This window comes from Paenibacillus rubinfantis, from assembly GCF_001486505.1.
GTDB classification, from domain to species: Bacteria; Bacillota; Bacilli; order Paenibacillales; family Paenibacillaceae; genus Fontibacillus; species Fontibacillus rubinfantis.
The window spans coordinates 1,053,683-1,284,368 of the sequence record NZ_LN909066.1; the positions used below are offsets into that span (position 1 = coordinate 1,053,683).

At 54.4% G+C, this 230,686-nt stretch carries 199 protein-coding genes, 5 tRNA genes, 2 pseudogenes and 2 riboswitches (2 of these 208 cut by a window edge); of the genes and pseudogenes, 70 read left to right on the forward strand and 136 right to left on the reverse strand.

The window, feature by feature from the left end; genetic code table 11:
- The 3 genes in view from BN3277_RS22415 to BN3277_RS22425 are tightly spaced (at most 3 nt apart) and all read left to right on the forward strand, a layout consistent with a single transcriptional unit that may run on beyond the window.
- On the forward strand, positions 1-401 hold the 3' end of the coding sequence (locus tag BN3277_RS22415; RefSeq protein WP_059046543.1) for a COG1470 family protein. Its footprint begins 757 nt before the window's first position; 401 of the gene's 1,158 nt are visible here — the last part of the coding sequence; its start codon lies beyond the left edge, outside the window; it ends in the stop codon at positions 399-401.
- A gap of 3 nt (positions 402-404) precedes the next feature.
- Positions 405-1,418, forward strand: a complete 1,014-nt coding sequence (locus BN3277_RS22420) for an ABC transporter ATP-binding protein (RefSeq protein ID WP_059046544.1) — start codon at positions 405-407, stop codon at positions 1,416-1,418.
- Entirely contained in the window at positions 1,415-2,515 is a 1,101-nt protein-coding gene (locus BN3277_RS22425; protein WP_082691563.1) for an ABC transporter permease, read from the forward strand. The genes BN3277_RS22420 and BN3277_RS22425 overlap by 4 nt, the downstream gene beginning before the upstream one ends.
- Before the next feature lie 210 nt (positions 2,516-2,725).
- Here BN3277_RS22425 and BN3277_RS22430 read toward each other — a convergent pair whose 3' ends face one another.
- The 4 genes from BN3277_RS22430 to BN3277_RS22445 all read right to left on the reverse strand — a co-directional run bounded on the left by BN3277_RS22430 (position 2,726) and on the right by BN3277_RS22445 (position 6,816).
- Positions 2,726-3,790, reverse strand: a complete 1,065-nt coding sequence (locus BN3277_RS22430) for a sulfate/molybdate ABC transporter ATP-binding protein (RefSeq protein WP_059046546.1) — start codon at positions 3,788-3,790, stop codon at positions 2,726-2,728.
- Between the two features lie 336 nt (positions 3,791-4,126).
- Positions 4,127-4,723 (reverse strand): TetR/AcrR family transcriptional regulator, encoded by a 597-nt coding sequence (locus tag BN3277_RS22435; RefSeq protein ID WP_059046549.1) that lies wholly within the window; start codon positions 4,721-4,723, stop codon positions 4,127-4,129.
- Positions 4,724-4,728: 5 nt separating this feature from the next.
- Complete coding sequence (locus tag BN3277_RS22440) at positions 4,729-5,361, reverse strand: YigZ family protein (RefSeq protein WP_059046550.1); 633 nt, start codon at positions 5,359-5,361, stop codon at positions 4,729-4,731.
- A gap of 99 nt (positions 5,362-5,460) precedes the next feature.
- Positions 5,461-6,816, reverse strand: a complete 1,356-nt coding sequence (locus BN3277_RS22445) for a glucose-6-phosphate isomerase (protein WP_059046552.1) — start codon at positions 6,814-6,816, stop codon at positions 5,461-5,463.
- Between the two features lie 227 nt (positions 6,817-7,043).
- Here BN3277_RS22445 and BN3277_RS22450 point away from each other — a divergent pair, with 227 nt between their 5' ends.
- Positions 7,044-7,931, forward strand: a complete 888-nt coding sequence (locus BN3277_RS22450) for an NAD(P)-dependent oxidoreductase (protein ID WP_059047417.1) — start codon at positions 7,044-7,046, stop codon at positions 7,929-7,931.
- A 75-nt stretch (positions 7,932-8,006) separates the two neighbouring features.
- Here BN3277_RS22450 and ppnP read toward each other — a convergent pair whose 3' ends face one another.
- Positions 8,007-8,330 carry a pyrimidine/purine nucleoside phosphorylase gene (gene ppnP, locus BN3277_RS22455; protein ID WP_059046553.1) on the reverse strand — a complete coding sequence of 108 codons (324 nt, stop codon included), beginning with the start codon at positions 8,328-8,330 and terminating at the stop codon, positions 8,007-8,009.
- Positions 8,331-8,384: 54 nt separating this feature from the next.
- Positions 8,385-10,409 (reverse strand): transketolase, encoded by a 2,025-nt coding sequence (gene tkt / locus BN3277_RS22460; protein ID WP_059046555.1) that lies wholly within the window; start codon positions 10,407-10,409, stop codon positions 8,385-8,387.
- 298 nt (positions 10,410-10,707) lie between these two features.
- Here tkt and BN3277_RS22465 point away from each other — a divergent pair, with 298 nt between their 5' ends.
- Positions 10,708-11,055 carry a RidA family protein gene (locus tag BN3277_RS22465; protein ID WP_059046557.1) on the forward strand — a complete coding sequence of 116 codons (348 nt, stop codon included), beginning with the start codon at positions 10,708-10,710 and terminating at the stop codon, positions 11,053-11,055.
- 76 nt (positions 11,056-11,131) lie between these two features.
- Here the strand turns inward: BN3277_RS22465 and purU are convergent, their stop codons facing one another.
- Positions 11,132-12,031, reverse strand: coding sequence for a formyltetrahydrofolate deformylase (purU, locus tag BN3277_RS22470; RefSeq protein WP_059046560.1), 900 nt, complete (start codon positions 12,029-12,031; stop codon positions 11,132-11,134).
- Positions 12,032-12,066: 35 nt separating this feature from the next.
- Entirely contained in the window at positions 12,067-13,182 is a 1,116-nt protein-coding gene (locus tag BN3277_RS22475) for a deoxyribonuclease IV (protein WP_059046561.1), read from the reverse strand.
- A gap of 236 nt (positions 13,183-13,418) precedes the next feature.
- Between BN3277_RS22475 and BN3277_RS22480 the strand changes: the two genes are divergently transcribed.
- Entirely contained in the window at positions 13,419-13,832 is a 414-nt protein-coding gene (locus tag BN3277_RS22480) for a DUF2621 domain-containing protein (protein ID WP_187380126.1), read from the forward strand.
- Between the two features lie 76 nt (positions 13,833-13,908).
- Entirely contained in the window at positions 13,909-14,835 is a 927-nt protein-coding gene (locus BN3277_RS22485; protein WP_059046564.1) for a TIGR01777 family oxidoreductase, read from the forward strand.
- 71 nt (positions 14,836-14,906) lie between these two features.
- Here the strand turns inward: BN3277_RS22485 and BN3277_RS22490 are convergent, their stop codons facing one another.
- From BN3277_RS22490 to BN3277_RS22565, 16 genes are all read right to left on the reverse strand, one after another.
- A complete protein-coding gene (locus tag BN3277_RS22490; protein WP_059046566.1) occupies positions 14,907-15,941 on the reverse strand; it encodes a FecCD family ABC transporter permease in 1,035 nt (344 codons plus the stop codon).
- The gene (locus BN3277_RS22495; RefSeq protein ID WP_059046568.1) at positions 15,938-16,975 is read right to left on the reverse strand and encodes a FecCD family ABC transporter permease; all 1,038 of its coding nucleotides are present in this window, start codon (positions 16,973-16,975) and stop codon (positions 15,938-15,940) included. Before BN3277_RS22495 ends, BN3277_RS22490 begins: the two co-directional genes overlap by 4 nt.
- A gap of 180 nt (positions 16,976-17,155) precedes the next feature.
- Positions 17,156-18,883 carry a DUF6382 domain-containing protein gene (locus BN3277_RS22500; protein ID WP_059046570.1) on the reverse strand — a complete coding sequence of 576 codons (1,728 nt, stop codon included), beginning with the start codon at positions 18,881-18,883 and terminating at the stop codon, positions 17,156-17,158.
- Positions 18,884-18,903: 20 nt separating this feature from the next.
- Positions 18,904-19,407, reverse strand: coding sequence for an A24 family peptidase (locus BN3277_RS22505; RefSeq protein WP_059046571.1), 504 nt, complete (start codon positions 19,405-19,407; stop codon positions 18,904-18,906).
- The gene (locus tag BN3277_RS22510; RefSeq protein WP_082691564.1) at positions 19,404-20,423 is read right to left on the reverse strand and encodes a hypothetical protein; all 1,020 of its coding nucleotides are present in this window, start codon (positions 20,421-20,423) and stop codon (positions 19,404-19,406) included. Before BN3277_RS22510 ends, BN3277_RS22505 begins: the two co-directional genes overlap by 4 nt.
- Complete coding sequence (locus BN3277_RS22515; protein WP_059046572.1) at positions 20,392-22,620, reverse strand: caldesmon family protein; 2,229 nt, start codon at positions 22,618-22,620, stop codon at positions 20,392-20,394. Before BN3277_RS22515 ends, BN3277_RS22510 begins: the two co-directional genes overlap by 32 nt.
- 31 nt (positions 22,621-22,651) lie before the next feature.
- Complete coding sequence (locus tag BN3277_RS22520) at positions 22,652-23,311, reverse strand: TadE/TadG family type IV pilus assembly protein (RefSeq protein ID WP_059046573.1); 660 nt, start codon at positions 23,309-23,311, stop codon at positions 22,652-22,654.
- Between the two features lie 2 nt (positions 23,312-23,313).
- Positions 23,314-23,508, reverse strand: coding sequence for a Flp1 family type IVb pilin (locus BN3277_RS22525; protein ID WP_059046574.1), 195 nt, complete (start codon positions 23,506-23,508; stop codon positions 23,314-23,316).
- A 22-nt stretch (positions 23,509-23,530) separates the two neighbouring features.
- The gene (locus BN3277_RS22530; RefSeq protein ID WP_059046575.1) at positions 23,531-24,406 is read right to left on the reverse strand and encodes a type II secretion system F family protein; all 876 of its coding nucleotides are present in this window, start codon (positions 24,404-24,406) and stop codon (positions 23,531-23,533) included.
- A 15-nt stretch (positions 24,407-24,421) separates the two neighbouring features.
- On the reverse strand, positions 24,422-25,228 hold the full coding sequence (locus BN3277_RS22535; protein ID WP_316244817.1) for a type II secretion system F family protein: 807 nt from the start codon (positions 25,226-25,228) through the stop codon (positions 24,422-24,424).
- Positions 25,229-25,255: 27 nt separating this feature from the next.
- Positions 25,256-26,476, reverse strand: a complete 1,221-nt coding sequence (locus tag BN3277_RS22540) for a TadA family conjugal transfer-associated ATPase (protein ID WP_059046576.1) — start codon at positions 26,474-26,476, stop codon at positions 25,256-25,258.
- 3 nt (positions 26,477-26,479) lie between these two features.
- Complete coding sequence (locus BN3277_RS22545; RefSeq protein WP_059046577.1) at positions 26,480-27,622, reverse strand: nucleotide-binding protein; 1,143 nt, start codon at positions 27,620-27,622, stop codon at positions 26,480-26,482.
- Positions 27,623-27,790: 168 nt separating this feature from the next.
- Complete coding sequence (locus BN3277_RS22550; protein ID WP_187380114.1) at positions 27,791-28,216, reverse strand: thiol-disulfide oxidoreductase DCC family protein; 426 nt, start codon at positions 28,214-28,216, stop codon at positions 27,791-27,793.
- A gap of 112 nt (positions 28,217-28,328) precedes the next feature.
- Positions 28,329-28,607, reverse strand: a complete 279-nt coding sequence (locus tag BN3277_RS22555; RefSeq protein ID WP_059047425.1) for a hypothetical protein — start codon at positions 28,605-28,607, stop codon at positions 28,329-28,331.
- A gap of 254 nt (positions 28,608-28,861) precedes the next feature.
- Positions 28,862-28,944, reverse strand: a tRNA-Leu gene (locus BN3277_RS22560).
- Between the two features lie 69 nt (positions 28,945-29,013).
- Entirely contained in the window at positions 29,014-29,331 is a 318-nt protein-coding gene (locus BN3277_RS22565; protein ID WP_059047427.1) for a helix-turn-helix domain-containing protein, read from the reverse strand.
- 281 nt (positions 29,332-29,612) lie between these two features.
- Here BN3277_RS22565 and BN3277_RS22570 point away from each other — a divergent pair, with 281 nt between their 5' ends.
- Positions 29,613-30,245: a PAS domain-containing protein gene (locus BN3277_RS22570; protein ID WP_059046580.1), complete on the forward strand. Its 633-nt coding sequence runs from the start codon at positions 29,613-29,615 to the stop codon at positions 30,243-30,245.
- Between the two features lie 18 nt (positions 30,246-30,263).
- Here the strand turns inward: BN3277_RS22570 and BN3277_RS22575 are convergent, their stop codons facing one another.
- Entirely contained in the window at positions 30,264-31,013 is a 750-nt protein-coding gene (locus BN3277_RS22575) for an AzlC family ABC transporter permease (RefSeq protein WP_059046581.1), read from the reverse strand.
- A gap of 43 nt (positions 31,014-31,056) precedes the next feature.
- Complete coding sequence (locus BN3277_RS22580; RefSeq protein WP_232436493.1) at positions 31,057-31,377, reverse strand: AzlD domain-containing protein; 321 nt, start codon at positions 31,375-31,377, stop codon at positions 31,057-31,059.
- 95 nt (positions 31,378-31,472) lie between these two features.
- On the opposite strand from BN3277_RS22580, the gene BN3277_RS22585 reads away from it, so the two are divergent.
- Positions 31,473-32,324 (forward strand): Cof-type HAD-IIB family hydrolase, encoded by an 852-nt coding sequence (locus tag BN3277_RS22585; protein ID WP_059046584.1) that lies wholly within the window; start codon positions 31,473-31,475, stop codon positions 32,322-32,324.
- Positions 32,325-32,390: 66 nt separating this feature from the next.
- Here BN3277_RS22585 and BN3277_RS22590 read toward each other — a convergent pair.
- Positions 32,391-32,473 (reverse strand) — tRNA-Leu (locus BN3277_RS22590).
- Between the two features lie 30 nt (positions 32,474-32,503).
- Positions 32,504-32,578: transfer RNA gene (locus tag BN3277_RS22595), tRNA-Glu, on the reverse strand.
- Between the two features lie 170 nt (positions 32,579-32,748).
- Between BN3277_RS22595 and BN3277_RS22600 the strand changes: the two genes are divergently transcribed.
- Positions 32,749-34,446 (forward strand): WG repeat-containing protein, encoded by a 1,698-nt coding sequence (locus BN3277_RS22600; protein ID WP_059046588.1) that lies wholly within the window; start codon positions 32,749-32,751, stop codon positions 34,444-34,446.
- 226 nt (positions 34,447-34,672) lie between these two features.
- On the opposite strand, the gene BN3277_RS22605 is transcribed toward BN3277_RS22600, so the two are convergent.
- Positions 34,673-34,761: transfer RNA gene (locus BN3277_RS22605), tRNA-Ser, on the reverse strand.
- A 10-nt stretch (positions 34,762-34,771) separates the two neighbouring features.
- A tRNA-Asn gene (locus BN3277_RS22610) sits at positions 34,772-34,847 on the reverse strand.
- Between the two features lie 240 nt (positions 34,848-35,087).
- Between BN3277_RS22610 and BN3277_RS22615 the strand changes: the two genes are divergently transcribed.
- The gene (locus tag BN3277_RS22615; protein ID WP_059046590.1) at positions 35,088-36,359 is read left to right on the forward strand and encodes an MFS transporter; all 1,272 of its coding nucleotides are present in this window, start codon (positions 35,088-35,090) and stop codon (positions 36,357-36,359) included.
- Positions 36,360-36,456: 97 nt separating this feature from the next.
- Entirely contained in the window at positions 36,457-37,014 is a 558-nt protein-coding gene (locus BN3277_RS22620; RefSeq protein ID WP_059046591.1) for an ArsR/SmtB family transcription factor, read from the forward strand.
- Between the two features lie 237 nt (positions 37,015-37,251).
- Here BN3277_RS22620 and BN3277_RS22625 read toward each other — a convergent pair whose 3' ends face one another.
- Positions 37,252-37,722, reverse strand: coding sequence for a SprT family protein (locus tag BN3277_RS22625; protein WP_059046594.1), 471 nt, complete (start codon positions 37,720-37,722; stop codon positions 37,252-37,254).
- 120 nt (positions 37,723-37,842) lie between these two features.
- On the opposite strand from BN3277_RS22625, the gene BN3277_RS22630 reads away from it, so the two are divergent.
- Positions 37,843-38,193, forward strand: a complete 351-nt coding sequence (locus tag BN3277_RS22630; RefSeq protein WP_059046596.1) for a hypothetical protein — start codon at positions 37,843-37,845, stop codon at positions 38,191-38,193.
- Positions 38,194-39,296: 1,103 nt separating this feature from the next.
- Positions 39,297-39,437 (forward strand): cortex morphogenetic protein CmpA, encoded by a 141-nt coding sequence (gene cmpA / locus BN3277_RS25385; RefSeq protein WP_089153383.1) that lies wholly within the window; start codon positions 39,297-39,299, stop codon positions 39,435-39,437.
- Positions 39,438-39,557: 120 nt separating this feature from the next.
- Here the strand turns inward: cmpA and BN3277_RS22635 are convergent, their stop codons facing one another.
- The 4 genes from BN3277_RS22635 to BN3277_RS22650 form a co-directional block, all read right to left on the reverse strand.
- A complete protein-coding gene (locus BN3277_RS22635; protein WP_059046598.1) occupies positions 39,558-41,045 on the reverse strand; it encodes a stalk domain-containing protein in 1,488 nt (495 codons plus the stop codon).
- 46 nt (positions 41,046-41,091) lie between these two features.
- A complete protein-coding gene (locus BN3277_RS22640; protein ID WP_232436523.1) occupies positions 41,092-42,924 on the reverse strand; it encodes a FecR domain-containing protein in 1,833 nt (610 codons plus the stop codon).
- A 5-nt stretch (positions 42,925-42,929) separates the two neighbouring features.
- Positions 42,930-44,708, reverse strand: a complete 1,779-nt coding sequence (locus BN3277_RS22645) for a CHASE2 domain-containing protein (protein ID WP_059046600.1) — start codon at positions 44,706-44,708, stop codon at positions 42,930-42,932.
- A 162-nt stretch (positions 44,709-44,870) separates the two neighbouring features.
- Entirely contained in the window at positions 44,871-46,025 is a 1,155-nt protein-coding gene (locus BN3277_RS22650) for an HD-GYP domain-containing protein (protein ID WP_059046601.1), read from the reverse strand.
- 241 nt (positions 46,026-46,266) lie between these two features.
- Between BN3277_RS22650 and BN3277_RS22655 the strand changes: the two genes are divergently transcribed.
- Positions 46,267-46,950, forward strand: coding sequence for a Crp/Fnr family transcriptional regulator (locus BN3277_RS22655; protein ID WP_059046605.1), 684 nt, complete (start codon positions 46,267-46,269; stop codon positions 46,948-46,950).
- A gap of 102 nt (positions 46,951-47,052) precedes the next feature.
- Here BN3277_RS22655 and BN3277_RS22660 read toward each other — a convergent pair whose 3' ends face one another.
- Both BN3277_RS22660 and BN3277_RS22665 read right to left on the reverse strand, forming a co-directional pair.
- Positions 47,053-49,287, reverse strand: coding sequence for a Tex family protein (locus BN3277_RS22660; protein WP_059046606.1), 2,235 nt, complete (start codon positions 49,285-49,287; stop codon positions 47,053-47,055).
- Positions 49,288-49,420: 133 nt separating this feature from the next.
- On the reverse strand, positions 49,421-49,777 hold the full coding sequence (locus BN3277_RS22665) for a DUF4190 domain-containing protein (RefSeq protein WP_059046607.1): 357 nt from the start codon (positions 49,775-49,777) through the stop codon (positions 49,421-49,423).
- 235 nt (positions 49,778-50,012) lie between these two features.
- Here BN3277_RS22665 and BN3277_RS22670 point away from each other — a divergent pair, with 235 nt between their 5' ends.
- Genes BN3277_RS22670 through BN3277_RS22680 form a run of 3 tightly spaced genes read left to right on the forward strand, consistent with a single transcriptional unit; the run spans position 50,013 to position 53,253 of the window.
- Positions 50,013-51,380 carry an efflux RND transporter periplasmic adaptor subunit gene (locus BN3277_RS22670; protein WP_059046608.1) on the forward strand — a complete coding sequence of 456 codons (1,368 nt, stop codon included), beginning with the start codon at positions 50,013-50,015 and terminating at the stop codon, positions 51,378-51,380.
- Complete coding sequence (locus BN3277_RS22675) at positions 51,380-52,084, forward strand: ABC transporter ATP-binding protein (protein ID WP_059046609.1); 705 nt, start codon at positions 51,380-51,382, stop codon at positions 52,082-52,084. The genes BN3277_RS22670 and BN3277_RS22675 overlap by 1 nt, the downstream gene beginning before the upstream one ends.
- Positions 52,081-53,253 carry an ABC transporter permease gene (locus BN3277_RS22680; protein WP_059046612.1) on the forward strand — a complete coding sequence of 391 codons (1,173 nt, stop codon included), beginning with the start codon at positions 52,081-52,083 and terminating at the stop codon, positions 53,251-53,253. Before BN3277_RS22675 ends, BN3277_RS22680 begins: the two co-directional genes overlap by 4 nt.
- 343 nt (positions 53,254-53,596) lie before the next feature.
- Here the strand turns inward: BN3277_RS22680 and BN3277_RS22685 are convergent, their stop codons facing one another.
- The 5 genes from BN3277_RS22685 to BN3277_RS22705 form a co-directional block, all read right to left on the reverse strand.
- Positions 53,597-53,884, reverse strand: coding sequence for a hypothetical protein (locus tag BN3277_RS22685; protein ID WP_059046613.1), 288 nt, complete (start codon positions 53,882-53,884; stop codon positions 53,597-53,599).
- 178 nt (positions 53,885-54,062) lie between these two features.
- A complete protein-coding gene (locus BN3277_RS22690; protein WP_059046614.1) occupies positions 54,063-54,413 on the reverse strand; it encodes a type II toxin-antitoxin system PemK/MazF family toxin in 351 nt (116 codons plus the stop codon).
- 3 nt (positions 54,414-54,416) lie between these two features.
- Positions 54,417-54,698 (reverse strand): CopG family ribbon-helix-helix protein, encoded by a 282-nt coding sequence (locus tag BN3277_RS22695; RefSeq protein WP_018750966.1) that lies wholly within the window; start codon positions 54,696-54,698, stop codon positions 54,417-54,419.
- Between the two features lie 245 nt (positions 54,699-54,943).
- Positions 54,944-56,125, reverse strand: coding sequence for an alanine racemase (gene alr, locus BN3277_RS22700; RefSeq protein WP_059046615.1), 1,182 nt, complete (start codon positions 56,123-56,125; stop codon positions 54,944-54,946).
- A gap of 211 nt (positions 56,126-56,336) precedes the next feature.
- Positions 56,337-57,443, reverse strand: a complete 1,107-nt coding sequence (locus tag BN3277_RS22705; RefSeq protein WP_059046616.1) for a LolA family protein — start codon at positions 57,441-57,443, stop codon at positions 56,337-56,339.
- Between the two features lie 242 nt (positions 57,444-57,685).
- Here BN3277_RS22705 and BN3277_RS22710 point away from each other — a divergent pair, with 242 nt between their 5' ends.
- The 4 genes from BN3277_RS22710 to BN3277_RS22725 are packed head-to-tail and all read left to right on the forward strand — an operon-like array spanning position 57,686 to position 60,342.
- Positions 57,686-58,123: a LytTR family DNA-binding domain-containing protein gene (locus BN3277_RS22710; protein ID WP_059046617.1), complete on the forward strand. Its 438-nt coding sequence runs from the start codon at positions 57,686-57,688 to the stop codon at positions 58,121-58,123.
- 13 nt (positions 58,124-58,136) lie between these two features.
- Complete coding sequence (locus BN3277_RS22715) at positions 58,137-58,547, forward strand: DUF3021 family protein (protein ID WP_059046618.1); 411 nt, start codon at positions 58,137-58,139, stop codon at positions 58,545-58,547.
- 23 nt (positions 58,548-58,570) lie between these two features.
- Positions 58,571-59,488 (forward strand): ABC transporter ATP-binding protein, encoded by a 918-nt coding sequence (locus tag BN3277_RS22720; protein WP_059046621.1) that lies wholly within the window; start codon positions 58,571-58,573, stop codon positions 59,486-59,488.
- Positions 59,488-60,342, forward strand: a complete 855-nt coding sequence (locus BN3277_RS22725) for an ABC transporter permease (RefSeq protein ID WP_059046622.1) — start codon at positions 59,488-59,490, stop codon at positions 60,340-60,342. The genes BN3277_RS22720 and BN3277_RS22725 overlap by 1 nt, the downstream gene beginning before the upstream one ends.
- Here the strand turns inward: BN3277_RS22725 and BN3277_RS22730 are convergent, their stop codons facing one another.
- A complete protein-coding gene (locus BN3277_RS22730) occupies positions 60,343-60,942 on the reverse strand; it encodes a TetR/AcrR family transcriptional regulator (RefSeq protein WP_059046623.1) in 600 nt (199 codons plus the stop codon).
- Between the two features lie 121 nt (positions 60,943-61,063).
- Between BN3277_RS22730 and BN3277_RS22735 the strand changes: the two genes are divergently transcribed.
- Positions 61,064-61,603 (forward strand): hypothetical protein, encoded by a 540-nt coding sequence (locus tag BN3277_RS22735; protein ID WP_059046624.1) that lies wholly within the window; start codon positions 61,064-61,066, stop codon positions 61,601-61,603.
- Between the two features lie 380 nt (positions 61,604-61,983).
- Here BN3277_RS22735 and BN3277_RS22740 read toward each other — a convergent pair whose 3' ends face one another.
- From BN3277_RS22740 to BN3277_RS22765, 6 genes are all read right to left on the reverse strand, one after another.
- Positions 61,984-63,237 (reverse strand): MDR family MFS transporter, encoded by a 1,254-nt coding sequence (locus tag BN3277_RS22740; RefSeq protein ID WP_059046625.1) that lies wholly within the window; start codon positions 63,235-63,237, stop codon positions 61,984-61,986.
- 73 nt (positions 63,238-63,310) lie between these two features.
- A complete protein-coding gene (locus BN3277_RS22745) occupies positions 63,311-65,140 on the reverse strand; it encodes a cache domain-containing sensor histidine kinase (RefSeq protein ID WP_059046626.1) in 1,830 nt (609 codons plus the stop codon).
- Positions 65,141-65,150: 10 nt separating this feature from the next.
- The gene (locus BN3277_RS22750; RefSeq protein ID WP_059046627.1) at positions 65,151-65,987 is read right to left on the reverse strand and encodes a response regulator transcription factor; all 837 of its coding nucleotides are present in this window, start codon (positions 65,985-65,987) and stop codon (positions 65,151-65,153) included.
- Between the two features lie 226 nt (positions 65,988-66,213).
- Positions 66,214-67,905 carry an extracellular solute-binding protein gene (locus tag BN3277_RS22755; RefSeq protein ID WP_059046628.1) on the reverse strand — a complete coding sequence of 564 codons (1,692 nt, stop codon included), beginning with the start codon at positions 67,903-67,905 and terminating at the stop codon, positions 66,214-66,216.
- Positions 67,906-67,976: 71 nt separating this feature from the next.
- Complete coding sequence (locus BN3277_RS22760) at positions 67,977-68,870, reverse strand: carbohydrate ABC transporter permease (protein WP_059046630.1); 894 nt, start codon at positions 68,868-68,870, stop codon at positions 67,977-67,979.
- 19 nt (positions 68,871-68,889) lie between these two features.
- The gene (locus BN3277_RS22765; RefSeq protein WP_392396658.1) at positions 68,890-69,816 is read right to left on the reverse strand and encodes an ABC transporter permease; all 927 of its coding nucleotides are present in this window, start codon (positions 69,814-69,816) and stop codon (positions 68,890-68,892) included.
- 259 nt (positions 69,817-70,075) lie between these two features.
- Here BN3277_RS22765 and BN3277_RS22770 point away from each other — a divergent pair, with 259 nt between their 5' ends.
- From BN3277_RS22770 to BN3277_RS22775, 3 genes and pseudogenes are all read left to right on the forward strand, one after another.
- Entirely contained in the window at positions 70,076-71,428 is a 1,353-nt protein-coding gene (locus BN3277_RS22770) for an amino acid permease (RefSeq protein ID WP_059046636.1), read from the forward strand.
- Positions 71,429-71,946: 518 nt separating this feature from the next.
- Positions 71,947-72,027: pseudogene (locus BN3277_RS25635) on the forward strand (asparagine synthase-related protein); the annotation flags it as partial.
- Positions 72,028-72,044: 17 nt separating this feature from the next.
- Positions 72,045-73,811 carry an alpha/beta hydrolase family protein gene (locus BN3277_RS22775; RefSeq protein ID WP_187380115.1) on the forward strand — a complete coding sequence of 589 codons (1,767 nt, stop codon included), beginning with the start codon at positions 72,045-72,047 and terminating at the stop codon, positions 73,809-73,811.
- Between the two features lie 74 nt (positions 73,812-73,885).
- On the opposite strand, the gene BN3277_RS22780 is transcribed toward BN3277_RS22775, so the two are convergent.
- Positions 73,886-74,440 carry a GbsR/MarR family transcriptional regulator gene (locus BN3277_RS22780; protein ID WP_059046637.1) on the reverse strand — a complete coding sequence of 185 codons (555 nt, stop codon included), beginning with the start codon at positions 74,438-74,440 and terminating at the stop codon, positions 73,886-73,888.
- Positions 74,441-74,786: 346 nt separating this feature from the next.
- Between BN3277_RS22780 and BN3277_RS22785 the strand changes: the two genes are divergently transcribed.
- From BN3277_RS22785 to BN3277_RS22800, 4 genes and pseudogenes are all read left to right on the forward strand, one after another.
- Entirely contained in the window at positions 74,787-76,031 is a 1,245-nt protein-coding gene (locus tag BN3277_RS22785) for a quaternary amine ABC transporter ATP-binding protein (RefSeq protein ID WP_059046640.1), read from the forward strand.
- Positions 75,991-76,822, forward strand: a pseudogene (locus BN3277_RS22790) (ABC transporter permease); the annotation flags it as partial. The gene BN3277_RS22785 and the pseudogene BN3277_RS22790, both read left to right, overlap by 41 nt.
- A 15-nt stretch (positions 76,823-76,837) precedes the next feature.
- Positions 76,838-77,785 (forward strand): glycine betaine ABC transporter substrate-binding protein, encoded by a 948-nt coding sequence (locus BN3277_RS22795; RefSeq protein ID WP_392396651.1) that lies wholly within the window; start codon positions 76,838-76,840, stop codon positions 77,783-77,785.
- Between the two features lie 1,206 nt (positions 77,786-78,991).
- The gene (locus BN3277_RS22800) at positions 78,992-79,174 is read left to right on the forward strand and encodes a YjfB family protein (protein ID WP_232436494.1); all 183 of its coding nucleotides are present in this window, start codon (positions 78,992-78,994) and stop codon (positions 79,172-79,174) included.
- Between the two features lie 3 nt (positions 79,175-79,177).
- On the opposite strand, the gene BN3277_RS22805 is transcribed toward BN3277_RS22800, so the two are convergent.
- The 3 genes from BN3277_RS22805 to BN3277_RS22815 all read right to left on the reverse strand — a co-directional run bounded on the left by BN3277_RS22805 (position 79,178) and on the right by BN3277_RS22815 (position 81,698).
- On the reverse strand, positions 79,178-79,609 hold the full coding sequence (locus BN3277_RS22805; RefSeq protein WP_059046644.1) for an ASCH domain-containing protein: 432 nt from the start codon (positions 79,607-79,609) through the stop codon (positions 79,178-79,180).
- A 59-nt stretch (positions 79,610-79,668) separates the two neighbouring features.
- Positions 79,669-80,466 carry a patatin-like phospholipase family protein gene (locus BN3277_RS22810; protein ID WP_059046646.1) on the reverse strand — a complete coding sequence of 266 codons (798 nt, stop codon included), beginning with the start codon at positions 80,464-80,466 and terminating at the stop codon, positions 79,669-79,671.
- Between the two features lie 134 nt (positions 80,467-80,600).
- Positions 80,601-81,698 carry a DUF3298 domain-containing protein gene (locus BN3277_RS22815; RefSeq protein WP_059046648.1) on the reverse strand — a complete coding sequence of 366 codons (1,098 nt, stop codon included), beginning with the start codon at positions 81,696-81,698 and terminating at the stop codon, positions 80,601-80,603.
- A 465-nt stretch (positions 81,699-82,163) separates the two neighbouring features.
- Here BN3277_RS22815 and BN3277_RS22820 point away from each other — a divergent pair, with 465 nt between their 5' ends.
- On the forward strand, positions 82,164-82,844 hold the full coding sequence (locus tag BN3277_RS22820) for an SOS response-associated peptidase (RefSeq protein WP_059046649.1): 681 nt from the start codon (positions 82,164-82,166) through the stop codon (positions 82,842-82,844).
- A gap of 91 nt (positions 82,845-82,935) precedes the next feature.
- Here the strand turns inward: BN3277_RS22820 and BN3277_RS22825 are convergent, their stop codons facing one another.
- Both BN3277_RS22825 and BN3277_RS22830 read right to left on the reverse strand, forming a co-directional pair.
- Complete coding sequence (locus tag BN3277_RS22825; protein ID WP_316244818.1) at positions 82,936-83,214, reverse strand: DUF6171 family protein; 279 nt, start codon at positions 83,212-83,214, stop codon at positions 82,936-82,938.
- A gap of 6 nt (positions 83,215-83,220) precedes the next feature.
- Positions 83,221-84,717, reverse strand: a complete 1,497-nt coding sequence (locus tag BN3277_RS22830) for an alpha-N-arabinofuranosidase (RefSeq protein ID WP_059046650.1) — start codon at positions 84,715-84,717, stop codon at positions 83,221-83,223.
- Between the two features lie 187 nt (positions 84,718-84,904).
- Between BN3277_RS22830 and BN3277_RS22835 the strand changes: the two genes are divergently transcribed.
- Positions 84,905-85,810: an ArsR/SmtB family transcription factor gene (locus BN3277_RS22835; RefSeq protein ID WP_059046651.1), complete on the forward strand. Its 906-nt coding sequence runs from the start codon at positions 84,905-84,907 to the stop codon at positions 85,808-85,810.
- A gap of 95 nt (positions 85,811-85,905) precedes the next feature.
- On the opposite strand, the gene BN3277_RS22840 is transcribed toward BN3277_RS22835, so the two are convergent.
- The 6 genes from BN3277_RS22840 to BN3277_RS22865 form a co-directional block, all read right to left on the reverse strand.
- Positions 85,906-87,072, reverse strand: a complete 1,167-nt coding sequence (locus tag BN3277_RS22840) for a glycoside hydrolase family 88 protein (RefSeq protein WP_059047436.1) — start codon at positions 87,070-87,072, stop codon at positions 85,906-85,908.
- Between the two features lie 28 nt (positions 87,073-87,100).
- Entirely contained in the window at positions 87,101-88,924 is a 1,824-nt protein-coding gene (locus BN3277_RS22845) for a heparinase II/III family protein (protein WP_059046652.1), read from the reverse strand.
- A 40-nt stretch (positions 88,925-88,964) separates the two neighbouring features.
- Positions 88,965-90,827, reverse strand: coding sequence for a DUF2264 domain-containing protein (locus BN3277_RS22850; RefSeq protein WP_059046653.1), 1,863 nt, complete (start codon positions 90,825-90,827; stop codon positions 88,965-88,967).
- A gap of 30 nt (positions 90,828-90,857) precedes the next feature.
- Positions 90,858-91,697 (reverse strand): carbohydrate ABC transporter permease, encoded by an 840-nt coding sequence (locus BN3277_RS22855; RefSeq protein ID WP_059046654.1) that lies wholly within the window; start codon positions 91,695-91,697, stop codon positions 90,858-90,860.
- Between the two features lie 12 nt (positions 91,698-91,709).
- Positions 91,710-92,648, reverse strand: a complete 939-nt coding sequence (locus BN3277_RS22860) for a carbohydrate ABC transporter permease (protein WP_059046655.1) — start codon at positions 92,646-92,648, stop codon at positions 91,710-91,712.
- A gap of 101 nt (positions 92,649-92,749) precedes the next feature.
- Positions 92,750-94,093, reverse strand: coding sequence for an ABC transporter substrate-binding protein (locus BN3277_RS22865; protein ID WP_059047437.1), 1,344 nt, complete (start codon positions 94,091-94,093; stop codon positions 92,750-92,752).
- A 277-nt stretch (positions 94,094-94,370) separates the two neighbouring features.
- Here BN3277_RS22865 and BN3277_RS22870 point away from each other — a divergent pair, with 277 nt between their 5' ends.
- Together BN3277_RS22870 and BN3277_RS22875 are read left to right on the forward strand one after the other, a co-directional pair.
- Positions 94,371-96,146: a cache domain-containing sensor histidine kinase gene (locus tag BN3277_RS22870; protein WP_059046656.1), complete on the forward strand. Its 1,776-nt coding sequence runs from the start codon at positions 94,371-94,373 to the stop codon at positions 96,144-96,146.
- Between the two features lie 59 nt (positions 96,147-96,205).
- Positions 96,206-97,828 (forward strand): response regulator transcription factor, encoded by a 1,623-nt coding sequence (locus BN3277_RS22875; RefSeq protein ID WP_059046657.1) that lies wholly within the window; start codon positions 96,206-96,208, stop codon positions 97,826-97,828.
- 4 nt (positions 97,829-97,832) lie between these two features.
- Here the strand turns inward: BN3277_RS22875 and BN3277_RS22880 are convergent, their stop codons facing one another.
- Positions 97,833-98,804 carry an ABC transporter permease gene (locus BN3277_RS22880; RefSeq protein WP_059046658.1) on the reverse strand — a complete coding sequence of 324 codons (972 nt, stop codon included), beginning with the start codon at positions 98,802-98,804 and terminating at the stop codon, positions 97,833-97,835.
- A gap of 226 nt (positions 98,805-99,030) precedes the next feature.
- Here BN3277_RS22880 and BN3277_RS25860 point away from each other — a divergent pair, with 226 nt between their 5' ends.
- Both BN3277_RS25860 and BN3277_RS25865 read left to right on the forward strand, forming a co-directional pair.
- A complete protein-coding gene (locus BN3277_RS25860) occupies positions 99,031-99,723 on the forward strand; it encodes a helix-turn-helix domain-containing protein (protein ID WP_059046659.1) in 693 nt (230 codons plus the stop codon).
- A gap of 26 nt (positions 99,724-99,749) precedes the next feature.
- Positions 99,750-100,616, forward strand: a complete 867-nt coding sequence (locus BN3277_RS25865; protein ID WP_232436524.1) for an IS3 family transposase — start codon at positions 99,750-99,752, stop codon at positions 100,614-100,616.
- 128 nt (positions 100,617-100,744) lie between these two features.
- On the opposite strand, the gene BN3277_RS22895 is transcribed toward BN3277_RS25865, so the two are convergent.
- From BN3277_RS22895 to BN3277_RS22940, 10 genes are all read right to left on the reverse strand, one after another.
- Positions 100,745-101,833, reverse strand: a complete 1,089-nt coding sequence (locus BN3277_RS22895; RefSeq protein WP_059046661.1) for a Gfo/Idh/MocA family protein — start codon at positions 101,831-101,833, stop codon at positions 100,745-100,747.
- Positions 101,830-102,864: an AraC family transcriptional regulator gene (locus tag BN3277_RS22900; protein WP_059046662.1), complete on the reverse strand. Its 1,035-nt coding sequence runs from the start codon at positions 102,862-102,864 to the stop codon at positions 101,830-101,832. The genes BN3277_RS22895 and BN3277_RS22900 overlap by 4 nt, the downstream gene beginning before the upstream one ends.
- 43 nt (positions 102,865-102,907) lie before the next feature.
- Complete coding sequence (locus BN3277_RS22905; protein ID WP_059046663.1) at positions 102,908-103,897, reverse strand: Gfo/Idh/MocA family protein; 990 nt, start codon at positions 103,895-103,897, stop codon at positions 102,908-102,910.
- A 478-nt stretch (positions 103,898-104,375) separates the two neighbouring features.
- Complete coding sequence (gene groL, locus BN3277_RS22910; RefSeq protein ID WP_059046665.1) at positions 104,376-105,995, reverse strand: chaperonin GroEL; 1,620 nt, start codon at positions 105,993-105,995, stop codon at positions 104,376-104,378.
- A gap of 59 nt (positions 105,996-106,054) precedes the next feature.
- Entirely contained in the window at positions 106,055-106,336 is a 282-nt protein-coding gene (groES, locus tag BN3277_RS22915; protein ID WP_036625239.1) for a co-chaperone GroES, read from the reverse strand.
- A gap of 2,313 nt (positions 106,337-108,649) precedes the next feature.
- Positions 108,650-109,408, reverse strand: a complete 759-nt coding sequence (gene tatC, locus BN3277_RS22920; protein ID WP_059046667.1) for a twin-arginine translocase subunit TatC — start codon at positions 109,406-109,408, stop codon at positions 108,650-108,652.
- Positions 109,409-109,516: 108 nt separating this feature from the next.
- On the reverse strand, positions 109,517-109,738 hold the full coding sequence (locus BN3277_RS22925; RefSeq protein ID WP_059046669.1) for a twin-arginine translocase TatA/TatE family subunit: 222 nt from the start codon (positions 109,736-109,738) through the stop codon (positions 109,517-109,519).
- 169 nt (positions 109,739-109,907) lie between these two features.
- Complete coding sequence (locus BN3277_RS22930; RefSeq protein WP_009226288.1) at positions 109,908-110,393, reverse strand: MogA/MoaB family molybdenum cofactor biosynthesis protein; 486 nt, start codon at positions 110,391-110,393, stop codon at positions 109,908-109,910.
- A 132-nt stretch (positions 110,394-110,525) separates the two neighbouring features.
- Entirely contained in the window at positions 110,526-110,990 is a 465-nt protein-coding gene (gene moaC / locus BN3277_RS22935) for a cyclic pyranopterin monophosphate synthase MoaC (RefSeq protein WP_059046671.1), read from the reverse strand.
- Positions 110,977-111,654, reverse strand: a complete 678-nt coding sequence (locus tag BN3277_RS22940) for a 5-formyltetrahydrofolate cyclo-ligase (RefSeq protein ID WP_059046673.1) — start codon at positions 111,652-111,654, stop codon at positions 110,977-110,979. The genes moaC and BN3277_RS22940 overlap by 14 nt, the downstream gene beginning before the upstream one ends.
- 262 nt (positions 111,655-111,916) lie before the next feature.
- Here BN3277_RS22940 and BN3277_RS22945 point away from each other — a divergent pair, with 262 nt between their 5' ends.
- Entirely contained in the window at positions 111,917-113,887 is a 1,971-nt protein-coding gene (locus BN3277_RS22945; RefSeq protein ID WP_059046675.1) for an ABC-F family ATP-binding cassette domain-containing protein, read from the forward strand.
- A gap of 328 nt (positions 113,888-114,215) precedes the next feature.
- Here the strand turns inward: BN3277_RS22945 and BN3277_RS22950 are convergent, their stop codons facing one another.
- Positions 114,216-114,533, reverse strand: a complete 318-nt coding sequence (locus BN3277_RS22950; protein WP_082691574.1) for a YciI family protein — start codon at positions 114,531-114,533, stop codon at positions 114,216-114,218.
- A 197-nt stretch (positions 114,534-114,730) separates the two neighbouring features.
- Between BN3277_RS22950 and BN3277_RS22955 the strand changes: the two genes are divergently transcribed.
- Complete coding sequence (locus BN3277_RS22955) at positions 114,731-115,612, forward strand: hypothetical protein (RefSeq protein WP_059046677.1); 882 nt, start codon at positions 114,731-114,733, stop codon at positions 115,610-115,612.
- Between the two features lie 6 nt (positions 115,613-115,618).
- Here the strand turns inward: BN3277_RS22955 and BN3277_RS22960 are convergent, their stop codons facing one another.
- Together BN3277_RS22960 and BN3277_RS22965 are read right to left on the reverse strand one after the other, a co-directional pair.
- The gene (locus tag BN3277_RS22960) at positions 115,619-116,152 is read right to left on the reverse strand and encodes a hypothetical protein (RefSeq protein WP_059046679.1); all 534 of its coding nucleotides are present in this window, start codon (positions 116,150-116,152) and stop codon (positions 115,619-115,621) included.
- 17 nt (positions 116,153-116,169) lie between these two features.
- Entirely contained in the window at positions 116,170-116,643 is a 474-nt protein-coding gene (locus BN3277_RS22965) for a hypothetical protein (RefSeq protein WP_059046681.1), read from the reverse strand.
- A gap of 236 nt (positions 116,644-116,879) precedes the next feature.
- Between BN3277_RS22965 and cysK the strand changes: the two genes are divergently transcribed.
- Positions 116,880-117,824: a cysteine synthase A gene (gene cysK, locus BN3277_RS22970; protein WP_059046683.1), complete on the forward strand. Its 945-nt coding sequence runs from the start codon at positions 116,880-116,882 to the stop codon at positions 117,822-117,824.
- Positions 117,825-117,871: 47 nt separating this feature from the next.
- Positions 117,872-118,228: a rhodanese-like domain-containing protein gene (locus BN3277_RS22975; RefSeq protein WP_059046685.1), complete on the forward strand. Its 357-nt coding sequence runs from the start codon at positions 117,872-117,874 to the stop codon at positions 118,226-118,228.
- A gap of 165 nt (positions 118,229-118,393) precedes the next feature.
- Here the strand turns inward: BN3277_RS22975 and BN3277_RS22980 are convergent, their stop codons facing one another.
- The 4 genes from BN3277_RS22980 to BN3277_RS22995 all read right to left on the reverse strand — a co-directional run bounded on the left by BN3277_RS22980 (position 118,394) and on the right by BN3277_RS22995 (position 121,630).
- Entirely contained in the window at positions 118,394-119,212 is an 819-nt protein-coding gene (locus BN3277_RS22980; protein ID WP_059046687.1) for an AAC(3) family N-acetyltransferase, read from the reverse strand.
- A 12-nt stretch (positions 119,213-119,224) separates the two neighbouring features.
- Positions 119,225-119,782 (reverse strand): pyridoxamine 5'-phosphate oxidase family protein, encoded by a 558-nt coding sequence (locus BN3277_RS22985; RefSeq protein WP_059046689.1) that lies wholly within the window; start codon positions 119,780-119,782, stop codon positions 119,225-119,227.
- A gap of 42 nt (positions 119,783-119,824) precedes the next feature.
- Complete coding sequence (locus BN3277_RS22990; RefSeq protein WP_059046691.1) at positions 119,825-120,238, reverse strand: DUF6157 family protein; 414 nt, start codon at positions 120,236-120,238, stop codon at positions 119,825-119,827.
- Between the two features lie 297 nt (positions 120,239-120,535).
- Positions 120,536-121,630: a ParM/StbA family protein gene (locus BN3277_RS22995; protein ID WP_059046694.1), complete on the reverse strand. Its 1,095-nt coding sequence runs from the start codon at positions 121,628-121,630 to the stop codon at positions 120,536-120,538.
- Between the two features lie 222 nt (positions 121,631-121,852).
- Here BN3277_RS22995 and BN3277_RS23000 point away from each other — a divergent pair, with 222 nt between their 5' ends.
- Both BN3277_RS23000 and BN3277_RS23005 read left to right on the forward strand, forming a co-directional pair.
- On the forward strand, positions 121,853-122,875 hold the full coding sequence (locus BN3277_RS23000) for a peptidoglycan DD-metalloendopeptidase family protein (protein WP_059046696.1): 1,023 nt from the start codon (positions 121,853-121,855) through the stop codon (positions 122,873-122,875).
- 4 nt (positions 122,876-122,879) lie between these two features.
- Positions 122,880-123,359, forward strand: coding sequence for a bactofilin family protein (locus tag BN3277_RS23005; RefSeq protein ID WP_059046698.1), 480 nt, complete (start codon positions 122,880-122,882; stop codon positions 123,357-123,359).
- Between the two features lie 68 nt (positions 123,360-123,427).
- On the opposite strand, the gene tsaD is transcribed toward BN3277_RS23005, so the two are convergent.
- From tsaD to tsaE, 5 genes are read right to left on the reverse strand one after another with little or no spacing between them, the layout of a single operon-like run.
- Positions 123,428-124,471, reverse strand: a complete 1,044-nt coding sequence (gene tsaD, locus BN3277_RS23010) for a tRNA (adenosine(37)-N6)-threonylcarbamoyltransferase complex transferase subunit TsaD (RefSeq protein ID WP_059046701.1) — start codon at positions 124,469-124,471, stop codon at positions 123,428-123,430.
- Complete coding sequence (gene rimI, locus BN3277_RS23015) at positions 124,465-124,932, reverse strand: ribosomal protein S18-alanine N-acetyltransferase (RefSeq protein ID WP_059047440.1); 468 nt, start codon at positions 124,930-124,932, stop codon at positions 124,465-124,467. Before rimI ends, tsaD begins: the two co-directional genes overlap by 7 nt.
- Before the next feature lie 45 nt (positions 124,933-124,977).
- Positions 124,978-125,304 carry a hypothetical protein gene (locus BN3277_RS26450; protein WP_407944591.1) on the reverse strand — a complete coding sequence of 109 codons (327 nt, stop codon included), beginning with the start codon at positions 125,302-125,304 and terminating at the stop codon, positions 124,978-124,980.
- Complete coding sequence (gene tsaB / locus BN3277_RS26455; protein ID WP_407944592.1) at positions 125,268-125,693, reverse strand: tRNA (adenosine(37)-N6)-threonylcarbamoyltransferase complex dimerization subunit type 1 TsaB; 426 nt, start codon at positions 125,691-125,693, stop codon at positions 125,268-125,270. The genes BN3277_RS26450 and tsaB overlap by 37 nt, the downstream gene beginning before the upstream one ends.
- 2 nt (positions 125,694-125,695) lie before the next feature.
- On the reverse strand, positions 125,696-126,190 hold the full coding sequence (tsaE, locus tag BN3277_RS23025) for a tRNA (adenosine(37)-N6)-threonylcarbamoyltransferase complex ATPase subunit type 1 TsaE (RefSeq protein ID WP_082691577.1): 495 nt from the start codon (positions 126,188-126,190) through the stop codon (positions 125,696-125,698).
- A 1,156-nt stretch (positions 126,191-127,346) separates the two neighbouring features.
- On the opposite strand from tsaE, the gene ku reads away from it, so the two are divergent.
- Positions 127,347-128,321, forward strand: a complete 975-nt coding sequence (gene ku / locus BN3277_RS23030) for a non-homologous end joining protein Ku (RefSeq protein WP_059046703.1) — start codon at positions 127,347-127,349, stop codon at positions 128,319-128,321.
- Between the two features lie 758 nt (positions 128,322-129,079).
- Here the strand turns inward: ku and BN3277_RS23035 are convergent.
- Positions 129,080-130,027, reverse strand: coding sequence for an ATP-dependent DNA ligase (locus BN3277_RS23035; RefSeq protein ID WP_059046704.1), 948 nt, complete (start codon positions 130,025-130,027; stop codon positions 129,080-129,082).
- Between the two features lie 188 nt (positions 130,028-130,215).
- Here BN3277_RS23035 and ligD point away from each other — a divergent pair, with 188 nt between their 5' ends.
- A complete protein-coding gene (ligD, locus tag BN3277_RS23040; RefSeq protein WP_059046706.1) occupies positions 130,216-131,115 on the forward strand; it encodes a non-homologous end-joining DNA ligase in 900 nt (299 codons plus the stop codon).
- Positions 131,116-131,144: 29 nt separating this feature from the next.
- Here ligD and cls read toward each other — a convergent pair whose 3' ends face one another.
- The gene (cls, locus tag BN3277_RS23045) at positions 131,145-132,575 is read right to left on the reverse strand and encodes a cardiolipin synthase (protein ID WP_059046708.1); all 1,431 of its coding nucleotides are present in this window, start codon (positions 132,573-132,575) and stop codon (positions 131,145-131,147) included.
- A 182-nt stretch (positions 132,576-132,757) separates the two neighbouring features.
- Here cls and BN3277_RS23050 point away from each other — a divergent pair, with 182 nt between their 5' ends.
- Complete coding sequence (locus tag BN3277_RS23050) at positions 132,758-133,756, forward strand: M23 family metallopeptidase (RefSeq protein WP_059046709.1); 999 nt, start codon at positions 132,758-132,760, stop codon at positions 133,754-133,756.
- Between the two features lie 32 nt (positions 133,757-133,788).
- A complete protein-coding gene (locus tag BN3277_RS23055) occupies positions 133,789-134,208 on the forward strand; it encodes a bactofilin family protein (protein ID WP_059046711.1) in 420 nt (139 codons plus the stop codon).
- Positions 134,209-134,265: 57 nt separating this feature from the next.
- Here the strand turns inward: BN3277_RS23055 and BN3277_RS23060 are convergent, their stop codons facing one another.
- The 4 genes from BN3277_RS23060 to BN3277_RS23075 all read right to left on the reverse strand — a co-directional run bounded on the left by BN3277_RS23060 (position 134,266) and on the right by BN3277_RS23075 (position 139,784).
- Complete coding sequence (locus tag BN3277_RS23060; RefSeq protein ID WP_082691578.1) at positions 134,266-135,042, reverse strand: ABC transporter permease; 777 nt, start codon at positions 135,040-135,042, stop codon at positions 134,266-134,268.
- Entirely contained in the window at positions 135,035-135,943 is a 909-nt protein-coding gene (locus tag BN3277_RS23065) for an ABC transporter ATP-binding protein (protein ID WP_059046713.1), read from the reverse strand. The genes BN3277_RS23060 and BN3277_RS23065 overlap by 8 nt, the downstream gene beginning before the upstream one ends.
- A 263-nt stretch (positions 135,944-136,206) precedes the next feature.
- Complete coding sequence (locus BN3277_RS23070; protein ID WP_059046715.1) at positions 136,207-138,042, reverse strand: ABC transporter ATP-binding protein; 1,836 nt, start codon at positions 138,040-138,042, stop codon at positions 136,207-136,209.
- Positions 138,039-139,784, reverse strand: coding sequence for an ABC transporter ATP-binding protein (locus BN3277_RS23075; RefSeq protein ID WP_059047445.1), 1,746 nt, complete (start codon positions 139,782-139,784; stop codon positions 138,039-138,041). The genes BN3277_RS23070 and BN3277_RS23075 overlap by 4 nt, the downstream gene beginning before the upstream one ends.
- 350 nt (positions 139,785-140,134) lie before the next feature.
- On the opposite strand from BN3277_RS23075, the gene BN3277_RS23080 reads away from it, so the two are divergent.
- Complete coding sequence (locus BN3277_RS23080; RefSeq protein WP_082691579.1) at positions 140,135-140,695, forward strand: helix-turn-helix domain-containing protein; 561 nt, start codon at positions 140,135-140,137, stop codon at positions 140,693-140,695.
- Positions 140,653-141,573 (forward strand): IS3 family transposase, encoded by a 921-nt coding sequence (locus tag BN3277_RS23085; RefSeq protein WP_148501012.1) that lies wholly within the window; start codon positions 140,653-140,655, stop codon positions 141,571-141,573. Before BN3277_RS23080 ends, BN3277_RS23085 begins: the two co-directional genes overlap by 43 nt.
- Positions 141,574-141,681: 108 nt before the next feature.
- On the opposite strand, the gene gltB is transcribed toward BN3277_RS23085, so the two are convergent.
- The 3 genes from gltB to BN3277_RS23100 all read right to left on the reverse strand — a co-directional run bounded on the left by gltB (position 141,682) and on the right by BN3277_RS23100 (position 149,547).
- Entirely contained in the window at positions 141,682-146,280 is a 4,599-nt protein-coding gene (gltB, locus tag BN3277_RS23090) for a glutamate synthase large subunit (protein ID WP_059047447.1), read from the reverse strand.
- 435 nt (positions 146,281-146,715) lie between these two features.
- Entirely contained in the window at positions 146,716-148,905 is a 2,190-nt protein-coding gene (locus tag BN3277_RS23095) for a YhgE/Pip domain-containing protein (RefSeq protein ID WP_059046717.1), read from the reverse strand.
- Positions 148,906-148,959: 54 nt separating this feature from the next.
- Positions 148,960-149,547 carry a TetR/AcrR family transcriptional regulator gene (locus tag BN3277_RS23100; RefSeq protein WP_059046719.1) on the reverse strand — a complete coding sequence of 196 codons (588 nt, stop codon included), beginning with the start codon at positions 149,545-149,547 and terminating at the stop codon, positions 148,960-148,962.
- Between the two features lie 309 nt (positions 149,548-149,856).
- On the opposite strand from BN3277_RS23100, the gene BN3277_RS23105 reads away from it, so the two are divergent.
- On the forward strand, positions 149,857-151,035 hold the full coding sequence (locus BN3277_RS23105) for an MGDG synthase family glycosyltransferase (RefSeq protein WP_059046721.1): 1,179 nt from the start codon (positions 149,857-149,859) through the stop codon (positions 151,033-151,035).
- Here the strand turns inward: BN3277_RS23105 and thpR are convergent.
- Positions 151,032-151,598, reverse strand: coding sequence for an RNA 2',3'-cyclic phosphodiesterase (gene thpR / locus BN3277_RS23110; protein WP_059046722.1), 567 nt, complete (start codon positions 151,596-151,598; stop codon positions 151,032-151,034). The two genes, BN3277_RS23105 and thpR, sit on opposite strands and share 4 nt — an antisense overlap.
- Before the next feature lie 156 nt (positions 151,599-151,754).
- On the opposite strand from thpR, the gene BN3277_RS23115 reads away from it, so the two are divergent.
- The gene (locus BN3277_RS23115; RefSeq protein ID WP_059046724.1) at positions 151,755-153,452 is read left to right on the forward strand and encodes a methyl-accepting chemotaxis protein; all 1,698 of its coding nucleotides are present in this window, start codon (positions 151,755-151,757) and stop codon (positions 153,450-153,452) included.
- A gap of 85 nt (positions 153,453-153,537) precedes the next feature.
- Here BN3277_RS23115 and BN3277_RS23120 read toward each other — a convergent pair whose 3' ends face one another.
- Both BN3277_RS23120 and BN3277_RS23125 read right to left on the reverse strand, forming a co-directional pair.
- A complete protein-coding gene (locus tag BN3277_RS23120) occupies positions 153,538-154,002 on the reverse strand; it encodes a Dps family protein (RefSeq protein ID WP_059046726.1) in 465 nt (154 codons plus the stop codon).
- 265 nt (positions 154,003-154,267) lie between these two features.
- Positions 154,268-154,651 (reverse strand): DivIVA domain-containing protein, encoded by a 384-nt coding sequence (locus tag BN3277_RS23125; RefSeq protein ID WP_059046728.1) that lies wholly within the window; start codon positions 154,649-154,651, stop codon positions 154,268-154,270.
- Positions 154,652-154,837: 186 nt separating this feature from the next.
- On the opposite strand from BN3277_RS23125, the gene BN3277_RS23130 reads away from it, so the two are divergent.
- Positions 154,838-155,812, forward strand: coding sequence for an MraY family glycosyltransferase (locus tag BN3277_RS23130; RefSeq protein ID WP_232436525.1), 975 nt, complete (start codon positions 154,838-154,840; stop codon positions 155,810-155,812).
- 122 nt (positions 155,813-155,934) lie between these two features.
- On the opposite strand, the gene BN3277_RS23135 is transcribed toward BN3277_RS23130, so the two are convergent.
- Positions 155,935-156,147: a twin-arginine translocase TatA/TatE family subunit gene (locus BN3277_RS23135; RefSeq protein ID WP_082691580.1), complete on the reverse strand. Its 213-nt coding sequence runs from the start codon at positions 156,145-156,147 to the stop codon at positions 155,935-155,937.
- A gap of 177 nt (positions 156,148-156,324) precedes the next feature.
- Here BN3277_RS23135 and ytaF point away from each other — a divergent pair, with 177 nt between their 5' ends.
- The 3 genes from ytaF (at position 156,325) to BN3277_RS23150 (ending at position 158,328) form a co-directional block, all read left to right on the forward strand.
- Positions 156,325-156,939 (forward strand): sporulation membrane protein YtaF, encoded by a 615-nt coding sequence (gene ytaF / locus BN3277_RS23140; protein WP_059046730.1) that lies wholly within the window; start codon positions 156,325-156,327, stop codon positions 156,937-156,939.
- Between the two features lie 130 nt (positions 156,940-157,069).
- Positions 157,070-158,017, forward strand: a complete 948-nt coding sequence (locus tag BN3277_RS23145) for a hypothetical protein (RefSeq protein WP_059046732.1) — start codon at positions 157,070-157,072, stop codon at positions 158,015-158,017.
- A gap of 68 nt (positions 158,018-158,085) precedes the next feature.
- Entirely contained in the window at positions 158,086-158,328 is a 243-nt protein-coding gene (locus BN3277_RS23150; RefSeq protein ID WP_059046734.1) for an NHLP leader peptide family RiPP precursor, read from the forward strand.
- 64 nt (positions 158,329-158,392) lie between these two features.
- Here BN3277_RS23150 and BN3277_RS23155 read toward each other — a convergent pair whose 3' ends face one another.
- The 8 genes from BN3277_RS23155 to BN3277_RS23190 form a co-directional block, all read right to left on the reverse strand.
- Positions 158,393-160,309 carry a sensor histidine kinase gene (locus BN3277_RS23155; RefSeq protein WP_059046735.1) on the reverse strand — a complete coding sequence of 639 codons (1,917 nt, stop codon included), beginning with the start codon at positions 160,307-160,309 and terminating at the stop codon, positions 158,393-158,395.
- A 272-nt stretch (positions 160,310-160,581) separates the two neighbouring features.
- Complete coding sequence (locus BN3277_RS23160) at positions 160,582-161,901, reverse strand: MFS transporter (RefSeq protein ID WP_059046737.1); 1,320 nt, start codon at positions 161,899-161,901, stop codon at positions 160,582-160,584.
- An 88-nt stretch (positions 161,902-161,989) separates the two neighbouring features.
- A complete protein-coding gene (locus BN3277_RS23165; protein ID WP_059046739.1) occupies positions 161,990-163,141 on the reverse strand; it encodes a winged helix-turn-helix domain-containing protein in 1,152 nt (383 codons plus the stop codon).
- A gap of 133 nt (positions 163,142-163,274) precedes the next feature.
- A complete protein-coding gene (locus BN3277_RS23170; RefSeq protein ID WP_059046741.1) occupies positions 163,275-166,502 on the reverse strand; it encodes a hypothetical protein in 3,228 nt (1,075 codons plus the stop codon).
- A 32-nt stretch (positions 166,503-166,534) separates the two neighbouring features.
- Positions 166,535-167,872, reverse strand: coding sequence for a glycoside hydrolase family 30 protein (locus BN3277_RS23175; protein ID WP_059046743.1), 1,338 nt, complete (start codon positions 167,870-167,872; stop codon positions 166,535-166,537).
- A 161-nt stretch (positions 167,873-168,033) separates the two neighbouring features.
- On the reverse strand, positions 168,034-169,038 hold the full coding sequence (locus tag BN3277_RS23180) for a LacI family DNA-binding transcriptional regulator (protein ID WP_059046745.1): 1,005 nt from the start codon (positions 169,036-169,038) through the stop codon (positions 168,034-168,036).
- 182 nt (positions 169,039-169,220) lie between these two features.
- On the reverse strand, positions 169,221-171,497 hold the full coding sequence (locus BN3277_RS23185; RefSeq protein WP_059046747.1) for a FecR domain-containing protein: 2,277 nt from the start codon (positions 171,495-171,497) through the stop codon (positions 169,221-169,223).
- A 12-nt stretch (positions 171,498-171,509) separates the two neighbouring features.
- Positions 171,510-173,126 (reverse strand): stalk domain-containing protein, encoded by a 1,617-nt coding sequence (locus BN3277_RS23190; RefSeq protein ID WP_059047452.1) that lies wholly within the window; start codon positions 173,124-173,126, stop codon positions 171,510-171,512.
- 202 nt (positions 173,127-173,328) lie between these two features.
- Between BN3277_RS23190 and BN3277_RS23195 the strand changes: the two genes are divergently transcribed.
- Positions 173,329-173,628, forward strand: a complete 300-nt coding sequence (locus tag BN3277_RS23195; protein WP_059046750.1) for a hypothetical protein — start codon at positions 173,329-173,331, stop codon at positions 173,626-173,628.
- Between the two features lie 61 nt (positions 173,629-173,689).
- On the opposite strand, the gene BN3277_RS23200 is transcribed toward BN3277_RS23195, so the two are convergent.
- Together BN3277_RS23200 and BN3277_RS23205 are read right to left on the reverse strand one after the other, a co-directional pair.
- Positions 173,690-175,669 carry a methyl-accepting chemotaxis protein gene (locus tag BN3277_RS23200; RefSeq protein WP_059046752.1) on the reverse strand — a complete coding sequence of 660 codons (1,980 nt, stop codon included), beginning with the start codon at positions 175,667-175,669 and terminating at the stop codon, positions 173,690-173,692.
- A gap of 27 nt (positions 175,670-175,696) precedes the next feature.
- Positions 175,697-176,815 (reverse strand): GGDEF domain-containing protein, encoded by a 1,119-nt coding sequence (locus BN3277_RS23205; RefSeq protein ID WP_059046754.1) that lies wholly within the window; start codon positions 176,813-176,815, stop codon positions 175,697-175,699.
- Positions 176,816-177,004: 189 nt separating this feature from the next.
- On the opposite strand from BN3277_RS23205, the gene BN3277_RS23210 reads away from it, so the two are divergent.
- Positions 177,005-177,763, forward strand: coding sequence for a threonine/serine exporter family protein (locus tag BN3277_RS23210; RefSeq protein WP_059046756.1), 759 nt, complete (start codon positions 177,005-177,007; stop codon positions 177,761-177,763).
- A 29-nt stretch (positions 177,764-177,792) separates the two neighbouring features.
- Positions 177,793-178,248, forward strand: a complete 456-nt coding sequence (locus BN3277_RS23215; RefSeq protein ID WP_059046758.1) for a threonine/serine exporter family protein — start codon at positions 177,793-177,795, stop codon at positions 178,246-178,248.
- Positions 178,249-178,264: 16 nt separating this feature from the next.
- Here the strand turns inward: BN3277_RS23215 and BN3277_RS23220 are convergent, their stop codons facing one another.
- Positions 178,265-179,125 carry a GNAT family N-acetyltransferase gene (locus BN3277_RS23220; protein ID WP_059046760.1) on the reverse strand — a complete coding sequence of 287 codons (861 nt, stop codon included), beginning with the start codon at positions 179,123-179,125 and terminating at the stop codon, positions 178,265-178,267.
- A gap of 244 nt (positions 179,126-179,369) precedes the next feature.
- Here BN3277_RS23220 and BN3277_RS23225 point away from each other — a divergent pair, with 244 nt between their 5' ends.
- Complete coding sequence (locus tag BN3277_RS23225) at positions 179,370-180,293, forward strand: AEC family transporter (protein WP_059046761.1); 924 nt, start codon at positions 179,370-179,372, stop codon at positions 180,291-180,293.
- Positions 180,294-180,348: 55 nt separating this feature from the next.
- Here the strand turns inward: BN3277_RS23225 and BN3277_RS23230 are convergent, their stop codons facing one another.
- The 3 genes from BN3277_RS23230 to BN3277_RS23240 form a co-directional block, all read right to left on the reverse strand.
- The gene (locus BN3277_RS23230; protein ID WP_059046764.1) at positions 180,349-181,680 is read right to left on the reverse strand and encodes an extracellular solute-binding protein; all 1,332 of its coding nucleotides are present in this window, start codon (positions 181,678-181,680) and stop codon (positions 180,349-180,351) included.
- Positions 181,681-181,818: 138 nt separating this feature from the next.
- A complete protein-coding gene (locus BN3277_RS23235; RefSeq protein ID WP_059046766.1) occupies positions 181,819-182,616 on the reverse strand; it encodes a response regulator transcription factor in 798 nt (265 codons plus the stop codon).
- Entirely contained in the window at positions 182,613-184,373 is a 1,761-nt protein-coding gene (locus tag BN3277_RS23240; protein WP_082691584.1) for a cache domain-containing sensor histidine kinase, read from the reverse strand. The genes BN3277_RS23235 and BN3277_RS23240 overlap by 4 nt, the downstream gene beginning before the upstream one ends.
- Before the next feature lie 204 nt (positions 184,374-184,577).
- Between BN3277_RS23240 and BN3277_RS23245 the strand changes: the two genes are divergently transcribed.
- The 4 genes from BN3277_RS23245 to BN3277_RS23260 all read left to right on the forward strand — a co-directional run bounded on the left by BN3277_RS23245 (position 184,578) and on the right by BN3277_RS23260 (position 189,133).
- Positions 184,578-185,309 carry an HAD family hydrolase gene (locus BN3277_RS23245; protein ID WP_059046767.1) on the forward strand — a complete coding sequence of 244 codons (732 nt, stop codon included), beginning with the start codon at positions 184,578-184,580 and terminating at the stop codon, positions 185,307-185,309.
- A gap of 143 nt (positions 185,310-185,452) precedes the next feature.
- Positions 185,453-186,946 (forward strand): spore germination protein, encoded by a 1,494-nt coding sequence (locus BN3277_RS23250; protein WP_232436495.1) that lies wholly within the window; start codon positions 185,453-185,455, stop codon positions 186,944-186,946.
- 8 nt (positions 186,947-186,954) lie between these two features.
- A complete protein-coding gene (locus BN3277_RS23255) occupies positions 186,955-188,037 on the forward strand; it encodes a GerAB/ArcD/ProY family transporter (protein WP_059046769.1) in 1,083 nt (360 codons plus the stop codon).
- Positions 188,030-189,133: a Ger(x)C family spore germination protein gene (locus tag BN3277_RS23260; protein ID WP_059046771.1), complete on the forward strand. Its 1,104-nt coding sequence runs from the start codon at positions 188,030-188,032 to the stop codon at positions 189,131-189,133. The genes BN3277_RS23255 and BN3277_RS23260 overlap by 8 nt, the downstream gene beginning before the upstream one ends.
- Before the next feature lie 26 nt (positions 189,134-189,159).
- On the opposite strand, the gene BN3277_RS23265 is transcribed toward BN3277_RS23260, so the two are convergent.
- Both BN3277_RS23265 and BN3277_RS23270 read right to left on the reverse strand, forming a co-directional pair.
- The gene (locus BN3277_RS23265; protein WP_089153402.1) at positions 189,160-191,172 is read right to left on the reverse strand and encodes a GTP-binding protein; all 2,013 of its coding nucleotides are present in this window, start codon (positions 191,170-191,172) and stop codon (positions 189,160-189,162) included.
- An 8-nt stretch (positions 191,173-191,180) separates the two neighbouring features.
- Positions 191,181-192,347, reverse strand: a complete 1,167-nt coding sequence (locus BN3277_RS23270; RefSeq protein ID WP_059046776.1) for an SGNH/GDSL hydrolase family protein — start codon at positions 192,345-192,347, stop codon at positions 191,181-191,183.
- 187 nt (positions 192,348-192,534) lie between these two features.
- On the opposite strand from BN3277_RS23270, the gene BN3277_RS23275 reads away from it, so the two are divergent.
- Complete coding sequence (locus BN3277_RS23275; RefSeq protein WP_059046778.1) at positions 192,535-194,346, forward strand: stalk domain-containing protein; 1,812 nt, start codon at positions 192,535-192,537, stop codon at positions 194,344-194,346.
- Positions 194,347-194,429: 83 nt separating this feature from the next.
- Here BN3277_RS23275 and BN3277_RS23280 read toward each other — a convergent pair whose 3' ends face one another.
- From BN3277_RS23280 to BN3277_RS23290, 3 genes are all read right to left on the reverse strand, one after another.
- A complete protein-coding gene (locus tag BN3277_RS23280) occupies positions 194,430-195,179 on the reverse strand; it encodes an amino acid ABC transporter ATP-binding protein (RefSeq protein WP_059046781.1) in 750 nt (249 codons plus the stop codon).
- Positions 195,180-195,191: 12 nt separating this feature from the next.
- Positions 195,192-195,851 (reverse strand): amino acid ABC transporter permease, encoded by a 660-nt coding sequence (locus BN3277_RS23285; protein WP_059046782.1) that lies wholly within the window; start codon positions 195,849-195,851, stop codon positions 195,192-195,194.
- Positions 195,852-195,957: 106 nt separating this feature from the next.
- Positions 195,958-196,743, reverse strand: coding sequence for an amino acid ABC transporter substrate-binding protein (locus BN3277_RS23290; protein ID WP_059046784.1), 786 nt, complete (start codon positions 196,741-196,743; stop codon positions 195,958-195,960).
- Between the two features lie 592 nt (positions 196,744-197,335).
- On the opposite strand from BN3277_RS23290, the gene BN3277_RS23295 reads away from it, so the two are divergent.
- Positions 197,336-198,991 (forward strand): glycoside hydrolase family 9 protein, encoded by a 1,656-nt coding sequence (locus BN3277_RS23295; RefSeq protein ID WP_059046786.1) that lies wholly within the window; start codon positions 197,336-197,338, stop codon positions 198,989-198,991.
- 1,556 nt (positions 198,992-200,547) lie between these two features.
- Here BN3277_RS23295 and BN3277_RS23300 read toward each other — a convergent pair.
- The 3 genes from BN3277_RS23300 to BN3277_RS23310 are packed head-to-tail and all read right to left on the reverse strand — an operon-like array spanning position 200,548 to position 202,773.
- Positions 200,548-200,754, reverse strand: coding sequence for a hypothetical protein (locus BN3277_RS23300; RefSeq protein WP_059046788.1), 207 nt, complete (start codon positions 200,752-200,754; stop codon positions 200,548-200,550).
- A gap of 52 nt (positions 200,755-200,806) precedes the next feature.
- A complete protein-coding gene (locus tag BN3277_RS23305) occupies positions 200,807-201,682 on the reverse strand; it encodes an SGNH/GDSL hydrolase family protein (protein WP_059046790.1) in 876 nt (291 codons plus the stop codon).
- A 26-nt stretch (positions 201,683-201,708) separates the two neighbouring features.
- Positions 201,709-202,773 carry an AraC family transcriptional regulator gene (locus tag BN3277_RS23310; protein ID WP_392396652.1) on the reverse strand — a complete coding sequence of 355 codons (1,065 nt, stop codon included), beginning with the start codon at positions 202,771-202,773 and terminating at the stop codon, positions 201,709-201,711.
- A 150-nt stretch (positions 202,774-202,923) separates the two neighbouring features.
- On the opposite strand from BN3277_RS23310, the gene BN3277_RS23315 reads away from it, so the two are divergent.
- Positions 202,924-205,059, forward strand: a complete 2,136-nt coding sequence (locus BN3277_RS23315) for a glycoside hydrolase family 52 protein (RefSeq protein ID WP_089153384.1) — start codon at positions 202,924-202,926, stop codon at positions 205,057-205,059.
- 52 nt (positions 205,060-205,111) lie between these two features.
- Here BN3277_RS23315 and BN3277_RS23320 read toward each other — a convergent pair whose 3' ends face one another.
- The 6 genes from BN3277_RS23320 to BN3277_RS23345 all read right to left on the reverse strand — a co-directional run bounded on the left by BN3277_RS23320 (position 205,112) and on the right by BN3277_RS23345 (position 211,564).
- Positions 205,112-206,275 carry a GGDEF domain-containing protein gene (locus BN3277_RS23320; RefSeq protein ID WP_157688753.1) on the reverse strand — a complete coding sequence of 388 codons (1,164 nt, stop codon included), beginning with the start codon at positions 206,273-206,275 and terminating at the stop codon, positions 205,112-205,114.
- Positions 206,276-206,443: 168 nt separating this feature from the next.
- Positions 206,444-207,460 (reverse strand): DMT family transporter, encoded by a 1,017-nt coding sequence (locus BN3277_RS23325; protein WP_232436526.1) that lies wholly within the window; start codon positions 207,458-207,460, stop codon positions 206,444-206,446.
- Positions 207,461-207,592: 132 nt separating this feature from the next.
- A riboswitch (FMN riboswitch) is annotated at positions 207,593-207,750 on the reverse strand.
- Between the two features lie 105 nt (positions 207,751-207,855).
- Positions 207,856-209,142 (reverse strand): glycoside hydrolase family 18 protein, encoded by a 1,287-nt coding sequence (locus BN3277_RS23330; protein WP_059046797.1) that lies wholly within the window; start codon positions 209,140-209,142, stop codon positions 207,856-207,858.
- Positions 209,143-209,226: 84 nt separating this feature from the next.
- The gene (locus tag BN3277_RS23335; RefSeq protein ID WP_059047462.1) at positions 209,227-210,093 is read right to left on the reverse strand and encodes a MetQ/NlpA family ABC transporter substrate-binding protein; all 867 of its coding nucleotides are present in this window, start codon (positions 210,091-210,093) and stop codon (positions 209,227-209,229) included.
- Positions 210,094-210,113: 20 nt separating this feature from the next.
- A complete protein-coding gene (locus BN3277_RS23340; RefSeq protein ID WP_059047464.1) occupies positions 210,114-210,776 on the reverse strand; it encodes a methionine ABC transporter permease in 663 nt (220 codons plus the stop codon).
- Positions 210,777-210,799: 23 nt separating this feature from the next.
- Entirely contained in the window at positions 210,800-211,564 is a 765-nt protein-coding gene (locus BN3277_RS23345; RefSeq protein WP_082691586.1) for a methionine ABC transporter ATP-binding protein, read from the reverse strand.
- A 953-nt stretch (positions 211,565-212,517) separates the two neighbouring features.
- Here BN3277_RS23345 and BN3277_RS26170 point away from each other — a divergent pair.
- Positions 212,518-212,862 (forward strand): BclA C-terminal domain-containing protein, encoded by a 345-nt coding sequence (locus BN3277_RS26170; RefSeq protein WP_232436496.1) that lies wholly within the window; start codon positions 212,518-212,520, stop codon positions 212,860-212,862.
- A 180-nt stretch (positions 212,863-213,042) separates the two neighbouring features.
- Here BN3277_RS26170 and BN3277_RS23355 read toward each other — a convergent pair whose 3' ends face one another.
- From BN3277_RS23355 to BN3277_RS23370, 4 genes are all read right to left on the reverse strand, one after another.
- Positions 213,043-213,930: a nucleotidyltransferase domain-containing protein gene (locus tag BN3277_RS23355; protein WP_059046801.1), complete on the reverse strand. Its 888-nt coding sequence runs from the start codon at positions 213,928-213,930 to the stop codon at positions 213,043-213,045.
- A 42-nt stretch (positions 213,931-213,972) separates the two neighbouring features.
- The gene (locus tag BN3277_RS23360; protein ID WP_059046803.1) at positions 213,973-214,737 is read right to left on the reverse strand and encodes an SDR family NAD(P)-dependent oxidoreductase; all 765 of its coding nucleotides are present in this window, start codon (positions 214,735-214,737) and stop codon (positions 213,973-213,975) included.
- Between the two features lie 154 nt (positions 214,738-214,891).
- Positions 214,892-216,217 carry an S-layer homology domain-containing protein gene (locus BN3277_RS23365; protein ID WP_059046805.1) on the reverse strand — a complete coding sequence of 442 codons (1,326 nt, stop codon included), beginning with the start codon at positions 216,215-216,217 and terminating at the stop codon, positions 214,892-214,894.
- 210 nt (positions 216,218-216,427) lie between these two features.
- Positions 216,428-216,769 carry an ArsR/SmtB family transcription factor gene (locus BN3277_RS23370; protein WP_059046807.1) on the reverse strand — a complete coding sequence of 114 codons (342 nt, stop codon included), beginning with the start codon at positions 216,767-216,769 and terminating at the stop codon, positions 216,428-216,430.
- 140 nt (positions 216,770-216,909) lie between these two features.
- Between BN3277_RS23370 and BN3277_RS23375 the strand changes: the two genes are divergently transcribed.
- From BN3277_RS23375 to BN3277_RS23385, 3 genes are all read left to right on the forward strand, one after another.
- Positions 216,910-218,316, forward strand: coding sequence for an MFS transporter (locus BN3277_RS23375; protein WP_059046809.1), 1,407 nt, complete (start codon positions 216,910-216,912; stop codon positions 218,314-218,316).
- 201 nt (positions 218,317-218,517) lie between these two features.
- Positions 218,518-219,060 carry a helix-turn-helix domain-containing protein gene (locus tag BN3277_RS23380; RefSeq protein WP_059046811.1) on the forward strand — a complete coding sequence of 181 codons (543 nt, stop codon included), beginning with the start codon at positions 218,518-218,520 and terminating at the stop codon, positions 219,058-219,060.
- Between the two features lie 38 nt (positions 219,061-219,098).
- Positions 219,099-219,452 (forward strand): PBECR3 domain-containing polyvalent protein, encoded by a 354-nt coding sequence (locus BN3277_RS23385; RefSeq protein WP_059047469.1) that lies wholly within the window; start codon positions 219,099-219,101, stop codon positions 219,450-219,452.
- A 250-nt stretch (positions 219,453-219,702) separates the two neighbouring features.
- On the opposite strand, the gene BN3277_RS23390 is transcribed toward BN3277_RS23385, so the two are convergent.
- The 7 genes from BN3277_RS23390 to sdaAB form a co-directional block, all read right to left on the reverse strand.
- Entirely contained in the window at positions 219,703-222,279 is a 2,577-nt protein-coding gene (locus tag BN3277_RS23390) for an ABC transporter permease (RefSeq protein ID WP_232436497.1), read from the reverse strand.
- Complete coding sequence (locus BN3277_RS23395; protein ID WP_059046815.1) at positions 222,221-222,934, reverse strand: ABC transporter ATP-binding protein; 714 nt, start codon at positions 222,932-222,934, stop codon at positions 222,221-222,223. Before BN3277_RS23395 ends, BN3277_RS23390 begins: the two co-directional genes overlap by 59 nt.
- Positions 222,935-223,047: 113 nt before the next feature.
- The gene (locus BN3277_RS23400) at positions 223,048-224,175 is read right to left on the reverse strand and encodes a sensor histidine kinase (RefSeq protein WP_082691587.1); all 1,128 of its coding nucleotides are present in this window, start codon (positions 224,173-224,175) and stop codon (positions 223,048-223,050) included.
- Positions 224,172-224,597 carry a winged helix-turn-helix domain-containing protein gene (locus tag BN3277_RS26340; protein WP_316244822.1) on the reverse strand — a complete coding sequence of 142 codons (426 nt, stop codon included), beginning with the start codon at positions 224,595-224,597 and terminating at the stop codon, positions 224,172-224,174. Before BN3277_RS26340 ends, BN3277_RS23400 begins: the two co-directional genes overlap by 4 nt.
- A gap of 19 nt (positions 224,598-224,616) precedes the next feature.
- Positions 224,617-224,853 carry a response regulator transcription factor gene (locus BN3277_RS26345; protein ID WP_316244820.1) on the reverse strand — a complete coding sequence of 79 codons (237 nt, stop codon included), beginning with the start codon at positions 224,851-224,853 and terminating at the stop codon, positions 224,617-224,619.
- 162 nt (positions 224,854-225,015) lie between these two features.
- The gene (gene sdaAA, locus BN3277_RS23410) at positions 225,016-225,897 is read right to left on the reverse strand and encodes an L-serine ammonia-lyase, iron-sulfur-dependent, subunit alpha (protein WP_059046816.1); all 882 of its coding nucleotides are present in this window, start codon (positions 225,895-225,897) and stop codon (positions 225,016-225,018) included.
- Between the two features lie 16 nt (positions 225,898-225,913).
- Positions 225,914-226,585 (reverse strand): L-serine ammonia-lyase, iron-sulfur-dependent subunit beta, encoded by a 672-nt coding sequence (gene sdaAB / locus BN3277_RS23415; RefSeq protein WP_059046819.1) that lies wholly within the window; start codon positions 226,583-226,585, stop codon positions 225,914-225,916.
- A gap of 188 nt (positions 226,586-226,773) precedes the next feature.
- Positions 226,774-226,903, reverse strand: a riboswitch (glycine riboswitch).
- 488 nt (positions 226,904-227,391) lie between these two features.
- On the opposite strand from sdaAB, the gene BN3277_RS23420 reads away from it, so the two are divergent.
- Positions 227,392-230,686 carry the 5' portion of a S8 family serine peptidase gene (locus tag BN3277_RS23420; protein ID WP_059046821.1) on the forward strand. The gene runs 2,165 nt beyond the window's last position, so the window shows 3,295 of its 5,460 coding nt (coding positions 1-3,295); it begins with the start codon at positions 227,392-227,394; the stop codon falls past the right edge of the window.

The following is a 230,686-nucleotide window of genomic DNA, read 5'->3' on the forward strand; positions in this document are numbered from 1 at the left end:
AATTTTCCACGGTGGATGATCGGCTGAGTACCGACGTGGGGGCGGGTTCCGATCGCAAACTGACCTTCGTGGTCCAAAATACCGGCTCCGCCGAGCTGCAGGACCTCTCCTTCTCCTCCGCTGCACCGACGGATTGGGAAGTGTCCTTTGAGCCTTCGTCGATCACGTCGATTGCGCCAGGCGAGAGCAAGCAGGTCCAAGCCACAATCAAATCGAGCAAAAAATCGCTCCCCGGGGACTACGTGGTCAGTCTGACCGCCTCCTCCGCGAACAAAAGCGCAAACGCCGATCTGCGCGTTACCGTGAAATCGTCCGTATTATGGGGATGGGTGGGGGTTCTCATCATACTGGCGGTTTGCGGAGGTATCTACTACCTGTTCCGGAAATACGGGAGAAGATAACCCATGGTGACGGAAACCGGTATGACACCCCCCCCATCGGCCACCGGCGAACAGCCGGTTGTTGAGCTGGTGCAGCTGACGAAGAAATACGGCGAGGCGACAGCCGTTGACCATTTGAACTTAAGCATCGCCCGCGGGGAGATTTTTGGTTTGCTAGGCCCCAACGGTGCGGGGAAAACCACAACGATCCTCATGATGTTAGGTCTGACCGAACCCACCTCGGGACAGGCGCGAATCTGCGGCTTTGACCCAACGCGTGAGGCGCTGAAGGTGAAGCGGAAGGTAGGTTATCTGCCTGATGATGTTGGGTTCTATGAGGACCGGACGGCGCTGGATAATCTCGTGTACACGGCCAGGCTGAACGGCGTATCGGAGCAAGAAGCCCAGCAGCGCGCCAAAGCCCTCCTGGAGAAAACCGGGCTCACCGACAACGCCGGCAAAAAGGTCGGGGCCTTCTCCCGCGGGATGCGGCAGCGGTTAGGTTTGGCGGACGTACTCATCAAAAACCCGGAGGTCATCATCCTCGACGAACCTACGCTTGGGATCGACCCCGAAGGGGTGCGAGAGCTGTTAGCCCTCATCTCCTCGCTGAGCCGCGATGAGAAGCTGACGGTGCTGCTGTCCTCGCACCACCTGCATCAGGTGCAGCAAATTTGCGACCGCGTGGGCTTGTTCGTCCAAGGCCGGTTGATCGCCTCCGGCGACATCCGCTCCTTGTCCAAGCAGCTGGACGCGGACGGCAACGTCTACGTCGAGGTTGGTGCTAAAGGCTGGACGGAGTCGTTGGCCGAGCGTATCTCCGCATTGGAGGGCGTCCGCGATATCCGTTACCCGGTTCAAGGCGACGACGAGCTTGAGCGGGGTGTGACCGCAACGGTCATATGCGAACGAGACCTTACCGCCCAAATTGCCGAGGCCGTGATTCACGGGGACGCGGAGCTCGTGTACATCCGCCGGAAGGAATACGGGCTTGATGACATTTATCATCGTTATTTCGAAAGAAGGGGTGAGCAATGATGCAGCGAAACAAAGCAGCTAACGCCCGTTCTTTCAAGGAGCTGCTGCGCCTGAACGAATGGCGGGAGCGAGCTGGCAAGCTGTGGGCGGAGCTGCGGCAGAATGCCGGCGATGCAGATCGCCCCCGGGAACGCTCGTCCTCCTCTTTTTGGGTGATGGTGCAGAAGGAAATCGGCGACCATTTGAGCAGCTGGCGCTTTGGGATCCTGATGGGCATCATCGTGTTGGCCTGTATCGGCTCGATTTATTCGGCCGTTTCGGCGATTCGGGCGGGTGGCAGTGCAGCGGAAAGTGGGGCAGGCGATACGTTCCTGTTTCTGAAAATGTACACCTTAACCAGCTCCGCGCTGGCGGTTCCTTCCTTTTCTACGTTCCTCTCCTGGTTGGGACCGCTGATCGGGATCACGCTGGGGTTCGACGCCGTCAACTCCGAGCGGAACAAAGGGACCCTCGGCCGCCTGCTGTCGCAGCCGATTTATCGCGACGATTTCATTAAGGCCAAGTTCGTGTCCGCTTTGGCAATGATCGCCGTAGTCGTCTTTTCGCTGGGCCTGCTCGTCATGGGGCTTGGCTTGTTTACGATCGGCTATCCGCCAACGCCGGAGGAGTTCGCCCGCATCCTGATCTTTCTGCTGATCGCGGTGGTCTACATCGGCTTCTGGCTCTGTCTGTCGATCCTGTTCTCGATCCGATTCCGGCAGGCGGCGACGTCGGCGCTGTCGTCCATCGCCATCTGGCTGTTCTTTACGATCTTCTACGGCATGATCATCAACATGATCGACAGCGCCACGGCCGTCTCGCAGATGGCGGCGCCGGATGCGCAACTGCGGCAGATGAATCTCGTGCTGACGCTAAACCGCCTGTCTCCGACGGAGCTGTTCTCGGAGACAATCTCAACGATGCTGTCGCCCGGCGTCCGTGCGTTGGGGCCGCTGACGATGGACCAGCTCGTCGGGGCGATCGCCAGCCCGCTGTCGCTGGGCCAAAGCCTGCTGCTGATCTGGCCGCAGCTGACCGGCCTGCTCGCCGCTACCATGATCTGCTTTGGCCTCTCCTACATCCTGTTTATGCGCCAGGAAGTACGGTCGAGAGCGTAATGGCCTCGAAGACGTCAAGAAGCCGCTGATCGGTTGGATCAGCGGCTTCTCTTTATTCCCGCTCAAAATAGCGGAACTTTTTGGTCTTATTTCTAAGTTATCGCCCTCTTTGGGCGAAATAAGGCCATTTATTACCTCTATCTGCCGGGCTAGGTCCTCATTCAGTGAAATAAGGGTATAAAATACCCCTATTTCCATCCCCTACCCCAGTTAGATGATCACGCTCAACGGATCGCGCTTCAACGGATTCTCGAGAATCCAGCTCCGCTCCGGGTCAAACAGGTACGCTCGGTGCACCAGAACGCGAACCTCCTGGCCCGCTTTTAACGTTTCCTTCTCCAACGAGCGGAACGTCGTCAGCGTATGCCCGCCAACCTCGACTTCCACCAGCCATTCGCTGCCGCGGAAGTGCAGGTGCCTCACCACCCCGGGGGCGGTCGCGGACAACAGCGTAAACTCGTGTTCCGTCCCCACTTCGATGTATTCCGGGCGGATCAAGGCTTTCGTCTCCGGCCCGCCGCTTTCCTCCTCAAAGCCCTTCAAGTCCGCGGCGCGCTCGACCAGCGTCGACTGCCCGATAAACGAGGCGACAAACGGCGTTTCCGGCTCCTTGTAAATATCCCAAGGCGTGCCTTTCTGCTCCAGCCGCCCCTGATTAATAATCATAATCTCATCCGCTACCTCAATTGCCTCATCCTGGTCATGGGTAACGAAGATGGAGGTAATGCCCACCCGCTCGATCAACTCGCGCAGCCATGAACGCAACTCTTGGCGGATCTTGGCGTCGATCGCGGCAAACGGCTCATCCAGCAGCAGCAGCTGCGGCTGCGGCGCCAAAGCGCGGGCAAAAGCCACCCGCTGACGTTGCCCTCCCGACAGCTGATGGGGATAGCGGTTTTCGAATCCCTTCAGCCCGGTCAGCTCGACCAGTTCCATAACCCGCGCTCGCGTGTCCGCCTTCGACACCTTCTTCACTTGCAAGCCGAAGGCAATATTATCGAATACGGTCATATGCTTAAAGAGAGCGTAGCTCTGGAACACAAAGCCGATTCCGCGATCCTGCGGAGCGAGCTCATTCACCCGCTGCCCATGGAACAAAATCTCCCCGCTGTCCGGCTGCTCCAGACCTGCGAGCATGCGCAGAATCGACGTTTTTCCGCCGCCGCTGGGTCCAAGCAAGCCGATCAATTGCCCCTTTTCGATGCCAAAGCTGACATCTTGGACGGCATGGAAGCTGCCAAAATGCTTATCCAAATTCCGCACTTCTACATGCATGCCAAACCACACATCCTTTCCGTTTCGAAAGCCCAAGTCAAGCGTTGCCGTTCATCCGCATGTTGTCTGATCTAGCCTCTATCATTCGTTAAATTCTGATGAATTTACTTGGATTTATCATAAGAATAGATTACCAAACCGCAAGCTTTCCGTCAATCTGAAAAAAGCGATAGCCAAGCGGTTTTTATGGCTTTTTTCACCAGCTGAGCAAAAGGAAAAACCGGCCTTCCCCAGGAATTTTTACCTCGGGTTGGCCGGTTTTGTCAATTAGTGTTATAAAGTATTGATGCTATGCAAGAGTAATTGGGTAAAGCGAAAAGTGAAAACAAAAACGCCTTATGACGTTATGCGGTAAATGCTGTGGCTTAACATTTTGACATGCGCGACAGCGGCCGGCTTAATCTCTTCAAAGGTCAGCCGATCCTGGATGTAGTAAGAGATAAATCCATGCATACCCAAAAACATACTAAGCGGAAGAGACGGATTGTTCTCCAGCGGATGCCTCTCCTCCTGCAAAAAACTGCGGATGATGGACTCGAACATATTGAAGCATTTGGCCTGTTCGCTTCGACAGTACGCCAATATTTCCTCGTCCCTGAGCATAAACATGATTTCGTATTGGTGCGGATGCTCCAAGCCAAATTTGATGAATTCCAACATGAGCTGCTCCGCTTTGGTCAGCCCGTCGGTAGGCGGCCGTTTGGTCACCTGCTCGCAGAGATGGGTCAACGACTCGAAATCTTTTACCACGATGGCGTAAAACAATTCGGCCTTTTCCTTGAAGTGATAATAGAGCGAGCCGTGACTGTATCCCAAATGCTGACCGATGCTCCTCATGGAAATCCCGCGGTACCCTTTGGTAATGAACAAATGCCGGGCCGCTTCCATAATTCTTTCTCTCGACAACTCCTGATCAACTGCTCTTCTTGCCATAGGCATTATTCCCCTTCAATAAAATAGACCTTTTCACCTTCCGTCATCACAGCCTGCCCTCCCGTCAAATCGGTCATCCAATCCTTAAAGGCTTGCGCCTCCGGATGAAGCGGCAGACAGCATAATGTCACCTTATCCGCAAACCCCGTATCTCCCGTACGGATGCCGCGGTTACGCAATTCATTCTCCACCTTGCCCAGCCAGGTGTAATCCAGCTCCACGAACACTTCCTGGTGGAGTACGCGGGTAATCGCTTCCCCCGCTTCGATCGCAGCGACGGCTCCGTCAGTATAAGCCCGGATCAAACCGCCCGCCCCCAGCATAATTCCTCCAAAATACCGGGTTACGACGATCGCGACGTTCTTGAGGCCCTGATTTTTGATCACCTCCAAAATCGGCTTGCCGGCCGTTCCGCTCGGCTCTCCGTCGTCCGATTGCTTCTGGATTTCATCCCGTTCCCCAATCATGTACGCGGAACAGTTATGCGTGGCGTTCCAATGCTTCTTTTTGATTTCCTCGATAAACTGAAGCGCCTCGGCTTCGGTTTCCACCGGTTTCACGTGTCCGATAAACCTTGATTTCTTGATGACGATTTCTTGTTCCCCGGCTTGCCTGACCGTCTTGTACTTTTCCAGCATATGAGACCATCCTTATGAATGTGCCAAGAAGCAGCTCCTCCGGGATTTCCGGCGAACTGCTTCCTGACGACTAACTTAAACGAATTGACCTGGCGTTGCTTATTCGGAAAGACGAGCTTCCAATTCGGCTTTTTCCTTCTCGTATCCCGGTTTGCCAAGCAGCGCAAACATGTTCTTCTTGTACGCTTCCACACCCGGTTGGTCGAATGGGTTAACGCCCAGCAGGTAACCGCTGATGCCGCAAGCTTTTTCAAAGAAATAAACCAGATAACCAAAGGAGTACGGCGTCAAATCCGGCACGTTGACGACCAGGTTCGGCACTTGGCCGTCGGTATGCGCCAACAGTGTCCCCTGGAACGCCTTCTTGTTGACGAAATCCAGCGTTTTGCCGGCCAGGAAGTTCAAGCCGTCCAAATCAGCCGGATCGGATTCGATCGTGATGTGGCTAGGCACTTCGGTCACTTGAATCACCGTTTCGAAAATATTCCGGTTGCCCTCTTGGATGAATTGGCCCATGGAGTGCAGGTCGGTGGAGAAATCAACCGATGCCGGATAGATCCCTTTGTAATCCTTGCCTTCACTTTCGCCGTACAGCTGTTTCCACCATTCCGATACGTAGTGCAGGGAAGGCTCGTAGTTGACGAGGATTTCCGTCACTTTGCCTTTGCGATACAACGCGTTGCGGACAGCCGCATATTGGTAGCTGGCGTTCTCGGCGAGATTCGGGTTGCTGAATTCCTTCGCCGCGTCGGCTGCGCCTTGCATCATTTCTTCAATATTAATACCGGCGGTTGCAATCGGCAACAGGCCTACTGCGGTCAATACGGAATAACGTCCGCCTACGTCGTCCGGAATCACGAACGTTTCGTAGCCTTCTTCGGTGGACAGCTTCTTCAGCGCCCCTTTGGCTTTGTCGGTTGTCGCGTAAATGCGTTTACGCGCTTCTTCCTTGCCGTATTTCTTCTCCAGGGCTGCACGGAAAATGCGGAAAGCGATAGCCGGTTCCGTCGTCGTCCCCGATTTGGAGATCACGTTCACGGAGAAATCCTTGCCTTCGATCAGCTCAAGCAGGTGGTTCACGTAAGTCGAGCTGATGTTGTTGCCGGCAAAATAGATTTCCGGCGTTTTACGCTTGTCCTTCGGCAGCAGGTTGTAGAACGAATGGGACAGCGATTCGATCGCGGCACGGGCGCCTAAGTAAGACCCGCCGATGCCGATGACGATCAGAACGTCGGAATCGCTTTGGATTTTGGCTGCCGCTTTCTGAATGCGGGAGAACTCTTCTTTATCGTAGTCGGTTGGCAGGTTGATCCAACCCAAGAAGTCGGAACCTGCCCCGGTACCTTTATGTAGCTGCTCATGAGCCGTGCGAATTGGCTCCGCAAAATAATCGACCTCATGCTGCCCGACGAATTGCAGGGCTTTGCTGTAGTCAAACGTCACTTTTTTGGACATTGCTGAAACTCTCCTCCGTCTATTATTTATCACACAACACCTATCCAAGAGGAAACGTTCAAATGCTGCTGTTTGGTAAAAAAAGCCGGTCTGAACGCCGCCTCAAACAACTTAAAACTAGGATACTGTAAATTCCCGGCAATGACAAGGGCACAATATACAGGTTTCCACGCGCCGTGCTAAAATAATTAAATGATGTTCAATTCTTTTGGAAGATGGTGACGAACTTGAAAAAAATCGGATTTATCGGCCTCGGGACCATGGGCGCGCCGATGGCTTCAAACCTGCTGAAGGCAGGGTATCCCGTGACGGTGTTTAACCGGACCGCATCTAAAGCGGCGCCCCTTGCTGAGCAGGGAGCCGTAGTAGCACCTTCGCCGAAGGAAGCCGCCGCCGGGGCGGACGTTGTCATCACGATGGTCAGCAACGATGCATCCATCGTCGAAGTGTATGAAGGGGCCGAGGGTCTCCTAGCCGGAATCCGGCCCGGAACCACGGTGATCGACTGCTCGACGATCTCACCGGCACTCGTCAAACGGTTGGCAGCGCAGATCGCCGACATTGGCGGCGCCTTCCTCGACGCTCCGGTTACCGGCAGCTCACCGGCCGCGATCGACGGCACGCTTGTCTTTATGGTGGGCGGCTCCACGGACGCGCTGGCGCAGGTAATGGACCTGTTTGACACCATGGGCAAAAAGGTGCTGCACATGGGCGACAACGGCAGCGGCGCCGTTGCCAAGCTGGCCCACAACACGATCGTGGGCATCAACAATTTGGCGTTGGCCGAAGGCTTTGCCATCGCCGCCAAATCGGGGCTGCCAGCCGATCGCTTCCTGGAGCTGGTGCAGCTTGGTTCTGCCGGCAGTAAAGCGGCCGAGCTCAAAGGACGCAAAATCATCGAGCACGATTTTACGAATCAATTCTCGCTGGCGTTGATGCTGAAGGATCTGAAGCTCGCGTCCGCGCTCACCGACGGTTCAAACATTCCGGCACCGATGCTGAGCCTGGCCAAAAGCCTGTTCCAAGCAGGCCAAACCCAAGGCTTTGGCGAGGAGGACCTCTCCTCGATCGTCAAAGTATATGAAGCCTGGATCGGCAAACAAATCGGCGAGTAACATAAAGGCAGGTATCGCGATGGTTAAATTCGCTGATACCTGCCTTTTTACTTAGAGCCATAAGGCCGCAGAGGATTAAGCTCCCGCCCCGTAAGAGCAGCAGTAATCGGTCACGCTGCGCACCTCCAGCTTGAAGGAAGACTTGGCAGGAACGGTGAACGTCCCGCGCCCGCTGATTTCCCGCCACAGCGTTTCGCCCGGAAGCAACACTTTCAGGTCTCCGGACAAGATGTCCATCACTTCCAGCGAATCCGTGCCGAATTCGTATTCGCCGGGGAGCATGATCCCCAGCGTCAGTTTGCTTCCGTCCGGAAGCCAAACGGTCCGGCTCGTGACTTTGCCGTCAAAATAAATGTTGGCTTGCTTATCTACGGTTACATTTTGCAGTTGCTCTGTCACGTTCCCCTTCTCTCCCTTCACCTCCCATATTTAGGAGGTTTAAACTACCCTAATTTATTTCAATTGAGCTTTCACGTGGCTCACTACGTTCTCAACGGTAAAGCCGTACTCTTCGATCACCTTGTCGCCAGGCGCGGAAGCCCCGAACTTGTCGATGGCGATGATCGAGCCTTTCTCGCCGACAAAACGTTCCCATCCGAACGGATGCGCCATTTCCACAGCAACGCGGGCTTTGACGTCCGGCAGGATCACGGAGTCTTTGTAAGCCTGATCCTGCTTATCAAACAGATCCCAGCTTGGCAAGCTGATCACGCGAACATGGATGCCTTCTTCAGCCAAAGCGGCTTGTGCTTTCACCGCGAGTTGGACTTCAGAGCCCGTGGCGATGATTTGCGCAACTGGTTTGCCGTCTTTCGCATCGGATACGACATAACCGCCGCGTTTAACACCTTCGCGAGCCGCTTCCGCCGTTTTCTCCAGGATCGGCAGATTTTGACGAGTCAGCACCAGCGCGACCGGATTCGATTTATTCTCTACCGCATAAGCCCATGCGGCCGAGGTTTCGTTGCCGTCCGCCGGACGGATGATCGTCAGACCTGGGATGATGCGCAGGGAAGCCAGCTGTTCGATCGGCTCATGCGTTGGGCCGTCTTCGCCAACCGCGATGCTGTCATGCGTCAGTACGTAGGTTACCGGCAGCTTCATGAGTGCGGACAAACGTACAGCCGGACGCAAGTAGTCGGTGAACACGAAGAACGTGCCGCCGAACACTTTCAGACCGCCGTGCAGCATGATGCCGTTCATGGCAGCAGCCATACCGAACTCACGAACGCCAAAGTACAGGTTACGGCCGTCGCGGGTTTCCGGTGTATACATCGCCAGGTCGTTCAAATGCGTCATCGTCGAGCTTTCCAAGTCGGCGGAGCCGCCCAGCAGTTGCGGTACGTTTGGAGCCAGCCCGTTAAGCGCGTTACCGGAAGCTACGCGGGTAGATACCGCTTTGTCAGTTGCACTATACTTAGGCAGCTTCGCATCCCAACCGGATGGCAGATCACCGGCAATCGCTTGCTCGAACTGTGCAGCCAGCTCCGGATATTGCGCTTTGTATTGCTTAAACGTTTCTTGCCAAGCTTGATAGGTAGCAATCCCGCGTTCTTTGACCTTGGCAAAATGCTCGCGCACTTCTTGCGGAACATAGAAATCCTCTTCATATACCCATTTGTAGTTCTCTTTGGTCAGCTTGGCTTCTTCAGCGCCCAGCGGGGAGCCGTGGGTACCGCCATGGCCGCCTTTGCCTTGTTTGTTCGGGCTGCCGTAACCGATCACCGTCTTCACTTCAATCAGCGTTGGACGTTCGGTATCGCCTTTCGCTTCTTCCAGTGCTGCTTCGATCGCAGCCAGATCGTTGCCGTCTTCCACGCGGAGTGTTTGCCAGCCGTAAGCTTCGAAGCGTTGGCGTACGTTCTCCGAGAAGCTGAGGTTCAGCTTACCGTCCAGCGAGATGTCGTTAGAGTCGTAGAGGAAGATCAATTTGCCGAGCTTCAGATGACCGGCAAGGGAAGCCGCTTCACTAGCTACGCCTTCCATCAGGTCGCCGTCGCCGCAAATGCCGTACGTGTAGTGGTCGATCACTTTCAGATCGCCTTTATTATAAGTCGCTGCCAGTTGGGTTTCTGCAAGCGCCATCCCTACGGCCATCGCCAAGCCTTGGCCCAGCGGACCCGTCGTGGCATCTACGCCGGCGGTGTGGCCGAACTCCGGATGACCCGGGGTTTTGCTGCCCCATTGGCGGAATTGTTTGATTTCTTCCATCGGGAGGTCATAACCGGACAAGTGCAGCAAGCTGTACAACAGCATGGAGCCGTGGCCGGCAGACAAGACGAAGCGGTCGCGGTTGATCCAGGTTGGTTCGTCCGGGTTATGGTTCATCGTTTTGGCGAACAGTTGATAACCCATTGGGGCGGACCCCATCGGCATCCCCGGGTGGCCGGATTTCGCTTTCTCGATCGCATCGATCGCCAGCGTACGAATGGTGGTGATCGAAAGATTGTCGATCGTATTGTTGTCTGTAAGTGGCATTCGTGTTTCCTCCTTAATTATGAAAAGATCATTGAAACCCATGAAACTTTAACGCTCCGATTACAAAACAATCATTTTGAAAAAATCATTTTGACTTTATCTATTGTAGCACTTCCTACTTCCCTTTTCCATACCCTTATTCCATTATTCCCAACCCTTCCCCTGCAAATGAGCTATTTTTAAGTTGATTCTGATTGATCTTCAAAAAGCTCTTGATTATCAGGAACATATGTTCTATACTATGTGAAAACATTCACCCATGATATGACAGGAAATTACGAAAAGGAGCTGTGAGAAGATGATCACCCGTATTCCTACTCCATTTAGTTACTCCTCCGCCGTTTCAGCCGGTGACTATGTATTCCTTGGGCTGCACCGAGGGTTCGGCGACGACTTTACCGCGCAAATCCACGGTACTTTGCAAGGAATCCAGGATACCTTAACGAAATGCGGATGCTCGCTGGAACAATTGGTGAAAGTGAATGTGTATCTCAAGCATATTCAGGACCTGCCCGAGATGGAAAAGGTATTTTTCGAATATTTCGAGCAAAACCAATGTCCCGCCCGCATGACCACCACCACGGAGTTTTTTGATAAGGACTGCCTGCTGATGATCGACGGCATCGCTTATCGCGGAGCGGAATAAATCGCAAAAACCGGCACCATGACGAGTTGTCTGGGATGCCGGTTTTTCTTTGTTCTAATATAATCTGCACGACCGGTTAGTTAAAAACAACCGTTTTGTTTTGATGCACCAAAATCCGATCCTCGATATGCCATTTCACGGCCCGGGCCAGCACGACCCGCTCGATGGTCCGTCCAATGCGCTTCAGCTCATTTACATCGTCGCGATGGCTGACGCGCTGCACGTCCTGCTCAATGATCGGCCCGCCGTCCAGTTCCTCAGTCACGTAATGCGCGGTAGCGCCGATGATCTTGACCCCGCGGTTATACGCTTGGGCATACGGCTTGCCTCCCACAAACGCCGGCAGGAACGAGTGGTGAATGTTCATCAATCGGTTACGGTACGGCTCGATCAACGCTGGGGAGACGATTTGCATATATCTCGCCAGCACGATCAAATCGACGTTGTCGCCGACGATCTCCAGTTGTTTTTGCTCGGCTTCGCGTTTCGTCTCCGGCGTGACCGGAATGTGGTGGTACGGAATCCCAAACGATTCGACGTACTCCTTCATGTCGGGATGATTGCTAACGACCATGGAAATTTCGGCGTCCAGGTCGCCGGCTTGCCATTGCCATAGCAGCTCGACCAGGCAGTGGTCCTCCTTGGACACGAAGATCGCGAGCTTCTTCTTGCGGCTTAGCTGATAGAGGTTCCACTCCATCCGGAACTGTGAGGCGATCGCTTCGAAATCGCTTCTTAAGGCCGCGATTCGCCCGTCCAATCCCTCCAGATCAAATTCGATCCGCATAAAAAACATGCCGCCCTCCGGGTCCATCGTATATTGGTCTGATTGTACGATATTCGCCCCATGCTCGTGCAGGAAGCGGGATACCGCGGCAACGATCCCCGGCCCGTCCGGGCAGGAGATCAGCATGCGCGCGCGGTTGCTCTCATAAGGTTTGACGGGTTGTCCTCCCGTTTTGATATGCGTATCCATAGTTCGTCCATTCCCCTTGCACAATGTTGTCTTCGTTATTTTCCTGCGCCGGCGAACCAGGCTACCAGGCGTTGATTGACTTGCTCTTCCGTCAGCTCTGGGAACAAGCCAGCTTCTATCGCGAGATCATACAAACGTTCCATCGGCTCGCGTGGGTCGGCCTTTTTGGCTTTTGCGTCATTCTTGAGCAGCGTCCACGTATCCAGTACGAAAGACCGGGCGTGGATCTCTTGTTTGTGGAAAAAGTCAGCCAAGCGCTCCACGTCATTCAGGAACGCTTCGCCAAACCGCTCGCCTACGTTCCCGCGCAGCAGCGCGATTTCGATTTCGTACATTGGGCGTTGGGTTTTCGCATCCTTCCCGACCCAAGGCGTCTCCAGAATAAACGGCCGGCCCTGCAGCGCCTCGTGATGGACCACGCGGTTGATCGCATCGAAACCGATCCAACCGGAGCCGATCGGCGTATGGCGGTCTTTGGCCGCGCCTACCGGGTTTTTGCTATCATTGATATGCACGACTTCAATCCGCTTTAATCCGATCGTGTCATCGAATTTGTTCAGAACGCCGTCCAGGTCATTCACGATATCATACCCGGCATCATGGATGTGACAGGTATCCATACAGATGGTTAACCGCTCGTTGTGTTGGACTTTATCGATAATTTGCGCGATTTCCTCGAAGCTGCGGCCGATCTCCGTCCCTTTGCCGGCCATCGTTTCCAGCGCGATGCACACGTCGGTTTCACTCGTTCCGTTCAGCACCTCGTTCAGCCCTTCCGCAATGCGGTTCACCCCGTATTCGGCGTCCTTGTCCGTAAAAGCGCCGGGATGAAGCACGATATTACGTACGCCAAGCGCATGGGTGCGGCGGATTTCCTCCTGCAGGAAATCAACGGCCAACTGGTAAGTGTTGGATTTGTAAGAACCCAGATTAATAATGTAAGGCGCGTGGACGACGATTTCGCCGATACCGGCTTGTTCCATCGCCGCTTTGCCTTCTTCAATATTCATCGATTCAATCGGTTTACGCCGCGTATTTTGCGGCGCCCCGGTGTATATCATGAAAGAGCTGGAGCCGTAGGTTACCGCCTCAGCCGTTGCGCTGGGCAGGCCCTTGTCCGAGAACGATACATGGGAACCAATTTTCAGCAAGGTGTTTTCCCCCTTTTGGACATTAAATCGCTAAACAAACCTATTTTAGCTTGAATGCTGAAATAAATAAAGAAATAAGGTATAATTTTAGCAGATTATCTCAGTTTTGAAAGATTCAATTTCTACTATCATAATATCCGAATTTTTAGCGAAAAGCGAAATCCGTTCCGAGGTGATATCTTGTGCTGCAAACTACCGTTTACATATTAACCGCCCAAGGACCCAATCGCTGGTTTATGAACAGCATTGCGTTCTGGGGTTTTGTGCTGCTCGGCATGATGGCGATTGGCGGCTTCTTTATGTTCCGCAAATTTTTGAAGGTGCTCCCGAAGGCGGACGGCATGTCGAAGCTGGACTGGCAGAACCATTGGGTCGAGCAAAGCCGCCATCTCTGGACGGACGAAGCCAAGGCGTTCCTCGACCGATTGGTCGAACCCGTGCCAGGGCCGTTCCGGGATATCGCCAAGCATTCGATCGCCGCGGAGATCGGCAAAATCGCGCTGCAGGAGAAAGCTGCCGAGGTCACACAGGAGCACTGCATCCGAGGTTATATCGTAGCTACGCCAAAGCGCGACAACAAGTTCCTCGTCAAATTTTTGGAGAAAAATCAGATCGATTATCGGCCTTACCGGCATTTGATGAATAAATAATTTGCGCGAAAATGACATCCGGCTCCTGTCTTGCACTCGGCAGCCGGATGTTTTGCGTAAAGGAGGTTCGTAAAGCATGAAAACAGCGATCTTCGGGGGATCGGGGTTTATTGGCCGCGCGTTGGCGGAGTATTGGTTAAGCCAAGGGCATGGGGTGTTGATCGTCACGCGGAGTGATGGCGGGGGGCCCCGTTGGCTGCGGGAGACTACCGCTTCCGAGGCTTTGCTTACCACCGTCACTTGGGCGGAGATTGAACAGAGCCCGTCGCGGCTGGAGGGCGTGTCGGTCGTCGTAAATCTGGCCGGAGCTTCGCTGAATCAGCGGTGGTCGAGGCAGGCCAAGCAACGGATTCTGGAATCCCGGCTTGAGTCGACCCGGGCCGTTGCCCGCGCCGTTGAGCGGATGAACCGGAAGCCTGAAGTCGTCTTGCAGGGCTCTGCGGTTGGCATCTATGGAACCTCGTTGACGGATACATTTGACGAACGCTCGGCGGTACCGTCGCCTCCTTCCGATTTCCTCGCCGAGGTGACATCGGCCTGGGAGGAGACCGCGGAGCGGGAATTCCATGACGTTCGCCTAGTCAAGCTGCGTACCGGGGTTGTGCTGGGGCGCAGCGGAGGCGCTTATCCGTTGATGCGCCTGCCCTATCTCCTAGGCATTGGCGGCAACCTCGGCAGCGGTAAGCAAGGGGTCCCGTGGATTCATCTCCGGGATATGGTGAAGCTGATCGATTATTGTGCCGCTCATCCGAATATTCATGGCCCGGTAAACGCGGTAAGTCCGGAGCCGGTGACGAACCGGGAATTCGGCTATACCGTCTGCCGTGTGCATCGTCGTCCCTTCTGGCTGCCACTGCCGGCATCAGTGCTTCGAACCGCATTGGGCGAGATGTCGCTGCTGCTGCTCGAGGGACAGAAGGTAATCCCCTATGCTGCGTTGGAGGCAGGATTTACTTTCACCTTTCCCGATTTGAAATCGGCTGTTGCTGATTTGAAATCATAAATGCGCAAAACAACGGCCCGGAGACTGGGAATCCAGTTCTCCGGGCCGTTGTTCCGCCTATCGTCAGAAACTTATATCCGGGATTTCGTCAACAAATACAGGAAATACGGCGCACCGATGATCGCTACGACGATCCCGGTTGGGATTTCCGCCGGCTGCAACACCCAGCGGCCCAGTGTGTCGCCCAAGATGACGAGCAACCCCCCGGCCAACGCGGAGGCCGGGAGCAAATACTCATGCTTGGGCCCAACCAAGCGGCGGGCCAAATGCGGCGCGATCAGCCCGACGAAGGAGATGCCGCCGCCCACCGCAACGCAGGAGCCGGTTAAGCCAACCGCGGCGGCCAGCAGTCCCAGACGGGAGCGTTCCAACGGGGTGCCAAGGCCAGTGGCGGTTTGATCGCCAAGGTTAAGCACATTAAGCGCACGGGCCTTCAGGAACACGTACGGCAGCAGCACGATCAGCCATGGCAACAGCGCCAGCACATACTTCCACGAGGTGCCCCAGATACTGCCGACCAGCCAGATCTGCAGCATCTGGAAGTTCTCCGGACGCAGCCGCAGCTGGAGTACAATCATCGCCGCATTAATGCCGGCGGCTACTGCAATGCCGACCAACACCATCCGAATCGGGAGCAATCCGTAATTTCGCTTAAAGGAAAGCACGTAAATCAAGGTTGCTGCGCCGGCCGCGCCAAGCAGTGCCAAGACCGGCATCAGATAGACGGGCGCACTGGCTGTGGTCGGATAGAAGGAAATAAACAGCGTTACCGCCAAACCGGCTCCGGCATTAATGCCGAGCACGCCGGGGTCAGCCAGCGGATTACGCGAAATCCCTTGAAAAATACAGCCGGCCACCGCCATCCCCATCCCGATGAGGACGGAGATCACGATACGCGGCAGGCGAAATTCATAGAGAATTAGCTCTTGTTTGTCCGTCCCGAAGCCGATCAACGTCTTAAACACGTCAAGCGGCGACAGCCGGATATATCCCGTATTCATGCTAAAGATGAATACCGCAAGAATCAGCAGCGCAAACACGGTCATCACGATATACGCTTTGCGGGCCTTTTGCCGCATATGCAGAGGAGCTTCGATCCGGTTCATTCCAATCCCCCCTTCTGCTTCATTGCGAGATAGAGGAAGAACGGTACCCCAATCACGGCGATCAGCGCGCCGATCGGCGTTTCATGGGGCGGGTGAACCATCCGTGCCAAAATATCCGCAAATACCATCAGCAAGCTGCCCAGCAGCGCCGAGGACGGAATGACCCAGCGGTAATCGACGCCAACAAGAAAACGGGCGACATGCGGAACCATCAAGCCCACAAATCCAATCGCTCCGACAATCGAAACGGCGCTGCCGGCCAGGACCAATACGATGATCATGCCCAGCGCTTTAATCAGGCGAGTTCTTTGGCCTAGGCCGGTCGCTACCTCTTCGCCGAGACTCAGCAGGGTAATCGATTTCGATAACAGCAGAGCGCAGAACAAGCCTGCGAAAATCCAAGGCGAGACCAGCTTGATTTGCAGCCAGTTGGCTCCGGCAATCGCACCAGCGTACCAGAAAGCCAGGTCCTGTCCGATTTTAAAATAGATCGCGATCCCTTCGCTGATCGCCGTGAGCAGCATGCTGACGGCAGCGCCGGCCAACGTCAGTCGGACCGGTGACATGCCGCCCCTGCTCATGGAGCCGATCCCAAATACGAGCCCGGCCCCAAGTCCCGCGCCGATAAACGAATAGAACATCGTGAGCAGGAACGAGGTTCCCGGCATCAAGGCAAAGCAAATGGCCAAGGCCAAGCCGGCGCCGGAGTTGAGTCCCAGCAAGCCGGAATCGGCCATCGGGTTGCGGGTCATCCCCTGCATGATCGCGCCGGCCACCGCCAGCGCCGCGCCGATCAAGGCCGCCGCCAAGGCGCGTGGAAGCCGCAGCTCCATGATGATTTGATGCTGGGTTTGTTCCGCCTGAAAGTGGAACAACGCATCCCATACGGTGGCGAGCTTAATGTCCGCCGCCCCGACGGAAATCGAGAGGCTGATCGCAAACAGCAGCAGCCCCGCGCCGCCGAATAAAATTAACGTTGCCGCAAGCGGGCGGGAACGCAAGCGTGGTTTGGTAGATTGAGATATTGCCGACATGTCGAGAACCATCCTTTAATCAATTTCGCAGTAAATAAGAGCAAGGATATGAAGTATGTAATTGAGAATAATTCTCGTTCATTATACCCGCTTTTCCGGTGAGAATCTACGGCCATTTCAAATTTGATCGTTAGCCAACCGGCCAAGCCTAGGTGTCAGCTTTCCCCAAGACCTTCTAGATCATGAAGCCTCCTCTCCAAACTTAAAGCTCGTCTCCGCCAAGATAAACACGTCGCCCGCCTGCAGCGGATATTCTTTATAAGGCGCCACACCCTCGTCATTCAGCCGGGTTCCGTTTTTTGATCCGAGATCTTTGAGCCGACAGCCGCGCGAGGTGACCAAAATCTCCACGTGGGCACGGGATACACCTGTAGTCTTCTCTACATATTGAGCGATCTCCTCAGAGCGGCCGATCACAAAGCTGCCCGTTGTCAGCGGAATTCGTTCCACCAGGGTACCGGCGGGCTCGCACCGCTCCAAGTAATAACGGGGAGCGCGTTCCATTAGCGGACGGCCCTGTCCTTGCAACATAGACCGGCTCAGCAGCACGGTAGGCGGCGATAGTTCCATTTCAGGTTCTGGATCATCGAGCACCGTCTCTGGCTGAGACAGAGAGGAAAGCGTGGATACAGGTACAGGTACTGGTGCCAACGCAGATGCTGATGTAAACGCAGGCCTAGGTGTAGGCGCAGATATGCTCGTGGCCGCTGATGCCCTCCCTTCGAATGAACTCTCCACCCGCGGCGTGAACGTCTCCAAAGGGGCTTCCTCCGTCTTGGCTGAAGACGGCCTTGTTCTTCCTTCCCGTTCTGCGGATAACCTTAACAAGCCCGATAACCCTATCGGACTGTCAACCCCCTCCGACCCCTTCTCTGTACCGTCCGCATCTTCTCCCATATCTGTAGAACTGCCGCGAAGCTTGCGCCACAACGCGAAACCGCCCCCACCTAACAACAGGGTAGCAGCAACCCCCAGGGTCAACCCAACAGCTCCAGGACGATCGAAGTAGAGGACCTTCCAGGCTAAAGCATCCGCAAGAAGGACACCCAGCACAAAGTAGGTTGGTTTTAGCGGCTTCTGCTCCCTTGGGCTCTTCTCTTCGTCTAGCCCCGGCCACTCTTCCCGTTTAACGCGTGTATGGCCAATGGTCTCGGCTACTCCAGCCCAAGTTCCCAACTCGTTCGGTTCGCGTACGGGCATGTATTCTTTGACGATGGCGGAACGAGCTGGTGACGGCGATGGCTCCCCAAGCTGTGATGACGGATCGTTTACGGCCATGGTAGAAGGCATCCCCCTTACCGTAACCTTATCCCGCTCTGCCTGGACATCCGGTTCGCCCGACAACAAACGCAGCAGCTTTTTCTTCAGTTCTCCTAAAGAAAATAACTCATCCCCGCACAAACGGACCAACTGAGGGATCCCGTCTCCCTCAACCTGAGAAACGCAGGTCAGCAACCGGGTCATCAGCGATAACAGGGCCTGGGATAACGCGGGAGCGGTCGGCGCTTCCTTCCAGGGGACATAAGTAAAGTACAACGCCCCGCTGGAGAGCGGCTCCTCCACGAAAATATGCGCCTCATCCAGCAGAAAACCGGACGGCGACAACATGTACCTCTTGCTGTCCTCCAACACGGCGACGACCTGGAGCAGGAGACCATAAAACTCCAGCATGCTGATCTTGTCGCTGCGCAGGCATTGGGACAGCATTCTTTTTCCAGTGATGTCGTAATGCAGGCTAATCTGATAATCAATCTCTCGGATATCCAGCCGCAATAAATTAGGGACTGTGACCGCCGCCAGCATGGAACGCTGGACCCGATTTAATTGCTCGGGCCTCAATCCCTCCTTGGCTTCCAGAATCATGTAGGTCCCGCCGTCCCTGACAAAATCGGCAACCAGCTCCTTCATGATAAGCCCCTCCTCGTTTGTTACATATAGTAAACCGCCAGTACAGCTCCAGGGAGCACCGCCAACATAAACGGAAATTGCAGCTGATGTTTGGCGGCCGCCTCGAGGGGGGCCGTGCTACGCAAGGCGGCGGCTCCAAGGACGCTCCCGGCGATCCGGCGCAGACGCACCCCGGTCTCGCGGCGCCAGACCAAGAGCAGGAGGCCGATGCACCCCGCAGCTAAAATTGAATACATCATCGTGGATAGGGTCAAAGTAATGCCCGTCCAGGCCCCGATTCCTGCAAACAACTTCACATCGCCACCTCCTACTGCGCGCAGTAAATACAGGGCAAACATCAAACCAAACCCGGTTGCCGCCCCCAATGCAGCAAACCAAGCACCCATCCAGCCCTCCGTAAACAGGTGATAAGACAATCCCGTACAAATCCCTGTGACCGTGATAACATTAGGAATTTTCATCGTCCTCATATCCGTCACGAAAGCGGCAAGCAGCATGAGATAACAACCCCAAATCTCAATCATGAATCCCCTTCACTCCCTTTCGATTCCGAACGCGGGCTGGCCACCTCGAACGTATCCGTTGTTCGCAGGCCTTCCTCCGTTTCAATCACAAAACTCCACGTCCCCGGCGTGGTGTTTCCCCCGACCAACCAAGTCCAGGCGATTTGGCCTTTCTCATCCGCCGTCGCCTCTCCCAGATACTTCGCTTGGCTAACCCCGCTTTTGTAATAAACGGTGAGCTTGGCACTTGATCCCGGAGCAACCTGAGCCTGAATCGTCGCACGATGTCCGGCGTAAGCCGGATTGGGCTTTGCGAGCACCACCGCCGCTTGACCCGTTTGCCCATCGCCGCTTCCGCCTCCCGGTTCCAGTTCCCCGGTATCGCCGATCCATAGCCGTTCCTCCGCCCTCGTTTGCAGCACCATTCGTTGGCCGGTAAACGGAACCTTCAGCGGCAGCTCGTAACTCACCTCAATCCCGAAATAAGGCTGTTTGCCTGTTTTTAGGTCTGGGACCGTGACGCGGCTGACATGCAGGCGTTCTTCCTCCAGCAGGGTTCCCTGCAGAAAGGGGCGCAGCAATGGCTTAACCACCGGGTCTAATACGGCTTCCGACGTTTTCGCCTTCAGCTCCTGCAGCGGCTCTTCGCCTTTACGCACGCTATCCATCACCCATGTCGACATCGGGGCAGGCAGGTTAGCTGCATATTGCTCCGCCCATTCCTCCAGCGCCAGGGACGGCATGCGCCAGGTAAACGAGCCGTTTTCCGTTGTCGTCCCCTGGCCGCTCCGGGACTCCACCGCAATGGCCACAGGATAGATATGTGCGGAGACTTGTTTAACGGCATTGGCTGCGGCTGCATGTAATTGTCCGGATAACAACGTCATATGGACTAGGAAAACAAACCAGAATACAACCATCACGAATACGGGCGCAATCAAGGCAGCCTCCAGGGTCATACTTCCCTCGGACGCATCGCTCCGGTCATGATGGGGCATTGACTCCTTAATAAGAAAAATCCGCTTGCTTGACCGCATAATACCGGCTTCCTTCCACGTTTCCTTTCACCACACCAGCCTTCCCCAGCGCTTTGCACACTCCGGGCAGGAACCACAGAGGCATCGCCACCGTCACCTTGCCTTTGGCGTAGGTGGCACGCTCCGCCGGATCAACTCCGGTATTCGTCGCGATCAAGGCCAGCATACGCGATAATCGTCGTTCACTGCGGCCATGCAGCAGCAGAAATAACCGAAGATGATCCCGATAGGTCAGATCAACCTTGAGATAATCGCTTAATTGGATTTTTCCTTCCCGGGTTAAGGCAAGCATATCCTGCACCGCATGCTGCGCTCCGTAGAGCAGTGCTGAAGCAAAGATCAACAGCGGATTCCCTTTAGCCGCGTTTTTGCTGAACCCCTCCATCGTCCGGATCGCCAGCCGCATGGCAAAAATCTCCCCAAACGCAGCTGCGATATTTCCTCCCGGATGATGAGCCCCATACAGGATGTATTCGACCTCTTGCCGCTCCGGTGCCAATTGCGCGCGGATGGCTTCCAGCTTGTCCTTCTGGCTCTTGCCTTCAAGCAGGCCGTTCAATGCGCTGACATCCACGAAGTGAAAATAACTCGCAACGTATTCCATTTGGTAGACGGAATCCGACATTCCGCCCATCAGTCCCGCCAAACCGCCGTATAGCCCGTCCATGTTAGCCATGGAGGCCCGCCCCGCCTCGCTCAGGTCTTCGTTCAAACCCGCTGGAGCCAACTGTTCGTCGGCAACAGAACGGTTCAAAGAGCGATTCGCTTCCATTTGCGCCTCCAGCTGATCAAATTGGGCCTGATATTCGTTTAGTCCATTCTTAAGCTGTTCCAACTCCCGGATCCAACCGGCCGCTTCCTTCAGCTTGGCGCTTGCCGCTTGTTCCGTTGCCTTTCGCTCTTTGTCCGAGGAGCGATGCGCTTCCAGCCTGCGCTGGCTCGCCTCCAGGACATTCCCCGATCCAGGAAATACAAACTGGCGCAGATAGTTATCGCAAGCCCGGGCGGCGCGGTTCACGCCGGAATCGAAGGCCGTATACGAGGCCGTCGCCGCGGTAACGGAACCAGCTTGGGCAAGCAACGAGCTTCCGGCGCTCCTTAGCTCGGCAAATGCTATGGTCTGCCGTTGAAGATCTGCGGCCAGGTCCACAAACATCTCCTCGGGCAGCAACAAGGAACCGGCCTGGGCCCGGATATCGGCGATGACGTTTCCATCTCCAACTGGATCGGAACTGCCGCCGCGGGTGCTCGTACCCGCAGACACGTCGTTATACCCGGCTTGCTCCGGGCGCCGCTCCGCCTCTTCGATCGTTTGCCGCATTTGTTCATTGATCTGGCGCACCTCCTCAAGCAAAACCTGCGCCTGGGGCAGATGCGAAGCATGCTTCTGTTCCGCGTTTTGCTGTTTACGGCCCAGTTCCGTAAACCGCCTGCCGGTTTCGGCACGGTAGCGGTCGATTTCCGCCGTATACATCCGATCCTCGGGTTCCTTGCCTGCATCCGCCTCAACCATGCTCACATAGTCGGGATATTCAGTTGCGGCATCGGCCAGCGAGGTGATGCTTCCATTCCAGACCTCTCCTTGGCTCCCGCTGCTTCCCCCGGTTAACACTTCCGCGTAGGGCTTCACCGTATCCGCTGCTAGCCGTTGCGTGTCCAAAAGCTCGTCCAGCTTGGCTTCCCTCTGATCGTACAGCTTCTGCAATTTTCCCAGCAGATCCACCGTATTCGAGGCTTCCTTCATCACTCCCGCCATCGGTTTGAAGCGGTTCAGCAGCTCGATGGTAACGTCAATAGGGGCCCGGTATTTCATTTGCTCGCGTATTTGCTGCTCGAATACCGAATAGGTCCCGATAGGGCGCAGCATTTCAATAGAGGAGGAATCCAAGCTCCCCCCCAGCAAAGGCAGCCCCTCGTTGCGCCTTCCCCACTCAAGCTGATCCTGTAGTACCTTCGACATGATGTAGTTCCCGTCGGTTTGACCATAAGCAAATAGTCCATACCGATCGGCCAATTCGCGGTCATAAGCGGACATTACAGACCTCGAAGCTGCATGCACCAAAGCTTCCGCTTTCGCCTGTAAGGCGAACATTCGGGCAAAATCGATAAACAAGGCAACAAACGCAAACACCGCGGCAAATATCACGATAAAAAATACCGTAACCGCCCCTTGCTCCGCACGCTTCCGTTGAAACACCGCCGTTTCCGCCTCCTTTCCTCCCCGCCGTCTATTTCCCGAACAGCTTCAACGCTTCCTGAGCCTCCTGCTTGTCCATTCCCTGTTTTCCCGCTCCGTTCCGAAATTTCTCACCATAATAACGCGCGAGCTCGACGGTCCGAATCCATTCCACCGGCTCAACGACATACGCCTCCGCACGCCCGCTCTGATTGACATCGTCAATCCAGCCCTCCAGCGGGGCCAGCGGAACCAAACGATCCAGCGCAACCCTTACCTTGCGCAGCAACAGCCGGTTATCGTAGCGAATCTCCCCCTGAATCTCCTCAGGCAAATCGACTCCTGTCCGCGTCAGTTTCCTAAGCGGGAGCGACGTCCCTGCTCCGTCTGCACCTGCAGGCAAACCCAGTTTTATCGCCGCATCTTCACCCCCCCAACCAAAAATCGCCTGCAGCATCCCGTCATCCCCCAAGCGCCAATAAAGGGAATCGGTCTGCCCTTCGGCAAAAGCCCCGGTCATGATATCCCGATGGCTGTTATCCCAGGTATAAGCGGTTCGCTCCGCAGCGACGATTGCCGCCTGTCCCAACAACGCGTGTTGGTAAAGATAAAGACAGAAGAACAGGAGGATCAGCACCGTGTAAAAAATCATCGGGAGCACCAAGGAAGCTTCAATCGTAAAGGCCCCGCGTTGATCCCGCCACAGCTTCATGCCTAGTTCCCGTCCATGAAGCTTTCTGTCTTTGACTTGGCTTTGCCGAGCAAGCTCTGGACGATCCCCTTCAATTGATCGCGAAAAATCACGGCGATAATGACGATCACCGCGATGATCAAAATCATTTCAAGCATGCCAAGCCCTTCTTCATTGCGCCATACCCCTTGGATCTGCTTGCGAAATGCGGTTAACATATGAACTCCTCCTCAGCTTGATCTACAAATTCATGATCATAAACGCCGGTGCCCCAACCAAAATCAGTACCGCCATAAACAGCAGCACCATGGGGAACACCAGCTTGGACGAAGCTTGCTCGCCCAGGGTTTTGCCGACGGCTTTCCGCTTCTCCCAGAGTGAATGGGACAAGTCCCGCAAAGCCAAAGCAAAATCTTCCCCACCGCGGCGGTAATTTAACAAAACCGCGGTCGTAAAGGCCGATACCTCTTGAATCCCGCAACGTTTGCTGAACCCTTCCATCGCTTGCTGAAACGAATCGCCTCCTTCCCATTCCTTCTGCATTTGCAGCAGCTCCCGGTATAAGGGATGACCGGCTTGCTCCCGCTTACGCTCCAAACAACGCTTGATCGCCTGCTGAACCGTCGAGCCTGCGCCTACCAGCAGCACGATTTTGTTCAGCAGCTCCGGCAGCTCCAGCAGAACCGCCTGTTCCCGCCGTTGCACCTTTCGATGGAGATCGTTGATTAGCGCTACAGGCACCAGTACCGCCAATAGCCCGCCGATCAGCAAGCCGGCAGCGCCATTATTCAGCAGCGTCATCAAACACCCGAAAATAAGGCACAGGTAACCGTATGTGAGCAGTTCTGCCAAAAACAGCAGCGTCGTTTCTCCGCTGCGCCGGTTGCCGCCGATTTTCTGCACTGCGCGCTGAACCTTAAAGAAGAAGCCGGGAAACCGCTGAGATATCCTGATCCGCTCCAGAAGGAGCAGCATTGGCGGCGCGAGACGGACCAACCTTAACCCATCCAAAGTCAGCCCCTCATAACTGCGATAGAGCCGCCGGGATTGGGGATAAACGAAAATCCAGCTTCCGCCTAAGGCGAGCAGCAATAGTCCCGCAACCAACAGGTACATCTGTCAAAGCCTCCTCTAAATCCGAATATCGATGATCTTTAACATCAGCCAAGCGCAGACCGCAAACAACAGCAAGGCTAGTCCCGAGATCCATAATCCAGCTCCATGATGCAGCGGACGCATATAGTCCGGGGAGGTCATCTGCATAAACAGCAAAAATAAAATGGGCGCCGCCAGCATCGCCTTGGCTTCGAACCGCTTTTGGGCGATCATCACGCCGATCTCCTGGCTGATTTCCAACTTTTCACCGATGAGGTTCGAGGTCCGCCGGACAACCTCTACCAGATCTCCCCCTGAACGCTTGCAGGTCGTAAACACATCCGCAAAATTATCGATGTCCTCCAGCGCCGCCCGGCGGCTGAAATCCAGCAGGGCTTCCTCAATTGGCTGCCCATAATCCATCCGGGCGCAAATGATCGCAAGCTCCCGCATCACATCGTTATCTCCGTCCGGATACAGCAGCTTTAAATCATCGATCGCCTCACGAAAGCCGTTTTCCACCGAGCGGCCTGCAGCCAGCGAGGAGGACAGCGAATACAGCGCCTGCCTAAAATGCAAGCCCAAGGTTTCTCTTCGCCGGCGCAGCAGATAGCGGCTCCAATATCTCGGTGCTAACACGCCGCCTAACGATAGCAGCAGTGCTAGTGGAATGACCCGAAAGAAGATATAACCCAACGCGAAAAACGCTGCTCCGCCTACCAGCACACAGATCCCTTTCTGCCGCGGGGAAAGCGGAAATACCCGATAATCCGCCAGCTTTACCGCATCATCTGGAGACTTCGCCTCCTCCTTCCAGGGTAGATCAACCCGTCTTTTCAGCAACAAACCTTTCCCCTCTCTTCCCGCGCATCAGATTGCGGGCAATCCTGCTATACGCAGCTTGTCCGTATGGATTAACCCCGTGCCACTGCTTTGCAGCTTCCCGACGATCCGGCCGTTTTGTTCCCCTTCTTCCCGGAACGTAAACAACGGCTGAAGCACCACCTCCCCTTCCCGTAAACCTACGACCTCGGAGATTTCCGTCACCCGGCGCGAACGGTCGCGCAATCGCGACAAATGTACGAACACATCGATGGATGAAGCAATCTGCTGCCGGACAACCGGAAGCGGCAAATCGGCTCCGCTTAGCACCATCGTCTCGAGCCGGCTAATCATATCGGCCGTGCTGTTGGCATGCCCGGTCGATAGACTTCCGTCATGGCCGGTATTCATCGCCTGCAGCATGTCCAGCGCTTCCGCTCCCCGCACCTCGCCAACGATGATCCGGTTGGGACGCATGCGCAATGAGGCTCGGATCAGTTCGCGGACGCTGATTTCACCTTTTCCTTCCGTATTCGCATTCCGGGTTTCCAGGGACACCAGATTGGGGACCGTGACGATCTGCAGTTCGGCTGAATCCTCAATCGTAATCACTCTCTCATCAGAAGGAATAAACTGGGACAAGGCGTTTAAGAACGTCGTCTTCCCCGAGCCCGTTCCGCCGCTGATAAATAGGTTGTATTTGCTCCGCACGAGCCGCTGCAGCAGCTCCGCCGCCTCCCCACTAAGGGAGCCAATCGCAACCAGTTGCTCCATCGTTAAGGGCCGTTCCGGGAACTTGCGGATCGTCATTGTTGGCCCTTTCAAGGCGACGGGGGGCAGCACGATATTCACCCGCGATCCATCCCGCAGCCTTGCGTCAACGATGGGCGACGATTCGTTCACCACCCGGTTGACGCCGGACACGATGGTTTGGATGATGTCCTCCAAGCGCTCCCTGGATTCAAAACCGACGGGAACCTGCCGAACCGCCCCCTCCCGTTCAACGAAAATCTCCTCATGACTGTTGATCATAATCTCGGTGACGCTGCGGTCCTCGACGAGCGGTTGAAGCACATCCAGACCGCGGAACGAATCGTACAGCCTGCGTACCCATTTGCGCTTCTCCGCCGCGGTCGCCCCGCTTAATCGCCGGTCCTCCAACACGCGCCGCTCGATATAGTCCAGCAGTTGGTCGTCGTTCAGGACGGAGGTGACGTCCAAGCCCCGGCGGATTTCATTGCGTAATGCGGTAAAATCCCCTTCCTCCAATCGCTATCCCTCCAGTGCCATCGGAATCGGCCCCTCGCCATAGAGCTCATGGCAAAGGCGGATGATGTCCCGCTGATATAGCGGGGAATGCAGCAGTTCCCCTTGACGGCTGCCTTGATTCCAGGCAGGAATGAAGGATAACGTTGCCTGCAGCCTCAAATCGGGCCTTGGCAGGTCCGCTAACCGTTTCCCCGTATACCGATTAAGGGCAAACCGGGTTTTCTCCAGCAGCGACCGGTAAAACTCTGGACGAGTCCGTTCAAGATGAGCTAGCCACCCCCCGGTTTTGCGCATCACTCCCCAATCGTCTGTGACGATCCAAACCACACGGTCCGCCCGTTCCAACACCGCATCCGTACGGCCATCCGGGAAGGAGTCCATATCAACAATCAACGAATCATACAATCCGCTGCCGGCGATATATTCAATTAACTCCGCCGTGTCCTTGCGTTCCATTTCCAGCAGCTCGTTGAGGTTGTCCGGGGGAGCCAGCGTATCCCCCTGCAGGACGGGATGCCTGTAGGCGTAAGCGGAAATCGGAAACCGGAGAGCTTCCCGCCGATCATCCGCCGCTTTCAGGTCGTAAAGCAACCGGGCGAATCCCGACTGTCCCTCCCTCAAGCTCTGTCCGGCAACCGGCAGTTCACTGCCGATCGTCTCCAGGCTAAGGTAGAACACCTTCCCCCCTTCCGTCGCCAGCTGGCGAGCGAGGTGAAGGGCAACCGTCGTTTTGCCGCAGCCGCCAACCGTAGAGTAAACCCCGATGATCTGCGGTTGCCCGCCGGTCAGCCCCTGCTTCCCCGGGCCTCCCCGAACGAGCTCAACCACCGAAGCGAGTAGCTGATGCAAAGGTTGATACTTCTCGACGCGTAAACCACCGGATGCCTGCGTTGCCCCGTCTGCACCCAGTTCAATGCAGCAAAGCCCGGGCCGAGTTAACGACTCAACCGCCTCCAAGTACGCCGGATCGCCTAATACCGCATCAAGATCCCCGCCCGATTCCGCTACATACTGCGTGAACGCCTCTTTCCGACTAAATGCCGTCACTACCAAACGCCGGTCAAACTCGCTCGCATGCACATAGCGCAGAAACGGATCGATATACTCCTCCTCTTGCACGGCCAACACCAATTTGATCGGAACCACGATTCTCCCTCCTTCACCGGAACGAAAACAAAAAAGCACCGCCCAATAACCCGATTTAACATCGAGTAATGGACGGTGCTCCCGTTCCGAATTCCTGAATTTAACAGTAAGAATATCACAATTATGGATTTCAAACAAGTCCTATTTGGATTGAAAGGGCGCTCTTCCCTACCCCTCCTCCAAAAACCGCTCCTTCAGCTCCCGGGTTGGCACCAGGCAGGTTTCGTCCTTCCCAAACCAACGGTAACGATGTTTGGCGACGAATTGATAGACCGCATCTCGAAGTCCCCTTGGCACGACGATCAACCCATACAACAACGGCCAGGGGTACCGTAGGCCCTTAGCAATACGCAGCGCCGCCGCTGACCGAATATAATAGGTTCCATTTTCGATCAACACGACGCTGTCCAGCGATTCCCCATGCGCCCCCACTGCTTGCAGCAGTTGGCTGCCGGCCTGGGATTGCAGCGAGGCAAAACGGAACCGTCCGGCCGGGTCACGCTTGATGATGAACTTGACCGCCCCTTGGCATAAATGGCACACACCGTCAAACAAGATCACGCGCTCCACCCGTTCATTTGGTTTCCCTGACATGCTCTTGCTCCCCTCTCCCCGCATGAAGATATAACGCCACGGTCCTCATTTATATATGAAAAAAGCACGGGAATTTTTCCCGTGCTCGCTGTCACCAGTTGGCATAAGCGTTTTACTCGGACGCTAGCTTCTCGAGCCACTGTCCTTCTACCATCTGACGGTTGATTTCACCCGAAAACTTCTCCATGCATTGGCAGATGAAGTCTTTTCGGCAGACCGGGCAAGGTGTCTTTTGCAGCCTGCTGACGTTAGTTAACCGCCATTCGGGATTCCGGTGGTAAAACACGCGGCACGCCGTACCGTCGGCCATGTTAACGATAAACTCATACAATCCGTCATTTTTGTTGCTGCCGGCCTTGGTTACTTTTACAACATTCGGTCTGTAGGACATGTTATCACCCGTATTATCAAATTTCATTCCAGAGCGTAGCTCTTTTAGTACTTAGACATATTAATTAATTTTTATCGGCATGTCAACTTGAAACCCCGCCCAGATCGCCTGATTCTGGCGCATAGGATGCATGATCTTCGTTAGAATGTGCATAAAATCACCGCCCCATACCCCAGACTGCGAAAAACAACCGAGGGTTACAAAAAAAGAACTTCCCGGATGCTCCGAAAAGTTCTGCTGTAGCGTTTGATTGATGCGGTCGAGAGGACTCGAACCTCCACGGGCGTACGCCCACTACCCCCTCAAGATAGCGTGTCTGCCATTCCACCACGACCGCGTTTGTAAAAGTTTTGTTCAGACGAACATGGATTATTATATCTTTGCGGTCATGAAAAGTAAAGTGGTATTATTTGTCCCTCCGGCCCGCCCTCAGTCTCCGGTAACGGGTAAACTCGATATACTCCCGCACAAAAGCTCGCTCGGACTCCGTAAGTGAGCTGACAAACGAGTTCCAGTCTTTTTCGCTGGAGATATATTCCGTTCGTTGGTCCTGCACATATTCCGCTTGCTTCTCTCTTCCGGTCATCAACCAATCCAGGCTCACGTCAAAATAAGCGGCGATCTCAATCACTTTATTCGTGCTCGGTGTGGATTTGCCGCGCTTCCAATCCCCAAGATTCCCCGTACTAATTCCAAGTTCAAGGCAAAATGCCTTTTTGGTCATTCCAGCGTTCTTGATCAGCAATTCAATACGCTCATAGATCGACAACTTCTCTCCAACCTTCCTAAAAAACTTTAATGACGCATTTAAGTAATTTGACCGTTGTGAAGTAACGTATCTACGTATATAATAGAGTGAAATACTGCGATTCTTTTCCCATGCGTATTTTCGTTTAAAGAAAGGGCCTTAGATATGTAAATATATGCCTATATCTTAACACAGGGCCGGCAAGGACTTAATAGGTCCGAAGACTGCCCTTATTTCATGACAGGAGCGCACCCGCCGTGAATGAAAATCCCCCTTGGAAAGAACCCTATCATTCGTTAAATCAAAGCGTTGCCATCTTGGATCCTAACGGAAGGATCGTCTCCGTGAATCGGACCTGGGCAACCCGAGCCTCTCATTTGGGCGTGGCACCCGATTGGGCTCAACCCGGATTTAATCTCTTCCACTATTTTCAGCATGGGCCGCATCACCTTACTTATTTTAACGTCCGCCAACTGCTGGAGCAATTTACACATATCTTAAACGGTGACGCCAAGATATTCGCCGTTGAATTCAAGGCGCCAACGACCGGTGAGGAATTATGGTTTCTCGCCGAAGTCACTCCCTATGTCGAAGAAGCGCCCTCCCCTCCCCAAGGTATCGTGATCACCTGCACCGACATCACCCGGCTAAAACGACAGGAAATGCAGATGCAGCACGCTTTAGAGCATATTCGAACACTCCGGGGGCTCTTGCCGATTTGCGCCGTGTGCAAGAAAATCAAGGACGAAACCGAAATGTGGAGCACCATCGAAGCCTACCTGATCAAACATACCCATGCCGAATTTACCCACGATATTTGTCCCGATTGTATTCGGGCATTGTATCCCAAATATTCCTCGATCCTGGATCTGCCGCCTCAGCCGGAATAATTTCACACGCGCACGCGATTAGCGTATCGTTCGTTTGGCATTTGCTCGGGTGGTAGTTGTCCGTCTCGATCTTATCCGGCTGATCTGCTGCCCTAATGTAGCCCCTGCCAAGCCGCCGACAATCAGGCCGATGCCCCCTAACTGGAGCATTCCTGCCAAAGTAGCAAGCACGGCTCCACAGCCTGCGGCGGCTATAAACGGTAACGTCCGCTCCCCTCCAGCAAGCAACGCGATGAAGAGCGCCGGCAACGCAAAGGTTAATACTTCGGCCAGCTCCGCAGTGACGAAGCTGCCCAGCCCGGTGCCTGCCGCAGTTCCCGCAATCCAGGATCCATATATGGCTATAGCAAACGTTATATAATAGGAAGGAAGCAACGGATCTCCTTGCGCTGCCCGGCTGGAGGTTACTGCAAACCCTTCGTCCGTAAGGCCGATCGCCGCCAGCCACTTCCGGGACTCCCGCCAGTTTACCAAATAGGGTCCCATGGTTGCGCCATACAGGACATGACGCATGCTTAACAGCAGCAACGTCGTTACAATCGTAACGGGAGCCACAGAGGAAGCGAACATGCCTAGCAGCATAAACTGAGCTCCCCCCGAGAAGATCCATACCGAGCTGAACACGGCAAGTCCTCCGTTTAGCCCTCCTGCCGCAGCGAGTACGCCGTAGGTCATGGACAATGGAAAATAAGCGAGCAGGATCGGAAGCGCATCCCGCAGAGCCTTCTGAATCTCTTCGCTTCGATTCGAACGTTTTATTTGGTTCATCCGAACCCCTCTCCTCTCTCCTCTACCTCTCGATTCTTCCGGCCTATCCGATCCAAGCGTGGACACCGGCATAAAACAGCACGCCAGCAGCTACCGTTAACAAAAGCCGACGCGACCACCAGGCAATGATCATTGTAGGAATGGCGGCAAACAGCATTAAATTCTCCGTAAGCGGTATCCACTCCCCGTCCTTCAGGAGCAGCAGCGGGCCGATCAGCGCGCCAAGCACGGCGGGAGACACGTAGGACAACCATTCCTTCGTCGTTTCGGACCATTGGACCCGGCTCCCTAAGACTAAGGAACCTGCCCGTAATAAATAAGTTCCTGCTCCAATCAGAATAATAATCCAAAGCTGGGTCGCCACGTCTTGATCTCTCCTTGACCTGAAATGCATTTCATAATCTATACTCTAAAAAACAGACAACACCCACCAAACGATGGGCTAGGAGGAAACTATCGATGAAACTGATTGCCGTGGATCTGGATGGAACGCTGCTCACGTCAGACAGCCGCCCGAGCTCCCAAGGCTTGGACGCCATTTCGCATGCCGTGAGCCAGGGGCATACCGTAACGCTCTGCACCGGAAGAGCAAGCTTTGACGCCAAACATTTAACGGGAGATCTGTCCATCCCAATCATCGCTTCCAACGGCGCGGAGGTGTTCGACCGGGAAGGAAAGCTGCTGCGAGAAACGCCAATTGCCCCGGATGCTGCCGCGGAGGCCGTTCGTTATTTAATGAAGCATAACGTCTATTTTGAAATCTTTTGTCCGGAAGCCATTTATTCACCTTCTGACGGCGAGCAAAAGCTGCTAGCTGAAATGGATATCCTGGTTAGCGCAAATCCAAGCATCGATCGGGATCAGCTGTGGGAGAGCGCAAAAATTCAGTTCGTTCAATTTGGCTTCCAAGGAATCGACCACCCGCTGCAGCTTCTGGAACAAGGCCGACCAGTCTATAAACTGTTGGTATACACGTTTCATGAAGAGAAGCTAAATGAAATCACCCAGCATTTCAACGGTCAGCCGCAGGTGCACACCACTTCCTCCGCCAACCATATCGTCGAGATCATCGCGAAGGAAACGGATAAAGGCAGTGCCTTGCGATTCCTGGCTGGCGAGTTAGGCGTGGAGATGTCCGATACCGTCGTCATCGGCGACAGCTATAATGATGTCTCGATGTTTAAAGTCGCGGGAACCAAAATTGCGATGGGCAATGCCGTAGACGAGATTAAGTCTCTCGCCACCGTGACCACAAGAACCAACAACGATCATGGGGTCGCTTATGCCATTCGCACCTTGCTCGAAATCTAGTCCTCTTGCATACCCGCAGGTATGAAGAAAGAACCTTGCTAAACGCAAGGTTCTTTCTTACTGGGATGCGGTAGAGAGGACTCGAACCTCCACGGGCATACGCCCACTACCCCCTCAAGATAGCGTGTCTGCCATTCCACCACTACCGCATATGAAATTACTCCATCTCGTAAAGAGAATGGTGACCCGTAGGGGATTCGAACCCCTGTTACCTCCGTGAAAGGGAGGTGTCTTAACCCCTTGACCAACGGGCCATATGAGAACCATCACCTTGAAGCGGCGACAAAATTGAGTATAACAAAAAGCGAAGCGGCTTGCAAGCCCTAAAATGGCTGAAAAAAGCTTACATATCCTGTCATTCTCTTTTAAGACTTTCAAAGGTATACTAGACCAATATTTAAATTTCAACAAAGGGAGACACAGCATGAAAAAAATCATTTTATGGATCAGCAGTCTGGCATTGGCACTAACTATATCCCCTTTCTCTTCTGTAGCTGCAGAAAGCGGATCGTCGGTCATCGAGCCGAACTTCAAGTACATTTTTCACTATAACGATGCAGGTAGTACCTTTAATGAAGGTTTAGCTTGGGTCCGGATAACCCAGGGCGGGCAAATCGGTGTAATCGACCGCAGCGGCCGTATATTATTTGATGGATTTGAACTAAGTCCCTATAGTTACACGGTATATACATACAGCGAAGGCTGGTCCAGAGTGCAACACAATGGAAAATGGATTTATGTAGACTCTTCCGGTAAAACGGTCCTTTCTACGGATTATGATTTGGTACTCAATTTCCGTGAAGGCTTGGCAGCCGTTCAGAAGAACGGCAAATGGGGATTTATCAATAAAAAAGGCCAGGAGATCGTAAAACCGCTATACGACGATATTCGCGACGATAACGGATACGGCATCCACAGCGGCACCTCCGGTTTCCATGAAGGCTTGGCCGCCATCCAAAAAAACGGCAAATGGGGGTATATCGACAAAACCGGCAGGGAAGTAATCAAGCCGAAATACGACTGGGCCAATAATTTCAGTGAAGGAATGGCTGTTGTTACAATCGGAGGCAAATGGGGGTATATTGACAAACGCGGGGCTCAGGCTGTAAAAATGGTATACGATTCCGCCCAAAACTTTAGCGAAGGACTAGGCGCCGTACTGCGTACCAATAATATCGGTGCCGGTTACCATTGGAGTTTTATCGATAAAACCGGCAAGGTCGTGTTGGATTTTAAAAACAAGTATGAGTTCATAGAGCCCTACACCGAAGGCGTTTCCATTGCCATGTACCATCAAAACAGTCCGACCGATATTTATGTGCTGTTGAACAAACAAGGGAAAGAGATCAAGAATTTAGGTTCGAAATACACGGAAGTGGAGCCGTTTAAGGAAGGGTTGGCAGTGGTACGCGGCCGTTCCGGTGAAGACGAGAAGCTGATCGACCGGAAAGGGAACGTGATCGTTAATGCTGGCTACGAGAGCCTTAATGCTTCTTCCCAAGGACTTATCGGTTATGAAAATAAAGCGGGGATGTACGGTTTCATTCGTAATCCGTTGGACGTTCCTTCTGTCTGGGCCCAAGCAGAGGTTACGTCGGCAGCGACACTGGACCTCATTCCGCTAGATATAGATTACGGGTATACAGACAACATTACGCGTGACGAGTTTAGCAAACTGGCCCTCCAGCTCATATCCGTCAGAACCGGCAAATCGATTGAGGATTTGTTGACCGCCTCAGGAAAACAAATTCGCACGGATACATTTGAAGATACCTTCGACCCGACTGTTTTAGCGGCGAATGCTCTAGGGATCATACAAGGAAAGAGCGCTAACAAACTGGATCCAGAAGGCGAAATTACCCGCCAAGAAGCTTCGGCCATGCTCGGCCGCGTCGCGGAGATGTTAGGAGTTCCCGCTAAACCCATATCGGTTACGTACGCTGACCAGCAACTCATTGCAGATTGGGCTAAGTCGTCTGTAGGTTTGATGAGTTCTCTCACCGATTCAACCAACCAAGCCTCGGTTATGGGCAGCATCGGGGATAACCGCTTTGGACCAAAGGAACCCTTCACCAAACAGCAAGCGATCATCGCGATGAAAAGACTATACCATGTTCAGTAAACTAGAACGCACAAGAAAGCCCTCTGGATCACCGGAGGGCTTTCTACATTCCTGTATAATTAACTCAACGGAGAGAGAGGGATACTCTCACTTCGTTCGAGACTGCGATGTATCCCTAACGAAGCTTATGCTCCGACGCCCCCTCCATTGGAGGGTTCTCATCCCTCTAACAACAACAAAGAGCCCCCGGATCACCGGAGGCTCTTTATCACGATGTATTTCAGAACGGAGAGAGAGGGATTCGAACCCTCGCACCGCTTACGCAGTCTAACCCCTTAGCAGAGGGTCCCCTTATAGCCACTTGGGTATCTCTCCAAGAAAGAAATGGCTCCCCGAACAGGACTCGAACCTGTGACAACTCGATTAACAGTCGAGTGCTCTACCGACTGAGCTATCGGGGAACGAAAAATAACGAGAACACCATTTAATTTATCACGCTTCCGCGGCAAAGTCAAGATTCGCAGCGCTTTCTTGGCCCTTCCTTCTTTCCCCATTCCACTTCTTCACATGCTAAATTGCCCGTTTGAAAGCGCAGGACAAGCCCAGCAAAAAAAGAGTTGCATTCTTCTCGAAATTCAATAAAATAAACATAACGTTAAAATTATTTTAACGTATGATAATTTTTAAAAGGATGAGTGCCCATGAGTCAAGAAGTTCGGGTCAAAAGCCAACCGCTTTCCGGTTTCAAAGAACTGGCGGTCTATCGTTCGTTTGTGTACCTTCTGCTCGCCCGGGTGATTTCCCGTTTCGGCGATTCCATCGATTCCATCGCATACAGCTGGATGGTTTATATGCTGACCGGCTCCAAGCTGATGATAGGAACCTTGTTTGCACTGAATTTTATACCCAACATCGCTTTCAGCTTCTTCGCGGGAACCTTGGTGGATCGCTGGTCCAAGAAAAAAGTTGTGGCGATCACCTATTTGGGGCGCGGCTTGATCGTTTGCTTTACAGCTTTTCTCTATTGGCAGGGCTGGCTTGTCCCTTGGCATCTTTATGTGCTGACGCTGCTCACCTCAACGCTGGAATGCTTCGCTTCTCCTGCCGAGCTGGCCCTGGTTCCGCAATTGCTGCCCAAGGAAAAACTGCTCAGCGGCAACTCCTTCAGCACCTCCGCTTCGCGGGCGGCAGAATTAGCGGGCATGGCGGCCGTCGGCGGCATCATTGCAACACTGGGAATTTCCACCGCCATTTTGATCGACGGGCTGACCTTCACCCTTGCCGCCGCGTTTATCGTACTGATCCGTGGAAACCGCGAGACTTCACCTTCCACCCAACCGATCAACGCATCAAGCAACACCTCCTTCGTTCTAGAGTTAAAGGAAGGGTTACTGTATCTCAAATCCAATCCGCTGCTCATCACGATCGTCATTGCTGCCGCTCTTGTGAATTTCTGCTTGTCGCCGTTTAACGTACTGAATGTGGTCTACGTAGATGAAATCTTGGGTGCGGGTCCCGCCGGTTTAAGCTTAATGGGGATTAGCTTGATCTGCGGTACCATTGTCAGTGGATTGTGGATCGGCAAAAGAGGCGCTGCCTATAAAAAAAGCCGGCTCATTCTGACCGGGTATCTGCTGCTTGGCGCCAATTATACGCTAATGTACTTACCTGCGGTTCTGCCGCTTCAACCGTTGGCTATGGCCACGTTGTTCAGCTTTGGCATGGGCCTATCTGTTTCGTTATGCAGCACGCCTTCCACCACCTACTTCATGGAAACCGTGCCGAAGGAGCTGCTTGGCCGCGTAGGGGCGTTGTACGGGATGGTCTGTACCTGTGCGATACCGGCGGGGAGCGCCCTGGCCGGGGTTTTGGGCGAATGGGTGCAAGTCCATCTGCTGTATGTGAGCTTTGGAGTTCTCCTACTAATTCCGATCCTGTTGTTGATGAAGCAGCGCAGGTTCATGGAAATCTAACATTGAGAACCGTTCTATTTTTTGCGCAAATGAGGGGCCCGAGCTATACTAAAAGAAATGACGGTTAACGTCTTATGTTCGGTAGGGGGCTTGCAGGGTGAACGACGCGAAGGAACTAAAAACGCTGGAGGACATTCGGATCTACTCCGACCCGTATCGCCTTCAAATCCTGGATACGTTCAAGCAGTTGAATCGTCCGGCGACGATGAAGGAAGTGGCGGACACGATGGGCGAGGTCCCGGCCAAAGTCTATTATCATGCCAAGAAGCTGGAGCGTATCGGTCTGTTGCAGCTCGTGGACACCAAGGTCATTAACGGCATTACCGCCAAATACTATGAACCTTATGAGGGTGCCATCCATATTAAGAAGAGTTATTTCGACGATTCGCTTAAGCAAGTCGCCTTAACGGAAACCGAAAAGCTGCTGAGCAATTTATACGATGAAAGCAAAAAGCGGTTCTTGAAATCCTCCCGCTCCCAAACGTCATCCGGACAACTAACCAATGATCACGTGTACCTGACTCCGCAAGAAGTTGAAGAATTTCAGGAGTGGATCACGGCGTTTCTCAAAAAACACCAGACCCAAACATCTGAGGACAGTAAGCAATACGAGATTTTTGTGACCGTCGCAAAAAGCAGCGAAACCGAGGATTGAAAATAAAAAGAACCATCGTCTCCGTAAATGGAAGCGTGGTTCTTATATTTTTGCCGATGGAGTTGTTCCTGCTTTGTTTTTGTCTTTCGGGTTCGCAGATCTTGCAACGCAAACGGGCTGCGGCTGAGTTCCGGGCTGCGCTTTCCTTCACGGATGAGCTTTTTTCGCTGTTTTTGGGCTTGGGATTGGGCCATCTAAATCACTCCTTACGTCGTTTGATGTAAGTATAGCACATCCTTAGCCGCCGGTTAACGTGATCAGGCGTAGTTTTCCGGCACATTTGCCGCAGCGATAGCGATTGGGATCAACGCGGCGTTTCCGCAAATACTCCATCCCGCAATCAACGCATACCAGCTTATACCGGTGCGGCAAGGTTCTCCGCTGTTTGCTCCCAGGCAAAGCGTGGCAGTAACGGCTGCCGCCAACTTTTTGGAGCAGGGCTTTAAAGTCCGCGTCGCGATGCTGGTACCCTCGTCCTGCCAAGTGCAGATGGTAGTGGCACAACTCATGCTTGATAATGCGCTCAACTTCCTCTTCCCCATAGGCGGTGAGTTGGGCGGGATTAATTTCGATATGATGGGTTTTCATAAAATAACGCCCCCCCGTTGTTCGGAGCCGGCTGTTAAACCGGGCTTGGTGCCGGAAAGGCACGCCGAAGGAACGCAGCGAAATTTCCTCGATCCAGGCTTGCAGCTGCTCATCCGTCATCGTCCTCTCCCCTTCCTGTTGTCATGAGCTCAAGAAATCTGCTAGATTCATTACTTGAATTTTAACTTCTCCTTACGCTACACTGTCAAGTAGGATGGATAGAAAAGGAGAATTGCGAGCATGTCCCTAATGAGATACGTCATTTTGCAGCAAGCCCAGGATCTAATCTTCGTTGAAATGCCCCGTGACTACGCCTACCAGCTCAGCGCTTTGAATTTGCGGCTGAACAAGGAAATCGATAAACTGACCGCGCTTGAGGTTCCGTCTCTTCCACGTGCGATTGCCGAATGCGACCAGCTTGATCTACTGCAGGAATCGCTGCAGATCACCAGCGGCTTGGATTATATCAACGGACTGGAGTCCGCTTTTTCCGCCATTCGCGAGGAGAATTACCCGTTGATCTCGCTGCTCACCGAAATCCGCGCGCTTCAGGCTCAACTGGAGCAATGGTACGAGGAAGAAGGCGCGTAGTTATCGGGTGCCGCAGGCATAGAACCACCCGCGAAGCCGGCCGGATTAGCTTCCCCTCACGATGGGGGCTAATCTCTCCGGCTTTTTAAGTGGCTAGAGTTCAACGCTCGGCGCTCCTCTACGCTCCTCTCGTCTCCTCTCCGCGTAAGTCCAGTTCGCGCTAACGGAACCTAGAGACCTTATTTTCCTATTTCCCGGCAATTTCCCGCTGTAACGGAACTGAAAGACCTTATTTGCCGGTAAAAGCCCTCTTTCCCCCGTTCTTTTCGCAAATAAGGTCTCCTGGTTCCGTTAGAGGCGGATACTGCCCTCTTTCGAGCGAATAACGGCTCTGATGTCCGTTAGAACAGCGAGCCGCACAAAACTACATGAGCACCGCATTTCGAGGGTGAACTCAAGATTCGACACCGAAACCTCCCCCTTCGATTCCGCTTCGTGATCAAAAGCCGGAATTTTAGTTTCAATCTACCAATAAGGACTAAAATGTAGGCTTTTCAGCACCGAGAAGGTTGGGTGAACCCGAAGAAAGAGGAGCGCAGTGTAGGTGGAGCCTACATGAGCACCGCATTTCAAGGGTGAACTCAAGATTCGACACCGAAACCTCCCCCTTCGATTCCGCTTCGTGATCAAAAGCCGGAATTTTAGTTTCAATCTTCCAATAAGGACTAAAATGTAGGCTTTTCAGCACCGAGAAGGTTGGGTGAACCCGAAGAAAGAGGAGCGCAGTGTAGGGGAAGCCTACATGAGCACCGCATTTCAAGGGTGAACTCAAGATTCGACGTCGACTCCTCCCCTTCGATTCCGCTTCGTGATCAAAAGCCGGAATTTTAGTTTCAATCTTCCAATAAGGACTAAAATGCAGGCTTTTCAGCACCGAGAAGGTTGGGTGAACCCGAAGAAAGAGGAGCGCAGTGTAGGTGGAGCCTACATGAGCACCGCATTTCGAGGGTGAACTCAAGATTCGACGCCGAAACCTCCCCCTTCGATTCCGCTTCGTGATCAAAAGCCGGAATTTTAGTTTCATTTTCAAGGGGACGTGCACGGATTGGGGGAATGCCCCATACCCTAACCATACCAATGGGTTACCGGAGGAGGGGATACGCTTGCCAAACTGGCTTAGCAATCAGATCATGCGTGCCTTTAATAAGAGAGATCGTCGTCAAATCCGACTGCTCAACGATTGTTGGTTTTTTTACTACAGCCGCCGGAACAGCCATACCGACAACACTAACACGATGCAGTAGCGGCTCTTCATAACCAAAGGGGCGGCTCCGCAGCAGCAATTACGCCTGCTTGGAACAGCCCCGCATTCCCGTTATTCACCGCACCCCACCGCGCTGCGACTTTGTCTAGCAACCCTCATATTAGTTGCTGCTGATCACCAATGCGTGAAACTCCTCGTCATGAATAACGAGTAAACCCAACATGTCCGAAAGAACCCGGGGCTCTAGATAAAAGGTTCCCCCGATCCGCTGAATCCCTGACTGTCGAGTGGAAAACGCCACCTGCCACGTCCCCTTGCGGATAGAAAGTTCTTCCCGATCTGCAAGCCATACCACCTGAGCGCCCCATGTTTCAAATAGTTCCCGCAGCGGCAAATAAATCCGCTCTTGGCGAGAGAAGGGCTGTGCGGCTCCCGTGAACCGGACAAGCCGGTTGTCAAACCATACCTGAAGCTGAGCCCCGGCAGGCTCAAGATCAACGCTGTCCAGCAAATCAGCGCCACTGCGCAGTATGGACAGCCCATTAGGCCCCGCCTGGATCCTCTCGATTGTCCCCCGGGTTGCGTCGCTTACGTAAAGTTCTCCCGAGCGGTAAGCTAGACCGTAAGGCTGTGCAAGTCCTGCGGATGTCGAGGATTCCGCGGGTTGCACCATCCCAGTACCGTCCGACGGGAGCAAGGTCTCCGCCCGGCCGGTATCCAACGTGACAACCCGTCCGTCTGGCGTGATAGCGCGGACTCGGCGGTTGAGGCGATCGGCCACATAAAGGACTCCATCCCCATAGGCTATCCCTGTCGGACGATGAAACCGCGCTTGATCCCGCTCGCCATTACGATAACCTCCGCGCAAATAACCGGTGTCTCGGTCCAGCACCCCCGGTACCCCGGCATAGGTCGCCACAACTCCCGCCCGGATATGACGGATGACCTGGTTGCCACTGTCGGCGACAAATAGCCCGTCCTCTCCCCAGGCCAGTCCAACCGGCTCGTTAAACCGGGCCGATAGTCCGGCTCCGTCCGCGTAACCGCCCGTCTCCTCCGGTTTCCCGGCCCAAGTACTGACCGTGCCGTCCGGAGCTACCCGGCGAATCACGTGATTCAGCGTATCGGCTACGTACAGATATCCATCTTCATCCAGCGCCAGTCCCGTCGGATTGTGAAACTGCGCCTCCTCCGGCTTTCCGTCACGATACCCCGCTTTCCCGGTTCCCGCCAGCGTATAGACCATGCCGTTTTTGATTTTACGGATCACCTGATTGTCCGGATCGCTGACATAAACCGTTCCTTTCCCATCACTTACGAGAAAGGCGGGACGCTCGAATAAAGCTTGTCCGGCTGAACCATCCCTGTACCCGCCGCTTTGCGCCTCCGCCGCCGAGCCGGTACGGGCCGTCCAACCGCTTCCATTCCAAGCCCAGATCCGAGGGGCGCCGGCATCCGCAGCCAACAAAGTCCCGTCGGAATCAAAACCTAGCCCTGTCGGCTCAATGATTTCTACGGAAGCCCCGGAAGCTAACGCTCGCCCCGCCGGATCGGCATTCCCTATTCCTATTCCTCCGCACAGCCAAATCAGGCTTATGGCACCAATTAGAACGGTTCTTGCGCTTAAAGGAATTTTTATGTTCGCCAATTACAGACTCCTCCTCCCGAAAATGGCCTACAGGCCATCCATAACGTCAATCCTCCACCGTAATCGTTATTTCCGCTTGATCCATGATATCCAGGTAATCAAACGGAATCCGAAGAACGTATACTCCCGGGTCCAACGTATTTAACAAAGCTTGTCTTAACGTAAACCTCAGCTGAGAACCATCGCTCTCTGCGCTGAAGTCCTGCTGTGAGAACAAAGTGCGTTCCTCACCAATCGAATCGGTAAGCACAGTATCATAGTCGTCGTCCGGTCCAAAAGCATCTCCGAGACCATTCACAAGCCAGACAAGATCGCCCGGCTGCGATTTGCTGTAGGTCACTTGATCGCGATCCGCATGTGGTTTGACCTCCGAGGACAACTCGATTAGCGTTTGCAGATCACCGGTATTTGGATTCCGCAGCAGCCCATCCTGTATATAGAAGGTGATTTGCGATTTAAGTTCCAGTAACCCATCCAGCATGATGATGAGACGGTTCCCTTCGATACTCAAGCCGGACGCGTCCATTTGTCGGGGATTATCCGGATCGTAACTTACGATATGATATAAGGTTATCGCCGATTCCATCGGGTCCGGTGCCCCGGCCCCTGAATTGAACTCGATAGGGGTCGCAAACGGGATGGAAAGGGTCGATAGATCCCAAACCAAGGAGTAAGGTTCATTCGCAATCTGTTCCATATCCAGTTCCGGGGGTTGCGGCACTCGGGCGTGCAGCTCAATCATCGGCAAATCATACCCGGAGGCAAAAAACAGCTTAATCCCCAGCGATTCGATCCCGTACTCAACGCCCTGCAAATAGGCCGCTTGGATCACCAATCTCGATTGATCAGTATTAGAGCCCGCCGTCACTACGTAATCCACGCCTTCAACCAGGTCCGTTTCCGTGTCAGTGCGCATCACCCTCGTAATCCGGTCTCCGTACAATTTCAGCACGATGTTGACATCGGTGCGATACTCAGGGTCTTGTTCAAACTCCGGTACGGAGACAACCAGGGGATAAGTAGGCGCAGGATCCTGCCCGCTGCCGCCGCCTGAACCACCGTTGTTCGAATTCCCAGAGGGGGGCACATCCAGAGTGGAAGCCCTGCCCTCATTTTCGAATCGAATGACCGGAGCAGGCGCAGCTGTTCTCTCTTTCCGTGCACGAATTTCCTCTTCCGTTCTCCGTTCGATTGTACGCTGTAATAGATCCAATCCAACGGGCAAAGCCTCCCCCGTCATTGTCAGATCCGCATAAACCTGCTCCAAAGCGAACAAGGGGACATCCTCCCAATTAAGCGCTACAACCTTCCCGGTTCCGTCGGCCGCCTGCCGCAGCTGCTCCCCTGGGCTAACGGTAAGCTCAGCGGTAGGTTCGACCGATGCTGCCCGTCTTACCGAAACACGGCCTTCCAGAACGCCAACATAAGTCTGCGCCTGTGCGTACCCAACGATAAACTCCGTACCCATCACGCCCATAACGGTGGTGGGTGTTTTGATCTCGAAACGGGAGTCTTGGGTCAGCTTCTTTTTCACCTTAATCAGCACGCTGCCCTTCTGAAGGGACAAGCTGGTCTTTCCCTCCATCGCCTTGGCGCTTTTCACCAATTCATTAACCATCAGCTTCGTGTCCGGACCGACATAAACCAGCTTATCGCTGTCCAGCTCCAGCTCGACGCGTCCCTCCTCGCCGGTAATCAGCACGTCCCCTTCGGCTATAGCCATATTTTTCACGGCTTTGAACTTCTTCTCGCCGCCTTTTTTCACTTCGGCGCTGCCGGTGACGTCAAGGATTTTCCCGATCTTCTTCGTATCCTTCGCCCCAGCTGCCGCCGGCACCAGCAGAGTTACTGCCAGCAACAGTGACAACGCGATCTTCATGAATTTCAAAGCAAACCCTCCACTTCATACGCCACAATTTCCTGTTCCTTGCCTTTAAGTTGATAAGAGCCGGGTTTCGAGACGGCCACTTTGCCTTCTACTTCGGCATAGGCGGTTTCGCTCAGCAAAATCCGTCCCGGTTCCGCCCGGTTTTCCAACCTCGCCGCCGTGTTCACCGTGTCCCCAATAGCTGTGTAATCCATCCGCTTCCGCGAGCCGATGTTTCCGAATACCGCCGGTCCCGTATGGATTCCGATGCCAAACCGGATCTCGCGGCCCAGCCGGGCCTTCCACTTTGCTTCCAGCTCAGCGGCCCCCTTCTGAATCTCCATCGCCGCCTGTACGGCTTTTAAGACATGATCCTCTTGCTCCAACGGCGCATTAAAAATCGCCATCACGGCATCCCCAATAAATTTGTCCAGTGTTCCTTCATAACGAAATACGCAGTGCGCAGCCAAGTCCAGATACTCATTGATGACCGATACGATCTCCTCCGGCTCCGACGACTCGGATAAGGAGGTGAATCCACGGATATCGATGAACATCACCGTCAGGGTCCGGCGCACGCCTCCCAGCTTTAACCCTTCCTTACCTGCCGTTAGAATCTGATTAACCACTTGAGGTGCTACGTAACGTCCGAAAATCTCCGTCACCCTTCGCCGCTCCGTCCATTCGTAAAAATAGCGAAGCAGCAACGCCGCAAAATAGAACGCACCCAAGAACAGCAGCGGATATCCGACGGGAACGAGAAGTCCCTGGTCATAAAGCCAATTCCCGCCGTAAAGTATCAAGCCGGCCAATACGGCAAGCATTATCAGCGAAAAGACCGGATGAATCAGGCGGAAAAATAAATAGGCGGCCGCACCCGCTGCAAGCAGCAGCAAGGCGTTCCATTGCCAGTCCACCGTTTTCTTAAAGTTGTTCTCCAATAGGGCTTGTACGATGTTAGCGTGAATCTCCACGCCGTACATGGGGGTATGATGATCCAGAGGAGTAGGGTAATTGTCTTGGAGGGAGGCCGTATAGGGCCCGATCATCACGATCTTGTCCGCAAAATAATCTGCGGGAATGTCTCCGCGCAACACGGAGGCATAGGAAAACATCTCATATTGTCCCGGAGTGCCTGTAAACGGGATCACGAACCGACCAAACTCATCCACCGGCGGCGGTGTGGGTGTTCCTGGCCCTTCAGGGGAATCATCTTGCTGCAAATGTGCGGTATACAACCGGTTGATCTCCCACGCCAAATGGTGAACCAAACGTCCTTCATACTTAAAACGAAGCAAGGATCGGCGAACGATCTGATCCTGATCCGCCATGACATTAATATGACCGACGGCCGCGGCGGCTTTCCGTAATGCGCTGAAGGGATCGGCCAACGTCAAGGCCTCCACCGTCCCTCGTTCCTGTGAAGGGACAAAGGTCCCATAAGTCGGCAGGACAACGTTACCGGCTTGCTGGACCGCCTCTACCCACGCCGCATCGTCGTCAGGCGACGAGGATGGTACCTGAAACGTCAAATCAAACGCAACAACGGCCGGCTCCCCGGTCGAAATTCGGTTCAGCAGCTCAGCATGGATGCTGCGCGGCCAGGGCCATTGCCCCAGCGCGTGGATACTCTCCTCATCAATCCCGATGAGGACGATTCTTGAGTCAGCTAATCCTTGGTTTTGATATAGGCGGTCCTCTACCCAAAAATCCAGTTCGCTCGGATATCCCCGGTAAACCAGGAACAAGGCGATGCCGATCAGCACGCCCCAGACGGTAAATAATCTTCGCCTCACACGTTCACATCCCAGTGGGTTGTAATTATTCTAATTAAAGAATAACACAACTTTTGTCCTAGTCTCCGGTTTTTTTGGTTAAATTTTCTCCGAATTTCAAGCAAGGGCACCCCAGGAAACGAAGAAGCCAGCGAATTCGTTCTCGCTGGCTCCGTAATGCGTTTAGGAATGCAGCCCCTCACAGGAATGAAGCACGACGACATCCCGCTTCGTGGACAAGTCCAGCTCGTAGGGATAACGGACCCGAGTCCCATCCGCTTCCCGCAGGACGCGAACAACCGGGCGATGGGCGAAGCCGTTGGCATTGGAGGAAACCTCCGCAATTTGACCGTTGCTTAGCTTGATGCGTGTAGATACCGGAAACAAGGAAATATGCCTTACGAATTGCCTGACAAGCTCCGCGTCGAAATATCGGTCCCCAGCCCCGAACAGAAACTCGATCGCCTCGTTCTCCGTGTAGGCTTGCCGGTGGTAACGCGGGGAGGTCAAAGCGTCAAAGACGTCTGCCATCGCAACGATCTGCGCCATTTCGGGGATTTCTCCACCCGACATCCGGACCGGATACCCGCTCCCATCATAACGTTCATGGTGTAGCAAAGCGCATTTAGCCGAATCGGTTGATACCCCGTCCAGCGACATCATGATCCGATAGCCTTCGATCGCATGGTTCTCCAACGTTTTCCGCTCTTCTCGGGATAACCTCCGGTTAGCGCGGATCAGGGATTGCGGCATACGGGTCATGCCGATATCAAACAAGAGTCCCCCCACTGTCAAATCCAGCAGCCTGGCATTGTCGAATTGGCGGGATACCCCCAGCATGGCGGACAGCTTTGCCACATTCAACGAATGGTTGAAGAGGCGCCGATCGCATTGCAGCATGAATGCCAGTTGGTCAACCAACTTGGTATGCGAGGAAATATCACAGATGATGCCGCGAAACAAACGCTTGAACCGATCCTCGATCAGAGGGGCCGACAGTCGACCTTCGATTTTTTCCGGCAGCGTTAACGCCACTAATTCCTCCACAGCTTGCTTCCGGATCAACGGGTCCGGTGCCTCTGTGGTCCCTACGCCCTCTGCGGCTAAATCGGCAGCATCGACGGATCGCAAGTCGTAAGGTTTGTCCCAATGTCCGCCGCTCCCCTCCTTCGGAACCTCCCGTACAACCACCGAGGGAATGCCAAGCTCCTTCATTCGCTTAATGTAAGCCTCTGTAAACACCGTTCCTTCTTCCAGAATCGACAGTCCGGAACGGCTCAAAATGGCCCTTCCGAGAACATCCCCAGGCTTTAATAACTCCACACGTACCGTTTTCACACTCCAACCCCCTATATCTCTACCTTCTCCAATCCGAATTTTCGGAATGGAAGGAAACTGTCGAATCATCGCGAATTAATTCTTAGGGACTACTTTATCAGGATGAATTCCATTATTTTGTAGCCCAAGCTACAAAATATGAAAAAAGTCACTTTTTTTTCGTATTTCAACCCCCGAACCCCCGCTTTAAGGAGTGGGACTTTCGGTCCTACGCTATTTTTTGACCAAAGGAGGCAAGTTGATGAACGATTTCGAATTGATCCGGCGTTTTCCCTATTTCGAGCATCTGGATCCCGTGGATCTGGCCAAAATGGCGCCGCTGTTCATCACCCGGGAATACGATAAAGGGACGACCCTTTTTCTGGAAGATGAGGAAGGGGATGAGCTGTATCTCATTCAATCCGGCCTCATCCACATCTACCGGAATGACGAGAACCGGGAAATTATTTTGTCGGTGTTGAGTGAAGGGGACTTTTTCGGGGAAATGGCCCTCTTGGAGAGCGTTCAATTGCGATCCGCTTCAGCGCGAACGATAGAGAAATCAATTTTGTATGTGCTGAAACGCCGGGATTTCATCGGCCTGCTGCAGCAAAACCCGTTGATTTCCCTGAAAATCCTGGAGACCACGCTCGGACGCCTGCGGAAGGCGAATGAGCTGATTATGGACCTAACGCTGCTGGACGCCCGGACGCGGATCGTACGGACGCTGCTGCGCTTGATGGATCAGCATGGCTCACCAAAGCCAGACGGCATCCTCATCGCCTTTAAGCTGACGCACCAACAGCTTGCCGACATGTCCGGTACCGTGCGCGAAACGGTGACCAAGGTGATGCTGGACCTGCAGTACAGCGAGCTGATCCAGGTCGACAAGAAGATGATCCTCGTCCTCGCGCCGGACAAGCTTAGGCAATCCGCCGGGATGTAGAACTAGCGGGATTGAAACCAAGAGTGTAACCCCTCCTCAGCACGCAAAAAAGAGCCGTAAGCCACGGAATTCCGCAGCTTCGGCTCTTTAATTCGAACAAACTTATTGGGCCTTGATCTCGGCAGGGCCTCGCATCGTCAAACCAACCCGGCCTTTCTTGACGTCCACGTTCAGTACCCAGACGGTGACGTTGTCGCCGACGGAGACGACGTCCATCGGATGTTTGACGTACCCGTTACTCAGCTGGGAGATGTGTACCAGCCCGTCGTTCTTAATCCCGATATCAACAAAAGCGCCAAAATCGATCACATTACGCACGGTACCTTGCAGCTCCATACCTGGAACCAAATCCTCGATCTTCAGCACGTCGGTGCGGAAGATCGGCAGCGGCAGCTCCTCGCGCGGGTCACGCCCCGGGCGCTGCAGGCTCTCGAGAATGTCGCGCAGCGTCGGAACGCCCACCTCGAGGCGCGGCGCCAGTTCGCTTGGATCCAGGGCGGCTAGCTTCTCATTCAGCTCCTTGGAGCCCAACTGGTTCAAAGAGACGCCCAGCTCCGCAAACAATCGGGTCACTACGTCATAGGATTCCGGGTGAATCGGTGTCTTATCAAGCGGATGCTCGCCTCCGTTGATCCGCAGGAAGCCGACGCACTGCTCGAACGTTTTGGCGCCAAGCCGCGGCACCTTCTGCAGTTGCTTGCGGCTCTTGAAGCGTCCGTTCTCCTCGCGGAATTTGACGATGTTCTTCGCCGTGGTTGCGTTCACGCCGGACACGTAGGACAAGAGCGCCGGCGAAGCGGTGTTCACGTCCACGCCAACGTGGTTGACGGCCGATTCCACGACGTTCTTCAAGCTTTCGTCAAGATGCTTCTGGGAGACATCGTGTTGATATTGTCCGACGCCAATCGCCTTCGGCTCGATCTTGACCAGCTCCGCCAGCGGATCCTGGAGCCGCCGAGCGATGGAGGCCGCGCTCCGCTCCGCAACGTCCAGATCCGGAAATTCCTCCTGCGCCAGCTTGGAAGCCGAATACACGCTGGCTCCCGCCTCGTTGACGATCAGGTACGCCAGTTCGCGGTCCTTGCCTTTACGTTCCGCAATGACCTCGGCGACGAACTGCTCGGTCTCGCGCGAGGCGGTACCGTTGCCGATAACAATCAGCTCAACGCCGTACTTATCGATCAGCTCGTGGAACTTGGCCGCCGCTTCCCGCTTCTTATTGTTGGGCGGCGTCGGGTAGGTGACCGCCACCTCCAGCAGCTTGCCGGTGTCGTCGACGACGGCCAGCTTGCAGCCGGTGCGGTAAGCCGGGTCAACGCCAAGCACGTTTTTGCCGCGAACCGGCGGCTGCAGCAGCAAGCTACGCAAATTGCCGGCGAAGATCGAAATCGCCTGGGTTTCGGCTTTTTCCGTTAGCTCCCCGCGCACCTCGCGCTCGATCGACGGGGCGATCAGGCGTTTATAGGCATCCTCGATCGCCGCGCGCAGCACGTCCTCCGTTGCGGAACGCCCGCGGATGACTTGTCCGGCGATGTGGCGGCAGATCGCTTCGGCATCCACTTCCAGCGACACCTTTAGCACGTTCTCCCGCTCGCCGCGGTTCATGGCGAGGATGCGGTGGGACGGCATTTTTTTGGCCGCCTCGCGGTAGTTGTAATACATTTCGTAGACGGATTCCTCTTCCGGCGTCTTCGCTTCGGATACCATCATTCCGTGATCCATCGTATATTTACGGACCCAAGCCCGGGTAGTGGCCTCATCCGCCACCTGCTCGGCGACGATATCCATCGCTCCTTGCAGCGCCTCCTCGGCCGTTTCCACGCCGCCTTCGATCCCGGCAGCCTGGGTGAACTTCGCCGCTTCCGCTAAAGGATCGCCTTGCTTCGGCTGCGACAATAACCATTCCGCCAGCGGCTCCAGCCCTTTCTCTTTGGCTACGCTCGCCCGGGTTTTCCGCTTCTGCCGGTAGGGCCGGTACAAGTCCTCCACTTCCTGCAGCTTAACCGCCTTCGCAATCGCGGCCGCCAGCTCGTCCGTCAGCTTGCCCTGCTCGTCGATGATCCTTACGACTTCCCGTTTCCGTTCCTCCAGGTTGCGGAGATATTGCGTCCGCTCTTCGATGCTGCGAAGCTGGTTCTCATCCAGCTCCCCGGTCATTTCCTTCCGGTAACGAGCGATAAACGGAATTGTGTTGCCTTCGTCCAGCAGCCCAATCGTCGTTCGCACCTGCTTCAGCGATAGTCCCAACTCCTTGGCGATTTGGGCGATAATCAGCTCCTGCTCCCCCGCATCGGCCCCCCCTTGCACCGCTGTTCCGTTCGTCTCCGTTTGCGCCATGGCAGAATCCCTCTTTCATTCTAAAAATTGCGATTGTTTCTATTATCACAAACTTTGCGGACCTTTTCCAGCGGGTGTCATCGAAAACAAAGAAACACCGCGCACAGAGCAGCGGTGTTTAATGCGTAATCGTTTAGAACGTGCTGTACGTGGAATCCCACATGGTCGCGTACATCAAAACAGCGATAATTGCGAACACGATGATGATACCATACAACACCGTACCCACAATGCCGCAAACGAGGCCGGCGACACTAAGTCCCTTGCCCTGCTCACCCGTACGTTTGATCTCTTTGAACGACAAGCTGGAAAACACGATGGCGACGATCCCCAAAATAAATCCGACATACGGGATAACAATCGAGAGTATGCCCAGCACCAGCGAGGCGATCGATTTGCCGTTCGTTTTGGGCGGCGCCGGCGGTGCCGATGGCGGATATTGGTTGAACGTGGAATAAGAATAAGGCGTTTCAGACGGACGTTGATCCATGTAAAAAGGTTCCTCCCCGGAAAATGTTACATTTATTGTACTAGATCGTACGGGAAGTCGCCATGAATTATTTTTTCGCAACCCCCTAACTTGCCCTAATTCATTCAGAAAACTTTCAGCTAGACTTCAGGTTAGCCTCATCTTCATCCCTTACAATAGGCTCGACTTGTTGAGTGGAAAGTGCCGTACAAGCTCTGACGCTTGCTGGCGGATTACATAAGTTGGAGGGATTCCATTGAAAAAGAAGTGGTTGTGGATCGGGATGGGTGCCGTGGTTATTATCGCCCTCGCTCTTCTCTTGATCTTGACGATTCCGAACAAGCCAAAGCAAGCTGCGACGCCCGTTCAGAATACGACGCGGGTCAGCAAAGGCGACATTACTGTCAGCGTCTCCGGCTCGGGCTCCATCGTCTCTACGGAAAGCGAAAGCGTCCGTACGAAAGATGAGGGCAAGGTCAGTGAAGTCCACGTCAAGGCCGGTGACGTTGTGAAGAAAGGCCAGGTGCTGCTTACGTTTGAAGGTACAGATAACTCCGATAACCTCAAATCGCAGCAATCCTCCTTGGAATCGCAAAAGCTGGACCTGTTGGATTTGCAGGAGCAGTTTAAACGGCAGGTACAAGAGGGAGCCGACGAGCAAACGCTAAATGCAACCAAAAAGTCAATCACCAAACAGGAGCTGAACATCAGCAACACCGAGACGGAGATAACCAAGCTGAAGGAGGACATGGTTCCGCCCGATCCATTAACCTCGCCCATCGACGGAACGGTTACCGCCGTTAACATCACCGCCGGCGAGCAGGCCAAAGGCGGTTCCGAGCTGTTCGTCATTAATGATTACCAGAAGCTAAGCGTCAAGATCCAGGTAGACGAGCTGGACATCCCCAGCGTTGAGGAAGGCATGAAATCAACCGTGCAGGTCGATGCGCTGCCGGATCAGACCTTTGAAGGCGTCGTCTCCGACATCGCCGACGAAGGGGTCGCCTCGGGCGGCGTATCGCTGTTTGACGTCACGATCGCGCTAAACGATTCCACCGGTGTACGGGTGGGCATGTCGGCGGAGGCGACGATCATCACCGAGGAGAAGCAGGACGTCTTGACCCTGCCGATCGAGGCGGTTCAGCAGCGGGGCGGCCGGTACGTAGTCCTGCTGCCGGGCACCGGAAGCGGCGCAGCGAGCGAAGCGGGCGGGGCGGCAAGCGAAGCGGGCACGGGCAGCGCCGGGGCGGGCGACGCGCCAGGCACCGGCAGTGCGCCTAGTACCAGTGGCGGAGCCACCGGAGCCGCCAGGGGCAACGGCAGCTCCGGTGGCATGAGCGGACGCATGCAGGTCGTTGAAGTTGGCGCGCATAACGAAACGTTAATCGAAATCGTCAGCGGCTTAACCGAAGGTCAGGAGGTAGTGATCCCAACGGTCATCAGCACCTCCTCCGGCTCCGCTGCCCAACAGCAGCAGACGAGAATGCAGGGCGGATTTGGCGGAGGCAGCGGATTTGGCGGCGGAGGCGGTGCTGGCACCAGCTTTGGCGGGGGCACTGCTCCTGGCGGAGGTGGAGCTGCCCCAACCGGCGGCGGTGGCTTCGGTGGCGGAGGTGGCAGATAATGGCCGCCCTGTCCACTCCCCCGCTGATTGATGTGCAGCACCTCGGCCACGGTTACCGCATGGCCGGGGAGATGATGACGGTGCTAAGCGATATCAGCTTTCAGGTACAGCATGGCGAATTCGTGGCGATCATCGGACCCTCCGGCTCCGGCAAATCCACACTGATGAACATGCTCGGCTGCCTGGACATCGCAAACGAAGGGACTTATCTGCTCGACGGCCAGGACGTTCGCAAGCTGTCCGACAACAAGCTGGCCACGATTCGCAACGAGAAGATCGGGTTTATTTTTCAGCAGTTTAATCTGCTGCCCAAATTGTCTGCTTACGAAAATGTCGAGCTGCCCCTAATCTACCGAAACGTCCCGCACAAAGAGCGAAAAAAATCCGTCGAGGAGTCGCTCCACCTCGTCGGTTTGGAGGGCCGGATGCATCATCGTCCGTCCGAATTATCAGGCGGGCAACAGCAACGTGTCGCGATCGCACGGGCTATCGCCGGTGCGCCTCCGATGCTGCTGGCGGACGAACCCACCGGCGCACTCGACAGCAAAACCGGCGTTGAGGTGATGGACAAGATGAAGGAGTTGAACGCGCTGGGCCATACGATCATCGTCATCACTCATGACCTGTCCATCGCCGAGCAGGCCAAGCGGGTCATCCGGATTCAGGACGGACATATCGTCGAAGATCGGGGGAATCCGGCATGAACCTTCTCCAAAGCGTCAAAATGGCCTGGAAAAGCATCGCCGGAGCGAAGATCCGCTCTTTTCTCACGATGCTAGGCATCATCATCGGCGTCTCCTCGGTCATAACGCTCGTGTCCGTGGGACAAGGTACCACCTCGCAAATTACCGACCAGCTCGAAGGGCTGGGCACCGACTTGCTTACGGTGAACATCATGGGCAGGGGCAGCACCACCTCGCTCTCCTTCGAGGAAGCGATGGCCCTGGGAGAGATCAAAGGAGTAAAGGCCGTATCCCCCGTAATCAACGGCTCCGTGACGGCCAAGAAAGGAACGACCAATGACAGCCTCACTGTAGAAGGCATCGCACCTTCCTACGAGGAGGTGCAGGATTTCCACGTCCAAGCCGGTCGTTACATCATTGATATGGACAACGAGTTCCGTATGAAGGTCGCGCTGATCGGTACGGAGGCCGCCAGCACCTTTTTTGGCACCGACAATCCGGTTGGCCAGACGATTCAACTGAACGGCAGCAGCTTTACCATTGTAGGTTTACTGGAATCCAAAGGTTCGAGCCTGACCGCCTCCAACGATAATAAGCTGCTCATCCCGATCGCTACGGCGGAGCGCTTCCTGCAAAGTCGCGGCGTTCGATCAATAACCGTTCAGGTGGAGGACACCCAGCAGATTGAGATGGTCAAAACCTCGCTGGAAACCGCCTTGGATAAAAAGTTCCAAAACGCCAGCAACGCCTACAGCATTTTTAATTCCCAGGAGATGCTGGATACGCTGAATTCGACAACCCAGATGCTGTCGCTGGCACTCGGCGGCATTGCCGGCATCTCGCTGCTCGTCGGCGGCATCGGGATCATGAACATCATGCTCGTCTCCGTCAGCGAACGTACCCGGGAAATCGGCGTACGCAAAGCGATCGGCGCTAAGAAACGCGACATCCTGCTGCAGTTCATGGTCGAGTCGACGGCGCTCAGCGGCTTCGGCGGTTTGATCGGCATCGGTTTGGGCTACGGTGCCAGCGCATTGATCGGCCACTACTCGTCGCTGACGACCACCGTGTCATTCCCGATTGTCTTCATCGCGTTTGGCTTCTCCTTGTTCATCGGCGTCGTCTTTGGAATGATTCCGGCCAACAAGGCTGCCAAGCTCCGACCAATTTACGCGCTGCGGACCGATTAAACCGCTCAGTCCCCAAATGTGTTCGAAAAATCGAATAGAATTCACCCGTTTCCGCGGTTTCGAGCGAGATATATATGAAATTTCATATAGAATGACCCCTCCGGGCACCAGAATCCGAGATTCTATATGAAAAATCGAATAGAATGCACCAAATCCCGCGGTTTCGGGCGAAATCTATATGAAATTTCATATAGAATGTACCTTCCGGCACAAGAAATCGCATAATGTATATGAAAAACCGAATATATTTCGCCGCCCCGCCCCCAACCGAGTCAACCCAAATAAAAAAGTGCAAGCCGCTAAGGAACTCCCTTGCGCTTGCACTTTGGTTTTGGTTAGCGGCTTAGCTTACCCCGTATACCGAGGCCATGCAATCCACGAACATCCGGTTATACTCCTGCCGGGTCAGGTCCTTGTTGCACTGGATATCCCGCCCCAGGAACTGGTACCAGGTGATCTCGACCTGATCCTTTTTGTACAGGAACCGGCCGTTCGTCAACACAAACTTGTCGTTCTCAAAGGGCACGACGTTCTCGTAATCCAGCTTGCTGCCTTGCTGCTCCGCCACAAACGTAGCCAGTAAAATCAACATTTTGAAGGGATCGTCATAGATTTCATATTGAGCGCTCAAACGGCAACCTCTCCTTTATCCGTGATTACTCTCATCGTACTCCAATCCCCCGCACCCGTAATAGCAAAATCATAAGGTCCTTTTATCGAAATTATCGGCAAAATCAAAAACGCCCCGGAGCGAGTCCGAAGCGTTCGAAGGTCAATCTGAAAACGCATTAGTTTTAGTTTAGGAAGACTCAAAAATCGATTAAACCGAGACTGATGAGCAGCGAATCGTTCACTTTCTTCATCGTCTCATCGTCCAAATGCGTAATTTTATCTGTTAGTCTTTGTTTGTCGATCGTTCGAATTTGCTCCAGCAAGATGACGGAATCCCTGTCAAATCCGTGTGTAGCCGCGTCAATCTCAACATGGGTTGGCAATTTCGCCTTTTGGATTTGCGCCGTAATAGCGGCAACAATGGCCGTTGGGCTGAATCGATTTCCGATATCATTCTGGATGATAAGCACCGGTCTGACCCCACCCTGCTCGGAACCTACCACAGGGGAAAGGTCTGCAAAAAAAACGTCGCCGCGCTTTACGATCAATGTTTACACCCCGCTTACTAGGCGGTCCAGAGTGATGTCTGCATCTTCTTCCGCGTGGAACGCTTCGGAGGCCATGGACAAATTGATTTTTGCCATCTCCATATAGCCGCGCTGCATCGATTCCCGGATGAATCGTTTCTTCCGCTCATTCAGATACAGCTTCATGGCCTGCCTGATCAACTCGCTGCGGTTGGAGTTCTCCATCGCCACGATTCCATCGACTTCCTGCAAAAGATGATCCGGCAAACTGATCATGATTCTTTTGGTGTTATGCATATTGGCCATCTTAAAACTTCCACCCCCAAAACCTACTCGACCCTGTTTCCTGATATCAGTATAGCATTATTCAAGGAAATTTATACAAAAGAAATATATGCCGGTAGTATATCAAGTATGCTGCATTTCATTATAAACAAAAACGCCAACGCCGTACATACCTGAACATTTCCATGTTTAGTATTCGATAGACCCGGCACAAATTCCTCCCTCAGGGTAAAGATTTGTTGAATTTTGTCTGCCGCTCCAGTCTGTCACAGCAGCGGGTTCAGCAATACGGTAGGTTCGCCCTTCCGCAAGTAAACCCGGGGTACCCGATGGGCCAGCATGCAAATCATTTCGTAATGGATCGTTCCCATGGCGGAAGCCAACTCCCCGGCGGTAATTTCCTCGCCGGCTTGCCGGCCGATGAGCACAACCTCTTCGCCGACTTGAATTTCTTTGGCTTCTTCAGCCAAAGCTTGAAGCGATACCATACATTGGTCCATGCAAATAACGCCTGCTACAGGGACGCGGCGTCCGCGTATCAGTACTTGAGCCTTGCCGTTCAGCAATCGCGAATATCCGTCGGCATACCCGATCGGAAGGGTGGCAATCCGCTCCTCCTGCTGGGTGACGTATTTCGCTCCATAACTAATGGCGGAATGGGGTGGCAGCGTCTTGACCCGTACCGTTTCGGTTTTCAGCGAAAGGACCGGGGTGAGCCGCACTTGATCGCGTCTCACCTCGTCGGACGGGTACAAGCCGTACATAGCAATGCCGATGCGGACCATCTGCACCGACAATTCTGGCATATCAATGGCGATTGCGCTGTTCCCCGTATGTATGATCGGGATGCGAATTTCATGCTCCCGCAGCGCGTCCACCACACCCTGAAACCGGCGAAATTGTTCCAATGTATAGCTTTTGTCTTCCTCGTCCGCCGTGGCATAGTGGGTGAACAAGCCCTCCACTTCCACTTGCGGTGCTTGCATGGCCTTGCGTATGAAGGCGACCGCCTCATCCCCAGGCAGCAGTCCGACGCGTCCCATACCGGAATCGATTTTAATATGGATTTTCAGCTTATGCGGGAATTCGGCAGGATCCATCGCTTCGATTGCATCCAGCACTTCCTTGCTGAATACGTTCAGCGTGATGTCATGCTCCCACGCGATACGAATCCCGTGAGGCGGCGTATACCCTAGCACCAGAATCGGCAGCTTGATGCCGGCTTTCCGGAGCTCCAGCGCTTCGTCCAGGAATGCAACGCTGAGGTAGTCCGCGCCGATCCGCTCCATTTCCTTCGCTACAGGCACGGCGCCGTGCCCATAAGCATTAGCTTTTACACATGCCAGCATTTTCATGTCCGCGGGTTGTCTTCTCCGCAATTCCTCAAAATTGCTGCGCAGTGCATCCAAATCAATTTCCGCACGGGTTGGTCGATACATCACTTGCACTTTCGGGTCACCTTCTCCAAAGATTGAGAGTTCTAATATCTGAGCAATAACCTAATGGTAATGTTCATGGATGCCACTGTCAATTCTGCAAAAGAACCCAATTCTCGGGAAGGGCTATTTTAGCGGATCTCTCCATATAGATAAAGAGGCGAATCGACGGGTCCGGCGGGAGTCTCCTCCCGCCGGCGCAGCCGTAATCCGCCTGTCCTTGTTATTTCCCGGTTTGATCCTGCATCGACGCGGCGATCTTAACCATTTCGGTCACCGGCAAGTTCTCGCTGGTAATCCGGAACTCCAGACCATCCACCGTCCAAGTGAGCGTCTGCAGCGCATCGCCCGTCAGCAGGCCCCACGTAAAGCCCATATCGACCAACTCACCCGGTACGAGCGAAGCGGTACGGTCCGGCGAACGCGTCTCCGACAGCGTAAACTGATATGTACCGTCATACCGCAGCAGCACGGTCGTACGATCGGCGCCTTCTACGGCTTTGTCGTCTTGGTACAAGACCCCATCCGGCAAATAGGTTGGGATAATGACGCCAAAAGGTTCTGTCAGTGCCGGTGTTGCCGGTGTGTTGGCCCCTTCTGCATCGCCATTTGCGCTTGTCGCTTCATCGGCTGGCGTCTTCTCCACGAGCATGCCGTTCTCATCGACTTCAAGCAAGGTGCCTTGGGAATCCTGAGCCGCCGTATCCAGGTTATGCTGCATGTCAAACGAGTTCTTATCGAACTTGGTGCCAAAGTCGAATTTATCGAATTTCACTTCGACAACGACTTTCGCTTCGGCATCGGAAACCTGGACTTGCTTCGGCGCATAGTTGTCCTTGGCCAGCCAGATCTTTTGCCGCACTAAGGCATGGGTGTTGTAATTGGCTGCAACCTCGAAAATATAGCTCTCCTTGTCGCTTTCAAATTGCCGTGAGCTGTCGCTTAAGATGCTGCGGGCCAGCGTTTGGTACAGATATACCTGACCTTGGTTCTCCGGCCAATCGCTTTGGAAACGGAAGCTCTTGTTTAAGCTTGGCGTCAACACGAAGACACCTTGCTCGTTGCGGAGCACGATCTGCGTGACATCCTTCTGTGCATTGGTGAGCGCGATCCGGTAGAACGACGGGTTTTGATACCAGACTTCTACCTTGTACTCCTGAGGCTTGTCACCCGTATAAAGCGTCATCGTGCCGGAGCCCTGATAACTCTCCAACTGGGCAACCACTTTGTCCAAATCCTTGACGACGCCATTGGCGTCCTTCTTCCCGCATGCAGCCAGCACTAGGCTTAAGGCTATCACGATGGTCAGCATCCATGTGAGACGGCGCATGATTTCATCCCCTCTGCAGTTTGATTTCCTAAACTGATACATGTCTATGAGGGAACTTGGCCGATTATGCAGACTAGCCCCGGCTTGACCCAAGGACAAATGCCCGGATGCATTTTACCCTGCCTTAGATGCAGCTTACCGATGACGCTATTGCGTCCCTAAAAAACGGCATGCTATGGTTAATTCACCAACCCATCCAACGATCGGGCACCGCTTATCCAGGGAACGAGGAGTGAACCTTTTTGAAACTGATCATCGACCAATCCCTCGACCATGAGGACGTAGAAATCACGATCAAATGCCGGCTGATCGATGCCGATTTGGAGAGACTGATCGCTCAGATCCGGTTGTACGGGTTTGCCATTATGGGCAAAAAGGACGGTGCCGTCCATCCCCTCCGGCCGGAAGATATCTACTATTTCGAATCGATTGAAGACAAGACCTTTGCGTATTGCGAAAAAGACGTCTTCGACTGCAGCCTGAAGCTGTACGAATTGGAACATCAGCTAGCCAACGCCGATTTCGTGCGGATCAGCAAAAGCTGCATCCTGAATGTGACGAAGCTTTCCAGCGTCAGAGCTTTGATCAACGGCCGCTTCGAGGCCCGGCTCCAAAACGGGGAGAAGCTGATCATCAACCGTCATTACGTGCAGGGATTTAAGGAAAAATTTAATTTCTAGGAGGGCCGAAGGAATGATTAAATTGAAAACCTACATCACGATCGACTGCATCTCATATACGTTCGTTATCTTGATTTTCTCGGGTCTGTCACTACTTGACGTGCTCCCTCCCTTAACAACCCTATTGGCCTTGCAAATCTTCGCCATGACGACGTGCATCGCCTTGTTGATGTTCCTCACCGACCGGATTCCTTGGAAAAGCCTGTGGTCGTCCATCGCCGTAGATATCGTGACTGTATTGGTTTCCGTATTTGGCATCGGCTGGCTGTTCCGCGTATTTCCGATGGATTGGCCCAATTTCGCGCTGATCGGCGGGATGTCGGTGATGGTGTATTTCGCCGTATACGGCGTGCTGGTCATCAAGGACCGCGTTGACGCCGATAAGATCAACCAGCGTATTCAATCCAAATTGAATCATAAATAGAGTACTTGGAGGGAGATCAACTGATGGGGAATATCATTGAAGTTACCGGACTCAAGAAAAAATTCGGCTCGCTAGAGGCCGTGAAGAAGGTGGACTTTACGGTGAAGGAAGGCAGCTTGTTCGCCTTTCTCGGGCCCAACGGAGCGGGCAAATCGACGACAATCGATATCATTTCCACCCAGTTGCAGCCGGACGGCGGCGAGGTCCTGATCGACGGGTACCACCTGGGACGGGATGATGATCAAATTCGCTCCTCCATCGGGATCGTGTTTCAGGACAGCCTGCTGGATCCATTGCTTACGGTCGAGGAGAATTTGCAAATTCGCGGACGCATGTATGGGAAGTCTCGCGCGGAACTCAATACAGCGATAGAAACTGCAGCAGAGACAGCCGGCGTCGACGAGTTTCTGAAGCGTCCTTATGGCAAGCTGTCCGGCGGGCAGCGTCGTCGGGCTGACATCGCCCGGGCATTAATCCATACGCCCAAGGTGTTGTTTCTCGATGAGCCAACAACGGGACTGGACCCGCAAACGCGCAAAAGAGTGTGGGAAATGGTGCTGAAGCTGCAGCGGGAACAGGGCATGACGGTGTTTTTGACCACGCATTATATGGAGGAAGCTGCCCAAGCCGACTACATCACGATCATCGACCACGGGGAGGTGTTGGCGCAAGGCACGCCGCTGGAGCTCAAGAACCGGTATGCTTCCGACATGTTGAAAATCAAACCGGTGAACGACGCCGAGCTGGCCACCCTGCTGAAAGAGTTAGGGCTTGCCTTTGAACGGGATGCCGCGGGTATCTACCGTATTGCGCTCAACCACACCGTGGAAGCGCTGGGAATCCTGGATCAGTGCCGCGAGAATATCGCCAACCTGGAAGTCGTCAACGGTACGATGGACGACGTCTTCATTAACCTGACGGGAACGGAGGTTCGAAGCTGATGTTAAGTATTGCGAACCGGAATTTGAAAATCTTCTTTAGGGACCGCGCTGCCGTATTGTTTTCCCTGCTGGCCGTATTTATCATTCTTGGACTGTACGTCCTCTTTCTCGCGGACACGCTTGTGGACAGCCTGCCGGTATTCGAAGGGGCGTCCGTTCTGATCAACAGCTGGGTGTTGGCCGGAATACTTGCCGTCACCTCCGTGACCTCGACGATGGGGGCTTTCGGAATTATGGTTGAAGACCGCTCGCGTAAAATCCTTAAGGACTTTACGACCTCCCCCATTCGCCGAAGCCAACTGACCGGCGGTTACATTCTTAGCGCTTGCTCAGTAGGCGTCATCATGAGCGTGGTCACCTTTATCCTTGGCGAGCTGTATATCGTCATGCTGGGCGGGGAGCTGCTGTCGCTGCTCAGTATCCTGAAAGTGCTTGGACTGATTGTGTTATCCGTGCTCGCCAGCAGCTCGATCGTCTACTTCATCACTACGTTCCTGCGCAGCCAGAACGCCTTCTCGGCGGCCAGTACGGTGATCGGCACATTGATCGGCTTCCTGACCGGCATTTACGTACCGATGGGCAGTCTGCCCGAGGCCGTGCAATGGGTCATTAAGATCTTCCCGGTCTCCCATGCCGGTGCATTGATCCGTAACGTGATGCTGGAGCATCCTATGGAGGTGTCCTTTAGCGGCGCACCGGCCGGGGCACAAGCGGAGTTTACGGAAAATATGGGCGTTGTGTACCACTTTGGCAGCTACCAGGTCGAGCCTTGGTTAAGCATCGTCATTCTCCTCGTGACAACGTTGTTGTTCTTCGGTTTATCCTTGCTGAATGTGTCGCGTAAAAATAAATAATCAAACCTCTTCAACCGCGTTCGTGATCGAGTCCAAGTGGGCCTTCAGAACGCGGCTAATTATCTTAGGATCAAGCCGTACCGGATCGAGCAAGGCATGCAGGGCAATGCCGTCGATCAAAGCGTAGAGCCGCTCCGTTTCCAGCTCCCGATCCACCCCCGCTTGCAGCAGCCCATGCTGATCCATGGATGCGATCAGACGCTGCATCAAGTCGTACAACCCGTCATGGCGTGCATCGAACCCTTTGGTTTTGTGCCTGAAATAGGCGGTGAACGCCACCCACACCTCCATTTCCGCCCGGGTCTCCTCACGGGTCGGCACGAGCTCCATCAAGACTCTGAGCACCTTCTCCTTCGGCGGCAGGATCAACGCAGAAATGTCAAGGATTCGTCCTGCCGCCCTCTCCTTCACCAGGTTCATCGCATAGAGCAGCAGCTCCTCCTGCGAGTTGAAATCATGGCGCAGCGCCCCCGGCGAAAGTCCCGCCGCCCTGGCGATATTGCGAACCGTTGCCCCTTCCATCCCCTGCTCCAAAATCACCCGCCAGGTTGCTTCGGCTATAATTTGTTTTCTTTGTTCATGATCTACTAGTTTTGGCATGTCTCTAGTTTACCACCTCCATGGCCGATCACACCATTTATTTAGCACAGTTGTATTAATTAAAGCGGGATGTTACAATACACTCGACATTTTTCACATTCATTGCGTTAAGGGGGGCATTATGAACTTTGTCGCTTGGTTGATCGTCGCCTGTGAAATCGCCTTTTGGATCGTCATTATCGCGGGATTATCCGTCCGTTATGGGCTGAGGCGCCCAAAGCTGGGGTTGGCGCTGTTGGCCTTAACGCCGGTGATCGATTTGCTGCTGTTCGTCATCACCGGCGTGGACTTGTACAACGGTGCCGCAGCGACGACAGCCCATGGGCTCGCGGCCGTTTATATCGGCGTGTCGATTGCTTTCGGCAAAAGCATGATCGACTGGGCCGACCGCTGGTATCGTTACCTGATCGCCGGGGAGAAGGAGGCCAGGCCGCCCAAACGGTATGGCCTGGAGTTTGCCAAGCAGGAGCTGAGAGGGTTTCTCCGCCATGCGCTCTCATTCCTGATTGGCGGAGCCCTGCTCCTCGGCATGATCACCTTCATCGACGATCCGGGCCGGACCGAAGCGCTGGGCGGGATTTTGCGGGTCTGGGGCCTGGTGCTCGGCATCGATGGTCTTGTCATCATCTCCGCGTTCGTCTGGCCGAAGCAGCCGAAATAAAAACCGGACCGGGCATGACTTGCCGATCCGGTTTTTTGGCAGTCGATAACGCGAGGGTTGCGTTTAACTGCAAAATGAACCGTTAATTTCGATGGATACAGCGTTTTTTTCGAAATAGATGGAAATTCTGACGTTAATTTCGCCCGAAACCACCCCATAGCGTAACTTCCGGCCAATTAACAGTAGGATTTCCGGTTAATTGACTCTGAACCGCCAGATTGTCCCTAGTTAACGGTAGAAACTCCAGTTAGTTGACCTGATGATGCTCTGTATGACTTCCAAAAAGCGGGGGGAGTTCACTCCAATATACTGGTGGATATGTACGCAGGTCCGCGTGACAGATCAGCCTAAGAACTTCCTTGGCACGCCAGCCCTTCAAACTAGCTTGGCACCCCCGCCGGAGCCTCCGCCTTCCCGACCGCCGCCGCTTCCTGCGCGGTTAAATGCCCCTTCGCCAGCAGCAGGAACGGCACACCAAAAGCGGTCGTCAGCGCGATAATCCCAAACACGAGCAAGGACTGCGAGACGCCAAAGGCGTCCAGCAGGAACCCTCCCATTAGCGGCGCCAGCACGTTGCCTAATTGGTTGAAGCCAAACATGCCGAAATACGTCCCGCGCAGCGAGGCGGGAGCAATGCGGTCAACCAGCACGTCGGTCATCGTAAACATCAGCACCTCGCCGATCGTAAAGATGACAACGCCGAGCAGAAACGCCCACAGCGCATGTACCGATCCGAATAGCAGCAGGCTGCCGGACACGAAGAGATTGCCCGCAATCAGCGGCACAACCGGCGAGAAGCGCCCGGCAAACTTAACGATCGGGAACTGCACCGCCAACACGACGATGGCGTTCAGCGACAGCATGTAACCAAACAGCTTGGCCCCGTCCTGGATATCCGGCGTCATCTCCAGATATTGCGCCAGCGTAGAGCTGAAATGGCCGTACCCAAGTACGCAGAAAATCATGCCCACCAGCACATATAGGAAGGTCCGGTCCTGGCCGGTCACCTGCATCGCGCCCTTCAACGTTAGGCGTTCGCCTGCGCCGTGATCCGCCGTCCCGATTTCCTTGTGCAGCATAAACTGGAATACCAGCACCAGCCCATATACTAAATACACGAGACCGGCGAAATAGAAAGCCAGCCCCGAATCCGAAGCCCCCAGTTGCAACCCAAGGATCGGCCCGACCACAACACCTAGATTAATCGCGGCGTACCGCAGATTAAACACCAGCATCTTGCTTTCCTGCGGTGTAATATCGGCCAGCAGCGCCCGGGAGGTCGGCTCGAACAACGCCCGGCATAACCCGTTTAACGCATTCATGATAAAAAAGAGCCACACTTGATTCGCTAGGCCAAAGCCGATGAACACGAGCACCCAGCCGAAGATGGAGATATACAGCACGCTTTTGCGTCCGATCACGTCCGAGATATATCCGCCGTAAAAGCTGGCGAACACCCCGATGAGCGAACTGACCGCAACGACGATTCCGGTTTCGGACGGGGAGGCGCCAAGTGATTTGATGAGGTAAATGGATAAGAACGGAATACTCATCGACGAGGCCATACGTCCAAAAATCGTCCCCACGATAATGGTCCAGGATAACGGGTGAATTTGCTTGAGATGTGCGTTCATACGGTTGTCGCCTTCTTTGTTCACGAGTTGTTCAAAACTATCTCCCTATTAAAACCCGTGAAGTTAAAAACTGTCAAGACGTGCTAGCATCCGTGCGATCTGACGATTCCGGAGCTCGAGAGCTATCCGGCATCCGCCCGGCGGCGGGGACGGCCGGAAACCGAATCAACACCGTCGTGCCGATCCCCGGTCGGCTAAAAATCCTCACCCCGTACGCCGTGCCAAAATGCAGCTGAATCCGGCTATGCACGTTCCTTATGCCAAAGCCCGCCTCCGCCCCGGGAGCGGGATCGAAGATTTGCCGAAGTCGTTCCGGTGACATGCCGATCCCGTCGTCGATGATTTTTAAGCAGATGTCCCGCCCTTCCTTATAGCCCTGAATGCGCACGTGAATCGGGTCGCCAAACCAGGCATGCTCCAGCGTGTTCTCGATAAACGGCTGCAGCACCAGCTTGACCGTCACGTAAGAGAAGATTGTCGGGTCGACCTCAAAATCAAATGACACCGCCTCGCCAAACTTCGTGCGCTGGATATTGATATACGCCTCGGCCTGAGCCAGTTCGCTGTGTATCGGAATGATCGTGCGTCCGTCGCTGAGCGACATGCGGTAGAATTTCGCCAAATCCAGCACCATACGCTGCAGCTTGTCGATCTCCCCAAACTTCGCCAGCCGGCTGATGGAGGACAACGTATTATAGAGGAAATGCGGATTAATCTGCGCCTGGAGCGTTTCCAGCTCCGCTTCTTTCTTTTCCAGTTGGGTCAGATAGACCTGTTCAATCAGCTGCTCGATATTATGGCCCATCTCGTTTAAGGCGGAGGCGATCTGGGAGAACTCGTCCTTCCCCCGGTACCGCATCCGTTTATGTAAATCACCTTCACGGAAGGCGTTCAGGACCGACACGATCTTTGTCACCCGAATCGAGAAATAACGGGAGATAAACATCCCGGCAAACGTAAACACGATCAGGCACAACACGCAGATCAAAGTGACGAACCAACGCACCTTCGCGGAGTCCTGTTCCATAATCGTAAGCGGGACCCGGGCCGTCAGCACCCATCCCGGGCCGGCGACCTCCTCCCGGATGGTTAAATATTCGGACGCCTTCTCCCGGCTTCCACCAACGCCGATCGCTTCGCTTCCGCCGGATTGGTACAACGTCCTTCCCGCCTCATCCTGAATCAGCAGTTGGCTGCCCTCGCCGATCTTGCGGTAATCGAGCGTTTCGAACAGCTCGCTATTTCTTACGCTTAGCCGCAGGAAGCCGATTTCCTGCAAAACAAGCGGCTTATCGCTGTCGATCAGCCGTCGCAGCAGCGAAATCCTGCCATACTCCGGGTCCTTTTCCACCTCGCGCCATACGAGCGTTTCCCCATATTCTTCTTCCGGGAACTCCCGATACCAAGGTTTGTCCTGAATCCGCTGAAGATGATAGATGTTGTAATGGCCTTCAAGCGCATCCGGATTCTCATGGTTAAAGGAACCATGATAAATCTCCGGCAGCGTTTCGTTCTCCAGGAAGACGTACATGGCCATATGTAACCCGGTCGCGTTTAAGGCGATATGGAGCTTCGGCTGAAGCACCGTCGTCGTGCGCTCATAGCTGCTCCAGCCCTCCTCGTAGCTGCGCAGCTGCATTACCAGCGTGTAATCGTGATACAGCATGGAGGAGACGCGCTCCACGTCCGCTATTTTGTATTCGAGGTTATCGCGGATTTGCAGCAACGTACCTTGAATGTTGCTGCGGGTTTGCTTGCGGATCGACTCCTGATAGAGGGAATGAGAGAAATAGCCGATCGCAAGGACCGGGATCAGAATAAAGACGAGGTACGTCAACATCAGCTTGTAACCAAAAGGCAAGTAACGCGGCGATCGGGCTGACGAAACGCGGAGAATCTTCATCAAAGGCGGCTCACTCCCGTTTGCGGAATTCCATCGGCGTCATCCCGAAGGTCTCTTTAAATTGCCGGCTGAAATAAGGCATATAACGATACCCGACCTGACCGGCGACCTCGTAGATTTTCACCTTCGGGTCCTTCAGCAGCTCACGGGCCCGATTCATCCGCAGCTCGGTCAGCATTTCGCTGAAGCCTTGACCGGTTTCTTCCTTAAATAAGTGCCCCAAATAGTTTGGGGAAAAAGCAAACTGCTGGGCGATGTTCTTCAAGGTCAGGTTCTCGTGGAGGCGCGCCTGCATCGTAGCTACGATTTCACGGACCAATCGGCTGCAGCCCGGCATATCCCCGGACTGCATCGCCACCGGTTCGTCCTGCCGTCCTCGGATGTCCTCCGCCTTGTCGCCTCGACCTTCCTGCGCCTCCAGCGCCTGCATCATCTTCAGGTACTGCTCCTCCGTCCGTTTGCGATGAGCTTCGTACTCCAGCTCAAGGGTAATTTGCCTTAGCGAGGCAACCAGCTCGTCGTCATCCATCGGCTTCAGCACATAACTGCATGCCTTTAATGAAATCGCTTGCTTAACATAATGAAAATCCTGGTGTCCGCTGACAAATACGACCCGGACATCCGGCTTCCGGTCCATCGCCCGGCGTGCCAGCTCCAGTCCCGACATATTCGGCATGTTCACGTCCGTGACCAAAATGTCCACCGCTTGACGTTCTAGCAGCTCGCAGGCCGAGAAGCCGTTGCTGACGGCCCCTACCACCTCCATCCCCAACTCGGACCAGGGAATAAACGTCCTCATGCCCTCCAGGTCAAGATGCTCATCATCGGCAAGCAATACCTTGTACACGATCGTGTCAGCCCCCTTTTTCCTTGCGGAAGTCCGGTTTCAGCTCCGTATATCCCTAAGTATACCCGTCCCCCCAGGCGGTTGAGAACGGAGAAAATTCTCTAATGAACTCAGACTCGCGAAAATGGCTGTACTCGGCCCGGCCCGACCGAACCGGCAACAGCGCGGATGCAAGAAAGGGGAACCCGCAAAACCAGGCCCCCTCCCCATATATCCTGCTATCCCGTTAATTGCCTTGGATGATCTCCAAATTTTCGTGCCAACGCTTGGAGTAATAATCCAGCAGCTTCTGGAACCCGATGGACATCGTATCGTCATGCGCTTTGTCCAGGATGGCCAACGCTTCCTCATCCGATTTGGCGTAAAGGGCTTGGGCTCGGGCCTTCTGCCAGATGTCCTTGGCGCTCTGGAACGTGATGCCCTCTTCGGTATCCGGGAGCGGATTCAGATTGATGAACTCCGTTGCGTCCCCTTGCGTTTTCCAAGTGATCTCATACTGCCAATAGGTCGACCAGTTCCGTTCGTTCTCCGGCAGCGTCGCTTCGAATTTCCCCTTGATGTCGTCGACATACACGGTGTTGCCAACCCACATCACCGGGTCCATCTTCGCTTGGTAATCGGCCAGCTTTTCTTTGTTTTTCGTATAGTTTTCGGTAAACTTCGGCGTTACCCCGTCGGCCTCCAGCCCTTGCCAGAACTCGCCTTCAACGCCCCACATCTGCAGCCGCATCCCCTCGGGACCGGTCCACCAGTCGAGGAAGGCGAAGATCGCTTCCGGGTTTTTGGCGCTGGTCGTAATGACCGCAGCATTCCAGCCAAGCATGTTGTAGGTGCCGGGATAAATTTTGTTTTTGTCCAACCCTTCTTTGTGAATCGGCCATACCATGAAATAACCGGCATCCGGATCCTTCTGCGACAAGGCCGCATGCGCCTGCATGGCGTAGAGGGTTGGGTTCGAAGAAGCGTACACCGCCACCTTGCCGTTCATCAGCTTTTCTTGTACCTGATCCCTCGTTTGCGTCATGGCATCCTGCGTGATGAGCTTCTCGCGGAACAGCTTCGCCGCATAAACAACCGACTCGCGGTAGGCTTCATCCTTATAGATAGAAGTCATCGTGTCGCCGCTCGGCACGGCAAAATAACGCGTAAAGCTTAAGTTATCCTCTTTAAATGCGGAGTAGATCTGATCCAGGCCGTGACCTTCGCTGGCCAGGTCCGTTTCCATCGGCACCACGTCCGGATATTTCTCCTTCACCTGCTTCAGGTAAGCGTACAGATCCTCGGTCGTTTCCAGCTTGGGCGAGCCCAGCTCCGCATAGATCTTCTTGTTTACGACCCAGCCCGCGTTGCCGTTCGGGCGGTTGGTATACCAGTTCGGGAATTGATACAGCTTGCCGTCCGAAGAGCGCAGCATGTTCATTGCTTTCGGATCCAGCCATTGCTTCAGGTTAGGATACTTGTCGATGTAATCATCCAAAGGCACCAGCAGCCCCGCTTCGCGCAGCCGCTCCACATCCGCACCGCGTTCTCCCCAGATCACGTCGGGCAAGTCGCCGGAAGCGATCATCGTGTTTAGCTTTTGCACCGTATTGCCGCCGTTTGGAATTTCGGTGATATTCACCTTCTTGTTGTCCTTCACCCAGGCGGTTGTCTCGTCAGCGCCCCACTTAGGCATCGTGTACCAGTCATAGTTGCCGTAGAACGTAAAATCCAACGGCTCCTTGCCTAGCTCATACAGCTGCGGTTCCGCGGATTCCGCCTGATTTGTCCCCGCATTCCCCTCGTTGCCGGTTGGCGTCTTGGCGGCATCGCCACCCCCATTATTGCCCCCGCCTCCGCCGGAGCATCCGGCGACGAACAGGACGAGCACGAGGCCTACGGCCATCAGCCAGCTCAAACGTGTTCCCCTTTTTTTCATGCGACGCTTTATCCCCTTTCCCTTTCCTTATTTATGTTTAAAGCAGAGCATTCTGCTTCAAACGCCACCCGCTACTCCTTCAGGGATCCGACCAGAACCCCTTTCACAAAATACTTCTGCACGAACGGATAAACCAGTACGATTGGGAGCGTAGCCACCATCATCGTGGCCATCGACAACGATTTGCTGGTTACGGTTTTGGCCTGCGCGAGATGCGCCTGCGCCGCCGCGTCCAGATTGGCCGTCTGCTCGGATACGATATTGGAGGCAAGAATTTGCTTTAGAATCGTCTGGATTGGCAGGAGCTCCTCTTTGGAGATGTAAATGCTGGCCACGAACCACTCGTTCCAATGCCCCACCGCCGTAAACAGCGACAATGTGGCGATCACCGGTCCCGACAGGGGCAGCACGATGCGGAACAAGGTGCCCCAATTCCCGCAGCCGTCGATTTTCGCCGATTCCTCCAGCCCCTGTGGGAGCCCCTGGAAGAAAGTCCGGAAGATAATCATATTCCAAACCCCAATCAATGAGGGAATAATGTAAACCCAAAACGAATTAAACATCCCTAGATTGCGGATAAGCAGGAAGGTCGGAATCAGCCCGCCGGAAAAATACATCGTAAAGATGCACATCAGCATGTAAGCTTTACGACCCATCAGCTCGCGTTTCGTCATGCCGTAGGAAAAGATCGCCGTCGCCAAAATGGCGGTAAGCGTTCCGACAACCGTCCTCGCCACGGACACCAGGAAACCCGACATCAGCCGCTCGTCCTGGAACACCACTTCATAGTTCTCCAGCGTAAAAACCCGCGGCCATAGCGTGATCCCGCCTCTGGCGGTATCCAATCCCTCGTTCAGCGATATCGCGATCGCATTCAGGAACGGATACAACGTAGAGAGGGCAAAAAGCGTCAAAAACGAATAAATGAATCCAACCATTACCCGGTCGCCTCTGCTGCTGTACATCGCGATCACCTCCTCCTGCTTACCATAAGCTGTTGCCGGATTTGCGGGCTACATAGTTGGCGATGGTCAGCAGCCCAACGCTGACGACCGCTTTGAACAATCCGACGGCGGTGGCGTAGGAATATCGGTAGTTGTTGATCCCGACGCGGATGACATACGTATCGATCACATCGGAGACATCCCGCAGGGCCGGATTCACCGCTAGCACGAGAATGTCCTCGAAGCCGGCGCTAAGCAAATTGCCGATCGCCAAAATCATAAAGATCGAAATCACCGGCATAATGGATGGAAGCGTTATCAAATAAATCTGTTTAAAACGGCTGGCTCCATCGATGGAAGCCGCCTCGTACGTATGCGGATCTACTCCGGCGATCGCCGCAAGATACACGATCGAACCAAAGCCGATCTCCTTCCAGACGTTGGTCGTGATGAGGATGCCCCAGAAATATTCAGGCAAGGAAAGGAAATTAATAGGCTCTTGAATGAGGTTCAGCCGCTCCAGCAGTAGGTTCAAGCTGCCGTTGTCCGTCGCGAGCATCGAGGCGACCAGGCCGCCGAGAATAACCCAGGACATAAAATGCGGCAAGTAGGTAATCGTCTGTACCACGCGCTTGAATACCATTTTTCGCACTTCGTTTAGCATCAAGGCCAACAGGATCGGCGCCGGAAAACCGATGCAGAACTTCAGCAGGCTGATGACGATCGTATTGCGCATGACGGTATAAAATTCCGGTGAGTGAAAGAAGTAAGCAAAGTGCTTCCAGCCCACCCAAGGGTTGCCGGTAAAGCTGTGTCCGATCTTGTAATCCTGAAAAGCGATCAGGACCCCATACATCGGGATATAGCTGAACACGAAAATCAGGGCAAGCGCCGGGAGCACCATCAGTTGCAGATCGATTTGCCTGAAAAAACGTGCGACTCCGTGATTCCTTCTCTTATATGGCATAGGCGGCAGGGCAGGTTTCATTTGCCGATCGGCGGACAGCCGGGCCATAACGCTTCTCCCCTTTACGCATTATTCGTCTTGAGAATAATTGTATCTTGGCCTTCGGGCGCCTGCCTACCTGACCAATCAACGAAATCTGATAAAAATCAATCGGCTATGATTTCATTTCCTCCAAGCGGGGAATTGGTGTAATATTAGTCCGTGTTGCATTTTTGGGCATTTCGAAAGATTTAACTTCTGTTTAGGGGGCTTTATTTACGTGAAATCTGAACCTACTACGCTGCAAAAAAAACTACTGCCCCGCCACATCAGCTTTATGGCCATGGGGGGCGTCATCGGTACGGGAATCTTCAAAGGCAGCGCCGAGACGGTTAGCCTGGCGGGTCCCGGCGTGATCTTCTCTTACGCCTTCGCCGGATTGCTGCTGCTGGTCGTCATGGGCGCCATTGCTGAGCTGGCGACCGCATATCCCGGCCGAAATATGAAGGATTTTATTCGGGAAGCGTTTGGCGAACGCATCTCCTTTATCTTGGGTTGGCTTTATTGCTTCATGTGGCTGGCGGTCTGCGTGATCGAAGTGATCGCCGCCGGCAGCTTCCTCCAGTTCTGGCTGCCGGATGTCCCGCTGTGGGTACTCAGCTTGGCCAGCGCGGTCTTTATTCTGGCGGTAAATATGATGAGTGTAGGGGGCTATGGCGAATTTGAATTTTGGCTCGCCGGGATCAAAATCGCGATGATCATCGTCTTTATCCTGCTTGGCGCAGCCATGCTGTTTGGTCTCCTTCCCGGTTCCGAAGCGCCGTTTCCGCATAATTACAGCGACTATGGCGGCTTTTTCCCGAACGGCTGGACGGCGATCTTCTCGGCGCTGCTGGTCGTTATGTTCTCCTACGGCGGCTCGGAGCTAATCGGACTCACCTTGTCGGAAGCCAAGGACGCAGAAAAGGTGCTGCCCCGGGTGGTCAAAAACTTTATTTTGCGCGTGGTGTTGTTTTATACCTTGCCGATTTTGATCATTTGCGGTCTTGTTCCGTGGAACAGTCTCAGCGAACAGACCAGCCCGTTTGTCCAGGTGCTGACATCGGCGGGACTGCAAGGTGCGGCGCATCTGATGAACTTCATCCTGATTACAGCCGTCTTGTCCGCAGCCAATTCCGGTATTTACGGCGCAACCCGGATGCTCCATTCCATGGCTACCGGAGGCGAAGCGCCGGCCGGGCTGGCGCGGATTTCGGCCAAAGGCGTTCCGATCAACAGCTTGATCCTCAGCGGTATCGTCCTGATCCTTGGCTCCATGCTCGCCGTGTTTAATCAAGCGGGTTTGTTCCGCCTGTTGATGGCTGTGCCCGGCTTTGTCGTGCTGCTCGTGTGGATTACGATCTGCTTGTCCCAGTTGAAGCTGCGCAAGCGTTATCCGGTGACACCTAGCTTTAAGGTCTGGGGCTTCCCCTATATTACGGGGCTGACCGTGGTTTGCTTATCCGTGATTGCTCTGCTGTTCCTGTTTGATGCGCAAAATCGAATCAGCATCGGCGTTTGCTTGACTGTGCTCGCCCTGTTGATCGTGTGGTCGACCGTCCGTTTCCGCTCGCGCCCGAGCCATAAAGGATAGTTCTGTAGTCGAACCCTGCATTCCCCTGTTCTCCCGTCCCCCCGCCCATGATACAATGGGGGTAGAGGAGAGAGAATACGACTTTGGGGGAAACTATGGAACTTCAGGTTGTTACCGAACTGTTGTCGAGCAAGCCGAAATGGCGCTACCGGATCGCTCGCCGACTCCGGAACGCTTACCGATATGATACCGCCTTTTGGCGGTCCGCCGTTGCCGGCCCCTGGGGGGCCGGCATGTTCGCGTTTGGCCTGCTGGCGTTGGGCATGCCGACCGGGCTTGGCACCGCGGTCGACCTGCTGCTGTTCCTGTTGGCCGGAACGCTGGGCCTGTACCTGACCGCCCACACCGCCGCGCTGCTGCTGGCGTTGATCGGCGTGCCGATCCCCCGTCTGTTTACGGGCGCGGTGCTGTTTGATTTTGCCGCCGTTTTCGTGATCTTCAACTATAACGAGGTCTCCGCGGCCGCGTCGGCGGTCGTGGCCGGAGGAATCAGCCTGGCGGGGATCGCCGCCGGGCTGTTATTTTGCCGGGAGATCAAAAAAGGGGCCACCGTCGCCATCTCCGGCGAAGCCGCGGACGAAGTGTTTGGCGGTTACCCGAAGCCCCCGCTCCGGCCGTGCCCAGCCTGGCCGACCAGCTAGAGAGCCCCGCCGAGCCGGGCCCCTATGAAGTGTCGACCTTGACGTACGGCAGCGGGAACGACGCTTGGCAGCCGGAATATGGCGCAGCGGTCGATATCACCTCCGAGGCCGTAGATGCCTCGGCTTATATCAAAAAGTGGTCGGTCTATCGGACCGCCTATTGGGGCTTTAATCAGCGCGCGTTGCCGCTGAACGGAAGAGTCTGGATGCCCGCGGCGGCCGAGGCGAGCGTAGATGGACGAACCGACGGAGGCACCGGCGCTGAGGGCCAAGGCCAATTCCCGCTCGTCCTGATCGTTCACGGCAACCACCTGATGGAGGATTTCTCCGACGATGGGTACGCTTATCTCGGGGAACTGCTGGCCAGCCGTAGTTTTATCGCCGTCTCCATCGATGAGAACTTCCTGAATTATTCCGTGTGGACGGGAATTCCCGACAACGATATGAAGGTCCGGGCCTGGATCTTGCTGAAGCATTTGCAGCAGATCGGCACTTTTGCCGCTGAGCCCGGCAACCCGTTATATAACAAAATTGATTTTACCCGCGTTGGCCTGGCCGGCCATTCCCGTGGCGGCCAAGCGGTCGCGATGGCCGCGGATTACAAGGACTGGTTCGGGGACGACGCCGAGCTGATGCAAAGCCTAGCCTCCTTCCGGATCGAAGCGGTCGCCGCCATTGCCCCCACCGACAAGAAGGTGGACGGGAAGTTCACCCAACTGAAGGATGTCAGCTATTTGACGCTGCAAGGCGCGCGGGACGGCGACGTTAGTGACTTTGACGGCGATCGGCAGTATATGCGGACGAGTTACTCGCAAGGCGGAAGCCGATTTAAAGCTTCGCTGTACATCGGGGACGCCAATCACAGCCAATTCAACAGCAGCTGGGGCGGCCGCGATGTCAGCTATCCAAAAGGCATCCTGCTCAGCCGCAACGGGATGCTGTCGCCTAACGAGCAGCGCAGCATCGCCAAAGTGTATCTCTCGGCTTTCTTCGAGGAAACACTGCGCGGCGGAGTGTCCGGAGCCAACGACTACAACTACCTCCCGCTGCTGCAGGATTACCGCACCGGTTCAGCCTGGCTCCCGGATACCGCCTATTACAACCGGTTTGAGAGCGGTGCGTTCGCCGCATGGGCCCGCTACGACGAGGATTCGAACCGGATGACGCTGCCGGGCGGCGGCAAAGCGGAGGCCAGCGCCCTGTCCTGGAAGGAAGAAGATGCGAAAAACCGGCAAAACGGCGGCAAGCCGTCGCGTGGGATCGTCCTGGAACGCCGGCAAAACGGCGACGAGCCTTCCACTTACGCGCTGACCTGGGAACACGGCGCTCCCCTCCCGGTCGGAGGCAAACCGGAGGCGCTGGCGTTCTCGTTGACCGACCGCAGCTTCGAGCTAGAGGACGGCGATACGCCGGATGCCGCCTTGGCTTCGGGCACCGTCACACTGGAGATCGAGCTGACCGACGGCAATGGCACCTCTGTTCGGCTGCCGTTGGCGCGGTTCATGGATGCCGAGCCGCTCCCCGTGACCTCGTTTACGATCCATCCTTGGCTGGAACGTCACCTGTCCGGCGGCAAATACAAGCATCCGACGGAAGCGGTCTATCAGACCTACCGCCTGTCCCTGGCGGACTTCGCCGCCGCCGACCCGGACTTTGCTCCGGACACCGGCATCCGGAGATTGGCTTTCCGCCTCAGCGGCGGCTCCGCCAAGCTGATGCTCGACGATATCGGGGTTTATTAACGCAAAAAAACGCTTATTCCCGGCACCGCCTGACGGCGCTGTTGGGATAAGCGTTTCTTTTTTTATATGGGGAGCTATTCGGTTTCTTTCGGTACCAGCTTGTAAATCTCTCCGCTTTCCATCGTATCGATCAACCGGTCCAGCCATTCGTAATACTTGATCGTTTCTTTCATCTTGCGTACGTCTTCCTCCAGCACCCGGCGGAGCGGTCCTTCCGCTTCCTCCGCCATCGCTTTGGTCAATTCGTCAATCGAGCGGCGCAGCACCAGAATGTTGCTCTCCACCGCTTTTCTCCATTTGATCGCGAAAAAGTCCGTAAACGTCTGGTACCAATCGTACTCCACTTCATATAAGTCCTTGCGGGAGCCTTTCTCCCACACTTTATTAACCATTTTGAGATCCAGCAGGGTGCGGACTCCCGTGCTCATGCTGGTTTTGCTCATTTTCATTTCCATGCCCATCTCGTCGAGGGTCATCGGCTTGTCGGCAAAGAAGAGCAGACCATACAAATGTCCTGTCGATAAAGAAACTCCATACAAGTCCATATTCCGCCCGATCGCTTCGATCACGCGCTTGCGTACCTTCATTAATAATGCCTGCTGCTCATCGGTGAGCTGGTCCAAGCTCATGCTTGCAACCTCCTATTCATTTGCAAAAAAACTCTCCGGCTGTCGCGCGTTGTTCCGCGAATCTAAGTCGCGTGCGGCTCAACGCTTATTCTATCTTAAGAAAGTCAAGCCCAAAAGTAAAGAAGTTGCCTAGGTAGCATTTGGGAGGATTCCGGAGTTATCCGGAGGTTCTTTACGTTCAGTTTTTTCTGTACGTTCCTTACGTACGGTTTTCATCTTTGCGTTATGAATGGGGGCTTTGTTACACTTACATCACGGATTGATGCGATATGAACTCGCTAAGTGATTGGTTGCCGCGAAGGCGTATCGAAGGGGGAGCTCGAGGATTTAGAAAAGGAGTGAATCTATGAATCAGCCATTATTACAAGTACGTGAAGTTAGCAAACTATTTGGCCCTCATGCGGAGCAGGGGGTGCCTCTATTAAAGCAAGGCTACACTAAAGAGCGCCTGTTGAAGGAAAAAGGCATCACCGTTGGCGTCGGACAGGTCAGCCTGGACATCCGCGAAGGCGAGATTTTCGTCATCATGGGTTTGTCCGGGAGCGGTAAATCGACGCTGGTTCGCATGCTCAATCGATTGATTGAACCTACAGCCGGCGAGATTCTGCTGCATGACCGGGACCTCCGCAAAATGAATAAAGCCGAACTCCGCGAGGTTCGACGTAAATCGATCAGCATGGTATTCCAGAAGTTCGCCTTATTCCCGCACCGGACTGTCCTGCAGAACGTGGAATACGGACTGGAAATCCAGAAGGTCGCGAAAAAAGAACGCCGCGACAAAGCAATGCAAGCCCTGGAGCTCGTCGGCTTGAAGGGCTGGGAGCTTAAGATGCCGGATCAGTTGAGCGGCGGCATGCAGCAACGGGTCGGCTTGGCCCGTGCGCTGGCCAATGATCCGGAAATCCTGCTGATGGACGAAGCGTTCAGCGCGCTGGACCCGCTCATTCGCCGCGACATGCAAGACGAGCTGCTAGAGCTGCAGGAGAAGATGAAGAAAACGATCGTCTTCATTACGCATGATTTGGATGAGGCCCTCCGTCTTGGCGACCGGATCGCCTTGATGAAGGATGGGGCGCTCGTCCAAATCGGCACGCCGGAGGAAATGCTCATGAACCCGGCCAACCGTTATGTCGAGCGGTTTATCGAGGACGTGGATCTGTCCAAGGTGTTAACCGCAGCCCGCGTCATGCGCCGGCCGGAAACGGTCACGTTAGATCGGGGACCTCGCGTTGCGCTTGAGCTGATGCGAGAGCGGGGCATCTCCAACCTGTTCGTCATCGACCGGGGCAAACGCCTGCTTGGCGTAATTACGGCCGAGGACGCCTCACGCGCCGCCAAATCAGGTGCCGGCCTGGAGGACATCCTCATTACAGACGGCCCCCGTGTGGCTCCGGATACCGTACTGAGCGATCTTTTTGAGGTCACCAGCTCTTCCAAGGTTCCGCTGGCTGTCGTTGACGAGCAAGAACGCTTGCTTGGCGTCATCGTACGCGGCGCCGTGCTGGGAGCCCTGGCCGGAGAACATCATGAAGCCAAGGAGGTGAGCCCGGATGAAGTCCATACCGAAATTGCCGTTAGCCGAGTGGATTGAGTCGCTGGTCGACGGAATGGAGCGTACGCTTGGGGGATTTTTCGACGGATTGTCCTTGACGATCGAAACGATCGTTGACTTTTTCGCCGGATTGTTTCTTCTGCCGCATCCCCTGCTCTTTATTGCCATCATCGGAATCATCGCTTATTTGATTGGAAAATGGCAGCTGACTCTGTTCACTGTTATCGGTTTTCTGCTGATCGACAACCTGGGCTATTGGACCGAGACGATGAACACGTTAGGCCTGGTGATCACCTCCGGCTTGATTTCAATCCTGTTGGGCATTCCAATTGGCATCTGGAGCGCCTACAGCAAGGTCGTTCATCGCATCGTCTCGCCGCTGCTGGATTTCATGCAGACGATGCCGGCGTTCGTCTATCTGCTTCCGGCCGTGACGTTTTTCAGTCTAGGCGTCGTTCCCGGGGTCATCGCCTCGGTGATCTTCGCCATCCCACCGACGATCCGGCTCACTTATCTGGGTATTAAGCAAGTGTCCGGCGAGCTAACGGAAGCCGCCAACGCCTTCGGCTCCACGTCGTGGCAGAAGCTGTTTAAGGTGGAGTTGCCGCTCGCCATGCCGACCTTGATGGCCGGGGTGAACCAGACGATCATGCTGTCGTTGTCGATGGTCGTTATCGCCTCGATGATCGGTGCGCAGGGCATTGGGGCCACCGTTTACCGGGCGGTCACCCAGTTGAAAATCGGGCAAGGGTTTGAGGCTGGTCTGGCGGTAGTCGTTCTGGCGATTGTGCTCGACCGTTTTACGCAAAACCTGTTTAAATCCAAAACACAAAGGGGAGATTAAGATGAAAATGAAAATGACGAGGAAGTTGATGGTGCTGGCAGGATTGGTGGGCATGTTGGCGTTGTCCGCCTGCGGGCAAGCGAACAATTCTACAGCTGGCGGTACAAACAACACGCCGGATGCTTCGGCAAACGGGGCGGGTAACGCCTCTGCTGGAGCCGTCGGCGAGCAAGTCGATTACGAAATCATCGGCATTGACCCTGGTGCCGGAATCATGAAAGCGACCAGCCAAGCGATCGAAACCTACGGTTTGGATGGCTGGAACCTGATTGAAGGCTCCGGTGCAGCCATGACAGCGATGCTGGACAAAGCGGTCAAAGCCGAAAAGCCGATCATCATCACCGGCTGGACGCCACACTGGATGTTCGCCAAATACGATCTGAAATATTTGGAGGATCCGCAAAAGGTCTACGGCGAAGCCGAAGAAATTCACACGGTGGCGCGGAAAGGCTTGAAGGACGACCATCCAACCGCCTATGAATTCCTCGATCGCTTCGAGTGGACGTCGGATGAGATGGGCGAGATCATGACGGCTATCCAGGAAGGCCAGGACCCGGCGGAAGCCGCCACAGCCTGGGCAGATGCGCACACGGACCGCGTTGACAGCTGGACCGAAGGCTTGACGCCGGTAGATGGCGACAAACTCAAGTTGAGCTATGTCGCTTGGGATTCGGAGATCGCCAGCACCAACCTGCTGGAATACGTGCTTGAAAGCAAGCTGGGTTATGACGTTGAATCCCTCCAAGTTGAAGCCGGCCCAATGTGGACTGGTGTCGCCAGCGGTGACGTCGATGCAACGGCAGCGGCTTGGTTGCCGCTCACCCATGCCGATTACTGGGACAAATACGGCGAACAGCTGGACGATCTCGGCGCTAACATGACCGGCGTCAAAACCGGCCTGGTCGTCCCGGCCTACATGAACATCAGCTCGATCGAAGATTTGAAGTAATCGGAGTAACGATTTGACTAGACTAGGCCGCGCTTGGCTGGGGTTAAGCTAAGCGTGGCTTAGTTTGGCTGAGCTTGACTGAGCTGAGTTTGGCTCGGCTAGGCTGAGCTCGACTCAGCTTGGTATGGCTGAGCTTGGCTCGGATGGCTGGGCCGAGCTCGAATCGGAAGGCTGGGGCTAGACTCAGCACGTTATGCTCAGCTTGGTTCGGATCTTCTCGGCTCGGCACGCCCTTCTTTTCCTAACGGACCTCAGAGACCTTATTCACCCATTTCCCGGCGATTTCCCGCTGTAACGGACCTCAGGGCCCTTATTGGGCTCTAATCCCAGCAAATAAGCTGCTTTTACCCAAAATAAGGTCATCTAGTTCCGTTACAGCAGAGAACACCTGTGAAGTGTAGAAATAACGCCTCCTAGGTCCGTTAGCTCTTTAACACTCTCGGTTCAAACGCCAAAACCTAGGGGCTGAGTAGCGGAGCGTACATGGAGGTACGTGAGCAACGGAAGACCCGGCTGAGTTCAAGATTCGATGCCGCTTCCTCTTCTCTGAAATGGCTTCGTGATCGGAAGATGACTTTTTGAACTACCTTATTTTAGTGAAGGTTCAAAAAGTTAGGTTTCGAGCACCGAGAAGGATGGACGAACCTAGGGGCTGAGTAGCGGAGCGTACATGGAGGTACGTGAGCAACGGAAGACCCGGCTGAGTTCAAGATTCGACGCCGACCCTCTTCTCTGAAATAACTTCGTGATCGGAAGATGACTTTTTGAACTACCTTATTTTACTGAAGGTTCAAAAAGTTAGGTTTCGAGTACCGAGAAGGTTGGACGAACCTAGGGGCTGAGTAGCGGAGCGTACATGGAGGTACGTGAGCAACGGATGACCCGGCTGAGTTCAAGATTCGATGCCGCTTCCTCTTCTCTGAAATAACTCCGTGATCGGAAGATGACTTTTTGAACTGCCTATGAAAAAAGGAAGAAGCCACCCCTATTCGGGGTGGCTTCTTCATGTATATATCAATTAAGAAGAGGGAGTATCTAAAGAATAGCACCGGTTCCTTAAAGGAACATTACAGAAACCTGAAGATCAGCTTAAAATTTCATGTCCTAATCCTTTGCCGTCGCAGACCCAGCGGTCGTAGGCGATTCATGCTGGAAAAGTTTATCGTTTGCCGCCCAAAAGCCGATACAAAATGAATAGGAGGTGACATGATGGATATTGCAGCAGCGTCTGTAGCTATGAGCCAAAACGCGCTTTCTCAAGCCGTTGGCATCCGCGTGCTGAGCATGGCCAAAAACCAGGCCGAAATCCAGGGTCAAAATATCGTGCAAATGATGTCGCAAAGCCAACCTCATCCGACGCTCGGAAAGCACTTGGATCTTAAAGTATAATGTTCAACAGTTCCATAAGCCTTGTTTGCCGAGGGCAGGAATCGGCTCCGCAAGCCGGCACAACTCGGTCAATTCCCAGGCGTACCGGCCCGGCGCGAAATCGCCGAACCGGTATTCCTGCCCTGCGGCTTCCAATCGCCGTTCCCCTTCGCCTAACCATGCGGTCTGTCCGTCGTTAAGCATTACCGGAAGGCAGTCATTCAACCGACAGACAGCTACGATTGCACCCATCGGCAAATACTCAGCAGACGTATAACCATGCGCCGCTAAAAGGGATCGAATCGGCTCCGTCTCGCAGGCCTTCCGATCCACCTGCTTGCCGGCATGAATGCCAAGCTCCCCGCGATAATTTGTTTTCCAGCTCCTCGTCTCCAACCGTTTGGCCCCAATCGCAATCAACGTCGCCCATGGTTGCCGTATCGTGATGCATCGCATGTGACTCCCCCAGTTTTGTTCTTCTTCTGATTCCAGTGTTAGAAATGAAGCCGCTGACTTCAAAGGAACCCCGGCTTCACCCGCCTTACCTCCGCCTTCAGCTCTTCCATCATGCACTCCGCCGCCTCCTCGCCCGCTTTGATGCAATCGGGCATTTTGGAGAAGTCAAACGCGGACACATGCCCGACATCTGGACGGATGACGATATCGGCCAACCGCAGGCTGGTATGCTTACGTTCGGCGGTCATCAGACTATAGGAGCGATATACAACCTCGATCATGTTGCGGGGCGGCTTTTTCTCGTGTTCTCGGGTAACGTCCACCGCAATAATCAACCCTACGTCCTTCCGCTTCAACTCCTGTACAGGCAAATTGTTCAGCACTCCGCCGTCGACTAGCACCTGATCCTCCCGCACCAACGGAGCAAATACCCCCGGAAACGCCGTCGTCGCCCGCAGCGCCGTCCCCAAATCACCGCGATCCAGGATGACCTGCTTGCCCTGCATCAAATCAACAGCTACCGCCTTAAACCGAATGGGAAAATCCTCAATCTTCAGCTCCTCTTTGCCATGCTGCCGGAGCAGCTCGTGAACGGCTTGGTAGATTTTATTCCCGCCGATCAGCCCTCTTTGGCGGATTCCCAAATCCATCAGCCGGTATTTCGGTGTGTGGTACAGCAAGTCCTCAATGTCCCCCGCCGGAATACCCGCAGCATACAAGCCTCCGATCGCGCCGCCCATACTGGTGCCCACGATCGCATCCACCGGGATGCCGTGCCGTTCGAACGCCTTCAACACGCCTAAGTGAGCGAGTCCCCGTACTGCCCCGCCGCCTAACACCAACCCCACTTTTTCCATGGCAATCTCCCCGTTTGTCGTCCTTTACTAAAAATACATATTCTTCAGCTTTGACCGAAGTTCCTCCTCTCCCAAACAAAGCCCCGAATCGATAAGATATCGACCCGGGGCGAGCTAGAGCGCCTATAGAATTGTTATTGAAAAGCGGCGTAAGGAATGACGAATTCCGGTATCCCTGCCACATAAGGCGTATATTCATAGAGGGAAAAGTAAATGACAACCCCGTTCCGATTCAGGAAAAAGTCGCGATCCTCTTCAATCGATTCAAACGGGCTAATCAGCGCCAGCTCTCGTTCTTTGATTTCAGCCTTGATCTTGCTGTTGATAATCGATACATAATTTGCGTTGTTGTTTGTTACGTCATTTAAGGTCAACACATTGCCGGTCGACAAATCAAATGTGTACGGAACGCGGAACGTAATCCCATGCGCTCCCCCAAGGTCTTGATAATAATCTACATAGAGACTTAACCGGCCTTTTTCGTTATACGTCACGGTGAAGCGCCCATCAAAACTAGGCTGACGCACCGACTCGTTTGGGTTCTTTTTGAGAATCTCGTTGTTTTCCTGAACGGCCGGACTCATTTCCTTCGCCGCTGCGGCAATATACTTATCCGCTTCTTCCTTGAGGAAGGTGTTGATTTTCTGCTGAACCCCGCTATCGGCTAATCCGGAAAGGACCGGATAATAAGCGTGTAGCGATTTCCCGTCCCCGTCTGCCCCAATCTCCTTCGCGCTGATCTTCACGTCGTTCTCTTGAATGGCTTGAAGGGCAATGAGCTTCGTGGAGGAATCATAGCCAACGTCATACCCCATTTTTTCGAGAATGAAGCGCAAGGGCAAATAGGTTGTGTGATCCTGAACGACTAACTCCGGTCCCCAAGTCGCCCAAAGAAGCTGATCATTTAACTTAAAAGAGGAGGCATTCAGATCGATCTCCAACACCCGGTTTTTGCCGGTAACTTTCGCCACCTGTGTTGCATTATCAAAGTTGATGCCCAGCCCCAGCCCGTTGCTCAAATCACGCAAAGCGATATACGTCGTGCCGTTGAGATTGATGGTTTTGATCGTTTTCTTGGCCCCTTCGATGCTGAAGGGTTGAGGAGAAACTGTGTATTTCGCTTTAGCTGCGGCTTCCGCCTGCGGAACCGGCAACGATATAGCTAGAGGTGCGGCCAGTATGGCGGCAGCGAGGGTTAATTTCATCCAAGTTCTGCTTTTACGTTGATTCATGGTTATTAGTTCCTTTCGTTATGGTGTGGTTTGAAAGAACCGGAACTGATCATTATATCGGTTAAACGAAGCAGTAGGTGGAAAAGTTGCACACTGGTTTGGAAATTTGTTGCAGGAATGTGACGATGTAGATTAGCCCCGGCCGGAAGTTTGCGAGATGTAAAAGTACAGTTGAATTCCGCTAAAATCGGCTGATTTGCCTCCTTGAGATGTAAAAGTGCATTTGATCATCACCAAATACCGGGGAATCTACGTCAATAGGCCAAAATGAACTGTACTTTTGCATTTAAGCAGCCCGAAAACTCACTTTTGGAGGAAATGAACTGCACTTTTACATCTGACTAACCTGATTAACATAAGAAAGGCGGCCAAACGGTGTAGGTGTATATCCATGGAACTGGTATGCCCGCAAACAAATCGATTACAATGGTGATAGATCAATCCAATACGATGGAGGGTACCCCCATGTGCGGCCGTTTTACCATTACGCTTCCTTTGGACGAGCTGATCGTCAGGTATCTGATCTTTGAAAACCGGCTGGCGAAGTTCGCCCCGAATTACAACGTAGCACCGATGCAGTTTATTCCCGCCGTCATTTCCGGCAAGGAGGGCCATCGGCTGGGCGAGTTGCGCTGGGGATTGGTGCCGTCTTGGGCCAAGGAGGACAAGATCGGCGGCAGCATGATCAACGCCCGCGCCGAATCGCTCACGGAGAAGCCAGCATTTCGCAAGCTGCTGACGTCCCGGCGTTGCCTGATCCCTGCCGACGGTTTTTATGAATGGCAGCAGCGGGCCGGGGGCAAACAGCCTTTTCGGATCGTGATGAAGGACGGGGGCTTCTTCTCCTTTGCGGGCTTGTACGATATTTGGAGCGACCCGCAAGGAAACAAGCTGGCCACCTGCACCATCATCACCACGGAGCCCAATTCGCTGATGGCCGAGATCCATACTCGCATGCCCGCGATTCTACGTCCCGAGCATGAAGCTGAGTGGCTGGCCCGGGACAACGCAGACGCGCAGGCGCTGCTGAAGCTACTCCAACCCTACGAGAGCGCCAAAATGCGGGCTTACCCGGTATCGACGGCCGTGGGAAACGTCAGGAACAATTCGAAGGAGCTGCTGGAGGAAGTCAAATCGTCCGGTTAAGCTCCTCTATCTCATATCTCCGAAAAAAAGGCTTCGCCTTTCCGCGCAAGGTTCCCCACCCTGCAAACGAAAAGTCGAAGCCCTCTTTGATTCAACCCTGGTCTCCTGCCCATAACCCGCCGCCCGGCAGCGGGCAATTCCGCTCCTTTAACCAGGCAACGACCGGGATGATACACCCGCAGGCCGTGCAGGTCATCCCGTCCATCAGCTTGGGACAAGCTTCGCAAGTACGCAGCCGCTCCCGATACTGCGCCTCAGTTACTCGTCGTTCAGGCGCAAACGCCGTCGTCTGCAGCAAGCGCTGGATTTGCTCATCCGTGACCCGGTAGTCGTCCCGGCAGGCTTTGCATGAGGTATCTGCCATCGCCATCCGACGTTAGCCCCTCGCCACCAGTTCCAGCGTCGTTACCGACATGGCCGGCAGGTTGATGGTCAACATCCCGCCGCTCAGCTGAAACGACTCGAACGGCTGCGGCTTCACGGCCTCCGGCTGCACAAACGTATTATGGGCGTCGATCCGATCGCCTGTCAAAGTCGAACCCGTAATCGCCAGGCCGTTCCCTTCCAAGCCCCGAACGTCGATCACAACCTGTGCTTCCGCATGGTGCTGCAGGTTACAGAAGCTGAGATGGATCTTCCCTTGCGCATCGCGCGACGCCGTGGCGGTCACCGCAGGAATCTCTTCTTCGTCCAGCTTGTAACTGCCCATATCCAGTGAAAGATCCAGCAGCTCCGCATCCTGGTGAACCTTATACATGTCGAACACATGATACGTTGGCGTCAGAAGCATCTTCTCGCCTTCTGTCAGGATAACGGCCTGGAGCACGTTGACGGTCTGGGCGATATTCGCCATGCGCACCCGCTGGTTATGTTTATGAAAAATATTCAGCGTCAGCCCGGCGACAAGCGCGTCGCGCATCGTATTTTGCTGATACAGGAATCCCGGGTTGGTTCCCGGCTCCACGTTGTACCAGGTCCCCCATTCATCCACGATCAACCCAACCCGGCCTTCCGGATCGTATTTATCCATGATTGTGCGATGGCGGGTGATTAGTTCATCCATGTGAAGCGCCTTCTTCAGCGTGGTAAACCAGGCGCGCTCGTCGAACCCGGTCGCCGCACCTTTATCCTGCCAGTTATCGGTTGGCAGTGTGTAATAATGCAGCGTGATGGAATCCATAAACCGTCCGGCTTCCCGCATCAACACGTCCATCCAGTTGTAGTCACCCGAGTTTGGCCCGCAGGCGATCCGGTGAATCCGGTTGTCGTCATAGTTGCGGACGTAGGTCTGATACCGGCGGTACTCGTCCGCATAATATTCCGGACGCATATTGCCGCCGCAGCCCCAGTTCTCGTTCCCCACGCCAAAGTATGTGACTTTCCACGGCTCTTTGCGCCCATTTTCAGCCCGCAATTCAGCCATCGGCGATACGCCGCCGAAGGTAAGATACTCAACCCACTCCGACATCTCCTGTACCGTTCCGCTGCCAACGTTGCCATTGATGTAAGGCTCGCAGTCCAGTTGCCGGCAGAGCTCCATAAACTCATGCGTCCCGAAGTGGTTGTTCTCCACCACGCCGCCCCAATGGGTGTTGATCATCCGTTTGCGCGTTTCCTTGGGCCCGATCCCATCCTTCCAGTGATATTCATCGGCAAAACAGCCCCCCGGCCAGCGCAGCACCGGAATCCGAATCTTCTTAAGCGCTTCCACAACATCGTTGCGAATACCGTTTGTATTCGGGATTGGGGAATCCTCTCCCACCCAAATCCCTTCATAAATGCAGCGCCCCAAATGCTCAGAGAAATGCCCGTAAATGTTGCGGTTAATCGTTCCTTTGCCGGCATCGGCGTTTAGTACCCCTTGTAATGGCATCTCGTAGTTTCACCCCTTAGTTAATATAAATATTAATCAAGTAACTATACCACTAATATTATAGGCGGCATGGCGGCCATTCGTCAAACGATTTTCATAAAGCCAGGGAAGCATGGTTATGCTTGTCAAACCCCGGACTTTTCGTTAATATAATGATTAATTTTACTTCGGGTAAGGTGGGAGAACTTTGAAACTTGATCTAACTGAACAATCGCTGCCCGTATACGAAGCGCTGTCGAGTCCCGTTCGTCTGCGCATCCTGCGGCTGTTAGCCAACCGCCCGATGAACATTAAGGAATTGGCCGCCGCCGTCGGGTTATCCAGCGCGATCATGACCATGCACGTACGCAAGCTGTCCGAATGCGGGCTGGTCGCCACCCAAATGGCCCCCGGTAAAAGCGGCCTTCAGAAAATTTGCTCGCTCGCCGTCTTTGGCGCGGAAATTCTGTTTCCGTCGCAGGCAACAGCCGAACGTAAAAGCTATCGAGTCGAAATCCCGGTCGGGCATTACTCCGATTTTCACATCGAGCCGACCTGCGGAATCGCAACGACCGGCAAGATCATCGGCAGCTTTGACGATCCCCGGTACTTCTGGGATCCGGAGCGGATTCATGCCGCGATTTTGTGGTTCGGCACGGGATTTATCGAATACAAAACCCCCAATTACCTGCTGTCCAGCCAAGAGCCCGAGGAGCTGGTCTTTACGATGGAGATCGCATCCGAAGCCCCGGGAACCAAGGAGGATTATCCATCCGATATTACGTTCACCTTGAATGGGAAACAGCTGGGCACCTGGACGAGTCCCGGCGACTACGGGGATCAGCTGGGCAAATATACCCCGGACTGGTGGCCGAGACAAGCGAATCAATATGGACTGTTAAAGCGGCTGCGGATAACGGCAGACGGGACATATATGGACGGGTTAAAAATGTCGGAGGTCACGCTTCGCGACATCGATATCCGGCAAAAGCAGTGGACGTTCCGCTTGTCCGTTGAACCGGATGCCCGCTATCCGGGCGGCTTAACCCTGTTTGGTAAAGGGTTTGGAAATTACGGGGAACATCCAAGCGCGGAAGTGTTCTACGTGGAATAGAGTAGTAAGAGTAGGAGAAGCTATCGCCATAAAAATAGGGCTGCCCCAATGCCATCATCTATGGCCTTTGGGGCAGCCCCGTTTTTTTTCGCGTGCTATTCCCAATACGTTGGTCCGCCCACCCTCAACCGGGCGAGGCCTTCCACGAAGAAATAGTCGCCGTAAATCAACGGCACGTCGATGTTGGTGCCCTGCGGATAATTGCTGGTCCCGTGCAGGATTAAGCCCTCCTCCACCGGGTCCTCCCAGGCACCGTAGTTCTCGTACAGCGACTTCAGGATGCGTTCGCCTCCTTCACGGTACTTCGCCGCAGACGCAGCCGCGACCGCACCAACATCTGCACCTGCGCTTGCACCGCCAAGCTTCTCCGCCAGCAGCAACAGGCCGCTGGCCGCACAGGAGCCGGCGGACGAGTCCCTCAGATCGCGCAGCTCTTCCGGCGCGCGGAAATCCCAAGCCGGCACGTGATCGTCCGGCAGCTGGCTAAGGAAGAAGTCCGCCACCCGCAACGCGGCGGACAGATACTCCGGCTTGCCGGTATGGTGGAAGCCTAACGTCAAGCCGTAAATCGCCCACGCTGCCCCGCGCGACCACGCCGACTCCGGCGCGTACCCCTGGCCACCCTGCGGCCCAACCCGCTCGCCCGTCTCCGGATCAAATACCACGATATGATAAACCGAGCCGTCATCGCGGACAAAGTGATGGAGCACCGTATCCAAATGCGCTTCGGCGACATGCGCAAACCGCGGATCGCCGCTTTCGCGAGACGCCCAGAACAGCAATGGCAGGTTCATGCAGCAATCGATAATCGCCCACCCTTCGTTCCGCTCGCCTTCCTTCCATGGATTCCACGCCCGAATGTAACGCCCCTTCAGGTTAAAGCGCGCCGCCAAATAGTTCGCCGCCTTCAGCGCCCGAATCCGCGAGGGTTCGCTCCCCGTCAGCTTATAAGCAGCGATGCTGGTTAACGTCCACATAAACCCGAGGTCGTGGTCCAGCCGCACATAACCGTCCAGCACCTCGTCCAGTTTAGTCTCGCAGGCTTGTGCCAGCGCTTTTAATTCCTCCCGGCCGCTTCCCTCATACAACAACCATAACATTCCCGGCCAAAACCCCGCCGTCCACCAGGCCGGCTCAGCCAAATCATAAACCCCGCCCTGGCTGGCGTGCGGAAACCCCGAGCCGATGCGCGCTGTATTCCGCAGCGTTTTGTCCAGCGACTTCGCCCAGGCCTCTTCCACCCATACCCTTTCGTTCCCCATCTGAATTCGTTCCTCCATTCTCCTGCTCCTAGTGCGTGACGAATTTGAAAAGAAAGTCGATCCCCATCCCAACCTGCGGCTGGCGAACCCGAATATCCAGCGCAAACCAGACCGTATCCTTCCCGTAGTGATCCCGATAGGTCCGCTCCTCGACCTCGGCTTCCAGCTGTTCCGGGTCGTAATGCAGCTCCAGCGCAAGCCCTGCGCGGGCGAAGCGTAGGATTCCCGGACCGGCAACCTCTGGCCGAATCGGAGTCACGAACCGCTCCACCAAGCTTCCCGGCGCTTCGATAAACGCAAATTCATCCCGAAGCGACAGGCTAGGCAGATCCGTCTTGGTCCAAACCCAGCTTCGCTTGAAGGACCTCAGCTGTTCGTCCTCATAGGCCCCGGACAGCTCCAGTTCCAAACCGCAGGTTTCCTCCGACGTCTCCCAACGGATGAGCGAAGCCCCTCTTTCCTCACCTTCCTGCTGCAAATGCCCGTTAATCCGCGGGACGGAATGCCCTTGCGATCCGTTGCAATCATACATATACCTGGCCTCGCCAAAATAATTCCGCGTGTATTCCCCGCACCCGAGATCGGACAGGAAAAACTCGCCCCCGCCCGCCAACATGAAATGCCCCAGGTCGTTGTGGTTATGCGATTCGCCGTTATGCCCGCCTTTCGCTGCAAACCCAAACGTCCCCGCCGCGGCGGTAAATCGCGAGATCAGCCAGACGGCGTCCTCAAACGTAAAGTCGCCGTCCCTCCACTCTGCCGCTCCCGCCGCCGCGTGGTCCCGCCAAATCAAGTTGCGCAGCGCCGGCGCCCAGCGGCTGCAGTGATCCTCGCGGTAATCCGCATAGAGCGCGGCGGGCGGAGCTTCCACCTCCGCGTACCGCTCCGCGAGGTAATGCGACAGCCCCGGATGAACGCTGCCGTACGGCTGTGTATCGGAGAAGTTGGCGACCAGCCGTCCGCCCAGAAAGCATTTTTGCTGGAACCCGGCAATTCGCCGCACCTTGTCCTCGCGGAACCAATCCCGCTGGCCCCGGCTTCGCTTCAGCAGCAGGTCGGCATAATAAACGAAATACCCGAACCCGTAATTCCAGTATCCCAGCCCTTCCGGACAAGCGCCATCCTCGCCAAAGCCCTGCAAATAGAACCCCATGCTGCGCTCGGTTTTCTCTAATATCCGCGCCAGCCTGGCGTGATCCTGCTCCTTCTCCATCAGCAGCAGCGCAGCTGAACCAATCGAGCCGGCGCAAACCGCCGACCAATTGTTCGTCAGCTCCTCCCAGTGGTAGGGACCGTTCTCAAGAAAAGGACGGAACAGCCGCTCCTCCACCAGCTCGGCGATCCGCACGCGCAGCAGCTCCGGCAGACGCTCGCCCAGCAGCAAAGACAGCTCGGCCAGCGCAAACCCCGTCTCCGCCGCGAACAGGTCAATCGTCTCCGAGACGATTCGCTTGTCATCCACATGCGCGGGCAAGCACCAGGTGAACTCGCTGCAGATTGCCCAGACGGCATCCCACAGCGCCGCTTCGTACCTCTTCGACTCCGGTTCAAGCAGAGACAGGAAGGCGAAGGTGTTCAGCCTCCGCCGTTTTTCAAAATACACCCGCTCATACTCCAGCCGTGACCCCTGCACTCGAAACAAGGAAAACAGCGAATAGGTCAACTCCTCCGCTGGGGAGCTTAACAGCCGTTCCCCCTCGGCTCGGATGACCTCCAGTTCGGACCGGGCATCCGCCGCCTCGCGCAGCAACTTCCAAAACGTCGCCCCGCTGCCGCTCACCGGATAGTAATCCTCCGCCTTTAAAGGAGCCCAACCCTCCGTTAGCTTCTCCCATCCTTCCAATGCGCTCATCCCTTCTCCTCCTTGCCGCCGCTGCTAGAAGCGGCGCGGGCTACTGCAGCTCGATGCGTATTTCGTTCCCTTCGCAGGTCGTCAAGACGATCTCCCGCTCCCCGAACACCACATTTAGCGTATCAGGCGATACAGGCTGCCACGCGGCTCCCGGCGAGGGATCGCCGTAAACGGCCGCCGCAAGCACATGCACTCCCGGCTCCAGGGAAGCCTGGAGGGTGGGCAGGACGGTGCGCGGATACAGGATATGGGTATTGGCGTTCGGGCGGATCAGTTCGGCCGTCTGATAACCAAGCAGGCTTTGCATCCCGCTCACCCCCCAAGGGCTTGCCGCTCCAACCGCTGCTTCTGCCGCCAGCCCAACGGCCTTCCGGCCCGCTTCCGGCCACTCCGTCAGCTCCGTTTCCACCCCCAGCGCAAAACCGCCCTCCGCCGCATCGAGCGGACGTGCGGTCGCAATCCGGTGAATCCGTACGTGCCAAGGAAGTCCCGCTACGATCCAGGTGCGAACCTCCACGTCGGACCACGGCTTCCATAACGCGTACAGCACATTGTCCCGGATCGACACGTCCAAATTTTGGCGTCGGACCCGATACAGATTATCCCCGCGCTCGCTGAGCGCCAGCATGGAATCGTACGCGCCTTGGGACAAGCCCCACTCTGCACGCGGGACGCTAAACCCAAACCCGGTCGAATACACGAATTTCTCGTATTTGGCCGAGGTATGGGTATGTTCGTTAGTGCCGCGATGACCGGTGTTGAAGGCGGCCACATGGCCGGATGCCGGATCGCGGGCAAGCACGAGATGGGCCGGGCGCTGGATCGACAACGCCGGAAGCTCCGGCAGCGGCAGCTCCTCCGCCGTCCAGAACGGATGATCCTCCGGCAAAGCCAGCGGCAGGAACGCTTTCAGCGCCCAATACGGGGAGCCGGGCGAATTGTAGTTCTCCGCCATCACCAGATTCGGATAGGCGTATCCCACCGTAAGCAGGCCATCGGAATTGCAAATCGGCCGGTTGAACCACCAGCGCAAATTGCGCAGCACCAGCCCTTTCAACACACCAACCGGAAGCACGTCCACCTCGGCATAAGCCAGCGCGCTCCAGAAGGCGGATTGCGCGAAGCGGTACGCCAGACTCCGCCCGTAGGGCAGCGCTGCCCCGTCCGGAGCGAACCAGGCGAGAAAATCGCCGGCGAACGCCGCGGCACGCTCCTTGAACACTTGCGAGCGTTTGGGATCCTCTTCTTCCATCATACGTGCATAAAGCAGCCCGTAATAGTGGAACGCAAACGGAACGTAGTAATCGCTATGCCCCCCGATGCCGTCGCTGTACCAGCCGTCCTCCAAATAGAACGCGTCCAGCCGAGCCAGGTTCCGCTCCAATTGCTCCGCATCGTAAGGCAAGCCGGCTTTTCGGAATCCCACATTCACCAGCACGTTAAAGAACAACCAATTGCAGTCGTAACAAGGATGTTGATTCATCTGGTTCAGCCAGCGGTACAGCCGCTCACGCTCTTCCGGGTGCAGCGGTTCCCAGATGTGCTCCGGAATCAGCGCCAGCGCATACCCAAAGACCGCCATCTCCACCAGTCGCTGATCATAATCGCCAACCTCGCCCCAATATTCCTCATGCTCCGGATTCGTACCGCAGCGAATGCCGTTCAGGACAACCTCCCATAACTCACTGGTACCGCCGCCCGCCAGCAGAGGCACCAATCCCCACAGCACCCGGGAGAAGCCTTCCATCTCCGCCACAGCTGCCGGGTAGGACACCCCGCTCTTGCCTAGGGCAAGCCGGGCACCACCTTCACTGTAGAACGGCCGGAGGGGACGCACCAGTTCCTCCAAAACCTTCACCATATCGCTTCGCGTCCGGAGCGGATGGTCGACAGTCACCTTCATCTCGTCAACTCCTTTAACCCGAAATGATCCTTAGCCTTTGATCCCGGACGAAGCTACCCCCTGCACGAAATACTTCTGCAGCGCCAGGAATACGATCAGCACCGGGATGATCGAGACGACGCTGGCCGCCATGATTAAGCCGTATTCGGCGGAATATTGCGTGATAAACATCCGTAAGCCGATCTGGATCGTTTTGAGCTCCGTCTTGGTCAGGTAAATCATCGGCCCCAGAAAATCGTTCCACGTATTTACGAACGTAAAAATCGTCAGCGTAGACAACGCCGGTTTGGAGAGCGGAAGCATGATTTTTCCCCAAATCCCGTATTCGCTGAGTCCGTCAATCCGCGCCGCTTCGCAGAGCTCATCCGGAATGCCTTGGTAGAACTGGCGCATCAGGAACACGCCAAACGCCGAGAAGGCTTGCAGAAAAATGATGGCAAGATGGGTGTTGTTCAACCCCATGGAACGCATCATGATAAACTGCGGAACCATGTACGCTTGCCACGGAATAGCGATCGTTGCGATGTAGCCGAGAAACAGCACGTTTCTCCCTTTGAAACGCAGCTTCGAGAAAGCATATGCGGCAAAACTGGAAGTCAGCAGTTGCAGCACCGTGACAATAACGGACAGTTTCGCTGTGTTGTATATAAATCGTCCGAGCGGAATCCGCGTCCAGATCTCCGCATAATTCAGCCAGCGGGGAGCATCCGGGATCCAGTGCATCGGGAACGAAAAGACATCCTTATTTAACTTCAGCGAGGAAGACAGCATCCACGCGTAAGGAACAAGCATACACAGAACGACCACCGCAAGCACCAGGTACGCAAAAATCTTGGCGACGGTTTTGACTTGTTTGTTGGCTCCGGTCATTTTTGCATCCTCCTATTGTCCGTACTTCTTCTCGCCCTGGAACTGAATCAGGGTAATCCCCAGCACGAGCAGGAACAGCACGATCGCCATGGCGCTGGCGTACCCGTAATCCAGCGAGCGGAACGCGGTGTTGTAAATTTGATAGACAAGGACCCGGGTCGAGTCGTTCAGTTGGTTATCGGCACCGGCAAACAGGTTGATAAACACGTCGTATACCTTAAACGAGTTGATCACCAGGATCATCAATACAAAGAACGTGGTTGGCGCCAACTGCGGAATCGTCACGTTGCGGAATCTTTTCCACGGGCCAGCCCCGTCCAGCTCGGCGGCTTCGTACAGCTCAGGATTTACGCCCTGCAAACCCGCCAAATAAATAACCATGTAATACCCCATGTTTTTCCACACGGTGAACAGGACGACCGTAAACATCGCCCAATCTTTGTCCGCGGCCCAGCGGGGCAAATCCTCGATCGGAACGCCGGTGATGGCGTGCAACAGATTGTTGACCGGCCCCATGGTCGGACTAAATACGAAATTCCAAACGGCCGCTACCGCAACCAGCGAAGCGACATACGGGAAGAAGAACACGGTCCGCATAAAGTTTCGCCCCAGCAGCTTCTGATTCAACAGGATCGCTAGCCCCAGCGCGCAGACCATCGTAAACGGCACGACGCCGATCGTATAAAGAATCGTGTTCCAAAAAGCTTTGTGGAAGGTGCTGTCCTGAAGCAGCCGGGCAAAGTTGCGCAGCCCCACATACTCCATCGGGTTGGCCCCGTCCCATTTTACAAAAGCAAGCACAAACGCATATAACATCGGCACCAGCGTAAATAGGGCGAAGCCGATAAAGTTAGGGGCGATAAAGCTGTACGCCACCATATGATCCTTGACGCTTTTGGACAAAGCGCTTCTTTTTACCACTTCATTTCCTAACACGGGTTCATTCTGCATGATTTCTCCTCCAAACCTACATGTGCTAGAGAATTCGGAAAAAAGGGCGGGCTCTCAAGCCCGCCCCTGGCAGCATCAAAATCGAATACGAATCTCAGCGATTAGTTATTGAGTGCCTCTTGTACCCGTTTCTCCATATCCGCCAAACCTTCGTCGATGGTGGCGTTTTTCGTCATGATGTTATCGTGCGCCTCATTCAGAATCACTTCGATATCCGCGCTCTTCTCGTGCAGCGGCATTTCCAGGTACGTTCTATCCGTCGTCAGAGCTGCTTTACTGTTCTCATCCGTCGGGAAGCCGTCGATGGAAGCGATAGAGTTGACGACCTCATCGTTTTTGATCGCCGGAATCGTCCCCGTGGATGCGATCACCGCTGCGCCCTCTTCACCCGTCACGAATTTCAGGAAATCCAGGGCAGCTTCTTTGTTAGAAGATTTTTGGTTCACGGCCAGAGAAGTGATCGTTCCCAGCGTCGTACCGGCTTTCACGCCATCCGGATGCGGATATTTCACGATCCCCCAGTTCGTCGCTTGGGACTCGCCGCTCTTCACCTTTTCGATTTGCGTGGCGATAAACCAGCTGCCCATGTTCATCATCGCAACGGAGTTATTGTAGAAGACGCCGGAATAGTGCGTGCTGGAAGTCTTCAGCGTCGCATAGTCCATCACGATGCCGTCGTCCTGTTCCTTCAGAATCCGTTCGTAGACCGGTTTCAGGAACTCGTACTTGCCGTCGACGATGGTGTTCTTCCCGTCCAGGATGCCAAACAGTTGGACTGCGCTCCGCCAGGTGTGGTAATGCGCGCCGTATACTTTTTCCGAGCCGCTGCCGGACGTCATTTTACGAGCCAACTCATCGTATTGATCCAGCGTCATGTCGTTGGTCGGATAAGGTACACCTGCTTTATCGAACAGGTCTTTGTTGTAGTACACAATCCAGAAGTCACTGCGGAAAGGCAAGGCGTACACGTCGCCGTTCATTTGAATTTGCTCAACCGTTCCGCCGTAAAGGGAAGTATCCATCCCTTGTCCGTCGATAAAGCCCTTCAGCGGTTCCAGATGATTCTGCTTCACCAGGTTGGCATAGCCCGGAATGTCCTTGATCGTCAAAATATCCAGGTCCGCGCCGCCGGAGAGCTGCGTGCTGAGCATCGTCATGTAGTCGGTGGAGCCCAGGTCCACGTATTCGATCGTTACATTCGGATGATCTTTCTTATAAGCATCGATCAATGGCTGGTAGTAAGCTGTTGCTTCCCAGTCCCATAACGCCCATTTCAGCGTGACGGGCTCATCGCTTTTCTCATTGGAAACGCTTGCAGAATTGTTCGTCTGAGGATCAGCCGTCGACGTTTTGCTAGCATTTTCGTTCTTGCCGGAACATCCTGCGAGCAGACCTATAAGGAGAACGACCGCCAAGGTAATCCCGAATATTTTCTTTCGTCTCATCTTCAAACCCCTTTTCCTCCTGTTTTGAACTTCCGGATCGGCATCGCCAAATCCTTAGGTTCATGGTAACGAAATTTGTAATGAAAGGGCATACATTTTTGCGTTCTTTTCCTACACTTTTCTATTCGCTTCTTCACCAAACGGGCGGAAAGCTGTAAAATCATACTCAAAAGATGTAAAAATGGTTGTTTATGATCCATGCCGCTGCCGATGAAGTCAACTCATGTTATTGTAGTTTATATCGGTAAAAACCCGCAGTGATCTTACTCCGGACGAGGTGATCGACACGCGCCAAAGAAAAGCCACCATCAAAAGCCGCATCATTATCATCATGACCGTGTTTGCCTTGCTGATTGCGGGGATGTTGTCCTTTTTCAGCTATGAGCTCATCTCGTATTTCCAGCGCAAAACGACGATTCAGGCAACGGAATTCAACCTGCAGCTCGTCTCCCACATCATCGACCAGGATCTGAATAACCTATCGGCCTTGGCTATGTCCAGCAGCACGAACTCCCCTACCAATCAACTGATTCAGGACTATTTCGTCTCGCCGGACGCCAGTGCCAAGGACGGGTTAAATGTCTTCTCATCGATGCAGGAGGATTTTCGGGTCAACCGGTCCAACAGCTATGTGCGTCGTCTCATCATCACCGATCATCAGGCAAAATTTATTCAGGTCGACAATTCTGGAAGCGCTTCAGTTCCATTAAATATCCATAATATCAGCCAATTCCCCGGCCTGTCCGACGATGCGATAGAAGCCTGGGAACGAATCATCCAGGACCCTCTCTCCCGCTCGAGCGGCATTCCGTACGTGTTGCCGATTTACGGAGACCGGGCCGCCCGAATCGGAACCGTCTATCTGCTCGCCAATACCTCGGTCATCACCGATAAGCTGAAGGGGTATAGCCTGCCGGAGGGTTCTGAACTGCTGCTCACGCTTGGCAGCCATAAGTACCTGATCGAAGGGGATAAGGTGCAGCCGCTCTCTGCTCCTTACGCCATACATGCGTACGACAAAAAGGAAGCCACCGGAGCCCTGACCCAGCTAGCGTGGATCGAGCAGGAAGGGAAACGCCGAATCTCCGTGTCCTATCCGGTGCGGGAAGGGATCGTGCTATCGCAGACGCTCGACGAGAAGCAATTTGCCCCGCAGCTGAACGCTTGGTTGCTGCTGATGATCGGCGTATCCGTGCTGGTCATCGCGTTAAGCGGGTTTATCACGCTCTACTTAACCCGGACGATCAGCTTACCCGTGGAAAAATTACGAAAGCGGATCGACAAAATCGCGCAGGGCAACTTCCTCATCGACCGGAATATCGAATGGAACAGCGAACTAGGTGATGTCGGCCGCGGCATCAACCGGTTATCTCACGATATCCTGACGCTGATGGATTCCCGCGTAGCGGACGAGAAGCAGAAGCAGGAGCTGGAATACCGGATGCTGCAGAGCCAGATCAGTCCGCATTTTCTCTACAACACGCTCAACTCGATCAAATGGATGGCGACGATCCAAAATGCCACGGGCATCGCGGAAATGACAACCTCCTTATCCCGGTTGCTGCGCAGCATCGCCAAGGACCATCGCAAGCTGGTCCCGCTGCGGGAGGAGCTTAGCTTGATGGACGATTATTTTCTCATCCAAAAATATCGGTACGGCAGCACGATTACGATGGAACAGAACATCGAGGAGGAGGCGCTGCTCTCCGGGCTGATTCCCCGTTTTACGCTGCAGCCGCTGGTGGAAAATGCAATTTTCCACGGTATTGAACCCAAGGGGCGAGGGGAAATTGCGGTTACGGTAGCCCAAAGCGGCGGTTACGACATTCGGATTACGATTGAGGATAATGGGATCGGGATGAGTGAGGAGCAGATTGCGGCGATCTTATCCCAGCGGGAACCGGGATCCAAGGGCCTGTTCGAAAATGTCGGACTCCTCAGCGTACATGAACGGCTGCGCCTAACTTTTGGGGAGCGGTATGGCTTGTCCATCGAAAGCGAGCTGGGCCAATATACAAGAATGAGCTTATTGCTACCTTACCGGAAGTCGTGACCCGTCCCTTCTGCCCTTCTGCCTTTCGCTAACGTAAACCACGCAAGGAAGTGATGGTTATGATCAAATTACTGATCGCCGATGATGAGGCTCTGGTGTGCATCGGCCTGCAGTCCATGCTGAAATGGGAAGATTATCAGATCGAAATCGTTGGCATCGCCCATAATGGCGCACAAGCCGAGGAGATGATCGAGACGTTGCGTCCCGACCTCGTCATTACCGACATCAAGATGCCGGTCAAAACCGGGCTGCAACTCGCCGAATCCGTACGCCAAAAGTATGGGCGGATTCCGCTGTTTATTTTCCTGACGAGCTACGAGGAATTCGAGTATGCGCGCAGCGCCATTCATCTGCAAGCCGCGGATTATTTGGTCAAGCTCGAACTCACCCCGCAGACGTTGGCCGACTCCGTCCGAAAGGCCGTGGCCATGCTGGAGGACTACAAGGCCGTGGAGAGCTATCCCAACATGCTCTATCGCAGCAATTTGCATGCGCTTCGCGATAAGTTCTTTATACGCTTGTTCAACCAGCTGTTCGAGAACAAGAACCAGTACCTTCTGCAAAGGGACGATCTGGAGCTGGATCTATCGGCTCCCGCCTATTTGGTCTGCACCTGCCGGATTCAAGGCCCGGAAAGCGTACCGCCGCGCGGGGATAAGCTGGTCGCCTTATGCTCCAGTACGGTGCAACTGGCCAAGGACACGTTGGCCTCGGCGCGCCCCTGCTTCGTGACCAGCCTGGACTTGCGAAACTTCGCCATTGTGCTGCCCCTCTCCGACAGCGACCCGCAGCGCTGGAGGCCGGAGATCGAAGGGCAACTTCAGGATATGGCCGCCGTACTTCATTCCTACTTCAACGTGAAGATTATCGGGGCCGCCGGTAATGCCGTGGAAGACCCTTATCTGCTGCACGAGAGTTACCTGGCGGCCCGCCGGGCGTTACCGATGGCGCTGGAACAGGAATCCTTTGTCTTTTATGCCCAAAGCAACGCCGCCGAGTTGGCTTCCCCAGGTGAGGATGTCGCCGCCTCCCGTTCGGAAATTCGCCGCGCCTTCGAGGAGCTGGATATCAGGGCGTTGTACGCGATGATCACGAATGTGATCGACCGCTTCGACGGCAGGCCCAAGCTGCTTGTTCCGGCCACCGATGCGGCCTGCAATATTTTGTACATGGCTACCTCTTTGCTGGCAGACGGCGAAAACGTGGTGGAGCAAATTTTCGAGAACGAACCGGAGGGCTACCGTGCGATTTATAAGAAGCAGACGACCCAGGGCGTCATCGACTGGCTGGTCCAATTCCGGGACGGGTGCTGCGAGATTCTGTCATCGCGCAAACAGAGCTACAAGGAGCAAATCGTCCGGAACGTGCAGGATTACGTTAAACGCAATTTGAACAGCAAGCTATCCCTCAACCAGGTCGCTGACGTGTTTAATTTTAGTCCAAACTACCTCAGCCACCTGTTCTCCAAGACTGCGAAAATCAACTTCGTGGAGTACGTAACGGAGACCAAAATCGCAGCGGCCAAGGAAATGATGGTTCGCGGCGAAGGCCGAATCTATGAAATCTCGCAAAAGCTGGGATATGAAAGTGCCTTCTATTTCAGTAAAGTATTCAAAAAAGTGGAGGGCATCTCTCCCCGGGAGTTCATGCAGCGCAAAGACAGCTCCATTCCTTCCGGTTGATTATCTATCGCCGCAGGACGCTCTTTCGATCCATTTTCACGCGAGGATCCACGATGGAATATAGCAGGTCCGCCAGGAAGTTGGCAATCACCACAAAGGAAGAGATAATCAAGATGCTCATGAGCAGCACGGGATAATTCCGGGATCGCGCCGCGCTGACCGCCAAGCTTCCAAGACCATTCCAGTTAAAGACGTTCTCGACCACCGCTGCGCCGGAAATCAGGACGGGCAAGTCCAGCGCGATGATCGTAATCATAGGAATCAACGCCAATCTCAACGCATGTCGATAGGTGACTCTACGCTCCGAAACCCCTTTGGCACGGGCCAGGTTCAGAAATTCGGAAGGCAACACCTCGATCATGCTGGTGCGGACCATTTTCATGTAATAAGCAATGAGGCCGATGGTTACTGTGGTTACCGGGAGAACCATGTGGTAGAGGAGGTCGCCCAGTTCCCCTTTTTTCCCCGGGGTGTGCATGCTGCTTGGCGGCAACCAAAACAATTTGAAGGCAAAGATCTCCTGCAGCCAATGTCCCAGCACAAATACGGGAATACAGTACCCGATCAGGCTCAGGATGAGGCCGAGTTTATCGGATAGTCCATCCTGCCTTCGGCTGTTATAGATCCCCCACGGGACGGCAATCAGTAGAGCGATGAGAAATGACGTGCCTAACAAGGTGAAGCTGTTCCATACATAAGTCCAGATGTAGTTATTAATCGGAGTACGGTAAAAATCAAGACCAAAATTCCCATGCAGAAGATCATTGACCCACCGGAAATATTGCTGATAAATCGGGAGATCCAGTCCAAACAGATGCTTCTGCTCGTTTGCAAATTGGATCTGCTCTTCCGTCATCCCTATACTGAGTGACCAGAAGTTCCCCGGCATCAAACGCATGATGCAAAAGCACACGCTCATGACGATAAACAATACAAACAACGAGTGAATCCCGCGACGGATCAGATAAGTCCACATCTTCGTCCTCCTCCGCATTGGATGAAATTTTCATTTATTCTATCACAGATCAAGAGCACCGTAAGCTGGTATATGAAATTTTAATTGTAAATTTTTCATTAAGTTTCATGGGATGTGAGATCCAGGTGAGCGATTCCCTATTACCGCAAAACGGCCCTTGCCGAATGATAAGCTACCCCTATATAGGACAATGAAATATAACATGTCCTATATGGGGGTATTTTTCATGTCCAAATCAATGAAAGGGATACCGACAGAGGAGAAAGTAAATCTGGTTGAAAAGTATCTGAAAGGTGAAATAAGTAGAGCGTATGCAGCAAAAGAAGCAAATGTGGATCCGGGTACCATTGCTCTATGGGTTAGACTTTACGAGGCAGATGGCCCTACTGCTTTAATGGATCAGAAGCAGAATAAAAAATATTCGACGGAGCTGAAGCTAAAAGCTGTTACTGAATACCTATCCGGAGTTGGAAGTCAAAGTACAATTTGTAAGAAATACCATATACGTTCACGAGACCAACTCCATCAATGGTTAAAGGTGTATAATTCTCATGGGACTCTCAAATCCACGACTGGAGGAAGTTACATGAGAAAGGCAAGAAACACCAATCCGGAAGAGCGGTTAAAAATAGTCCAGGACTGCCTGACAAACAATAAGAATTATGGGGCTATTGCCCTAAAATACAGGGTTTCCTATCAGCAGGTACGTAACTGGGTGAAAAGGTACGAGGCGATGGGCTCTGCCGGTCTTGAGGATCGACGGGGACGGCGTGCCGGTACGTTACCAGGCAGAACGCCCGAAGAGGAATTACGCGATCGTATTGTTCAGTTGGAACGTGAAAAACTTGACCTGCAGATGGAAAATGACCTGTTAAAAAAAGTAAGGGATTTGGAGAGGGGGCGACGACACTTACTCTGATCAGGCATCAATGCGAATACGAAGCCATTAAGGAGCTTTCTGAAGAGAAGCATTATCCTGTCCATAAACTGTGTAAATATCTGCACATCGCGCGATCCGCTTATTACAGATGGCTTAAATGCCCGAAGAGTAGACATCAGATCGAGAATGAGGAAATTGCTAGAGAAATTCGGGAGATTCACGATGAGCATCCGGATATGGGATACCGCAGAATCCGTGATGAACTTGCAATATATCATGACATCAAGGTTAATGACAAACGGGTTCTAAATATCAACCGGAAGTTGCAAATTCACTCCTGTATAAAGTACAAATCCAAGAGCTGTACTAGGGGTTCTAGCAACCCATACCATATCGCCAATAACTATCTGAACAGGGAGTTTCATGCCGAGGCTCCAAACCAGAAGTGGCTGACAGACGTATCCGAGTTTAAGTACCGCACGGGTACAGAAGTACGTAAGGTCTATCTGAGCGCTATCCTCGACCTATATGACCGCAGAATCGTGGCTTTTAAAATCAGTGACCATAATGATAATCCACTGGTGATGAACACCTTTGATGAAGCTATACAGCTTGAGCCGGACGCACACCCGCTCTTCCACAGCGATCGGGGATTCCAGTATACAAGTAGAGAGTTCTATACGCGGCTTCAGCAGTCGCATATGAAGCAGAGTATGTCGAGAGTGGCACACTGTATTGATAATGGACCGATGGAAGGCTTCTGGGGAATACTGAAACGTGAGATGTATTATGGGCATCGCTTTACTGACCATGATGTTCTTGTAAAGGCAATATCGGATTATATCATTTACTACAACAACCGGCGTTTACAGCGTCGACTGAAGATTATGACACCGATGGAATTCCATAATAATTATCTGCAAGCTGCATAAACACACTGCCCGCCGTAAACCGGCAGGCAGTGTGTATAAATCTTATAGTTTTTCATTGTCCTCTTGACGGGTAGCACACCAGAAAGAGCAAGGGCCGTTTAGATATAAACTTGCGTATAAATTAAGGATTAATCATTACGTGGCAGCTCCACAGACACCTCGCGGCCCGATTCAGCGGAACGCAGAACGCCGTCGATGATCGCCTGTTGAATTAAGATTTGCTCGCCGGGGATCGGGGCGGGACGGCCGTCGCGAACCGCTTCAGCGAAATCCCGGACCTTCTCGTCGAACAAGTTCAACTGGTGCTCAATGAGTGGAATCGGCGTCTGAGTGTTGCGGCCGTATTCGTCATGGTACAACGTAATCGAACCGATCGAGCCGTCCCATACGCCGGACCACGGACCGCTCCCTGCTGGCGTGATTTTGAGTCCCGCATCGGTACCGAGGAACATCGTTGCACCTAACGTGTCCATGTGCATCGCCCAGGAGATTTTGAACTGCAGCACTAGATCGTTCTCGAAACGTACCATCGCCACGCCAAAGTCCTCCACCTCGAATCTGGACGCTTCCGGATGATAAAGCGGGTTACGACCAAAATGGTTTGACGTAAATGCAGATACGGTGAGCGGGCGAGGATAACCTAACGTATTTAGCGCCATGTCCAGCGAATAGCAGCCGATGTCTGCCATCGCTCCGGCTCCAGCCAGCTTCTTGCTGATAAATGTGCCGCCCGGCATGCCGCGTCGGCGGCCACCGCCTGTCTCGGCGTAATAGACCTTGCCCAAACGCTCGGATTGTACGATTTCCTGCAGCAGCTTCATATTCGGGTCATAGCGGGGCTGGAATCCGATCGTCAACATATTGCCGGTGTCGCGGGCGACTTGCGTCATCTCAAGCGCCTCTGCCAGAGTGACGGACATCGGCTTTTCCAGCAGCACCTGCTTGCCCGCTTTCAACGAATCCACCGTCGTTTCATGGTGCGAGACGTTTGGCGTACAGATGCTGACGGCGTCCAGCTCTTGCTCAAGCAGCTTCCGATGGCCGTCATAGGCCGCCGCTCCGTCCAATTGCAGCGCCTTCACGAAATCCGCGGCTTTGCCGGGAATGACGTCGGCGACTGCCACGATCTCAACGAATGGAAGCTTGCGATAAGCCGATACGTGGGCTTTGGCGATTCCGCCGCTTCCGATAATGCCGATGCGTAGATGTTTACTCATATGCTCGCTTCCTTCTCTCGTTTGGAATAGGGCGCCGAATGCTCTCCCGCATGCATTTTGCGGTATGCGCTTGGCGTTACTTCGTACTTGCTCTTGAATACCGGATACAGATAATTGGGATTCGCGTAACCGTGGGCAAGGGCGATTTCCTCGATCGCTTTATCCGTTAGGATCAGGTCCGAACAGATCGCCGTCAGCCGCGTATGCTCCAAATAATCGCGGAACGTCGTCCGCCCTTCACTGCGGAAGATACGCTGAAGCTGCCGGGGACTGGTCCCGATCGCCTCCGCCACCTGCTCCAGCGAGATCGGCATGCTCTCATTGTCCTGAATATATTGCGTGGCCAGCTTGTAGCGATGGAAGCTCATATCCCGCTGCGGAATTCCCGTTCTGTCGTCAGCCCGATCAAGCACGCGAACCGTACGCAGCAAAATCTGCACGATTTCCTGCTTCAGCAGCGTGTAGAAGCCGATCGGTTGCTCCTCCAATATACGGTACGCCTCCAGAAAACCGCTCATCGCATGGAACCGGTCAACCACCGGGGCGATCGGCAAACGATCCAACGAGGTGATGCACTCCTTCGCCTCCGCCGCCTCCAACTCCTCTCCCCAGCCGCTGGGTTCGGCGGCCGCCGTCAACGGCTCAATTTCCAAATGAAGGCAAAGCTCATACATCGGATCTTCCGGGTCCGATTCCTGATAGTGCACCAGATCCGGTCCGGTCAAATAGAACATGCCCTCATGAAGATCGTAAGCCTGATTGATGAGAATCACTTTGCCCTTGCCTTTCGGAATATAATGAAACTCATATCCCGAGTGCTTGTGAAAATGAATGATATGTCCAGGTGGAAAAGAGGCCAGATGGCAGCGCAGTACGCGAATTCCGTAATCTCCCCAGCGGAATTGCAGCTCTAGCCGGTCGAGCGCATCCTGCCTCTCCGCCATTCTGGCGTACGGAAAAGGACTTGCACTTCCGGCCGCTTTACGGTCCGCCGTCTTCCTCCCCGTCGATTCGCGATGATCCGCCCGCATCTTATCCCTCTTTTCTCCTATAATAATTCGTTATTACTCGCTATTATTCCGCCAGCTCGTCGATCCGGATCGGCCGGCCTTCCGCTACTGAGCGATTTGAAGCTTCCATAAGTCGGGTCAGATCCACAGCCGCCGCGATATTTTCCGTCGCCTCGGTACCTAACTTGATATGCTCCACCCATTGGCTGAACGCGTAGGGCACTCGGTCTTCCAACGCCAGCTTCTCCCATTGTTCGCTCCCACCGTTGTAACGAACGACGGGAACCTCATCCGGAAAGCCGTACAGCAGTGTGCCTTCGGTTCCATGAAGCTCAATGGAGAATGGCGAGTGGCTGTTCACGAAACCTGCTTCGACAATGCCCAGTGCGCCTTCCGCATAACGCAGCACAGCTACCGCATTGTCTTCAACTTCCTTGCCCGTCACATAGCCGAAATTCGCGCTTACACTCTCCGGCATCCCCAAGAAGCGCCGGACAAGGTACATCGGATGACAGCCCAGGTCGATGAGGGCCCCTCCGCCGCACTGCTCCTTCGAGTAGAAATGAGCAGGCAACCAGTTCGCGGTCGCGCCATTATGCGACAGCCGGACCCGCGCCATCGTTAGTTTGCCGAGCTTGCCGCCTTGGAGCACGCGATCGATCGTCTGCGTATAGCCGTCGTACAGGCGCGGCAGGGAAACCGTCAGCTTGACCCCCGCTTTCCGGACAGCCGAGAGGATATCCGTGACTTCCTTCGCCGTAGGGGCGATGACTTTCTCGGTAAAAATATGCTTGCCGGCCTCCGCCGCCTTCACCATGACGTCGCGATGCAGATTCGTCGGCGCGTCCACGATGACGGCGTCGATCTCGTCCTGCGCTAGCATCTCGTCGAGCGAGGCGTAATACGGTACGCCGTACTGCGCCGCTTTGGCCTGCCCGCGTTCGGGAAGTTCATCCCAGATCGCGGCGAGCTCTGTGTCGGGATGCTCCAGTGCCTGTTTCGTGTAATCTTCCGCATGAACGTGCCAATAACTGATTTTGCCGATTCGAATCATAAGTAAGTAAGCCTCCTTGGCCGTTTGACTTAAAATATACGACAACATAGACAGATTACACAACTTTTATAGCCATTATAATGAGTATACGTGCCATTTAAACTATAAATTTGCGACATTCGTGTATGAAAAGCGGCTATATATGTTTTACTTACTTTAACATCAACACGAGGGGAGAATTGAATTTGCGAATGCGAGGGTTAGGTTACCTGATCATGGCTTCAGGTTTTATAACTTGGTTGGTGGGGATTAAATTACAAGCTGCAAATCCAGGCCAGTTTGAGAAATGGGTTATTTTTAGCGGCCAAATGGTTGTTGTCTTAGGTGGAATAACCCAAATCATTACGCGGGTAAGATCAAAGAAATGAGATCATCGGATAATCACGCTATGGAAAAAGAAAAGAGGCCTCTCCAAAGTTTCATGAACTTAGGAAAGACCTCTCGCTAAACCTTATGGTTATAGGCTTTACTGCCTATCTTACATCATTCCGCCCATTCCGCCCATGTCTGGTGCGGCTGGTTTTTCTGGTTCCGGTTTGTCGGCGATCACCGCTTCAGTTGTCAGGAACAGGCCTGCAACGGAGGCCGCGTGTTGCAATGCGGAACGTGTTACTTTCGCAGGGTCAACGATACCTGCTTCAATCATGTTCACCCATTCGCCGGTTGCAGCGTTGTAGCCGATGCCGACTTTTTCTTTCTTCAGGCGATCCACGATAACGGAGCCTTCTTCACCCGCGTTTGCAGCGATCGTGCGAACCGGTTCTTCCAGGGCACGCAGCACGATGTTAACGCCGGTTTTTTCGTCGCCGGTTGCTGCAACAGCAGCTACTGCACTGTATACGTTCACGAGGGCAACGCCGCCGCCGGATACGATACCTTCTTCAACGGCTGCACGCGTAGCGTTCAGCGCGTCTTCGATGCGCAGTTTGCGTTCTTTCAGTTCCGTTTCTGTAGCCGCACCAACTTTGATTACCGCTACGCCGCCAGCCAGTTTCGCCAGACGCTCTTGCAGTTTCTCTTTGTCGAACTCGGAAGTGGTTTCTTCCAGTTGAGCGCGGATTTGGTTCACGCGAGCCGTGATGTCGGTTTTGTCGCCGCTGCCATCCACGATCGTCGTGTTTTCTTTCGTAACGATCACTTGACGTGCGTTACCGAGTTGATCTACCGTAGTGCTCTTCAGATCAAGGCCGAGCTTCTCGGTGATCACTTGGCCGCCAGTCAGAGCGGCGATGTCTTGCAGCATCGCTTCACGACGGTCGCCAAAGCCAGGAGCTTTAACCGCTACCGCGTTAAACGTGCCACGCAGTTTGTTCACAATCAGCATCGCTTGCGCTTCGCCTTCGATATCTTCAGCGATAATCAACAGCGGTCTGGATTGTTGTACGATTTTCTCCAGAAGCGGCAGGATTTCTTGCGTGCTGCTGATCTTCTTGTCCGTGATCAGGATATATGGGTTATCGAGTACGGCTTCCATTTTGTCCGTATCGGTAATCATGTAAGGAGATACATAACCGCGGTCGAATTGCATTCCTTCCACCACTTCAAGCTCCGTAGCGAAGCCGCGGGACTCTTCCACGGTGATTACGCCGTCTTTGCCCACTTTTTCCATGGCTTCCGCAATCAGTTCGCCCACTTCTTCGTCCGCAGCGGAAATCGCAGCAACTTGAGCGATCGATTGTTTGCCTTCGATGGCTTTGGAGATGCTTTGCAGTTCAGCAACAGCCGCGCGAACCGCTTTGTCGATCCCTTTACGCAGGCCGATTGGGCTAGCGCCAGCTGTAACGTTCTTCAAACCTTCGCGGATCAGCGCTTGCGCCAAAACCGTTGCGGTTGTCGTACCGTCACCGGCTACATCGTTCGTTTTGGTTGCGACTTCTTTAACGAGCTGGGCGCCCATGTTTTCAAAAGCGTTTTCCAGTTCGATTTCTTTTGCAATCGTTACGCCGTCATTGGTGATGAGCGGGCTGCCGAATTTCTTCTCCAGCACCACGTTGCGGCCTTTCGGACCCAGCGTTACTTTTACTGCGTTTGCCAAAGCGTCAACCCCACGAAGCATAGCGTGGCGGGCTTCTTCACTGAATTTAATGTCTTTTGCCATTGTTCAATTACCTCCCATATGGTTGTGTGTATTCGTTCGTTCGCAGACCCTTCGGCGGCTTAGCCGATGATCGCGTGGATATCGCTTTCTTTCATAATCAAATATTCTTTGCCTTCATATTTCACTTCGGTGCCTGCATATTTGGAGAAAAGAACGCGGTCGCCTTCTTTCACTTCCAACGGAACGCGGACGCCATCTTTCAAAGTTCCGCTACCAACGGCGATAACTTTACCTTCCTGCGGTTTTTCTTTGGCCGTGTCGGGAAGCACGATACCAAATGCCGTTGTCTCCTCTTGCTCGATCGGTTGCACGAGAACGCGTTCACCTAAAGGTTTGATCATGAAAAAACAGCCTCCTTTAAATATGTGGTGTTATGGGTAGATGTTTGTCATATGTATTAGCACTCGAGCTCTTCAAGTGCTAACAACCACTTTTATATTACTCAAGTTGCGAGTAGATTTCAAGTTCCTTTGTACAAATTTTTTTCTTTGTTTCATAGGGCCTCACCTGCGCCCTTCCCATTGTATCCTTGCGCTTGGATAAATATTCCGGCGGATTGGGACGAGGGATGGGGGTGTGCGAGTGTAGCGAGGTAGGGAGCGTGTGTGCGAGGGTGGCGGGGGACGAGTGCGTGTGCAAGCTAGGATGGCGGCCATGCAAGAATGGCGAAAGTGAAGAGTGTAGTGCGTAAGAAAAGTAGTGGTGAGTAAGGTGAGTGAGTATAGGGATGCAAGATTTGCCCGACCGGGTCGTGGTCGGCCAGCGGGAGAGGCCACGCACCAGAGGGGAATCGCCGTATAACAACCTAGTCAGGCGAACTAGCCACCGAGAAGAGAAAAGTCAGCACCGAGTATTACGCCAAGTACAAACGGGCTAACAAGCCGCAAGTTCAAGCGAACTAGCTAGTAGTCAGTGCAAGCGGATTAACAAGCCGCAAGTACCCGTGAGCTAATTAGCCGAATTAGTATAATCACTATAAACGAAACATTACTCACCACCCACGCACCTTAGCAAGCACTTTAGCACGCACCTTAGCACACAATCACACGCATCTTCACTATACTCACCGCCAGCACCAGTTCCCCGTACTAGCTCCACACATCACATTCCCCACCAAACTAAACATATTTATTAGTCGATTGCCCCTACTCGCTACATCCGCACATCGCACGTATGCACACTTGTGGGCGGATCGAAGGGGCGGCACCCCACCCTCCCACCGCGGTCCTCCCGCTGGCCGACCACGACCTGGTCGGGCAAATCTTGCATTTTGTACAACATTTTTGCGCGGTTTGGCCGGCTTAGGGCGGAAATGTTGCATTTACTGCAACATTTCCGGGGAACCGGGCCATTCGAGCTATTTTTGTTGTACAAAATGCAACATTTCGCGCTGTTCGGCTGGTGGCGGGCTCAAAATGTTGTAGGAAATACAACATTTTACCGGTGGGCGGATCGAAGGTGCGGCCGCCCACCCTCCCACCGCGGTCCTCCCGCTGGCCGACCACGACCCGATCGGGCAAATCTTGCATTTAGTACAACATTTTTGCGCGGTTTGGCCGGCTTAGGGCGGAAATGTTGCATTTACTGCAACATTTTCCGGGGAACCGGGCCATTCGAGCTATTTTTGTTGTACAAAATGCAACATTTCGCGCTGTTCAGCCGGTGGCGGGCTCGAAATGTTGTAGGAAATACAACATTTTTCGGGAGGCGGATCGAAGGGGCGGCCGCCCACCCTCCCACCGCGGTCCTCCCGCTGGCCGACCACGACCTGGTCGGGCAAATCTTGCATTTTGTACAACATTTTTGCGCGGTTTGGCCGGCTTAGGGCGGAAATGTTGCATTTACTGCAACATTTTCCGGGGAACCGGGCCATTCGAGCTATTTTTGTTGTACAAAATGCAACATTTCGCGCTGTTCAGCCGGTGGCGGGCTCGAAATGTTGTAGGAAATACAACATTTTTCGGGTAAGGCGGATCGAAGGTGCGGCCGCCCACCCTCCCACCGCGGTCCTCCCGCTGGCCGACCACGACCCGATCGGGCAAATCTTGCATTTTGTACAACATTTTTGCGCGGTTTGGCCGGCTTAGGGCGGAAATGTTGCATTTACTGCAACATTTTCCGGAGAATCAGGCCATTCGAGCTATTTTTGTTGTACAAAATGCAACATTTCGCGCTGTTCAGCCGGTGGCGGGCTCGAAATGTTGTAGGAAATACAACATTTTACGGGTGGCGGATCGGGGAAGGCTGACAGGCTGACAGCCGCCAACCCCCAGGCCCTGCCCCAGCCTCCTCTCCACCCCAAACGCGCCTTAGGCGGAAGCGGGCCACGCGCCCTTCTTCTACGCCAGCGGCTGAGCATGGCCCATGGGCCTCGGGGCTTTACTACCGGGGCGTGTTGCCGCAGAAAGAGGGGGATATCGCCGGACAGAGTTTACGTCCGCCTTTGGGAGCCCTTTGCCCCCCTCTTCCCTTCGTTCCAATCCAGGCAAAGGGCGGACAACCGCGGCTGACCGGCGATTCCCCCTCCCACCGCACCACGCACCGCCCCCGCGCCCCATCCCCCGCCAGAAGCCAACCACCAGGCCCAGGCCTAACGCCCCTGCCCCCAGCGGGCAAAAGAAAAACGCGCCCCGCTATCGCCAAGGCGCGTTCCCTCATTTATACATTTCCGCCCGCACCGCATCCGCCGCCTGCTGCTTCGCATACACCCGCTTGGATAGGAGCACGCTCAGCTCATAGAGCAGGACGAGCGGGACCAGCACCAGGAAAGCGGAGAAGAAGTCCGCCGGCGTAATCATCACCGAGATGACCACCAGCGCGAAATACGCGACCCGGCGCATCTTCTTCAGCCGAAGCGGCGTTAAGATCCGCAGCTGCGTCAGGAACAAAATAACCAGCGGCAGCTCGAACAATAACGAAATTGGCAGCACGATATTGGTCAGAAACTTGAAATAGTCGGCCATTCCGTAAGTCTCGACAAGTCCCAGCTCCTTGTTGAGCGAGCCGGTAAACGTCATCGCCAGCGGGAACACCACGTAATAACCAAAGGCCAGGCCCGCCACGAAAAAGACGAACACATAAGGGATATACCTCGCGGTGGCTCGGCGTTCCTGCGGCTTCAGCCCGGGGCTGACAAACGCCCACACCTGGTATAAAGTAAACGGCAGCGTAATCCCGAGCGCCACCAGCATGGCGATCTGCATATATACGCCCACGCCATCCCAGAACGAAAAAGCGTTTAATTCGAGCGTCACGCCCGAAATCGCATTTGTCGTCAAATAGTGGTAGATCGGATCAACCACGAAAAAGGCCGCCACCAGCACGATGACAAACACGGCGCACACGGCCACCAGTCTCCGCCGCAGCTCCGTCAAATGATCCACGAGACTTTGCGCATTGTCTTTCTCCGACATCTCAGGTTCTCCTTTCCCCGCCGGGCTTTCCGTCCCAACTCAAGCAAAATCCCTCCGCGAAGGAAGGGATCAAGGTTTCGCCTATGCAACTGACGTTGCCGCTTCCGGTTATTCGGGAAGTCGGCGATCGTCCGGTTTGGGGCCCTCTACCTGCGGCTGCGGTGCGGCTTCCGTTCTTCTGGCTTCCGGTTGATCATCCACGATATCCCGGGTAGCCTCTTTGAATTCACGGAACGTGCGTCCAACCGCCCGCCCCAGATCAGGTAATTTATTTGGACCAAACAGCAGCAACGCCGCGATGACGATCAACAAAAATCCGCCTGCGCCCATGGTTGATTCTCCTTTCGTTACGGCAAATAAATAGACAACGGCAATCAGGGCCGATACATTCACTCGCCCACATCATACCATAACAAATATCACAGTTACAGTCTATTTGTTCGATAACTTAACTAAAGAAGAAAGAAGTTAGAGAGATAAGGCCCGCTCCAAAAGAGAGTTACAAACGAAATTGCCCCGTTACCATAAGCAACGCTTCCGGCAACTGGTCCATGATCGCTGCCAAGTTCTCGTGCACGCCTTTTGGCGTTCCCGGCAAATTCACGATCAGCGTCCGTCCGCGAATACCGACGATTCCCCGAAACAGCATCGCCGCAGGATTCTTCTGCATCAACCGGTACCGCATCGCCTCCGCCATCCCCGGCACCTCGCGTTCGATCACCCGCCGGGTTGCTTCCGGCGTTACATCTCGAATCGCCAGCTCCGTTCCCCCTGTAGTCAGCACCAAATCGGCGTGAAAATAATCGGTCATTTCAATCAATGCGGCGATAATTTCATCCGGTTCATCGGGGACAATGCGGTATTCCACGATTTCGCCGCCCAATTCCTCCTCCACCAGCTCGCGGATTACTTGGGCACTCGTATCTTCACGTTCTCCCCTGGCTCCTTTGTCGCTGGCGGTAAGGATCGCTGTTTTCCAAACCATGAAGTCACCCTCCTCATCCATATAGGAACTCCCTTTGGAGTCCAACGTAATGCCGGATCATGTCGATTCATGCTGATTTCACTACAAACTGCCTTCTTTATCTATATCAAAATCGAGTAGCCGCCGCAAATGTTACGAACGCACGTAATCCCCGCTTTTGCCGCCCGACTTCGAACGCAGCTGCGTCGGGCCGATGACCATATCCTTTTGCAGCGCCTTGCACATGTCGTATACCGTCAGCGCCGCGGCGGACACCGCAGTGAGCGCCTCCATCTCCACGCCGGTTTTGCCTTCCGTCTTCACCGTCGCTTCGATATAAAGCTCGTCCCGTCCGTTATCGCCAAACGTAATGTTGACGCCGGTCAGCGCAAGCGGGTGGCACATCGGAATCCAATCGGATGTCCGCTTGGCCCCCTGAATCCCCGCGACCTGGGCTACGGCAAGCACATCGCCTTTGCCAATCCGCCCTTCCTTGATCGCTTCAAGGGTCGACGGAAGCATGGTGATTTTCGTCTCCGCCACGGCCACGCGAACGGTCTCTGATTTCCCGGAAATATCCACCATGCGGGCGCGGCCTTGTTCATTAAAATGCGTCATTCCTTGACCCGATTCCGAATTTGCCAAGCTTATCACTACTTTCCTTCATATATATCGTTCCTTTTGCCGTAAACAACACGTCGATCCGAAAATCATGCGGCTCCATCGGAATCGCCTCCGGCAGGATCAGCTCCTCCAGGGCGAGGGCTCCAAGGACGACCCGGCTCATGCCGCCGCTGCGGCGGGCCAATTCGTCGATCAGGCGATCGTAATACCCCGCCCCAAATCCAATACGCCCCCCGTTCAGGTCAAAAGCCAGCCCCGGTACGACAATCACATCGATTTCGGGATAGCGCTCGGGGGGCCAGACGGCCGTATGCCCCGCCGGCTCCGGGATCCCCCAAGTGCCGGGAGCAAGGTCCGCCATTCCGGACAGCTCATGCAAAGTAAGACTGCGCTGCGCTCCAATCTTCGGCGCCAGCAGCCGGTCTCCTTGCGCCAAGCAGCTGGCAAGCAAGGGCCGAGTATCCGGCTCATCCCGGAAAGAAACGTAACAGAACACGTTCAACTTCCCGCCACGCTGCGCCCGCAAGGGGCTTAGCACGTCCTGTTCCGCTAATCGGCTGGCGGCCAGCGTTTGCTCCGCACGGGCAGCTTCCGGTATGCGGGCACGAACCATCAACATCTGCTCGCGTAGTTCCTTTTTGGCATCCGCTAGCTCCATGCCGTTCTCCCCTTCCACTCCCGTCTCACGTTTGCCGGTTCTCGTTCCACGGCTTGGAAGAAATCCGGCTGATCTCCTCCTTAGTGTATCATTGTTATATAAAAATGAAAACTAAAGCGCAAGGTTTGCAAAAGCGCGCTTCCAAGCATTCAGCGATGCATTTCGCTTGGGTTTCATGTACACTGAAAGTACGTGTTTCAACGAACTCTTATTTTCATCATGCACGGACTGCAAATCTTTTTTTTGGAGGATCGAATCGGTTATGCTGCTTCAAGCTTCGAACATTACGAAATTATACGGCGTGACCCCTGTGCTGGAGGGGATTAACCTGCAGGTGCTCGAGCGGGACCGGATCGGGCTCGTGGGCGTCAACGGCGCGGGCAAATCGACGTTTCTGCAAATTTTGGCCGGCGAGCTCTCCCATGACGGAGGGCAAATTTTCAAAGCCAAGGAGACGACCCTCGGCTACCTGGCGCAAAACAGCGGTCTGCAATCGGACCGCACCATCTGGGAAGAGATGCTCGCTGTATTTGCGCCGCTGATCGAAACGGAACGCGAGTTGCGCCGGATGGAAGAGCAGATCGCCGATCCGGAGCTGGCTCGGGACGAGAAGGCGCACCAAGAGCTGCTCGACCGTTATGCGCTGAAATCCGACTGGTTCAAGGACCACGGCGGTTATGAAATGGAGACCCGCATCCGCATGGTGCTGCACGGGATGGGATTTGGTGATTTTGCGCCGGATACCCCCATTGCAACCTTAAGCGGCGGGCAGAAAACCCGGCTTGCGCTTGCCCGCATTTTGCTGCAGGCCCCGGACCTGTTGATGCTGGACGAACCTACAAACCATCTTGATATCGAAACCTTGACCTGGCTCGAGGACTATTTGCGCAACTACTCCGGAGCCCTGCTGGTCGTGTCCCATGACCGCTACTTCCTGGACCGGCTCGTCACGGCGATCGTGGAGATCGAACGCCATCAATCGCGCCGCTATACGGGCAACTACAGTCGGTTCATCGAGCTGAAAGCGGCGGAATACGAAAGCCAGTTGAAGCAATACGAGAAACAGCAGGATGAAATCGCCCGAATGGAGGCTTTTATTCAGAAGAACATCGTTCGGGCCTCCACAACAAAACGGGCGCAAAGCCGGCGTAAGGCGCTGGAGAAGATGGACGTATTGGATCGGCCGCTCGGCGACCTGAAACGGGCTAGCTTCTCTTTCGAGGCCGAGGTCATGACCGGTAAAGAAGTCCTGCACGTAAACGGCCTTTCCTATCAGTTTGCAGATAAACCGAAACCGTTGTTCCAAAACGTGAATTTCGATTTATACCGCGGCGAAACGGTCGCCCTGATCGGGCCGAACGGGATCGGCAAATCCACCCTGCTGAAAATGCTGACCGGCGATTTGCGGCCATCGGATGGAACGATTACCTGGGGAGCCAAAGTGAAGGTGGGCTACTACGACCAGGAACAAACGCATTTAAACCCGGCCAACACAGTGCTCGAAGAAGTTTGGGGCGCTTATCCTCATATTGAAGAAGCTCGAATCCGCAGCGTGCTGGGCAATTTCCTGTTCAGCGGCGAGGATGTGCTCAAGAAGGTCGCAGCGTTAAGCGGCGGAGAGAAGGCCCGGGTCGCTTTAGCTAAGCTGATGCTGCAGAAAGCCAACGTCCTGATCCTGGACGAACCAACTAACCATTTGGACTTGTTCAGCAAGGAAGTGCTGGAATCCGCATTGATTGAATACGACGGAACGCTGCTGTTCATTTCCCATGACCGTTACTTCTTGAACAAGATGGCGGAGCGGATCGTGGAACTGCATCCCCACGGTGCGGATCATTTCCTGGGTAATTATGACGATTACTTGGCGAAAAAACAGGAGCTTGCCGAACTCGCCGCCGAGCAGCTGAACGCCGGAGTGGTCAAGGCATCCGCCGCCAACACCGCCAACAAGCCGTCCGAAACGGAGGCCTCATCGGCCAAATCCGGCGCTGCTTCCTATGAAGCCGACAAACAGGCGAAACGCGAAGAGCGAAACCGCCAACGCCGGTTGGAGCAACTGGAGGAATTGATCTCCGGGCTTGAAGACGAAATCGCCCAGTTAGAAGCCGAACTGACCCTCCCTGAGGTCTATCAAGACTATACCGCGGTTCAGGAGCGACAGGACGGGATCGACCGCCGGAAAGAACAGTTATCCACCGCCTATGAGGAATGGGAGTCCCTGGCAGAGGGATAAAATTCACAAAATATTTTTTTAAGTTTCCAACTCTTTTCCGGTTGGGTTATACACAGTTTTATCCCCATTATGCAGAATAGATTCAACCTCAAAACGGCCCGCTGGGCCGTTTTTTTGCGAGGATATCGTCGTTTTTTGTCAAAACCTCGTTTTATCCACCAACTTATTCACATTATCCACAGTTTTCAGAAAACAGGGCATCGATTTTTTCAAGTCTCACTCAAGGGACTGGTACGCAAGCTTTCATTCCTTTTTCATGAAGATAGCCAACAAGCTGTGGATAACCTTGTCCACAGCTTGACAAAACCTTAGTCTTAGGTCTAACTCCTCAACCTGCACCCAAATGCTGGTTCTCTTCGCAGGAAATCGCCCAGGTCCGAAGCTCATAGTTCTCCGCTCCCGATTTCACGAACGGATCGCGCTCCGCGATCTCGCGCGCCTCCTCCAAGCTAGCCGCTTGGATGATCACCATTCCGCCTTTGTAATCGAGGAACGGCCCGCACATGACAAGCTGCCCGTTCCGGTCCAGTTCCCTTAAGTGGGCAACGTGCTCGCGGATTAGATCCCTCTCCAATTGCCGGCCTGGATTTAAGGACAGTAGGATCACATACCTCTTAAACTCTTCAAAATTTGGTGCTTCGCTCATCGCGGATCCCTCCTCAAGCTCGTCTGATGCTTCTTTCCCAATTTCTTTCCATCTCGCGCTTCCGCCCGCCGCCTGCCTGCTTAAACCATCCGAAATGCCTATTGCCCTGCCCTTTTTAATATCTATATGATCTCTATAGTGCTGCGGCCGAAAAAACTCCAAAGCCGTCAAAAACTCACCGAAAAGGAGAGAATGGAATGAAATTTGTCAAAATCGCTTCAATCGCCGCGCTAGGCGTCAGCCTCATCTTCGTGGGAGGATGCCAAATGCTCGGCTCATCTAAAGACGCTTCATCCACGGCTTCCCCTTTTACGGAATCCAAGCTGCCGGGCGGGGGGCTAGCTCTTCCGGAGAATGAACGGATCCACCTGTCCACCGATAAACAATGGATCGAAAAGGAAGGGCATTTATCCGATCTGATCCGTCTGCAATGGACAGGCGACCGCGCCAAGCCGGCGATCGCTTGGGCCGATGAGCAAGGCAAGGACAAAACGGCGATTATCTCGCATGATAAAGCAAACAATCCGGAACAACATGATCATAAGCATATTTCCATCGAAACAACGATGTCGCCAACCGGAGAGTATAAAGATCAGCTGTTTACCCGCTTGGAGATCCCTTACGATACCGATGTTGCGGAAATTCGCACCCATTCGTCCAACTTCAATGTCATGGATGGCATTCTGCGTGTCGCCGGCGAAGGAAACCGCGACGTACAGTTCGCCAAAACCGGCAAGGATAACGCTACGACCCCGCTCTGGAGTCTGCGTGCCAACAGCGCGGAGCCAAAGGGCGATGACGCCGGGGCGAATTTTAACCTGATCCGTTACTCGGATGAAGGCGAGCCGATCGACAGCGCCTTGACCGTCAAACGCGATAACGGCCAAGTCGGCATCGGAACGGAGGATCCGCAAAGCGCACTGGACATCAATGGGGACGGAATCCGTATCCGCGAGTCCCGCACGCCGGCATCCTCCAAGGCCCCCGGAAATCCCGGCGACATCGCCTGGGATGACAACTACATTTACGTCTGCGTGGCCGAAGACACCTGGAAACGGACGGCGTTATCCACCTGGTAATCTTCTCTACTCATCGTTGCCAGTCGTGATGCGGATCCCCGCATCTGCCTGAATTTCCGTCTTCACCCGTCCCTTGGCATCGTTACCTACAAACTTGATACGATACGTCCCTGGATTAACCTTCAATTCCATTTGGCCTTCGCTACTTCCCTCAGCCAGTGTGGTCACTTGACTATCCGGAGCGATGGCCACCATCTTAAAGCGGCCGCTGTCGATCTCCTGTTGATGAAGGAAGGTCACTTTACCTTCAGCCGAGGCGTGGATATACCAAATCGTTTCCATCCCATAAAAAGTAGAAAAAGAAATCGTAGTTACCGCATTGTTTATCGCGCTGGCCCGTTTCACATAAGTAAAGGTGTCACCTTCCTGGGCCAGCTCCGCTTCGTTGTCGTAAAGCTGCTTCTGCCGCTCGCTGGCCATGCTGCAGCCGCTTAAAACACTTATCAGCAACCCGGCACAGAGAACGCCTAGAAGCAGCCGTAATCCGCCGGACAGCCATATTAGGTTGTTCGGCTTCTGTCTGTTCTGTCTGTTATACATCGTTTCTCCCCCTAAATTTAAACGCCCGTCGACTTTCGGTAATGATCAGAAACGGAAGGCAGCAGGGTGAGGGCTTGGATCGCCAACCCCCAGGCGGTATAAACCAAATGCACGACCGATGAACCGTCCAGAATGTAAATTTGGACCGTAAGCCAGATGATTAAGCCAAAGCCGATATACAAGGAAAAGGCCCAAGACCAATGCCGATCCTGAAAAGGATTCAGCTTCTCCCCCCACCTCCAGTCCCATTTCCGTGCCAGTGCGGTCGTAACCAGGAGCGGCAGCACGCCAAAAACGAGCAGCAAAATCAACCCCGGGATGAAATAATCCGGGAACAGCCGAAACTGCATGATATCCGTCGGCATCCCCAACAAGCTGCCCGACGGATCCAGCACCAGCGCTCCCCCGCCAAACACCGCACCGATTCCCAGCAGCCCCTGCAAGCCGATTAAAACCAGACAAGCGGCTGACCGTTCTTGGGCTTTGGCCATATATTCAATCCCTCCCCTTTTTCGATATCCCACTTGTGATCCAATTCACCTATTAAACAAAAAAAAGAAGACAAGTCCTATTTTCGGCTCATCTTCGTTGTTACTGTTACTTTATCATAGGAAGCCCGGGTTGGAAACACGAGAAATGTCGAATGGAAGGTGCAGCTTGAAAGATGAGGAGGATCCCGAGTAGAATAGAAAAAAACTTTAAATTTTAGAAAGAGGGGCCAAGCCGCATGACTCGTAAAGTGGTCCACCGCGTTACCGACCTGATTGGCGAAACCCCGGTCGTCAAATTAAACCGGCTGATCTCCCCGCAGGATGCGGATGTATACGTCAAATTGGAGTTTGCTAACCCCAGCGGCAGCGTCAAGGACCGAGCCGCCGCACATATGATCGAGACGGCTGAACGGGAGGGCCAACTCGCTCCGGGAGCCACAATCATCGAACCAACCAGCGGGAATACGGGGATCGGACTGGCTATGAACGCTGCCGCCAAAGGATATCGGATCATTCTGGTTCTCCCCGACAACATGACGAAGGAGCGAATCCTCCTGCTGCGCGCTTACGGCGCCGAGGTTGTGTTGACACCGGCAGCGCTGCGCATGCCCGGCGCCATTGCTAAAGCCCGGGAGCTGCTGGCCGAAATTCCCGGCAGCTTTATGCCGCAGCAGTTCCAGAACCCGGCAAACCCGGAAGTTCACCGGCTTACGACCGGGCCGGAAATCGAGCGGCAAATGGAAGGACGGCTTGACGGGTTTGTCGCCACCGCAGGCACCGGGGGTACGATTACCGGTACCGGCGAATACCTGCGAGGCGTCATCCCAAACCTTCACATCACCGTCGTTGAGCCTCAGGGCTCCCCGGTGCTCTCCGGCGGAGAGCCGGGGCCGCACAAGCTGGTGGGCACAAGCCCCGGCTTTATCCCTCCGGTGCTGAATACCGCCGTCTACGACGAAATCGTCCAGGTGAGCGACGACGATGCACTGGAAACGATGCGCCGCTTGGCCGCTCTAGAAGGCCTGTTGCTTGGCCCGTCGTCCGGCGCCTCGGTCTGGGCGGCGATCCAATTGGCTCGGCGGTTAGGCCCCGGCAAACGGGTGTTATGTATTGCGCCGGATACCGGAGAGCGATACCTGAGCATGGGCATTTTTGACGAACCGGCCGAGGCCCAAGGATAAGCGCAAGAAGAAGTCCATCATACTCATTGGAAAAGAGGAATGACATTATGCCCCAAATGATCGGAGGCATCTCCCATATCGATAAGGAGGAGCTCCACGCCTTACTTCAGGATCCTGCCAGCGAAACCGCCGTCATCGACGTCCGTGAGCCGTTTGAATACGAATCTGCCCATATTCCCGGAGTCCCGTTGATCCCCATGGGCGAGATCCCTTATCGGCTCGAAGAGCTGGACCCGTCGCAAGAATACGTCTTCGTGTGCCGAAGCGGCTCGCGAAGCTACGAAGTCGCCCGCTATCTGCAAGCGCAGGGCTTTGAGAAAGTCCACAATTTCCTCGGCGGAATGCTGGGCTGGGACCTCGAGGTCGAATCCGGCCCGGATGACGATTCATCCCATGAATCATAAGATCGGGACCGTCTCGCAGAGTTTCAAAGCTCTGGGAGACGGTCCCTTTATTTTCGAATCAATGGATGAGAACTCGCCTGGGGGACTTGATAAACTCCGCATACGCCACCGCAGTTTGTGCCAACTCCACATCCCTAGCTCGCTGATTGTACCCCCTTTGAGCCCTCAACCGAGCGCAGCACCACGGTGGCGCTCCAACCAACCCACCGCATAATCCACCAATTCCCGTTGGGGCATCAGCAATGCGGTGGCCCCGGCAACTTGTCCCTGCTTCACCAATCCGGTGTCCCGCGCAAAGTCGGCGCCCAGCTGTTCAAAATCCTCCGAATCGTATTCGAGCTCGGTAAACTCCACCCAGCGTTTTTCCCCGTCCACTAGCACCGGTGCCTTTGCGGTGTAAAACTCTTTCCCCGAATAGTTCGCCAGGCACTCTGCCAAATGCATCGACGTGTTGTTTACATGACCTACGCCCAGCAGCAGCACTTCCCCGCGCAGCTCGTAAATACGCGCCAGCGGAGAACGCTCGCCCAACCCGAATTCCAAGCCGTGGTCCCCTATAATTGTCTCGGCCTCCCGGCCTCTGGCCGCAAACGAAACCTGCGGATGCCCGCTGCGCAAGGTCCCTTTCTGCCGCCGGAACGTGTCCGGAATGACTCCCATGTACCAGAGCGACGTCAGTTCGGGGTCGTAGGCCGGCATTTGCTCCCGGATCGTGTCCCACCATTCTTTGGGAACCGGCGGGTTTTGCCACCGGGCCGGATCCCCCACATCGCTTGAATGAGTGGGCATGACCAAGGTTCCTTCCTCCCCCAGGGCCGCTTCCAAAGCCAGCACCACCGCCCCAGGCCCCCCGCAAACCCACTGGCCCAACGATTTAAACGAGGAGTGGACGAGCAGCGTAGCTCCTTCTCTCACGCCTAGAGCCCTCAAATCCGCTCGCAGCGTCTCCACCGTGTATAATTCCCCTTGGATGTCCTCTACCATTTTTGATCTCTCCTACTTTCTCTCCTCTGCAAAAGAAGACGGCAAGCCGTCCAGGCTTACGGCATTCTTCTGACGGCGATAATCCTCCAGCCCGGTGTCGCCCTTATTTTCCGCCCATTTGATCAGGGTCTCGCGATCCCCGTCATAGCTGAACAGCGGAACGCCAAACCCACAGGAGGTCTGGACGCCGTATACGGACACCAGAATGATTTGACGCGCCCCGGTAAGCTTGGGAAACAACGCCTCGAGCCGATCCCAATCATCCGCCCCCGGCAGAATCACCCGGCCTTTCCCGTACAGGCGCAAGATTAGCGGCTGGCCTTCAAAGGCGGCGAACATGATCGTGATGCGGCCATTTTCCTCAAGATGTGCCGCCGTTTCATTGCCGCTGCCCGTCAAATCCAGGTAAGCGACCTCATTCGACGAAAGAATCCGCAGCGCGTCATAACCTTTCGGCGACAGATTTACGTGGCCCTCCGCGCTAAGTGGTGCCGAGCCTACAAAGAACAGATGCTGCCGGCGAATAAAAGCCTCATGCTCCGGCAGCATCGAGTCGAACATTTTCCCCATGTCTCTCCCTCCTTAGTTCCATGCATTTGAACCAAACCGCTTCTATTTCCGACTAGTCCTCATCGCGTATAGTTGCTGAAGGTCAGTGGAAGCGGCAAAGCGTTGATATTCCGGCGAGTCCGCGCCGTAGATCGCGATTTTCCCCTGTTCGTCATAATGTACACCCCACCCATACTTCTTGGGAAGCGTCGAAGCCCGCAGGCAAGGGTGCGGTTTGCTGAACAGCTCTTCCCAGATCTCCTGCCGGCGTTCCTGCACGGCCTCCTCCGGAATCTGCTTATGGCGGATATGCACCTCGAACAGCAGTTCTTCATGATTGTACTGATACGGCGCTTGGGAGAGCAGCTCGTATTGAATCAGGTGAGCTGGTTTCGCTGGTCTCGTTGATACGGGGATGATCCCGCGGTCAACGGGGCTATCGGTCGATATGCGGATAAACGTATTTTTGTAGCTCACGGCCCCGAGCCTCCTTTCTTTTTCCTTATTATACCTGAACCTTCAAATTTAAAGAATATTCCCCTTACTCTGCCCCATTGTATTCGATTATTCGCATAAAAAACGGTGCTGAAGCGCAGAAATCCGAAATGTATTCGATTTTTCATATAGATTTTCCTCTTTTGGCCCCCTGAGGGTCAAATCTATATGAAATTTCATATATAATCCGCCAGCATCGCCGGAAACGTCGAAATGTATTCGATTTTTCACATAAAAAAATCCGGCGGTACATGCACCACCGGAACAATGACTTGGATCTTACGCCGGGTTCGATTGTTGGCCCGCTTTGTTCTTGGCCAATTTCAGGTAACCCTGCACGTTCAGAATCTCGCTATTCTCTTCAAACCGCAAACGCATCGAGCCGGCCGCATCAATCAGGTACGATTTCAGTGCCGCAGCGCCACCGCCAAGCACATAGAAACATTCGATATCCGGATATTTCTTCCACCGCTTGCGAATCAAATCCACCAGCTTCTGCGCTGCACGGCTGAAATACATATCAACGATCGGCCGAATGTCCGCTTGTCCTTCCCCCACACGTTGGATGACAAACTCCCGGTTACGGATGCGACCAATCAGCTTCGTCCGGCTTGGGAAGCGGTATCCGAACTGATCCTCAACATCGCGGATGATCGAATCCAGGTAGGTTGCAAGTCCGAATTGCTCCCCCGTACTGAACTGGTTATCGATATTCATCCGCTTCACCACCGGAAAATCCGTGGTCAAGGCCCCGATCTCGCAAATGCCGATGCAGCCGTTATGCAGCTCTTCATTCCGGACCTGCAACGTATCGTTTGTCGCCAAATGGAACAGGGCTGCCGCGCCTTCCACCGACACGATCGTACGGCGGATGTTGAGGCGAACCGTGCGCCCGCCCAGCTCGGGAGTGGACAGGAACGTCACCTCGTGCTCGCCGGTCAGTCGGTCCTCAAACGCTTGGTGGAAGGCCACATAAGTTCGAACCGGCAGCCCGGTCCCAATGATGTATTCAACCTCTTCAACCCCGGTTCCCGAGGTTGTGTAGGATTGACCGGAAAGGGCCGCGTAAGCCAGCGCCGTCAGCGCCACCACCAGGGACTGATCGCTGGTCGCTTTATTGTCCGTCTCTTCCAGCTCAGAGTTGTCCTGATCCTCCATGGCCAGCAAACCTACGAAATACCGCTGGTTATTTCTTTTTAATTTAGGGCTATAGACCCGAACATCCAGTGCTTTCAGCGGAGAGTCCTCTTCCTGCAGCACATGTCTATCATATCCGGGAGAAACGATACTCGGAATAATGATCGGTCGTTGTGAACCGTCAACTACTACCTTAACGCTGTCGTTGCCAACGTCGATTCCGGCAATTCTGATCATAATAACCTCCTTACATTAGGAAAGAAGACACTTTTCCAATTATTTCTCATTTCGCTTCCCTTCGACAAATTCCTGCTTAAGGAGTGAAAATAGTTACAAAATTTTTTTAAATGAAAAAGGGATTTGCCACAATTTGCCGAAATAGTTGTATTGGCAAGTTGCAAGGAATGACCTTGGTCCTACATAATGGCATGTTCAACTCAAGATGATCAGGAGGAAGTCATGAAGCTCAGATTCAAAAAAAACGTCAACCGGCGTTATACACTGCTGATCGTGCCGGAAGGCACCAGCCCCGTGTTTCGCTTTAAATTCCGCTTTTCCTATTTGCTGGCCATCCTGGTCACCGCGGCGGTGCTGCTCAGCTCCGTGTTGGTTTTGTATGCCCTCAACCGTACCCATACGAACCGGATCGGAACGCTGGAAGCGCAGCTGTCCAATTCCTCCGACCAGTTCAGGAACACCGTCGTCAACAAGGAGCAGGAAATCGACCGGCTGCTCAACGAGCTGATGGAGCTGTCGAAGAAGTCCAAAACCATCGAGGCCAAAATGAGTGAGCTGGAGCAGCTCGAGGCGGAGCTGAAATCGATTACGGACGGCGGATCAAGTAAAACCAAGGACACAACCGCAGCCGTGGACAAGAATGCAGCGATGGATTCCCTCGCTTCGGATGAAGGTGGGGTTGGCGGAGAATCGATCCCACTCACCGAACAGGATGTAGCGCAATTGGTCAAAGAGACGAAGGAGAGCATCACCACCTCGCTGCAGGAAATGCCCGAATTGCAGCAGCGGCTGGAGCAAACCAAAGTTTCAATCCAGGAGTACAAAGCGCTGATGGCCATTTTGCCTACCTTTTGGCCCACGGATTCCACCCGAATCACCTCTGATTTCGGCGAACGGGAGGACCCTTTTACCGGGCGGCTGACCAAACATGCCGGCATGGACATCGGAGGGAGCGTTGGCGATCCCGTCTATGCCGCAGCGAACGGCAAGGTTGTCGATACCGGATACACCAGCGCGCGAGGCAACTATATCACGATTTCCCATCCCTCGGGATTAAAAACAAACTATATGCATTTGAGCAAAATTTTAACGAAGGTTGGCGACAGCGTTAAGCAAGGCGATACCATCGCAGAGCTTGGCTCCACCGGCCGCAGCACCGGACCTCATCTCCATATTGAGGTCGTGAAGAACGGCAGTACGGTCGACCCGGTCAATTACCTTAGAAAACCAGGAGAGGAAGAGTAAATTCATGAAATTAAGGAATAATGCAAAAACCGTGAAGCTGGACCCGAATACGACGGATACTTTGATCGGGGAAGGCAGTATTTTTGAAGGAAAAATCCGCTCGGACGCCGGCGTGCGTATCGAAGGGCAAATTACCGGCGATATCGAATGCGAAGGTGATGTGACGGTCGGGGAAAAAGGTGTGGTCCATTCCAACATTCTGGCCCGCAACATCATTATCGCCGGCACCGTCAACGGGAACGTGCAGGCCAAAAACAAGCTGTCGATCACTTCCAAAGGCAAGCTGTATGGGAACATGGTCGCTTCCTCTCTCTCCATTGAAGAGGGCAGTATTTTCGAGGGCACCAGCAAAATGGGCGGAGCGGACAAGCCTGACAGTGCGGCATTAAAAGAAACTGCAGCCGCAGCCGCCCCTTCCGAAACGCCTCCTCCTGCCAAAAATAATGAGAAGCAGGAAAACGATGCGGTTTATAAAACGTGGTGATTCGAACAAATCAAAAAGGCCGGACAAGCTGTCCGGTCTTTTTGTTTTGGGCGATGGGCCCTATGGGGTTATGATCCCTGGCCGACGGACCAACCTTCCAAAGATAGGGAAGGCTCGGCTTTCAGCTCAAGATTGGAGAACTCGCCGCTCTTCCATTTCAAATAGGCGGCTGCGCCGATCATCGCGGCGTTATCGGTGCAGTATTTCAACGGCGGGATCAGCAGTGCGATCCCTTCGCGTTCACAGCGTTCGCTCAACGCCGCGCGCAACCCCCGGTTGGCGGCGACGCCACCGCAGAGAAGCAGTTGGCGAGAGTCGGTGGCCTTCACGGCGCGGACTGCTTTTTCCACCAGCACCTCGATGACTGACTCTTGAAACCCCCGGGCAATCGCCGGCTGATAGCCATCCTCACCGCGCATCTTATGCTGGTTCACCGCGTTGAGTACGGCCGATTTGAGTCCGCTTAAGCTGAAGTCGTAAGAGTCGGGCTCCAGCCAAGCCCGCGGCAGCTCTTCCGCTTCCTCCGCTTCCGCTGCCAGCTTGTCCACGAAGGGACCGCCGGGGTAAGGGAAGCCCAGCGCCCGGGCTACCTTGTCATAAGCTTCGCCAACGGCATCGTCGCGCGTCCGGCCAAGCAGGCGAAAGCTCCCCTCCCGCTCCATCAGCACCAGCTCCGTATGCCCCCCCGAGACGACCAGCGCCATAGACGGGTACAACAGCTCGGCCTCCAAACGGTTAGCGTAGATATGACCGGCGATATGATGAACGCCGATCAGCGGCTTGTCCAGCGCAAAGGCGAGGCTTTTGGCAGCCATAATCCCAACGAGCAGCGCGCCAACCAATCCGGGCCCCTCCGTCACAGCGATCGCGGACAGCGATTCCGGCGATACCCCCGCCTCCTGCACCGCTTCCTCCAGCATCCGCGTAATGCTCTCGACATGCTTGCGCGAAGCGACTTCCGGCACGACGCCGCCAAACGCCCGGTGCGTTTCAATCTGGCTGGCGATCAGGTTGGACAACACCTCTGTCCCGTTCTTCACCACGGCGGCCGAGGTTTCGTCGCAGCTCGTTTCCACCGCCAAAATATACACATCCTGCTCTTGCTTTACCACAAGCTTTCGCTTCCTTCCCCGGTTTCCGACTGCGATCTTGGCAGCTCGCACCACATTATGATTGCATCTTCATGATTATCGGAATAATACCCTTTTCGCACGCCCGCCGGGGCGAAGCCCATTTTCTCATAAAGCGCGCGAGCGACCGTATTGGACACCCGCACCTCCAGCGTCATCCGGACCATCCCAAGCTCCGCCGCCCATTCCATCATTCGGCGCAGCAGCTTCTCTCCGAGATGACGGCCCCGATACGCGGTGCGAACAGCAATGTTCGTGACGTGGGCTTCGTCGAGGATCGTCCACATCCCGGCATATGCGATGGGTTCGCCATGATATTCCATGATTTGATACCGTGCAAAATGATTATGTGTTAACTCGTTACGAAACGCTTCCTCGCTCCACGGGAGCGTAAACGATTCATGTTCGATCACCATGACGTCCGGGAGATCCGCCAGCGTCATGTTGCGAAATTTGATGTCTTGTTCCAGCTTCGCCGCCCCCTCCACTTACGCGTTCCGCAGCCGTTTGGCTTCGGCCTCCGCCAGCTGCGTATAGTTCGGCTCCAGCGCATGAACGTCGTCCGCCGGTTGCCCGGTGCGGGCCACGCCGGCGAGGCCCATCCATGCGCCCTCCAGCTCGTAGGGCACGAGCTGGACCCGCTCGCCGAAGGCGGCGATCAGCGGCGCGATCGCCGCTTCGTGCTTCTCGGTCTCGCCCACGAACCAAAGGCGGGCCGGCCGTTCCTGTGCGGGCAGCTGCTCCAGCTGCCGCTTCAGCTCGTCGGCCCACCCGTCCATCAGCCGGATCGCGTCGGGTTCCAGACGCTCCGGCAACCCGCCCGGCGCTGGTGCAGCGAACAGCGCCGAATAGGCCCGCTGGCCCAGCCGCCCAGCGCCAAAGCGGCCAGGCTCGAGACGCCGTAGACCGGCAGCCGTAACGACCACGCCAAGGTTTTGGCGGTCGTGACGGCAATCCGGATCCCGGTGTAGGAGCCTGGCCCGATCCCGACGGCGATCCCGTCCAAATCCTGCTTGGCGAGCCCCGCCGCCTTCAGGCAATCTCCGATCGCCGTCACCAAATATGCCGAATGGTTTCGTTCGGCATGGATATTTCGTTCGGCCAGCACGCGGCCGCCCTCGGTGACCGCCACCGCCAGCGAAGAAGTGGCGGTGTCCAACGCCAGCAGCCGCTGTGGCTGCTGTTGTTCTTCATATTCGTTCATGTTCAGGATACTCCATTCTCTTTCAGGACCTTCACCCATGTTTCGTAGGGTTCACCCTGTCCATTGATATACATGCGCCGCCCCGTCGCCGACAACGTCTCGACGTAGATGCGCAGCACGCTTTCCGGAAGCAGCTCCTCAATCAAGCTGGCCCACTCCACCAAGGTGACGCCATTCCCGTAGAAATACTCGTCCAGCCCCAGCTCATCGGCCTCATCCAGCGAGAGCCGATAGACGTCCATATGATAAAAAGGCAGCCTGCCTTCATACTCCTTGATCAAGGTAAAGGTTGGACTGTTCACCGTATCCTTCACGCCGAGGTGCTTCGCAAACAGCTGGGAAAACGCCGTTTTGCCCGCTCCAAGATCTCCGTCCAGGGCGATCACCGTTCCCGGCTGTACCCGTCCCGCCAATGCGGCCGCCAGCTGTTCCGTTCCATTGAGGTCCTCGACTTCGTATACCCACTGGGCCGAGAGCTTGTCCTTGCCATTCTCCATACTCACTCTAGCTTACCACCTTTATCACGGTTCCAACACATCCCGCGCATATCATCCGCATTTATCCGCATTTATCCGCATTTATCTGCATTTATCCGCATTTATCTGCATTTATCTGCGTTCATCCGCATTTATCTGCGTTCATCCGCATTCACTCGCATATCATCCGCGTACCACCCGTTTAGACCGCCCAATTCCCTTCTAACGGACTCAGAAGCCCTTATTGGCTCATTTCCCGTACATTTCCCGCGCTAACAGACTCAGGAGACGTTATTTCGCCTTTTAGGCGAAAAAAACACCGCAATTGAGGCAAATAAGGTCTCTCCAGTCCGTTAGCCGCCGGAACCTCACGCCTGCAAACCAATAACGTCTCTGGTGTCCGTTACGGTTACGGTCCGCGTCACTTCGTCGTCTGGTCCCTGTCTTTCGTGACAGTTACAGCCCGTGTTACCTCAATGCATTGTTCTTTGTTGTTCGTTACGATCCGTGTTCCATCATCGGTCAGTCCTTGCTATCCGTTACCGATCCGCGTCGGCCTTCACCGGCTGGTCCTTCTAACGGACCAAGAGAGTCCCTTCATCGTCTAGCCCTTCTAACGGACCAAGAGAGTCCCTTCATCGTCTAGCCCTTCTAACGGACTCAGAAGCCCTTATTGGCTCATTTCCCGGACATTTCCCGCGCTAACGGACTCAGGAGACGTTATTTCGCCCTTTCGGCGAAAAAAACACCCTAATCCAGGCAAATAAGGTCTCTCCAGTCCGTTAGCGGCCGGACCCCCACGTCAACTGATAAATAACGTCCCTGATGTCCGTTAGGTTACTCGCGCCCCTTCAACGTCTCATCCTTGATCTCCAATACCTTATTGCGCTCCCTAGCTGTCTGTTACTATTCCATATCCCTGCATCGACTCGTCTCTGTTGCTCGTTTGCAGCTGCGCCAGCTATCTCCGCGGGCACCTGCTAGGTACTGACTTGCTAGGCACTGTCCTCATTATATCGGTCCGCCGCACCCCCCGCAACCGCGGAACGCAGGATCAAAAGCGGACGAAAGCGAGCAACTTGCGCGTAACGCGTAAATAGAAACCACGTTTATAACCATACTACGAATAAGCGACTCTACAGAGCGTAACCGAAAGAGAAGGAAGGAGTTTTACACCATGCATACCGTCTGGAAGGGAGCGATCAGCTTTGGGCTGGTCCATGTGCCGGTCAAAATGTTTTCGGCTACCGAAGACAAAGACATCTCCATGAAGTACATCCATAAGGTCTGCGGCAGTCCGATTTCCTATGTACGGCGTTGTCCGGCCTGTGAAGTGGATGTGAACTGGGATGATATTTCACGCGGCTACGAATATGAGAAAGGTAAATACGTGCTTTTTGAAAAAGAAGAACTGGAACAGCTGTCCGCCCACGCTGAAAAAACGATTAACATCATCGATTTCGTGGATTTGGAGGAGATTGATCCGATTTACTTTCAAAAGACGTATTATTTGTCTCCGGATCAGGCTGGAGGGAACGCGTACCAGCTCCTGCTGGAAGCGATGCGCCAATCGGGGAAGATCGGGATCGCCAAAATCGCCATCCGCTCCAAGAGCAGTCTGGCCGCCATCCGGGTGATGGAAGGGTGTTTAGCGATAGAAACGATCTTTTATCCGGACGAAATCCGTCCGATTTCTCAAGTGCCCAACCTGCCTGAAAACGTTCAGGTGAACGACAAGGAGCTGACGATGGCGAAAATGCTGATCGAGCAGTTGTCCACCCCGTTTGAGCCGGAGAAATACACCGACGACTACCGCGAGGGGTTACTGCACCTGATCGAGCAAAAAGTCGCCGGTGAAGAAATCAGTTTGGCCCCGGCCAAACCGGAGACCAACGTGATCGACCTGATGGCGGCGCTGCAAGCGAGCATCGAGGCGGTCAAGCCGGTCGCGACCGATCCGGGTCCCGCCGCTGCTGCTCCGGCAAAACGCACGCGTAAACCGGCCGCCAAAAAGGCAAAGGCCGAGCCCGAAGCCGCTCCCGCCACAGGCAAGGCCGGAAAGGCAGGTGCGGATAAAGAAACCACCACGCCAACCGTTGCGGTGAAGCCCAAGCCGAAGCGCCGCACCACTGCCAAGCCGGAGGCGAAGTAGAGAGCACCATTTAATGAACGGGTGCACGGGGGTACGGATGTCGATGTCGGGGGTACGGAGGTATGGTGTCTGATGTCCGATTGCCCGGTAGTCGATGTCTAGACGGCCACATGTTGGTGCAAGGGATACAATGTCTGGTTTACAGTGTCTGGTTTACGGTGTCTGATGTCCGATTGCCGGTAGTCGATGTCTAGACGGCCACATGTTGGTGCAAGGGATGGGATACAATGTCTGGTTTACAATGTCTGGTTTACGGTGTCTGGTTTACAATGTCTGGTTTACGGTGTCTGGTTTACGGTGTCTGATGTCCGATTGCCGGTAGTCGATGTCTAGGTGGTCACATGTTGGTGTAAGGGATACGTTGTCTGGCATGCGGTGTAAGGGATACGTTGTCTGGTATACGGTTTATAGGAGTACGGTGTCTGATTCAATTGCCTGGAGGTCAAAGTCCAGGCGGCCGCAGTGCGGTGTAAGGTTTTGGTTTTTGGTTTTTGGTTTTTGGTTTTTGGTTTTTGGTTTTTGGTTTTTGGTTTTTGGTTTTTGGTTTTTGGTTTTTGGTTTTTGGTTTTACGCTTTACGCTTTACGCTTTACGCTTTACGCTTTACGCTTTACGCTTTACGCTTTACGCTTTACGCTTTACGCTTTACGGTTTATTGTTTCCAATGCCTGTTGTCCTGCGTCCACGGTACACGGCCCGGCACCCTGGCCCCTGCCCTCACTCCTCGGGCTCGCACTCTCGACCGCGGCATTGCCCGCTTTACATGCTTTGCCCCATATCGCACGCCTCAGGCGGGACATTGGCCCACCCTTGGATGATCGGGTGGCGCATGGTTCCGCCGGGCGTCCACTCCAAAAACTGCACCTTCACGGTTAGGGCCGGCTGAATCCAGACGGCCCCTTTGATGCGTTCGGGGATGTTGGCGAACGGCCGGCTTGGCACGATCAGCGGCTTGATGTTCTCCGTCAGGTCGCGCCAGTCGGACACCTTCCATTTGCCGCTGCCGGCATGGCCGATATAAATGAACCGTCCCTCCGGGTCGTACAAGCCCAGCAAAATGGCGTTGACCCCGCCGTCGCGATACGTCAACCCGCCGATAACGGCGTATAGATCGCGAGCCAGCTTCTTCTTGACCCAGCGCGCATCCTTGCCCCCGATCGCATACACACTGTCCAGGCGTTTTGAAACGATGCCTTCCCAGCCCCGCTCCTTCATCAATCCAAACAGCAGCTCCCCATCTGCCACATTGGGAACAAGCTGTACCCGTTCCGAGGGAATCACCAGCTCCTGCAGCAATTGCTGGCGATTCGCTAACGGCTCTCCGTTCACCCATTTGCCGTCATGGTACAAAATATCAAAAATCATATAAATCGCCGGAATCCGCCCGGACGCAAAGCGGATCTCCTGCTCTCGGCGTAGACTGTCACGGCGCATGATCTCGTGGAACGACGGCTTGCCGCCTGAAAGGGCGATCATTTCCCCGTCGAGGATCACCGAGTTCGCGCGGCAGTAGCCCTCCACTTCCTGAAACTCCGGATACTGCAGCGTCCGGTCATTTCCCTTGCGATTGATCAGCTTCACCTCGCGGCCGTCGCTGTACGTCAGCATTCGCACGCCGTCCCATTTAACCTGGGCCACCCATTCTTCGCCTTGCGGGATCGTATCGCTGCGAATCGGTTCAAACGGCGCGACCGGTTTCAAATCCATTGTGATCGCTTGCCTCCTCTTAGGCTCCAATATAACCTCAAGTTTGCCCCCGCCTTCCGCGAACCATTCCGGTTCTGCGTTCCCCTCCACCGCTCATAGTTTCCCGCTCCCCAGGCAAGCCTAGTATCAACACCCCTAGCTAGCGAGGCGCAAGCCTCCAATCTGATTCCAGCAAGGAGGAACCGACCATGCCCCGGACAATCAAAGGGACGATCACTGTCGAAGGCGAAGAGGTCCCCGTCTCCAACCCCGATAAGCTGCTGTGGCCCGAAGCCGGCATCACCAAGCAAATGTACTTGGAGAAGCTGGCCGAGCTTTCACCTTATCTGCTGAAATACTGCCGCAATCGGCTGCTCACGACGATCCGTTATCCCGGCGGCATTCATGGCAAGTTTTTTTATCAGAAAAACGCACCCGATCCGCTGCCGCCGTTCGTCCACACGGCATTCCACGAGAACATCAACTATGTCGTGCTTGACCGGCTGCCGGTGCTGCTGTGGCTCGGCAACCTCGCCTGTATCGAATTCCATCCTTCCCTGCACTATGTTGGGGAGGAGCTGCCGTGCGAATGGATGATCGACCTCGATCCAACGCTGGAAGAGGAGCCGCGAATCATGGAGGCTGCCGCCTTGGTCGGCGAGATCCTGACGTCGCTGGGCCTGCAATCCGTGCCGAAAACGTCCGGCGCCACCGGCGTGCAGATTATCGTACCGATTGAATACGGCCTCACCTTCGACGAGCTACGGATGGTTGGCCATTTTGTCGCCCGCTACGTAACCGAGAAGCATCCGCACCTATTTACCATCGAACGGCTAAAAAAAGACCGCGGTGACAAAATCTATTTCGACTACTTGCAGCATTACGGCGGCAAAACGCTGGCCGCTCCCTATACCCCGCGCGCCCGCACTGCCGCCAGCGTATCGACCCCGCTCACCTGGGACGAAGTGCGGCAGAACCCGAAGCCCGCGGATTATCATCTTCTGAATATCGGCCAGCGGCTAAAGGAACGCGGCGATCTGCTGGAAACGGTGCCCCCGCAATCCCTAAAGCTGATTTTGCAGCATTTAAAAGCCCCGGTCCGCGCCTAAAGACGCTCCTAGCCCAAGCCCTAAGCTCCTTACAAAAGAGGGGACAACAAACGGGCCAACAGCTCCAGCCCTTTTTGCCACCGCGAGCGGACCGCGAAGGCCTCCGGCAGGATCGGCACCGAGTCGGCCAGGTCCTGCTCGAAATCTCGTTCCAGCCGAGCAATCGTGTCCGGATCAAACAGCAAGGCGGTCATTTCAAAATTATAAAAAAAGCTGCGCATATCCATGTTCGCCGTCCCCACCGAAGCGAGCAGGCCGTCAATGATCATCACTTTGGCATGAATAAAGCCCTTCGTATATTGAACAAACCTCACTCCGTCCCCCAGCAGCTCCTCAACGTAAGACAACGAAGCCAGCTTCACCAGGCGGCTGTCCGAATGGTAGGGCATAATAACAATCACTTCGACCCCGCTTAATGCGGCCGTTTTGAGCGCGGAGTACACACCGGGGTCCGGAATGAAATAGGGCGAAGCGATCCAGATCCGGCGCTTCGCCACCGCGATAGAATTAAAGCACATTTCCTGAATCGCATTGCGGGTCCGATTCGGGCCGCTCGTCAGGATCTGTACCTGTTCCCGTCCAGGCCCCTCACGGGCAGGAAACAGGACGGGATCGCCGAGATCCTGCCCTGACACCAGCAGCCAATCCTCCAGGAAGGTCAACTGCAAATAATGAACCGAATCTCCTTCCAACTGCAGATGCGTATCGCGCCAAAACCCCATATTTTCATAAAGTCCAAGATAATCGTCGCCTACATTAAGTCCACCCACGAACCCGAACTTCCCATCCACCACAACGATTTTGCGATGATTGCGATAATTCACTCGGCGATTCCGCACGGCGACCCGCGGCGGCAGAAAGAAATAGACCTCCACTCCAGCTTCCTTAAGCCGATCGATAAAGGAGGGCTCCAGCTTAAAGCTCCCAAGTCCATCGCAGATCATCCGCACCTTGACCCCTTCCCGGGCTTTGCGGATCATCACCTCGGCAAAGGCCATACCGATCCTATCGCTGCGGAAAATATAAAATTCAATGTGAATATGCTCCTTCGCCAACTCCATCCGCTCCAGCATCGCGCTAAAGGCCGGCTCCCCGGAGGAATACACCTCCGTGCGGTTACCGCCCGTGATCGGGTTCACCGCCTGATGGGTCAGCAGCCTGAAAAGCCGCTCCTGCCCCACAAATTCCGGGTTGTTCATTCTCTCCAAAGTATCCGCCGTCTCCGACCGGGAGCGCAGCATCGCCCGAAGGCTCCGGAACGGGACAGAGCCCCGGCGCAGCAGCCTTTTGCGTTTCTTATAATCGCGCGCCATGAAATAGTAGAGGACCGGCCCCAAAGGGGGGCAAAGGAACAAGATAAACATCCAAGCCACGGTTTTGCCGGGATTGCGGAATTCGAGCAGCAGAATCAATGCGATATGTACGATGAAAAGAAGTAAAATGCCAATCAACCAGTTCATGAACTCCACCCTCCCCTGCATTCATCATTAACCAACCGGGCGGCGGTTTATTCATTTTCTTCCCTCTGGTTCAGCGCAGCAGGGCCGCCAATTATATCAGACAGGACCAGTTTTTTGACATGATTTAAGAATCATAGGAATAGATAAATTATAGAACCAACGAAGCGTAGGGAGGGGATGCCATGAGGAGCGTAAGCGTACCGAATCCCAATCGGATGACGTTGCTTGTCCTGCGGGATGCCGGGCGGCCCGTCAAACAGGTGCAAGTGTCCAAGCCGCTTGTCGTTGCCGTGCCTTTGCTGGCGCTGCTGTCCATTTCCGGACTGATCGTCAGCCTGCAGGTTCACTCGGATCGGACTGTTTCCCGCCTGGAACATCAACTGGAGCAGCAAAACCTGGCTTTTGAAGCGGTGGTGACCAACAAAGACGAAGCCATTCAGCGTTTGCAGAACGAAGTGATCGCCTTGTCGAGCCAATCCCAGGATATGATGGACCGGATGGAGCGAGTAGCCGAACTCGAAGCGGAGCTTCAGAAATTTATCGATAAATACGGGGACGGCGACGCGAAGAACCTGGGCAAGCTGTCTTCGTTGTCCTGGGACGATTCCCTGGATGCGCTTGGGGACAGCGGCGTTGGCGGCGAGTTCATTGCGGTTCACGACAACGAAATCTTGGCGCTGGCGGAAGAGACGCGGGACGATTTTGCCGCGATGAATGCCATGCTGGATGAGATGGAGAAGAACGTCCCGCTGACCTTAAAAAAGGCAAAACAAACGCAGTACTCCCTCTCCGGTACCCCTTCCGAATGGCCAACCTTGTCCACGCGGCTGACCTCCAATTTCGGTTACCGTACCGATCCCTTTACCGGTCGGGCAGCTTTCCATGCGGGCATCGATATCGCTGGTAAAGTGGGCGACCCGATCTATGCCGCAGCCGCAGGGAAAGTCATTACCGCGGAGCGCGACGGCTCTCACGGCAAATATATCGTGATTGAGCACCCGGGTGGATTGCAAAGCTGGTACATGCACCTAAGCGATATCGACGTCTCCGTCGGCGATGAGGTGAAGAAAGGCGACAGCATCGGCAATCTGGGGAATACGGGGCGCAGCACCGGGCCCCATCTGCATTTTGAAATCGTCAAGAACGGCAAAGCGATTGATCCGATGCCTTATTTGAAGTAGTTCAGACCTGACAAAGGAGGATGAGGACCGCGATGTTTAAAGACAACAAAAAAGCCCCTCGCCTGACCGATACCCTGATTGGCCAAGGCAGCCTGATTGAAGGCAAGCTGGAGTGCAAAACCAATCTGCGCGTGGAGGGCCAGATCCATGGAGAGATCGATTGCCAAGGCCAGGTGATCATCGGGGAAACGGGAGAAGCCATGTCCAATATTAAAGGAACCGACGTCATCGTCGCCGGCAAAGTCGTTGGGGATGTCTCCACAACCGGCAAATTAACGATCACCGCCAGCGGCCAGGTTGACGGGAATGTGGATGTTGCCAAGCTGATCATCGTCGAAGGCGGCCTGTTAAACGGAGCAAGCAAAATGGAGCGAATCACGCCCGTCTCCGCTCCATCCGCCTCTTCCGGTAAGGGAAAGGTGAAGAAGGCCGCGCGGCCCGAAGCTGGGTAAAGCAAAATAAAAAAGTTCCCGCCTGAACAGGCAACGGGAACTTTTTTTTCGTCGTTTTTAGGCGGCGACATCCCTGCGCTTAAACACCAGCCAGGCCACCGCCAAAAACAGCAGCACGTACGCCGCCAGCACTGCCGCCGAGAAGCCCAGCGTCATGCCGGCCGGACCGATCTGACCACCGCGATACTGGCTTAAATCCATGTTGGCAAACAACAGGTATTTGGCCCAAGGATAGTGGACGGGGTTAAACAGCATCGTAAAGATGTTGCCCGCAAACAGGATAAAGATCGATAACCCGATGGCGATGCCGCTGGAGCGAAAGACCGTCGACAGCATAAATGAGAACGCCGCAATTACGAGCAGGTCGACATAGCTGTACAACAGGCTTTCCAGAATCCGACCCAGCGGGCTTTCGCCCGGCAGGAAAATTTGCGACGGCACATTCGGGAATATCAGGAACGCCACGGCCAGGGCTGCGGCAAAAAACACCACGCTCATCGCCAAGGTAAACAGCAGCACAGCTAGCAGCTTGGACAGCAGCACCTTCGTCCGCGTCCAAGGCCGGATCAGCAGCAGCTTGATCGTTCCCCAGGTGAACTCGCCGGCTACGATGTCGGCAGCCACAACAGCAGCATAGATGCTGACGAGATAATAAAGGAAGCTTAATTGATCCAGCGCGTCCCAAGCGCTCATTCTGGAGCGGCCCCCATCCAGCGAGAACAATACACCAAACAGGACTGTCAGCAGGACAAGCAGCCCGAACATAATCCAGGTGCGAACCCGCCGGTAGATTTTCATGTTCTCGTTTTGGACCAACGCGAGAAAACTATTCAATGTCCTTCCCCCCTGTCAGCTCCAGGAATTGATCCTCCAGCGAACGCGTCACCGTTTGGATGACGTACACGTCAATGCCGGCCATTACCAGCTTCGCGTTGATCCCGGCCGCGGCTTGCCGGTCGGCGGATACGATCAGCCGTCCGTCCTCCAGGCGCCCGCCTGCGATAAGCTCCGCCGCACGCTGCGGATCGCTCACTTCGAAGGCCGTTTCCCGCTCGCGGCCTTCTCCCGCCTCCGGATGCAGGGACTTGACGTCCACGAGCCGTCCCTGCTGGATGACGGCGACCGTGTCGCACATCAGCTCCATTTCCGACAGCAAATGGCTGGAGACAAACACGGTCGTCCCCTCCTCCCGCGCCAGCACGCGCAAATAATCGCGCAGCTCGCGGATGCCCTGCGGGTCGAGCCCGTTGGTGGGCTCGTCCAGCACCAGCAGCTTCGGCCGATGCAGAATGGCCTGCGCGACCCCAAGCCGCTGGCGCATGCCCAGCGAATACGTTTTGACCTTGTCATGGATGCGGTTCTGCATGCCAACCCGCTCAACCGCCTCCCAGATCCGCTGTTTCGTGACCCCCGGGGACATGCGGGCGTAATGCAACAGATTCTGATACCCGGTCAGGAACTTGTACATCTCCGGATTTTCTACGATGGCGCCGACATGCGAAATCGCCTCTTCAAATCGATCCTTAATGCTGGCTCCTTCGATCTGGATATCGCCTTCCGTAATGGACATCAGTCCGACCATCATCCGAATCGTCGTTGTTTTCCCGGCCCCGTTGGGTCCTAAGAAGCCGTACACCTGTCCCCTCGGGATGTCCAGCGTTAATCGGTCGATCAGCGTTTTGCCGCCGATACGCTTGCTGACGTCCCGCATGCGTACGACCGGTTCCTGCGTCATCTCCATGGCTACTCCCCACTCTCTTCAGTCTGTATCCCGATAAGTCAGGATAATTTCCCCTATTCTACCATAAGGTGTCCACCGGCTAAAGCCTCGGGAAGTGATGCGGAACTGATGGAGTGCTGATGAGTTCCGTTTGATCTGCAGCAGGCCCGGCTACACAGGTGGCGGCCGGGCTAAAGCTTGCGGGTGCGGGCCCCGATCAACGCGAACACGCCCCAGACGCAGCGGCGGGGCGTGTTCGTAACTTCGGGCTGGCGATGTTATGCTCCGCCGGCCTGCGATTCTTCGCCGTACCAGAGCTGGCGGAAGCTGTCGCTGGAGGCGAGCAGCCGCTCCGCCGTGCCTTCGGCTTCAATCGTGCCGTCCTTCAGCACGATGATATGGTCCGCGTGCGAGAGCGCGGCTTTGCGGTGCGACACCACGAGGCAGGTTGCCTGGCCTCGGGTCTGGAATAACCGCTCCCACAGCTTACGTTCGGTTTCGACGTCGAGCGCGCTCGACAGGTCGTCGAACACGTACAGCTGGGCCTCGCGCACGAGCATCCGGGCGGCCGCGGTCCGCTGGACCTGGCCGCCGGAGAGCTTGACGCCGCGCGGCCCGACCATCGTGTCGAGGCCGTGCGCCAGCTGCGCCACGTCGTCCTCCAGCACGGCGACGTGCAGCGCCTGCGTCAGGCTGTCCCCGGTCTCGGGCAGCCCGAGCAGGATGTTGTTCCGCAGCTTGTCGCTGTATAGGCGCGGAATTTGCGCCGTATACGCGCTATGCGGCGGAACAAAGAAGTCCGCCGGCGTGCGGACAAGGCAGCCGTTCCAGCGGATCTCGCCCGCTTCCGCCGGCAACAGGCCAAGCAGCGTCCGCAGCAGCGTTGTCTTGCCGGAGCCGATCATGCCGGTGACAACCGTAAACGAGCCGCGCGGGAGGCGCAGGCTGATGTTCTCGATGCCCCGGCCGGTCTCCGGATAGCGGTACGTCAGTCCGCTCGCCTCCAGCAGCCGCAGCGGCTCCACCGGAGCGCCGTCCAAGAGCCGAAATCCCTCCGGTTCCACGACATCGTCCACGGTCGAAGCGGCATTCGGCACGAAATCGGGATCGGCCTGCCGCCGCTTGCCGATCCCGATATAGGCTGGAACCGTCAGCAGTTTGGCCGGCGCCCCCTGAAGCATCTGCTTCAAACGGGTGAAACTGATGGCCATCTGCTTATAAAACGTCATGAAGTTCCCAACGTTCGAAATCAGTTGGGTGACGAAGGTCAAATAGTAGATAAAGAGCGACAAGTCACCGACGGAAAACGATCCGCTGCGCATCTTATAGCCAGCCAGCACCAGGATCAGCCCGGTTCCGAGATTAACGGAGTTCGTAAACACGGAGGACAGCGACTCGGTGATCAGCTTATCCTTGACCATCATCTTCCGGCGTTCATCGCTCAGCCGTTCGAACCTGCGCACGATCCGCCCTTCTGCCCCTGCGACTTGAATCGCCTGAACGTTGGCGAACATCTCGCTGATTGAGCCTGTAACCTTGGCGGTGGCGGTGCGGCTCGCGGCCCGGTACTTCTGGATGCGCGCCGTGGCGATCTGCGCCGCCGTGACGACCAGAATCAACGGCACAAAGACGAAGAACGTCAACTGCGCATCGATGGAGATTAGGATATAACTAGAGACAGCGAAAAAACCGATCAAACCAAACATATCCACCGACCAGCTCATCGCTTCCTCGGACTGATCCACGTCGTCGCGGAAATTGCTGATCGCTTCCCCCGGCGAGCAAGGGATCGCTTTGGCGCCGGGCTCCCTGAGCACATGAGCCAGCATATTCCGCCGGAGCAGCATACTGATCCGGAATCGGTAGCCGCTGTCCGTCCAGCAGCCGACGGCAATCATCATGATGCGCGCCAGCGCCACGCCGATAAACAACGCCATTAAACCCTCCACTCCGTAGGGGAGGCTGGCGCTTCCCTCCAAATCATCAAAGAACGCTTTCGTAATGAGCCCCGGAAGCAGCGGAATCATATGGATAACCGTCCAAGAGAGCAGGTTCGCGAAATAAAAAGCCGGACGATTCAACAACAGCCTCCAGAAAAAATGCCGCGTATTCATGCCAACACCTCCTCCAGTCCAACGGACAGCATCCGGCTGAAGCGTGACCCCGGGTCGGCAGCCAGCTCCATGCGCGGTCCATATTCTACGATTCGGCCGTTCTCCAATATGAGGATCTGATCCGCGCGCTGCACCGTCGATAAACGGTGCGCGATGATAATACACGTCCGCGATTCCAACAGCCGGGTAATCGCCGTTTCAATCCGGTTTTCGGTCAGTGGATCAAGACGCGAGCTGGCTTCATCCAGGATGACCAGCCCCGGGTTGGTCAAGAAGACCCGAGCAAACGCAAGCAGCTGCGCTTCACCGGCTGACAGGCTGCCCCCGCCGGAGGAGAGCACCGTATCCAGCCCGTCAGGCAAGGCAGTGTACCACTCCTGCAGCCCCAGCTCCTTCAGCACGGCGATGATGTTCTCATCTCGGATGCTTTCATCAAACAAAGCTAGGTTATCGCGGACGGTACCTTCCATAATCTCGATGTTTTGCGTCACCATCGCCACCCCGCTCCGCAGTTCCTGCAGCTTACACTCACGGATGTCGATGCCCGACAGCTCGATCTTGCCCTGCTGGGGATCGTAGAAGCGCAGCAGCAGCCGCGCCAGGGTGGATTTACCGCTGCCGGTCCGTCCCAGTAGGCCTAGCGTTTCTCCCGGCTTCAGCATCAGCGCCAGCTCATGCAGTGTGGGCTCCCCGTCCTCCTCGTAGGCAAACGTCATCCGGTCGAACTTCACGGATAACGGTCCTTTTGGCAGCGGTGCGCCCGGGCCATCAGTGATCCGCGGTTTCGTGTTCAGTAGGTCCCGGACGCGAATCAGGCTGGCGTCGGCTTTTTGCAGGTCATCCAGTTGAGTCCGAATCTTCTCAATCGGCTGAGCCAGCAGCTCCGTGTAATAAAACACGAGGTAAACCGAACCAATGGTCAGCTCGCCCCGTCTCCACAACCAAGCGCAGACGAGAAAAGCGGCGGCATTGCCCAAGGCAAACACCAGAATCGTTGTCCCCCACATCATGCCGAAGCCCAGCGAGGCGCGAACGCGTACCGGCAGCATCCGCCGGGCCATGGCATAGAAGCGTTCCAGCACATAGCCGGCGGCCCCATTCGCCCGGGTATCCTCGGTGCCTTCCAGCTGTTCCCCGATAAACCCGTAGAGCTCGGCATTTTGCGCCCGCCATTTGGTCCAGACCGGTACGATAAACTCACGAATTTTACGGATGATAAAGACCGCGCCAACGACAAATAAACTCATCGCTGCGCCGATCCAGACGTTTTCGCGGAACAGCAGTACCAGAATGCCCGCCATCAATAACAGATTGCCCAGCAAATGAATCAGGAAGCTGGAGAAGAAGTTGGCCAGCGCGTTGACGTCGCCGTCCACCCTTTCGATCAACGAGCCGGAGGTGTTCGACTTGTGGAACGACATATCCAGCGACAAGCAATGTCGAACGAGATCCGCCCGCAGCTTGTTGGTTGTGGTCCAGCCCAGGTTCTCACTAAAGTAGGAGGCGCAGACCGATACGATTTGCTGCGCCAGGGAGAAGCCGATGAAGAGACCCGCCGCAACATATAAAGGCTTCAGACTTCCTTCCCCCTGGGCGCTATCAATAAAATAACGAATGACCTGCGGGTTGATCAGCTGCAAGGCGATCGAGATCAACAGCAACGCGGTCATTTTAACCAGCAGCTTGCGCTGCGTGAACACGTATTTCTCCAACATTTCGCGGTAATGTCCCAGCGGCCTCATCCTTCGTTCGCCGCCTTGCGGCGCATAAGTTTGTTCTGCCAAGCGCCGATCCCCTCCTATCGCATCCGGTTTCTCATCTTCTCGATCTATTCTCCAAATCATTTTATACAAAAACATATGTTCGTACAACTAATTTATTTTACAAAAAAGACCACCCCGCTGTCTGATATGCTCCCCCTACGGTAGACAGGTGAAATAATAAAACCTGTTTACCGTGAGGGGGAGCATTTTTCATGCCAAATAAAAAGCTTACCGATGTAGAGAAATTAGCCATTGTGCAGGAGATCGAGGGCTGACATATCGGTATTAATGCCGCTGTAAGGAAGTTTGGGTTCAGCAAGTCCACCTTAATGAAGTGGCGAAATCGTTATCGACTGTATGGTATGGAGGGATTAGCGATTCGAACTTGCAATCGTAGTTATTCTGCTGAGCTTAAATTACAAGCGGTCATGGATTATTTTCGTGGTGAGTTGTCACAATACCAGATCATCGATAAGTACAAGATTTCCAGTCGAACCCAACTCGCCGATTGGATTAAGAAGTATAATGGTCATAGCAGTTTACGAGCTTACAATGGGGGAAAGACGGCTATGACCAAGGGACGTTCTACAACGTGGCAGGAGCGGCTTGACATTGTCTTGCACTGCCTTGCGAATGGACAAGATTACAGCCAGGCGGCAGACCAATTCAAGGTCTCTTACCAACAAGTATATGGGTGGGTTAAAAAGTACGAAGCCGGTGGACCAGAGGCTCTTCGCGACGGCAGAGGGCGCAAGAAGGCGCCTGAGGAGCTTACGGAGGCCGACCAACAGAAGCTTGCTATGAGGAAGCTGGAGTACGAAGTTGAGCGGCTACGAGCGGAGAATGTATTCCTAAAAAAGTTACAGGAGTTCCAAAGGGGGCGTCGTTAAGCCAGCATCGACAGGAGAACGTCTATCTCGCGATACAAGCCGTGCACCAGGCAGAGTCGCTCAGCATACAGCTTCTGTGCGAGGTGGCAGGGATACCAAGGTCAAGTTATTACAAATGGCTCAGCCACAAGCCCAGTCCGCGACAGTTGGAGAACCAAGAGCTGACGGAAGTCATGATGTCTTTGTACCACAAGGTCGAAGGCATCTTTGGTTGCCGTCAACTCACGCTGCATTTACGTAGAATGCTTGAAAAGCGAATTAACCACAAACGCATACAGCGATTAATGGAGATCAAGGGGATCCAATCGGTGATCCGCCGAAAGAAAAAGAAATATCCGCGCTCCACCCCTCAGCATGTGGCCGAGAATTTGCTGAATCGCGAGTTCCAGGCGGATGCGCCAAACGAGAAGTGGGTGACGGACGTAACGGAGTTCAAATACGGTCATGGACAAAAGGCTTATTTAAGCGCGATTCTTGACCTCCATGATAATACGATTGTATCTTACGTGCTGGGGCACTCCAACAACAATCCACTGGTGTTTAAGACGCTAGAATTGGCACTGGAATCTGTGTCCGAATGTAAGCCATTGATTCACAGTGACCGAGGCTTCCAGTACACTTCAACATACTTTAAAGAAAAGCTGGATGCTGCCAACATGAAGCAGAGTATGTCCCGAGTAGGCCGATGCATTGATAACGGGCCCATGGAATCCTTCTGGGGAACATTGAAATGCGAGAAATATTATTTGCATAATTATCGGACTTTTGACCAGTTGAAGAACGACATTGATGACTATATCCACTTTTACAATTACGAACGATTACAGAGAAAATTAAACGGCCTCAGTCCGATGGAGTACAGGACCAAGGCCGCCTAATTGAGCTTTTATTTTTTATACTGTCTACTTGACGGGGTGCAGTTCAATGTCTTGACAAGACATGCGGGGCAGCCCTTTTCTTGCTTTCATCGCTTTCGCTATGAAATATTAATGATTGCCGGCACGGGCCAGCTCGCGTGCATTGGCTTCAAAAGCAGCCAACAGCGCGGCTTCGCCCTTCAAACCTTCGTCTTCAACCTTGCGGATTTGCTCCAGCATGCGCTTGTAGTCCTTCGGAATGACGCGCACGAACTTCGGCAGGGTCTCGTTCCAACGGTCCAGCACACGGCGTCCCACCGTACTGTCTGTATACAGGATGTGACGGCTGATTAACGTCCGCAGTTGATCCGCTTCCGCTGGCTCCTCCACCTTTTCCAGCAGCACCATTTCCAAGTTGCAACGGCTGGCGAAGTCGCCGCTCTCGTCAAGCACGTATGCAATCCCGCCGGACATCCCGGCCGCAAAGTTCCGGCCCGTTCCGCCCAGGACAACAACGCGTCCGCCGGTCATATATTCGCAGCCGTGGTCGCCGACACCTTCAACGACGACGTTGGCACCGGAGTTACGCACCGCAAACCGTTCTCCAGCAATCCCACGGATGTATGCCTCTCCGCTCGTCGCGCCGTAAAACGACGTGTTGCCGATGATGATGTTCTCCTCTGCGGCAAACGTAGCGCGCGGCGACGGCTTCACGATAACCTTACCGCCGGACAGCCCTTTTCCGGTGTAGTCATTGGCATCACCCTCGACGGTAAGCGTCATGCCCTTCGGTACAAACGCCCCGAAGCTTTGACCCGCCGAGCCTTCAAAATGGAACGTGATCGTATCCTCAGGCAGCCCCTGTTGCCCATAACGGCGGGTAACTTCGCTGCCTACGATCGTCCCGGTCGCCCGGTTGACGTTGCAGATCGGCAGCCGGGCGCTGACGGCTTCGCCGCGCTCCAGCGCAGGAAGCGCCAAAGGTAGCAGCTGCGTCAGATCCAACGTCTCTTCCAGCCCATGGTTTTGCTGCTTCGTGCAGTAGCGGCTGCTGCCCTCCGGCAGCTCCGGCATATGCAGCAGCGAGCTGACGTCAACGCCTTGCTTCTTCCAATGGCTGACCGCTTTGACCGTATCGAGGCAGTCGGTGCGGCCAATCATCTCATTCAGGCTGCGGAAGCCCAGTTCCGCCATCCATTCGCGCAGATCCTCCGCCACAAACGTCATAAAGTTGACGACGTGCTGCGGATCGCCGGTGAAGTTTTTGCGCAGCTCCGGATTTTGGGTAGCCACGCCCACCGGGCAGGTATCCAGATGGCACACGCGCATCATGATACAGCCTACCGCCACCAGCGGCGCGGTCGAAAAGCCGTATTCTTCGGCGCCGAGTAAAACGGCGACGGCAAGGTCGCGGCCGTTCAGGATTTTGCCGTCCGTTTCCAGGACAACGCGGTCGCGCAGGTTGTTTAACATCAGTGTTTGATGCGTTTCGGCCAGCCCGAGCTCCCAAGGCAGACCGGCATGGCGGATCGAGCTTTGCGGCGAAGCCCCGGTTCCTCCGTCATAACCGCTGACCAGGATCACATCGGCGCGTCCTTTGGCAACGCCAGCTGCGATCGTTCCAACGCCGGCTTCCGAGACCAACTTCACGTTGATGCGGGCCCGCGGATTAGCGTTCTTCAGGTCGTAAATCAGCTCCGCCAGATCCTCGATCGAATAGATATCGTGGTGTGGCGGCGGCGAAATCAAGCCCACCCCCGGGGTGGATCCACGCACTTCCGCGACCCAAGGATACACCTTGCGACCCGGCAACTGACCGCCTTCACCCGGTTTAGCCCCCTGTGCCATCTTGATCTGGATTTCGTCGGCATTCACCAGGTAGTTCGACGTGACACCAAACCGTCCCGACGCCACTTGCTTGATCGCGCTGCGGCGCAGATCGCCGTTCTCGTCCGGCACATAACGTGCTGGATCCTCGCCACCTTCACCGGTGTTGCTCTTGCCGCCGATGCGGTTCATAGCGATTGCGATCGTCTCGTGCGCTTCCTTGCTGATTGAACCAAAGGACATCGCCCCGGTCTTGAAGCGGCGCATGATCGAAGCGGCCGATTCCACTTCCTCCAGCGGTACCTTCGGACCAACCGGCTTCAGCTCCAGCAAGGAACGCAAGGTCAAATGCCTGTTGTTCTCGCCTTGCACCTGCTCGGCGAACTTCTTATACAGCGCATAGTCGCCCGTCCGCACCGCCTGTTGCAGCAAATGGACCGTCTGCGGGTTAAACAGATGCTCCTCCCCGCCGCTGCGCCACTGGTATTCCCCAGCGGAATCCAGCACCTTGTCGTTGCCGTCCTTGTCGGTATAGGCACGGTAATGATGGGTCAGCGCTTCGGCTGCAACCTCCTTCAGGCCGATGCCCCCGATTCGGGACGGTGTCCAAGTGAAGTAACGATCCACAAACGCCGGCTCCAGCCCAACCGCTTCGAAAATTTGCGCCCCGCGGTACGATTGGATCGTTGAGATGCCCATTTTGGACAACGTTTTAACGACCCCTTTGGTCGCTGCTTTGATGAAGTTGTACACCGCTTTTTCATGCGATATTCCCTGCAGCATCCGTTGGGCGATCATATCCTTCAGACTTTCGAACGCCAGATAAGGATTCACTGCGCTCACCCCGTAGCCAAGCAACAGGGCAAAATGGTGCACCTCGCGCGGTTCGCCCGACTCCAGCAGGAGGCTGACCTTGGTCCGTGTCTCCTCGCGGATGAGATGGTGATGCAGGCAAGATACAGCCAGCAACGCCGGGATGGCGGCGTTCTCCGCATCCATGCCGCGGTCGGACAAGATCAGGATGTTGTGGCCTTTGGCAATCACCCGGTCGGCCGCTTCGCATAAGGTGTCAAGCGCCTTACGAAGCCCTTCTGCCCCTTCGGCAGCCGGGAACAGGATCGGAATCGTGATGGCTTTAAAGCCTGGCCGGTGCAGATGGCGGATCTTCGCAAAATCCTCATTGGACAGGATTGGCGAATCCAACCGAATCTGGCGGCAGCTTTCCGGCTCCGGCTGAAGCAGATTGCGCTCCGGTCCAATCGTTGTTGCCGTCGAGGTAACCAGCTCCTCGCGGATCGCATCGATCGGCGGGTTGGTGACCTGCGCAAACATTTGCTTGAAGTAGTTGTACAACCGCTGCGGCTGTTCTGACAGTACGGCCAGCGGTGCGTCGTAACCCATGGAAGCGATATTTTCCTGGCCGGTGACGGCCATCGGCTCCAGCACTTTCCGCAGGTCTTCATACGTATAACCAAACGCCATTTGACGGCGCGAAATATCTTCATGGCTTTCCGGCGGCAGCTCTTTCGCTTCCGGCAAATCTTCCAGCTCGACGAGATGCTCGTTTAACCACTCGCGGTAAGGATGCTCCTTAGCGATGGCCGATTTGACTTCCTCGTCGGAAATGATCCGGCCTTCCCGCGTGTCGACAAGCAGCATCCGCCCCGGGCGCAACCGGTCCTTGTAAAGCACGTCCTCCGCTGGAATGTCGAGAACGCCAACCTCCGAGGAGAGAACGATCAAGTCATCTTTCGTTACATAATAACGTGACGGACGCAAGCCGTTCCGGTCCAGGATGGCCCCGATCTGGATGCCGTCGGTAAAGCCCATCGCCGCAGGCCCGTCCCATGGCTCCATCATCGTGCTGTGATATTCGTAGAACGCTTGTTTGTCCGGGTCCATATCTTCCCGGCCAACCCATGGCTCGGGCACCATCATCATGGCCACGTGCGGCAGAGAACGTCCGCTCAGGTACAGAAATTCAAACGTATTGTCAAACATCGCCGTATCCGAGCCGTCCGGGTTGATCACCGGTTTAACCTTTTCCAAATCGGTGCCAAACGCTTCGCTTTGGAACATCGATTGGCGCGCATGCATCCAGTTCACGTTGCCGCGCAGCGTATTGATCTCGCCGTTATGGATCATAAAGCGGTACGGATGCGCCCGCTCCCAGCTTGGGAACGTATTCGTGCTGAAGCGCGAATGCACCATCGCGATGGCCGATTCCAGCGTCTCATCCCGCAAATCCAGGTAGAACTGTCCCACTTGCTCCGTGGTCAGCATCCCTTTGTACACAACCTTGCGGCAAGACAAACTGGATACGTAAAAAGCATCCCCCTGCTCCGCGCCGCTGTATCGGATCGCAAGTTCAGCCCGGCGCCGGATCACGTACAGTTTGCGTTCAAAATCCAAATCGTCCTTCAGCTCCGCGGAGCGCCCGATGAAGATCTGGCGAACGAACGGCTTTGCCGCTTTGGCCGATTGGCCCAGCATATCGTCGTAAGTCGGAACCGTACGGAAGCCGAGGACCCGTTGCCCTTCCGCCTCGACGATGCGCACAAGCTCCTCCTCTTGTTTGGCTCGGGCCGCTTCGTCATGCGGCAGGAACAGCATCCCGACGCCATACTGACCCGCCTCCGGCAGAGCGAACCCAAGCTTTGCCGCTTCGGCTGCAAAAAACCGATGCGGAATTTGCAGTAAAATACCTGCGCCATCGCCCGAGTTCGGTTCACTGCCTTGGCCGCCCCGGTGTTCCATATTCGCCAGCATGGTCAGCGCCTGGCTGACGATCTCATGGGAGGCCTTCCCTTTGATGTGGGCTACGAAGCCCATGCCGCAAGCGTCTTTTTCGAAAGCGGGATCATAAAGTCCCTGCTTGGGAGGTATAACGGTATGTTTCATCATCTGACGCAACCTTTCTATTTAGAGGTAGTTCAAAACATCATAAGCGGATAGAAATAGATCCGTCCCCACGCCTTGCCACGATACCGGATAAGCCCGGATGAATCTTTCTTTTTATTCTAACGGAAAATGTCACATCTGTTTTTGCATTATATTCTCTTTATTTTGCACTATTGATTAGAAATTTTAGGGCCCGTAAGGGTGGTTTTGCCACGAAAGCGTCACCATATGAAGATGTGTTGGTATCCCTCCAGGTCTCTTTGCACGATTATCCCTTTCGATAAGGTGGTCGGAGGAGCTGAGGTGCAGTTGATCTAACGGGATAATCATGCAAAGCGTTCAGAATACAGAGGTCGCCTCCTCGCCATCAACGTAAAAAAAATCCGCCCCCTGAAAGATCCGGAGGGCGGATTTCATCCTAATTCTAAGATGCGATTAATGCGATTGGACGCTCAAGTTCGCTTCGGGACTGACATCCGCGCTGCGTTCGTGGCGCATGAAGTATACCAGCGTTATCGCCAGGAATACGAGGCCAAACGCCAACAGCATGCCGACATTTTCCCAAGCGATCGGCATATCGCCGGTCGAGATGACCGCCTTGAAGCCCTTGACGCTGTAAGTCATCGGCAGAATCGGGTTGAAGGCTTTCATCCAGTTTGGAATCAGCTCGAGCGGGAAGGTCCCTGCGCTGGTCGTCAATTGGAAGATCAGCATCAGGATCGCCAGGAACCGTCCCGGGTTCTCCAACCAGGTCACCAGCGCTTGAATAATAAACATGTAGCACAAGCTGGTAACAAAGGCGAATAGGTAGAAGAGCGGAATGCTCTTGACCTCAAGCCCCAGTCCGTACAAGACAAGCACAACCGCCATCAAGGACTGGATTAAGCTCATGCCTGCAAAAGCCATCGAACGGCTGACGAAACGGTTCCAGCCGCTGGCTTCCGCCACCGAGGTGCCCCGTACCGGGACGACCAGCGTCGAGATTAACGCCCCAACGAACAGGCCAAGCGACAGGAAGTAAGGGGCAAAACCCGTACCGTAGTTCGGCACTTCGTTGACTTTCTGCTCGCTGATTTCGATCGGCTCGGCGTACATATTGACGAGCGCGTCGGTCTTCTTCACGCCGGAAGTTTGTTCCGCCGCATCGGTCAGCTTCGAAGCCAGTTCGCCCGAGCCTTCCGTCAGTTGATCCATGCCGTTCTTCAGCTCGCCTGCACCGGCGTTCAGCTGCTTCGAGCCGTCAGCCAACGTGCCTACACCGCCGGACAATTGCTCGACGCCGCCAAGCAGTTGTTTGGCGCCTGTGCTCAGCTGTCCGGCACCGCTCGCCAGCTTCTGCCCACCGGCCGCCGCTTCCGACAGTTTGCTGCCGAACAGTTCAAGCCCGCTCGCCAGCTGCTCTTGACCGGCGTTCAGCTGAGTTGCCCCTTGCAGCAGTTGCTCTTGACCCGCCGCCAATTGCTGCCCGCCTTGGACGAGCTGTTGCTGCGCTTGATGCAGCTCTTGGCTGCCTTGCAGCAGCTGTTGATTCCCTTGATGCAGCTGTTCGCTGCCTTGGGCCACCGCCTTGCTGGCAGCGATCAACTGCTGCACCGAAGCGTTCTTCGCCAGCTCCGGATTCGCTTGCGCCAGTTGCTCTAACCCTTGCGCTACGCTGTTGGCCCCTGCGGACACTTTCGCGCTGCCTTGAACAGACGATTCCAGCCCAGCTTGCAGTTGGGCGCTGCCTTGCTCAGACGCTTCTAAGCCGGCTTTCAGCTTCTGAGCGCCTTCCAGCGAGGATTGAAGTCCAGCTTGCAGCTTCGCACCGCCTTGATGCGCCTCTTTGGCTCCGTTCTCCAGCTGTTGATTAGCTGCCTCCAGCTGCGTTAAACCGCTAGCCAAGGTTCCGGCCCCGGCTTTAACCTCGTTAATGCCTTCGTACAGTGACTGCGTGCCTTTCTCCAACGGCGCAACGCCGTTTTCCAGCTTCATCGTGCCGTCGACCAACTTCGCCAAATTCTCCTTCAGCTTCTTCGCGCCGTCGTCGAGTTTAGCTGCCCCATCGTTTAGGGTGCTGGCTCCGCTGCCTGCATCGCTGAGGCCGCCGGAGATTTTTTCCACTTGGTCAAACAGGGTTTCCGTATAAGCCTCCGTCACTTTGGCGGACACTTTCGCTTTGATCTCCTTCACCGCTGTGCCGCCGATTTGTGCCGCCAGGAAGTTATACCCCTCATTAGGCTCAAAAATCAGCTGGGCCGGCGACGGGTTCTCATCCATCAGCGTGGTCGCCTGCGACGAGAAATTGTCCGGAATAACGATAGTCATATAGTATTCATTGTTCTTCATCCCGGTTTCCGCTTGCGAGCGGGTAACGAACTTCCATTGGAAGTCGTCGCTCTTCTTCAGCTCGGTTACGAGATCCTCGCCAACTTTCAGTTCCTTCCCTTCGTACTGCGCCCCCAAATCCTCGTTCACCACCGCAACCGGCAGCTCGTTCATCTTCCCGTACGGATCCCAGAAGGCCGTCAGGAACATGCCGCTGTACAGTACGGGAATGAACAGCACGACAAGAATCGGGATGAACACTTTAGGATTCTTGAAGGTGGCTCCCATATCCTTGAAAAATACACTTAATGATTTCATTTTTGCTTTCTCTCCCCTTGATGGCTTCTTTCTCTAATCTTTGGATAATTTCGTTTATGCTCCCGTTGGCAGGAGCAAACCTCCCGCCAGAAAATCACGGATAAACTCCTTGATTTGCTCTTTGCTTAAAGGCTTATTGTTTTTGTTCCAATCCGACGTTAACGCGATATACAGCTTAAACACGACGAAAGCAACCAGCTTGGGATCAAACGGGCGGATCTCCTCCCGCTGAGCGGAACGGGACAGATGGCGTTCCAGATATTCCAGAATCGCGTTTTCGATCTGCTCGAGACCTTCCTGAGCTTTAGGAGTCCCGAAGTCGCGCACCTCCTGAGACAACTTGATCAGCAGCTCATGCTCGCTGCGGAACTCCAGCAACGCGTCCATCGCCCGATGCAAGTTCTCGAAGAAAGGCTTCTCTTCGTCGATCTCCGGTTCGATGACCCGCTTCATTTCCGCGATCACGGAACGCAAAATCTCATCGAACAGCTCCTCTTTGTTCGTGAAGAAGGTGTAGATCGTACCTTTCGCCACATTCGCAATTTTCGCCACATGGTCCATCGTCGTCGCTTTATAGCCGAATAAAGCAAAGGACTTCTCCGCTGCTTCGACTACGAGTTTACGGCGATCTACCACAGCCATCCTTGTCACCTCCCTGCGTTGGAATGATTGAAATCAACATTATCCGGCCGAAAATGACTAAAATTCAATTTCGGTCATTTGGTCAATCCCTACTTTACTCCTCTCGAAACCGAAATGCAAGATGTTTTTTTCAGAATTTTTCAATAATTTTCATTAGCTTGTTCCATGTCTCGCCGCGCCCTGCTGCTCCCCGACCTAAGTCCAGTTGGCGCACCCGTCCCCAGCCTCTTTAAGGCAGCATATAAACAACATAAACTTAGTATCAGAAGCAATGAATCGGAACGATTCTTGGGAGTAGGTGAATCATTTATGCGAAAAAAAAGAGTCTTGATCTTATCGGAAGGTTTCGGGAGCGGGCATACGCAAGCCGGACATGCGCTGGCGGCTGGGCTCAAACGGAAGAATCCGCATATCCGGACGAAGGTGCTGGAGCTCGGCTCCTTTCTGAATCCAACCGTGGCGCCGCTGATCCTTTCCGCGTACCGGATGACGGTCAACGCCAGCCCCGCGTTGGTTGGCCATTTTTATCGTCGTAAGTACGAGAAGCCGGTTGGGAGGTTAACGCGATTGGCGTTGCATAAAATGTTCTATCAACATGCCGTCGACGTCATCGCACAGCTTCAGCCCGATCTGATCGTTTGCACGCATCCGATCCCCAGCGCTATCGTGTCTTACCTTAAGCTGGCAACCGGTTTAGACGTGCCGCTGTGCACGCTTATCACGGATTATGATGCCCACGGTTCCTGGATGAGCCCCGGGGTGGATCAATATCTCGTGTCCGCGCCTGAAGTCAAAGCCCTGCTCGTGCAGCGTGGAGTGGCTCCTGCCAAGATTCAGGTAACGGGGATTCCGGTACACCCGGATTTCTGGAGCAAACAGGAGAAGGTATCCGCCCGGGAGGAACTGGGGTTGAAAAATATGCCCACCGCCCTCGTCATGGGCGGGGGTTGGGGATTACTGTTTAGCGAGGAGCTGCTGGCTAAATTGGCGTCTTGGCGCGAGGAGATCCAAATCGTCTGCTGTATGGGCAGCAACGAGAAGCTCGCCGCCAGACTGCGGGCTCACCCGGCCCTGCAGCATCCGAATATTAAAGTGATCGGCTTTACACAGGAGATTGGCAAATGGATGGATGCCTCCGACCTTCTCATCACGAAACCCGGCGGGATGACCTGCACCGAAGGGATGGCCAAAGGAATTCCTATGCTGTTCTTTGAATCGATCCCCGGGCAGGAGGAGAAGAACCGCGAATATTTCGTGCAGCATGGCTTTGGCGCCGAGTTGCATTCACCGGATGTGCTGGATGATTGGTTTGCTACTCTTCGTAGCCGGCACGCAGCCAGCAGCCAGGGCCAACCCAAGTTGGCGATTCGGCAAAACGGCTACCGGCCCGACCGATGCGCAGGCGCTGTCATCAGTCTGCTTCATCCCTCCGCGGCCCCAGCCCGCGTACGTTTGCAGACGGGTCCAGCCGAGCAACGAGCCAACTAACTCAGTATCGCCGTTCCAACCACCTTGTACATCGGACGCTCACGCATCTGCGTCCGATAAATGACCAGGCGGTCGACATCCCAGGCGCCGAATTCCGGCATAGGGTTTAGCGCCTGAGGGTCCAATCTGGCCCCTTCCGGGTACTTGCGGGCCAGTGTAATATGCGGGCTGAAGCGCCGTTCTTCCGGTACAAAGCCTAATGCGTGGTTCTCCGTTATCACACGATGATGAAGGTTCTCCAGCTCGCCTACATCGCCGCGGACCCCAGCCCACAGCACACTGGGACTTGCGGGTCGTCCGAACGTTCCAACTCCCGCTGCCTCCAAGCGAAACGGAGCGCCCCCCCTCGCCGCCCGCTCCAAGGAAGCCGTTAACTCGTCCAAACGGTTTGCCGAAGTATCCCCCAGAAACTGGACGGTAATATGAAAATCCTCTGCATGCACCCATTTCTTAAAAGGAAGTGTAGCCTGCTGCTCCCTGCACCAAGCCTCCAGCTTTTGCTTGACCTCCTGCGGAAGAGGTACCGCGATAAATAATCGCCATTTTTCATTGTTTTCTGACATAGTTTGTCACCTTCTGTGATATTTTTCTCTTTTTCTTCACCTTTTTCGACAAATCAGAGTGCGATTGATTACATCTTGCGATTTTAATCTCTATATAATGTGTCTTAGTACTGCTTACATATACAGTCATCAAGCCTTATTGACGGGAGATGGAATATGAGCTTTGCACAAAAAATTACCTCCGTACTGATCGGACTCCTCATCCTGGTCGGTTCACTGATCGGGTTATTTGGTTATCAGATGACGTATCGTCAGGTGGAGAAATCCGTCGGGATCGAAACGGTGGGCTGCGCCAATATTACGACCGGGCTCGTTGATCCAGAAGCCGTCGCCCGGCTTACAAACGGAGACCGCAGCGGTCTTACCGAGCTCGAAAAGAAGTTAAACTGGACGGTGGAACACAAGCCGTTGTTTAAAGAAGTGTTTCTCATGTCGCTGGACGGCACGATTCTCGCTGCGGATCAGAACATCCAGAGCCGCGGATATCAAGCGGGTGATGCTTTTTATTTCAGCGAGCAGGACCGGGACATGATTCTCCAGATGAAGCATTCCGTATACACCAAAGTTTATTCTTATGACGGAGTGAAGCTGCTCAGTGGTTACGGTCCGATCTACAAAAATCATGATCCGGATCAAGAGATCATTGGCCTGATGGTCATCAACTTCGATGCTTCCATTATCGGGGAAAGAACACGTGACATTCTCATGCTGCCTTTCATCCTCGGGGGCGGCGTCCTGATCGCGGCCGTCGTCTTCGTGTATTTCTTCATCCACCGGATGACTCGTCCGCTGGAAACCTTGTCCCGTCAAGTAGAGAACGTCGCTCACGGCAATTTGACCGTTCAGACGCACGTGCTGAACAGCCGGGATGAGATCGGCAAACTCACGCGCGATTTCGCGAAGATGGTGGACAACCTGCGGCAACTGATTGGCGAAGTGAACGACACGTCGATGCAGGTAGCTTCCTCGTCGCAGGAATTGTCCGCCAGTGCACAAGAAACCGGAAAGGCCAGTGAGCAGACCGTGGAAATCACCCTGTCCCTTGCCGAAGGCGCGGAGCGGCAGCTGCAAAACCTGGAATCCGGATCCTCGATGCTTCGCGACATGTCCGAGCGGATCGAACAGATCGCCCGCCACGCTGAAGGGGTCTCCGCATCGGCACAGCAGGTTTCCACCGCCTCGATTCAAGGGGGACAAGCCATTGAATCCGGCGTGGAACAGATGGCGACGATGGAGGCCAAAATCATTCACCTCTCCTCCATCATCGAGGAACTGGGCAGTCATTCCAAGGAAGTGCAGAGCATTCTTGACATTATGACCGATATCGCAGCGGAGACGAACCTGCTTGCCCTCAACGCTTCGATTGAAGCGGCCCGTGCCGGTGAGTTCGGCAGCGGATTTGCCGTCGTAGCCTCCTCGGTCCGCAAGCTGGCGGAACGCTCCGCCGCATCGGCGCAGCAAATCGGCGGGCTCATCGCCCACATTGTTGGTCAGGTGGAGCTCACCGGCAACGCCATGGATGAGACCGTGCGCGAAACGAAACGTGGGGCCGAACTGGTCCGCAGCGCCGGAGCTTCTTTTGCGGAGATTAAAACCTCCGCGCAGTTCACCGCAGAATCGATTGCCGATGTCAGCGAAGGGGTCCGCCTCTTATCCGACAGCTCGCAAAGGCTGGTCCAATCCATCGATGAGATTGTCCGTTTTGCGGGAGATACGGCGATCAGCGCTCAGAACATGTCGGCGTCCTCCGAAGAGCAATTGGCAGCCATGCAGGAGGTTGACGCCTCAGCCAGCTTCCTGTCCGGCTTGTCAGAGAAGCTTCATACCCTCATTGAGCGCTTCAAAGTCAGTTGACCGCAGCTTGCAAAAAAAAGACCTTGCCCGATAAGCATCTGTTCTGCTTCGGGGCAAGGTCTTTCGTTTATCTCCATACTACGGCTTATTTGCCAAGATAAGCATTAAGCATCCAACGATGTTTCTCCAACGAGGATACGATGCCAAGCAACAGGTCACCGGTAGCTTCGTCTTCCGCTCTAGCCGCCGCTTCCATACCATCTTTCAACTCGCCGTCCAGTTTCTCGAAGTCCGCGATAACCGCAGCTACCATCTCATCGGCCGATTCCTTGCCGCTGGCTTCGGAAATGCTGGCAAGCGCAAGCGATTCGCGCAATGTCGCCACCGGGGTGCCGCCAATTGCCAACAGGCGCTCAGCGATCTCGTCGATATAACCCGCTGCTTCATCGTAGAAGGCTTCAAATTTCTCGTGGAGTGTAAAGAAGTTCGGACCTTTCACGTACCAGTGGAAATTGTGCAGCTTCGTGTACAGCACCGTCCAGTTCGCGATTTGCAGGTTCAGTTGTTTTTGCAGTTCTTGATCTACTTGAGTCATTGTGTGGTTTGCCATTGTTATTTCCTCCATTCACCATATTAAAATTTGAGAAGCGATCTGTCTTTAGCTTCTTAAGTAAATACCTTAAATTTAGACTAAATCTAAATCTTGTTTATATCATACCACTCCATAATCCCAGATGCAACCATCTGCTTCATGAACATCCCATGAACATCGCATGAACCTCATACATCGTCAGCTTTATTCTGCTCCTCATTCGTTCTCCATATGCAAAGAACCGAATCGGCACTCCAGCGTCCGGTTCGGTTCTTTAGGTTCTTTACCGCTCTCCGCGGATATGCAACTTAAACTGCTCGAGGCTGCGTTCCATCTGTCGAATGCCGTCCTCCACCAGCCTGCGGTCCACCGCGTTCTCCAGGTCAAACTGCGGTTTGCGGGTGGCCATGGCTTTCTTCTCTTCTTCCCAATAAGCTTGCCGACGCTGGATTTCTTTATATTTGTCCAGCAGATCGGTAATGATATCGTAGAAGCGCTCGTAATCGACGATAATGTCATCCAGGAAGCGATCGACTTCCTCCTTATCGTAGCCCCGCATTTTGGCATCGAAATCTTTCTCGTGAATGGAGAGCGCATCCAGTTTGATCCCTAGCTGCCGAAACAGGCTTTTTTGATCCTCCAGCTTGCGCGCGTAATCGTCTTGCATTCCAAATCCCTCCGTACCTGCCTAAAAAGGTGATAAAACGTATTTTCCATGCAAAAGCCATCGTATCTTCTATAATGTACCACATTTTCGGCCTTCCGTTCACCTTCACGGTACGCAACGGGTGAATCAAGTATTCGACATTGTCCGAATTTCTTTTTATAATAGTCATTAGCCTGAGTCTAACATCTGGTGGTGAGTTGTATTTTATACTTATTAACTTTTCTGTTATCGTTTCTGATCGTGTATGTTCTGATCCCGCCGCTTGGCAAACTGGCGTTCCGTCTCGACTTCGTGGACAAACCCCGCGCAGATGTCGAGCGCAAAATCCATCGCCAACCGATCCCGTTGACGGCAAGCTATGCCATATTCGCCGGATTCTTTATCTCGTACCTGCTGTTTACGCGTAACTTCTCCTGGGAGACGGGAGCTCTGTTCGCGGGCGGTGTGCTGCTGCTAGCCATCGGTACGGTTGACGACTGGTACAAAACGAAAGGCAAGGATTTCCCGGCGCTGCCGAAGCTAATCGTACAGGTATCCGCTGCTGTCCTAGTTTATGCGGCAGGTATCACCTTTAGCGGCTTCGTCAATCCGTTTAGCGGGGATTACGTCCTGCTTCCGGGATGGCTCCAGTTTGTATTGACGATCCTGTGGATCTTTGGCGTCACCACGGTCATCAATTTTTCGGACGGTTTGGACGGCCTGGCTGGGGGATTGTCCGCCATTTCCGCGGTCACGCTGTTTGTCGTGGCTCTAACGAAAGGGCAAACCAATTCCGCGATGCTGTCGATCGCCCTCATCGGGGTAACGCTCGCCTACCTGCGGTACAACAAACCGCCGGCTAAAGTATTTATGGGCGATGCGGGAGCAACCTTCCTTGGATTTATGCTTGCGGTGATCGCATTGGATGGGGCCTTTAAGCAGGCGACAGTCTTGTCCTTGTTCATCCCGGTACTTGCCCTGGGCGTACCGATTTTTGATAATCTGTTTGTGGTCATCAAACGGATGCTGCAAGGGAAGTCGCCTTACGTAGCGGATGCCGGCCAAGTGCATTACCGGCTGCTTCGGGCAGGGTTAAATCAGAAACAGGTCGTGATGTTCCTCTACCTGATCAGCACCTGTTTGGGATTATCGTCCATCATTCTTCTGCTGCTTCAGGTATAGAGAATGGCCTTTCGGCCGTACAAAACAAAAGCGCGTGCACGGGTTTTCCCGGATGCACGCGCTTTTTTTCGCGTCGCAAATGTCAAAAAAAAAGACCCCCGAAGGCGTCTTATCTACTGGCGTTAAGAGGATTTATTCGTTTCTGCGGCAGGTTGGATTTCCGAGGCCTGCGGCTTCTCGTCTTCGAGGATATCCCCGCGTGCCCCTCTCTTAAATTCCTTGAGCATCGTGCCAAAACTACGCCCCAGTTCTGGAAGCTTGCTAGGACCAAATAACAAAAGCGCCGCAATGACCAAAAGCAACAGATGGCTCGGACGCAACAAGTTTTCAAGCACATTTATCACTCCCAAACGTTATCTTTGTGGTCATTATACTACTTTATTTGATGTAAGGGAAATCCTTTATTGGCAATCCTCCGCTTCCCTTGGAGACGGGTGACCGGTTGGCCCATAAACCAATTCCATTCTCTGGGCATATGCTGTGTCATCATGTATTGCAAAGGAGCGAACATCATGGGTTCTTACAGTCTGTTGGCTGTCATCGCCATTGGACTCGCGTCCAACCTGGATAATGCGGGAGTCGGTATTGCTTACGGAGTACGAAAAATCCGCATTCCATGGTACTCCAATCTGGCCATCGCCATCATCTCCTTTTTGGCCACTCTGGTGTCGGGTTTTTTCGGAAGCTGGTTATCCTCGTGGATCCATCCATGGATCGGTCAATTGTTGGGGACGGTTGTGATCGTTGGGGTCGGGGTATGGGTACTGCTGCAGCCGTTTCTGGAGAAGAAGGAGGCATCCGTCCAGGAGGATGACATGAATCCGCTGACCCGCCTGCTGCGCAATCCTGAAGAAGCGGACAAGGACAGCTCTAAATCTATCAGCCTAGGCGAATCGGTCGTCCTGGGGATCGCCTTGGCCATGAATGCACTGGCCGGCGGCTTTAACGCCGGAATTACTCAATTAAACGTCTGGTATACCTCGCTGTCCGTCGGTTTGTTCAGCTATTTACTGCTGGCTGCATGCGCCGGGTTCGGGGAGAAGGTCGCGGCGGAGAAATTCGGTAACCGGGCTACGGTCGTCTCCGGGTTGCTGCTAATCTTGATCGGCATTCACCAACTTTTCTAAAATCCTACAGACGGTCATGAAGGCCCCTTTCCCCAGGAAGGGGCTTTGCTAGGTTCTATCAGCCTATCCTATCTACAAATTCTCCTATATAATGAAGAGGATGGTTCCTATATGAGGGAGGTTCTGTTCGGTGGACTGGAAATGGTTTAATAGCTTTGAACATGATTTAGAATTCGCCTTTGATCAAGCGGAGACAATTCTTTTGGGACTGCCGGAGGAATTCCGGGAACAAGCCGTCAACTACCTGGGTAAATTTCATGCCTTAAAGAAATCAGGCTCCCAAAACTACATATGTTATTTGCTCCCCTTCTGGCTGCAGGAGGCCGCTGGCGTTACGACAGAAGACAGCCGAGAGTTAACCGTCGCTATGATTTTAGCGATGCTGCATTACCATTTAATCGATGAAGTGATGGACGATCCAGGCTCCAATGACAAGCGGAAGTTGCCCCTGGCAAATCTCATTCAAATCGAATTTGCCCACATCTACGCCAGATTTTACTCTACTTCCTCCCCGTTCTGGAATTACTACCGGAAATATACCGCAGAATGGGCGGAGGCAGTGTCATTAGAGAACCAACAAGACTTCTTCCAGGATAACCCTGTACAAATTGCTCACAAGGCATCCCCAGTGAAGTTATCCGTTGCCGGCATGCTGCTGCTGACCGATCGAGATGCATTAATTCCGACGTTCGAAGCTGCGGTGGATGCGGTACTGGTCACACTGCAAATGCTGGATGATTGGGAGGACTGGGAGAAGGATCTGCGGGAAGGGAGCTATAACTCGCTGATTTCGGTGGTGCAGCATGAACTGCAGATTCCGCCGGATCGACGGCCGACGCCGGAGGAAATCAAACACGCCTTGTATGTCCGGGATATCTTGTATATCTATGCTAAGCAGACAGATCAAAATGCGGCCATCTTGGAAGTTAATGCTCCCGATCTCATTCATCTTCGAGATTTCCATGAATATCTCAGACAAAATCTCAAGCAGGGAGCACAAAGTTTACAACAGGAACGAAATATGTTGACTCAAGGAGGGTTGGCTTATTTGCTGTCAAATCTTAAGAACCACTCCTAGCGTTCTGTCGAATTCCATGTTATAGTAATAAGGAAAATATAACTATTTTTATCAGAAAGGGTGATCTTATGACATCAGGAGCTCTCCTTCAAACGCAAGTTGTTGAAAAAGCATGGCAAGACCCTAGCTTTAAAGCTAAATTGCTTGCCGACCCGAAAGCTGCGATCCAGGAGGCACTGGGTGTAATTCTCCCGGATCACATTAAAATTAAAACCGTCGAAGAAAGCTCTGACGAGTTTTACGTTGTACTACCCCCACAACCAGAAAATGTAGTAAAAAGCAAAATAAAACCGGCTGGAATTTGGGAATAACCCCCAAATCATCAGCCGCAACATTTCCCTTCGGGGAGAACGAAAGGGTCTAGGGACCGAATGCTTATCCTGTAACATTCTCCTCAAGCTTCACGGAGGGAAACCGGATAATGACTTCGGTCCCTGTTCCTTTTTTACTGTTGAAATGAATTTGTCCGTTCATGACCTCAATAATTCGAAACGTCACCATCAAACCCAATCCAGTCCCCTTCGTTTTGTTGGAGAAATAGGGCTCGCCTAAACGGGCCAGCACTTCTTCATCCATGCCCTCCCCGTTATCCTTGATATGGAGTACGACATCCGTAGTTTCTTCGTAACCCCAAATTTGAATATCCCCTTCGCCCTTAAGCGCTTCAATACTATTCTTGATAATATTAATAAAGGCTTGCTTAAATTTAGAAGAATTGCCTCGGACATAAAGATTTTTAGGAATATGAACCGTGATTTTGCCACCCTGCAAATTAGCCAGCGGGATCAAAATGCCTTCGATATGAATAAATTCATCCAACACGTTTAGCGTGGTTACTTTACCGCCTTCCGGCTTAGCAAAGGTGAGGAAGTCTGTAATGATCCCAGAAGCGCGATCAAGTTCTTCCAAAGCCATGCTTAAATATACCTTATCGGAGCTCTGTTGCTTCTCCACAAGCAGCTGTAGAAACCCTCTGGTAACCTGCAGCGGATTACGGACCTCATGGGCCACCGATGCTGCCAACTCGCTGATGATTTCCATTTTCTCCGAACGCTGCAGCTCGTTGTTGAACATCTCCAGTTGTTTAGAATACTCCACAACCTGCTCATGATTCTCGGCGAATCTTCGGCCTAGTATGATGATCAGTGAGGTCAAAAAGCAAATAACCCCTACCTTCCATAAAAACAACTTGTAGTAGCCGTCGTTGTAGTAATACCAAATCAATTCGCCTGCGCAAAATAATGTGAAGGACAAAACCCCAACGAAAAAGATAACGGCTTCTTTATTCCCCTTGATCATGTATATGGACAGGAGACAGATCAAAATAAGAAATTGAAAGATGATTATATATCCTGCAAATTGAGTGGTAATTAGAGAGTAAACATTGTAGAAACGATTTGATGCGATTTCATTGGTAATAAGAACTAGGATGCAAAGTGTAGAGTAACCAACAAGAAATTTTCGAGACCATCGAATCAAGTTAAAATAGCCCGGCCCGAAAATTTTTTCAAAGAAAAATGTAAATGAAGGGAGAAGAATAAATAGGGCCACGTCAAACAGAATCACCAATAATCTACCTGTTGATGTATAGTCGAACAGCCAAAAAACAAACGGTGAATACGTTAGCACCAGCAAACCGCTGGAAAAGATGACCGCACAAAGAGAAAACCACATTGACATGTTTACGTATTTCAAAAAGACGGAACAGAATAGCATAATGACCGCGATAAAGATAAGCGTGCTTCCTAGAATTAAGTCCGAAATGCTTTGCCTAATAAAGTCTTTCATTAAGCTCTGATAATCACCGATTTTAATCTCATCGAATATGCCAATTTTATTGTTTGCTGAAACCCCAATATATACCGTTTGCTTAGATTCTTCTGCGCGGATCGGCACTAGAATGCTGTTGAGATTATAGTTGAATTTCCGCTGTGTTTCGTAGATTGAAACTCCATTTATATTAACTACAATATGTTTTCCATAGATCTTTTCAATTAATAAAACCTCGGAATTGCCTTTCAGTTCAGGGAGTTGAATTTTGATCCACTGAGACATCCCTGTGCTCGGCATAACCGGAATATCGTCACCGGCTCTTACATCGGTCCAGTTGTCCAACCCTTCAAGCCACTCGGTGTTGGGTTGTGGTTCGAGATGATCCGTCCACGCGATCTGCCAATGATTAATATGAATGATGTCCGAATCTGCAGGACTCGAACTCTTGAATATAAAGCCAAATAAAACTACGATTACGATTACAAAAAAAACGATAAATCCTTTAATCAAAGACTTCATTAGAGCACCTCTGGAGATATTATAAAGTGTAAACCGGTTGATGCACCTCTGTTCAAACCTCAAAACGAGAGAGCTACCTTAAACCATTCGATACTTTAACCCCAAAAACCTTCAATTATATGGAAATAGTGATAAATATTTTTAAGATAGGAGTACCACAGCTATTTTACCGTGTAAAAGTAGTTTTATCTATGAATAGTTTGCATTTTCTATCAAAAAAAACGCAGGAGTAATCTCCTGCGTTTCGTTGTTCGCCCTTCAGACGGACAAATCTATATTCCCTCTGTTGCTTGTTTCGCCTCGCTTCGCCCAACGGACGCTGGTTCCGAATGCCACAGCACTTTCCCCAACGCAAGCACCAACAAGCCAAGCGCTGCGATGATTCCTCCCAAGTATACGAAAGAACGGCCCGGTCCAATCCATTCGACCAGAAGCCCTCCGAGCAACGGAGCGACGAGCATTACTACGCCCAAGAGGGAGGTTTGGATCCCAAAGACACGGCCGACCATATCCGATGGTGTTTCTTTCTGCAAGCAGTAGTTGAAAGTTACGACCACCAGCCCATTGCCGACGCCTAATCCAAATCCCAACAACAGAATGGGAACTGCTGCAATTCCCGTGGGAAGCAAACCCAGACCCCCGACGGCCATCCCAATCAGCCCGTATCCGGCGCCGAATTTCCAAGCATACCCTGCCGGTCCCCGATTCCAACGGTTAAGCACCGCAATAATCAACACGGCACCCATCCCCGCCGCAGCAACCATCCAACTGAGATAAGCCTCCTTCAGAGGGGCAATTTCCCGAAATAGGCTGGTGAATTGAAAATCGATCATTTGGATCGCTGCCGTCGCGACAAAACCAAACAGCAGAGTTACTAGTAAAAGCCGGGTTTTCAGGATAAAACGTAAGCCTTCGATCCACATGGTGCGGAGGGACGAAGCCTCAGCCGGTTCCGGAGAGGAGGAGGAAGAACGAACTGGATTTCGTCCGGCCTTCTGGAATTCAACTTCCGCCTTCTTGATCGTGAGCAGAATCAGCAATGAAAACATCCGAAAGCAGGCATTCAGCAGGATGCACCACTCGGGGGTTAACAGGGCCAGTGCGAAGCCGCCAAGCAGCGGACCGGCGATTTTAGAGCCCTGGTTGACGAAGCCATTCAGCGAGGTCGCTTGAAATAGCTGATCTTCCCGAACGATGCTGCGCGTCAACGATTGCTGAGCGGGAATCAGAAAGGTAGAGAGGGTTGCACGCAACGTTAACACTGGAAGCAACCACAGCATGTTTGGAGCCAGCAGAACCAGCAAGGTGAGTGCCGCTGTCAGCAGATCGCAGAGGCGCATCAGCTTCAACTGATGGATGCGGTCAGCGACCACGCCGGCAAGGGAACCGAGCATGACACTGGGTAGAGCATTGGTTACGGGAATCAGCGCCAGCATAAGCGGTCCGGCCTCCCAGCGGTATCCCACCAGCACCTGAATCGCCAGCATATCAAACCAATCGCCAAAGGTCGCCGCCGTATATGCCGCATACACGCGCGTGAAAATTTTGTTGCGAAGCAGTCCGGCAGGTCCGGCCTGTACATTACCTGTCATGATTATTCCTCCAACCAACCTAGTTTCGTATCAACTAAGATCAATGTATCGGAGGAATGTCAGAAGAATATCAGAGCGACTTCCTGGATCAACCTAACTCATCACGGATGACCGCATCAAGCGCGTCCGACAAGCGGGTTACCCCTATCCGATCCAGTTCCAGGTTGTATAATTCCAGGTATTTTTGCTGCAGCGCGAACGGAGGCGGGAACATGGCGAAAACATTCGCAATTCGGTATAGGGAGAGCAATCGAAGCGGCACGAAGCCGGACCGTTCCAGCACCGTCAGCCCTTCGTCCAACTGCTTTTCCGCCTCCATCGACTCCCCTTTCCGCTGTAGCCATAATCCTTTTACCACCTTATAACTGCCGATCTCTCTTAAGAAGGGTTTCTCGGTTAACATCCCGTTTTCAATGGCATCCGCCAGCTTCGCGATTTGACTCTCCGGTGATCCTGCCACCACATGAGCCAGCATCTCAGCGATCGTGGTTTGCGGGATGAAGCTGTCGTATTTCAACTCCGCGATGACGCGGTAGCTGAAGTTCACGCGTTCCAGCGCTTTGTTCGGCTCGCCGGCCAGCGTATAGACATCCAAGATCGTCAGAATCTCTATCTCTCTGTGATAAGGGGGCGGCAGCAACTCCAGGGCAAGCACGCGCTCGCATACCGGCAAGGTCTGCTCCGGACTCTTTGTCAGGCAGAAGAACAACAGCAAGTAGAACAAGCGGTCCCGCAAAGGAGCTTCGGTCTTATTTAAGAGCCAGTCCAAATCCCCTTGCACGAAATGAATGTACACCGAGTAGAACGGGTCGAGTTTATAACCCAGCACATCCTGTTGGCGCGCCAGCGTCAGCATCGAACGCCCCTGGCCATAGAGCTGGTATTTACTGAAAAGGGCTCGCATCGTCTCATGAAGCTCCGGATCCGCTAAGGTTGGAATGGCTCCCTCCGCAGGATGGGGAATCGGCAGCACCAGGCTGTAGCCTAAGCCCCGAACGGTCTTAATCTCTAACCCGAGGATAGGCTTTAGCTTTTTGCGAAGCCGATAGATGTGGTCGTCCACCGTACGTTCGACCGGGTATTCCAGGGGCCACACCTTGTCCAGCAGTTGTTCTCGGGTGAATGTCCGGCCAACGTTACGGTACAAGAACTGAAACAGCGCGAACTCCTTCGGTAACAGCTCCACCGTAAAATCCTCCGCGGTAATCTCGAATCGTTCGCTGTTGATGTCTAGCTGCATCGGTGGTTCCTTCCTTCCCCGCAAATGATGACCTAATTATATCATCTACACGCATAAAAAAGACGCCGGACAAACGCAAGGCATCGCTGCCCGGCGCTCATCCGGAGTCTCCTTGAACCTAAATGATCTTCCGCTAGACTAATTCTGCTACAATCCGGCGCACAGTGCCGGTGCGGATCTCTTCGGCCAACTCGCCGTCGATGACAGCACCGTCAACCGCAAGCTCCGTTCCATCCAACTTCTGCACCGCCAACCGGCGGATGGCCGCTTTATCCGCGCCATAAGTGTCTTTCTTGTGCGGGTTCCGGTAGACGACTTCCGTCGTACCCAGGAAGCGGAAAGACACCTCACCTTGCGCATCAAAGAGCCATCCAGGCAGGATCGGATTAAGCGCAAGCCGGAGCTTGCCCTCGTGCAAGCGGAAAACCCGCTTCCCGGCCATCATCGTCATCCACATGCTGAGGAACTCCGCGGTTGATCCGCTGAGCCGAGCGACATACCCGCGGCCATGGGTATCCGGATCCGGATTGACGCTCGTCGCGATGAAGGAGGAGTTCTCCAGCGTGCTGCGGCCATACACCGCCGGATCGAGAAACGGAATCAACGAGGTGCGAAGCTCGGAGAAGAACTCCTCAGTCAACCCGCTCTTAAGCAACGCCAGTAAGTACTTGTAGCTCATATGCAAGAAGACCGATTCCCGTTCCAGCCACCCCGGCGTAAAGGCGCGAATCCGACCGATTTCATGGGTCTCCGCATCCAGGCTGACCGAGGTTTTATACATTTGAAGCCGGTCATCAAACAGGTCGCTGCGGCGAATCTGCTCATAGGTCCGTTTGGCTTCGCTTTGATCCTCAACCGTTTTCAACCAACGGGCTGGACCTTCCAGGAAATGCGGCAGCGGACGAACGGTAAACTTCTTCACGACCGCCTTCGGCAGGCCGTAACCGCTGATCACCGGCGCACCTTGGGCGTCCGTTACCGGCTCAAATTCCGCCGCTTCGAAGGCGAAGTACGTTGGCGTCACGCCGTCGCCCAAACGAATAGCTTCCTGGATGCCGCGCTCGATTTGCTTCAGCATACGCGTCGCCAGTTTGCCGACAGCTTGAAGCTCCAGCGAGGTTTCCGCCCCGCTGATCCCGAAGCGAATGGCTTCGCGGTACTTCTCGCGCGCCGCAGCCACCTGATCCCAGTAAGCAAACGGCTCCAGATTCCCCGCCAAGCGGGCTTCCAGCAGATCTCCCACTTCGCTAAGCAGGGCGGCGATTTCCTCCGGCACGGACACGGTCCGGCTGTTGCCGCCGGCTTCATGGCAAGCTTCCTGAACGAACTTCAGCAGCCGCTTTAACTCAAACGTCTCGCTCATGCCCGAGCCAAACAATCCGGGCAATCCGTTCATCGCATCATTCCAGCCCGGTTTGTTCCCCTCCATCTCCACGCCCATACCGAACGGATCCAGGGTGGCGAACTTGACCAGGCCCAGCGACAGCAGCTTCACGAACAAGGTCGTCCGGTAAATTTCCCCGCGGCCATGCTCCGTTTTTAACCAGTTCGTGCTCTTTAGCGTCAGCCCCAACTTCGCCATTTTCTCTTCGTCGTGAACCAGCGCGCCGTATTGGCGAACGTGGCCGCCGCTGATCACATATTTCTCGCTGCGCGGCAGAACACGGGCCGGACTGTCGAAGTACGTATACTCCCGCTCACCGAACAACAGCTGTTCCTTGCGGTCCGGGAAAATATCCAGGTAGCTGTCGATCAGGTCCATATTGTACGTCCAGTGATCTGACCAGTAACCTTCCCCGAAGGAGGCTTCGATTTGCTGCTCGGCGAGCGACAGCACGCCGGTCAACAGCTCGTTCTCCTCCATAAGCAGCTGAACGCCGCGGTGGATGACCAGTGAGATGATTTTTCCCGGAGTAAACGAACCCCGGCACAAGGCAGCCAGTTCCTCCCGATGATCGGCAACTGCCTTCTCCAGGAAGGCGGACAGCTCTGCCGCCCGTTCTTCTGGAACCCGGAATGTGGTCCCCTCCACACCTAGCGGATTATAACCATCAGCCTGGATTAAGCTAAAGAACGTGCGAATATTAAACGTTCCGACCCGTGGATTAAAATACACGTCACTGCGCCGGTTTTGGTTGGCGTCTCGGAAGTTGCCGTTGCCCTGCGAATAAAATTCCGGGGCGATGGAGAAGAAATTGTAGTCCCGCTCTAGATCCCCGTGTTTGCGGGAATACAAATGGACGACAAACCCTTCCCGGCCGTTTTCGAAAATAAACGGATACCCGCCGCGCAGAAAATTGTCCAGATAGCTCTGACGGCAGTAGGCATCAAATAGCGGCAGGGCCGTTTTCGTGGCGATGTCCGCGGTCAGCTCCTCGGTCAACTGACTGGCCTCCGCATGTTTGCGAGCGACATAAGCCGGGCTTGCGATCTCGGCCGCTTTGCGATTCAGCCGTTCCACGCTGTCGATATGCCCGATCAACGTGTGGAAGCGGCGGCTTTCACCGGGAGCCAGCTCCGCAGCCAACGCCGAAAATCCGCAAGGCACCTTATTGGTGCAATACTGGGGCTCTGCGGTCAACGCTGCCAGCGAATGCTCGGCAAATCGGTCAGGGTAAGCCAGCGACGTATTATCGCCAAAAATAACGGCAAAATCCGCAATCGTCTTCAGCAGCTTCCCGTCCTCTCCAAAGGACAAGTAGAAATGGCCGCTTTGTACCTCGCTAACCTCAGCCTCATCATGGGTGCTGGAACGGACCCGATAAAACGGAACCCCCTTCTCCAGATTGTCGACCTCCATCCAGCTGCGCAGGAGATTCCCGATTTCCTTATAACCTGCGTTCTCAACCCCGTAAGGAAGAATCTCCGGCATTCCGTCCAGCATCTCCAGCCGTACGGGCGCTCCGGAGATATTCGTAACCTCCACCTGGCGCACCAGGGCCGCATAATCGTCGTTAGGCACTTGAAAATAGCTGACCTTCACCCGAAGCCCCTGCGCTTCGTGGGTTTCCTCGATCGTCAGCTCGTTGGTCAGAATGCGCATGCGACGAATGGCCGACGGGTCGGGGGTGGCGCTTTGGAAGGGCTCGTAGATCCCGTTGTTCCCCTCGGCTTTAATAAACGTCCGAAAACCTTTCATCGCAACCGATTGGTAGGTGATGCTGGCCGGGGAGAATTCCATGATCGGGCTGTTTTTGTCCCGGATCCCAAAGCTGCATACCGCCTGTCCCCGGTTCACGTAAAACGTCCACATCGGAATCCCCTTCAAGCCGGCAAGGCCGGGGAGAAAGCTCGAGAACGGCTTCGCCCGGTCAAATTGCTCGATGACGAACGCATTCTCCTCAAAAGCATAATTCGGCATATGGCCTATCCCTCCGTTAAATAAATGATGTGTTAGCCTTGAATGATGTAGGTTGCGATCGAGTGGGCCGGCAGCGTCTCGTTGGCAGCTTCACCGCCAAGCTCCAGGGCAAACGGCAGCGCCTCATCGCTTTCGTTCTGCACGACGACCGCAATGCTGCCGTCCGGATTGCGGAACGCCGCAGCCAGCAGCGACGGAGCCTCGGTATCCAAACCGATACGTACCGCTCCCGGTTGAATGTATTTGCTGAAATGCCCGATGTAGTAATAAGAGCTGTTGTAATGAAGCGTATCGGTTGTGGTATCCGCGATGATCGGCGCATCGCATAGGTTGCCCACATGGTTCGGGCCGCCGGTTTCATCCAGCACCAGGTTCCAATCCAGGAACCCTTCATTCCAGTTGTTTAGATCGCCAATGATATTGCGGCCGTAACGCTCGCCGGTAAACCATTCGCCCAACTTCACGCCCCCTTCCTGACAGCCTTCCGTAAACAGGAGATGCTTGTCGGGGAATAGCTCATGGACTTTGCCAACGTTCTCGAACGCTTCGCTGACGTACCAGTGGAAGCCGGTGCCCCACACATATTTAGCCGCTTCGGGATCGCTCAACACGGCGGAAGCCCGCTCGATCATAATGTCTCGGTTGTGGTCCCAAATCAGAATCTGAACGTCCGCCAAGCCTTCCCGGTGCATCGTTGGCCCCAGATGATCGCGGACGAAATCGCGCTCCTCCTCACCGCTGTAGATACAGGAATCCCAGGTCTGAACCGCTGCTGGTTCGTTTTGCACCGTAATACCCCAAATCGGGATTCCCGCCTCGCGGTAAGCTTGGATGAACTTCGTATAATACCGCGCCCACACCTCGCGATATTCCGGCTTCAGCTGGCCGCCGTGGTTCATGTCCCCGTTGGTTTTCATCCAAGCCGGCGGGCTCCATGGCGAGGCCAGCATGGTGATGTCTTTCCCGGCCGTTTTCGCCGCATCGTGAACGAGCGGAATCACCCACTGGTGGTCCCGGGAAATATCGAACGTGTTCAGCTCAACATCGCCGTCCTCGATATACGTGTAGTTCTCAAGCGCGAAGTCACAGCTATGGATGTGCACACGTCCCAACGTATACCCCAGCCCCTCCTGCGGATCGAAATATCGGCGGATCACTTCCTCCCGCTTCTGTGGGCTGATCCGAGACAACGTATACGCGGCCGCTTCCGTAAAAGCACCGCCAAACCCCATCACCGTTTGGTAGGTTTGCTCCGGCAAGACCTTCAACTTCCGTCCCGTACCAGCGCCGGATTGGACCGTCACTTCCCCTTGCGGCTGCATACGGTCAGCCGAGTCGCGCGATGTGAGTACTTTTAACCATTTTGCCATCGTTAATCCTCTCCTTGGTTCACGTAATTGGCCATTCTTGAAATCGATTACATTTCATGCAAGAGGCGCGCCGGAAGAATGCATCTGATCTCCAACTTTTGAAGAACGACGGGCATCGAAACCGGTTTCGATTTCTTGCAAAAAAATAGAGGCCGAGCTGTCTACAGCGATCGGCAAGAATCGCGAATGACCAGCTCCACCGGGATAACGTCCTGTTGCACGTCTTCCCCGCCTTCTATCGAATAGATTAACATGTCAGCCGCCCTGCTGCCAAGTACATATGTGTTTTGTCGTATCGTCGTTAAGGCAGGTGTTAAAAATTTCGCCATCTCGATATCATCGAAGCCAACCAGCGAGATGTCTTCCGGAACTCGCAGCCCATGCCGCTTCATCGCCATCATGGCCCCAACTGCCAAGTTGTCCCCGGCCGCAAACACGGCGGTAGGCCGTTCGTCCGCTTGCAGCAGCTCCTCCATCGCCTTGCTGCCGCTCTCCACGGTATAATCGTAGCTGCCTTGCACGATATGCTGCGGATGGATTGTCAGTCCAAGCTCTTGCATCGCTTGCCGATAACCGCTTAACCGCTGCTCGCCGGCAAAGGTGGGGCCGCCGCCGATATGCGCGATTTTCCGATGGCCCAGGGAATGTAAATAAGCCACGGCTTGCCGGACTCCTTCCGCATTATCCGAGTACACGGTGCTTTTTAAAGTGGATTCCTGGTCCAGCAGGACGCACGGAATATCAGATTCCAGCAGTTCCTGGAAATAAGGATCGGACGCATCCGGCAACACGACCACAACGCCGTCGATGCCGCGGATTTTGCAGTGCTCCAGATAGCTGCTTTTCTTGCCGCCGATATCCTTGGAAATAAACATCAGGTCATACCCTTTGGAGGTGGCGACCCGCTTGAAGCCCTCGATGACGCCGCCGAAATACGGATGCAGGATGCCCGCCCCGGAAGACTCGATAAACAGCACGCCAATCGTCCAAGAGCGTTTGGTCGTCAACGAACGGGCGTGAGCATTCGGGACATAACCAAGCTCGTCGGCGGCATCCAGGATTTTGCGGCGCGTTTTCTCGCTGACATCGGAATACCCGTTAAACACCTTGGATACCGTTGTTGGCGAAAAGCCGGTCTTTTGTGCGATATCGTAGATCGTAATCAACGTCTCATCTCCTCTGCCCGGCTCCGAGCCAGGCTCGTCCGGGATTCACAGGCCATTGTAGCCGCTGGTTTGCCGGAAGTCAACCGGTTTCTGTAAAGCGCTTTAATGATCGACGGGATGCATATGGCGAAAAAAATCGCAAGGTCCAGAAATTCTCCTGAACCTTGCGATCGGGATTCGTTTTAAGGTGCTGTCACTTCCAGAGTTACATTTGTATCTTCACTGTAGGGATATGGATCCATACCGTCGGACGGAGGATAAACCCATCTTAGCCCGATTTCATACGTTCCAGGCTCGCCGTTAAATGGCCCCCATATCAGCGTAAACTCGCTGCCCGTTGCCAACAATGCGGCCAAGACGCCGGCTTCGCCTGTCAGATAGGCGGTTCCGTACTCGTCAATCTCACCCGAGGCAACCGGCGTACCGTTATGTTGCAGTGTTACCGTTTCATAAACATACGGGACATCGACGGAGTCTAAAGGATAAATCGAAACCCTCAAAGCCATCCGATAGGAAGGTTGGAGGTTCTCACCTTTGGCGCTAAATGAATAAACCCATGGCTCCGCTGGAGCCAAATTAACCGATGACTCCCCTCCCGTAAAGGCGATCGTCGGCATCTCCGCGACCACCGTAAACTGGAACGACTGCTTGCCTAATGAAACCAAAGCATCCCCCTCACCGTGGAAAGCCTCTACGGTCACGTTGTAATTGCCGGATTGTGTCCAGTTGGCCGACAAAACGGCTGGATACCCGTCGCCTAAGGCTCCAACGCCGTAACCCGCATTGTCCTCGGAAGGAAGCCACACCTCCCCGCAACTGGCTGCCGTTGACGTTCCGCAGGCCTCCAGGTTCAGTTCGGTCATATCGATTGAATCATTTTCAAAGTCATAACTGATTGGAGAATATACCGCTTCCGCTACATTCGACGTCAGCGTCATCTTCAGCTTGAGCTGGTCCGACTGCAGCTCCACGCCCTCTTTCAGCGTCAGTCCAAATGCCATTTGGTGCGGGATGCCGAACGGGATGGAGGTTTCATCGGCGTGCTTCCAGTTCAAGGTAAACGACGCCGCAGGCTCCGGATTTGGATTTGGATTTGGGTTCGGATTTGGGTTCGGGCTAGGATTCGAGCCTGGATTTGAAGGCGCCGAAGACCCGCCGCTCGGCACCGTTGGCAAGGCTGGCACCTGCGACGGAGTAGCGGAACCACCTCGCTGTTGCTTTTCTTGCTCCAGCTTCCGCTGATCCGCCAAGAATTGATCCCGACTTTCTCCTCCGAGTTGATCGATGAAGCGCTCCTGCGCCTTGGCTAGCACCTCCGCTACAGCTCTGCGATTCTCCTCTTCCTGCCTGGCTTGTTCCTCCGCAATCCATTCAATGACGGCCTTCATGGCACTCTGTTGTTCCTGCTGATCTCGTTTCTTCTGTTCCTGCCTTTCCTTCAGCAGTTGTTCCTTCTGGGCGGCGGCTTCCGGATCCACCCCCGCCGTTCTATCCAGCGGCTGAACCCCGTCCAAATCGATAGTTTTCCCGTTCCCCTCCAGGGCACGGTTAGCCTCGTTGATCAACTGCTGCACTTGCCCGGAAGGCAGCTTTTGTTGCTTGACGGCTTCTTGCGCCAGGTTTGCAACCAGGTTGTCTAAATTCCGGCTTACCTTGTCCAAATCCGCCATCTGCCGTCCAAGATTCGAGTTCGAGGTCGGACTAGGCGCATTTCCCTGTTCTTGTAAGCTCCTTTTCATTTCCTCGTTTTCCTGCTGAATCTTCTCCGCGTTTTTGAGGAGGCTTTCTATCACTTTGGGCGGCGCGTTTTGGATCAGAGTGGACGGATCCACCACCGAAGGTACGCTGATCCCGCTGTTCTCCAGAAGGATTTGCTGAGCAGGATAGACGATAGTTGGAGACGGCGGGGTAGGTGATGCTCCAGAAGCTGGATTTGAGCTGCCGGTGCTGACCGCCCCGGCCATCACGCTTAAAACGCTAGCCCCCGTGATCGGATCCACCGTGACCATGAAATGGGTTCCTTTCACGTCCAGCGTATGATTTCCGTTCACCACTTGGAACGTATCTGGCGATCCTCGCAAGTCCGTTACGGCGAAATAGGCCACACCGGAGAGCATCGTCAGCTTTGTCGTTCTCCCCTCCGGTCCGCCCGCCAGACGAGTGATATCCAGTGAGCTATACGCCCCAAGATTCACTTCATCTCCGGTATCCTCCACCCGCAGCTGCGCGCCGCCTTGGCCGAGAATCAGTCGATCCCCTTGCCGCAGGGACATTCCCTCAAACGCATCATACTGCAAACTGGATCCGGCGGGCTGCACCTTGGCATCCCCTTGCAAGGCTACAATTACAGCTGTTCTTATGGTGTTTTTCGCCCCTGCAGCCAAGGCCGGTTGTCCAAAAGCCAGCAGGATCAGTAAAGCAGCAAGGCTGCCGCATAGACTTCTTATCCATTGTTTCATGTCCTTCACCTCCTATTTATCCCTCATGACGGCCAATCGCGCTTCCGACAGCCAATTTACTTCCTTGTTCAGCAATACGCCAGCTCCTCGCAAGGGGATATATACTTTGCCGCCGCTGACATAAGGAGCTGCTGCTAAAGTTAACCGAGATATGTCTCCGGTCGAATTGACAGTCACCGTCGCTTCAGATTTACCAACCCGAAGAGAGACCGACCGCCCCTCTCCTTGCATCACAATATCTCCCGCTGAATTGAAGGTGACCGTGTAACCAACGGCCTCCGCAAGCAGACGAAGCGGGACATCCAATCGGCCTTGCTGAAGAAGGAGTTGATCCGTATCGGCTACCGCATTTTGCTCATAGAAGAGTACTGGCCCTTTGCGTCCTGCTACGGTTTCCGGCAACGAGTAAGGGCGCAGGACACGCACTTGATGGTTCAAGGCGTCAGCCACCCAGATGGCTCCGGTCTCCTCCTCTACGGTTACATCCACCGGCAAGGAAAAAGCCGCGCTCGCCTCCGTGTGCCCCGCGCTTCCCGGCACCCCGTCCCGGGCGCCGACCAAGGTCGTCACCTTCTGATCCCGCAGCAGCCGGATGGTATGATTCAGGGAATCGGCAATAAGCAAACCGTCTTGGGTCCAAGCCAGTCCCGCCGGCCCGTTAAACCGAGCCGCCCCCGCATCCCCGTCCAGATAACCGCCGGATGCCGTTAAAGTGGGGTTCGCCTCCGAATACATCGATTCGGACACCTTGCCCGCCACCGTCGAAACCGTATCGGCGGCGAAATCGATATAGCGGATCAAATGATTCCCGCGATCGCTGACATAGAGGTTCCCTTTATCGTCTAGGGCCAATCCGGACGGTTCGTTAAAAAGGGCCTGAGACAAGCTGCCATCCTGATAGTCTCCCGCCGGAACTGCCAGCCCCGGATGGACCATGACAACCCGCTCCGAGGTTGCGTTCAGCGTTGTGACTTCACCGTCCGTTGTGATTTTGCGGATAACGTGATTTAGCGTGTCCGCCACGTAAACGATCCCATCTCCGGTAACCGCAATCGCTTCCGGGGAATGAAACCGGGCATTCTTCCGCTCACCATCCCGAAGTCCTAAGACACCGTTGCCTGCCAAGGTTTGTACCTGACCGTCCGCGGTGATTTTGCGAATGGCATGATTGCCCGTATCTGCGACATAGATGTTGCCGGAAGTATCCGCCGCCAACCCGGAAGGCATCTGGAAAGCGGATTCCTTCAGAGGACCATCAAGATAGCCGCCGACCGGTTCATTCCGTTCATCCAGCTTGACCGGAAATGGAATGCCGGCAAAGGGGCTCACGACCCCGTCTTTGACTTGGCGAATAACCTGATTGGCCGTATCGGCCACCAGCAGGCGACCGTCAGACAACCGCAGCAATCCTCCGGGAGAACGAAACTCCGCCTCCTCCCAAGTTCCTTCCGTCCAGCCGGCTTGTCCTGTCCCGGCATAAACGTCCACCCGCAGCAGCGTTCTCCCGGCATCGCTTACAGGTCCGCCGGATCCATCCGCCAAGGCGGGCGCTTGTGCCGCGACAAAACTACTGAACCCAAGCAAGGCGGCTAGCAGCAACCTCCCCTTGTGTTTAAGGAAACTCCTCATTTTCAATTCACACTCTCCCTTATCATGTAATTCCTAAACCAACTCAACAATGTCAACCTCGATTATGACATTTATCACACGGTTTACATTATATATCGGTAATTTCTTCCTTAAAATGATACACTCCGCCGGATTTGGCGATTTAATTTGGGGTAAACTTTGGGGGAGAATCGCAATTTTGAAAGAAAGGCGCTGATCTGACGTGGCCGCAAATCACGACAAAACCTCCGCGGACTTCGAATACGAGCGGTACAAGCTGCTCAAGGAGTATCGACCGGAGAATGATATTCCCGATGATGACCTGCTGCCTCACGATACACGAATCGCCCAAGGCATCAGCGAACAAGACGCCGTGTCCGTTGGCGAAAATGATCCGCTTCCCGACGTACCCGATGCGGACGCCATTCAGAAGGACAGCCCCGTTGATCCCGTTGCTCCTGATCCGGATGCCATGCATGGCACCGATTTGCTGAACGGTTTTGACGGCGACGAAACCGAATAACCTCTACGAAAAAAGCCTTCCGCACGCGATTGTGCGGAAGGCTTTTTGAAGGTGGGAAGGATTAGTCCTTATACACTTTAAACTTACCTACCAAGGTTTGCAGTTGCTCGGCTAACCGGCTCAGGTCCGCTGAAGATGAGGCGATTTCTTCTACGGAAGCCAACTGTTCCTCCGCCGCCGCGGAGATCGTTTGGGTGTTGCCGGCCGTCTCCTCGGAGAGGTGACGAATACGTTCAATCGCTTCACGGGCCGCGCTGGTTTCCCCCGCGGCATCCTGCATCGTTCCAGCCGCAGCCTCGATCGCTTCCGCCGCTTCCACGACAGACTGGCTGATCGCAACAAAGGATTGACCGGATAAATCGACGGCTTCTCTGCCTTCCGAGACCTTAACCTGAACGTCTTCCATCGCGGCAGCCGCCCGATTCATTTCATCCTGGATATGCCCGATATAATCCCGAATTTGGCCTGCAGAATGGCTTGAGCCTTCAGCCAGTTTCCGGATTTCACCGGCTACCACCGCGAAACCGCGCCCTTCTTCGCCGGCCCGGGACGCCTCGATCGCAGCGTTCAGCGACAGCATATTCGTCTTCTGTGCGATGCCCGCCATCAAGGTGGCGATGCCGCCGATTCGCTCCGCACGTTGATGCAGCGAGCCGATTACGGTTGCCAGCTCCGCCACCGTCTCTTCGACGCTGCGGATTTTCTGTTCCGCGCCAGCCACCAGTTGGGTCCCTTGCTGAGCGGAATCCGCCGTCCCCGACATCGTCCGGGCGATCAGTTGCATGTTGCCGGATACGTATTCCACCTGTCGGGCCATCGTATCGATGCTGGACGAGCCGTTTTCTACACTATACAGCTGTTGCTCACTGCCGACGGCAACGTCCTGAATTGCAACCGTCACATGCTCGATCGCTTTCGTTGTCTGCTCTGCCCCGGCGGACAGCTGTTCCGCCGAAGCCGAGACGCTATCGGTCATCTCCCGTACCCCTTCAATCATCTCCCGCAAATTATCGGCCATCACCTGAAAATTAGCGGCAAGCTCGCCGATTTCATCGCGTTTGAAGTCGTCCAGCTTCTCCGTCAGATCACCTTGGCCAAGGATTGCGGTCGCACGTCTCAATTTACGGATCGGAATCAGGATCGAGCGAATCAATAAGATGTTCAAGATCAATCCTCCGACCAGCGCCAGCAAGACAACGAGAATTGACGTATTGCGGATTTCCGCCGTATCGCGCGTCACTTCGCTTTGACTCATCGTCCCGCCGATCCGCCAACCGGTGAGTTCGTTTTTGTGGAACGCCATCTTATATTTTTCACCGTTCAGGATGTAGTCGAAGGTTCCCTTGTCCTCTTCAAACATCGAAGACACGTAGCTGTCCGTCGCCTCTTCGCCGATCCCGCCTGTCGGATTTACAATCATGTTCTTGGCGCTGTCGAGAATCAGGATATATCCTTCCTCCCCCACTTTCATGTTCGCCATATTGGAGATGCCGGTTAAGTCAAGGTCGAGCGCAATAACCCCTGCCCCATCCTTCAACACCTTAGATACGGAAACGACCGGACTTCCGTCAACGGAGAGATATACCGGCGAAACTACCGCATTAGGCGTCTTCATGGCCAGCACATACCAATCCCGAGTTCTCGGGTCAAAATCGGATGGCAGCTCCTGCTCCGCGCCCAACAATGTCCCCCCTTGACTCGTACCGACATAAATATTCAATACATCCTTATGTAAGGCCAGGTACTGCTTCAGGCGATTTTTCACCGCCGTACCCCCTGACGCCAGTTCCGCATCAACAGCAGCTGTATCCAGCTCGCCGGCAAAGTAATCCAGATCGAAAACCATGTTTTCGAAATTGCTGGTGATCACCGAATTTGCGGTATCCACGCTCTCTTGGGCGCTGAAGATCAATCCCTCTTCGATATGTTTGCTTGCCGTCCAATAGGTCGAACCGGCGATAGTCAAGCTAGGAACCAGCAGAATGATGGAAAACGATATAATGAGCTTTTGACGAATAGATAAAGAAAACGTTCGATTCATGAGAATCCCCCTAAAATGGTTCAATCCTTACGGAAAGCGGTACGTATTTTTTGGAATCATATCCTCATAAAAAAGATCCACGGCCCGAAACACCCGGTTTCGGCCCGCTGCTTTTGCTTGATAGAGCGCTTGGTCCGCCTTCAAGATCAGTTCCTCCTCAGGAACGTTCGGGTACGTCGCACTCCCGGCCGAAATCGTCAGCCTTAACTCACCCCCATCCGGTAAAATAAATACGTGGTTCTCCACATTGCTGCGTAAACGCTCGGCCACAACCTTAATTTGCTCCGCATCACAATGATCAACCAAGATGACAAACTCCTCGCCCCCCTTACGGGCGATATGATCCCCCGGACGGAATGTCTCTCTCATCACGTCGGCGATCTGCAGCAGCACCGCATCGCCCGCCGGATGCCCAAATCGATCATTAACCTGCTTGAAATGGTCGATATCAACGATCAGCAAGGTGAACGGAACTTTGTCCCGTTTTGTTGCGGCGATCTTTTGTCCCATTTTCACTTCAAACGCCCGCGAATTGTACAAGCTCGTCAAAAAATCATGGTTCGCCGCTTCCCTCATAATGCGAATGGCATCGTCCTTATCGCGCAAGTAACGCAGCATGAAGAACGCAAATAACCCCGCAATAATCAACAAGGGGAAATAAAGAGCGATCTCTTTGAAGAGACATTCATTGCTCAGAAGCATCATAAATACCGCGGTGCTTAATGCGCTCAGCGCTAAGGCGATCACCCAGCGCAGGACCGTAGTTTTCCGCCCCCGAAGCAACAAGAACCCGATCAAGAGCGTCACAGGTGCATTGACCGCAGCGATCATGGCATGCGGCCCAAAACCATGTAGAAACAACATCCGATAGAGCGCAATTAACAGGGTCGCGATGACGCCCGAAAGGCCGCCTCCCAGGTAAATCGAAATCAGGATCGGCAGCTGTCGGAAGTCGGCGATGACTTGCTCGGAGAGATGAAAATGGTAATACATCAGAACGATACCCAGCAGGCCCTGTCCGCTCCCCAGCAGAATCCGAACGTACAGCGCTTTATCCAGGCGGTCCGGCAATTTGTTCTTGATCATATATCCAAAAAAGATCACCGTCGTTAGCAGCATAAAATTGTTGAATAAGCTTTGCAGCATTAAATGTTCCTCTCTGATGTGTGGTGCAGTAGTAAGTAGTGATAGCATACCATAATAGGACGACAAAAATAAGATATTTTTGCTAATTTTAGATTATATTCGACATTTTGTGACAAGTCTTGTCGAATGGATTTTTCTGCCCCCTTTTACGTGATATAATGGCGTCAGATGAATGAAAGGGTGACGGCGATGAGTAGCGCGGCTGCGGTCCAAGGACAGGAGCCTGTACAGGTCTGCCTATTGGCGGGCAAAATCATGCTGCAAAGCGGTGCGGAAACCTACCGCGTAGAGGATACGATGACCCGGATGGCAAATGCGCTGGGCTTGTCCGGGTCGCATAGTTATGTCACGCCGACGGGGATCGTCTTTCAATCCGGCGAGACGGAATCTGCGAAGCTGATTCGCATCGTGGAGCGAACGACCGACCTGCAGAAGGTATCGGCGGTGAACGATATCTCCCGAAAGCTCGGCAACGGAGAAATGACGGCCGAGGAGGCCTATACCCTCCTGCGTGGAATCGAAACGGAGAAGCACGCTTATCCGATGCCGTTGCAAATGGCGGCCGCCGCCTTGTCGAGCGGCTGTTTCACCGTGATGTTCCGCGGCCCGTTGACCGATTTCCTGCCGGGCCTGTTGTGCGGCGGCTTAGGGTTTGCCGCGTACCTGCTGTTCCATCAGCTGGTAAAAGTAAAATTCTTCGCCGAATTCACCGCAGCGCTGCTGATCGGCCTGCTGGCTCTCGGTTTCGTGCAGCTCTCGATCGGCCGGGAGCTGGATAAGATCATTATCGGCTCGGTGATGCCCCTTGTGCCGGGATTGCTGATCACCAACGCGGTCAGGGATCTGATGGCTGGGCACCTCGTATCCGGGTTGTCGCGCGGGGCGGAGGCCTTTCTCACCGCCTTTGCCATTGGAGCCGGAATCGCCGTCCTGTTTACTTTGATTTGACTTCAGCCGGAAGGAGACGAAACCGCCCGATGGTTATCCTGGTTCATTTGCTGACGAGCTTTATTGCTTCGGGAGCCTTTGGCATCCTCTTTAATGCTCCGAAACGAACGCTGCTGCAATGCGGCTTGTCCGGAATGCTCGGCTGGATGGTCTATATCCTGCTGGAGCCAAGGATGGAGAGCGTATTTTCAACCGTTGCCGCAACTTTCCTGGTTGGCGCCCTCAGCCAACTGTTTGCCCGGATTTACAAAAAGCCCGTCATTATCTTTAGCGTAGCCGGCATCATCCCGCTGGTTCCCGGCGGTCTGGCGTACGATGCCATGCGCCGCTTCGTGGAGAATGAATACAACCTGGCCGTCGAGCTCGCCGCCAAAGCGTTCCTCCTCTCCGGCTCAATTGCGATTGGGCTCGTCTTGTCCGAAGTGCTGGGTCAACTCTTGATCCGGCGGGTGCCGCGGCGCCTCCGCAAGCGGTCTGCGAAATAAAAACGGTGCCGACCCGCTACTGCGGCAGCACCGATTTCATCCAGAACGTATTCATATAAACCAGCTCAAACCCGCATCTCAGCATGTTGGCATGGCTGCCAGAGGCAAACTCGACATCAGTGTATACGCGCTTGAGTCCAAGCGATTCCGCTGTTTGCAGTCGGTGCCGAATTAATGCCGTTTGCACGCCGCGCCCTCGAAAATCCGGGAACGTAAAATCGTTAGCCAAATACCCGGTGTCACCACGGACAAACAAGGAGCCCATACCTGCGGACTCTCCGCCGATGGAAGCCACAAAATTATGAAAATCCTCCCGGTAGAAGTACCGGCTCTTCTGCCGTATGATCGCTTCCTCCAACGCAGGAGCATCCTCTCCACGTGAACGTTCGATCAGACCGATAAACGACACCGCCTCCCGTTCGTTCGAGACCCGGGAGATGTGGATCTCCACGGAAGAAGGGAAGCGGTTTGCCTCCCCGCTCTCCAAGCTCTCTCCGTTCAGCTCCTGCTTGAGAAAGGCTAGCTGCAGCCTTGGCACGAACCCTTGTGCTGCCAAAGCCCCCGCCACCTCGCCGGTTTGCCGGTCCGGGCTCATATCGAAGCACAGGTCGATACCTGCCGCGCCATAGCTCTCAAGAATGTCAGGCAGCCGCTCCAAATCCGCCGGGCCAAAACCAATCACCCGATTATAGTAGCTCGACTGCGGGGACAGCTGGTCCATCAGCAGTGTCGTCCCGCCGATTTGCGTTACGTTGAGATGCGACTCCGCCAAATACAAGGAGCGCTCGTGATTAAACTTCGTCAACTCCGTCTCCAGGTAAATCATTCGTTCCACGTCGGCAAGGACGGGATGATTTTGCGGGGTGTTTTTTGTCATGCGCATACGCTCCTTTGGCTCGCCGTGCGGTGGATGTGTTCCAATTCCACGAGTCCGGCTTGATCTGTTAAGCCATTTTAGCACACCCGGCGGGCTTCTTGCATTTTGCATCTTCTAAGCCGCAGCGAGCGTGATATAATTACTAGCGACTGCCTGCGAACAGCATTCCATTCATGCGTAGAAATGCGTCATGGGATAATGATGTTTTGAACTCCCACTAGAAGAAAGAAGTGAACAGCCAGAGATGATCGGCGATATTGTATTGGATGTCGTTTTGCCCATTTTTGTCCTCATTGGATTAGGCGCCTTGATGCAGCGCGCTTTTAAGCTCGATTTGTATACGCTGGCCAAGATCAACTTCTATTTCGTGACACCTGCGGTCGTCTTCGTCAGCATGTACGAATCGGAGATGTCCGCCGAACTGCTGGGAAGCGTTACGGGGTTTTATATTTTGTACGTCCTGCTGCTCTATGGGGTCAGCCGGCTCGTCAGCTGGCGCCTCAAGTTCAGACCGGGCATGCGGGCCGCCTTCACCAACAGCCTAATTCTCGACAACTCCGGCAACTACGGGCTGCCGATTAATCAATTGGCCTTTAAGGGGGATCCTTTGGCCGCCTCCGTCCAAGCGCTGGTGATGACGTTTCAGAGCCTAGTCACGTTCACCTACGGGGTCATGTCCGTGCAACGGGCCAAATCCGGCGGCACGCTGAAAGCCGCTTTGATCGGATTTCTCAAGATGCCCGTACCTTACGCCTTGGTGCTGGGGATGGCGCTGCACGTGCTCCAATGGCCGCTCCCCTATTTCGTAGCCAAGCCGCTGGGTTACATCGCCGACTCGATGGTCGCCATCGCTTTGCTAACACTTGGTGCGCAAATCGTGAAATATCCGCTGCGGCTCGACCGGCTTGACGTATATCTCAGCGTCATCCTGCGCCTGCTGATCGGCCCGACTATCGGGTTTGCGTTGATATGGGCGCTGGGCCTCAAAGGGATTCCGGCCCAAGCTCTCCTGATCGCCTCCGGCATGCCAACGGGCGTGAACAGCACAATTCTGGCGGAAGAATACGACAATGAGCCAGATTTCGCTTCGCAAACTGTGCTGATCTCCACGCTGTTGAATATTATTACGATGACTGCCCTGATTTCTTTATCCCAATATGTGGGGTAGACTCAAAAGAACCTTCCGCCAAATGCGACGGAAGGTTCTTGTTTAATCAGGGGGATTAATCGCCCTTTTGCAGCGCGGCTTCATGCTCCTTCACGAATTGCTCGGGGGTCACCGCCTTGCCAAACAGGGCCTGGATCATGTTCAGATGCGTTTGCGCGGCGTTCCATTTCATCTGCACGTCGGCAAATAACGTTAAGTTGCTGGCATTGTTCAACTCATCCAACAGATCGATGTAGAGCTGCGGCAGATCCGAGGAAGAGGTGTCCACCTTGGTTGCCGGAATCACTCCCGCCGTGCTGACCGATTCGGCCCCCCACTTGCTGATGAAATACTCCACAAATTGCTTCGCCTCATCTTTGACTCTGGAGTTTTCCGCGACAAACAAGCCGACACCCGGCCCGCCTACCCAGCTGTTGATGTCCCCTTTGCCGCCGGCGAAGGTCGGGAATTTGAAGAAGCCTACGTTCTTTTTGAAATTCTCGGGGACGTCTGGATTGCTCGTAAAGTTGGGAACCTCCCAAGTCCCCGCGAGGAACATGGCAGCTTGCTCATTCATGAAAACGGATTTACCTTCTTCATTGGACAAGCCGTTAAAGCCTTTGTTAAACGCATTCATGTCCACCAGTTTTTGAATTTCATCCGCCGCCTGAATCAGCGCCGGATCTTCGAAGGTGCCGGATCGATCGATCGCCTTCTTCAGCGTTTCTGGACCCCCAAGCCGGTCGGCAAGGTACATATACCAGATCGAGCCTGTCCAGCGGTCCCGATTCCCCAGTGCGATGGGGGTAACCCCTTTGCTGTTCAGCGTGCGGATCACGTCCAGGAATTGATCATAGGTTTGCGGCACTTCGAGATGGTATTTTTCAAAAATCGCCTTATTATAGTATATCGGTGAAATGTTCAACTCGATCGGCAAGCCGTATGTTCTTCCCTGCACCGCGTAAGCATCGGTCGCCCCGGGCACAAATTGGTCTTTCAAGCCGCGGTCCAGCAAATCGTCAAGCGGGGCAAACAAGTCGCCTTTCACGTACGGGTCCATAAAGCCGGCGGCCCAGGTGACGCCGACGTCGGGAAGCTCGTTTGCCGCAGACAAAATTTTCAATTTGTTCTTATATTGCTCGTTTTCCATCACTTCCTGCTGGATCGTGATATTGGGATGTTCGGACTCATATTGGTCAATGATTTCGTTCACCAGCTTATTCTGCTGAGGTGAAGCGCCCGCGGGCCACAGATGCATAAACTGTATCGTCACGTTCCCGCCCGCCGCCGATGCCGCTTGCCCCTCCGTGCGACCGCCTCCCGCCGTCTTGCCGCTGGTGCAGCCGGTTAGTCCCAGCAACAGAAGAAGCGAAATCAACAGGATTGATGCTGTTTTATGGTTGGCCATGCTTGATCCCCCTAGTGATCACGGCTATTTCGTGTAACCGCTTCAAAACAAGTGTATCACGTTGATGATTTCGCTTCCATAGCTCGAATAAGGCGGATCGTGGGTTCTGCAAAAAATGTCGAACCCCTCACCCTCGCCTTAGGCGTCCGCCCCTGTCTCCTTCGTCTGGCTGCGGTATTTGCTGGGACTCATGCCCTCATAGCTCTTGAACACCTTAATGAAATATTTGTCACTTTGGTAGCCGACCCGTTCAGCGATCTCCCCTACGGACAACGTCGTCCGCAGCAGCAGCTCTTTGGCGCGAAGCACCCGCAGCCGGCTGATATATTCGCTGAAGGTCAGTTCCGTCTGTTCCTTAAACAGCACGCTGAAATAGCTGGGATTCAAATGCAGATGGTCGGCTACTTGACGCATCGTGATTGGCTCGTGCAGGTGCTCGTCCAGGAAGCTCAGCGCCTCGCGCACCTGGGGCGTATACTGCGCATCCGTATCCTTTGTCTCCAGCAGCCGCGGATCAACCAGTTTCTCCATCGTCTCGATCCGATGCCGGTCGTCCTCAACCAACAACGCCTGCTCTACCGCCTGCACCAGCTTATGCTTATCCACCGGCTTCAGCAGGTAGTTCACGACCCCCAGCTGCATCGCTTTTTGCGCGTACTCGAACTCCGCATACCCCGAGATGATGATGGCGACCGGTTTGAACTGCTTGTGGCGCTGCTGCATTTCGATCAGCTCCAGCCCGCTGATGCCGGGCATGCGAATATCCGTGATCAACAGATGGGCAACATGGTTCTCCAACCAAGCCAACGCCGCCTGCCCGCTGTCCGCCGCCTCGATCCGATATCGTCCGGCTGACCAGGCTTCCAGCGTTTTCGTAAACCCCTGCCTTGTCCTTGGCTCATCCTCCACCACAAGAATCGTTTTTGTCTGCTTCATACCGTTCCCCCAAATTCACTAGGTATTTCAAAGCTTACGGCCGTTCCCTCGCCTGGCAGGCTCGTCACCTGCAGCCCATGCTTTTCCCCTTGCTCTCCGTCAAAATACAACCGCAGCCGCCGCTGCACATTTACGATCCCTACGCCTGTCCCCTTGGTGGAGATGGAAGGCCCGCCTTCCATCGCTTGCATCAAGCCAAGCAGCGTAGGCTCGTCCATCCCGGGACCGTTATCCCGCACGGTGACTTTCACGTAGCCCTCTCGCTCTGACGGCTCAACGCTTACAGTAACTTTGCCCTGGCCGAATTGTTTTTCGACTCCGTGTAATATCGCATTTTCCACCAGCGGCTGAATCATCAGCTTCGGGATTTTGACGTGGCGGAATTCTCCCGCATCAATAGACCAGGTTAGCCGTTCTGCAAGCCGAATATCCATCAACTGCAAGTAGCGCTCCACATGCTCCAGCTCATCCTCGATCGTCACCCATTCGTCCTGGTTCGGGCTGCTGATGATGTACCGGAACAAGCTCGACATGCCGACCACCAGGTTCGCCAGCTCTTCCTCTCCCTTCTCCTCCAGCGACCAATAGAAGGCCTCCAGCGTATTAAACAGAAAATGCGGGTTGATCTGCGCCTGAAGGGCCTTTAATTCGGTGCGGCTTTGCAGGAGCTCCTTCTCGTAGACGACGCGGATCAATTCGTTCATATTATCGACCATTTGGTTGTAGGAATTGTTCAGCTCGTTGATTTCCATCGTTTTCGAGAACATCGGGTTCCGCTGCAGCACCCCGAATCTCGCCCCGCGCATCGCCTTGATCAGCCGGAAGATCGGCCGGGTAATCATCGTGGACAATGACAGCGACATGATCAGGAACAACAACACCCCAATTGCTCCTGAAGCGATGACGGCCGTACGCAGCGCGGAAATCCCGCTGGTTACATAACTGATCGGCGTAAAGAAGACCAACGTCCACCCCGTTGCTCTGGAAGCTTGTTTCACCTCGATAAACTCTTGTCCGCCGATCGTGATGTTCTTCCCATCATTGCCCAGCAGTCCCGGCAGATCCAAGTCCTCTGTGGGAAAGCTGAAATTCGTCGCGATCGGGCGCTGATTCCCGTCAACCAGTAGAATGTATTCCCCGCCGTCCCCTTCAATCTGTTCATGAATTTGAAAATATGACCGGTCGATTCGCACCGCTAAATACCCTCCCGATGAAAACCAGCGGTCGAGCAAGCTGACCCGGCGCAGCGCCAGCACGGATGACGGGTCGCGCGGATCGATGCCAATCCACACGAGCGCCCCTTTGCCCCAATTGGCCGCATTAATCCATTGCGAGTCCACCGTGTCGATCAGTTGGGTTTCGTTCAGCGGAAATAGGCGACGATAATCGTTTGTATACAATTCCAGCGATTTGATGCCGGTGACATAAGCTTGATAATCGCTAAATAAGGGCAGCAGCGACTGGCGCGAACTGAAAGGCGTCTCCTTCCCTTGGACCTCGTCAAGCAGCAGCTGCTGGACGTAGGCATCGGTGGCGACCTGAGTCGTCAGCGTATTGATTTGGGCGATGAGCGCATCCAAGCGGCCGTTAGCCTGCAGGGCGGTCTGGCTGATATGCTTTTCAGCATTGGTTTCCAGCAATCTGGAGACCTGGGAATACGTCAGTACACTGGCGATGCCCAAGACAAAAACCATCAGCAGCATAAAGCTGATGAAGATTTGATTTCGTAAGGTAAACCATCGTTTCGGTTTTTTCACGTCCGGTCCAAACCTTTCCGTCCAAAGTATACAACCCGATCCCATCATAAACGAAAAGGACCGGATGGTACTATGTATTTTTCGATTCTGTCCCGTATAATGAGAAGGCGGCGGTTTCCGCCGCCCTAATGATACATAAGCATTTTAATGGAAATGTCCGCGGTTTTCTACTGCGGTCAGGAGAGGGAGTAGAAGATTAACACCATGAAGCCCATTACGCCAAATCACGCGGTTTTTTTTGACGTTGACGATACGTTATACGACCACCTGCAGCCCTTTCGCGCAGCGCTGGTGGAGACTTTAAGCACCGGGCCGGATTTCCCCTATGAGCCGGCTTATCATCGAATGCGCTATTACAGCGATTTTCTATCCGCCGAAGCCGGCGGCACGCCGACCCACGGCCAGGAACTTGAATCGATGCGGACCAAACGCTTCGTTCGCTCCCTGGGAGAATTTGGCCTCACATTGACAACCGAGCAGGCGGCAACGGTCCAGACCGCTTATCTGAACCGGCAATTTGATATTCAACCGTTCCCTGGAGCCATAGAACTCATTGGCGAATTGCAGGCGCGGGGCATCGTTGTTGGGGTGATTTCAAACGGGCCGCCGGAGCACCAGTGGCGCAAAATTCGAGCGCTTGGGGTAGACAAGCTGATTCCTGCTGAGTTGGTGTTTATCTCAGGGGCGGTAGGTTTGACCAAGCCGGACGTTCGACTGTTTGAGCTGATCGCCGGGAAGCTGGACAAGTCGCCCGAGCAATGCTGCTACATCGGAGATTCCTGGCGTAACGATGTCGTTGGCGCGGCGGGTGCCGGCTGGCAGGTGATCTGGTTTAATCACCGCGGCGTCCAACCCGAATCGGAGCCGCAGCCCCTCCACACGCCGGCTGCCAGCTATGATGAGCTTGCCCGGCTGCTGATCGTGGAATCCCTGTAAGGTGAGTTCAATAAAGGAATGCTGCAAGCGTCTGCAGCATTCCTTTTTTTGGCGTACAACTCTTCCAATCCCAACCTCTCCTGCATACTTCGACCATACCTACACACAATAGAGGAAACTACCTCGGTTGGAGGAATTGTACCGTGTTCTCGCGATTATTGAAATCGATCCTTACCATTGCCAATCAAAAACCCCAGCAGCAAACGTCCCATACATCCGAACCGCAGACTGCCGGCCCTTTGTCCTTAAAGAATGTGCTGGATGAATTTCGCGAGTGTTCTGATCTGACCCATCGGACCTACCCGGTGCTTCAGGCCGATATCGTCTACTTCGAACACCTGCTCGACAATCATAAGTTTACCTACAACGTGGTTAAACCGCTCGAAAATATCCGACGTGAAGAGCTGGGGGCGCTTCTACAGCAATCCTTGTTCCAACGGGAGGAAGATCCATCGAAGGTCGTTCGCGGGATTTTGAATGGGAGTGCCGCCCTGTTCCTGCCTCAGGGGGTTTATCTCGTCTCCGCTTACGGCCCCCAAATGAGATCCATTGAATCCTCACAGACGGAATCTACGATCGTGGGTCCGCATGACGCTTTTAACGAATCGCTGGACACCAACCTGTCCATCATCCGCCGCAGGGTGAGAAGCAACCGGCTAAAAGTCAAGCAGTTTGAGGTCGGCGAAATCTTCAAAACGAGGGTATCGTTGCTCTACATCAGTGAAATCGCCAATATGGACTTCGTCAACCGCATGTCCGATCGGATTCAAAACATCGAGTACAGCGCGGTGTTTGACGGCAGCATGCTTATTCAGCTGGTCGAGGATTTCCCCTCCACGATCTTTCCGCTGTTCCTGACCTCGGAGCGCCCGGATGTCGCCGTGTCCAAGCTGAACGAAGGTCGGGTTGTTGTCATTATGGATCAGAGCCCGTCGGTAATCATCGGGCCTACCACGGTATTCGAATTCTTTACTTCGCCCGACGATTATTACAGTCGCTGGGCGGTTGGCACGTTCCTTCGCATCCTGCGGTACGTCGCTTTTGTGCTTACGTTGACGTTGACTTCGATGTATGTGGCGATTACAACCTACCATTACGAAATGATCCCGCAAAATATGCTGGCCTCCATGACAGAATCGCGCAGCCGTGTCCCATTTCCTCCGGTCCTGGAAGCTCTGTTGATGGAAACGACCTTGGAACTGCTGCGGGAAGCCGGGGCCCGCCTGCCCTCCAAAATCGGGCAAACCATCGGGATCGTAGGCGGTATCGTGATCGGCACGGCCGCGGTGGAGGCCGGGTTTACCAGTAACATTCTGATCATCGCCGTAGCGATGTCCGCCATCGCTTCCTTTGTGATTCCCAGTTATACCATGAGCGGATCGATTCGGATCATCCGGTTTGCGCTGATCATTTTGTCGGGGATGCTTGGGAACTTCGGCTTTATGTTTGGGATTGGGCTGGTGATCATTCACCTGTCCAAGCTGACCAGTCTCGGCGCCCCTTACACGATTCCGCTTGCGCCGATTAAAACAGCTGACTGGAAGGATACGTTTATCCGCGGGCCTTTCTGGATGTTCTCCAAGCGTCCGAAGCAATCCCGTACCCCTAATCCTACAACCAACAAAATGAAGAAATAGGTGACCCTATGGAACGGGAAAAACTGAATCGCTTCCATATCGCCCTCCTGGTGTTCAACACCCAGAGCGGCATCGTCCTGTTCACTTTGCCGCGCATCACGGCTCGTTATTTCGGAACCAACGGCTGGCTCGTGCTGATCCCGGTGTTCCTGCTGGTCACTTTGAACATTATGCTGATCTCTGCCGTTTACCGGATGGGCCGGGGCAAATCCGTCTTTGACATCCTCAGCGCATCTTTACCGCGTTTTATTTTAACCCCACTTTATGTATTCCTGTGGGCGTTATTCAGTATGATCGGCTGCCTGGTCGTCAAGCAATATGTCTTGATTTATCAAATGCTGATCTTTCCAACAACATCGGATGCTGTGCTCAAGATCTTTGTGGACGTACTCGTGTTCCTCTACATCATAAAAGGGATCTACAACATGTCCAAGGCAAATGTCATCTTCTCGCTGCTGTTGCTGCTGCAAATCCCGCTGTCCCTTTTCTTCCTCCAGGAATTTGATCTTGTGCGGTTGACGCCCTTTTTGTTTAAGGAGGGAACGGATATGAAGGAGGGATTGCTCCAGTTATATGGCGCTTATTTGGGATATGAGTTAACCCTGTTTCTGTTCCCCTATGCGGAGAACAATAAAAGGTGGCTGAAGTACATCCATCTCGGCAACGGTATCACCATGTTCATTTATCTGCTGGTTACCTTTTTATCTTATGGCTTCTTCAGCCATAGGGCTTTAATCCACTCGTCTTTTCCGATGCTAGACATGTATGCTTATTTGCGGTTCCCGTTTATCGAACGCATCCAGAACTTTCTATTCAGCTTGTTTTTGTTCTCGATCCTGCATACGGCTGGCATGTACTATTGGTCAGGCCAGGCGGTCATCTCCCAGATCTTTCGCCGGATCCCCTGGAAGGTAATTGTCTTCTTCTCCATGGCTGCCTCCATCTTGGTGGGGTTGATCCCAAAAACCTTGATCCAGGTAGAGTCCTGGTTCAGATATTTTACGATGGTGCAGTTGGGCTTCTCCCTTGGGTTCCCGTTGCTGTTGATCCTCTTACTATTGCTCCAAAGGAGGTTTAAGAAACATGCGTAGATTTGCAATTCTGACCGCGATCTTCTGCCTTCTGCTCGCCGGTTGCAGTCAGGATCAGCGGATTCTGGAACGGATCGGCTATATCGAGACGGCAGCCTTTGATGCAGCACCCGAGAACAAGCTAAAGGCAACGATCAGCATGCCGCTGGTCACGCAGTTCGCCAAAGACGGCAAAACAACCGACGAATTGCTGGAAACGGTCTCCAACAGCCCCAAGGAAGCCAAATCGGCGTTAGCCTTGCGAACAAGCCGGATCATCGTCAGCGGACAGATTCGGACCTTTATGATCGGTGATGCCTTAGCCCGTCGGGGCTTCTGGCAGTATATCGATACTTTTCTGCGTGACCCAAGCGTTTCGATCCGCACCGCTATGGTTGTCATCGATGGAGAAGCCGGTAAAATCATCAGCCAGGAGTACCCCCGCCATACGAAGACGGCTAACTATATCAACAAGCTGCTGCAGAAGGAGTTCAATAAACAGTCGACCCCTCGAACCTCGCTGTATGAATTTTCTCGCGATTATCACGATGACGGGATAGACCCGATTGCCATTATGATTAAGGAGCAAGAGAAGGACATCACCATCAGCGGCATCGCTACGTTTCGGGAGGATCGGATGGTCGCCAAGATCCCTTGGAAGGACGTTTACCTCTTTTCCCTTTTGTATCAAAACCTCAAACAAGGTGAGTTTACCATTACAACGGATAACCCCGACCTGAAAGCTATTTCCTTCCGAGCCGTAAGAAGCAAACGCCGGATCGTCATTTCAAAGGGCTCCTCCGGCGGCTACGAAGCGGATATTTACCTTAAGGTCGAAGGCGGCGTGGATGAATATATCGGTGACGCAAAATTAAGTTCGGCCGAACGGACCAGAGTCGAAAAGCTGGTTAGCGAGCACATCTCCCATGAAGCGGTGCGGGTCATCCAAACGCTGCAACACAACCGGACGGACAGCTTCGGGCTAGGCAAATATGTCCGAAACAAAATGGGCTATGCGGAATGGGAACAAACCGATTGGCGCGAGATGTACAGCGAAATGCCGGTGCGCGTTCATTGCTCTTTCTTTATGAAAAACTTCGGAACTTATTTCGATTAGGGGGTACGGGGTTGACCGCCCTCCTCTTAGCCTTGCAGCGCTTTCCGCACGCTTAAGATGTACTTTGCCTGATCCAACGGATTGACGCCCCGCCGGGTCCGCTCAGCCTGAACATCCGGCGGGCAAGGTTCATAGCCAGCGAAGGAGGACGCAAACGTGCTGCGTCCTTTCGTATACGAGCTCAGTTCAATCGGATATTGAAGCGATGTCGAGAGCGGTACTTGGCCTTCGATCAGCACCCGCTCTCCCTGCAATTGCGGCGGCTCAAACCGGCCGCGCATCTGCACGAGGTCGTTCATCACCCGGCCGGCGTTCTCTTCAGGAACGACTAACCTAACGTGCAAGATCGGCTCCAGCAACTGCGTTCCGACTTTGGCTAGCCCGTCCATGATCCCCATCGGCGTCGCCACGGCAAAATCCAGCGGATGGGTGTGCCAAACATGATGCTGGCCATAGGTTAACGTCACCTTCAAATCGGTAACCTCCCAGCCATAAAGCCCTTGCTGCAGCGCTTCAGGAACGCGGCGCGCGACCTCGTTCTGATATTGCGGCAGCAGATCTTCATCGCGCACGTGGGCTTCATAGGTCAAGCCGCTTCCCCGCGGTCCGGGCTCAATTCGGAACCGCAGGATCGCCCAGCAGGGCTTCGGCATCGTATAGGCGATATCCCCTTCCCCCGCTTGCTTCGGCGTTTCTTTATAAATAACCGAGGGTTTGCCGAAGGTCACCTGCAGGCCGTAACGCGATGCCAATACGCTGCTTAAGACCTCCAGTTGGATCGGGCCCATCACCTTCACGTGCAGCTCCCGCTCGTCCTGCAGCCATTGCACGTCCAGCAGTGGATCCTCGTCGGACAGCTCCTGCAGCGCATCTGCCACGGCCCGGTATTCCGCATCGTTCGCCGGATGCGCCCGCACGGTGAGCAGCGGAACCGCCAGCTTGGCTTCCGCCGGGATCGCATCCGGACGCCCCAACACGTCGCCGATGCGAACATGGGACAAGCCGCAGACGGCGGCGATGTCCCCGGCCTGCAGCAGCCCGATATCCTCGGTTCGGTTGCCGTCAATTTTGCGAATTTGCGTCACCTTTTCGCTGAGGTTCAGGGTGTGGTTAAACACGGTATCGCGATTGCGGAGGCTGCCTTCATAGAGGCGCACATAGGCCATGCGCCCCATCGTCTTGTCGCGTTCGATCTTGAACACGACACCGGACAACGGGGACTCCGCATCTCCTCCCGCCAATGGAAAATAGCGCAACATCGCATCCAGCAGCGCCGCGATGCCGATTCCCTTCGCCGCCGCCCCATACAGCAGCGGGTAGATCCGGGCAGAGCGGGCCAGTTCCTCCGCACAGCGTTCCCAACGCTCCAGAGCGATGTTCTCCCCGTTTAGATAGGCCTCGAGCATCGCCTCGTCGCGCTCGGCCAACGCTTCGATCAAGCGAGTCCGCTCTGCCATGAGCGCTCCCGCCTCCCCTGCCTCGGCGGCAGCCGCCTCCCCATCGGCGCTCCACAAATCCGCCGCACCGTTGTAATCCTCCCACGTGCCCAGCGGATGCTGAACCGGAATGATATCTGCGGACAGGTAATTGCGCGCTTGGGTCAGCACCGCCTCGGGATCTGCGCCGACACGGTCCATTTTGTTGACGAACAGGAGCGTTGGAATTCGCAGCTTCGCCAGCGCGTTCCAAATCATTTCCGTCTGGGCCTGAACGCCTTCTACCGCGGATAGAACCAGCACCGCGCAATCCATTACGCGCAGGGAGCGCTCGACCTCAGACAGAAAGTCGACATGTCCCGGCGTATCGATCAAATTCACCTGCGTGCCTTTCCAGGTAAAGGTCGTCATCGCTGCGCGCACGGAAATGCCGCGCTGACGCTCCACCTCCAGCGAATCGGTTAACGCCGTGCCGTCATCCACACGACCCGGCATGCGAATCCGGCCGCTTTCGTACAAGATATGCTCCGTCGTTGTAGTTTTGCCTGCATCTACATGGGCGAAGATCCCCACGTTCAAACGAGGCATGTCCGTCATTTTCATGCTCCCGCTCATCGTTCACCCAAATACCACGCTAAGAACGCATCGGCGACAACCCTGCCTGCCGCTCCGTTCGGATGGGGATCGTATTCCGAGCTCATGAACTCCGGACGCAGCCGGTGATCCAGCGGCGCGGGTTGAGACAATAGCGCCGCCATATCAAATACACGGTCGACGCCCGGAAGCGAAGCGGAGCGGATGTGATCGTTGACCCGCCGCCATACCTGTTCCCGCTCCTCGCTGAAGTTAAACGGGGGGACGGTAAACAGGATGATGTCCACGGAGGGATCGTTTTGGCGCAGCTCGGTGATGATGGTGGTCAGGTCGGTTAACAGCTCGTCCGAAGTGCGGGCGCCGATATCGATATCGTTGACCCCAAGCGCCAACACGATCTGGGTAGGAGTTCCCAGATTATGCCCCCGCTTCACCTTGTTCAACCAAGCGCCATCCGCTGCGGCATCATAGGCTCTCGCCCAGCCGGAACCGAGATTCCATACGCCATAATCGCTCCCCAGGCCGTCGGCGATCCGCGCTACCCAGTATTCGTAACCGTCCCTGCGGGTTCTCACGCCTTGCGTGATCGAATCGCCAAGGAAGATGAGGCGTTGCCGTACCGGCTTCGCGCTGGCGATGAGCGCAGGCAGCACCAGCAGATTCTCCGAAGGGGCAAAGCCACCGGCATCTGCCGTATCAGCGCATGCCCCCGGCGCGTCAAAAGCCGTCACCAACATCTGTTCGGTGTTGTAAGGGACCGTTTTGCCTCCTGTTTCCGAGGAAATCGTCCAAGTAAAGGCCAGCAGATGCCCTTCCGGCAGGTCGATCTTAACCGGATCGCTCCAGAACAACGCCCCGGGGGCGACCGCTTTGGCTTCGCTGCCGCCGTCAAACGTGACGCGCACCTGCGAACCGGGTACAACGGAACCCTGAGGGACCTCGCCTCCGTCCGCAACGTAAGCGGCCTCGATTCGCCACTCCCCGCCAAACGCCCCGCCGCGGGCGACCGAACCGGTATCCCAGGTCGAGTCAATTGCGTTGCTGTGCCAGAACCGGAGATCCAGCGAACCGTGTTCTCTTAATTTCACGTAGGTTCGATAGGTATGAGTGAACTTCTCCGGGCGTTCCATAATATAATTGCATGCCGTCGAAACGACGGTAACCGAAGCATATTGATCCATCATTTGCTTGTTTCCTCCCCAGCTTACCTGATGTAAACGACTTCTTTTTAGATTCTACAACACGTTTGTTCAAATTGCTCGTCTTACCTCCCGATCGCCCGCTGCTCTCGAAATAGAAACTTTTACATGCGTGTAAGCGTCTAGACTACATAGGGTTTCTTGCGATGGGATATTGAAGGGAGAGCTTAGATTGAAAAAGAAAATCATGATGCTGCTATTAACGGCATGTCTTGGGCTGGGAACCGCCGGGGTTCATGCCGCTGAGAGTGCCGGCAGCACGGACCAGGGGAGCGGAAGCCGTTCGCTGAAAGAAGCGTTTAACGAGCTGGCGATCATTCCTTCCAACTATCAAGGCAAAGCGTTTATGCAAGGACAGAAAACGGATATTGGCGGGGATTACGAGGTCGTCCAGCGAAACGGGCGCGTCCTTGTGCCGATTCGGTTGATGGGATACCTGGCCGAGCATACCACCGGGGCGGATCAAGGATACTGGGACGTCGTCTGGAACGCAAAGACGCCTGATGACGTACTCCTCCAGAACTTACCGCTCAAGCGAACGGTCAAGTTCACGGTGAACAGTACGACCATGCTTGTTAACGGCAAATCGGTGAAGCTCGATGTGCCGCCGCAGAAGATCGGCGGGCGGGTTATGCTGCCCCTTCGGGATGCCGCGACCGCGCTCGGCAAGCAGATCGCTTGGCTGGACGGGCTGATCCTGATCGGCGATACATCGGTGGATCTCAAGCATCCGGATACGCTGGCAGTCAAAAACGCCATTAAAACGCAGCTTACCGATCAGCGAAATCGGGTGGATTACGAGAAGGTAGCCACCCCGTTAACCCAATTGGGAACCGACGTGTATTACCTGAAAACCGTTTACCTAAATAACGGCGCTTCCGTAGAGGAGCAACTCTTCCGGCAAACGGGAAGCAACAAGGCGACGCGGGTTCAAGTGCCCGGCAAACCGGTGTTTCATTCGGGGAAACGGATCGGTGATATTTTCTATTACGTGTCCACGGTGAGCAATCAAGCTTATCTATTCGCATATGACCTTAAAAAGCAGCAGCCGGAGAAAGTCGCCTCGCTTGGCGATTGGCGGCCGGAAGACGGGTGGCTGACGGAGGTTCGAAAATTAGATAACGAATTACTCGTTAACCTGCATGTCGGCGATTTGACGATGGGCGGGGACATGTTGTACCGGGTGAAGAACGGGGCGTTGGAGGAAGTCTTGTCCGCCAAAAGCCTGACTAGTGTCACCGCAGACCAGGAAGCTCTGTACTCCACCGATTTCCGGTTTATGACGGAAATGGCCAACAACTTAAGCCGGCTCGACTTGACCACCGGAGAGACGGCATTGCTTGGGGAGCCCGGATATGCGTACGGCGTTGCCCGCTCGGTGGAGGAAAACGGCGGGGTCGGGTTCAGGAGCGATTCCACGCTGGTGCTGAAGGACGGCGCACTATATGCGATCGGGTTTAATGACAGCGATCCGCAGGATCCCAACTCCGTGTACCGAATCGATACGACCGGCCGGAAGCATGTAAAGCTGGTCTCGGGCGCAAGCCAATTCTGGTTGACCGGCAAACAGCTCTATTATCTGGAGGAAAGCTCCGGCCGCTTGATGCGAACCGCGCTGAATGGCGGGGAAACTCCTGCCGCCATGTCGTCGCAGCGAATCTCCCAGCTCCAAATGTACGAGAACGTATTTTATTATACGTCCGTAGGCGACAAAGGGATGGAGCTATTCCGGTTAGACCCGACCACAGGCCAGGAGAAGAAGCTGGCGGCCCTGACGCCCGGCGCCACGGCTGATACGACCTTTGAGGTTAACAAATCCGGCGTCTATTACGTGAACCGCGGCTACGAGCCCGGCATTTACCACATCTCTTCCGACGGTAAGGAGCGCCGCTTGTCCAAGGATACCGTGGACCAGTCCGTACTGACCGATTCGGGTATGATCTACACACTGGTTTACAAAGAAGGAGTTTACTCGGTGAAATAAATAGAAGACGGCAAAAAACGGCGGCAGCCTTGAACTTCGTTGGTGTGAAGTTCCGAGGTTGCCGCCGTTTCGATTTCGCGCAGTTAGAGCACCCGCTGCAAAAAGGACCGGGTCCGCTCATGCTGCGGAGCTCCAAACAACTGCTCCGGCCGGCCGGATTCGATAATCTCCCCGTCCGCCATAAACATCACGCGGTCGGCCACCTCCCGCGCAAAGCCCATCTCATGCGTGACGACGATCATCGTCATCCGCTCTTCGGCCAGTTGCTTCATCACCTGCAGCACCTCGCCCGTCAACTCGGGATCAAGCGCGGAGGTCGGCTCGTCAAACAGCAGAAGCTCCGGGTTCATCATCAAGGCCCGGGCGATGGCGACCCGTTGCTTTTGTCCCCCGGACAGGTTAGACGGATAGACCTCGGCTTTATCCGACAGTCCAACCTTCTCCAGCAGCTCCGAGGCTTTGGCGCGGATTTCCGCAGCCGGCAGCCCTTTGACCAGCTTTGGCGCCAGCTCCAGATTGCCGCGCACCGTCAGGTGCGGGAACAGGTTGAAATGCTGGAACACCATGCCCATGCGGGTGGTGATTTCCTTCAGCTTGGCGCTGGCGGCGTACCGCCCGTCGTTCACCAGCGTTTCGCCGCCGATGCGGATACTGCCCCCCTCGATTTCCTCGAGATGGGCCAAGGCGCGCAGCATCGTGCTTTTGCCCGAGCCGGACGGTCCGATCACCGCAAGCACCTCGCTGGCTGCGACGTCAAAGGAGATGTCCTTGAGGACCTCCAGGTCGCCAAACGATTTTCGTAAATGTTCGACTTGTACGATTGCTTGATCCATGATACCCGTCCTCTACTCGAATTTGAACTTTCGCTCCAGCGCCTTAAACAGCACGGTAAGCACCAGCGTCATCAACAGGTATAGAACGCCCGCAAGCACGAACGGCACGATTGTAAAATCCCGGTTGACCGCCGTTTGCGCAAAATGCAGCAGCTCGGGGACGGCCACCGCGTAGAGCAGCGCCGTATCTTTCACCAGCGTGATCGACTCATTGGAGACGGCGGGCAGCGCGATGCGCAGCATTTGCGGCAGCACGATGCGCGTTGTCGTTTGCCAGCGGCTGAGGCCCAGCACCTTGGCGGCCTCGTATTGGCCTTTGTCGATCGCCAGCAAGCCACCGCGGAAAATCTCGGCGAAGTAAGCCGCGTAATTCAGCGTAAAAGCGACGCAAGCGGCGACGAACCGATCCATGACGAGATACTCGCCGATGACCGGGATCACCGGCAGCCCAAAGCAAACGAACAGCATTTGCAGCAGCAGCGGCGTGCCGCGCATGACATAAATATACGCCCCGGCAAACCAAGCGATCGGCTTAATCCGGCTGCGAACCATAAAGGTAAAGGCGAATCCCAGCGGAATCGACGTCACGATCGCCAGCACAAACAGCAAGATCGTTGTTTCGGCCCCCTCCAGCATCGGCCCCAGGATACTTAACAGATACTCCAGACTCATTGTCGCTCTCCTCGATATATACTTGGGATAACGCCTGCAGGCCTAACCGCGGCCAGCAAAAAACCGGATTCCGAAGCAATCCGGTTTGGCTTTGGCGGGTTCGTTCCTATTTCAGCACTTTATCTTCGCCGAACCATTTTTGCGAAATTTCCGATGCAGTACCGTCCTGGTTCAGTTCGTCCAGCGCCTTCTGCAGCTTGTTTAACAGCTCCTCATTGCCTTTCTTCACGCCGATGCCGTATTCTTCGGGCGCCAGCGATTCGTCCAGCAACTTAAACGTCCCTTCTTCTTTCGCCATGTAGTAACGCGCCACGACCTCGTCGATGACAACGGCATCAAGCCGTTTCGTCTTGAGATCGCTCAGCGCCAGCACGTTGTCCGGAAACTCGGAGACGTTTTTGATCTCGCTTTGGATCGGAGCTGCATCCAGTGCGTCTGCCGCGGAAGACAACGACTGCAAGCCCACCTCTTTGCCGGCCAGATCGCTGAGCTGCGTGATTTCGGAGTCGGCCAGCGTCACGACCACTTGGCTATTTTTCAAATACGGCTTCGTAAATAAGACCTTACCCTTGCGTTCTTCCGTAATCGTATATCCGTTCCAGATCAAGTCGATCCGTCCGCTGTTCAGCTCGGATTCCTTGGACGACCAATCGATCGGCTGGAAAGTAACCTCCATTCCCATTTTCTCCGCCGCGGCTTTCGCGTAATCAATGTCGAAGCCCACAATCTCGTTATTTTCGTCACGGAAGCCCATCGGTGCAAACTTATCGTCGATCCCAATCACCAGCTTATTAACGTCTTTTCCAGCCCCCGAACCCGAGCAACCGGCCAACATCGTTAATACCAGAGCCATCACAAGGCCCATCATGATCATCTTTTGGTTTGTTTTCATCTGTCTCTCTCCCCCTGAAGTTGAACTCTTTGTGTGCCTATGCACGTAGGTTCTTTTGCGCGTGGGTGCTTATAAACGTAGGTTCTGTTACATGTGTAGGTATCCCGCTGCATATGTGGGCTTATGTGTGCAGCCCGTTGCACGTGTGGGCTTATGTGTGCAGTCCGTTGCACGTGCGGGCTTGTTTGCATAGATCCCTTTATGCGTGTAGGCTTATGTGTGTAGAATCCCGTTGCACATGTGCGTTTATATCGTAGATCCCTCTATACACATGTTTACTTATATACGTATACTCCCGCACCTTGCGCTTTAGTTCGCTAATACGTTATCAGACTATCATGATACCATACTACCAAAGAAGAGTCGATAGGATGCGTAACGTTTGACAGAATCTGCCGCCTATTGTGACAGAACTTCGAACGGTCTATCACCGTTAAAATTATGACGATCAATCCTTCAATTTCGACTCTTGTGATTCGTTTCGGATCGTGCAAGGATAGAAGAAAGGGAGTAGAGAGTACCTAGATGTAATAGAGAATACATCTTTGTTTATTGAAAGCGTTTACCTTATGGATGAAAAGAGGGATATCTTATGAAGCAAGCAGACCACCCAATTACTACACCGCACCGAAATATCACCGTCAACCAGTTGGGCTACCCTGCGGAGACCGCTAAAGCTTTTGTTTACGCCGGAACGGGTGGTGGATACGAAATCGTTGACACGACTTCGGAAGAGATCGCCTACCGGGGAAGGACTGGTCCAGCACAGCGGGATGAAGCAACGGGGACTATGGTTTGTCGGGGGGATTTTGGCGATCTGAGAACGCCGGGAACCTATCAGATCCGCTTGAATGGTGAAAGCTCGGCCGTATTCACTATCAGTAGCAATCCCTATGCCGATTTGCAGCAGGGTTTGCTGAAGGGTTTTTACTATTTCCGCTGCGGCATGGAGCTGGAGGAAGCTTTCGCCGGCCCATGGAAGCACCACGCCTGCCATACTTCCGAAGGCATCGTGTACGATGATCCTTCCCTCCGTTTGGATAGCCGGGGCGGCTGGCACGACGCCGGCGATTACGGGAAATACACGGGACCGGGAGCCAAAGCGGTTGCCGATTTGCTCTTGGCTTACGAAGCAAATCCGCAAACGTTCGATCGGCCGATTCCGTTACCGGACAGCGATGGTCAGATGCCGGATGTGCTGCACGAATGCCGCTATGAGCTGGATTGGCTGTTTAAAATGCAAGATCCCCGGTCCGGTGGCGCTTTTCACAAGCTGACGACCAAGCAATTCCCCGCGTTGGACATGATGCCGGAAGACGACCGGGCGGACCTGTACTTTCTGCCCGTCTCCGCAACCGCTACTGCATGTTTGGCCGGTGTGATGGCGATGGCGGCTCGGATTTACCGGCCGTTCGACGACACCTTCGCCACCCGCTGCCTGCAAGCCGCCGAGCGTGCTTGGACTTGGCTGGAACGGACGCCGCCTCACCCGAACGGCCCCGGCTTCAAGAACCCGTCCGACGTCAGCACCGGCGAATACGGCGATCCGAGCGACTTGGACGAGAGGTATTGGGCCGCCGCCGAGTTGTACCGCACGACTGGCGAAGCGAGCTACCACGAAGCGTTTCGCGTGCTAGCTGCCCAGCCCTTCCCTAAATATGAGCTGGGCTGGACCAATATGAGCGGCTATGGGACGATCGCTTACCTGCTTAGTGCAGAGGCGGGGGTGGAGACAGACGCTGCTTGGGTCACCGCGCTGCGGAATGGGCTGATCGAGGAAGCGGATCAGTTGGCCCGTCGCTGCGCAGAGGACGGTTACCTGACCTCCTTGCGCCCAGAGGATTATATTTGGGGCAGCAACATGATACTCATGAATAATGCGATGCTCCTCTTGATCGCCGGTCATTTTGATGGCGGGGAGCGTTACCGGGAATTGGCCCTGGAGCATATCCATTATCTCCTGGGTCGTAACGTGCTGGATTTCAGCTACGTGTCCGGCTTCGGCGATCGCCCGGTGAATCGCCTGCACCATCGCCCGTCCGTGGCGGACGGGGTCGAGGCGGCCGTTCCCGGCCTGGTGTCCGGAGGCCCCAACCGCAACCTCAACGACGACTACATGCTGGAGCATCTGCAGGGCCAACCGCCGGCCCAGTGCTTCGCCGACCACGAATTAAGCTACGCCGGCAACGAAGTAACGATCTACTGGAACTCACCGGCCGTCTTCGTCGTATCGCATTTTGTGAAGTAACTTCTAAAGGACGCCGCAGGTCCTGCTCTCGTCATGCGTTTTCGAATGCACGATGGGCGGACGCCTGCGTGCGTCCTTTTGTATAGTTTGGCGGATTCTATATGAAATTTCATATAGATTGGACCGACGTGGTGCCATTTGTGGCGATTCTATATGAAATTTCGAATACATTCGCCGATTTCTCGCCTAAACCGGGGATTCTATATGAAATTTCATATAGATTGAGCTGACGTGGTGCCATTTGCGGCGATTCTATATGAAATTTCGAATACATTCGCCGATTTCTCGCTCAAATCGGGGATTCTATATGAAATTTCATATAGATTGGACCGACGTGGTGCCATTTGCGGCGATTCTATATGAAATTTCGAATACATTCGCCGATTACTCGCTCAAATCGGGGATTCTATATGAAATTTCATATAGATTGAGCTGACGTGGTGCCATTTGCGGCGATTCTATATGAAATTTCGAATACATTCGCCGATTACTCGCTCAAATCGGGGATTCTATATGAAATTTCATATAGATTGAGCTGACGTGGTGCCATTTGCGGTGATTCTATATGAAATTTCGAATACATTCCCCCGATTTCTCGCCCAAACCGGGGATTATATATGAAATTTCATATAGATTGAGCTGACGTGGTGCCATTTGCGGCGATTCTATATGAAATTTCGAATACATTCCGCCGATTACTCGCTCAAACCGAGAATTATATATGAAATTTCATATAGATTGAGCTAACGTGGTGCCATTTGCGGCGATTCTATATGAAATTTCGAATACATTCCCCCGATTACTCGCTCAAATCGGGGATTCTATATGAAATTTCATATAGATTGAGCTGACGTGGTGCCATTTGCGGCGATTCTGTATGAAATTTCGAATACATTCCGCCGATTACTCGCTCAAACCGAGAATTATATATGAAATTTCATATAGATTGGCCAGTGGCAAGTTAGTTAGTAGCAGTGAACTTATCAGTAGTATTAATCATATTACCTCATGCGGCGGGCGATCAGTGGCGAGTTACCTTGTGAGTTAAGTTGCAAGTTACCCTGTATAATGTGTGTTGTGAGTAACTATGTGAAATGTGTGTTGTGAGTAACCATGTGAAATGTGTGTTGAAAGTTACCAAGTGGCGATGGATGAGTCGCGAGTTACCATCGTGAAATGTAGTAGCAGATCTGAGTCGCGAGAGTTACTAATTTTGGATACACGCTGTGTCTTAAGGGTTGCCTGGTACGGGGCATGAGGTCATAGGTACAGTCTATCGGTATGAGGATGAGTTACAGTGTACGTGGTATTAGGTTCGAGGATGAGTTACACTGTACGCGGCGGCATGAAGTAAGGGAGATAAGATAGGAACGACAAGTCGCGAGCTTCGATCTACAAATTGCTAATTTTGGGGCCCTCCACCTTCGGGTACTCTTCATTGCCTACCAACTACCAGCTTTCCCTCTCACCGTGCCCTCTTCCCGCATCTATTTCTTTTCCTGCTAATTAACGCAATAAACCACCGTCCATTCACATCGGACGGTGGTTCAGGGTTGTTATTGCATGCGGTTCGCAACCGCTGCAAGGGCAAATTGCACGATCGGCGTGACGTCGGGTAAGCTGTGGGGGTGATGGCCCCCGCCCGGCTTGAGGATCGTCGACACCGTGCCGTCGTAGGCTCGCCAGGCGCGCTCCAGCACCGCGCCGTTCTCCTCGAACGGCACGTCGAGGTCGGCGTCGCCGGAGACGAGCAGCACCGGCACGCCGGCGCGCTGAGGCCGGCAAACAGCTCAAACACCTGTCGCTAATACACATCTAGAGGGGTATAGGAGACAGCGCCAGCGGCGGCGTCTCCATCTTGTTCGGGTTCGTATGCCCGACATGCTCCCGCCAGGCCGCATTCAGCACGGCTCGACGCTCGCCGACGAGCCGGATGAATTCGCTGTGGCCGCCTTCGGCCCAAGCCGGCACCCGCTCCAGCTCCAGATGGAAGACGCGGCTGAGGATCGTCCGGGCGATCACCCAATGCCCGTCTTCGTTCGGATGGATGCCGTCCCCGTAGCGATAACCCGGGTCCGCTTCCCGACGTTCACGGATCAACGCTCCCAACGGGGTGCGAAGATCCACCACCGTCAGCCCTTCCGCCTCGCCGTACTCCCGGACCCAAGCCGCATAACGATCCAGGACGGCATTATAATCGACATAAGGCCGCTCAAACGAATAATCGTCCATCCCGGCCGGCAACGCCGGCCCGCCGGTCGAAGTGACGTCAAACGGCGGCGGCGTCATCAGAATGACGCGGGCTCCGGCGCCGCGCACCCACTCTACGGCCCGGCGCACCCCGCTGCGGTAGGCATCGAAACGCTCTTCCCCCAACGGATGGTAGATGCCGTCATTCATCCCGTAGCAAATCAACGCCCAATCCGGCTGAGTTTCCGCCAAGGCGCGCTCCAGACGATCATGCACGCAGGGACGGGGAAACGGGTGATCCGCTTCACTGGTTCCCGCGGCGGTTTCGCTGCTGATCCCCAAATTAATCCACTCCAACCGGTGTTCCGGCAGGTGCTTCAAGAAAAATGCTTCCAAATTGCGGATATACGTCCCGTTATCCGTAATGCTGTCGCCAAAAAAGACGATCCGCTTGCGGAGCGGCAACGCAAGTAAGTCAGCGCTTTCATTTTCGTAAGTCAAAGCAGCCAACCCCTTTCTATATAAAGTTAAATATGAAACCTGGCTCTGAATTTACCGGGAGATTCCCCGGTCCAACGCTTAAACTGCCGGCTGAAATGAGCGATATCCTTATACCCGAGACGCATCGAAACAGCTTCCACCGATAACTCCGGCTCCATCAGCAGCAGTTTGGCCTTCTTCAACTTCAACGCCGATAAATATTGGCGCGGTGACATCCCGTAAACGCTGCGAAAAATCCGGTTGCAGGAGGACGCGCTGTACCCCAGCCCAGCGGTCACCGCCGCAACCGTTTCGCGTGACCGATCCTCATCCAGTGCGCCGCCGTTACGATCACCAACCGCCCCTAAGCCCGCGCCCGAGCCACCGCCAGACTTGGAGCCGCCGTCAAAGCCAGAACCCGAGACCGAGACCGAGACCGAGCCACCGCCGGACCCGGAGCCACTGCCCGAGCCGATGCCGGAACTCGAGCCCGCGTTCCCTCCCGCTGCCGCGGTCCAGGCCTCCGGCTCCTCCACGCTGCGCTCCAAACCGGCGGCGATCTCCGCCGCAATCCGGTTCATCCGGCTTCCGGGAGCGCCGGTCTCCCGCTCCGCCAGGCCTTCGCTGAGGCCGGCGAACAGCTCAAACACCGCGGACATCGCTCGCATCTTGTCCGCCAGCTTCGCGCCCGCTCCGTCCGAGGTGAGCGCGATCAGCTTGTCCAAGCTTGGCCGAATGACTCCGGCCAATGGCCCGTCCGCGGCATGCAGCGGCTCCTCGCCGCGGCACAGCAGCTCGCGAAGAACGGGCTCGTCGACGTTAAAATGCAAGCAATAATACGTCATCGGCTCCGTCCCCAGTGCGCGGCTTTCGTGCACCTCCTCAGGGCGGAGCAGCAAGAAATCGCCGGGTTGCTGCACATAACGTTTGCCGCCCACGATCATCTCCTGGCTGCCCGCCAGCAGCAGGTTCACCTCGAACAGCGGGTGGCTGTGCCGCGGGTATGACCACTCGCTCGTCACCGTCCGCAAATGCGCGGCAAAAAGCTTAAACGTCGAGTCCATATCCGGCAGCATATATTCGGTAACCTGATGCTCTCTAGCCACCCTCATCCCTCCGCTTTATTACGATCGGTCTTCCGGCCTCGCCATTCGTGAACGTTTTGGATAAATCGATTGGCGGTTTGGACATGGGCGTTCTCCCAACGCCTTGTTATAATCAAACTAGCATAACCGCTGTTAATTGAACAGGAGGTAATTAACTTGGGTAAAAATATATTTTTTAACGCGCATCATTCCCCGATGGGAGCCTTCGCCAGCTTTACATTAGGTTATCCCGGCCAAAGCGGCGGATTCGACCTGGAGCTAGGCAGTCCGCCAAAGCAGAACATCTATATCGGCCTGCAAGACGACGGGCAAGAGCGTTACCGGGCCCTGCCGTTCTTTGGCGAAGGTCTGGACGAACGGGATCGTTATACAACCGAAGAGAATGGGGAGGCAACCAGCGAACAGCATTCCGTTCAGAAAAAAGAAAGCGGTCTCATCGTCCCGTTTGGCCGCAGCGAGATCGTCCGCCGATTTGGTGCGGCGATCGACGAATGGCAAGCCGGCGATTTGACGTTCCGCCTGATTTCGCCGTTTGAAGGCGTGCCTGATCCGGAGACAGCGACCGAAGAGCAACTGCGTTTCGCGCTGATGCCAGCGGTGCTGGCGGAAATCACGGTCGATAACACGCGGGGAACGTCGGCACGCAAAGCCTTCTTCGGCTTGCAGAACATCGACGCCTTCAGCGCGATCCGCCGCTTGGAGGACGTGACCGACGGCCGGATTTGCGGCATCGGCCAAGGCCGCCATACCGCGATCGCGGCGAATGACCCGCGCATCTCAAGCGCCGGATTTTTCAAGATGGAATCGATCCTCAAACCGAAGGTTCCGGAGAACCTCCGCTTTGGCCTCGGGCCGGTGGGTGCGCTGCTGATGGATACCCCGGCAGGCGAGAAAGCCACCTATCGCTTTGCGCTTTGCTTCTATCGCGCCGGTTACGTCACCACCGGGATGGATGCGTCTTACTACTACACGCGGTACTTTGACAACATCGAGGAAGTCGCCGACTATGCACTGGCTGAGTTTGACCGTAAGCTGGAGGTTGCGCAGAAAGCCAACGCGCTCGTGACCGACGCCAAGCTCAGCGAGGATCAGAAGTTTATGCTCGCCCACGCCATCCGCAGCTATTACGGTTCCACCGAGTTGCTGGAGCAGGACGGCAAACCGCTGTGGGTCGTCAACGAAGGCGAATACCGGATGATGAATACGTTTGATTTGCTGGTCGACCAGCTGTTTTATGAGCTTAAAATGAATCCATGGACGGTAAAAAATGAGCTGGATCTGTACACGAGCCGTTACAGCTATCGGGATACCGTGCGTTTTCCCGGGGATCCAACCGAATATCCTGGCGGCCTCAGCTTCACGCATGACATGGGCGTGGCCAACTCGTTCTCCCGTCCCGGTTATTCGGTTTACGAGCTGCATGCGATCGACGACTGCTTCTCCCATATGACGCATGAGCAACTGGTCAACTGGGTGCTGAGCGCCACGGTTTACATCCATCAAACGAATGACCGCGATTGGCTGGACCGCAACCTGCCGATTCTGGAGCAATGCCTGGAAAGCATGGTGAACCGCGACCATCCGGACCCTACCAAGCGGACCGGCATCATGGGCCTCGACAGCTCCCGCACGATGGGCGGCGCGGAAATTACCACCTACGACAGCCTGGATGTCTCGTTGGGGCAAGCGCGGAACAACATTTATCTGGCAGGCAAAAGCTGGGCGGCTTACGTCGCGATGGAGAAGCTGCTGCGTACCAACGGCCGCGAGTCGGCAGCCGTGCTAGCCGGACGGCAGGCCGAGCTGTGCGCCGGAACAATCACAGCTCATTTGCTGCCGGGCGGATACATTCCGGCCGTCATTCAAGAGAACAACGACTCCAAGATCATTCCCGCGATCGAAGGGCTGATCTTCCCGTTGTACACCGGCTGCGAAGAAGCGTTGGATCCAAATGGCCGATTCCGTGAATATCTCGCCGCGTTGTCCAAGCACCTGAACACGGTGCTGCAGCCGGGCATCTGCCTATTCGAAGACGGTGGCTGGAAGCTGTCCTCGACGAGCAATAACTCTTGGCTAAGCAAGATATATCTCTGCCAATTCATCGCCCGTCAGATTCTGGGTCTCGCCTGGGACGAACAGGGGCAAGCGGCCGATGCGGCGCATGTAGCCTGGCTGACCTCCGAGAAGAACGCCTATTGGAGCTGGAGCGATCAGATGATGGCCGGCGTGATCTGCGGCAGCCGGTATTATCCGCGCGGCGTGACGGCGATCCTATGGCTGGACGAGAAATAAACCTACCCGCAGCCTAAAAAGGCCGGACCCCGAAGGGTCCGGCCTTTCCTTGTTATGCGCCGCTGCGAGCGGCCTGATTCCGGCCGGCGTGCTTCGCTTGGTACAAAGCCTCGTCGCTGGATTTGAACAGCTCCAGCAACGCAGTGCTGGAGCCTGCAGGTACGGTGACGACGCCGATGCTGATCGTGTACTCCGGCCGCCCGCGGTTGCCCTGGCTCTCGAGCACGGCGGATCGCAGATTTTCCGCGAATTGATCCGAAGCCAACTCGTCCGCCCCCGGAAGGAAGATGGCGAATTCATCGCCGCCATACCGGCCAAACAAATCCCCCGAACGCAGCCGAGGCCGGACCTTCCCGGCAAATTCCTGCAACAGCTCGTCGCCGATATGATGGCCAAAGGAGTCGTTAATCGTCTTAAAATGATCCACATCGATCAGGATAAACGAGGCGGGAATCGCCTCCTTCCGACATCGGCGCAGCGTCTCCCGCGTATGGTGCATGAAGGCCCGCCGGTTCAGCGCACCGGTCAGGTCATCATAGCTGGCCAATCTCACTAACTCTCGGTCCGTCCGCTCCTTGGACAGAAGGAAAAAGCCCATGTTCCCCAACATCATGATCGCGTATAAGGCCAGGAAGGCTACCGTTCGATAGATGCCGGGATCCAGCATGTCCACGGACATGCGGCTAAAGAAAGCCAGCAGCGTACGAACGATCAAAGCGGCTGCGATCGCAAGATACATGTACCCTAAGAGCCGCGACAATGGGGATTTTAAGGACGAACCCACCAACCGGACGGCAGGGATCATAAGCATGACCGCGAGGGAAAGGGAGACGACGGCAATGCGTAACGGTATGGTATTATGCAGGAATACAACCAGCAAGTAAACGGCCATCCCCGCAGACGTCCAATACATATAAAACCGCCTCGCCTTGGCGTTAAAGCCGCCGACCACCCGCAGCAATGCCGCGGTTTCAAGCGCAACCCCCAACAGGAAAAACAGATTCGCCGCTACGATCGCCGCCATCCCCGGTGTGTTTCCCGCCAGGATAAATAGCCCCCAGGTTATGGCCTGAAGCCATTTGGCAGCGTAGAACATGTCAATCGCCGATTCTTTGGAATTACGGAACTTGTATGCACTAAAGAGAATGACGGCAAGAAGATGGCCCAACACGAGCAATACGAATACCGTCTTCATATCCAAATTCAGATCCAACATGAAACTTTCCACCGTCTCCATCCCACAGATGATCCTTCATCCTTTATTGATTCTTTTTATCATACAACAAATTTCGCCAAAGAGGGATGTGAGAATGAAAAAAAAAGCGAGGATTTCCATCCCATGGAACAGGAGGAAAAACCCGCTTCTTCTTTATCGGCAGAAGGATTATTGGTTGGCGGCTCCCTGACGGGAGATCAGGAACAATGTGCCCCAAATCAACACGAATCCACACGCCTGGGCGACCGTAATCATTTGCTGGAAGGCGATCCAGTTGACCAGAACGCCAACCATCGGGAAGCTTAACTCCGCGAGGGTAGCCACCGATGCTTTTGTCGTCGTCAACCCTTTGTAGTAAACAAGCAAGCTGAGCAGCCCAGGCAACAGCGCTTGTCCCAGCATATTAAGGGAGAGCGCGGCGATTTGCGAGGTGCCGGCCGGCAGGGTCCAGGCAGCCCCTTCGTTCCATGTGATGGCCAGCAGCAGCGGCAGCGCCAAAACAAACCGCAGCGACGTCACCGTCTCATATTTCATATGACCAACCATCATCCGCCCCATCACCGTGGATCCGCCCCACAGCGCGGCAGCGCCCAGCGACAACAGGCTGCCAACCTGCACGAAATCGCTCCAGTGCCCGATCGGCATCGTAAACCCGAAGGTCAGCAAATACGTTCCCAACAACGCAACCAGCAGAAATCCGAAAAAGTGGCGCGGCAGCTTCTCTTTGAGCAGCAACCCAGCCAGCAGAATGGCGAACAGCGGCTGCATTTTTTGCAGCAACAGGACGGCGTTCAGATCCCCGCTCGACAGTGCCATCGTAAATAGGATGGTGGCGATGGCCGAGCCTCCCCAGGAAATAAAGAGCAGTGCGCCCCCTTGCTTCCAGCCCAGTCCTTTCAGCTCGGTCCGATTTTTCCACAAAACCGGTATGGCAAAAAGCGCGATAATGAGATGCTCGATCAGTACGATTTGCGCTGAGGTGAGCGACTTCAGCAGGATAACCCGAAACAGCGGGTCGACACCCCACAGGGCTGCCCCTAACACAACAAGCCAAAAACCGCTCCGCGATTTGCGTGCCTCTACCGTCCTGGATGAGGATTGAACCTGCCCTGACGTGCCAACCAGCGCTCCTGCGCCACTTCCGGCCTGAAGCCGGATTCCGTTGTTTACTTTTGCTTTTCCCATCATGTTTGTCCCCTTCTTGAATAGAGGGTCTACGTAGAAAACCCCCGCAGTTGACCTTCGTAAAGGTTTGCGGGGGCTGACCAAATAAGCCTGGCAGGAACCGTAGCGATCCCTGGATCAAACTAGAGCTTGATTGATCTTCTCCCATCCGGACTTTACCGTCGGCCTTGGAATCGCACCAAGTCAGTCGCACGCGGCCGTTATAAAGCCGCAGGCGAGTCGCGGGCTGCAGTTTCCTTACAGGAAACCTCACCGCCGGTCGGGAATTTCACCCTACCCCGAAGATCTCTATTCATTTAAATTTTGATTACTTAAGTTGTTTCTATCATAACGCAGGCTGTCAAGTAACTCTGTTACAAAAATCACAATGTCTGCTCTTGCACCAAAATTCAGGATTATCCCCGCTTGACCACTTCAAAATTGCTTTCGAGCAGCAGCCAATTTTGCGGGAAACTCAAGCCCAGCTTCCAATAACTCATTCCGCGCAGCCCCAGCTCCTTGATCAGGTTGAACTTGGCCTGGATCGAACGGGCGTCTTCAAACCATACTTCGTGCTCCCGTCCCTCCCCGTCCCAATAATGGAAGAACGGAGCTTGATCCCGCTCACTGTATTGGATAGCTACGCCGTGCCGTGCGGCAATTTCGATCGCCTGCTGCGGGCTGACCGCCCGGGCAACGCTTCCCTGCACGAACGGCAGCGTCCAGTCGTAGCCGTACAGGTTTTGCCCCATCATGATTTTGGAGCCGGGCATTTCCGTCAAGGCGTATTCGAGTACCCGCCGAACCGGGCCGATGGGCGACACCGCCTGGGCTGGACCGCCGCTGTAGCCCCACTCATAGGTCATGATGACAACGAAGTCGGCGATCTCTCCATGCGCCCGGTAATCATGCCCTTCATACCACAAGCCTTGCTGACCGGCGCTTGTTTTCGGAGCCAAAGCGGTAGACATCAGCCAACCCTGCTGCGCAAAATGCGCTTTGGCTTTACGCAGGAAGGTGTTGTAGGCTTCCCGGTCAGCCGGCCGCAAAAACTCGAAATCGAAATGAATATCTCGAAATCCATAATTGTTTGCCGTCGTAACGATGTTATCCAGAAAGCGGTCTTGCACCGCCATATCGTTCAGCAGAATTTGAGCAAGTTCATCGCTGAACTGATCGTTCTCCTGATTGGTGATCACCATCATCAGCACCACCCGGTTCGCCCGGGCAATTTCGGGAAACTGATTTAACGGCGGCTCCCGTAGCGAACCGTCCCGCTGCGCTTGGAAGCTGAACGGGGCCAGGTAGGTCAGATGTCGCGCCGTTTCACGCGCGCTTTCCTCCAGCGCCGGCGACACCGTTCCACCGCGCGGCTCCACATAAGCGTTAAATTCAGCGCTTTTTCGCGGCCGCGGCGGGATGTACAGCCGAAACCCGATCGATAGGGATTGCTCTGTGCTAATGGCATTAACGCGAGCCAACTCCTGATAACTGATCCCAAAGCGCTGCGCGATCGACCACAAGCTGTCCCCGGATCGGACCCAGTAATAGTTGCCGACGATCGGGATGACCAAGGTTTGTCCAACCACAAGCCGCTCCGGATGAGGCAATTCGTTTGCTTCGACGATATCATCATAAGGTACGCCATAGGCTTCGGCGATGCTATACGTCGTTAGGCCCGGCTGGACGATATGAATCTGCATTAACTCCCCTCCTCCATATGGATCATGCTATCTACATCCTATGAAGGAGGAAGTTTGGCCTATTCCAATCAGCAGGCCGCTGCGTTAAAACGCCGGCAGGGCAATCTCGTTGTAATTATCCTCAAGGAACTGTTTCACTTCCGGACTGGAAATCGCCTTCGCCAGCTTCTGGATCGCTTCCGAATCCCGGTTGTCCTCACGCGCCACCAGGGTGATCGCAAAGGCGGATTCAATGGTTTCAGTCAGCAAGGCGTCCTTTTTCGGCGTAAGTCCCAATGGGCTGGCGTATGCCGGGGTCATCAGTACCAAATCGGCGTCATCCAGCATCCGGGCCAGCATCAGCAGGTCAACTTCTTCGAATTTGTAGTTGTGGTTGTTTTCCACTATATCGGCTACCGTTGCGTTGATGCCGACGCCTTCTTTCAACTTGATCACGCCGGCTTTATCCAGCATGTCGAGGGAACGTCCGCCGTTGGATGCATCGTTTGCGATCACGATCGTGGCCCCGTCCGGGAGCTCCTCCATGGATTTATAGCGTTTGGAATAAGCGCCGTAAACGGCGTGATACACCGGCTGAACCGGAACAAGGTTGGCATTTTTGTTCTTATTGTACTCTTCCATCCAAGGCACGTGCTGGAAGAAGTTCGCGTCCACTTCCTTGTTCGCCAGCGCATCGTTTGGCTGCACATTGTCGGACAAGATAACAACTTCCAGGTCGATGCCCTCCTCCTTCAACTGCGGCTTGATCAGCTCCAGGATGTCCGTCATCGGCGGAATCAACGAAGCCACCTTCAACGTGGTTGTCTCCGTAGTCTCGGCCGCCGCCGGTGCTTCCACGCCCGTCCCCGCATTTCCAGCGTTTGAAGCGTTTGAAGTGTTGCCGTTATTGCCGCAAGCGCTTAGCACCAGCATGAACAGCGCCAACGTCATCATCCATTTTCCTGTTTTCATCATGGTTTCTCCCTCCGATATTAGCGTTTATCCAGCCAGCGGGACAACGCATTCCCTATAAATTGAATTCCTTGTACCAGAACGATCATCAGCAGGATCACAACGGCCATCAGCTCGGTTTCAAATCGCTGATAACCGTAGCGGATGGCGAAATCGCCAACCCCGCCGCCACCGACCACACCCATCACCGTCGAGTAGGAGATAAAGCTGATCGTCGATGAAGTCAACCCCAGCACCAAGCCGGAACGGGCTTCTACATACAAAAACTTCGTAATGATCTGCAGTTTGGACGCCCCCATGGACCGCGCCGATTCGAGCACTCCCCGCGGCACCTCCAGCAGCGATTGCTCGACGAACCGTGCATAGATGGCGATCGCGACAACCGCCAGCGGGATGGAAGCCGCCAGCGTCCCGATCGCCGTGCCAACGATCAGCCGAGTGAGCGGAATCATAAACACCACCAGCAGCAGGAATGGAAAAGAGCGAATGACATTTACCGCCCCATTAAGCAGGCCGTACCTGAGGGGGTGGTCATAAAGCTGACCTTTACCGGTCAGATACAAAGCCGTCCCCGCCGGCAAGCCTAGTAGTACGGCCGCCAGCAGCGCGATCCCGACCATCACGAAGGTCTCACCGATCGCTTCGCCGATTTGGCTGCGATACTGGACGAAACCTTCCCACATCAACAAGAAAAAATCCAACCCGCTTACACCTCCGTCCCGCCAAGCAGCTGATCCCGATAGGAAACACGGTAACCCGCCAAACCGGCGGTTCCCGCTTCCGTATCGTTCCGCTGAAGCGTAAACGCATCGGTTATCCGGCCCTCTTCCATCACCGAAACCCCTTGGCAAATGCTGCGCACGACGTCCATTTCGTGCGTGACAATGACGATCGTGACCCCCAGTGTCCGGTGGATATGCAGCAGCACCTCAAGAATCTCCGCCGTCGTCTTGGGATCCAGCGAGGAGGTCGGCTCATCGCACAGCAGGATATCCGGCCGGCTCGCCAGCGCCCGCGCGATGGCCACCCGCTGCTTCTGCCCGCCGCTGAGGGAAGCCGGGTATTGACCGGCCTTGTCCTCCAGCCCAACAAAACGCAGGCATTCCCGCACGCGTTCGGCGCGCTCTCGCTTTGGCGTGCCCACGAGCTCCAGCGGGACCGAAACATTCCCGCTGACCGTCCGGTTATTCAGCAGATGAAATTGCTGAAAGATCATGCCAATCGACCGCAGCACTTCGCGCCGCGTGGTCTCGGGGAGCGCGGTCAGCTCCCGGCCCAGGACCGTGACTTTCCCTTGATCCGGCAGCTCCAGCGCGTTCATCATCCGCAGCAGCGTGGATTTCCCTGCCCCGCTGGGGCCGATGATGCCGTGAATCGTGCCTTGGGGAATACGCAAGGATACGTCACGTACCGCCTCAAAGGGCCCATTCTGCAAGCTGTACGTTTTGCTGACATGCTCCAAAGCGATGATAAGCGTCCCCTCCTCCCGGGTGGATTTCTGTATTACTTATTTCATCACGCTGTTACATTATGCTTTCACCAGTTGATTATAGACCATGTATTCATCTGTGTCACTAATTTGATTAATTTATTATAACGAGATCTGTGGGCAGCTATTTGGGAAGGCCATCTCAAGGAGATGCAGAGGGAAGAGCAGTGGGCTTGTCCTATCTTTTCCTAGCTTGTCTTAGAAGCTAGTGATAGCTGCTAGCAGGACAGCTGTTTTCAGAGGGTTAGAGGAATCGAGACTCTTCAAAAGTTAGGCAAAAACCGCTTTCCGCTTGTAGAGGTCAATCGTCCAATCTTTCTGTTGAATAGACAATACACTAAGGTTGAATCAATTTTAATGGAGGTGTCTTAGACCAAATGGGAATGAACGAACGCAAGCATCATAAACACCGCAAACTTCATAAACTCCACAAGCACCACAAACACCCTAAACTTCACAAAGACCACAAAATCCACAAACCTCATCTTCATCATGTAAAAAGCAAAAAAATTATCAAAGTCAAGGTAAAGCCGAACATTAATGTGCAAGCCCCGCAAGGGCCGATGGGGGTTCAAGGCGCTCCTGGCCAGCAAGGGATTCCAGGACCTCAGGGAGTTCCAGGTCCCATTGGACCTATTGGACCTGTAGGGCCTGCAGGGCCAGTGGGACCGCAGGGATTACGAGGTCTACCCGGCGAACCTGGACCGGTGGGACCACAAGGGATTCCAGGACCACAAGGACCCGCAGGACCGGCTGGACCTGCCGGAGGGCCCCCTGGACCTCCTGGACCCGAAGGACCTGCAGGGCCCGCGGGACCGGCTGGACCGGCAGGAGCGACAGGGCCCGCAGGGCCGGCGGGACCCGCTGGACCCGCGGGAGGCATCTCCGACTTTCTAAGCATTTACCGTATTGACCCCGGTACTGGAACCGACACGGTGCCAGGCAATGCAGCCGTAGTTTTTAACGGGCTATTAGCAAATTCCGGCGGGGCTTTTGTATTTGCCCCTCCTTCCGATACCATTACAATTACGGAAGCCGGGGTGTATTTGATCAACTTCACGGTCCACAATCAGGGGAATGCGGACTTTAACCTAACCGTAAATGGTGCTCCAATCACTCCCGCTCCATTCACAGGAAATGGCGGCGGCCCTACCTCTGCAGAGGTTATCGTGAGTCTTCCCGCCGTGCCGGCAACGATTCAAATTGTAAACGCAAATGCTACACCGGCACAGCTGCATAATCTGTTAAACACGACCTTAACCATCTTGAAATTGGCATAGTAACGTTGTTAATCTATAGATTATATTTGCCTGCCAAGGATTTGGCAGGTTTTTTCTATCATCGTATTCGAACATCGTTAAAGTGTGCCATGATATCAGACCTATCAGCTATTGAACTAGGAGACAGAGTTCTCTATGTTGATAGATCATCAGGTTCGAATACGGGTGGCTTAACCCGACTCACTGGAGATGGAGTTCCCATACCTCCTGCAGGATGCAACGGAACAACTCATCCAGCCTGTCGTACAGCGCATTGTCCGTACTGGAGTCTCGTGATTCCTGTGTTGGTGCAATTCGCTCATAGTAAGGCAGACGATCCGCAAAATATTCGTCCAAGCGCGAAAGGCGGAGCTCCGGTTCCGGCTTTCGTCCGGTTTTCTTATACGTGAGCAGCAGGTCGATCTCCTCCCAGAGCCCTCCGCGACGCACGTCCGCCGGTAGAGCCGCTTGGACAAGCGCCTCGATATCCATCGGCGGCGGGCTTCCGCAGCGCTCGATCCAAGCGCAGGCTAGCAGCGGCCGGAGAACATAGATGTAATCCTTGGGCCCGGCCGGCGTACCTCTCAGCCGCGTTCGCAGGTTGCGCTTCGCCATGTGCAAATAATGGTGCATCGCCGCTTTGGCGGAGAAGACGTGCGGTGCCAGCGCCTCCAGTCGTAGTGAAAGCTGGTAAGCATCCGCGTAGACAATCGGCGAGGCCAGCCACTCGAATAAGGCGGGATTACCTTTCGCAAGCAGTAACAACGCCTTACGCAAATCCCAGCCAACCAGATCCAGAGCGCCGCCGTTCCCCGGCTGGCTCGAACCGGATGCCCCAGCCTCTCGTTGATCGTCCTCCGCGCCGACGTGGATCGGGAACTCGAGGACATCTCTTTGGTCCTTGATCGATATATACCACTCCACCGGTCGCACATAAACGAACCGTACGTCGTAATCGCTGGCGGCGGACGCATAAGCCCAGGCCCGGCTGCCCGCTTCGCAAGCGTATAAAATGCGCACCTCTTCCGTTTGCTCCACCTGCCGCATCCGCCGTAAGATTAACGATTGAGTGTCTCCCGCTTGCTCCACCGCTGCTGCCTCCTATCTCGCTAAGCTACTTGGCTGTTTCGCCTAAATGGCCGGCATCACATTGCCGCCGCTGACCGGGAGATAAGCGCCTGTAATAAATCCGGCCAAGTCGGAAGCCAGAAACGCCACCGCATTGGCGATATCCTGATCTTCGCCCCGGCGCTTCAGCGGAACGTCGGCGATATAAGCGGCATCGTTACGGTCCTCTAGCCCGCGGTCCTGTTCGCTGATCGTCCAGCCCGGCGCCACCTGGTTGACGGTGATCCCGTGCTCTCCGACCTCTTTTGCCAAGACGCGATAGACGCCGTCCATCCCTCTTTTGCCCGCCGTATACGCCGATTGGTTGGGAAAGTTCTGCATGGCGCATTCGGTATTAATCCCGATGAACCGCCCTTTCCCCTTGCGGATCATCGCCGGGATAAAGGCCTTAGCCAAAAACACGCTCTGCAGCACGCAGGATTCAAACTGGCTGACATAATCCTCCGCCGGTTGCTCCAGCACGGAGGTCCAGTTATACTGCACGACCGCATTCGCAATCACGATATCTGGATCGCCAAGCTCTGCTGCCACCTTTACTTGTATCGCTTTAATCTCCGCTTCCTTGGTGATATCGCCCCGTACGATCATCCCCGTTCCGCCGGCCGCCGTAATCTCCCGCAGCAGCTCCTGCGCTTTCGCCTCGTTCAGAATGTAATGGATGGCCACCTTCGCTCCGCAAGCCGACAACGTCCGGGTCATCACTCGACCCAACTGGCCGGTCGCCCCGGTAATCAGCGCAACTTGTCCCGACAGATCCATCTTTAACATGGCTATGTTTCCCCCTTAGAATCCGGTTTTTGCTGCTTAAGCCCAAATCGGGCGTCACTTCCATTCTACCTATCGTCCACGGTAAAAGCGAACCGCCAAAAGACCCGACCAAGGAGATCCCTCCCCTCCGCCGGGCCTTGCAAAATAAGCGCGATTACTGTTGTTTTGCCGCAATTGAAAATACAACCGTTTTGGCCTTATTATCCACCAATACGCTCACCGAAAAATCCCCCACAGTCGCCTGCTTGTCGGCCAGGGGTCGGCCGGCTTCCACCTCGGTGCAAATCGCGTCAAACCAGCGGCGGAAAGCGATGGCATCGTACGTGAACAGCTGATTGGCAAAAAGCTCGATTGATTCCGAGTTCCGGGCCAACGTGCCTTCCCGCAACCGGACCGTAATCCCGTACGTGTTGTACGTTGGATCAAGCCAGATGGCCGCCTCCTCCGTCGCCGACCCACCGGATGAACCGCTTCCTCCTACAGACGTAGCCTGCTGCACCGCCAACTTCTCCTTTTCATCCTTATACAGGCGCAGCGTCGTATCAAACAGATCATAATTGGTGCCGCGCAGCTGACCAGCCTTCCGCAAAGTATCATAGGCATCCCACATCCGCTTGTCGGGAAAAGCAACGATTCGTTGTCCCCCGCCGGCGGTTGGCACCAGCCGCTGCAGTTTCCCTTCCTCCGGTTGAATCGGGATACGTTTGGTTTTGTCAGTCAGACGGTTCAGAATCACGAGGGCTTCGGCCCGCGAAACGGTCCGTCCGACACCAAAACTTCCGTCCGGGTAACCCTGCATGATCCCCTTGATCAACGATTCGGCGATGAACTTCTGCTGCCGGTCACTTGCGCTGGTCAAGTCCCCATAGGACGCGGCCACTGTACGGCTAAACTGCTCATCCTCCAGAAACTCGGTTTCCTGCAGCGTGTAGTATAACACCTCCGCCACATTTTCCCGGGTCATTCCGGTTTGAAAATCACTGTACCGGCTTTTGTTCAAAAAATTCAAATCGCTGGCCACATCGATATACGGCTTGGCCCAATAGCCGGTCATCGCCGGCTTGAAGTCGAAGTAACGGTAATCCTGCTTCAGGATCGTCCGATTCTCCTCGCTCAGCGATTCGAGAAAGGACGCCCGCCAAGACCGTTCTAGATTCGGATGCTGCTCGCTATAGGACAAGATCAGCATCTTAATGAATTGGTCCACCTGTACCGGCTCATTAGGCCGGAACGTCCCGTCCGGGTACCCGTTCAGGATTCCCTGGGCGACCATCGACTCGATTTCCTTCAGGGCCCAATGTCCACGAATATCTTTAAAAACAGCGGTATCCCCGGACGCAGCCAAGGCGATGGATGGACCAACAAGCTCCTTCGCCGGCCCCAAACCTCCCATTGTGCCAATAAGGCCAGTTAGCAAGCAAATCGCTGCGGTTTGGCGCAATCTCCTTTTGAAGATGCGCTTCCATATTTTTTTAATCATAAACACAGCCTCCCAAGTCTTGACACCTCATGCGTTATGTACGGCGCACGTAAATACGCTGCCACTACTCAGAAAACCATAATTCGGAACGGATGTGAATAGGCCGAACGTCGGTCGGAACTCCGACATAAACGAAGCGATATCCCCTCCGCTAAATGAACCAGAACAAGCCCAGGGACAGTGCCCTGGGCCTGGATAAATATGAGCTGTTCACGACTCCGAAATGGGGCTTTCATCCTTCGGTTCGGATTTCTCATAGGCCAGCAGGATCGAATCCAGCAAGCCGGGGAAGCGGAACTCCAAATCCTCTTCCCGTATTGACATAAACCGCTGCGTGCCTTGGATGCGGGTAAACACAACGCCCGCCTCCCGCAACGTACGAATGTGGTGGGACAACGTCGATTTAGCTATCGGCACTTCGAAATGGCTGCAAGGCCGTTCGCCGCTGCGGCGCATCTCTGCCACGACACTGAGCCGGATCGGATCACTCAAAGCGTACAAAACGGATGACAACTGAATTTCATCCCGGTCGGGATGATACAGGACTTTCATGAGGAAGACTCCTTTATGTCTTGTCATTCGAGATTCATTAATTATTCCCTAATTGCATCATAAGCTAAAGCATGCTATATTTCAATTGTTCGATAATATTCGAACTTTAAAACAGAGAAAGAGTGGGTGAAAGGAAAACCATGCATAAAGTCTCAACCGAATCCGAATATACTGCTGCACCAGCTTCCGCACCTTCGTTGAATAACGAGGGTTTGTTGACGGCTCTTCTCGCAATTGCCGTTGTGTTGGTCATCATGAATACAGCCATGTTTAATTTGGCGCTCCCGGACGTCACGGAAGCTTTTCATTTATCGGCCGCCGTCTCTTCCCTGATCGTCACCGGCTATTCGATCATGTTTGCCATCTCTTCCATCACGTTCAGCCGGCTTTCCGACTTCCTGCCGATCCGGCGTCTATTAACGATTGGACTTACAACGCTAGGCATCGCTGCCGTTGCCGGGTTGTTCAGCCCCAACTTCTGGGTGCTGCTCGCTGTTCGCGTTATTCAGGCGTCGGGGGCAGGAGCGGTGGTCTCGCTGTCGTTGGTGACCTTATCCCGCTACGTCCCTATCAAACGGCGCGGTAAAGCGATGGCCTTAATCATGTCGGCCGTCTCGCTAGGGCTCGGCCTAGGCCCGGTTGCCGGCGGCGCGATCGTGGAATACTTAGGCTGGAGATATCTGTTCATTATCACGGCGCTCACGCTGCTGCTCGTACCGTTGTTTCTGCGGAATATTCCGCGAGAACAGCCGGTTCGAGGGGCGTTTGATACGCTCGGCGCCATCTTCGTTGCTGTCGGCACAACCGGCTTGCTGCTGTTTCTGACGGAGCATTCCTGGCTGGCGCTGGTTCTGGGCGCAGTTGCGCTGACTCTGTTCGTCTGGCGCATTCGCACCGCCACCGACCCGTTCGTCTCGCCCGCGCTATTCCGTAACGGATCGTATTTATCCTTGTCGATCGTGGGCATCGCTTCGTATTTGTGCAGCTTTGCAACCTTGTTTTTGCTGCCGCAAATCCTGGTGCACCGCTTTGGCTTAACCGCCAGCCATGCCGGTCTAATCATCTTCCCGGGCTCGATCCTGGCGATGGTCGCCTCCCGCAGAGTCGGCTCCATCATTGATCGCCACGGCAACGGCGCGATCCTGCGGTATATTCCGCTGCTCGTACTCAGCTCCATGATCCTGTTCGCCTTGTTCAGCGGGCAATCCTGGTTGGCGATCCTGTTCATCTATATGCTGATAAGCTTAGGGTTTACGATGCTTTCGAGCAGCGTATCCAACGAAATCTCCCGGATTCTGCCGGCTTCCCAGGTTGGTTCGGGAATGGGGCTGTATCAACTGCTGCAGTTCTTTAGCGGGGCCTTTAGCGTCGCCATGGCCTCCAGTGCCATGGAATGGCAGCATGGCCTGTCGCTGTCCGCCGCTTACTCCAACATTTTCTGGGGTTTGATGGTGATGGCGTTGCTGGCGCTCGGCTCGTCGATGGTTTATTTGCGCAGCATGGCTGTCAAAGGAAGCCCGCAGCAAGGAACTTCTTTGGAAGTATAACCCGGTTAAATAATCAACAGGCTTAGACGGGATACCATCGGAATAAACCGCACATTTCGTGCGGTTTATTTATTTTATATTGACAAGCCCCTATCGTACATCTATAATATTAAAAATTTACAACTTAAATGTCCATCAAATATACATAGGTACTATGTACCTATGTAGTCACCTCTTTTAAAAAATGAGGAGGTATCCTTATTGAATCATCAGTCTCTTTCTCAATTAATTACTGAGATAAAGCAATTATTGCATGGGATGAACCATGATTTAGAATCAAGAAAAATCCAGACAAACAACTTTGTATTTGCTACCTATGAGATCTGGCGCCATATTCATGAATATCGGACCCAGTTTAACATCACTCCCGCTGATCAAATTTACAAAAATCTAAATATGGTCGCCGGTTACTGCTCAAAAATCCAAACTGAACTTGACGCTAATTATTTCAATGTCAAAAAAGCAGTGTCACTCTTCATGCAATTGCGCAAAGTAACAAAAAGGCTGGAAATTGATGCTGCCAAAACGCTTTATAAGATGGAAACACAAAAAAACAGTTCAAAAATGCTCACTATCTCAGAAGTTGTAATAGGCACTAATAAAAACGATAAGACGATACGGCGCCACATCTTCTCAGGAAAGCTCAAAGCATACAAACTGGCAAAGGAATGGTTTATTCCTTACGAGGAAGTGATTCGTGTTTATGGAGGGTATATTCACAAAGGAGTTAATGAAAGTAAATGAAGGCTCCAGAGAATTGTCCTAGGAAGGGGTTGATATACATGGCGGAATTTATTGCTTCGCTTAGTGCTAGAACAGTGGAACTACTTGGTCTGACATTAAAACCTGGAACCCCCATTTTTATTGGGGAAGAAAACCTTGAACATATGAGAAAAAACCATCCTGAGGATTACCAAAATTACAGTAAACATATCGCTGATATCATAAAAAATCCTCATTATGTTTCAAAACACCCTAAGGACGGTTCTATCCAATACATAAAAGAATTGGATAGTCGTGTGCTTGTTGCAGTTCGAACAACACAGTCTGGTAAGCTGTTTGTTCGTACACTGTTTTCTATGAACCCCAAAAAGTGGGAAAACTACGTTAATAGCGGTTATATTTTGAAATACTAACCATAGCAGGTTTGCAAGCTGTTATGGTTAGTAGGTGGCTAATCTTGATATAGTATTACGTTTACGGTATAATAAATTCAGCTAAATTGGAATACACTAAACTCGGAGAGAATTTGAGGTTGGAACAGGCAGCCAACGCCCCACGGTTTTCGTGGTTAGGAGATGTGGATCGTCGCCCACCAAATTCTCTCTAAAGTAAAAGACCGCTTCTGCGGTCTTTTACTTTTCCCCTGATATTCAATCCGCAAACTTATTCCGCTTCCCGCAATCTCTCCACAATCGTTGCTCGCGACATCCTGCGGTAAGAGGACAAGGTTACGATCAGAGCCATCGCGATAAGCAGCGTCACCATGCAGCCCATCGGCAGCGGACTCATTTGGAAATCCGTAAAGGCCATCCCGTCCGCTACTCCTTTGGCGACGAGATACGTCAAGCCCATCCCCGCCGTACCGACGATCAGGATGGTTAGCGCGACGCTGTAAAGGCTCTCCAGCACGAGCATCGTTTTCAGTTGCTTCCGGGTCATGCCAACGCTCTCCATAATCGCAAATTCACTCCGTCTTGACCACAACCCCGTAATCACCGTATTGATGTAGTTCAGGATTCCGATCAAACCAATCACTAAACTCAAGCTATAGCCGATCATTTGGAAAATGCGTATAACGCCTTGCATCTCCGCCTTGTAATCCTCCCGTGATTTGACGACCAAGCTTGGGTTGGATGCCGCAAGAGACTTCACCGCCGACTCCACCTCGTTCAGCTTTGCCGGATCGGCATGCAGGGTAGCAGACAACAGAATCGGATCCTTCACCGACTTCACGAACTCAGCCGACGGCAAATATACATTAAAGCCGCCTACGGTAAAAAATTGTGTCCCCGCCGCATACAACGCGTCCAAACTTAAAACCGCCATCACCTCGTAGCTCTTGCTCATTCCATCGAACTGGATTCGGTCACCAGGAAGATAATAACGGGCATACAGATCAGAAGTCAGATGTGCTTCCGTCACGAGTACATAATCGCCGGAGTTAAATTTGATTGGATCAAACGTTCCGGCAACAATATCCTTAGGATCAATTGCCTCATACCATCCAGGATCCAAGCCGTGGAACTGCAAATCAACGGTACCGCTCTGCAAGATCGAAGTGAACACCGGTTGGTTGGGGTCTTCCCCTGCCTTCGGCGGTTCAATAAACCTCAGGATCGTCTCATTTAACGGAAGCGAAGCCATCGTGTAGTGCACTTTGTCCACATTAATAACGCCAGCGATTTGCCTTAGGCTCTGAACGATCTCCTCCGTCAAGGCTGCCGTTTCCGGGGTTGCAACACCACTGCTTCTGACATCTTCCTTCACAACAAAATCACCGGTAATAAAGCTGTTCAGATACTTATTCACACTGAACGAAGAGATGACGGTGTAGATCACACTGAACAAAATCATACTCAGTGACAAAGAGGCCAGCATAAGCAGCAGCTTCTTTTTGTAGCGGAACAAATTCGCGAAGGCCATACGCGACAGCTTGGCTCCATGCGATGAACGTTTCACCTTACGTCCCGGACCCCGGCCCTCATTTCCGGAGATACCGGAATACCGCACAGCTTCTACAGGAGATATCCGCGAAGCGGTGCGCCCCGGTTTGCTGGCAGCGATCCGTACGGTCAGATAAGCAAAGAGGGCTGCTCCGATGAAAATCAAAGGATTGACGGAGCTTACCATCTCATCGGTGACTTCGCTGGAAAATCCATTCAACAGCGGCATCAGCCACACCCCGATCCCATAACCTAATGCCAGTCCAATCGGAAGTCCCACCCAATAGAGACGGTTCGCTTGCATGGAGATAACCCGTCTGAGCTGGCGCGGTGTTGTGCCGATTGTTTTTAAGAGACCGTAAAACTTAATATCCCGCACGACAGAGATATGAAAAATGTTGTAGATTAACAAATAGCCGCTGACCATGATAATTAGAATGAGGACGAGAAAAGCTGCGACGCTTGTCGGATCCTCCTCCAACCCGACACTGCTATAACCCCAATTCACCCCATATGGAGCGTCCACTCCGGTATCCGACATCACCTTTTGCAGCTTCTTCTCAATACCAAAGGAATTATCGAACATGACATCCAACCGAATCGTATTCACGTAACTGCCCGTTAACCGGGTCTCGCTCGGATCATACTGTGATAAATGCTGCTGGACGTATGCCTCTGATACGAATGCCTCCCCCACCATCGACAGGTTCCGGTCCGCAGGAAAATAACCTGACAACACAAACTCTTGGGAAACTTCCTGTCCGTCGATCTTCAAATCCAGCTTCACCTTGGCACCCAGTTGATGGGGGACACCAAGCAAATCAAGCACCCAAGTACTTGTCGCGATCCCATTCGCTTCTGTGGGTAAGCCGCCTTCCTCAAATCGGATGAAGCTGTGCTTTACCTCGTTTTCGTCGATCTGGTGGACTTGCAGTTCCGTACCGCGAAACACATCGCTTGTCGCAATGCCAACGACAACGGCTTGCCCGTACCCCTTGATCGATGGATGCTGCCGGAGCTTCTCGGCCTCCTCCGGGGTCAAATATTTGAAGCCGCCATGGTAATCGCTGCCGACGGTCTTCATCTTGGTCAGCTGCATCGACTCATTGATACTGAACGCCATCGTAAATACCGAGGTGAGCAGCAGCGTCGTAAGCACAATAGCACTGACAATCATCGCGTTGCGCGGCAGATTTGCTTTCAAGCTTCGGCCTACGATCGTTAGGATCCCTTTTCGCTTATTCATCGCCATCCGACGCCCCCGCCCCTTGACCAGCACGGTCGGAACGACTGACAATCCGGCCGTCCTCGATACGTACGATTCGATCCGCGGTCAGTGCGATCTCTTCATTGTGCGTGATCATCACGATCGTCTGATGGAACCGCTCGCTCATCTGCTTCAGCAGGACCATCACTTCCTGGCTTGTTTTACTGTCCAGGTTGCCGGTAGGCTCGTCTGCCAAGACGATGGTTGGCTTGGTGGCCAGTGCCCGGGCAATCGCCACCCGTTGCTGCTGCCCGCCGGACAGGTTCGCCGGAAGATGATACATCTTATCGAACAGCCCCAGCGCATCGATCACCTGATTCACATGCTCTTGATCCACATGCGTCCCATCCAGCTCGATCGGCAGCACGATATTTTCGTACACATTCAAGACGGGAATCAGATTATAGCTTTGAAACACAAACCCAACCGACCGCCGCCGGAAAATCGTCATCTTCTCGTCGTTCATGGCATAAATATCGTTCCCGTCCACGTATACCTTGCCGTCGGTGGGGCGGTCCAAGCCGCCCAGCATGTGGAGCAGCGTACTTTTCCCGCTGCCGCTGGTCCCCACGATGGCGACAAACTCGCCTTTCTCCACACTTAACGTGATCCCGTTCAGCGCCTTGACCGCGTTCGCTCCTTGCACATAATACTTCTTCAGCTCTTCCACTTGTAAGATCGGCATTTTCGGTCTCACCCTCCCAATAAAAAATCCTGCACGGGGTTCGTACAGGACTTAATGTAGCAAACCAATCTAACGACCCGGTGTCCAAAAAATAACACGATCGACATTATTCCCTACGGAATGGGCAGAAATACGGAGAAAACCGAACCCTCGCTCAATCTGGACGACACCTTGATATACCCGCCTTGGGCTGCGATAATTTCCCGGGCCAGATACAAGCCGATACCGACGCCTTCGTATTGGGCCGCGTCCTTGCTGCGGTAAAAACGCTTGAAAATCTCATTCCATTCCTGCTCCGCGATACCCATGCCCTGGTCGGCAACATCGATGCGCGTGAACATTTCTCCGGCTTGTACCGAAATCCGTATGCCTTTTCCATCCGCGCTGTATTTGACCGCATTTTCCAGCAGGTTAAACAAAGCCTCGCCCGTCCATTTCGAATCGTGCCGCACCTGAATCTCCGGGTCGCAGTCGATGGCGATCGGGATGCTTTTGCGCTCCGCGGCTGCATAAACCTGGGAAACGGCCTGCGAGATCGTTGGAATCAGCGGGGACACGGCCGTTTGCAAGGCGATCATTCCCGTCTCGAGCCGCGACATTTTGATCAAGGACCCGATCAGCCAATCGAGCTTAACGGCTTGCGCTTTCACTTGGGCTGCATACTGGTGGGCCTCCTCGTTCAGCTCCGGGATCTCCTCCAGCAGCTCGGCGTACAGCCTGATGCTCGACAGCGGCGTTTTCGTTTGGTGGGAAATATCGGAGAGAAGCGTCTGAAGCTGGCTCCGCTGCGCTTGAATTTGCCCTTCTCGCGTCCGAGCAAGCTCCACATAACGGAACACCTTATTCTCGAGTGCGGAAAGCTCCGTCTCCTCATAGCCGGTCAGGCGCGGTCGGCCGGCGATCGCCGTATCCACGATCTCGTAAGCCGCCTGAATAGCGGCAACAGACCTCGCCCGCAGCTTCCAGACAAAGGAGCCGGCCACGATGAGCAGCGCCGCAGCAAAGCCGGCGGGGAGCCAAATCGGCGGCGTAAACACTTCCCCGGCCCAGATCCAGGCCGCCAGCGGATAGCCGAGCACGAGAAGGACAAACAGCGTTCCACATACGATGTAAAGCCAATCGAAGGCAAGCGGGTTTCGCCGTACCCAACCAGCTTGTCCGCCCGTTCGCGGCAGGGGGTGATGTTTCGCAAACTCCTCCCCCCGTTCCTTCCCCCCACCAATCTCCTCGTCGATGGTCATGCCTGCACCCCCGCGTCGTTCCACAGGTACCCCAAACCATATACCGTTTTGATGAATGTAGGTGCGGAGGGTTCGTCCTCAATTTTCGCCCGCAATCGTTTAATCGTAACGGTCAACGCGTTTTCTTCCACAAACTCAGCCTCTTGTCCCCACACCTGGAAGATCAACTGCTCCCGGGTCAGAATTTGTCCACGGTGACTCACCAGCGCTTTCAGCAGCTTTTGCTCCGTCACGCTAAGCGAGAGGGCAGTCCCCTCCTTGCGGTAGTCCATTTTGCCGAAATCAAAAGCCAAGGATCCGATCATCACTTTATCCTCCCGACTTGGATCGCAGCGCCGAAGCACAGCCATCACCCGCGACCGCAGCACCATCAAGATAAACGGCTTCGTAATGTAGTCATCCCCTCCCAGCTCAAACCCCATCACGATATCGGACTCCATATCATTGGCCGTCAGGAAAATGACCGGCACCCGCGAGGTGCTTGGCGCAGAAATCCAAGCCGCTTCCGTCCGGCAGACGGACGTCCAGCAGCACCAGATCGATCCCCCCTGAGGACAGCCGCGCCTTGGCCCCGGCGAGATCGTAAGCCTGCTCCACGGCGATGCCGTCCCGGGCTAACGTCAACGCGATGCCTTTATTTAATCCCACATCATCTTCTACGATCAGAATGGCTGTCATTGCGATGTACTCCCTTTCCCTTTCCCTTTCCGGTCCTACCTACTTGAAAATTATACATGATCCCAACCTCGGAGAAGTGTGTTATATCTGACATGGGCAACAGAAAACGCCGCAGACCTGTTAGCAGCCAGCGGCGTTGGGGTGAAGAAAAGGACATCTTATTTACTTTTTCCGACTCCGCAGCTCCTTCATGATCTTGCGGCCGGTTGGCGTTTGCGCCAGCCCGCCTTGGGCGGTTTCGCGGTGGCGGCTAGGCATGGCCGAGCCGACCTCCAGCATCACGTCGATCACTTCGTCCGACGGGATTGCGCTGCGTACGCCGGCCAGCGCCATATCAGCGGCGGCCAACGCATTGACCGCCCCAAAGCCGTTACGCACGATGCAGGGAATCTCCACCAGGCCGCCAACGGGATCACAGATCAGGCCCAGCGTGTTCTTGAGCGCGAGGCCAACGGCGTGCACCGCCTGCTCCGGCGTCCCGCCGCGCAGCTCGACCATCGCCCCGGCCGCCATTCCGATCGCCGAACCAACCTCCGCCTGGCAGCCGCCTTCCGCGCCGGAAATAAACGAATTATTGGCGATCACATAGCCGATGGCTCCAGCGCAAAACAACCCGCGCACGAGACGCTCATCCTCCCAGCCGAAGCGCTCTTGGGCGCTGACGAACACGCCCGGGATGATGCCGCAGGAGCCCGCTGTCGGGGTGGCGACGATCCGCCCCATCGAGGCGTTCACCTCGGACACCGCCAGCGCGTAGGCCATGGCCTGGCAAGCGATGTCGCCGACCGAAGCCTCACCGCCGCTGCGGTAGGCCTCGACCCTTTTGGCATCGCCGCCGGTCAGCCCGCTTGTGGAGACGATGTCCTCGGTCAGTCCTTTATGAACCGCCGATTTCATGATTTGGTAGTATTCGTTCATGGCGGCCAGGATCTCCGCCTCCGATTGCCCGCTCTCCGCCGCCTGGTCCTGAATCATGATTTCGGAAATCGTCTGGGATTCCCGCTCGCACAGCTCCACCAGTTCCCGCAAATTTTTAAAACGCATCGCCCCTGCTCCCTTCTTATCTCGTCAGATCGATATAAGCTACCCGGCTGACATGCTCCAGCGAGCCGATCGCCTCCATTAATTCCGGAGGGACCGACGAGTCAGCTTCCACCACAGTTAACGCTTCGGCGGTCCGCCCTTTCCGGTCGGTGATGATGTAGCCGATATTGACATTCTCCCGGCTGAACATGGCGGTGATGCCGGCCAATACGCCTTGCCGATCCGCATGGGAGATGACCAGCGTCGGCAACTCGCCCGAGCTTTTCACCTCAAAACCGTCAATGCTGCGAATAACGATTGTCCCTCCGCCGATGGAAGCGCCCATGACCTCCGTATGCCGGCCGTCTTGGCTCGTTAATGTGATTTTAACCGTATTCGGATGAGTACCAGGCAGGACCCCCGTGAAAAAAACAACCCTTACTCCCTGCTCCGCCGCGTCCCGCAGCGAATGGCGGATTCGTTCGTCGTCCGTGCGGTAATCGAGAATGCCGCCAACGATGGCCAAATCGGTTCCGTGTCCGCTGTACGTTTCGGCAAAAGAGCCATAGAAGCTAATCGCCGCTTCCGTCGGCGCGCTCCCCAGCAGTTGACGGGCAAACCGTCCGATCCGTACTGCCCCGGCCGTATGCGAACTCGAAGGCCCGATCATCGCGGGACCGATAATGGAGAATACATTTTTAAATCGCATCATTTAACCTCTCCCTTGTATACAATCCGGATGACCCCGCCAGCCAGCACGACGTAAAAAAGGACAAAGCAAAAAGGCTGCTGCCCCTTCGCTCTGTCCCCGTTACCTGAAAGTTTAATGTCCCCCGCAAAACCGCTGCTTTAGGTTCCATGTACCTCTTGGGTGGCTGATCGCTCTCTCCAGAGTGGCGTCCGATCATGGTCCTTGTACCTGAGAGATTCGGCTGCCGGTTTGCAGGGCCGGCCCTTTGCTCCTTCGGTGCCGCTAGGAGGTTCCCCTATCATTGGGTTCCTCTGCGGACTCTCCCATCATCCTCATTCGCCGATATGAATTTGTGTTTAATGTAAAACGAAGTTAGCAAGATGTCAAGATAACTTACATAAGATTACGTCTTTTGTTAAGCTATTCTAGTCATATTTTCCTATTTTTATGTGAAAATATGTATATTTTTCATATATAGCCACTTGTATCCCTAAATTTACAGATATATACTATCCCCAACAACTCCAGATTTTACCTTATTTTATGAAATGTTGAAAATAGGGTGCACTCCGCGTTAACTTTCCTTCACATCAGACGACTTACTCGAACGTTTGACCTCTCACTCCACATCCGGCTTCAGCTTCTCATTCATCATGGCATACTCGCATTTGCATCCACTCACTTGGCTTCTATAAAGGAGGTGATGAACGAAAGGGACATGAGCTCAAATCGTTGTCTGGCATAACGTGTCCGGACTATGCTGACGTTTCTCCGGGCGACCGTCAAAGGATGTACTTTAAAACCTAATAAAGGGAGTGAAGAAGTTGATAAGTCTCAAGAGATTTCGCAAATCTTTCTCGATTGGCATGTCGATCCTTCTAGCGTTGACCCTCGTTCCCGTTGCCTCCGCCGACAACAGCAGCGCATCGGGAAAAAGCAGCCTGAAGTCGACCGCGCCCCACGTGGCCGAAGCCAAGATCGATGCTAAATTGCAGACTCAGTTTAAGCAGGACGACTTCGTCACCTACCTAATCAAACTCAAAGATCAAACCGACACGGCTTCGGTCGCCAAGCTGGCTCTCCAAAAAGCCAAGCTGGAGAAAGCTACTCCTTCCGCCGCCAAGCTGTCCGCCCGGACCTCCGTCATCAGCGCACTGCGCGAGACGGCCTCCCGCAGCCAATTCGCACTGGAGGACTACTTGCGGAAAGCCCAAGATTCCGGAGAGGTGAAGGACTACAAAAGCTACTTTATCGTAAATGCCATGGCGGTGACAAGTACAAAAGAGGTACTCGAACAAATCGCCCTTTTTCCGGAAGTGGAGAAGATCCTTCCTAATGAAGAACGTCACCTTCAAAAGGTCGAAATTCATAAAGAACCGGCAACGTTGCCTGCCGTTGAGACGCCTTCCGCTAAACCGGCGGACGGGAAGTCAGCCGCTCAAGCCGGTGTCGGCAAAGAACCCTCCGATGTTACGCCAAGCAGCGTCGAGTGGAATATCGCCCAGGTGAATGCCCCCGAGGTTTGGAATATGGGCATCGACGGGACCGGCATCGTGGTTGCTAACCTCGATACCGGCGTTGAATATACCCACCCGGCCTTGAGCAGCAAATGGCGCGGATTGGATGCCTCGGGGAATATCGTGGATCCCGAGCTCAGCTGGTACGATCCGCATAGCCATGCTTCGCTGCCGACGGATGGCCACGGCCACGGCACGCACACCATGGGAACCATGGTCGGCGCGGAGCCGGACGGCTCGAACCAGATCGGCGTCGCGCCTGGGGCGAAATGGATCGCGGTCCGGATCTTTAACCCCTCCACGACCGATGCCATCATCCTCGATGGCGGCCAATGGCTGCTTGCCCCGGTCGATTCCGAAGGGAATCTCCATCCGGAGCTGGCTCCCGACGTGGTCAACAACTCTTGGGGCGGTGGGCCCGGTATCGATGAATGGTTCCGCCCGATCGTACAGGCTTGGAGAAGCGCGCAAATCTTCCCTGAGTTTTCCGCGGGCAACACGGATATTTTCAACCCGGGCGGTCCCGGTTCCGTAGCTGCGCCAGCCAACTACCCCGAAGCGTTCGCCACGGGTGCCACGGACATCAACGGGAACCTGGCGGATTTCTCTTTGCGGGGACCGTCGCCTTACGATGAAATTAAACCGGAGGTTTCCGCACCAGGCGTAAATATTCGCTCCTCCGTTCCCGGCGGAGCCTATGAGGGCGGCTGGGACGGCACCTCGATGGCAGGTCCGCATACGACGGCCATTGCCGCCTTATTGCTGCAGGCGAACCACTCCCTCACGGTGGACCAGCTGGAAGATATCCTAACCAGCACAGCCACGCCGCGTACGGATGGCGAGTATGAAGCGGTACCCAATAACGGGTATGGATACGGCATCGTAAATGCCCTGGACGCCGTGGGCACCGTCTTGGAAGGTGTCGGCACCGTTTCCGGGCGTGTGGTGACCGGCGGAGAGGACTTGGACGAGCCGGTCCTGGAGCATACGCCGCCTACTTTAGTATATGAAGGCTTTGATGTGACGTTATCCGCTCATGTAAGCGACGAAGTAGCCGTCACGTCGGTCGAGTTTTACGCCAAAGAAGCTGGAACCAGCCATTATTTATATCTTCCGGCCAAGCGTGTGTCCGGGAACGAGAAGGATGGCGTATATGAAGCGACCGTCCCCGCTTTCCTGATCGGAACGGCCGGGCTTGAATATTACATTCGGGTGAATGACTACGGCAACAACGGGTTTGACAGTAAGCCGTACACTGTAACGGTTTCGGCCGGCATCGAGCCCGGATATTTGCAGGACTTCGAATCGGAGCCCATCGGGTTCCAATCGGGCGGAACGGGAAACACCTGGGCATGGGGAACACCGGTTAGCGGACCGGGCAGTGCCTATTCCGGAGAAAAGGTGTACGCCACCAATCTAACCGGCAGCTACGCTTCCGGTGCCGACTCGTATCTGCTGACGCCGCCGATCAATTTGACCGATAGTCCGCAAGGGGCGTTGCTCTCTTTTAAACAATGGTATGACCTCGAGGAGGGGCGCGATATCGGCACGGTGTACATCGCTTCCTTAGACACTGATTACGCGTTCGTACCACTCGCAGAATTCACCGGCACGAGCGGCGGCTGGAAAACGCAATACCTGGACCTGCGCGACTACGCCGGCGAGCAAATTTACCTGCAGTTTGGGCTGAACAGCGACGGTTCCGTGCAGAAGGCCGGTTGGTACCTGGACGACCTGTCCCTGCAAGCCCCTGATGCGGATGCGCCAGCAGCGCCTGTGGATCTGACCGGCTCCGTCAACTTTGCCGGCAGCGCCGAGTTATCCTGGTCCCCGTCCGCCGATGAGGACGTGAAGCTGTACACGGTGTACCGTTCGACTACTTCGGGATCCGGCTATGCGGAGATCGGGACAACCGGCCAGACCGAATTTACCGACACCGCAACCGAAACGGAGCATACCTATTATTACGCGGTCACCGCTACGGATTACAGCGACAATGAAAGCGTCAAATCCAACGAGCTGGAGCTGACGGTCGTACGTCCGGTGACAGTATTCAGCGACAACTTCGACGGCAGCAGCGATAACGGCTGGACGCACAGCGGCACACGGGACGAATGGGAACGCGGCACCCCTGTGGAACCTGGTCCGGCTAGCGCCGTCTCTGCACCAAACGTATGGGGAACCGATCTCGACAACAATTACGAGAATGGAACTACTGCTTCTCTCGTTTCCCCGACGATCGATTTGAGCACCGTCGATAATGCTACCCTGCTGTTTGATCAATGGTTCGAAATTGAAACCAATTACGATTACGGTTATGTGGAGATCAGCTCCGATAGCGGAACGACGTGGAACGAGCTGGGCAAATTCTCGCATAACACCAATGGCAAGCAGTGGAGCCCGGTTTATTACGATCTTGAGGATTATGTCGGGGAGCAAGTACAGGTGCGGTTCCGCTTAACAACGGACGGAAGTGTTGTGAAACCCGGTTGGTACATCGACAACGTTCAGGTGTTAAGCGCAAATACACCGGAGGCTCTGGTGACGAAAAACGTGCTTGGCGAAGCCGGAACGAAAGCGGACAAAGCGGTGAAATCCGGGC

Coding starts and splice junctions, on each gene's coding strand:
- BN3277_RS22785 (WP_059046640.1), top strand. CDS start 74,787: ATGAATCAGCCATTATTACAAGTACGTGAAGTTAGCAAACTATTTGGC.
- BN3277_RS22755 (WP_059046628.1), bottom strand. CDS start 67,905: ATGAAAAAAAGGGGAACACGTTTGAGCTGGCTGATGGCCGTAGGCCTC.
- BN3277_RS23125 (WP_059046728.1), bottom strand. CDS start 154,651: ATGCAAGACGATTACGCGCGCAAGCTGGAGGATCAAAAAAGCCTGTTT.
- BN3277_RS23005 (WP_059046698.1), top strand. CDS start 122,880: ATGAAATTAAGGAATAATGCAAAAACCGTGAAGCTGGACCCGAATACG.
- BN3277_RS23000 (WP_059046696.1), top strand. CDS start 121,853: ATGAAGCTCAGATTCAAAAAAAACGTCAACCGGCGTTATACACTGCTG.
- cysK (WP_059046683.1), top strand. CDS start 116,880: ATGACTCGTAAAGTGGTCCACCGCGTTACCGACCTGATTGGCGAAACC.
- BN3277_RS22430 (WP_059046546.1), bottom strand. CDS start 3,790: ATGCATGTAGAAGTGCGGAATTTGGATAAGCATTTTGGCAGCTTCCAT.
- BN3277_RS23255 (WP_059046769.1), top strand. CDS start 186,955: ATGGAACGGGAAAAACTGAATCGCTTCCATATCGCCCTCCTGGTGTTC.
- BN3277_RS23245 (WP_059046767.1), top strand. CDS start 184,578: ATGAAGCCCATTACGCCAAATCACGCGGTTTTTTTTGACGTTGACGAT.
- BN3277_RS22955 (WP_059046677.1), top strand. CDS start 114,731: ATGAAATTTGTCAAAATCGCTTCAATCGCCGCGCTAGGCGTCAGCCTC.
- BN3277_RS23185 (WP_059046747.1), bottom strand. CDS start 171,497: ATGAAACAATGGATAAGAAGTCTATGCGGCAGCCTTGCTGCTTTACTG.
- tsaE (WP_082691577.1), bottom strand. CDS start 126,190: ATGGAGAATGGCAAGGACAAGCTCTCGGCCCAGTGGGTATACGAAGTC.
- BN3277_RS22465 (WP_059046557.1), top strand. CDS start 10,708: ATGATCACCCGTATTCCTACTCCATTTAGTTACTCCTCCGCCGTTTCA.
- BN3277_RS23265 (WP_089153402.1), bottom strand. CDS start 191,172: ATGAAAATGACGGACATGCCTCGTTTGAACGTGGGGATCTTCGCCCAT.
- BN3277_RS23160 (WP_059046737.1), bottom strand. CDS start 161,901: ATGACAGGTAATGTACAGGCCGGACCTGCCGGACTGCTTCGCAACAAA.
- BN3277_RS22950 (WP_082691574.1), bottom strand. CDS start 114,533: ATGAGCGAAGCACCAAATTTTGAAGAGTTTAAGAGGTATGTGATCCTA.
- BN3277_RS22420 (WP_059046544.1), top strand. CDS start 405: ATGGTGACGGAAACCGGTATGACACCCCCCCCATCGGCCACCGGCGAA.
- BN3277_RS23370 (WP_059046807.1), bottom strand. CDS start 216,769: ATGAAAGTCCTGTATCATCCCGACCGGGATGAAATTCAGTTGTCATCC.
- BN3277_RS26345 (WP_316244820.1), bottom strand. CDS start 224,853: ATGACAGCCATTCTGATCGTAGAAGATGATGTGGGATTAAATAAAGGC.
- BN3277_RS22735 (WP_059046624.1), top strand. CDS start 61,064: ATGAACTTTGTCGCTTGGTTGATCGTCGCCTGTGAAATCGCCTTTTGG.
- BN3277_RS23330 (WP_059046797.1), bottom strand. CDS start 209,142: ATGCAGATTCATATCGTCCAGCCGGGCCTAACGACGTATAGCATCGCC.
- BN3277_RS22800 (WP_232436494.1), top strand. CDS start 78,992: ATGATGGATATTGCAGCAGCGTCTGTAGCTATGAGCCAAAACGCGCTT.
- BN3277_RS22985 (WP_059046689.1), bottom strand. CDS start 119,782: ATGGGGAAAATGTTCGACTCGATGCTGCCGGAGCATGAGGCTTTTATT.
- BN3277_RS22555 (WP_059047425.1), bottom strand. CDS start 28,607: ATGTCCTACAGACCGAATGTTGTAAAAGTAACCAAGGCCGGCAGCAAC.
- BN3277_RS22445 (WP_059046552.1), bottom strand. CDS start 6,816: ATGTCCAAAAAAGTGACGTTTGACTACAGCAAAGCCCTGCAATTCGTC.
- BN3277_RS22510 (WP_082691564.1), bottom strand. CDS start 20,423: ATGCGGTCAAGCAAGCGGATTTTTCTTATTAAGGAGTCAATGCCCCAT.
- BN3277_RS26340 (WP_316244822.1), bottom strand. CDS start 224,597: ATGGGGTTTGAGCTGGGAGGGGATGACTACATTACGAAGCCGTTTATC.
- BN3277_RS23395 (WP_059046815.1), bottom strand. CDS start 222,934: ATGCCGATCTTACAAGTGGAAGAGCTGAAGAAGTATTATGTGCAAGGA.
- BN3277_RS22760 (WP_059046630.1), bottom strand. CDS start 68,870: ATGTACAGCAGCAGAGGCGACCGGGTAATGGTTGGATTCATTTATTCG.
- BN3277_RS22615 (WP_059046590.1), top strand. CDS start 35,088: ATGAGTCAAGAAGTTCGGGTCAAAAGCCAACCGCTTTCCGGTTTCAAA.
- BN3277_RS23175 (WP_059046743.1), bottom strand. CDS start 167,872: ATGGCAAAATGGTTAAAAGTACTCACATCGCGCGACTCGGCTGACCGT.
- BN3277_RS22630 (WP_059046596.1), top strand. CDS start 37,843: ATGTCCCTAATGAGATACGTCATTTTGCAGCAAGCCCAGGATCTAATC.
- BN3277_RS22780 (WP_059046637.1), bottom strand. CDS start 74,440: ATGAGCTTGGACCAGCTCACCGATGAGCAGCAGGCATTATTAATGAAG.
- BN3277_RS23385 (WP_059047469.1), top strand. CDS start 219,099: ATGGCGGAATTTATTGCTTCGCTTAGTGCTAGAACAGTGGAACTACTT.
- tsaB (WP_407944592.1), bottom strand. CDS start 125,693: ATGAACGAATATGAAGAACAACAGCAGCCACAGCGGCTGCTGGCGTTG.
- BN3277_RS23285 (WP_059046782.1), bottom strand. CDS start 195,851: ATGAGTCTGGAGTATCTGTTAAGTATCCTGGGGCCGATGCTGGAGGGG.
- BN3277_RS22725 (WP_059046622.1), top strand. CDS start 59,488: ATGTTAAGTATTGCGAACCGGAATTTGAAAATCTTCTTTAGGGACCGC.
- BN3277_RS23210 (WP_059046756.1), top strand. CDS start 177,005: ATGAGTAGCGCGGCTGCGGTCCAAGGACAGGAGCCTGTACAGGTCTGC.
- BN3277_RS23320 (WP_157688753.1), bottom strand. CDS start 206,275: ATGTTGGATCTGAATTTGGATATGAAGACGGTATTCGTATTGCTCGTG.
- BN3277_RS22945 (WP_059046675.1), top strand. CDS start 111,917: ATGCTGCTTCAAGCTTCGAACATTACGAAATTATACGGCGTGACCCCT.
- BN3277_RS22865 (WP_059047437.1), bottom strand. CDS start 94,093: ATGAGACGAAAGAAAATATTCGGGATTACCTTGGCGGTCGTTCTCCTT.
- BN3277_RS22575 (WP_059046581.1), bottom strand. CDS start 31,013: ATGAACCAAATAAAACGTTCGAATCGAAGCGAAGAGATTCAGAAGGCT.
- BN3277_RS22940 (WP_059046673.1), bottom strand. CDS start 111,654: ATGGAGCTAGCGGATGCCAAAAAGGAACTACGCGAGCAGATGTTGATG.
- BN3277_RS23270 (WP_059046776.1), bottom strand. CDS start 192,347: ATGATGGATCAATATGCTTCGGTTACCGTCGTTTCGACGGCATGCAAT.
- BN3277_RS23290 (WP_059046784.1), bottom strand. CDS start 196,743: ATGAAAACAAACCAAAAGATGATCATGATGGGCCTTGTGATGGCTCTG.
- BN3277_RS22820 (WP_059046649.1), top strand. CDS start 82,164: ATGTGCGGCCGTTTTACCATTACGCTTCCTTTGGACGAGCTGATCGTC.
- sdaAA (WP_059046816.1), bottom strand. CDS start 225,897: ATGCGTTTTAAAAATTTGCGGGAACTGGTGGAGCTGTGCGAGCGGGAA.
- BN3277_RS23050 (WP_059046709.1), top strand. CDS start 132,758: ATGAGGAGCGTAAGCGTACCGAATCCCAATCGGATGACGTTGCTTGTC.
- BN3277_RS22705 (WP_059046616.1), bottom strand. CDS start 57,443: ATGCGCCGTCTCACATGGATGCTGACCATCGTGATAGCCTTAAGCCTA.
- BN3277_RS23335 (WP_059047462.1), bottom strand. CDS start 210,093: ATGAAAACAGGAAAATGGATGATGACGTTGGCGCTGTTCATGCTGGTG.
- BN3277_RS22845 (WP_059046652.1), bottom strand. CDS start 88,924: ATGAGCGCATTGGAAGGATGGGAGAAGCTAACGGAGGGTTGGGCTCCT.
- BN3277_RS22875 (WP_059046657.1), top strand. CDS start 96,206: ATGATCAAATTACTGATCGCCGATGATGAGGCTCTGGTGTGCATCGGC.
- BN3277_RS22530 (WP_059046575.1), bottom strand. CDS start 24,406: ATGTACCTGTTGGTTGCGGGACTATTGCTGCTCGCCTTAGGCGGAAGC.
- BN3277_RS23375 (WP_059046809.1), top strand. CDS start 216,910: ATGCATAAAGTCTCAACCGAATCCGAATATACTGCTGCACCAGCTTCC.
- BN3277_RS22805 (WP_059046644.1), bottom strand. CDS start 79,609: ATGCGATGCATCACGATACGGCAACCATGGGCGACGTTGATTGCGATT.
- BN3277_RS22900 (WP_059046662.1), bottom strand. CDS start 102,864: ATGCGGGCGGATCATCGCGAATCGACGGGGAGGAAGACGGCGGACCGT.
- BN3277_RS23105 (WP_059046721.1), top strand. CDS start 149,857: ATGCGAAAAAAAAGAGTCTTGATCTTATCGGAAGGTTTCGGGAGCGGG.
- BN3277_RS22895 (WP_059046661.1), bottom strand. CDS start 101,833: ATGAGTAAACATCTACGCATCGGCATTATCGGAAGCGGCGGAATCGCC.
- cls (WP_059046708.1), bottom strand. CDS start 132,575: ATGAACTGGTTGATTGGCATTTTACTTCTTTTCATCGTACATATCGCA.
- BN3277_RS22930 (WP_009226288.1), bottom strand. CDS start 110,393: ATGGTTTGGAAAACAGCGATCCTTACCGCCAGCGACAAAGGAGCCAGG.
- BN3277_RS23325 (WP_232436526.1), bottom strand. CDS start 207,460: ATGGGAAAAGCAAAAGTAAACAACGGAATCCGGCTTCAGGCCGGAAGT.
- BN3277_RS22665 (WP_059046607.1), bottom strand. CDS start 49,777: ATGGATCAACGTCCGTCTGAAACGCCTTATTCTTATTCCACGTTCAAC.
- BN3277_RS22505 (WP_059046571.1), bottom strand. CDS start 19,407: ATGATTGAGATTTGGGGTTGTTATCTCATGCTGCTTGCCGCTTTCGTG.
- BN3277_RS22640 (WP_232436523.1), bottom strand. CDS start 42,924: ATGAAGATCGCGTTGTCACTGTTGCTGGCAGTAACTCTGCTGGTGCCG.
- BN3277_RS23360 (WP_059046803.1), bottom strand. CDS start 214,737: ATGTTAAAGATGGATCTGTCGGGACAAGTTGCGCTGATTACCGGGGCG.
- BN3277_RS22925 (WP_059046669.1), bottom strand. CDS start 109,738: ATGGGCGCAGGCGGATTTTTGTTGATCGTCATCGCGGCGTTGCTGCTG.
- BN3277_RS22435 (WP_059046549.1), bottom strand. CDS start 4,723: ATGGCAAGAAGAGCAGTTGATCAGGAGTTGTCGAGAGAAAGAATTATG.
- BN3277_RS23340 (WP_059047464.1), bottom strand. CDS start 210,776: ATGTGGGAAGGTTTCGTCCAGTATCGCAGCCAAATCGGCGAAGCGATC.
- BN3277_RS23165 (WP_059046739.1), bottom strand. CDS start 163,141: ATGCAGCTAGACATCAACAGCGAACGATTCGAGATTACCGCGGAGGAT.
- BN3277_RS25860 (WP_059046659.1), top strand. CDS start 99,031: ATGTCCAAATCAATGAAAGGGATACCGACAGAGGAGAAAGTAAATCTG.
- BN3277_RS23260 (WP_059046771.1), top strand. CDS start 188,030: ATGCGTAGATTTGCAATTCTGACCGCGATCTTCTGCCTTCTGCTCGCC.
- BN3277_RS22625 (WP_059046594.1), bottom strand. CDS start 37,722: ATGACGGATGAGCAGCTGCAAGCCTGGATCGAGGAAATTTCGCTGCGT.
- BN3277_RS22655 (WP_059046605.1), top strand. CDS start 46,267: ATGAACGATTTCGAATTGATCCGGCGTTTTCCCTATTTCGAGCATCTG.
- BN3277_RS22795 (WP_392396651.1), top strand. CDS start 76,838: ATGAAAATGAAAATGACGAGGAAGTTGATGGTGCTGGCAGGATTGGTG.
- BN3277_RS22485 (WP_059046564.1), top strand. CDS start 13,909: ATGAAAACAGCGATCTTCGGGGGATCGGGGTTTATTGGCCGCGCGTTG.
- BN3277_RS22495 (WP_059046568.1), bottom strand. CDS start 16,975: ATGTCGGCAATATCTCAATCTACCAAACCACGCTTGCGTTCCCGCCCG.
- BN3277_RS22660 (WP_059046606.1), bottom strand. CDS start 49,287: ATGGCGCAAACGGAGACGAACGGAACAGCGGTGCAAGGGGGGGCCGAT.
- BN3277_RS22840 (WP_059047436.1), bottom strand. CDS start 87,072: ATGGGGAACGAAAGGGTATGGGTGGAAGAGGCCTGGGCGAAGTCGCTG.
- BN3277_RS23035 (WP_059046704.1), bottom strand. CDS start 130,027: ATGGATTTGAAACCGGTCGCGCCGTTTGAACCGATTCGCAGCGATACG.
- BN3277_RS22695 (WP_018750966.1), bottom strand. CDS start 54,698: ATGGCCAATATGCATAACACCAAAAGAATCATGATCAGTTTGCCGGAT.
- BN3277_RS22810 (WP_059046646.1), bottom strand. CDS start 80,466: ATGGAAAAAGTGGGGTTGGTGTTAGGCGGCGGGGCAGTACGGGGACTC.
- BN3277_RS23230 (WP_059046764.1), bottom strand. CDS start 181,680: ATGGCCAACCATAAAACAGCATCAATCCTGTTGATTTCGCTTCTTCTG.
- BN3277_RS22585 (WP_059046584.1), top strand. CDS start 31,473: ATGAAACTGATTGCCGTGGATCTGGATGGAACGCTGCTCACGTCAGAC.
- rimI (WP_059047440.1), bottom strand. CDS start 124,932: ATGACGCTGGCGGATCTCCCGGACGTCATGGTGATCGAACATGAATCG.
- BN3277_RS22740 (WP_059046625.1), bottom strand. CDS start 63,237: ATGAACGCACATCTCAAGCAAATTCACCCGTTATCCTGGACCATTATC.
- BN3277_RS23280 (WP_059046781.1), bottom strand. CDS start 195,179: ATGGATCAAGCAATCGTACAAGTCGAACATTTACGAAAATCGTTTGGC.
- gltB (WP_059047447.1), bottom strand. CDS start 146,280: ATGAAACATACCGTTATACCTCCCAAGCAGGGACTTTATGATCCCGCT.
- thpR (WP_059046722.1), bottom strand. CDS start 151,598: ATGTCAGAAAACAATGAAAAATGGCGATTATTTATCGCGGTACCTCTT.
- ligD (WP_059046706.1), top strand. CDS start 130,216: ATGCCCCGGACAATCAAAGGGACGATCACTGTCGAAGGCGAAGAGGTC.
- BN3277_RS23075 (WP_059047445.1), bottom strand. CDS start 139,784: ATGAGGCCGCTGGGACATTACCGCGAAATGTTGGAGAAATACGTGTTC.
- BN3277_RS23200 (WP_059046752.1), bottom strand. CDS start 175,669: ATGAATCGAACGTTTTCTTTATCTATTCGTCAAAAGCTCATTATATCG.
- BN3277_RS23150 (WP_059046734.1), top strand. CDS start 158,086: ATGACATCAGGAGCTCTCCTTCAAACGCAAGTTGTTGAAAAAGCATGG.
- BN3277_RS23310 (WP_392396652.1), bottom strand. CDS start 202,773: ATGAGGGTGGCTAGAGAGCATCAGGTTACCGAATATATGCTGCCGGAT.
- BN3277_RS22425 (WP_082691563.1), top strand. CDS start 1,415: ATGATGCAGCGAAACAAAGCAGCTAACGCCCGTTCTTTCAAGGAGCTG.
- ku (WP_059046703.1), top strand. CDS start 127,347: ATGCATACCGTCTGGAAGGGAGCGATCAGCTTTGGGCTGGTCCATGTG.
- BN3277_RS23115 (WP_059046724.1), top strand. CDS start 151,755: ATGAGCTTTGCACAAAAAATTACCTCCGTACTGATCGGACTCCTCATC.
- groES (WP_036625239.1), bottom strand. CDS start 106,336: ATGATCAAACCTTTAGGTGAACGCGTTCTCGTGCAACCGATCGAGCAA.
- BN3277_RS22720 (WP_059046621.1), top strand. CDS start 58,571: ATGGGGAATATCATTGAAGTTACCGGACTCAAGAAAAAATTCGGCTCG.
- BN3277_RS22860 (WP_059046655.1), bottom strand. CDS start 92,648: ATGCAGAATGAACCCGTGTTAGGAAATGAAGTGGTAAAAAGAAGCGCT.
- BN3277_RS23215 (WP_059046758.1), top strand. CDS start 177,793: ATGGTTATCCTGGTTCATTTGCTGACGAGCTTTATTGCTTCGGGAGCC.
- BN3277_RS22765 (WP_392396658.1), bottom strand. CDS start 69,816: ATGCCATATAAGAGAAGGAATCACGGAGTCGCACGTTTTTTCAGGCAA.
- BN3277_RS22975 (WP_059046685.1), top strand. CDS start 117,872: ATGCCCCAAATGATCGGAGGCATCTCCCATATCGATAAGGAGGAGCTC.
- BN3277_RS22680 (WP_059046612.1), top strand. CDS start 52,081: ATGAACCTTCTCCAAAGCGTCAAAATGGCCTGGAAAAGCATCGCCGGA.
- BN3277_RS22745 (WP_059046626.1), bottom strand. CDS start 65,140: ATGAAGATTCTCCGCGTTTCGTCAGCCCGATCGCCGCGTTACTTGCCT.
- BN3277_RS22965 (WP_059046681.1), bottom strand. CDS start 116,643: ATGGCCAAAGCCCAAGAACGGTCAGCCGCTTGTCTGGTTTTAATCGGC.
- BN3277_RS23220 (WP_059046760.1), bottom strand. CDS start 179,125: ATGACAAAAAACACCCCGCAAAATCATCCCGTCCTTGCCGACGTGGAA.
- BN3277_RS22855 (WP_059046654.1), bottom strand. CDS start 91,697: ATGACCGGAGCCAACAAACAAGTCAAAACCGTCGCCAAGATTTTTGCG.
- BN3277_RS22830 (WP_059046650.1), bottom strand. CDS start 84,717: ATGCCATTACAAGGGGTACTAAACGCCGATGCCGGCAAAGGAACGATT.
- BN3277_RS22500 (WP_059046570.1), bottom strand. CDS start 18,883: ATGAAGGAGCTGGTTGCCGATTTTGTCAGGGACGGCGGGACCTACATG.
- BN3277_RS22440 (WP_059046550.1), bottom strand. CDS start 5,361: ATGCTGGAAAAGTACAAGACGGTCAGGCAAGCCGGGGAACAAGAAATC.
- BN3277_RS22730 (WP_059046623.1), bottom strand. CDS start 60,942: ATGCCAAAACTAGTAGATCATGAACAAAGAAAACAAATTATAGCCGAA.
- BN3277_RS23295 (WP_059046786.1), top strand. CDS start 197,336: ATGAAGCAAGCAGACCACCCAATTACTACACCGCACCGAAATATCACC.
- BN3277_RS22715 (WP_059046618.1), top strand. CDS start 58,137: ATGATTAAATTGAAAACCTACATCACGATCGACTGCATCTCATATACG.
- purU (WP_059046560.1), bottom strand. CDS start 12,031: ATGGATACGCATATCAAAACGGGAGGACAACCCGTCAAACCTTATGAG.
- BN3277_RS23120 (WP_059046726.1), bottom strand. CDS start 154,002: ATGGCAAACCACACAATGACTCAAGTAGATCAAGAACTGCAAAAACAA.
- sdaAB (WP_059046819.1), bottom strand. CDS start 226,585: ATGCGATTTAAAAATGTATTCTCCATTATCGGTCCCGCGATGATCGGG.
- BN3277_RS22550 (WP_187380114.1), bottom strand. CDS start 28,216: ATGTCAGGGAAACCAAATGAACGGGTGGAGCGCGTGATCTTGTTTGAC.
- BN3277_RS23205 (WP_059046754.1), bottom strand. CDS start 176,815: ATGCTGCAAAGCTTATTCAACAATTTTATGCTGCTAACGACGGTGATC.
- BN3277_RS22525 (WP_059046574.1), bottom strand. CDS start 23,508: ATGTTAACCGCATTTCGCAAGCAGATCCAAGGGGTATGGCGCAATGAA.
- groL (WP_059046665.1), bottom strand. CDS start 105,995: ATGGCAAAAGACATTAAATTCAGTGAAGAAGCCCGCCACGCTATGCTT.
- BN3277_RS22600 (WP_059046588.1), top strand. CDS start 32,749: ATGAAAAAAATCATTTTATGGATCAGCAGTCTGGCATTGGCACTAACT.
- BN3277_RS22490 (WP_059046566.1), bottom strand. CDS start 15,941: ATGAACCGGATCGAAGCTCCTCTGCATATGCGGCAAAAGGCCCGCAAA.
- BN3277_RS22675 (WP_059046609.1), top strand. CDS start 51,380: ATGGCCGCCCTGTCCACTCCCCCGCTGATTGATGTGCAGCACCTCGGC.
- BN3277_RS23225 (WP_059046761.1), top strand. CDS start 179,370: ATGATCGGCGATATTGTATTGGATGTCGTTTTGCCCATTTTTGTCCTC.
- BN3277_RS23080 (WP_082691579.1), top strand. CDS start 140,135: ATGAAGTGGCGAAATCGTTATCGACTGTATGGTATGGAGGGATTAGCG.
- moaC (WP_059046671.1), bottom strand. CDS start 110,990: ATGACGCATTTTAATGAACAAGGCCGCGCCCGCATGGTGGATATTTCC.
- ytaF (WP_059046730.1), top strand. CDS start 156,325: ATGGGTTCTTACAGTCTGTTGGCTGTCATCGCCATTGGACTCGCGTCC.
- BN3277_RS22850 (WP_059046653.1), bottom strand. CDS start 90,827: ATGAAGGTGACTGTCGACCATCCGCTCCGGACGCGAAGCGATATGGTG.
- BN3277_RS23400 (WP_082691587.1), bottom strand. CDS start 224,175: ATGACCATCGACGAGGAGATTGGTGGGGGGAAGGAACGGGGGGAGGAG.
- BN3277_RS22520 (WP_059046573.1), bottom strand. CDS start 23,311: ATGAAGCTGTGGCGGGATCAACGCGGGGCCTTTACGATTGAAGCTTCC.
- BN3277_RS22565 (WP_059047427.1), bottom strand. CDS start 29,331: ATGACCAAAAAGGCATTTTGCCTTGAACTTGGAATTAGTACGGGGAAT.
- BN3277_RS22980 (WP_059046687.1), bottom strand. CDS start 119,212: ATGGTAGAGGACATCCAAGGGGAATTATACACGGTGGAGACGCTGCGA.
- BN3277_RS23190 (WP_059047452.1), bottom strand. CDS start 173,126: ATGAGGAGTTTCCTTAAACACAAGGGGAGGTTGCTGCTAGCCGCCTTG.
- tatC (WP_059046667.1), bottom strand. CDS start 109,408: ATGTCGGAGAAAGACAATGCGCAAAGTCTCGTGGATCATTTGACGGAG.
- BN3277_RS22825 (WP_316244818.1), bottom strand. CDS start 83,214: ATGGCGATGGCAGATACCTCATGCAAAGCCTGCCGGGACGACTACCGG.
- BN3277_RS23100 (WP_059046719.1), bottom strand. CDS start 149,547: ATGGCTGTGGTAGATCGCCGTAAACTCGTAGTCGAAGCAGCGGAGAAG.
- BN3277_RS23070 (WP_059046715.1), bottom strand. CDS start 138,042: ATGAATACGCGGCATTTTTTCTGGAGGCTGTTGTTGAATCGTCCGGCT.
- BN3277_RS23065 (WP_059046713.1), bottom strand. CDS start 135,943: ATGACGCAGGAACCGGTCGTACGCATGCGGGACGTCAGCAAGCGTATC.
- BN3277_RS23365 (WP_059046805.1), bottom strand. CDS start 216,217: ATGATTAAAAAAATATGGAAGCGCATCTTCAAAAGGAGATTGCGCCAA.
- BN3277_RS22960 (WP_059046679.1), bottom strand. CDS start 116,152: ATGTATAACAGACAGAACAGACAGAAGCCGAACAACCTAATATGGCTG.
- BN3277_RS23055 (WP_059046711.1), top strand. CDS start 133,789: ATGTTTAAAGACAACAAAAAAGCCCCTCGCCTGACCGATACCCTGATT.
- BN3277_RS23235 (WP_059046766.1), bottom strand. CDS start 182,616: ATGAAGCAGACAAAAACGATTCTTGTGGTGGAGGATGAGCCAAGGACA.
- BN3277_RS23155 (WP_059046735.1), bottom strand. CDS start 160,309: ATGAAGTCTTTGATTAAAGGATTTATCGTTTTTTTTGTAATCGTAATC.
- BN3277_RS22480 (WP_187380126.1), top strand. CDS start 13,419: ATGAACAGCATTGCGTTCTGGGGTTTTGTGCTGCTCGGCATGATGGCG.
- BN3277_RS23170 (WP_059046741.1), bottom strand. CDS start 166,502: ATGCCGAATTATGCTTTTGAGGAGAATGCGTTCGTCATCGAGCAATTT.
- BN3277_RS23095 (WP_059046717.1), bottom strand. CDS start 148,905: ATGAAATCATTAAGTGTATTTTTCAAGGATATGGGAGCCACCTTCAAG.
- BN3277_RS22880 (WP_059046658.1), bottom strand. CDS start 98,804: ATGTGGACTTATCTGATCCGTCGCGGGATTCACTCGTTGTTTGTATTG.
- BN3277_RS22995 (WP_059046694.1), bottom strand. CDS start 121,630: ATGATCAGAATTGCCGGAATCGACGTTGGCAACGACAGCGTTAAGGTA.
- BN3277_RS22815 (WP_059046648.1), bottom strand. CDS start 81,698: ATGAATCAACGTAAAAGCAGAACTTGGATGAAATTAACCCTCGCTGCC.
- BN3277_RS22905 (WP_059046663.1), bottom strand. CDS start 103,897: ATGATTCGAATCGGCAAAATCAGTTATTGGCACGTTCATGCGGAAGAT.
- tkt (WP_059046555.1), bottom strand. CDS start 10,409: ATGCCACTTACAGACAACAATACGATCGACAATCTTTCGATCACCACC.